This is a genomic window from Kineococcus sp. NBC_00420, assembly GCF_036021035.1.
Classification (GTDB): Bacteria; Actinomycetota; Actinomycetes; order Actinomycetales; family Kineococcaceae; genus Kineococcus.
In genome coordinates this window covers 3383003-3613688 of record NZ_CP107930.1, presented here as the reverse complement: position 1 = coordinate 3613688, position 230686 = coordinate 3383003, and the positions used below count along the sequence as shown (strand labels likewise).

At 72.7% G+C, this 230686-nt stretch carries 225 protein-coding genes, 6 tRNA genes and 1 other RNA gene (2 of these 232 cut by a window edge); 81 read left to right on the top strand and 151 right to left on the bottom strand.

Annotated features, from left to right (window positions below):
• The 14 genes from hemL to OG218_RS17725 form a co-directional block, all read right to left on the bottom strand.
• Positions 1 to 279: the beginning of a glutamate-1-semialdehyde 2,1-aminomutase gene (gene hemL, locus OG218_RS17790; RefSeq protein ID WP_328294566.1), read on the bottom strand. 1068 nt of this gene lie to the left of the window's left edge; only the first 279 of its 1347 coding nucleotides appear in the window; its start codon is at positions 277 to 279; the stop codon falls past the left edge of the window.
• Between the two features lie 142 nt (positions 280 to 421).
• Entirely contained in the window at positions 422 to 1018 is a 597-nt protein-coding gene (locus OG218_RS17785) for a hypothetical protein (protein WP_328294565.1), read from the bottom strand.
• A gap of 95 nt (positions 1019 to 1113) precedes the next feature.
• Positions 1114 to 1542 carry a VOC family protein gene (locus OG218_RS17780; RefSeq protein ID WP_328294564.1) on the bottom strand — a complete coding sequence of 143 codons (429 nt, stop codon included), beginning with the start codon at positions 1540 to 1542 and terminating at the stop codon, positions 1114 to 1116.
• A 20-nt stretch (positions 1543 to 1562) separates the two neighbouring features.
• Positions 1563 to 1973, bottom strand: coding sequence for a helix-turn-helix transcriptional regulator (locus OG218_RS17775; RefSeq protein WP_328296258.1), 411 nt, complete (start codon positions 1971 to 1973; stop codon positions 1563 to 1565).
• A 73-nt stretch (positions 1974 to 2046) separates the two neighbouring features.
• Positions 2047 to 2697 carry a restriction endonuclease gene (locus tag OG218_RS17770; protein ID WP_328294563.1) on the bottom strand — a complete coding sequence of 217 codons (651 nt, stop codon included), beginning with the start codon at positions 2695 to 2697 and terminating at the stop codon, positions 2047 to 2049.
• A gap of 147 nt (positions 2698 to 2844) precedes the next feature.
• Positions 2845 to 3492 carry a nucleotidyl transferase AbiEii/AbiGii toxin family protein gene (locus OG218_RS17765; RefSeq protein ID WP_328294562.1) on the bottom strand — a complete coding sequence of 216 codons (648 nt, stop codon included), beginning with the start codon at positions 3490 to 3492 and terminating at the stop codon, positions 2845 to 2847.
• A complete protein-coding gene (locus OG218_RS17760; protein ID WP_328294561.1) occupies positions 3489 to 3827 on the bottom strand; it encodes a hypothetical protein in 339 nt (112 codons plus the stop codon). The genes OG218_RS17765 and OG218_RS17760 overlap by 4 nt, the downstream gene beginning before the upstream one ends.
• A complete protein-coding gene (locus tag OG218_RS17755) occupies positions 3824 to 4375 on the bottom strand; it encodes a hypothetical protein (RefSeq protein ID WP_328294560.1) in 552 nt (183 codons plus the stop codon). Before OG218_RS17755 ends, OG218_RS17760 begins: the two co-directional genes overlap by 4 nt.
• A gap of 89 nt (positions 4376 to 4464) precedes the next feature.
• The gene (hemB, locus tag OG218_RS17750) at positions 4465 to 5442 is read right to left on the bottom strand and encodes a porphobilinogen synthase (RefSeq protein ID WP_328294559.1); all 978 of its coding nucleotides are present in this window, start codon (positions 5440 to 5442) and stop codon (positions 4465 to 4467) included.
• An 18-nt stretch (positions 5443 to 5460) separates the two neighbouring features.
• Entirely contained in the window at positions 5461 to 7254 is a 1794-nt protein-coding gene (locus tag OG218_RS17745) for a uroporphyrinogen-III synthase (protein WP_328296257.1), read from the bottom strand.
• A gap of 5 nt (positions 7255 to 7259) precedes the next feature.
• Positions 7260 to 8255 (bottom strand): hydroxymethylbilane synthase, encoded by a 996-nt coding sequence (gene hemC, locus OG218_RS17740; protein ID WP_328294558.1) that lies wholly within the window; start codon positions 8253 to 8255, stop codon positions 7260 to 7262.
• Positions 8252 to 9580, bottom strand: coding sequence for a glutamyl-tRNA reductase (locus OG218_RS17735; protein WP_442906401.1), 1329 nt, complete (start codon positions 9578 to 9580; stop codon positions 8252 to 8254). Before OG218_RS17735 ends, hemC begins: the two co-directional genes overlap by 4 nt.
• Complete coding sequence (locus OG218_RS17730; protein WP_328294557.1) at positions 9581 to 10291, bottom strand: redox-sensing transcriptional repressor Rex; 711 nt, start codon at positions 10289 to 10291, stop codon at positions 9581 to 9583.
• Positions 10292 to 10507: 216 nt separating this feature from the next.
• A complete protein-coding gene (locus OG218_RS17725; RefSeq protein WP_328294556.1) occupies positions 10508 to 10828 on the bottom strand; it encodes a glutaredoxin family protein in 321 nt (106 codons plus the stop codon).
• A 41-nt stretch (positions 10829 to 10869) separates the two neighbouring features.
• On the opposite strand from OG218_RS17725, the gene OG218_RS17720 reads away from it, so the two are divergent.
• Positions 10870 to 11670 carry an HAD family hydrolase gene (locus tag OG218_RS17720; RefSeq protein ID WP_380158566.1) on the top strand — a complete coding sequence of 267 codons (801 nt, stop codon included), beginning with the start codon at positions 10870 to 10872 and terminating at the stop codon, positions 11668 to 11670.
• Between the two features lie 75 nt (positions 11671 to 11745).
• Entirely contained in the window at positions 11746 to 12927 is a 1182-nt protein-coding gene (locus OG218_RS17715) for a GH12 family glycosyl hydrolase domain-containing protein (protein ID WP_328294554.1), read from the top strand.
• A gap of 18 nt (positions 12928 to 12945) precedes the next feature.
• Here OG218_RS17715 and OG218_RS17710 read toward each other — a convergent pair whose 3' ends face one another.
• Positions 12946 to 13602: a class F sortase gene (locus tag OG218_RS17710; protein WP_328294553.1), complete on the bottom strand. Its 657-nt coding sequence runs from the start codon at positions 13600 to 13602 to the stop codon at positions 12946 to 12948.
• Positions 13599 to 14477 carry a DUF4397 domain-containing protein gene (locus OG218_RS17705; protein WP_328294552.1) on the bottom strand — a complete coding sequence of 293 codons (879 nt, stop codon included), beginning with the start codon at positions 14475 to 14477 and terminating at the stop codon, positions 13599 to 13601. The genes OG218_RS17710 and OG218_RS17705 overlap by 4 nt, the downstream gene beginning before the upstream one ends.
• A gap of 442 nt (positions 14478 to 14919) precedes the next feature.
• Here OG218_RS17705 and OG218_RS17700 point away from each other — a divergent pair, with 442 nt between their 5' ends.
• Positions 14920 to 15825 (top strand): glycosyltransferase family 2 protein, encoded by a 906-nt coding sequence (locus tag OG218_RS17700; RefSeq protein WP_442906400.1) that lies wholly within the window; start codon positions 14920 to 14922, stop codon positions 15823 to 15825.
• Positions 15822 to 17090, top strand: coding sequence for a glycosyltransferase (locus tag OG218_RS17695; RefSeq protein ID WP_328294550.1), 1269 nt, complete (start codon positions 15822 to 15824; stop codon positions 17088 to 17090). The genes OG218_RS17700 and OG218_RS17695 overlap by 4 nt, the downstream gene beginning before the upstream one ends.
• A 98-nt stretch (positions 17091 to 17188) precedes the next feature.
• Here OG218_RS17695 and OG218_RS17690 read toward each other — a convergent pair whose 3' ends face one another.
• From OG218_RS17690 to OG218_RS17630, 13 genes are all read right to left on the bottom strand, one after another.
• A complete protein-coding gene (locus OG218_RS17690) occupies positions 17189 to 18397 on the bottom strand; it encodes a cellulase family glycosylhydrolase (protein WP_328294549.1) in 1209 nt (402 codons plus the stop codon).
• Positions 18307 to 19473 carry a glycosyltransferase family 4 protein gene (locus OG218_RS17685; RefSeq protein WP_328294548.1) on the bottom strand — a complete coding sequence of 389 codons (1167 nt, stop codon included), beginning with the start codon at positions 19471 to 19473 and terminating at the stop codon, positions 18307 to 18309. Before OG218_RS17685 ends, OG218_RS17690 begins: the two co-directional genes overlap by 91 nt.
• Before the next feature lie 179 nt (positions 19474 to 19652).
• On the bottom strand, positions 19653 to 21152 hold the full coding sequence (locus tag OG218_RS17680; protein ID WP_328294547.1) for a hypothetical protein: 1500 nt from the start codon (positions 21150 to 21152) through the stop codon (positions 19653 to 19655).
• 55 nt (positions 21153 to 21207) lie between these two features.
• Positions 21208 to 22344, bottom strand: coding sequence for a glycosyltransferase (locus OG218_RS17675; protein WP_328294546.1), 1137 nt, complete (start codon positions 22342 to 22344; stop codon positions 21208 to 21210).
• Positions 22341 to 23480 (bottom strand): glycosyltransferase family 4 protein, encoded by a 1140-nt coding sequence (locus OG218_RS17670; protein ID WP_328294545.1) that lies wholly within the window; start codon positions 23478 to 23480, stop codon positions 22341 to 22343. Before OG218_RS17670 ends, OG218_RS17675 begins: the two co-directional genes overlap by 4 nt.
• On the bottom strand, positions 23477 to 24241 hold the full coding sequence (locus OG218_RS17665; RefSeq protein ID WP_328294544.1) for a hypothetical protein: 765 nt from the start codon (positions 24239 to 24241) through the stop codon (positions 23477 to 23479). The genes OG218_RS17670 and OG218_RS17665 overlap by 4 nt, the downstream gene beginning before the upstream one ends.
• Positions 24238 to 27540, bottom strand: a complete 3303-nt coding sequence (locus tag OG218_RS17660) for a DUF6541 family protein (protein WP_328294543.1) — start codon at positions 27538 to 27540, stop codon at positions 24238 to 24240. The genes OG218_RS17665 and OG218_RS17660 overlap by 4 nt, the downstream gene beginning before the upstream one ends.
• 240 nt (positions 27541 to 27780) lie before the next feature.
• Complete coding sequence (locus OG218_RS17655) at positions 27781 to 27879, bottom strand: 30S ribosomal protein bS22 (RefSeq protein WP_012085056.1); 99 nt, start codon at positions 27877 to 27879, stop codon at positions 27781 to 27783.
• Between the two features lie 175 nt (positions 27880 to 28054).
• On the bottom strand, positions 28055 to 28255 hold the full coding sequence (locus tag OG218_RS17650) for a helix-turn-helix domain-containing protein (protein ID WP_328294542.1): 201 nt from the start codon (positions 28253 to 28255) through the stop codon (positions 28055 to 28057).
• 189 nt (positions 28256 to 28444) lie between these two features.
• On the bottom strand, positions 28445 to 29560 hold the full coding sequence (locus OG218_RS17645) for an acetoin utilization protein AcuC (protein ID WP_442906523.1): 1116 nt from the start codon (positions 29558 to 29560) through the stop codon (positions 28445 to 28447).
• Between the two features lie 83 nt (positions 29561 to 29643).
• Positions 29644 to 30411, bottom strand: a complete 768-nt coding sequence (gene proC / locus OG218_RS17640) for a pyrroline-5-carboxylate reductase (protein ID WP_442906522.1) — start codon at positions 30409 to 30411, stop codon at positions 29644 to 29646.
• Positions 30412 to 30437: 26 nt separating this feature from the next.
• Positions 30438 to 31265, bottom strand: a complete 828-nt coding sequence (locus OG218_RS17635; RefSeq protein ID WP_442906399.1) for a sugar phosphate isomerase/epimerase family protein — start codon at positions 31263 to 31265, stop codon at positions 30438 to 30440.
• A 1-nt stretch (position 31266) separates the two neighbouring features.
• On the bottom strand, positions 31267 to 32235 hold the full coding sequence (locus tag OG218_RS17630; RefSeq protein WP_328294538.1) for a Ppx/GppA phosphatase family protein: 969 nt from the start codon (positions 32233 to 32235) through the stop codon (positions 31267 to 31269).
• 54 nt (positions 32236 to 32289) lie between these two features.
• Here OG218_RS17630 and OG218_RS17625 point away from each other — a divergent pair, with 54 nt between their 5' ends.
• Together OG218_RS17625 and OG218_RS17620 are read left to right on the top strand one after the other, a co-directional pair.
• The gene (locus OG218_RS17625) at positions 32290 to 33108 is read left to right on the top strand and encodes a hypothetical protein (RefSeq protein ID WP_328294537.1); all 819 of its coding nucleotides are present in this window, start codon (positions 32290 to 32292) and stop codon (positions 33106 to 33108) included.
• Positions 33105 to 33794: a class I SAM-dependent methyltransferase gene (locus tag OG218_RS17620; protein WP_328294536.1), complete on the top strand. Its 690-nt coding sequence runs from the start codon at positions 33105 to 33107 to the stop codon at positions 33792 to 33794. Before OG218_RS17625 ends, OG218_RS17620 begins: the two co-directional genes overlap by 4 nt.
• On the opposite strand, the gene OG218_RS17615 is transcribed toward OG218_RS17620, so the two are convergent.
• Positions 33761 to 35557 carry a putative bifunctional diguanylate cyclase/phosphodiesterase gene (locus OG218_RS17615; RefSeq protein ID WP_328294535.1) on the bottom strand — a complete coding sequence of 599 codons (1797 nt, stop codon included), beginning with the start codon at positions 35555 to 35557 and terminating at the stop codon, positions 33761 to 33763. The two genes, OG218_RS17620 and OG218_RS17615, sit on opposite strands and share 34 nt — an antisense overlap.
• Positions 35554 to 36672 (bottom strand): GGDEF domain-containing protein, encoded by a 1119-nt coding sequence (locus tag OG218_RS17610; protein ID WP_328294534.1) that lies wholly within the window; start codon positions 36670 to 36672, stop codon positions 35554 to 35556. The genes OG218_RS17615 and OG218_RS17610 overlap by 4 nt, the downstream gene beginning before the upstream one ends.
• 179 nt (positions 36673 to 36851) lie before the next feature.
• Here OG218_RS17610 and OG218_RS17605 point away from each other — a divergent pair, with 179 nt between their 5' ends.
• From OG218_RS17605 to disA, 3 genes are all read left to right on the top strand, one after another.
• Positions 36852 to 37217 (top strand): hypothetical protein, encoded by a 366-nt coding sequence (locus OG218_RS17605; RefSeq protein ID WP_328294533.1) that lies wholly within the window; start codon positions 36852 to 36854, stop codon positions 37215 to 37217.
• A 95-nt stretch (positions 37218 to 37312) separates the two neighbouring features.
• Positions 37313 to 38731, top strand: a complete 1419-nt coding sequence (radA, locus tag OG218_RS17600) for a DNA repair protein RadA (RefSeq protein WP_328294532.1) — start codon at positions 37313 to 37315, stop codon at positions 38729 to 38731.
• Between the two features lie 100 nt (positions 38732 to 38831).
• On the top strand, positions 38832 to 39911 hold the full coding sequence (gene disA, locus OG218_RS17595; protein WP_328294531.1) for a DNA integrity scanning diadenylate cyclase DisA: 1080 nt from the start codon (positions 38832 to 38834) through the stop codon (positions 39909 to 39911).
• Between the two features lie 33 nt (positions 39912 to 39944).
• Here disA and OG218_RS17590 read toward each other — a convergent pair whose 3' ends face one another.
• Entirely contained in the window at positions 39945 to 40652 is a 708-nt protein-coding gene (locus OG218_RS17590) for a hypothetical protein (protein WP_328294530.1), read from the bottom strand.
• A 64-nt stretch (positions 40653 to 40716) separates the two neighbouring features.
• Between OG218_RS17590 and OG218_RS17585 the strand changes: the two genes are divergently transcribed.
• The gene (locus OG218_RS17585) at positions 40717 to 41613 is read left to right on the top strand and encodes an A/G-specific adenine glycosylase (RefSeq protein WP_328294529.1); all 897 of its coding nucleotides are present in this window, start codon (positions 40717 to 40719) and stop codon (positions 41611 to 41613) included.
• Positions 41614 to 41620: 7 nt separating this feature from the next.
• On the opposite strand, the gene arfB is transcribed toward OG218_RS17585, so the two are convergent.
• The 6 genes from arfB to OG218_RS17555 form a co-directional block, all read right to left on the bottom strand.
• Positions 41621 to 42046: an alternative ribosome rescue aminoacyl-tRNA hydrolase ArfB gene (gene arfB, locus OG218_RS17580; protein ID WP_328294528.1), complete on the bottom strand. Its 426-nt coding sequence runs from the start codon at positions 42044 to 42046 to the stop codon at positions 41621 to 41623.
• 125 nt (positions 42047 to 42171) lie between these two features.
• On the bottom strand, positions 42172 to 43593 hold the full coding sequence (locus OG218_RS17575; protein WP_328294527.1) for a GntT/GntP/DsdX family permease: 1422 nt from the start codon (positions 43591 to 43593) through the stop codon (positions 42172 to 42174).
• A gap of 14 nt (positions 43594 to 43607) precedes the next feature.
• The gene (locus tag OG218_RS17570; RefSeq protein ID WP_328294526.1) at positions 43608 to 44105 is read right to left on the bottom strand and encodes a gluconokinase; all 498 of its coding nucleotides are present in this window, start codon (positions 44103 to 44105) and stop codon (positions 43608 to 43610) included.
• Positions 44102 to 44647, bottom strand: coding sequence for an amino-acid N-acetyltransferase (locus tag OG218_RS17565; RefSeq protein WP_328294525.1), 546 nt, complete (start codon positions 44645 to 44647; stop codon positions 44102 to 44104). The genes OG218_RS17570 and OG218_RS17565 overlap by 4 nt, the downstream gene beginning before the upstream one ends.
• Before the next feature lie 192 nt (positions 44648 to 44839).
• Positions 44840 to 47341: an ATP-dependent Clp protease ATP-binding subunit gene (locus OG218_RS17560; protein WP_328294524.1), complete on the bottom strand. Its 2502-nt coding sequence runs from the start codon at positions 47339 to 47341 to the stop codon at positions 44840 to 44842.
• A 300-nt stretch (positions 47342 to 47641) separates the two neighbouring features.
• Positions 47642 to 48775 (bottom strand): citrate/2-methylcitrate synthase, encoded by a 1134-nt coding sequence (locus OG218_RS17555; RefSeq protein ID WP_328294523.1) that lies wholly within the window; start codon positions 48773 to 48775, stop codon positions 47642 to 47644.
• 54 nt (positions 48776 to 48829) lie between these two features.
• Here OG218_RS17555 and OG218_RS17550 point away from each other — a divergent pair, with 54 nt between their 5' ends.
• Both OG218_RS17550 and OG218_RS17545 read left to right on the top strand, forming a co-directional pair.
• Entirely contained in the window at positions 48830 to 49948 is a 1119-nt protein-coding gene (locus OG218_RS17550; protein WP_328294522.1) for a citrate synthase, read from the top strand.
• Positions 49949 to 49981: 33 nt separating this feature from the next.
• A complete protein-coding gene (locus OG218_RS17545; protein WP_328294521.1) occupies positions 49982 to 51016 on the top strand; it encodes a LacI family DNA-binding transcriptional regulator in 1035 nt (344 codons plus the stop codon).
• Here OG218_RS17545 and OG218_RS17540 read toward each other — a convergent pair whose 3' ends face one another.
• The 13 genes from OG218_RS17540 to OG218_RS17480 form a co-directional block, all read right to left on the bottom strand.
• On the bottom strand, positions 51017 to 51844 hold the full coding sequence (locus OG218_RS17540; protein WP_328294520.1) for a hypothetical protein: 828 nt from the start codon (positions 51842 to 51844) through the stop codon (positions 51017 to 51019).
• Complete coding sequence (locus OG218_RS17535; protein ID WP_328294519.1) at positions 51841 to 52812, bottom strand: ABC transporter ATP-binding protein; 972 nt, start codon at positions 52810 to 52812, stop codon at positions 51841 to 51843. The genes OG218_RS17540 and OG218_RS17535 overlap by 4 nt, the downstream gene beginning before the upstream one ends.
• A 245-nt stretch (positions 52813 to 53057) precedes the next feature.
• A complete protein-coding gene (locus OG218_RS17530; protein WP_328294518.1) occupies positions 53058 to 53414 on the bottom strand; it encodes a histone-like nucleoid-structuring protein Lsr2 in 357 nt (118 codons plus the stop codon).
• 119 nt (positions 53415 to 53533) lie between these two features.
• Positions 53534 to 53704 carry a hypothetical protein gene (locus OG218_RS17525; RefSeq protein WP_328294517.1) on the bottom strand — a complete coding sequence of 57 codons (171 nt, stop codon included), beginning with the start codon at positions 53702 to 53704 and terminating at the stop codon, positions 53534 to 53536.
• Positions 53705 to 53747: 43 nt separating this feature from the next.
• Entirely contained in the window at positions 53748 to 55283 is a 1536-nt protein-coding gene (lysS, locus tag OG218_RS17520) for a lysine--tRNA ligase (RefSeq protein ID WP_328294516.1), read from the bottom strand.
• Positions 55284 to 55302: 19 nt separating this feature from the next.
• A complete protein-coding gene (panC, locus tag OG218_RS17515) occupies positions 55303 to 56157 on the bottom strand; it encodes a pantoate--beta-alanine ligase (RefSeq protein ID WP_328294515.1) in 855 nt (284 codons plus the stop codon).
• A complete protein-coding gene (locus OG218_RS17510) occupies positions 56154 to 57029 on the bottom strand; it encodes a Rossmann-like and DUF2520 domain-containing protein (RefSeq protein WP_328294514.1) in 876 nt (291 codons plus the stop codon). Before OG218_RS17510 ends, panC begins: the two co-directional genes overlap by 4 nt.
• A gap of 120 nt (positions 57030 to 57149) precedes the next feature.
• A complete protein-coding gene (locus tag OG218_RS17505) occupies positions 57150 to 58439 on the bottom strand; it encodes an NAD(P)H-dependent oxidoreductase (RefSeq protein WP_328294513.1) in 1290 nt (429 codons plus the stop codon).
• Entirely contained in the window at positions 58436 to 58981 is a 546-nt protein-coding gene (locus tag OG218_RS17500) for a dTDP-4-dehydrorhamnose 3,5-epimerase family protein (protein WP_328294512.1), read from the bottom strand. Before OG218_RS17500 ends, OG218_RS17505 begins: the two co-directional genes overlap by 4 nt.
• Entirely contained in the window at positions 58978 to 60027 is a 1050-nt protein-coding gene (locus tag OG218_RS17495) for an NAD-dependent epimerase/dehydratase family protein (RefSeq protein WP_328294511.1), read from the bottom strand. Before OG218_RS17495 ends, OG218_RS17500 begins: the two co-directional genes overlap by 4 nt.
• A 31-nt stretch (positions 60028 to 60058) precedes the next feature.
• Positions 60059 to 60886, bottom strand: a complete 828-nt coding sequence (locus OG218_RS17490; protein ID WP_328294510.1) for a glucose-1-phosphate cytidylyltransferase — start codon at positions 60884 to 60886, stop codon at positions 60059 to 60061.
• A 249-nt stretch (positions 60887 to 61135) separates the two neighbouring features.
• A complete protein-coding gene (locus tag OG218_RS17485; RefSeq protein WP_328294509.1) occupies positions 61136 to 62284 on the bottom strand; it encodes a glycosyltransferase in 1149 nt (382 codons plus the stop codon).
• The gene (locus OG218_RS17480) at positions 62281 to 63378 is read right to left on the bottom strand and encodes a glycosyltransferase (protein WP_328294508.1); all 1098 of its coding nucleotides are present in this window, start codon (positions 63376 to 63378) and stop codon (positions 62281 to 62283) included. The genes OG218_RS17485 and OG218_RS17480 overlap by 4 nt, the downstream gene beginning before the upstream one ends.
• A 506-nt stretch (positions 63379 to 63884) precedes the next feature.
• On the opposite strand from OG218_RS17480, the gene OG218_RS17475 reads away from it, so the two are divergent.
• Entirely contained in the window at positions 63885 to 64874 is a 990-nt protein-coding gene (locus OG218_RS17475; RefSeq protein WP_328294507.1) for a glycosyltransferase family 2 protein, read from the top strand.
• Positions 64875 to 64975: 101 nt separating this feature from the next.
• Here the strand turns inward: OG218_RS17475 and OG218_RS17470 are convergent, their stop codons facing one another.
• Positions 64976 to 66577 (bottom strand): malectin domain-containing carbohydrate-binding protein, encoded by a 1602-nt coding sequence (locus OG218_RS17470; protein ID WP_328294506.1) that lies wholly within the window; start codon positions 66575 to 66577, stop codon positions 64976 to 64978.
• A 235-nt stretch (positions 66578 to 66812) separates the two neighbouring features.
• Between OG218_RS17470 and OG218_RS17465 the strand changes: the two genes are divergently transcribed.
• Positions 66813 to 67643 carry a hypothetical protein gene (locus OG218_RS17465; protein ID WP_328294505.1) on the top strand — a complete coding sequence of 277 codons (831 nt, stop codon included), beginning with the start codon at positions 66813 to 66815 and terminating at the stop codon, positions 67641 to 67643.
• A gap of 168 nt (positions 67644 to 67811) precedes the next feature.
• Here OG218_RS17465 and OG218_RS17460 read toward each other — a convergent pair whose 3' ends face one another.
• A complete protein-coding gene (locus OG218_RS17460) occupies positions 67812 to 69182 on the bottom strand; it encodes a hypothetical protein (protein WP_328294504.1) in 1371 nt (456 codons plus the stop codon).
• Between the two features lie 487 nt (positions 69183 to 69669).
• On the opposite strand from OG218_RS17460, the gene OG218_RS17455 reads away from it, so the two are divergent.
• Together OG218_RS17455 and OG218_RS17450 are read left to right on the top strand one after the other, a co-directional pair.
• Positions 69670 to 71151, top strand: coding sequence for a hypothetical protein (locus OG218_RS17455; protein ID WP_328294503.1), 1482 nt, complete (start codon positions 69670 to 69672; stop codon positions 71149 to 71151).
• Positions 71148 to 71732 (top strand): serine O-acetyltransferase, encoded by a 585-nt coding sequence (locus OG218_RS17450; protein WP_328294502.1) that lies wholly within the window; start codon positions 71148 to 71150, stop codon positions 71730 to 71732. The genes OG218_RS17455 and OG218_RS17450 overlap by 4 nt, the downstream gene beginning before the upstream one ends.
• A gap of 139 nt (positions 71733 to 71871) precedes the next feature.
• Here OG218_RS17450 and OG218_RS17445 read toward each other — a convergent pair whose 3' ends face one another.
• Positions 71872 to 73227 carry a hypothetical protein gene (locus OG218_RS17445; protein WP_328294501.1) on the bottom strand — a complete coding sequence of 452 codons (1356 nt, stop codon included), beginning with the start codon at positions 73225 to 73227 and terminating at the stop codon, positions 71872 to 71874.
• Positions 73224 to 74360 carry a glycosyl hydrolase gene (locus OG218_RS17440; RefSeq protein WP_328294500.1) on the bottom strand — a complete coding sequence of 379 codons (1137 nt, stop codon included), beginning with the start codon at positions 74358 to 74360 and terminating at the stop codon, positions 73224 to 73226. Before OG218_RS17440 ends, OG218_RS17445 begins: the two co-directional genes overlap by 4 nt.
• A gap of 305 nt (positions 74361 to 74665) precedes the next feature.
• Between OG218_RS17440 and OG218_RS17435 the strand changes: the two genes are divergently transcribed.
• From OG218_RS17435 to OG218_RS17425, 3 genes are all read left to right on the top strand, one after another.
• Positions 74666 to 75379: a methyltransferase domain-containing protein gene (locus OG218_RS17435; protein ID WP_328294499.1), complete on the top strand. Its 714-nt coding sequence runs from the start codon at positions 74666 to 74668 to the stop codon at positions 75377 to 75379.
• 64 nt (positions 75380 to 75443) lie between these two features.
• Positions 75444 to 75614 (top strand): hypothetical protein, encoded by a 171-nt coding sequence (locus tag OG218_RS17430; protein WP_328294498.1) that lies wholly within the window; start codon positions 75444 to 75446, stop codon positions 75612 to 75614.
• Between the two features lie 70 nt (positions 75615 to 75684).
• Positions 75685 to 77166, top strand: a complete 1482-nt coding sequence (locus OG218_RS17425; protein WP_328294497.1) for a SulP family inorganic anion transporter — start codon at positions 75685 to 75687, stop codon at positions 77164 to 77166.
• Between the two features lie 15 nt (positions 77167 to 77181).
• Here the strand turns inward: OG218_RS17425 and OG218_RS17420 are convergent, their stop codons facing one another.
• Positions 77182 to 78561 (bottom strand): APC family permease, encoded by a 1380-nt coding sequence (locus OG218_RS17420; protein ID WP_328294496.1) that lies wholly within the window; start codon positions 78559 to 78561, stop codon positions 77182 to 77184.
• Positions 78558 to 79496, bottom strand: coding sequence for a proline iminopeptidase-family hydrolase (locus OG218_RS17415; protein ID WP_328294495.1), 939 nt, complete (start codon positions 79494 to 79496; stop codon positions 78558 to 78560). Before OG218_RS17415 ends, OG218_RS17420 begins: the two co-directional genes overlap by 4 nt.
• 81 nt (positions 79497 to 79577) lie before the next feature.
• Here OG218_RS17415 and OG218_RS17410 point away from each other — a divergent pair, with 81 nt between their 5' ends.
• The gene (locus OG218_RS17410; protein ID WP_328294494.1) at positions 79578 to 80318 is read left to right on the top strand and encodes a FadR/GntR family transcriptional regulator; all 741 of its coding nucleotides are present in this window, start codon (positions 79578 to 79580) and stop codon (positions 80316 to 80318) included.
• A gap of 6 nt (positions 80319 to 80324) precedes the next feature.
• On the opposite strand, the gene OG218_RS17405 is transcribed toward OG218_RS17410, so the two are convergent.
• Both OG218_RS17405 and OG218_RS17400 read right to left on the bottom strand, forming a co-directional pair.
• Positions 80325 to 81845 (bottom strand): PH domain-containing protein, encoded by a 1521-nt coding sequence (locus OG218_RS17405; RefSeq protein ID WP_328294493.1) that lies wholly within the window; start codon positions 81843 to 81845, stop codon positions 80325 to 80327.
• Positions 81842 to 82348 carry a PH domain-containing protein gene (locus OG218_RS17400; protein ID WP_328294492.1) on the bottom strand — a complete coding sequence of 169 codons (507 nt, stop codon included), beginning with the start codon at positions 82346 to 82348 and terminating at the stop codon, positions 81842 to 81844. The genes OG218_RS17405 and OG218_RS17400 overlap by 4 nt, the downstream gene beginning before the upstream one ends.
• Positions 82349 to 82416: 68 nt before the next feature.
• Between OG218_RS17400 and OG218_RS17395 the strand changes: the two genes are divergently transcribed.
• The 5 genes from OG218_RS17395 (at position 82417) to OG218_RS17375 (ending at position 87544) form a co-directional block, all read left to right on the top strand.
• On the top strand, positions 82417 to 83571 hold the full coding sequence (locus OG218_RS17395) for an ABC transporter ATP-binding protein (protein ID WP_328294491.1): 1155 nt from the start codon (positions 82417 to 82419) through the stop codon (positions 83569 to 83571).
• A gap of 121 nt (positions 83572 to 83692) precedes the next feature.
• The gene (locus tag OG218_RS17390) at positions 83693 to 84916 is read left to right on the top strand and encodes a glycosyltransferase (protein WP_328294490.1); all 1224 of its coding nucleotides are present in this window, start codon (positions 83693 to 83695) and stop codon (positions 84914 to 84916) included.
• Between the two features lie 12 nt (positions 84917 to 84928).
• Positions 84929 to 85963 (top strand): endonuclease/exonuclease/phosphatase family protein, encoded by a 1035-nt coding sequence (locus OG218_RS17385; RefSeq protein WP_328294489.1) that lies wholly within the window; start codon positions 84929 to 84931, stop codon positions 85961 to 85963.
• Positions 85964 to 86006: 43 nt separating this feature from the next.
• Entirely contained in the window at positions 86007 to 86804 is a 798-nt protein-coding gene (locus tag OG218_RS17380; RefSeq protein ID WP_328294488.1) for an aminoglycoside adenylyltransferase domain-containing protein, read from the top strand.
• Positions 86801 to 87544: a class I SAM-dependent methyltransferase gene (locus OG218_RS17375; protein WP_328294487.1), complete on the top strand. Its 744-nt coding sequence runs from the start codon at positions 86801 to 86803 to the stop codon at positions 87542 to 87544. Before OG218_RS17380 ends, OG218_RS17375 begins: the two co-directional genes overlap by 4 nt.
• A gap of 320 nt (positions 87545 to 87864) precedes the next feature.
• On the opposite strand, the gene OG218_RS17370 is transcribed toward OG218_RS17375, so the two are convergent.
• A complete protein-coding gene (locus OG218_RS17370) occupies positions 87865 to 88275 on the bottom strand; it encodes a MarR family winged helix-turn-helix transcriptional regulator (RefSeq protein ID WP_328294486.1) in 411 nt (136 codons plus the stop codon).
• A 134-nt stretch (positions 88276 to 88409) separates the two neighbouring features.
• On the opposite strand from OG218_RS17370, the gene OG218_RS17365 reads away from it, so the two are divergent.
• Positions 88410 to 89345 (top strand): alpha/beta hydrolase, encoded by a 936-nt coding sequence (locus tag OG218_RS17365; protein ID WP_328294485.1) that lies wholly within the window; start codon positions 88410 to 88412, stop codon positions 89343 to 89345.
• 56 nt (positions 89346 to 89401) lie between these two features.
• Here the strand turns inward: OG218_RS17365 and OG218_RS17360 are convergent, their stop codons facing one another.
• Genes OG218_RS17360 through ftsH form a run of 6 tightly spaced genes read right to left on the bottom strand, consistent with a single transcriptional unit; the run spans position 89402 to position 94172 of the window.
• Positions 89402 to 89866 (bottom strand): DUF3180 domain-containing protein, encoded by a 465-nt coding sequence (locus OG218_RS17360; RefSeq protein WP_328294484.1) that lies wholly within the window; start codon positions 89864 to 89866, stop codon positions 89402 to 89404.
• Positions 89863 to 90330: a 2-amino-4-hydroxy-6-hydroxymethyldihydropteridine diphosphokinase gene (gene folK, locus OG218_RS17355; protein WP_328294483.1), complete on the bottom strand. Its 468-nt coding sequence runs from the start codon at positions 90328 to 90330 to the stop codon at positions 89863 to 89865. The genes OG218_RS17360 and folK overlap by 4 nt, the downstream gene beginning before the upstream one ends.
• Positions 90327 to 90740: a dihydroneopterin aldolase gene (folB, locus tag OG218_RS17350; RefSeq protein ID WP_442906397.1), complete on the bottom strand. Its 414-nt coding sequence runs from the start codon at positions 90738 to 90740 to the stop codon at positions 90327 to 90329. The genes folK and folB overlap by 4 nt, the downstream gene beginning before the upstream one ends.
• The gene (gene folP, locus OG218_RS17345) at positions 90737 to 91588 is read right to left on the bottom strand and encodes a dihydropteroate synthase (RefSeq protein WP_328294482.1); all 852 of its coding nucleotides are present in this window, start codon (positions 91586 to 91588) and stop codon (positions 90737 to 90739) included. Before folP ends, folB begins: the two co-directional genes overlap by 4 nt.
• Positions 91585 to 92196, bottom strand: a complete 612-nt coding sequence (gene folE / locus OG218_RS17340) for a GTP cyclohydrolase I FolE (RefSeq protein ID WP_328294481.1) — start codon at positions 92194 to 92196, stop codon at positions 91585 to 91587. The genes folP and folE overlap by 4 nt, the downstream gene beginning before the upstream one ends.
• Positions 92193 to 94172 carry an ATP-dependent zinc metalloprotease FtsH gene (ftsH, locus tag OG218_RS17335; protein WP_328294480.1) on the bottom strand — a complete coding sequence of 660 codons (1980 nt, stop codon included), beginning with the start codon at positions 94170 to 94172 and terminating at the stop codon, positions 92193 to 92195. The genes folE and ftsH overlap by 4 nt, the downstream gene beginning before the upstream one ends.
• Before the next feature lie 257 nt (positions 94173 to 94429).
• On the opposite strand from ftsH, the gene OG218_RS17330 reads away from it, so the two are divergent.
• A complete protein-coding gene (locus OG218_RS17330) occupies positions 94430 to 94966 on the top strand; it encodes a VanZ family protein (RefSeq protein WP_328294479.1) in 537 nt (178 codons plus the stop codon).
• A gap of 8 nt (positions 94967 to 94974) precedes the next feature.
• Here the strand turns inward: OG218_RS17330 and OG218_RS17325 are convergent, their stop codons facing one another.
• The 7 genes from OG218_RS17325 to dacB form a co-directional block, all read right to left on the bottom strand.
• A complete protein-coding gene (locus tag OG218_RS17325) occupies positions 94975 to 95250 on the bottom strand; it encodes a glutaredoxin domain-containing protein (RefSeq protein ID WP_328294478.1) in 276 nt (91 codons plus the stop codon).
• Between the two features lie 280 nt (positions 95251 to 95530).
• Positions 95531 to 95959, bottom strand: coding sequence for a hypothetical protein (locus OG218_RS17320; protein WP_328294477.1), 429 nt, complete (start codon positions 95957 to 95959; stop codon positions 95531 to 95533).
• Positions 95956 to 96582, bottom strand: coding sequence for a nucleotidyltransferase domain-containing protein (locus tag OG218_RS17315; protein ID WP_328294476.1), 627 nt, complete (start codon positions 96580 to 96582; stop codon positions 95956 to 95958). The genes OG218_RS17320 and OG218_RS17315 overlap by 4 nt, the downstream gene beginning before the upstream one ends.
• A 50-nt stretch (positions 96583 to 96632) precedes the next feature.
• Positions 96633 to 97184 carry a hypoxanthine phosphoribosyltransferase gene (gene hpt / locus OG218_RS17310; protein WP_328294475.1) on the bottom strand — a complete coding sequence of 184 codons (552 nt, stop codon included), beginning with the start codon at positions 97182 to 97184 and terminating at the stop codon, positions 96633 to 96635.
• Positions 97185 to 97203: 19 nt separating this feature from the next.
• Positions 97204 to 98157 (bottom strand): tRNA lysidine(34) synthetase TilS, encoded by a 954-nt coding sequence (gene tilS, locus OG218_RS17305; protein WP_442906521.1) that lies wholly within the window; start codon positions 98155 to 98157, stop codon positions 97204 to 97206.
• Complete coding sequence (locus tag OG218_RS17300) at positions 98154 to 99320, bottom strand: zinc-dependent metalloprotease (protein ID WP_328294473.1); 1167 nt, start codon at positions 99318 to 99320, stop codon at positions 98154 to 98156. The genes tilS and OG218_RS17300 overlap by 4 nt, the downstream gene beginning before the upstream one ends.
• Before the next feature lie 62 nt (positions 99321 to 99382).
• The gene (dacB, locus tag OG218_RS17295) at positions 99383 to 100813 is read right to left on the bottom strand and encodes a D-alanyl-D-alanine carboxypeptidase/D-alanyl-D-alanine endopeptidase (protein ID WP_328294472.1); all 1431 of its coding nucleotides are present in this window, start codon (positions 100811 to 100813) and stop codon (positions 99383 to 99385) included.
• Between the two features lie 177 nt (positions 100814 to 100990).
• On the opposite strand from dacB, the gene OG218_RS17290 reads away from it, so the two are divergent.
• A complete protein-coding gene (locus OG218_RS17290; protein ID WP_328294471.1) occupies positions 100991 to 101512 on the top strand; it encodes an inorganic diphosphatase in 522 nt (173 codons plus the stop codon).
• Positions 101513 to 101620: 108 nt separating this feature from the next.
• Here OG218_RS17290 and OG218_RS17285 read toward each other — a convergent pair whose 3' ends face one another.
• Positions 101621 to 102898 carry a C40 family peptidase gene (locus OG218_RS17285; RefSeq protein ID WP_328294470.1) on the bottom strand — a complete coding sequence of 426 codons (1278 nt, stop codon included), beginning with the start codon at positions 102896 to 102898 and terminating at the stop codon, positions 101621 to 101623.
• A gap of 189 nt (positions 102899 to 103087) precedes the next feature.
• On the opposite strand from OG218_RS17285, the gene OG218_RS17280 reads away from it, so the two are divergent.
• Together OG218_RS17280 and OG218_RS17275 are read left to right on the top strand one after the other, a co-directional pair.
• Positions 103088 to 103528: a MerR family transcriptional regulator gene (locus OG218_RS17280; RefSeq protein ID WP_328294469.1), complete on the top strand. Its 441-nt coding sequence runs from the start codon at positions 103088 to 103090 to the stop codon at positions 103526 to 103528.
• Positions 103529 to 103600: 72 nt separating this feature from the next.
• Positions 103601 to 103903: a hypothetical protein gene (locus OG218_RS17275; RefSeq protein WP_328294468.1), complete on the top strand. Its 303-nt coding sequence runs from the start codon at positions 103601 to 103603 to the stop codon at positions 103901 to 103903.
• On the opposite strand, the gene OG218_RS17270 is transcribed toward OG218_RS17275, so the two are convergent.
• From OG218_RS17270 to OG218_RS17260, 3 genes are read right to left on the bottom strand one after another with little or no spacing between them, the layout of a single operon-like run.
• Complete coding sequence (locus OG218_RS17270) at positions 103891 to 104763, bottom strand: SMP-30/gluconolactonase/LRE family protein (protein WP_328294467.1); 873 nt, start codon at positions 104761 to 104763, stop codon at positions 103891 to 103893. The two genes, OG218_RS17275 and OG218_RS17270, sit on opposite strands and share 13 nt — an antisense overlap.
• Before the next feature lie 52 nt (positions 104764 to 104815).
• Positions 104816 to 105514, bottom strand: a complete 699-nt coding sequence (locus tag OG218_RS17265) for a response regulator (protein ID WP_328294466.1) — start codon at positions 105512 to 105514, stop codon at positions 104816 to 104818.
• A complete protein-coding gene (locus tag OG218_RS17260) occupies positions 105511 to 107184 on the bottom strand; it encodes a sensor histidine kinase (RefSeq protein ID WP_328294465.1) in 1674 nt (557 codons plus the stop codon). Before OG218_RS17260 ends, OG218_RS17265 begins: the two co-directional genes overlap by 4 nt.
• A gap of 38 nt (positions 107185 to 107222) precedes the next feature.
• Here OG218_RS17260 and OG218_RS17255 point away from each other — a divergent pair, with 38 nt between their 5' ends.
• Positions 107223 to 108575 carry a cation:dicarboxylate symporter family transporter gene (locus OG218_RS17255; RefSeq protein ID WP_328294464.1) on the top strand — a complete coding sequence of 451 codons (1353 nt, stop codon included), beginning with the start codon at positions 107223 to 107225 and terminating at the stop codon, positions 108573 to 108575.
• A 42-nt stretch (positions 108576 to 108617) separates the two neighbouring features.
• On the opposite strand, the gene metX is transcribed toward OG218_RS17255, so the two are convergent.
• Both metX and OG218_RS17245 read right to left on the bottom strand, forming a co-directional pair.
• The gene (gene metX / locus OG218_RS17250; RefSeq protein ID WP_442906520.1) at positions 108618 to 109796 is read right to left on the bottom strand and encodes a homoserine O-acetyltransferase MetX; all 1179 of its coding nucleotides are present in this window, start codon (positions 109794 to 109796) and stop codon (positions 108618 to 108620) included.
• Between the two features lie 92 nt (positions 109797 to 109888).
• Positions 109889 to 111223 (bottom strand): bifunctional o-acetylhomoserine/o-acetylserine sulfhydrylase, encoded by a 1335-nt coding sequence (locus tag OG218_RS17245; protein ID WP_328294462.1) that lies wholly within the window; start codon positions 111221 to 111223, stop codon positions 109889 to 109891.
• 353 nt (positions 111224 to 111576) lie between these two features.
• On the opposite strand from OG218_RS17245, the gene OG218_RS17240 reads away from it, so the two are divergent.
• From OG218_RS17240 to OG218_RS17230, 3 genes are all read left to right on the top strand, one after another.
• Positions 111577 to 111942: a hypothetical protein gene (locus OG218_RS17240; protein WP_328294461.1), complete on the top strand. Its 366-nt coding sequence runs from the start codon at positions 111577 to 111579 to the stop codon at positions 111940 to 111942.
• A 140-nt stretch (positions 111943 to 112082) separates the two neighbouring features.
• A complete protein-coding gene (locus OG218_RS17235; RefSeq protein ID WP_328294460.1) occupies positions 112083 to 113096 on the top strand; it encodes a zinc-dependent alcohol dehydrogenase in 1014 nt (337 codons plus the stop codon).
• Positions 113097 to 113201: 105 nt separating this feature from the next.
• Positions 113202 to 115904: a putative bifunctional diguanylate cyclase/phosphodiesterase gene (locus tag OG218_RS17230; protein ID WP_328294459.1), complete on the top strand. Its 2703-nt coding sequence runs from the start codon at positions 113202 to 113204 to the stop codon at positions 115902 to 115904.
• 3 nt (positions 115905 to 115907) lie between these two features.
• Here the strand turns inward: OG218_RS17230 and OG218_RS17225 are convergent, their stop codons facing one another.
• Together OG218_RS17225 and OG218_RS17220 are read right to left on the bottom strand one after the other, a co-directional pair.
• Positions 115908 to 116504, bottom strand: a complete 597-nt coding sequence (locus tag OG218_RS17225) for a DedA family protein (RefSeq protein ID WP_328294458.1) — start codon at positions 116502 to 116504, stop codon at positions 115908 to 115910.
• A 69-nt stretch (positions 116505 to 116573) separates the two neighbouring features.
• Positions 116574 to 116650, bottom strand: a tRNA-Thr gene (locus tag OG218_RS17220).
• Positions 116651 to 116880: 230 nt separating this feature from the next.
• On the opposite strand from OG218_RS17220, the gene OG218_RS17215 reads away from it, so the two are divergent.
• The gene (locus OG218_RS17215) at positions 116881 to 117258 is read left to right on the top strand and encodes a VOC family protein (protein ID WP_328294457.1); all 378 of its coding nucleotides are present in this window, start codon (positions 116881 to 116883) and stop codon (positions 117256 to 117258) included.
• Here OG218_RS17215 and OG218_RS17210 read toward each other — a convergent pair.
• Genes OG218_RS17210 through OG218_RS17200 form a run of 3 tightly spaced genes read right to left on the bottom strand, consistent with a single transcriptional unit; the run spans position 117249 to position 119681 of the window.
• Positions 117249 to 118073, bottom strand: a complete 825-nt coding sequence (locus tag OG218_RS17210; protein ID WP_328294456.1) for an alpha/beta fold hydrolase — start codon at positions 118071 to 118073, stop codon at positions 117249 to 117251. The genes OG218_RS17215 and OG218_RS17210 overlap by 10 nt on opposite strands.
• A gap of 22 nt (positions 118074 to 118095) precedes the next feature.
• Positions 118096 to 119019: an NAD(P)/FAD-dependent oxidoreductase gene (locus tag OG218_RS17205; protein ID WP_328294455.1), complete on the bottom strand. Its 924-nt coding sequence runs from the start codon at positions 119017 to 119019 to the stop codon at positions 118096 to 118098.
• Positions 119016 to 119681 carry a class I SAM-dependent methyltransferase gene (locus OG218_RS17200; RefSeq protein WP_328294454.1) on the bottom strand — a complete coding sequence of 222 codons (666 nt, stop codon included), beginning with the start codon at positions 119679 to 119681 and terminating at the stop codon, positions 119016 to 119018. The genes OG218_RS17205 and OG218_RS17200 overlap by 4 nt, the downstream gene beginning before the upstream one ends.
• A gap of 108 nt (positions 119682 to 119789) precedes the next feature.
• On the opposite strand from OG218_RS17200, the gene OG218_RS17195 reads away from it, so the two are divergent.
• Complete coding sequence (locus OG218_RS17195; protein ID WP_328294453.1) at positions 119790 to 120362, top strand: helix-turn-helix transcriptional regulator; 573 nt, start codon at positions 119790 to 119792, stop codon at positions 120360 to 120362.
• Between the two features lie 6 nt (positions 120363 to 120368).
• Here OG218_RS17195 and OG218_RS17190 read toward each other — a convergent pair whose 3' ends face one another.
• The 9 genes from OG218_RS17190 to OG218_RS17150 form a co-directional block, all read right to left on the bottom strand.
• Complete coding sequence (locus OG218_RS17190) at positions 120369 to 121574, bottom strand: sensor histidine kinase (RefSeq protein ID WP_328294452.1); 1206 nt, start codon at positions 121572 to 121574, stop codon at positions 120369 to 120371.
• A 112-nt stretch (positions 121575 to 121686) separates the two neighbouring features.
• On the bottom strand, positions 121687 to 123234 hold the full coding sequence (locus OG218_RS17185; RefSeq protein ID WP_328294451.1) for an alpha/beta hydrolase: 1548 nt from the start codon (positions 123232 to 123234) through the stop codon (positions 121687 to 121689).
• A 29-nt stretch (positions 123235 to 123263) separates the two neighbouring features.
• Positions 123264 to 124424 carry a DNA polymerase III subunit delta' gene (locus OG218_RS17180; protein WP_328294450.1) on the bottom strand — a complete coding sequence of 387 codons (1161 nt, stop codon included), beginning with the start codon at positions 124422 to 124424 and terminating at the stop codon, positions 123264 to 123266.
• The gene (tmk, locus tag OG218_RS17175; RefSeq protein ID WP_328294449.1) at positions 124421 to 126490 is read right to left on the bottom strand and encodes a dTMP kinase; all 2070 of its coding nucleotides are present in this window, start codon (positions 126488 to 126490) and stop codon (positions 124421 to 124423) included. Before tmk ends, OG218_RS17180 begins: the two co-directional genes overlap by 4 nt.
• A gap of 86 nt (positions 126491 to 126576) precedes the next feature.
• Entirely contained in the window at positions 126577 to 129417 is a 2841-nt protein-coding gene (gene topA / locus OG218_RS17170) for a type I DNA topoisomerase (protein WP_328294448.1), read from the bottom strand.
• 266 nt (positions 129418 to 129683) lie between these two features.
• Positions 129684 to 131213, bottom strand: coding sequence for a DUF7059 domain-containing protein (locus tag OG218_RS17165; protein ID WP_328294447.1), 1530 nt, complete (start codon positions 131211 to 131213; stop codon positions 129684 to 129686).
• Between the two features lie 25 nt (positions 131214 to 131238).
• A complete protein-coding gene (locus OG218_RS17160; RefSeq protein WP_328294446.1) occupies positions 131239 to 133596 on the bottom strand; it encodes a sodium-translocating pyrophosphatase in 2358 nt (785 codons plus the stop codon).
• Between the two features lie 163 nt (positions 133597 to 133759).
• Entirely contained in the window at positions 133760 to 134185 is a 426-nt protein-coding gene (locus tag OG218_RS17155) for an ATP-binding protein (RefSeq protein WP_328294445.1), read from the bottom strand.
• A 46-nt stretch (positions 134186 to 134231) separates the two neighbouring features.
• The gene (locus tag OG218_RS17150) at positions 134232 to 134600 is read right to left on the bottom strand and encodes an STAS domain-containing protein (protein WP_328294444.1); all 369 of its coding nucleotides are present in this window, start codon (positions 134598 to 134600) and stop codon (positions 134232 to 134234) included.
• Between the two features lie 205 nt (positions 134601 to 134805).
• Here OG218_RS17150 and OG218_RS17145 point away from each other — a divergent pair, with 205 nt between their 5' ends.
• Positions 134806 to 137172, top strand: a complete 2367-nt coding sequence (locus OG218_RS17145) for a DEAD/DEAH box helicase (RefSeq protein ID WP_328294443.1) — start codon at positions 134806 to 134808, stop codon at positions 137170 to 137172.
• Here the strand turns inward: OG218_RS17145 and OG218_RS17140 are convergent.
• The 8 genes from OG218_RS17140 to OG218_RS17105 form a co-directional block, all read right to left on the bottom strand.
• Positions 137124 to 137510, bottom strand: coding sequence for an Rv3654c family TadE-like protein (locus tag OG218_RS17140; RefSeq protein ID WP_328294442.1), 387 nt, complete (start codon positions 137508 to 137510; stop codon positions 137124 to 137126). The two genes, OG218_RS17145 and OG218_RS17140, sit on opposite strands and share 49 nt — an antisense overlap.
• Positions 137507 to 137854 (bottom strand): TadE family type IV pilus minor pilin, encoded by a 348-nt coding sequence (locus OG218_RS17135; RefSeq protein ID WP_328294441.1) that lies wholly within the window; start codon positions 137852 to 137854, stop codon positions 137507 to 137509. Before OG218_RS17135 ends, OG218_RS17140 begins: the two co-directional genes overlap by 4 nt.
• Entirely contained in the window at positions 137851 to 138036 is a 186-nt protein-coding gene (locus tag OG218_RS17130) for a DUF4244 domain-containing protein (RefSeq protein WP_328294440.1), read from the bottom strand. The genes OG218_RS17135 and OG218_RS17130 overlap by 4 nt, the downstream gene beginning before the upstream one ends.
• Positions 138037 to 138169: 133 nt before the next feature.
• Positions 138170 to 138775 carry a type II secretion system F family protein gene (locus OG218_RS17125; RefSeq protein WP_328294439.1) on the bottom strand — a complete coding sequence of 202 codons (606 nt, stop codon included), beginning with the start codon at positions 138773 to 138775 and terminating at the stop codon, positions 138170 to 138172.
• Entirely contained in the window at positions 138772 to 139353 is a 582-nt protein-coding gene (locus OG218_RS17120; RefSeq protein WP_328294438.1) for a hypothetical protein, read from the bottom strand. Before OG218_RS17120 ends, OG218_RS17125 begins: the two co-directional genes overlap by 4 nt.
• Positions 139350 to 140516: a TadA family conjugal transfer-associated ATPase gene (locus tag OG218_RS17115; RefSeq protein WP_328294437.1), complete on the bottom strand. Its 1167-nt coding sequence runs from the start codon at positions 140514 to 140516 to the stop codon at positions 139350 to 139352. Before OG218_RS17115 ends, OG218_RS17120 begins: the two co-directional genes overlap by 4 nt.
• Positions 140513 to 141616: a septum site-determining protein Ssd gene (ssd, locus tag OG218_RS17110; RefSeq protein ID WP_328294436.1), complete on the bottom strand. Its 1104-nt coding sequence runs from the start codon at positions 141614 to 141616 to the stop codon at positions 140513 to 140515. Before ssd ends, OG218_RS17115 begins: the two co-directional genes overlap by 4 nt.
• 390 nt (positions 141617 to 142006) lie before the next feature.
• On the bottom strand, positions 142007 to 144037 hold the full coding sequence (locus OG218_RS17105) for a penicillin-binding transpeptidase domain-containing protein (RefSeq protein ID WP_328294435.1): 2031 nt from the start codon (positions 144035 to 144037) through the stop codon (positions 142007 to 142009).
• 56 nt (positions 144038 to 144093) lie between these two features.
• Here OG218_RS17105 and OG218_RS17100 point away from each other — a divergent pair.
• The 3 genes from OG218_RS17100 to OG218_RS17090 all read left to right on the top strand — a co-directional run bounded on the left by OG218_RS17100 (position 144094) and on the right by OG218_RS17090 (position 145513).
• Positions 144094 to 144184 (top strand) — tRNA-Ser (locus OG218_RS17100).
• A gap of 169 nt (positions 144185 to 144353) precedes the next feature.
• Positions 144354 to 144426 (top strand) — tRNA-Arg (locus tag OG218_RS17095).
• Between the two features lie 559 nt (positions 144427 to 144985).
• A complete protein-coding gene (locus OG218_RS17090; protein ID WP_328294434.1) occupies positions 144986 to 145513 on the top strand; it encodes an Lsr2 family DNA-binding protein in 528 nt (175 codons plus the stop codon).
• 105 nt (positions 145514 to 145618) lie between these two features.
• Here OG218_RS17090 and OG218_RS17085 read toward each other — a convergent pair whose 3' ends face one another.
• The 3 genes from OG218_RS17085 to upp all read right to left on the bottom strand — a co-directional run bounded on the left by OG218_RS17085 (position 145619) and on the right by upp (position 147350).
• On the bottom strand, positions 145619 to 146344 hold the full coding sequence (locus OG218_RS17085; protein WP_328294433.1) for a PH domain-containing protein: 726 nt from the start codon (positions 146342 to 146344) through the stop codon (positions 145619 to 145621).
• Between the two features lie 56 nt (positions 146345 to 146400).
• Positions 146401 to 146526 carry a hypothetical protein gene (locus OG218_RS17080; RefSeq protein ID WP_328294432.1) on the bottom strand — a complete coding sequence of 42 codons (126 nt, stop codon included), beginning with the start codon at positions 146524 to 146526 and terminating at the stop codon, positions 146401 to 146403.
• 188 nt (positions 146527 to 146714) lie between these two features.
• Positions 146715 to 147350 carry a uracil phosphoribosyltransferase gene (gene upp, locus OG218_RS17075; RefSeq protein WP_328294431.1) on the bottom strand — a complete coding sequence of 212 codons (636 nt, stop codon included), beginning with the start codon at positions 147348 to 147350 and terminating at the stop codon, positions 146715 to 146717.
• Between the two features lie 77 nt (positions 147351 to 147427).
• Here upp and OG218_RS17070 point away from each other — a divergent pair, with 77 nt between their 5' ends.
• The 3 genes from OG218_RS17070 (at position 147428) to OG218_RS17060 (ending at position 148590) form a co-directional block, all read left to right on the top strand.
• Entirely contained in the window at positions 147428 to 147988 is a 561-nt protein-coding gene (locus OG218_RS17070) for a tRNA adenosine deaminase-associated protein (RefSeq protein WP_328294430.1), read from the top strand.
• Positions 147985 to 148458, top strand: coding sequence for a nucleoside deaminase (locus OG218_RS17065; RefSeq protein WP_442906519.1), 474 nt, complete (start codon positions 147985 to 147987; stop codon positions 148456 to 148458). Before OG218_RS17070 ends, OG218_RS17065 begins: the two co-directional genes overlap by 4 nt.
• Before the next feature lie 45 nt (positions 148459 to 148503).
• A tRNA-Ser gene (locus OG218_RS17060) sits at positions 148504 to 148590 on the top strand.
• A 55-nt stretch (positions 148591 to 148645) separates the two neighbouring features.
• Here OG218_RS17060 and OG218_RS17055 read toward each other — a convergent pair.
• The 3 genes from OG218_RS17055 to OG218_RS17045 all read right to left on the bottom strand — a co-directional run bounded on the left by OG218_RS17055 (position 148646) and on the right by OG218_RS17045 (position 149850).
• Positions 148646 to 149272 carry a LytR C-terminal domain-containing protein gene (locus OG218_RS17055; RefSeq protein ID WP_328294429.1) on the bottom strand — a complete coding sequence of 209 codons (627 nt, stop codon included), beginning with the start codon at positions 149270 to 149272 and terminating at the stop codon, positions 148646 to 148648.
• A gap of 44 nt (positions 149273 to 149316) precedes the next feature.
• The gene (locus OG218_RS17050) at positions 149317 to 149616 is read right to left on the bottom strand and encodes a type II toxin-antitoxin system VapB family antitoxin (RefSeq protein WP_328294428.1); all 300 of its coding nucleotides are present in this window, start codon (positions 149614 to 149616) and stop codon (positions 149317 to 149319) included.
• 149 nt (positions 149617 to 149765) lie between these two features.
• Positions 149766 to 149850 (bottom strand) — tRNA-Ser (locus OG218_RS17045).
• 97 nt (positions 149851 to 149947) lie between these two features.
• Here OG218_RS17045 and ffs point away from each other — a divergent pair.
• From ffs to OG218_RS17015, 6 genes are all read left to right on the top strand, one after another.
• An RNA gene (gene ffs / locus OG218_RS17040) (signal recognition particle sRNA small type) lies at positions 149948 to 150044 on the top strand.
• A 53-nt stretch (positions 150045 to 150097) separates the two neighbouring features.
• Complete coding sequence (locus OG218_RS17035) at positions 150098 to 152290, top strand: DNA polymerase III subunit gamma and tau (protein WP_328294427.1); 2193 nt, start codon at positions 150098 to 150100, stop codon at positions 152288 to 152290.
• A 35-nt stretch (positions 152291 to 152325) separates the two neighbouring features.
• The gene (recR, locus tag OG218_RS17030; RefSeq protein ID WP_328294426.1) at positions 152326 to 152925 is read left to right on the top strand and encodes a recombination mediator RecR; all 600 of its coding nucleotides are present in this window, start codon (positions 152326 to 152328) and stop codon (positions 152923 to 152925) included.
• The gene (locus tag OG218_RS17025) at positions 152918 to 153502 is read left to right on the top strand and encodes a DUF5063 domain-containing protein (protein ID WP_328294425.1); all 585 of its coding nucleotides are present in this window, start codon (positions 152918 to 152920) and stop codon (positions 153500 to 153502) included. The genes recR and OG218_RS17025 overlap by 8 nt, the downstream gene beginning before the upstream one ends.
• A gap of 93 nt (positions 153503 to 153595) precedes the next feature.
• Positions 153596 to 154891, top strand: a complete 1296-nt coding sequence (locus OG218_RS17020; RefSeq protein ID WP_328294424.1) for an aspartate kinase — start codon at positions 153596 to 153598, stop codon at positions 154889 to 154891.
• Entirely contained in the window at positions 154888 to 155967 is a 1080-nt protein-coding gene (locus OG218_RS17015; RefSeq protein ID WP_328294423.1) for an aspartate-semialdehyde dehydrogenase, read from the top strand. Before OG218_RS17020 ends, OG218_RS17015 begins: the two co-directional genes overlap by 4 nt.
• Before the next feature lie 65 nt (positions 155968 to 156032).
• Here the strand turns inward: OG218_RS17015 and OG218_RS17010 are convergent, their stop codons facing one another.
• Positions 156033 to 156476 (bottom strand): hypothetical protein, encoded by a 444-nt coding sequence (locus OG218_RS17010; protein WP_328294422.1) that lies wholly within the window; start codon positions 156474 to 156476, stop codon positions 156033 to 156035.
• Positions 156477 to 156578: 102 nt separating this feature from the next.
• On the opposite strand from OG218_RS17010, the gene OG218_RS17005 reads away from it, so the two are divergent.
• The gene (locus OG218_RS17005) at positions 156579 to 157589 is read left to right on the top strand and encodes a potassium channel family protein (RefSeq protein ID WP_328294421.1); all 1011 of its coding nucleotides are present in this window, start codon (positions 156579 to 156581) and stop codon (positions 157587 to 157589) included.
• On the opposite strand, the gene OG218_RS17000 is transcribed toward OG218_RS17005, so the two are convergent.
• Positions 157590 to 158876, bottom strand: a complete 1287-nt coding sequence (locus OG218_RS17000) for a uracil-xanthine permease family protein (protein WP_328294420.1) — start codon at positions 158874 to 158876, stop codon at positions 157590 to 157592.
• Positions 158877 to 158931: 55 nt separating this feature from the next.
• Here OG218_RS17000 and OG218_RS16995 point away from each other — a divergent pair, with 55 nt between their 5' ends.
• Positions 158932 to 159552 carry a hypothetical protein gene (locus OG218_RS16995; RefSeq protein ID WP_328294419.1) on the top strand — a complete coding sequence of 207 codons (621 nt, stop codon included), beginning with the start codon at positions 158932 to 158934 and terminating at the stop codon, positions 159550 to 159552.
• Here OG218_RS16995 and OG218_RS16990 read toward each other — a convergent pair.
• From OG218_RS16990 to OG218_RS16965, 6 genes are all read right to left on the bottom strand, one after another.
• Entirely contained in the window at positions 159482 to 159646 is a 165-nt protein-coding gene (locus OG218_RS16990; RefSeq protein WP_328294418.1) for a hypothetical protein, read from the bottom strand. The genes OG218_RS16995 and OG218_RS16990 overlap by 71 nt on opposite strands.
• 132 nt (positions 159647 to 159778) lie before the next feature.
• Complete coding sequence (locus tag OG218_RS16985; protein ID WP_328294417.1) at positions 159779 to 160129, bottom strand: UBP-type zinc finger domain-containing protein; 351 nt, start codon at positions 160127 to 160129, stop codon at positions 159779 to 159781.
• Positions 160126 to 161514, bottom strand: coding sequence for a sensor histidine kinase (locus OG218_RS16980; RefSeq protein ID WP_328294416.1), 1389 nt, complete (start codon positions 161512 to 161514; stop codon positions 160126 to 160128). The genes OG218_RS16985 and OG218_RS16980 overlap by 4 nt, the downstream gene beginning before the upstream one ends.
• Positions 161511 to 163208: an FAD-dependent oxidoreductase gene (locus OG218_RS16975; protein WP_328294415.1), complete on the bottom strand. Its 1698-nt coding sequence runs from the start codon at positions 163206 to 163208 to the stop codon at positions 161511 to 161513. The genes OG218_RS16980 and OG218_RS16975 overlap by 4 nt, the downstream gene beginning before the upstream one ends.
• Before the next feature lie 55 nt (positions 163209 to 163263).
• On the bottom strand, positions 163264 to 163521 hold the full coding sequence (locus tag OG218_RS16970; RefSeq protein WP_328294414.1) for a hypothetical protein: 258 nt from the start codon (positions 163519 to 163521) through the stop codon (positions 163264 to 163266).
• 204 nt (positions 163522 to 163725) lie between these two features.
• Positions 163726 to 164463 (bottom strand): class I SAM-dependent methyltransferase, encoded by a 738-nt coding sequence (locus OG218_RS16965; protein WP_328294413.1) that lies wholly within the window; start codon positions 164461 to 164463, stop codon positions 163726 to 163728.
• Positions 164464 to 164521: 58 nt separating this feature from the next.
• On the opposite strand from OG218_RS16965, the gene OG218_RS16960 reads away from it, so the two are divergent.
• Complete coding sequence (locus OG218_RS16960) at positions 164522 to 166156, top strand: ABC-F family ATP-binding cassette domain-containing protein (protein WP_328294412.1); 1635 nt, start codon at positions 164522 to 164524, stop codon at positions 166154 to 166156.
• A 2-nt stretch (positions 166157 to 166158) separates the two neighbouring features.
• Here OG218_RS16960 and OG218_RS16955 read toward each other — a convergent pair whose 3' ends face one another.
• A complete protein-coding gene (locus OG218_RS16955; RefSeq protein ID WP_328294411.1) occupies positions 166159 to 167727 on the bottom strand; it encodes an apiosidase-like domain-containing protein in 1569 nt (522 codons plus the stop codon).
• Positions 167728 to 167941: 214 nt separating this feature from the next.
• On the opposite strand from OG218_RS16955, the gene OG218_RS16950 reads away from it, so the two are divergent.
• Genes OG218_RS16950 through OG218_RS16940 form a run of 3 tightly spaced genes read left to right on the top strand, consistent with a single transcriptional unit; the run spans position 167942 to position 170928 of the window.
• A complete protein-coding gene (locus tag OG218_RS16950; RefSeq protein WP_328294410.1) occupies positions 167942 to 169159 on the top strand; it encodes an MFS transporter in 1218 nt (405 codons plus the stop codon).
• Positions 169156 to 169632 (top strand): GNAT family N-acetyltransferase, encoded by a 477-nt coding sequence (locus OG218_RS16945; RefSeq protein WP_328294409.1) that lies wholly within the window; start codon positions 169156 to 169158, stop codon positions 169630 to 169632. Before OG218_RS16950 ends, OG218_RS16945 begins: the two co-directional genes overlap by 4 nt.
• A 51-nt stretch (positions 169633 to 169683) precedes the next feature.
• On the top strand, positions 169684 to 170928 hold the full coding sequence (locus tag OG218_RS16940) for an Nramp family divalent metal transporter (RefSeq protein ID WP_328294408.1): 1245 nt from the start codon (positions 169684 to 169686) through the stop codon (positions 170926 to 170928).
• Here the strand turns inward: OG218_RS16940 and OG218_RS16935 are convergent, their stop codons facing one another.
• On the bottom strand, positions 170929 to 171957 hold the full coding sequence (locus tag OG218_RS16935; RefSeq protein ID WP_328294407.1) for an aldo/keto reductase: 1029 nt from the start codon (positions 171955 to 171957) through the stop codon (positions 170929 to 170931). It abuts the gene before it with no gap.
• Between the two features lie 87 nt (positions 171958 to 172044).
• Between OG218_RS16935 and OG218_RS16930 the strand changes: the two genes are divergently transcribed.
• A complete protein-coding gene (locus OG218_RS16930) occupies positions 172045 to 172611 on the top strand; it encodes a TetR/AcrR family transcriptional regulator (RefSeq protein ID WP_328294406.1) in 567 nt (188 codons plus the stop codon).
• A gap of 82 nt (positions 172612 to 172693) precedes the next feature.
• On the opposite strand, the gene OG218_RS16925 is transcribed toward OG218_RS16930, so the two are convergent.
• The 4 genes from OG218_RS16925 to OG218_RS16910 form a co-directional block, all read right to left on the bottom strand.
• Complete coding sequence (locus OG218_RS16925; protein WP_442906518.1) at positions 172694 to 174493, bottom strand: prolyl oligopeptidase family serine peptidase; 1800 nt, start codon at positions 174491 to 174493, stop codon at positions 172694 to 172696.
• Entirely contained in the window at positions 174481 to 175512 is a 1032-nt protein-coding gene (locus tag OG218_RS16920) for a hemolysin family protein (RefSeq protein WP_328294404.1), read from the bottom strand. Before OG218_RS16920 ends, OG218_RS16925 begins: the two co-directional genes overlap by 13 nt.
• A complete protein-coding gene (locus tag OG218_RS16915; protein WP_328294403.1) occupies positions 175509 to 176858 on the bottom strand; it encodes a hemolysin family protein in 1350 nt (449 codons plus the stop codon). Before OG218_RS16915 ends, OG218_RS16920 begins: the two co-directional genes overlap by 4 nt.
• 113 nt (positions 176859 to 176971) lie before the next feature.
• Entirely contained in the window at positions 176972 to 177715 is a 744-nt protein-coding gene (locus OG218_RS16910) for a YqjF family protein (RefSeq protein WP_328294402.1), read from the bottom strand.
• A gap of 46 nt (positions 177716 to 177761) precedes the next feature.
• Here OG218_RS16910 and OG218_RS16905 point away from each other — a divergent pair, with 46 nt between their 5' ends.
• Positions 177762 to 178259 (top strand): DinB family protein, encoded by a 498-nt coding sequence (locus OG218_RS16905; RefSeq protein ID WP_328294401.1) that lies wholly within the window; start codon positions 177762 to 177764, stop codon positions 178257 to 178259.
• Positions 178260 to 178261: 2 nt separating this feature from the next.
• Here OG218_RS16905 and OG218_RS16900 read toward each other — a convergent pair whose 3' ends face one another.
• Entirely contained in the window at positions 178262 to 179104 is an 843-nt protein-coding gene (locus OG218_RS16900; RefSeq protein ID WP_328294400.1) for a hypothetical protein, read from the bottom strand.
• Positions 179105 to 179147: 43 nt separating this feature from the next.
• Positions 179148 to 179480, bottom strand: coding sequence for a hypothetical protein (locus tag OG218_RS16895; protein WP_328294399.1), 333 nt, complete (start codon positions 179478 to 179480; stop codon positions 179148 to 179150).
• Between the two features lie 353 nt (positions 179481 to 179833).
• Here OG218_RS16895 and OG218_RS16890 point away from each other — a divergent pair, with 353 nt between their 5' ends.
• The 4 genes from OG218_RS16890 (at position 179834) to OG218_RS16880 (ending at position 184290) form a co-directional block, all read left to right on the top strand.
• Positions 179834 to 180766 (top strand): ABC-three component system protein, encoded by a 933-nt coding sequence (locus OG218_RS16890; protein ID WP_328294398.1) that lies wholly within the window; start codon positions 179834 to 179836, stop codon positions 180764 to 180766.
• Complete coding sequence (locus OG218_RS26685; RefSeq protein WP_442906395.1) at positions 180750 to 181016, top strand: ABC-three component system middle component 6; 267 nt, start codon at positions 180750 to 180752, stop codon at positions 181014 to 181016. The genes OG218_RS16890 and OG218_RS26685 overlap by 17 nt, the downstream gene beginning before the upstream one ends.
• Entirely contained in the window at positions 180997 to 182697 is a 1701-nt protein-coding gene (locus OG218_RS16885; RefSeq protein ID WP_328294397.1) for an ABC-three component system protein, read from the top strand. Before OG218_RS26685 ends, OG218_RS16885 begins: the two co-directional genes overlap by 20 nt.
• A gap of 729 nt (positions 182698 to 183426) precedes the next feature.
• Complete coding sequence (locus OG218_RS16880) at positions 183427 to 184290, top strand: HD domain-containing protein (protein WP_328294396.1); 864 nt, start codon at positions 183427 to 183429, stop codon at positions 184288 to 184290.
• A 316-nt stretch (positions 184291 to 184606) separates the two neighbouring features.
• Here OG218_RS16880 and OG218_RS16875 read toward each other — a convergent pair whose 3' ends face one another.
• Positions 184607 to 185077 carry an NUDIX domain-containing protein gene (locus OG218_RS16875; RefSeq protein WP_328294395.1) on the bottom strand — a complete coding sequence of 157 codons (471 nt, stop codon included), beginning with the start codon at positions 185075 to 185077 and terminating at the stop codon, positions 184607 to 184609.
• A gap of 8 nt (positions 185078 to 185085) precedes the next feature.
• On the bottom strand, positions 185086 to 185835 hold the full coding sequence (locus tag OG218_RS16870) for a helix-turn-helix domain-containing protein (protein WP_328294394.1): 750 nt from the start codon (positions 185833 to 185835) through the stop codon (positions 185086 to 185088).
• Between the two features lie 178 nt (positions 185836 to 186013).
• Here OG218_RS16870 and OG218_RS16865 point away from each other — a divergent pair, with 178 nt between their 5' ends.
• From OG218_RS16865 to OG218_RS16835, 7 genes are all read left to right on the top strand, one after another.
• Positions 186014 to 186436 (top strand): hypothetical protein, encoded by a 423-nt coding sequence (locus OG218_RS16865; protein WP_328294393.1) that lies wholly within the window; start codon positions 186014 to 186016, stop codon positions 186434 to 186436.
• Positions 186436 to 186735: a hypothetical protein gene (locus OG218_RS16860; protein ID WP_328294392.1), complete on the top strand. Its 300-nt coding sequence runs from the start codon at positions 186436 to 186438 to the stop codon at positions 186733 to 186735. The genes OG218_RS16865 and OG218_RS16860 overlap by 1 nt, the downstream gene beginning before the upstream one ends.
• Complete coding sequence (locus OG218_RS16855; protein ID WP_328294391.1) at positions 186735 to 188237, top strand: hypothetical protein; 1503 nt, start codon at positions 186735 to 186737, stop codon at positions 188235 to 188237. Before OG218_RS16860 ends, OG218_RS16855 begins: the two co-directional genes overlap by 1 nt.
• A 5-nt stretch (positions 188238 to 188242) precedes the next feature.
• The gene (locus tag OG218_RS16850) at positions 188243 to 189709 is read left to right on the top strand and encodes a replication initiator (RefSeq protein WP_328296253.1); all 1467 of its coding nucleotides are present in this window, start codon (positions 188243 to 188245) and stop codon (positions 189707 to 189709) included.
• Between the two features lie 48 nt (positions 189710 to 189757).
• Positions 189758 to 189958 (top strand): helix-turn-helix domain-containing protein, encoded by a 201-nt coding sequence (locus OG218_RS16845; RefSeq protein ID WP_328294390.1) that lies wholly within the window; start codon positions 189758 to 189760, stop codon positions 189956 to 189958.
• Positions 189958 to 191139, top strand: coding sequence for a site-specific integrase (locus OG218_RS16840; RefSeq protein WP_328294389.1), 1182 nt, complete (start codon positions 189958 to 189960; stop codon positions 191137 to 191139). The genes OG218_RS16845 and OG218_RS16840 overlap by 1 nt, the downstream gene beginning before the upstream one ends.
• A 312-nt stretch (positions 191140 to 191451) precedes the next feature.
• On the top strand, positions 191452 to 193650 hold the full coding sequence (locus OG218_RS16835; RefSeq protein ID WP_328296252.1) for a SpoIIE family protein phosphatase: 2199 nt from the start codon (positions 191452 to 191454) through the stop codon (positions 193648 to 193650).
• Positions 193651 to 193846: 196 nt separating this feature from the next.
• Here OG218_RS16835 and OG218_RS16830 read toward each other — a convergent pair.
• Positions 193847 to 193923, bottom strand: a tRNA-Pro gene (locus tag OG218_RS16830).
• A gap of 76 nt (positions 193924 to 193999) precedes the next feature.
• A complete protein-coding gene (locus OG218_RS16825; RefSeq protein ID WP_328294388.1) occupies positions 194000 to 194926 on the bottom strand; it encodes a metallophosphoesterase in 927 nt (308 codons plus the stop codon).
• Positions 194927 to 194983: 57 nt separating this feature from the next.
• Here OG218_RS16825 and OG218_RS16820 point away from each other — a divergent pair, with 57 nt between their 5' ends.
• On the top strand, positions 194984 to 195451 hold the full coding sequence (locus OG218_RS16820) for a GatB/YqeY domain-containing protein (protein WP_328294387.1): 468 nt from the start codon (positions 194984 to 194986) through the stop codon (positions 195449 to 195451).
• Between the two features lie 87 nt (positions 195452 to 195538).
• On the opposite strand, the gene OG218_RS16815 is transcribed toward OG218_RS16820, so the two are convergent.
• Positions 195539 to 196222 (bottom strand): GOLPH3/VPS74 family protein, encoded by a 684-nt coding sequence (locus tag OG218_RS16815; RefSeq protein WP_328294386.1) that lies wholly within the window; start codon positions 196220 to 196222, stop codon positions 195539 to 195541.
• 97 nt (positions 196223 to 196319) lie between these two features.
• Positions 196320 to 198800 carry a penicillin-binding protein gene (locus OG218_RS16810; RefSeq protein WP_328294385.1) on the bottom strand — a complete coding sequence of 827 codons (2481 nt, stop codon included), beginning with the start codon at positions 198798 to 198800 and terminating at the stop codon, positions 196320 to 196322.
• Between the two features lie 303 nt (positions 198801 to 199103).
• Here OG218_RS16810 and OG218_RS16805 point away from each other — a divergent pair, with 303 nt between their 5' ends.
• The 4 genes from OG218_RS16805 to OG218_RS16790 all read left to right on the top strand — a co-directional run bounded on the left by OG218_RS16805 (position 199104) and on the right by OG218_RS16790 (position 200897).
• Positions 199104 to 199457 (top strand): WhiB family transcriptional regulator, encoded by a 354-nt coding sequence (locus tag OG218_RS16805; protein WP_328294384.1) that lies wholly within the window; start codon positions 199104 to 199106, stop codon positions 199455 to 199457.
• An 81-nt stretch (positions 199458 to 199538) separates the two neighbouring features.
• Complete coding sequence (locus OG218_RS16800) at positions 199539 to 199703, top strand: hypothetical protein (RefSeq protein ID WP_328294383.1); 165 nt, start codon at positions 199539 to 199541, stop codon at positions 199701 to 199703.
• A complete protein-coding gene (locus OG218_RS16795; RefSeq protein WP_328294382.1) occupies positions 199700 to 200161 on the top strand; it encodes a RidA family protein in 462 nt (153 codons plus the stop codon). The genes OG218_RS16800 and OG218_RS16795 overlap by 4 nt, the downstream gene beginning before the upstream one ends.
• 1 nt (position 200162) lies before the next feature.
• The gene (locus OG218_RS16790) at positions 200163 to 200897 is read left to right on the top strand and encodes an MBL fold metallo-hydrolase (RefSeq protein ID WP_328294381.1); all 735 of its coding nucleotides are present in this window, start codon (positions 200163 to 200165) and stop codon (positions 200895 to 200897) included.
• A 103-nt stretch (positions 200898 to 201000) separates the two neighbouring features.
• Here OG218_RS16790 and OG218_RS16785 read toward each other — a convergent pair whose 3' ends face one another.
• Positions 201001 to 201726, bottom strand: coding sequence for a Crp/Fnr family transcriptional regulator (locus OG218_RS16785; RefSeq protein ID WP_328296251.1), 726 nt, complete (start codon positions 201724 to 201726; stop codon positions 201001 to 201003).
• Between the two features lie 138 nt (positions 201727 to 201864).
• Entirely contained in the window at positions 201865 to 202443 is a 579-nt protein-coding gene (locus OG218_RS16780) for a hypothetical protein (protein WP_328294380.1), read from the bottom strand.
• A gap of 190 nt (positions 202444 to 202633) precedes the next feature.
• On the opposite strand from OG218_RS16780, the gene nth reads away from it, so the two are divergent.
• From nth to OG218_RS16760, 4 genes are read left to right on the top strand one after another with little or no spacing between them, the layout of a single operon-like run.
• A complete protein-coding gene (gene nth / locus OG218_RS16775; RefSeq protein WP_328294379.1) occupies positions 202634 to 203350 on the top strand; it encodes an endonuclease III in 717 nt (238 codons plus the stop codon).
• Positions 203347 to 204003, top strand: coding sequence for an NUDIX hydrolase (locus OG218_RS16770; protein WP_328294378.1), 657 nt, complete (start codon positions 203347 to 203349; stop codon positions 204001 to 204003). The genes nth and OG218_RS16770 overlap by 4 nt, the downstream gene beginning before the upstream one ends.
• The gene (locus OG218_RS16765) at positions 204000 to 205205 is read left to right on the top strand and encodes a MarP family serine protease (protein ID WP_328294377.1); all 1206 of its coding nucleotides are present in this window, start codon (positions 204000 to 204002) and stop codon (positions 205203 to 205205) included. Before OG218_RS16770 ends, OG218_RS16765 begins: the two co-directional genes overlap by 4 nt.
• 5 nt (positions 205206 to 205210) lie before the next feature.
• On the top strand, positions 205211 to 205615 hold the full coding sequence (locus OG218_RS16760) for a hypothetical protein (RefSeq protein ID WP_328294376.1): 405 nt from the start codon (positions 205211 to 205213) through the stop codon (positions 205613 to 205615).
• A gap of 4 nt (positions 205616 to 205619) precedes the next feature.
• Here the strand turns inward: OG218_RS16760 and OG218_RS16755 are convergent, their stop codons facing one another.
• The 12 genes from OG218_RS16755 to OG218_RS16700 all read right to left on the bottom strand — a co-directional run bounded on the left by OG218_RS16755 (position 205620) and on the right by OG218_RS16700 (position 216857).
• Positions 205620 to 205973 carry a hypothetical protein gene (locus tag OG218_RS16755; protein ID WP_328294375.1) on the bottom strand — a complete coding sequence of 118 codons (354 nt, stop codon included), beginning with the start codon at positions 205971 to 205973 and terminating at the stop codon, positions 205620 to 205622.
• A 22-nt stretch (positions 205974 to 205995) separates the two neighbouring features.
• Positions 205996 to 206913 carry an alpha/beta fold hydrolase gene (locus OG218_RS16750; protein WP_328294374.1) on the bottom strand — a complete coding sequence of 306 codons (918 nt, stop codon included), beginning with the start codon at positions 206911 to 206913 and terminating at the stop codon, positions 205996 to 205998.
• Positions 206914 to 206928: 15 nt separating this feature from the next.
• Entirely contained in the window at positions 206929 to 207399 is a 471-nt protein-coding gene (locus OG218_RS16745; protein ID WP_328294373.1) for a phage holin family protein, read from the bottom strand.
• A gap of 272 nt (positions 207400 to 207671) precedes the next feature.
• A complete protein-coding gene (locus OG218_RS16740; RefSeq protein WP_328294372.1) occupies positions 207672 to 208682 on the bottom strand; it encodes an endonuclease/exonuclease/phosphatase family protein in 1011 nt (336 codons plus the stop codon).
• A gap of 69 nt (positions 208683 to 208751) precedes the next feature.
• On the bottom strand, positions 208752 to 210695 hold the full coding sequence (gene acs / locus OG218_RS16735; RefSeq protein ID WP_328294371.1) for an acetate--CoA ligase: 1944 nt from the start codon (positions 210693 to 210695) through the stop codon (positions 208752 to 208754).
• A 96-nt stretch (positions 210696 to 210791) separates the two neighbouring features.
• A complete protein-coding gene (gene cynS, locus OG218_RS16730) occupies positions 210792 to 211232 on the bottom strand; it encodes a cyanase (protein WP_380162258.1) in 441 nt (146 codons plus the stop codon).
• Between the two features lie 35 nt (positions 211233 to 211267).
• Positions 211268 to 211729, bottom strand: a complete 462-nt coding sequence (locus tag OG218_RS16725; protein WP_328294369.1) for a nuclear transport factor 2 family protein — start codon at positions 211727 to 211729, stop codon at positions 211268 to 211270.
• A 118-nt stretch (positions 211730 to 211847) separates the two neighbouring features.
• A complete protein-coding gene (locus OG218_RS16720) occupies positions 211848 to 212543 on the bottom strand; it encodes a tellurium resistance protein (protein WP_328294368.1) in 696 nt (231 codons plus the stop codon).
• A gap of 67 nt (positions 212544 to 212610) precedes the next feature.
• The gene (gene tsaD / locus OG218_RS16715; protein ID WP_328294367.1) at positions 212611 to 213654 is read right to left on the bottom strand and encodes a tRNA (adenosine(37)-N6)-threonylcarbamoyltransferase complex transferase subunit TsaD; all 1044 of its coding nucleotides are present in this window, start codon (positions 213652 to 213654) and stop codon (positions 212611 to 212613) included.
• Positions 213651 to 214256 carry a peptide deformylase gene (gene def / locus OG218_RS16710; RefSeq protein ID WP_328294366.1) on the bottom strand — a complete coding sequence of 202 codons (606 nt, stop codon included), beginning with the start codon at positions 214254 to 214256 and terminating at the stop codon, positions 213651 to 213653. The genes tsaD and def overlap by 4 nt, the downstream gene beginning before the upstream one ends.
• A 15-nt stretch (positions 214257 to 214271) precedes the next feature.
• On the bottom strand, positions 214272 to 215903 hold the full coding sequence (locus OG218_RS16705; protein WP_328294365.1) for a SpoIIE family protein phosphatase: 1632 nt from the start codon (positions 215901 to 215903) through the stop codon (positions 214272 to 214274).
• 213 nt (positions 215904 to 216116) lie between these two features.
• Positions 216117 to 216857, bottom strand: a complete 741-nt coding sequence (locus tag OG218_RS16700; RefSeq protein WP_328294364.1) for a YceI family protein — start codon at positions 216855 to 216857, stop codon at positions 216117 to 216119.
• Between the two features lie 246 nt (positions 216858 to 217103).
• Between OG218_RS16700 and OG218_RS16695 the strand changes: the two genes are divergently transcribed.
• A complete protein-coding gene (locus OG218_RS16695; protein WP_328294363.1) occupies positions 217104 to 217415 on the top strand; it encodes a hypothetical protein in 312 nt (103 codons plus the stop codon).
• Between the two features lie 21 nt (positions 217416 to 217436).
• On the opposite strand, the gene OG218_RS16690 is transcribed toward OG218_RS16695, so the two are convergent.
• Complete coding sequence (locus OG218_RS16690) at positions 217437 to 218162, bottom strand: SDR family NAD(P)-dependent oxidoreductase (RefSeq protein ID WP_328294362.1); 726 nt, start codon at positions 218160 to 218162, stop codon at positions 217437 to 217439.
• A gap of 122 nt (positions 218163 to 218284) precedes the next feature.
• Positions 218285 to 220120 carry a VanW family protein gene (locus OG218_RS16685; RefSeq protein ID WP_328294361.1) on the bottom strand — a complete coding sequence of 612 codons (1836 nt, stop codon included), beginning with the start codon at positions 220118 to 220120 and terminating at the stop codon, positions 218285 to 218287.
• Positions 220121 to 220271: 151 nt separating this feature from the next.
• On the opposite strand from OG218_RS16685, the gene OG218_RS16680 reads away from it, so the two are divergent.
• The 3 genes from OG218_RS16680 to OG218_RS16670 are packed head-to-tail and all read left to right on the top strand — an operon-like array spanning position 220272 to position 223794.
• Complete coding sequence (locus OG218_RS16680) at positions 220272 to 220892, top strand: TetR/AcrR family transcriptional regulator (protein ID WP_328294360.1); 621 nt, start codon at positions 220272 to 220274, stop codon at positions 220890 to 220892.
• On the top strand, positions 220889 to 221611 hold the full coding sequence (locus OG218_RS16675) for an ABC transporter ATP-binding protein (RefSeq protein WP_328294359.1): 723 nt from the start codon (positions 220889 to 220891) through the stop codon (positions 221609 to 221611). Before OG218_RS16680 ends, OG218_RS16675 begins: the two co-directional genes overlap by 4 nt.
• Entirely contained in the window at positions 221608 to 223794 is a 2187-nt protein-coding gene (locus OG218_RS16670) for a YhgE/Pip domain-containing protein (protein WP_328294358.1), read from the top strand. The genes OG218_RS16675 and OG218_RS16670 overlap by 4 nt, the downstream gene beginning before the upstream one ends.
• A 132-nt stretch (positions 223795 to 223926) precedes the next feature.
• Here the strand turns inward: OG218_RS16670 and OG218_RS16665 are convergent, their stop codons facing one another.
• The 6 genes from OG218_RS16665 to OG218_RS16640 all read right to left on the bottom strand — a co-directional run.
• Positions 223927 to 224661, bottom strand: a complete 735-nt coding sequence (locus tag OG218_RS16665) for a hypothetical protein (RefSeq protein WP_328294357.1) — start codon at positions 224659 to 224661, stop codon at positions 223927 to 223929.
• A gap of 155 nt (positions 224662 to 224816) precedes the next feature.
• The gene (locus OG218_RS16660; RefSeq protein ID WP_328294356.1) at positions 224817 to 225320 is read right to left on the bottom strand and encodes a CAP domain-containing protein; all 504 of its coding nucleotides are present in this window, start codon (positions 225318 to 225320) and stop codon (positions 224817 to 224819) included.
• 85 nt (positions 225321 to 225405) lie between these two features.
• The gene (locus OG218_RS16655; protein WP_328294355.1) at positions 225406 to 228042 is read right to left on the bottom strand and encodes a diguanylate cyclase domain-containing protein; all 2637 of its coding nucleotides are present in this window, start codon (positions 228040 to 228042) and stop codon (positions 225406 to 225408) included.
• A 180-nt stretch (positions 228043 to 228222) separates the two neighbouring features.
• Entirely contained in the window at positions 228223 to 229236 is a 1014-nt protein-coding gene (locus tag OG218_RS16650) for a sugar phosphate isomerase/epimerase family protein (protein ID WP_328294354.1), read from the bottom strand.
• A 10-nt stretch (positions 229237 to 229246) separates the two neighbouring features.
• A complete protein-coding gene (locus OG218_RS16645) occupies positions 229247 to 230431 on the bottom strand; it encodes a Gfo/Idh/MocA family protein (RefSeq protein ID WP_328294353.1) in 1185 nt (394 codons plus the stop codon).
• Between the two features lie 137 nt (positions 230432 to 230568).
• Positions 230569 to 230686: the end of a Gfo/Idh/MocA family protein gene (locus OG218_RS16640; RefSeq protein ID WP_328294352.1), read on the bottom strand. Its footprint extends 965 nt past the window's final position; the window shows 118 of its 1083 coding nt (coding positions 966-1083); its start codon lies beyond the right edge, outside the window — the gene reads right to left on this strand; it ends in the stop codon at positions 230569 to 230571.

Genomic DNA, 230686 nt, shown 5'->3' with positions numbered 1-230686 from the left:
CTGGCGCGCCGCCGCGTCGACCGCCGCGAGCACGTCCGGGTGCGCGTGGCCGAGGATCATCGGCCCCCACGAGCAGAGCAGGTCCACGTACTCGCGACCGTCGGCGTCGGTGAGGTAGGGACCCCGGGCCGAGGCGATGAACCGCGGGGTGCCGCCGACGGCACGGAAGGCCCGCACGGGCGAGTTCACCCCGCCGGGGATGACGGCGGAGGCCCGCTCGAAGAGGGCGGCGGAAACGGGCGCGGCAGGGCTCGTCGGGGCAGGCGTCGGCGCGGTCACGGGCCCCAGTGTCGCAAGGTTCGCGGGATGCGGTCGCCCCAGGGGCGGCTACGACGGCGTGTCGGAGGTCGAGGGTGACCGACCTCACGTCCCCTCACGCAGCACCCACGTGGGTGACGCGTCGCCCGCGCGGAGGGGACGGTCAGGTCCACCACAGGTACCAGCCGTCGCGGCCGGTCCGCCGGCACGTGCGGCGCCGGACGACGTGCGGGCTGCGCGTGGCGTCGTCGAGGCCGAAGGAGGCCTGCACGGAGGCCCAGAAGGCCTGGCACTCGCAGCCGTTCTCCGTGCAGCACGAGTCGTCGTCGACCAGCCGGAACTCGTCGAGCTCGGGGTGGTCGTAGACCACGATCCCCTCGGCGGTGATGCGCTCGTCCTCCCGCGAGGGCGGGACGAGGTAGCCGTGCACCTCGACCTCGCGCGGGTGCCCGACCGCGGCCACCAGCACCGACCCCAGCGACGGGGCGTCGTTCTGCTTGTCGGCCAGCTGCCCGGCCGGCAGCCGCTGCAGGAGCTGAGCGGCGGCCGTCCACGGCAGGTCGCGGTAGCGGACGATGTCGCGGCCGTCGGCGGGCCGGCCGAGGACGTGGGGCTCGAGCACGTCGAGGAGGTCCAGCGTCCAGCTCGGCCTGCCGTCGGCGAGCCGGACCCAGCAGTCCGCGAGCGTCTCGTGCGGGAGGGCGGAGGGGAGGCCGGAGGGGAGTCCGATCAGCGTGCGTGGGCTCGGGTGGATCGTCATGCGCAGAGCCTGCGACGGGCGAGGCACCGGCTCGGGTCCGCGAGCCCGCGCTGTGGACGACCGAGCGCCCCCGGGCCCCTGTGGAGACGGCGGCGTCAGGACCAGCTGGGCGCGTCCGCCAGCGGCTGGTTGAAGCGGAGCTGGTTGCCGGAGGGGTCGCGGACGCCGAAGTCGCGGACCCCGTACTGCTGGTCGACGGGCTCCTGCAGGATCTCCGCGCCGGCGGCGGAGAGCCTGTCGTGCAGGGCGTCGACGTCGTCGGTGGTGAAGATGAGGCGCGAGACGAGGCCCTTGACGAGGAGCTCCGCGATGGCCTCGCGGTCGGCGGGCGACGCGTCCGGCCAGGACTGCGGGGTCTCCAGGACGACGTGCACGTCCGGCTGGTCGGCGGGGGTGACGGTGACCCAGCGCATCCCCTCGTAGGAGACGTCCTGGGTCACCGCGAACCCGAGCAGGTCGCGGTAGAAGGTCAGGGCCTTGTCGTGGTCGTGGACGGTCAGGAGGACGCTGGAGAGGATCACCATGTCCACGACGCTAGGCGCGCTCAGACCCGGCCGGCTTCTCGGATCGTGACCGGTCTGGCCGCCCGGTGCAGCACGCAGCTGGGGATCGACGCCGCGGCGGAGTGGTCGCGGGCCCGGTACGCGCTGGGCGTCTCCCCCACCAGGCGCGTGAACCGGGAGCTGAACGAGCCGAGCGAGGAGCAGCCGACCGCGAAGCAGGCGTCGGTGACCGACACGTCGCCGCGCCGCAACAGCGCCTTGGCCCGCTCGATGCGGCGGGTCATGACGTAGTCGTAGGGCGTCTCGCCGAAGGCGGCGCGGAAGCAGCGGGAGAAGTGCCCGGACGACATCAGCGCCTGCCGGGCCAGCACCGCGACGTCGAGGGGTTGCGCGAAGTCGCGGTCGATCCGGTCGCGGACCTGCCGCAGGCGCACCAGGTCCTCGCGCCGCATCGCCACCGTCCCAGTGTGGCCCGCGGGTCGACGGAAGACCACCGTCCCGCCGACCGGTGACGGGCCGGCGTGATCAGCGCGCGACGGTCTGCACGGCAGCGTCCAGCGCCAGGGACCGCCCCGTCATCCACGTCGCCAGGGCCTCGCGGTCCAGCAGCTGCACGCCGCTACCGGCGGCCAGGGCGCGGGCCGGACGGGAGTAGGTGCTGGTGGTGACGTAGAGGGCGTGGTCGGCGCGGTGGTGGTGGAAGACGGTGCCCAGGAACCGCTGCAGGTCGGGAGAGCCGACGGCCCGGTCGGTGTAGCGCTTGCACTGCACCACCAGCAGCGACCCGTCGCCGGGGTGGCGGGCGGTGACGTCGGCGCCCAGGTCACCGGAACCACCGGAGACGGTGACCTGGCGCCAGCCGTCACGGCGCAGGAGCCGGGCGACGAGCTGCTCGAAGTCCGCTCCGCTCATCCCGTCGGTGGCGGCGACCTGCTGGTCCAGCCGCGCCTGCCGGGCGGCTCGCCAGCGAGCCCGTCGCCGCAGCACCAGCACCCGCCAGGTGAGCAGCACGACGACGACGGCCCCGGCCAGGGCGAGCACGGGCCACCAGACCGCCAGCCAGGCGCACAACGCGCGCCCCGTGCCGGCGAGCACCAGGAGGGTGAGGAGGGCGAGCTTGGCGGCGTCGTCGCCGTTGCCGGTCGATCGTCCCCGGGTCGAGCGGTTGCGGGCCACAGTGCGGAATCGGTGGAGCAGCGTCGTCGCTGAACGTCCCGTCCCCTGATCGGCTCAGCGCGCCCGGGTCCTCTCGGCGTTCGTCGTCCCGGCATCGAGACGCACAGCAGTCAGAGCGGTGCGAAGCGCAGCATCCGGGCAGGATCGTCAGCCGTGGAGCTGACGAGCCCACGCTCCGAGCCTGTCCTGAACCCCGGACAACTCCTCCTCACCGATGCCGTACTGCTGCACGCGCCGGGGCGTGAGGGTCACCACCAGGCGCAGCTGCTCCGCGAAGAGACGGCGGTCGAAGCCGTCGTCGTGGCTCTGCGCCAAGGCCAGGAGCTCCTCGTCGGAGTACGTGCCCGTCCTGCGGATGGCGTCGACGTCGAGGAAGTCTCGGGCTTCGGCCCGGGAGAACAGGGCGCCCACCTTGTTGGCGACCGCATCGTCCCGGCTCAGCACCGGCCCCACCTCGAGGGTGGTGGCGGGGTGTTCCCGCCAGTCGACGGCGAAGTCGACCTCCAGGACGGCGCCGTCCCCGGCGGACACCTGGAGCCGCGCGAAGAGGTCCGCTCTGCGCACCTCCTCGACGCGGTAGCCCACCGCGCCCAGGGCCGCCGTCCCCGCGTCCACGGCTTCGGCGAACCCGCCGGCGTCGAGGGAATCCGTGAAGAGGTCCACGTCCTCGGTCGGCCGCTGGATCATCCTGTGCTCGCGGATGGCGCCCGATCCCGCCAGGACGAAACCGCGATCGGCGGTGGTGGCGAGCAACAACCGCGTGACGTGCCGCTGGTGCGCGAGGAGGTCCGTCAACCGGCCACGTCCGCCGAGACGTCCTGTCCCAGCACCGGGAAGGCGTTCTCCCAGAGCGTCCGGCACCGCACGGGGAGGATCAGGTCAGGCCACACCCGGCTCAGGGTGGCGGCGTCGAGGAGCTCTCGCTGCTGGAGCGCGGTCCCCTCGCGCACGATGGCCTGGTAGCCCCAGACCAGCTCGGCGGGGTCGTCGAGGTTCACCGATCGGCTCGGCCCCCAGTGGATGGAGTGAGGCAGCTCGAGGAGGCCCCCGGAGGGTCCGGTCAGGAGGTTCAACGACGGTGGAAGGTCGTAGGGCACGACGTCCTGGTAGCGGACCCGGGGCGCGTTCACGCCGCCTCACCACCCCGGATGCGCCGGTAGGCCTCCTCGCGCACGAACTCGACGAGCACCGACTGGAAGTCGGGATCGTCGACGTACCGGCTGAACGAGGCCTCGTTCGCGTTCTGCCGATCGATGACGAAGTCGTCGACCCGCTCGTCGAACCGGTACCCGAAGTTCTCCTCGGCGTTCTCCAGCGCCACGGCACGCATCTCCGGGTCCTGGGTGCTGTGCACCACGTACTGCTCGACGAGGAGGGTGTCCGCCTCTCCGAGGTCCGGGCCGAACTTGAAGTTCAGGGCGCTCCTCGTCGACGTACGTGGTGTGCAGCAGGGGTTCGTCGAAACCGGTCTGGTACTTCTCGGCGACGGACCTCCCGCGACGCCGCGGATCGCCCTCTCGACGTCGGCCGCGCGCTCGGACGAGACCGGGCCCACCACGAGCGGGCGGTGACCGAGCTCATCCGGCAGGTACGTGCGGTACGGGCCGGAGCGACGGTCACGGGTCGGTGAGCCCGTCTCCGCGCCCGGAGGCCACGACGCGTCGAGGTAGGTGGCCACAGGCACAACCTTGCACGCTCAGGTCCACCGTCCAAGGTGGGAACCTCGAACTCGCACGAAGACCGGACCCATCGGACGTTACCGACGACTCAGAGCCACTCCCGCGCCGCCTCGAGCGCCCAGTAGCTCAGCACGATCGACGCCCCGGCCCGCCGCAGCGCCAGCAGCGACTCCAGCGCCACCCGCTCGCGGTCCAGGGCACCGGCCCGCGCGGCGAACTCGACCATCGCGTACTCCCCCGACACCTGGTAGCTGGCGACGGGGACGTCGGAGACGTCGGCCACCGCGCGCAGCACGTCGAGGTAGGGCAGGCCGGGTTTCACCATGACCATGTCGGCGCCCTCGTCGAGGTCGAGGCGCACCTCGCGCAGCGCCTCGCTCACGTTGGCGGCCGGATCCTGCTGGTAGGTGCGGCGGTCGCCCTTCAGCTGGGAGTTCACGGCCTCGCGGAACGGGCCGTAGAAACCGCTGGCGTACTTCACGGCGTAGGCGAACAGGGAGACGTCCTCGAAACCGCTGCCGTCCAGGGCGTTGCGCAGGTACCCGATCTGGCCGTCCATCATCCCGCTGGGCCCCAGCACGTGGGCCCCGGCGGTGGACTGGGCCAGCGCCATCGACGCGTAGCGCTCCAGCGTCGCGTCGTTGTCCACCCGCCCCCGGGCGTCCAGGACCCCGCAGTGGCCGTGGTCGGTGAACTCGTCGAGGCAGAGGTCGGCCATGACCACGAGGTCGTCGCCGACGGCGTCGCGGACGTCGCGCAGGGCGACGTTGAGGATGCCGTCGGGGTCGTCGGCCCCGGACCCCACCGCGTCGAGCTCCTCCGGGACCCCGAACAGCATGATCCCGCCGAGACCGGCCGCGACGGCCTCCTTCGCCACCGCCACCAGGGACTCACGGGTGTGCTGCACGACCCCGGGCAGGGTGCGGATCGACTGCTCCTCGGTGATGCCCTCGCGGACGAACACCGGCAGCACGAGGTCCCCCGGGTGCAGGTGCACGTCCGTCACCAACCGGCGCATCGCCGGGGTGGAGCGGAGACGGCGGGGCCTGATCGGCAACTGCACCACGGGGGAACTCCTAGCTGGTCAGCGCGCCCGGCGGCGCGCGGAGGACTTCTTCTGGCTGGGCCGCAGCACCGGCTCGCCGGCCTCGGCGGCCGCCGCCCGCAGACCCTGACCGAAACCGGCCAGCGCCTCGACGAGAGCCTCCGCACTGGGCTCCGGCGCGAGGACGTCGACCCGCAGGCCGTGCTCCTCGGCGGTCTTCGCGGTGGCCGGGCCGATGCAGGCGACGATGGTCGACGGGTGCGGCTTCCCGGCGATCCCGACGAGGTTGCGGACCGTCGAGCTCGACGTGAACACGACGGCGTCGAACGCGCCGGTCTTGATCGCGTCGCGCACCGGGGCGGCGGGCGGCGCGGCGCGCACCGTCCGGTAGGCGGTGACGTCGTCGACCTCCCAGCCGTTCTCCACCAGACCCGCGACCAGGGTGTCGGTCGCGATGTCCGCACGCGGCAGGAACACCCGGTTGATCGGGTCGAGGACGTCGTCGTAGGGCGGCCAGGACTCCAGCAGCCCGGAGGCGGACTGCTCGTTCTCGGGCATGAGGTCGGGTTCGATCCCCCACTCGCGCAACGCGTCCGCCGTGACGCCACCGACGGCGGCGACCTTGAGGCCGGAGAACGCGCGGGCGTCGAGGCCGTACTCGGTGAACTTCTCCCGCACGGCCTTGACGGCGTTGACGGACGTGAAGCCGATCCACTCGTAGCGGCCGGTCACCAGGCCCTTGACCGCCTTCTCCATCTGCTGCGGGGTGCGCGGCGGCTCGACGGAGATGGTCGGCACGACCTCGGCGGTGGCGCCGTGCTCGGACAGCTTCGAGGTGACCCCGCCGGCCTGCTCCTTGGTGCGCGGCACCAGGACCCGCCAGCCGAAGAGCGGCTTCGTCTCGTACCAGCTGCCCTGCTCGCGCAGCGCGACGACGTCACCGACGACGGCCGTGGTCGGCGAGCCGTCGAGGGCCGCGGCGGCCCGCTGGAGGTCGCCCAGCGTCGTCGTGGTCGTCGACTGGGTCGTCGTCGTGCCGTGGGAGGTCAGGGCGACCGGCGTCGAGGCCGACCGGCCCGCCCCGAGCAGCCCCACCGCGGCGGCGGCGATGTCGTCACCGGTGCCTAGCACGATGACCGTGGCGTCCTTGTCGGCGTGCCGCGACCAGTCGAGCGAGCGACCCGTCGGGTGCACCACGTTGACGCTGGAGGTGTGGCTGGTGGTCATCGGCATCCCCGCGTAGGCCGGGACGGCGCTGACGGCGGAGACGCCCGGGACGACGTCGAAGGAGACCCCGTTCTTGCGGCAGGCCACGATCTCGTCGGCCAGCCCCGTGAAGGTGGACGGGTCCCCGTCCATCAGCCGCACGACGCGACCACCGGCCTTCGCGGCCTTCACGACGAGCTTGGCCCGCACGGCGCGGGTCAGCGGCTGACCGTCGTCACCGAAGCCGGCGTCCAGCACCTCGACCCCGTCGCGGCAGTAGCGGGCCGCGAGGTCCTCGCGGCTGGCCTGGTCGAGCACGACCACGTCGGCCGCGGCGAGCAGGTCGACGGCCCGCACGGTGAGCAGACCCGGGTCGCCGGGACCCGCGCCCACGAAGGAGACGTGCCCGAGCGCCCTCTCGGCCTTGCTGGCCTTGTCGGAGCTCGCACTCCGGCCGGTCCGGCCCGACCTGCCCGACTTCCTGGTGCTGGTCGACTCGGGGGCGTCGTGCCCCTTCTTGGCCACGGTCACCTCGGTGAGCAGGCTCACCTCGGGCGCGTCGGAGGTGACCTCGAGGGCCGCCTCCGGTGCCTGCGCCGGCTCGGCGACCAGGGGGCTGTTCGTCATCGTGCTCACGAGCCACTCTCCGGATCGGGACGTGGACCGTCGACCGGACGGTCCAGGGGGTGGTTCTCCTGGGCTCCGCCGCCCACGGCGACGGGGGTCTGTGCGAGCTCACGCTCGAGCAGGTCCGCGGCGACCTCGGCCCCGAGGCGGCGAGCCGCCCGGAGATCGGTCACCGACGAGAGGGGGACCGCCCGGCGACGGCGGACGAGGACCCCGGAAGGGTCCTCCGCCGCCACCTGCAGGACGAGGTCGTCGCCGACGGCGACGGCGTGGGCGCCGACCGGGGCCGAGCACCCGGCCTCCAGCGTGGCGAGCACCTGACGCTCGGCGGCCACGGCGAAGCGGACCGCGGGCACGTCGAGGGCGGCGAGCGCCTCGAGCACCTCGGTGTCCCCGTCGCGGCACTCCACGGCCAGCGCGCCCTGCCCGGGCGCGGGGACGAAGGTGTCGGGCGCGAAGAGTTCGCTCGCCTCGTCGAGGCGGCCGATGCGGGCCAGACCCGCGGCGGCGAGCACGACGGCGTCGAGCTCGCCGCTGGTGGCGTAGCCGATGCGGGTGTCGATGTTGCCGCGCACGGCGACGACGTCGAGGTCGGGGCGCAGCGCCAGCAGCAGGGCCCGCCGGCGCGGCGAGCCGGTGCCGACGCGGGCCCCGGCGGGGAGGTCGGCGAGGGTGCGTCCGGCGGCGACGAGGACGTCGCGGGGGTCCTCGCGCTCGGGGACGGCCCCCAGCGCGAGCCCGGCGGCGTCGGCCGTGGGCAGGTCCTTGAGGGAGTGCACGGCCAGGTCGACCTCGTCCGCGAGGAGCGCGTCGCGCAGCGCCGAGACGAAGACACCGGTGCCGCCGATCTGGGCCAGCGGGGCTCGGTTGACGTCGCCGTGGGTGGTGATCTCCACCAGCTCGACCTCGAACCCGTTGCGGCGCAGCGCGTCGGCGACCCATGTGCTCTGGGTCCGGGCGAGGGCGCTGCGGCGGGTGCCCAGGCGCAGTCGGCGGGTCACGAGACGTGGCTCACGGCGTCGGCGACCGTTCCGGACAGCGGCGCGTCACCGGGCAGGGCGCTCGGGTCCTGGGCGACCTCGAGGTCGAAGAGCGTCCGCAGCGCGGCGGCGTAGCCGACCCCGCCGGGGGCCTCGGCGAGCTCCTTCACCCGCACCGTGGGGGTGTGCAGCAGCTTCTCCACGATGCGGTGCACCGCGCGGTCGACCTCGGCGCGGGTCGTGGCGTCGAGCTCGACGCGGCTGCCGAGCCGGCGCATCTCGACCTCGACGACGTGGCGGGCCTGGGCCCGCAGCGCGACGACGGTCGGGGCGACGTCGGCGGCCCGCAGGTGGGCCGCGTGGGCGGCGACCTCCTCGGCGACGATGGCCCGCACCGAGCGCAGGTCCTCGGCGACGGCCGAGCTGGCGAGGTCGGCGCCGAGGCCCTCGAGGTCGACGAGGTGCGCCCCGCGCAGGGTCGCGACCTCCGGGTCGACGTCGCGGGGCAGGGCGAGGTCGGCCAGGAAGATCGGGCGTTCCGGGCGGTCGAGCAGGGCGCTGGCCACGGTCGCGACGTCCAGGACGTGCCCGACGGCCCCCGTGCAGCTGACGACGAGGTCGGCCGCGGCCACCTGCGCGCGCAGGTCGTCGAGCCCGACGGCGACCCCGCCGATCGCGGCGGCGAGGCGCTGGGCGCGGTCCGGGGTGCGGTTGGCGACGACGACGTCGAGGCCGGCCCGGGCCAGCGTCGTCGCGACGAGGGCGCTCATCGCGCCGGCGCCGACGACGAGGGCGCGCTTGCCGGGGAGGTCCCCGAGGACACCGGCGGCGCGGGTCGTCGTGGCGTCGACGAGCGAGGCGCCCGCGGCGTCCAGCCCGGTCTCGGAGTGGGCCCGCTTGCCGACCCGCAACGCGTTCTGCAGCAGCCGGTCCAGCGTCCCGCCGGCCAGTCCGCGCTGGTGCAGGTCGCGCAGGGCCAGACGCAGCTGACCGAGGATCTGGCTCTCGCCGACGGCCATCGAGTCCAGACCGCAGGCGACGCGGAAGAGGTGTTCGACGCCGGCGTCCTCGTAGTGGACGTAGAGCTGTTCGCCGAGCTCCTCGAACCCGAGGCCGATGCGGCGGCACAGGGCGTCACCGACGTCGGCGACCCCGCCGTGGAAGCGCGTCACGTCGCAGTACAGCTCGACGCGGTTGCAGGTGGAGAGGACGAAGGCCTCCTCCACGTGCGGGGACGCCAGCAGCGACTCGACGATCTGCTCGGCGGAGCCGGCCCCGGCGGCGGCGCGCTCGAGGACTTCCAGCGAGGCGGTGCGGTGGGAGAGGCCCACGACCATCAGCGCCACTCAGACCACCTCCCCGACGCGTTCGCCCGCGAGCGTCATCTCGAGGGTGGGGACGGGACTGGGAGCGGGGGTGGCGAAGCGCGCGGCCCGCCGCTGGGCGTGGAAGGCGAGGATCTGGAGCTCCGAGGCGAGGTCGACCTTGCGCACGTCGACGTCGGCGGGGACGCGCAGCACGGTGGGGGCGAAGTTCAGCACGCTCGTGACACCCGCGGCGACGAGCCGGTCGCAGACGACCTGCGCGTGCTCGACGGGGACGGCGAGGACTCCGATGGTGGGTTCCCCGGCGCGCAGCACCGAGGGCAGCTCGTCCAGCGGACGGACCGCGAGGCCGCTGACGACCTCGCCCACGACGTGGGGCCCGTCGTCGAAGAGTCCGACGACGCGGAACCCGCGGGAGGCGAAACCGCCGTAACCGGCGAGGGCGTGGCCCAGGTTGCCGATCCCGACGATGACGACGTTCCAGCTGGTCGTCTGCCCGAGGTGGTCGGCGATCTGGGCGTGGAGCTGCTCGACGTCGTAGCCGACGCCGCGGGTGCCGTAGCTGCCGAGGTGGGAGAGGTCCTTGCGCAGCTTGGCCGAACCGACGCCGACGGCCTCGGCCAGCGCCTCCGAGGACACCGTCCGCAGACCGGCCTCGGCGAGCGTCGACAGCGCCCGCAGGTACTGCGGCAGGCGCGCCACGGTCGCTTCGGGAACGTCGACCGTCCCCACCTCGTCCTCGTCCACAGCGGTCAGACCCGCACCCTCGTACGCGAAGCTCCCGGCCCCGGGAGGAACCCCGGAACCGCTGGTCGTGCGCCAGAAGACTAGGCTCTTGTGAAGCCTTGCACAAAGTCGTAACCGCCCGGCGTGACGAGCGCCACGTCGCTCTTGAGCTGGGACGACGCAGGAAGGGTTGCCTTCCTTCGGGAGCCGCTCAGTCGCCGCTCAGCGGCCGCGACGCCACCACCGCCGTCCCGCCAGCGCCTCGCGCAGACGGTGCTCGTCGAGGCGGCCGAAGTCGCGTTCGACCCCGTCCAGCAGCACGACGGGCACCTTGTCCGAGTAGCGCCGCAGCAGCTCCGCGTCGGCGTCGACGTCGACCTCGGTCCAGGTCGTCCCCGTCGCCGCCGCCACCGCCGCGACGACCCCGCGACCCTCGTCGCACAGGTGGCAGCCCACCCGCGAGACGAGCACCAGTCGCGCCTCCTGCCGTGCCCCCTGCTGCGACTCCTGCTGTGACCGCTGCTGTGACTCCGGGTTGCCCACCACTCACTCCTGACCGCTCCTGCGCCGACGACGGGCCTACGATGCCGAACGTGCCTGCCGCCGACGCGTCCACCCCGCTGGTCGACGCACGCGTGGTGCAGGCGGCCTTCTTCGACCTCGACAACACCATGGTGCGGGGCGCGTCGCTGTTCTACTTCGCCCGCGGCCTGGCCGCGCGGGGGTTCTTCTCCCGCCGCGAGGTGCAGCGCTTCGCCCGCCGCGCGCTGCACTACGCGGTGCGCGGCGAGAACCTCGGCCACCTCGTCGAGATCCGCGACCTCGCCCTGGCCTTCGTCGCCGGTCACGAGACCGCGACCATCCGCCGGATCGGCGAGGACGTCTACGAGGAGCACGTCGAGTCCAAGGTCCGCCTGGGTACCCAGGAACTCGCCCGCCGCCACCTCGCCGCGGGAGCACCGGTGTGGCTGGTCACGGCCGCCCCCGTCGAGATGGCCGAGGTGATCGCCCGCCGCCTGGGGCTGACCGGTGCGCTCGGTACCGTCGCCGAGTCCGTGGCGGGCGTCTACACCGGCAGGCTCGTCGGCGAACCGCTGCACGGTCAGGCCAAGGCCGACGCCGTGCGCGCCCTGGCCGCCTCCGCCGGGTTCGACCTGGCCCGCTGCGCGGCCTACTCCGACTCCGCCAACGACCTGCCGCTGCTCTCCCTGGTCGGCTCCCCCGTCGTCGTCAACCCGGACCGGACGCTGCGCCGGCACGCCGCCACGCACGGGTGGCCCGTGCACGAGTTCCGCCAGTGGCGCCACGCCGTGCGCTGGAGCGCCCGCGTCGGTGCCGTCGGGGTCGGCACGCTCGCCGTCGTCTCCCTGCTCCGCCGCCGCTGACCCGAGGTTCGGAGTGTGACGCAGGTCACGCCGTGGTGGGCTCAAGGTCCCCCGGTCGGGGACCGAGGAGTCCGCGTGACCCCACTCCGCGCACGCGCCGTGAAGGTCGCCGTCGCGACCGCCGTGACCGCCCTCGCCGCCGGTTCCGCCGCCCTGGTCGCCACCCTCGACACCCCGTCGGCCTCCGCCGCGACCGTCCTGTGCGACACCTACGCCAAGACCACGACGGCCGACGGGCGCTACACGATCCAGAACAACCGCTGGGGCACCTCGGCCCAGCAGTGCATCGAACCCAGCGCCACCGGCTTCGCGGTCACCACCGCCGACGGCTCCACCTCGACCTCGGGCGCCCCCAAGAGCTACCCGTCGATCTACTGGGGATGCCACTACGCGGTCTGCACGCCCGGTTTCGACCCCGTCCTGGCCTCCAGCCCGGCGTTCCCGACCCTGCGCACGAACGTCTCGATGACCTACCCCACGACGGGCGAGTGGGACGCGGGCTACGACCTGTGGTTCGACCCGACCGCCCGCCGCGACGGGCAGAACACCGGCGCCGAGGTCATGGTCTGGGCGAACCACGCCGGTCGCCCGCAACCCATCGGCGCCAAGGTGGGCACCGTGGCGCTCGCCGGCACCACCTGGGACGTCTGGTTCGGCAACACCGGCTGGAACGTCGTCTCCTACGTCCGCACGACCGGTACGGCCTCCCTCGACTTCGCGCTGAGCACCTTCTACGACGACGCCGTGCAGCGCGGCTACGCGCAGCGCTCCTGGTACCTCACGAGCGTCCAGGCCGGCTTCGAGCCGTGGGTCGGCGGCGCCGGGCTCGCCGTCACGGACTTCTCCGCCGGACCCGCGGGCGGCGCCCCCGCGTCCACCGCCTCGACCCCGGTGACGCCGAAGCCCTCCGCCACCCCGACGCCCGCGGTGACCCGCTCCACCCGTCCGGTCTCCGGGCGCCCGGTCTGCAGCGCCACGGCGCGCACCGAGAACGCCTGGAACTCCGGCGCCGTGCAGACGGTCACCGTCGCCAACGGCCCGACCGGGCGCACCGACTGGTCGACGGCCGTCACGCTGCCCGCCGGCGCCACCGTCACGAACCTCTGGAACGGCACCTGGACCCAGTCCGGGCGCACGCTGAGCGTCCACAACGCGAGCTGGAACGGGACGCTCGCCGCGGGCGCCACGACGAGCTACGGCTACCAGCTGGCGAGCTCCACCAGCCCCGCGACGCCGACCGCGCTCAGCTGCAGCTGACCGGTCCGGACCAGGCGCTCACGAGGCGAAGACGACCACGTTGTCCCGGTAGTGACCGACGCTGCGGTCGAAGGACCCGCCGCAGGTGATGAGCCGCAGGACCGGGCCCGGGGCGGGGCCGTAGACGGCCGCCGTGGGGAACTGGTCCTTCGGGTACTGCTCGACCCCGTCGACGGAGAACGACCGCCGCTGCCCGTCGGTCCCGGTGACGACGACCTCGTCGCCGGGACCGAGGTCACGCAGCCGGAAGAAGGGCGCCGGACCGCTGGTGCTGTCCACGTGCCCCGCGATGATCGCCGGGCCCGTGGCCCCGGGGGCGGCGCTCCCCGTGAACCACCCGACCTGCTGGTAGTCGGCCGGGACCTCCAGCGAACCGTCCGGGTTCACGCCCAGCCGGATCAGCGGGACGTCCACCCCCACGGCGGGGACCTCGAGGTGCACCGGGACCTCACCGGCCACGACGGCGCGCCCGGGGTCACCGACCGCGGGCAGGGGACCCCCGGCGGCCGCGGACGGGGCGGTCGAAGGGGTCGGCGAGGCCGGCTCCGTGGACGGCTCCGCCGGACGCGTGGGACTCGTCGGGACGGGAGCAGCCGACCCCCCGGAACAGCCTGCAGCCCAGAGGGTCACGGGCAGCAGCAGGAGGGACCGTCGACGCAGGACGCGGCCGGTCACGACGAGCGCGTGGTCCTCGCGCGACGCACGGCGAGCACGCCGAGCCCCCCGAGCACGGTCATCGCGAGGATCCACGGGCCGGGCGAGGACTCGGTGTCGAGGCCACCGGCCGTGCCACCGCCGCCGGTCTGCGCGCCACCCACGGGCATCGTCGCCGCGCCCGCGGCGTCGGTCACGACCTGCACGCCGAGGCCGCCGGTCCCGTCGACGACCGCGAGGGTGTAGACGCCGCCCGCGGTCAGGTCGACCTTCGTGGTGGCCGGCGCGACACCGTTCGCGACCGCCTGCAGGGTCCAGGTCCCGGCGGGGACGCTGGTGTAGCTGGTCGGCTGACCGAACACGGCGTCCTGGGCGATGACCGGCCCGTCGACGGCACTCACCGTCACCTGGGCCGCGGTCGAGGCCGCCGGCAGCAACCGGACGTTGACCGTCCCGGGCGCGGGCGGGGTCAGGTCGTCCTGCAGGGTCGCCAGCCGGGGCGAGGCGAGGGAGCCCAGGCCCGCGAGGGTGTAGGCGGCGCCGGCCTTGGCGGTGAGGGTGCTGGAGAGGACCGGGGACGAGGTCGGCGCGGCGCCGGCCGGGCGCAGCTCCACGGTGTAGTCGCCGGGTGCGAGCCGCTGGTAGGGCGCGACGTCGCCGTAGCCGGCGTCGGCGGCCAGGACCACGGTGTCGCCCCCGGCGGTGGGCCGGGCGCTGACCTGCATCGCCTCGAGACCCGGGACCAGGTGGGCGGCGCGCACCCAGGCGTCACCGGGGACGACGGCCGCGGCGGCTCCCCGCGCGGACAGCAGGACCACCAGGAGGACGGCCAGCACCACGCCGATCACCGTCGACACGCGGCCTTGCGGGTGGACACGGCGGGAACGGACCAGCACGGGGGACTCCTCGGGACGTGGACGGGGGCGGTCGCAGAGGCCGACTGCACCTGACCCCGCACCGCAGACGCGATCAGAGGACCACGCCGGGCCCTCAGTCTGCGGCAGGGACGGACCTCGCGCACGCACCGGGCGCCTTCCGCCGTCGATGTCACGGTAAGTACAGCACTAGTGACTACGTGATGGACCGAGCGGTGTGCAAACGCCTCGAATCTCACTCCCTGTCAATCAGACATGACGTAGAGAAGTTCTTTCGGAGCACACCCATCTGTTCGGGTGACGGGCCCGAACACCTCTCAGCCGCAGGACCTAGGTTTCGTCGAAAGGCCGACCTCGGCCCGGGAACCTCGACGACGCGGGTCCACTCAACTGCACGAGAAAGGTCTCACCGATGGTTGGCACGCCCGTAGAACGTCCGGCGCACCCGAAGGTCACGATCGTGGTGCCCGCGTGGAACGAAGCGCGCAACCTCGAGATCGTCCTGCCCGGCCTGCCGAAGGTGCACGAGGTGATCGTCGTCGACGGTCACTCCACCGACGGGACGGCCGAGGTCGTGGCCCGGGTGCTGCCCGAGGCGAAGTTCCTGCAGCAGACCCGACGGGGCAAGGGCAACGCCCTGGCCGTGGGTTTCGAGGCGGCCACCGGTGACGTCATCGTCATGTTCGACGCCGACGGCTCCGCCGACGCCGCCGAGATCTCCGACTTCGTGGCCGCGCTCGTCGCCGGTGCCGACTTCGCCAAGGGCAGCCGCGTCCTCGCCGCCGGCGGCAGCGACGACATCACCCTCGTGCGCGACACCGGCAACCGGATGCTGACGCTGTTCACCAACGTGCTGTTCCGCACCAAGTACACGGACCTCTGCTACGGCTACAACGCCTTCTGGCGCGACGTCCTCCAGCACCTCGCCATCCCGTCCTCGCGCTACGACACCGCGCAGTGGGGTGACGGCTTCGAGATCGAGACCCTCATCAACTGCCGGGTCGCCGCCGCCGACCTGCAGATCCACGAGGTGCCCAGCGTGGAACTGCGCCGCATCCACGGCGAGAGCAACCTGCACGCCGTGCGCGACGGCCTGCGGGTGCTGCGCACGATCCTCACCGAACGCTTCCAGCGCGGGCGCTCCACCACCCCCACCCCCAGCGCGGAACTCCTCACCCACGCCCACGCCGACGCGGAGCACACCCTCGCGAACGAGCAGGCCCAGGACGCGGCGCTGCTGGACTCCCCCCTGGCCCGGGTCATCGACCTGCGCCCGACCGACCGCCAGCCGTCGGTCCCCCAGCAGGGGACCGAGCCGGGTCGTCGCGAACTCCACCCGACCGAGCAGGACGCGCGGGAGAACGCATGAGGTCCGTCCCCGAGGCGCGCACCTCCGGGACGTCCCGTCCCACCCGCGTCCTGGTCGTCGGTTCGGGCTGGCGGTTCACCTCCGGGATCAGCTACTACACCTGCCGCCTCGCGAACGCCTTCGCCGAACGCACCACGACGAGCGTCGTCCTGATGCGTCGCCTGGTGCCGCGGTTCCTCTACCCCGGACGCTCGCGGGTGGGTTCCGTCGTGAACGACGTCGACTACTCCCCCGACATCGACGTCTACGACGGCGTCGACTGGTACTGGGGACGCAGCGCCCGGGGGGTGTCGGGTTTCCTCGACCGCACCCGCCCCGACGTCGTCGTCCTGCAGTGGTGGACCGGCGCGGTGCTGCACTCCTACCTGCTCCTCGCGCGGGCGTTGCACCGCCGCGGGGCCAAGGTCGTCATCGAGTGGCACGAGGTCCAGGACACCGGGGAAGCCCGGGTCCCCGGTGTGGTCCGCTACGTGCGGTCGGCGATGAAGGCGCTGCTGCGCCGGGTCGACGCGCACGTCGTCCACTCCGAGTACGACTCCGAACTCCTGCAGGGGGCCTACGGCCTCGACCCGCGTCAGATCACGGTCATCCCGCACGGGCCGTACGACCACGTCCTCGACGCCACCGCGGTGCGCAGCGAGAACGCCACCGGCGACGCCCCGCTCCGCCTGTTGTTCTTCGGGACGATCCGTCCGTACAAGGGGCTCGAAGACCTCGTCGAGGCGTTCTCCTCGCTGCCCCGGGAACTGGCGGAGAAGTTCCGGCTGACCATCGTCGGGGAGACGTGGGAAGGGTGGACGGCACCGCTGGACGCCGTGCGGGACAGCCCGAACGGCGACCGCATCGACCTCGTCAACCGCTACGTCACCGACGCCGAGGTCCGCACCCACTTCGCCGCGGCCGACGCCGTGGTGCTCCCCTACCGCCGTTCGTCGTCCTCCGGGCCGCTGCAGATGGCGATGAGCGCCGGACTGCCGACCGTGGTGACCTCCGTCGGCGGTCTCGTCGAGGCCGCCCGCGACTACGAGGGTGCCGTGTTCGTGCCCCCGGCCGCGCCCGCGGAACTCGCCGCCGCGCTGCGGGGACTCCTGGAACGCCGGGGCGAGCGCTACGCCGACCCGCACTCCTGGGACACCTCGGTCACCCGCTTCGCCCGGGTCTTCGCGAGCCTCGGGGTTCCCGGCTCCGTCGCGGGCCCCCGCGCCGCGTCGACCGAAACCCGGGCACCGCGGCACGACGACGCCCGCCGCGATGTCGTGGCCTGAGCGATCCTCCCGCCCAGGACCCACCGGAACCGCCGACGACCCGTCGCCCCCGAGAACTCGGGGCCGACGGGTTCTTCCGCGTTCCCGGGGAGAAACCCTCAGGACGTCTCCGACACCTGCGAACCCAGTCGCCGGGTGACGTCGAACAACAGGTCGTCGTCGGAACGCACGACGTCGTAACCGTCGGTCTGACCGGTGCCGTAGTGCCACACCAGGTACCCGGACGCACCGGCGTCGAACGCGGCCTGCGCCTTCGCCCGGACCAGTTCCGCCCGTCGACCCCGCCCGGCCGCGTCCGAGGCGGAGATCCCTACCTCGCCGACGACGAGGGGTTTCTGGATCTGGGCGGCGATGGCGAACGAGCACGCGATCGGCGCGGTCGTGGAACGGCAGGTCTGCGAACCGACCGCCGGCAGGCTGCCGTCGGCCTCGGCCCCCGGCATGGCCTCGGTGTCGGACCCGTAGCGGGCCCAGTCGTGCACCTCCACGAAGTCCAGGTCGGTCTGGTTGTAGACCGCGAGGAAGTCCGCACCGCTGCCCCCCGGGGCACCGTTGCCCTGGGTTCCCAGGGTGACGAGGTGGTTCGGGTCGACGGAGTGGACCAGGCCCGCGACGTCACCGGCGAAACTCACGAGGACCGACCGTCCCTGGTCGTCGCGGGCCGGGGTCTCGGCCTCGTTGACCAGCATCCAGGCCATCACCACGGGTTCGTCGCGGTAGTGCTCCGTGATGGCTCTGACGTAGTCCCGGTAGGAGATCCGCGCGCTGCCGTACGGTTTCCGGTACCCCTGGCTGAACCAGGTCCCGCCGTCGGCCTCCGCGAGGGAGACACCCGGTTCGCCTGTGCTGCAGTCCCCCGGCCCGTCCTCGAGGACCGGGATCAACCGGATCCCGGTCGCCCGCGCGGCGTCCACGACGCGGTCGACGGCGCTGAAGTCACGACCACCGTCGGTGTAGGTCTGGTACGCCCAGAACCGGACGACGGTGACCCCCGCGTGGTCGTGCAGCCAGCGGAAGTGGTCCTCGAGGTCCTCGGGGGGGATGCGCGACGCCGGGCGGCAGGAGTACCGGTCGCTGGCGGCCGCGTCGTAGAGGTTGAAACCCACGAACCGGAAGGGTTTCCCGTCGACGGTGAACTGCCGCCCGTCGCGTTCCACGAAGTCGTCGGCCGCACCGGAACAGGACGTCAGCCCCGCCCCGACCAGCGTCAGCAGGGTCAGCGCGGCGAGCGGTCCGGTCCACGACCGGTTCCGGTGCGGACCAGCTCGTCGAGAACGGGGGCCATGCGGTCGACGACGCGTTGCCACGTGAACTCCTCCCGAACCCGCAGACGCGCCGTGGCAGCCATCGACGAGCTGTGCGCGGGATCGGCCAAGGATCGCACGAGTGCGGCCGCCAGACCCGCCGGGTCGTTCGCGGCGACGACGTGTCCCTCCACCTGGTCCCGCACGACGTCGGGGATCCCGCACGACGCGGTGGTGACCAGCGGAACCCCGCGGGCCATCGCCTCCAGCAGCACCAACGGGAACGGGTCGAAGACGGAGGGCAGCACGAACACGTCGGCCTGGGCGTAGAGGCGGGCGATGTGCTCCCGGTCGTGAACCCTCCCCAGGACCTCCACACCCGGCTGGGCGGGAACCTCCGGGCGCGTCCCGACCAGGCGCAGCGTCGCGCCGGGGAAACGTGCGCGGACCTGCGCGAAGGCGGTCAGCAGGTCGTGACCCCCCTTGCGGGCGAAGTCGTTGCCGATGAACAGCAGGTTCGGGGCGTGGCCCGGCGAGGTTCCGCGGTGGGCGACGTGCTCGGGCAGACCCCCGTTCGCCCCGGCCCCCACGACGCTGACCCGGGCGGGGTCCACGCCGTACTCGTCGACCAGCGAGTCCCTCGTCGCGGTGCTGAACGAGAAGACGTGCCGGGCGGCGCGGTAGGCGGCGGTCTCCTGGGCGTACCAGCGTTCCAGCGCCCTCCCCCGCAGGGGGTTCCACGCCGGCCACGAGGCCGCCGACTGCCGGTGCGTGCAGTCGACGTAGAGCAGGCTGCCGCCACCCCCGGTGACGTCGAAGAGGGCGTGCACCTGGAAGACGGGGGCCTGCGGATCCGGCGAGCGCCGGCGCAGGAGTTCCGCGTTGCGCGAGCGCAGCGCGTAGCCGAGGCCGCTCTTGAAGAAGTGCTCGGCCCACCGCACGCGGGAGGGGCGGAACGTCGTCGCCGCGACGGCCACCCGTTGCCACCGGGACAGGTCGGTGTCGAGGACCCCGGCCACGGGGTAGCGCCGCTGGAGTTCCTCGAAGAGGAAGGGCGTCAACGCGTCCCCCCGCGAAGCGAGCAGCAACCCTCCGGAACCGGACGGACGGGCCGGAGTCCGGGATGGTTCCAGGAGCATTCGGGGAACTTCTGCCTCTCGAGGTCGAGGGCGGACCGATCGGCGAACGGTCCGGGCCCCACCCCAAGGTTCGGGCCCCGCACGGGTCCGGGGCAAGACCTGATCAGGTGAACCGCTCGCGGGCGGGACGCTCCATCGTCCTGCATCCGCGGGGGTCGCGCGGACGCGGGTGGCACCGCTCAGGAACCGCAGGCGGTCGTGACCCCCGACGGCACGGCCGCGGACCAGGGGCCTCGCGTCCCCCGCAGCGAGATCCCGGCGACGCGGTACTCCGAACGCCTCCCGGCGGCGGTGGTGTCCACCCACAGCGCACCGCCGGCGGGGAGGACCGCCTGGTCGCGCACCTGCCAGGTGAGGTTCTGCCAGCCGGCGGTGGACCCGGCCGCGCGCCGCTGCACGACGTAGCGCACGGCGGGCGCCGCACCCCGCCAGCGCAGCCCCGTGCCGGTCCCCGTCGTCACCTGGGCCAGCCCGCACGGCGCCGGGGGGGCCACGTCGGAGGCCGCCGCACCGGACACCTTCGCGGCGAACGCGCGCAGCGTGCCCGTCCGCGCCCGCTCGTCGTCGTCGCGACCGGGGAAGAAGTACTGGAAACCGTCGTCGTGGTCGACGAACCCGGCGGTGTCGGCGTGCGGCACGACCGACCAGGTCAGCGCGCCGACCGCTCCGGAGAGGCGGACGGTGTCGAGGAAGTCCTGCAGGCCGGAACCGCCGCGGTGGTTGTTCCAGTCGTACTCACCGACGAGGTAGGCCTTGCCGTGGGCGGCGGCCGTCGCAGCCGCCGAGCGCACCCGGTCCAGCTGCATCGGGTAGAAGTGGTCGTCGACGACGTCGACCGAGGCGATGTCCAGGCTCGGGGCGTGCAGGCAGTCCGTCCGGCAGCCGGGGTCGGTGCCGTGCCCGTCGACGACGAGCTGGCGCGGGGCCACGGACTTCAGGTGGTCGGCGATCGCCCGGGTCCAGGAGCCGTCCCAGTAGTTGCCCGAACAGGTCTGGCACCACATCTCGTTGCCGGTCTCCCAGGCCATGATCGTCGGGTCGTCGCGGTAGGCGAGCCCCGTGTAGGGGTTCACGTGCTGCACGAAGTGCGAGATGTAGGCCTGGTAGTCGGCGATGACCCCGGGGTCGGAGAAGAAGGCGGACTCGGGCAGCCCGCGCCATCCCGTGTAGGTGAGCTTGCTGCCGTGGTAGTAGTCCCAGTTGTCCACCAGGGTGACCACGAGGCGCTGCCCGTGCCGGGCGGCCGAGGCCACGGCGTAGTCGATGGAGTCGAAGGCGGAGTCCTGGAAGACGCCCGGACGGGGTTCGATGCAGCGCGCGCAGCCGACGAGCCCGCCCCAGGTGCGCACGACGGTGCCGCCGGTGGCCTGGGCCGCCCGGAAGGCGTCGTCGATGCGGAAGCGGGACGGGACGGTCGGCTGTCCCGTGGCGTCGCGGACGTTGTCGTCGAGGCCGAGCCAGTAGACGTTGGTCCCGGAGAAGCGGAACGTCGCGCCGTTCAGCGTCAGCCGGGAACCGTCGCGCTGGACGAAGCCCGTCGTCTGAGCGGCCGCGGCCGCGGGGCTGCTCCCGGGCAGGCCCACCACCGCCGACCCGACCGCGAGCAGGGCCGCGAGGGCCGCCAGGACGAGACCGCGCAGCAGCGGGGGTCGCGGGGTCGTGGGTCGGAGTCGGCGCACCCCTCCCCATCGGCGGGGGGAGCGCCGATCTGTACGGCCCGGTCAGCCCGTGCGGTCAGTGAGCGTGGCGGGAGGAGTGCCGGTCGTGGGCCAGCTGGTCCGCGTACAGCGCGTCCACCGCCGCCGCCGTGCGCCGGGCGTCGTAGCGCTCGACCACCGCGGCCGGGGCGGGGCGGCGGTGCAGCCCACGGGCGGTCAGGTCGTCCAGCGCCGCGCTGAGCGCCTCGGGGCCGCCGCCGCCGGCGCGGGCCACCCCCTCGGGCAGCGTCCCGAGCTCCTCGAGCGCCGGGCACTGCACGAAGACCGAGGGCAGTCCGCCCGCGACGGCCTCCAGGACGGCGAGGCCGAAGGTCTCGTCGCGCGAGGCGCTGAGCAGGACGTCCGCGGCGGCGAGCACGGCCGGGACGTCGTCCCGCGCGCCCAGCCAGCGGACCGCGGGGGCGATCCCCAGCTCCCCCGCGAGGGACTCCAGCCCGGGACGCAACGACCCCGCCCCGGCGACCAGCAGGACGTGCCCGCCGGCGAGCAGCCGGGGCGCGAGCGCCCGCAGGACCTCGTCGACGCGCTTGACGGGGTCCAGGCGGCCGACGACGACGACCGCCGTGCTGCCCTCCGGCACTCCCAGCTCGGCCCGCACGCGCTCGCGGTCGCCCGCCCGGGGGCGGACGGCGTCGAGGTCGATCCCGTTGTCGATCACCGAGATGCGGCTCCGCGCCACGCCCCACGCGACCAGGCGGTCCGCGGTGGTGGCCGAGACCGCGACGGTGTGGTCGGTGAGGGCCTCGAGGCCGGTGTAGACGCGCCGCAGCCAGGCGGTGAGCGGGCGGCCCTCGATCGAGTCCGCCATCAGCGAGTGCTCGCTGGAGACCACGACGGGGACCCCGGCCAGGCGGGCCGCCGGGATGCCCCAGAGCTGCGCGGCGAGCAGGTGGACGTGCACGACGTCGGGGCGCAGCCGGCGCAGCTCGCGGGCCAGCCGCGCGATCGCGAGCGGTTTGCGCCAGCCCGCCATGCCCAGCACGTCGACGTGGTGTCCCCGCCGGCGCATCGCGTCCGCCACGGGGCCGCCCTCGTAGAGGCAGAGCGTCCGGGACTGCGCGCCCGAACGCTCGACCAGCAGCTCCAGCTGCCGTTCGGCGCCGCCGGTGGTGAGGGTCGTGATGACGTGGACGACCCGGGTCGGGCGGCTCACCAGGAACCCCCGCCCAGCACCGTGCGGTAGACCTCGGCGGTCGCCGCGACGCTCGTCTCCCACGTCGGCAGCTCCACCGGCCGCGGGACGTGCGGGACCGCCCCGCGGGCCCGGGTGGCCAGCAGCTGGGTGCTGAGCGCCGCGGCCAGGGTCGCCGCGTCGGCGTCGGGTGCGACCCCGACGACCAGGCCGTCCTCGACGAGGTCCCCGATGCCGGCCACGTCGCTGCCCACGACCGGCAGCCCGAGGGTCACCGCCTCCATGACCCCCACCGGGTGCGCCTCGTAGTCCGACATCGCCGCCATCACCCCGGCGCGGGCGAGCTCGCCCGCCATCGCGGTCCGGTCCGCGGGCGGCAGCGCCCGGAACTCCACGTGGTCCGCGACGCCGGCGCGTTCGGCCCCGCGCCGCAGCTCCTGCTCGTAGGGACCGCTGCCGAGGACGACCACGTGGGCCTGCGGGACCTGCGCGCGGACCAGCGGCAGGGCCTCGATGACCCGCTGGTGACCCTTGTAGCGCTCCAGGCGCCCGCTGGTCACGATGCGGCCCTCGACCGGCGCGACCGCGACGGGCGACGGCGGCAGCGCGCCCCCGTTGGGGATGACGCTGAAGCGGGACTCGGGGAGACCGGTCACCGCGGCGAAGGCCGAGCGCTCGAACCGGCTGACGGCGATGAGCCGGCGGGCCCGCCGCAGCAGCGGGGCCAGGACCCGGTACTGCACGCCGCGGCCGGCGGTCCGCACGGAGGAGGAGTGCCCGCCGCTGTGGAAGGTGAGGACGAAGGGGGTCCGGGCCGCGATCGCCGAGAGCATGCCCACGGGCGGTGCGAGGGTGTTGACGCCCTGCACGTGCACGAGGTCCCAGTGCCCCCGCAGGACGGGCAGCGCCAGCCCGGGCGAGAGGTAGAGGTCGCCCTCCCGCGGCCAGGACCGGCGCCGGAGCACGGGGATGCCGTTGACGACGTCGTGGCGGGCCAGCCCGCCGCTGCGGTCGGTGGCGAGGACGGTCAGGTCGAACTCCCCCGTCGCCGCGAGCCCGCGGGTGATCTCGGCGACGTGGGTCTCCAGCCCACCCATCTCGGGGAAGTAGCGCTGGACGACGTGCAGGACCCGGGGTCGCCCGTTCCGCGCGGTCACCGGTTCACGACCAGGGTGCGCAGCGGCTGCACCTGTCCGGGGTTGCTGACGGTGACGACGACCTTGCCCTGGACCGGCACGACGACGGTGGTCCGCACGGTTCCTCCTTCGGGGACGGAGAACAGCGGGTAGGTGACGGCGGAACCGTCACCCGGGTCGGTGCGCAGTTCCAGCGGGCCGGCGGCCTCCTCGGAGGAGACCTCGACCACGGCCTGGGCGCCGTCCAGCGACACGAGGGACATCTGGACGGGCGACGTCGAGTTCTCGTCCACGCTGCGCACGGCGACGACGAGGGCCACGACGGTGACGGCGACGGCGGCGAGCACCCACGGCGAGGTGCGCAGGACCGCCCGGCGCAGGGAGCCCTCGGCCACCGGAGCCGCCTCGACGGAGGCTTCGCGCTCCCGCACCGGGGCGAGCGCGCTGCCGAGGAGGCCGAGGAGCGCGAGCGCCCCCAGGCCCACGGCCCAGGTGCCGGCCCGCAGGCCGATCCCGCTCACGCCCAGCACCATCCCCACGAGCACGAGGACGACGAGGACCCCGCCCACCGCGGTGAGGACGCGGTCGAGGGTGGAACGGCGCCACCCCCGGCGGACGAGCTGCGTCGCGGTGGCGACCGTGGCCGCCAGGACCAGGGCGCTGCGCAGCCAGGTCGGGCCGTCGAGCAGGACGGCGACGACGGCCGCGACGACGAGGACGGCCGCGCCCACGAGCAGGGGGGTGGCCCCGACCGGGCGCGTCCGCGGGGACGTGGTGCTCACTGGCCCAGCTCCGAGAGGTCGTAGACGGCGATGGAGCCGTTGTCGTAGATGCGGTCGACGCCGGGGACGTCGTCGAACTTCTCCAGCGCGGCCAGCGGGACGGGCGTGGTGCGCCCGTCGCCGCCGAACTCGCCGCTCTCGACGTAGACGCCCTGGTTGGGCAGCCCGTTGGCGTCGCGCCGGTCGACCACGAGGTAGCGGATGCCGGCCTCGCGGACGAGGTCGACGTCCTTCTGGCTGAACTCCGGGTCGAGGAGGAGGCGGGAGGCGTCGATGTCGGTGCTGATGTGGCGCACGGTGAACATGCCGCCGTCGGCGGCCGCGAGCAGACCGGACACCCGGTCGGCGTAGACCCGGGTCTCCGGTGGCAGCGTCCGCCCCAGCCACTGCGCCGCGGCGAGGTTGTCGGCGTCGGCGCTGCGGGCGTCGGCGGAGACGAGGAACGGCCCGGGCAGCTGGGAGCTGACCGTCCCCGACCCCAGGACCACACCACCGAGGAACGTCACCGTCGCCGCGACGCCGAAGATCCCGGCGACGCGTCGGGTCGCGGGACGCCGCACGAGCCACCAGGCCACCACGAAGGCGACGCCGAGGAAGACGAAGCCCGCGGCGCGGTCGCCGACCTCGGAGGTGGCCCGGGCCACGTGGCCGCCGGGGACGACGGGCCAGAGCACGGCCGTGAGGACGAGGACGACGGCCAGCGAGACCCGGGTCCGGACCCACGCCCGCGCGGCCCACAGCGAGGGCAGCAGCGCCAGCAGCGTGATCCCCAGGCCGCCGATGAGCAGCAGCTGCTCCCACCAGGCGGGACCCACGCCCGCGGTGTTGGCGAAGAGGGCCTTGGTCTGCTTCCCCTCGAAGAGGGCACCGAGGTCGGTGGAGGAACTGGTGACGATGGAGCCCAGGTAGCTGCCGAGGGTGTTGCCCGGGTTCAGCAGGGTGGCGGTGAAGCAGGCGAGGCCGAAGACCGTGGTCACGGCCAGCGCGCCGGCCTCGCTGCGCCGCGCGGTGTCCCCGCCGCGGCGGGCGGAGCGCGCCACGAGGAGCTCGACCAGCGTCCAGACGGCGAAGGCCACCAGCAGCAGCGCCGCGGTGACGTGGTGGGTGGTGGTGACCGCGGCGAACGCGGCCAGCGGCAGCACCAGCCCGCGCCACGACCCGCGCCCCGACCCGCGGTGCCGGGAGGCGAACAGGGCGACGGTGAGGACGGCGAGCGGCAGCGCGAGGGTCTGGTAGCTGAACTGGGAGTTGAAGAACAGCATCTGCGGGTTGCAGGCGTAGACCACGACGGCGACGGCCCCGGCCCGGTGCGAGCGGGTGAGGCGGACGACGACGGCCGCGATGCCCAGGCTGAGCACGACCCTGGCGGCCAGCAGCAGTACGACGGAGCTGGTGTGCGCGGAGAGGCCGGTCAGGTCGGCGACGCCGTCGGTCGCGACCTCCAGACCGGGGTAGTACGCCGTGATGGGCAGCAGCGGGTTCAGCCCGAACAACTGCCCGGTGTCGGAGATCTGGCGGAGCAGGTTCGCGTGCAGCAGCTCGTCGTGGAACATGAACCGGTCGGGGTAGAGCACGACCCGGCTCAGCTGCAGGGCGGCGGCGGCGGTGACGGCCGTCCAGACCCGCACCGAGCCGCTGGTGCGCGGCCACATCGCCAGCAGGGCGGCCGGCCCGACCAGGAGCACCAGCCCGGCCTCCCAGAGCAGCTGGGTCGCGGCCCCGTCGTCGCCGGTGCTGCGGGCCCGGGCGGCGGCGAGGGACATCGCGAGCAGCCCGAGGGCGGTGGCGAGCAGGGCCGGGCCGAGCCCCCGGGACCCGCGGCGGGCGGGGACGGGTTCGACCACGGCCGCGACCGACCGGGCCTGCGCCGTCCGCTCGTCCACCGCGTCCTGCTCCAGGGTCTGGTTCTGCACCACGTCCGGGTCCACCTTCTCGACTGCTTCCTCTGCTGTTCCTCCCGCACGTTCCTGGGCTGCTTCCTGGGCCACGAAGCGGCGCCGGGCCGCCAGCAGCGGGACGGCGAGCAGCAGCGCCTCGACGATCAGCACCCCGACCCACGCCGCGCTGAGGCCGACCACCCCGCCGACGTGCGCCCCGACGAGGGCCGCGGCCAGCTCGGCGACGGTGAAGACGACCAGGACCAGGGTCGCGTCCCCGGTCCGGCCCTGCACGCGGCGCAGGGCGACGAAGTGGTCCTTGATCACGAACGGCAGACCGGCGAGGACGAGGATGCGGAGCACGTTCGAGCCGTCCGCGGCGTAGGTGTCCCCGAAGATCCGCAGCACGTAGGGCGCCAGCGGGAAGAGCGCGAGGTTGGCGGCCACGCTGACCCCGAGGCCCAGCGGCAGGGTGACCCGCATCCGTCGCAGGACCTCGCCGTCGTCGCCCTCCGCGGCGGCGAAGAGCCCCACGGACAGGGCGTAGGGCAGGGCGAAGACGAAGCCGGTGAGCTGGAGCGCGGCCCCGAAGGGGGCGTTGGCGTCGGCCGAGACGGCGGCGGTGACGATGACGGGCAGCAGCATCAACGGGCTCTGCAGCGTCGTGTTGAGCGCGTGGTGGCTCAGCGCGCGCCGGCCGAGCCCGCGCATCGAGGACAGGTCGACCAGGCGGGGGTGCTGCTGCAGCGCGCGGCCACCGCGGGTGCGGTGCGCCACGAACGGCAGCGAGACCACCGTTCCCACGGCCCAGGCGGCGAAGACCGCCATCCCGTCGGTGGCGCCGGCCGCGGCCAGGCCGAGCAGGACGACGACCTTGGTCGCGCTGGCGATCACGTTGCGTTCGAGCTGGAGGTTGCCCGAGCCGATGACGAGGACGGCCTGGTCCAGCACGAGGACGACGGCGGCGAGGCCGGTCCCGACGGCGAAGAGGGTGGCGTGCCCGGGGGAACCGGCGAGGGGGCTGAGGTTGTCCAGTCGCAGGACGTGGATGGCCACGACGGGGACCACGACGGCCAGCAGCGTCCCGGCCGCGGCGGAGACGGCCAGCGCGGTGCGCACGGTGACACGGCGGACGCCCTGCTCGGTCCGCGGGAGCAACGAGATGAGCAGGGTGCCCAGACCCAGGGTCCCGAGGGCGCCGAGCAGTCCCATGGCCGAGATGGCGGCGTTCGCGACGCCGAACTGGTCCCGGGTGAACCCGCGGGAGGCGATGGCCCAGAAGAGGAGCCCGAGGACGCTGGTGACCGCCTGGGTCCCGACCAGGGAGGCCGAGATGCGGAGGATGCGCTGGAGACCGCTGGGAACGTCGTCGCGCCCGGAAGAACTCGTGGTGCTGGGCGTGCTCGTCACTCCCGGGGTCATCCGACTCCTCGACTCGGCGGCGGGTGCCGCTGCCCGGCGGGCCCTCGAAGTCTAAGGAGGGCGGTCGCCCGGGCGTCCCTGGAGGAGGGCCCCGATCGGCATCTGGGCGATGCCTTCACCGGATCGGCCCGAACGAACAGCACGCAGAGCGACCAGCGGTGACCCGGAGCGACGAAGGTGCCCCGGAACGCACGAAGGGCGGGTTCCCGGGGAATCCGGTGAACCCGCCCTCCGCGTGGATCACTTCTTGTTGCGACGCTGGTGACGCGTGCGGCGAAGCAACTTGCGGTGCTTCTTCTTCGCCATGCGCTTGCGACGCTTCTTGATGACAGAGCCCAAGGGGTCCTCGCTCACTTCGATGTCGGCTGGTGCTGATTGTCCCCGGGGCAGGCGCGTGCCGACCCCGACGACGGTCCATCACAAAGCTGTGCCGCTCGCGCAGCAGACCGTCGTCGAGTCTAGCGGTCGAACCGGCCGCGATCGCCCGGCGCGTCACCCCCGAGGTCCCCGAGGGTCAGGCGGTGTCGATGTAGGACTGTCGCAGGTACTCGTGGACGGCGGCCTCGGGCACCCGGAAGGAGCGGCCGACCCGCACCGCGGGCAGCTCTCCGTTGTGCACCAACCGGTACACCGTCATCTTCGACACGCGCATCATCGACGCGACCTCGGCGACGGTCAGGAACCGGACCTCGGACAGCGGGCGATCCTCAGGCATCCCCACAGCACCCTTCAGTTCGCGCGCCATCGGCGCGCTGTCCCCCGCGGACGGCCCGGTGGGGGCGCGTTCTGTGACCACTGTAGGGGCAGGTGTGACGTGGGTGGAAGATCTGCGTGCTCAGAGAGTCACTCAGCGTGACCTGAACAGCCCGTGAGCAGGGATTACGCTCCGTAAAAAATTCTCGACTCAGTCGAACTCGGGGTCCAGACCGTGCAACGGGAAGGCCGCACGACGAGTCGCGAGGATCGCGCGGTCCACCGGGTCGTCCGGGTCGTACCCCGACTCCCACCCCGTGAACGTCCCGGGCTCATCGTCCGTCATCACCGTGGGGGCGTCCCGGCCGAACACCTCGCGCACGTGCGCGAGCCACCCCGCCGGTACCCGCGCCGCCGGGTCCAGCGGCTCCCCGGAGGCCTCCGCCACCAGGTGCGCCCACGTGCGCGGCACGACGTCGACGACCTCGTAGCCGCCCCCGCCCAGGGCCAGCCAGCGACCGCTCGCGGCGTCGTGGGCGAGGCGGTGCATCGACGCGGCGGCGACCCGCTGCGCGTCGAGGGAGACGTCGAGGTGCCCCAGCGGGTCCAGGCTGTGGGTGTCGCAGCCGTGCTGGGTCACCAGCACGTCGGGCGCGAAGGCCGAGACCAGCTGCGGGACCACCGCGTGCACGGCCCGCAACCACCCCGCGTCGGCCGTGCGGGCCGGCAGGGCCAGGTTCACCGCCCCGCCCAGGGCCTGCGGGCCACCGAGCTCGTCGGCGAAGCCCGTCCCCGGGAACAGCGTCGTGCCGGACTCGTGGACGCTGATCGTGAGGACCCGCGGGTCGTCCCAGAACACCTGCTCGGTGCCGTCGCCGTGGTGGCAGTCGAGGTCGACGTAGACCACCCGCTCCGCCCCGTCGCGCAGCATCGCCACGATGGCGGCGGCCGCGTCGTTGTAGACGCAGAACCCGCTGGCGCAGCCCGGTTTCGCGTGGTGCATGCCCCCGCAGAAGTTCACGCCGTGCAGCGTGCGACCGGCGACGAGCGCCCGGCCGAGGTCGACGGACCCCCCGACGATCCGGGCCGCGGCCTCGTGCATGCCGGGGAAGGCCGGGTCGTCCTCGGTGCCGAGCCCGAAGACCTCCTGCGCCTGCCGCGGGTCGGCCGAGGCGGCCTTCACCGCGGCGACGTAGGCCGGGTCGTGGACGCTGGTGAGGAGGTCGTCGTCGGCCGGTTCGGCGGTCACGACCTGCACCCCCGGCCGGTCGAAGAGGCCGAACTCGCGGCACAACCTCGCCGTCAGGTCCAGGCGGACGGGCGCCATCGGGTGCCAGCGGCCGAAGTCGTAGCGGTTGAAGGCCGGGTCCCAGACGACCTGGACCCGCTCGGGCCCCTCGTTCCCCGGGGTCACTGGCCCGACAACTGCCTCGAACGGGCCGCGGCCGCCTCCACGGCCGAGACCAGCGCGGCCCGGACCCCGGAGTCGTCCAGCTGCCGCAGGGCCGCGGCCGTCGTGCCCGCGGGCGAGGTGACCTGCTCGCGCAGGACGGTCGGGTGCTGACCCGTCTCCCGCAGCATCGCGCCCGCACCCACGACCGTCTGCACGACGAGCTCCGTCGCCGTCGCGCGCGGCAGCCCCAGCAGCACCCCGGCCTCGACCATCGCCTCCACGACGTAGAACACGTAGGCGGGGCCCGAACCGCTCAACGCGGTCACGGCGTCCAGGTGCTTCTCGGCCAGCACGACGGTCCGCCCGCAGGAGCGCAGCAGGTCCTCGGCCTCGGCGAGCTGCTCGTCACCGCAGGCGGACCCGCCCGCGATCCCGGCCATCCCCTCGTCCACCAGCGACGGCGTGTTCGGCATGACCCGCACCACCGCCGTGCCCGCCGCCAACCGCGCCTCGATGGCCGCCGTCGTCACCCCGGCCGCGAGCGAGACGACCAGCGCGTCCGGCGCGAGGTGGCCGGCGATGGAGTCCAGCAGGCTCAGCAGGTCCTGCGGCTTCACCGCGAGCAGGACCGTCGAGGCGCCCGCGACCGCGCTGACGTCGTCCACGACGCGGACCCCGAACCGTTCGTGCAGCTCCTTCGCCCGGCCCGCCCGGCGGTCCACGACCAGGACGCTCCCCGGGTCGCGGCCCGCGCGCAGCAGCCCCCCGAGCAGGGTCTGCCCCATCACCCCGGCCCCGACCAGTGCGAGCGTCACGCCGTCACCTCGGGGGTGCGGGCCAGGTTCGTCCGGGCGAACTCGAGCGTGCGGGCCAGGGCACGTTCGCGCGCGGCCCGTCCCCGCGCCCGGCGGGTGTTCACCTCGGCCACCACCTGTCCCCGGAACCCGGTGCGCGCCAGCTCGGCCAGCGCCGCCGCGACGGGCTGCGTCCCGTCCCCGGGCACCAGGTGCTCGTCCTTGGCCGACCCCGTCCCGTCGCAGAGGTGGACGTGGGCGAGGCGCTCGCCGAAGTCCTTCGTCAGCTCCAGGCAGTCCTGGCCCGACGTCGCCGCGTGGCTGTAGTCGAGGGTGAGGTTGCGGTAACCCATCGCGGTGGGGTCCCAGCTCGGGGCGTAGGCGGTGATCTCCCGTCCCCGGGCCCGCCAGGGGAACATGTTCTCCACGGCGAGGGTGATCCCCGTCCGGTCCTCCAGCGCCTCGATCCCGGCGACGAACCCCGTCGCGTACTCGCGCTGCCAGCGGAACGGCGGGTGCACGACGACGGTGCCGGCCCCCAGCTCGGCCGCCAGCTCGCAGCTCTTCTCGAGCTTGCCCCACGGACCGCCACCACCCCAGATGCCCTGGGTCAGCAGCAGCGTCGGCGCGTGGATCGAGAGCACCGGCACCTCGTAGTGCTCCACGAGGCGGCGCAGCGCGGCCGCGTCCTGGCTCACCGGGTCGGTCCAGACCATCACCTCGACGCCGTCGTAGCCCAGCCGGGAGGCGATCTCGAAGGCCGCCGTCGTGGACTCCGGGTAGGAGCAGGACGTCGACAGGCCGACGGGGACGTGTCCGGGATCGAGATCGCTCACGCGCGCCACGCTAGAACGCCGCCACGGTGGAACGGTCGCCCACCCCGCCGGCGGCCGCGATCGCGTCGAGGCGGCGCAGGATGATCCCCTCGCGCAGCGCCCACGGGCAGACCAGCGCCTGCTCGACCCCGAGCAGCTCGAAGGCCGCCTCGGCGACCAGCGCCCCGGCCAGGACCTGCGGGGCCCGTTCCGCGCTGACGCCGGCCAGCTCGACCCGCTGCTTCACCCGCATCTCCGCCAGCCGCGGGATCCACGGCGACAGGTCGGCCAGGCGCAGCTCCCGGCGCACCACCGGCCCCTCGCCGCTGGGCGCGGCCCCGCACAACCGGGCCAGGCTGCGGAAGGTCTTGCTCGTCACGACGACGCGGTCGGGGACGCCGGCGCGGGTGACGTCGCGCACGCGGGAGGCGATCTGGCGACGGACGTACCGGCGGGCGTCGCGGACCTCCGACGGGCCCGGCGGGTCACCGGCGAGGAGGTCGCGGGTGAGGCGCCCGGCTCCCAGCGGCAGCGAGAAGGAGACGTCGGGCGCCTCGTCGAGGCCCGCGGCGATCTCCAGGGAGCCGCCGCCGATGTCCAGCACCAGCAGCCGCCCGGCCGACCAGCCGAACCAGCGGCGGACGGCGAGGAAGGTCAGGTCGGCCTCGGCCGTGCCCGGCAGGACCTGCAGCCGGATCCCGGTGACCGCCTCGACGTGGTCCAGGACGGCCTCGCCGTTGACGGCCTCGCGCACCGCGCTCGTCGCGAAGGCCAGGAACTCCTCCACCCCGGCGTCCTCGGCCGCGGCGGAGGCCGCCGCCACGGCGTCGGTGAGCGCGCTGATCCCCGGGTCGTCGATCGCCCCCTCGGGGGTCAGGTGCTCGGCCAGCCGCAGCAGCCGACGCATCGAGTTCGCCGCCAGGGGCTGTGCCCCCGGGTGGGCGTCGACCACGAGGAGGTGGACCGTGTTGGAGCCCACGTCGAGAACGCCCAAACGCATTCCGCGACCCTATGGGACGCCACGCCACCCCCAGAACACGCTTACCCTGCAGCGGTGAGCGAGGAGACACCGCTGGACACCGCCCGCCTGTGGGTGGAGTTCCCCGACCCCGACGACGTCGAGCGCGGTCTCTCCGCCGAGGAGGGCGCCGACACCGTCTACCGGATCGACCTCACCTGGCTGACGAGCGACTACACCTGCATCTTCGGCAACGGCTGTCCCGGGATCTACGCCGACCGCCCCGACGTCGGCTGCTGCGCGCTCGGCGCCCACTTCACCGAGAAGGCCGACGAGAAGCGCGTCGCGAAGGTCGTCAAGAAGCTCACCCCGCAGACCTGGCAGTTCTTCGAGGAGGGCCGCAAGGAGAACGGCGGCTGGACCGAGGTCGAGGACGGCGCCCGCAAGACCCGCGTCCACCAGGGCGGCTGCATCCTCGCCAACCGGCCCGGTTTCGCCGCCGGGGCCGGCTGCGCCCTGCACCAGCAGGCCCTGCGCGACGGCGTCGACCCGCTGGAGTACAAGCCCGACGTCTGCTGGCAGCTGCCGCTGAAGCGCTCCTACCGCACGGTCACCCGCGGTGACGGGACCACCTACCTCGAGGTCAGCATCGCCGAGTACGACCGGCGCGGCTGGGGCGAGGGCGGCCACGACCTCGACTGGTACTGCACCGGCAACCCCGCCGCCCACATCGGCACCCGGCCGGTGTTCCGCAGCTGCGAGAACGAACTGCGCGAGATGATCGGCGACCGGCCCTACGAGGAACTCGCGAGGCACTGCGAGGCCCTCGTGTCGCGCTCGCGCGACGGTTCCGCGCACCGGCGCCTGCTCCCCCTCACCGTCCACCCCGCCGACCCGGGCCGCGCCGGCCGGTGAGCGGTTCGGTCATCCCCAGCCCGAACGTCTGGAACTCCCCCGACGTCTACGAGCTGGAGAACCTGGCGTTCGACCGCGGCGGGCTCCTCGAGGCGGCCGTGCGCCGCACGCACGACTGGTCGGGGGCCGACGTCCTCGACGTCGGCTGCGGCACGGGGTTCCACCTCCCGCGGTTCGCGGAGCGGGCCCGCTCGGTCACCGGCGTCGAACCCCACCCCCCGCTGCTGCGCCGTGCGCTGCACCGGGTCCGCGGGATCGACGGGGTCCGCGTCCTGCACGGCGAGGCCGGCGCGCTGCCGCTGCCGGACGCGAGCGTCGACGTCGTGCACGCTCGCTGGGCCTACTTCTTCGGCCCGGGCTGCGAACCCGGCCTCGCCGAGCTCGACCGGGTCGTGCGCCGCGGCGGGACGGCGTTCGTCGTCGACAACGACGCGACCCGCTCCACCTTCGGGCGCTGGTTCCAGCGGTCGCTGCCGCGCTACGACGCCGTCGCGGTGGACCGGTTCTTCGCGCGGCGCGGGTGGTCCGTGCAACGCCTCGACGTCGCCTGGGAGTTCGAGCGCCGCGAGGACCTCGAGGCGGTCGTCGGCATCGAGTTCACCCCGCGCCAGGCGCAGGAGATCCTCGCCGAGCACGCCGGGACCCGCGTGGACTACGCCGTCGTGCTGCGGTCCCGGGAGTTCTGAGCCTCCACCGCGAGGTGCTTCAGCGCGTCCGCGAGCGCCAGCGGCCGGGCGAAGAGGTAGCCCTGTCCCCACGTGCACCCCGCCCCCCGGACGACGGCGTGGGACTGGTCGGTCTCGATCCCCTCGGCCACGGTCACCAGACCCAGCGCCGAGCTCAGCGTGACGATGCCGGAGAGCACCGCGGCCCCGACGGCGTCGGCCGAGTCGCTCACGTCGTCCACGAACGACTTGTCGATCTTGAGGATGTCGACGGGCAGCCGGCGCAGGTAGGACAGCGAGGAGTACCCCGTCCCGAAGTCGTCGAGGGCGATGCGCACGCCGAGGGCCCGCAGCTCCTGCAACGTGTTCCCGGCCGCGGAGAGGTCGGCGACGGCGACGCTCTCGGTGACCTCGAGGCAGAGGCTGGAGGGTTCCACCCCGTGGCGCAGCAACGCCTGCGCGACGTCGTCGACGATCCCCGGCCGGCGCAGCTGGTGCCCGGAGAGGTTGACGCTGATCTCGAGGTCGTCGCGTCCGGAGGAACGCTGCAGCTCCACCGCGGCGGCGAGCGCGGTGTCCAGGACGAACGCCCCGAGCGCGATGATCGTGTCCGACTCCTCGGCGATCGCGACGAACACCGAGGGCGGGACGGACCCGCGGGTGGGGTGGTCCCAGCGCACGAGGGCCTCGAAGCCGACCGTCGCGGACCGCTCGAGGTCGACCAGCGGCTGGTAGAGCACCCGCAGTCCCTCCCCGTCGGCGTCGAGCGCCCGCCGCAGGTCCGCCGCCAGCTCGGCCCGGTCGTGGGCGCTGTCGAGCAGGCTGCGCGAGAACGGGATCCAGCGGTCACGGCCGCCGGACTTCGCGGCCGTCACCGCGACCCCGGCCTGCTGGAACACCTGCCGCCCGGCCTCGTCCGCGTCGGCGGGCGCGTCGGCCACCGACAGCACGGCCGTCCCGACGCTGGTGGTGATCGCCACCGTCCGGCCGAGGACGGACAGGGGCTCGCGGACCGCCTCGACGGCGCGCTCGGCCAGGACGGGCAGGGCCCGGTGGACCTCGGGTTCGGCCCCGCGCAGCAGCACGGCGAACTCGTCGCCGTCGAGGCGGCAGAGCCGCCCACCCCCGCCGCTCGCGTTCCCGACGACGTCGGTCAGGCGCTCGGCGATCCGGCAGACGACCTCGTCGCCGACGGCGTGGCCGTACCGGTCGTTGACGAGCTTCAGCCCGTCGAGGCTCAGCACCAGCAACGCGGTGTCGTCCCCGGCGTGCAGGGCGGCGCGGAACCCGTCGAAGAGCTCACGCCGGTTGGGCAGTCCGGTCAGCGGGTCGTGGGCGGCGAGGTGGCGCAGCGCCTCGACGTTGCGCTTGTCCTCGGTGATGTCCTGGGCGTTCCAGATGACCCCGCCGACCCCGCGGACGTGGCGGGCGTCGCTGAAGCGGACCCGGCACCAGCGGACCTCGCCCGTGGCGCGCACGACGAAGCGGTGCTCGCTGTCGACGGGCCCGGCCCCCGGGACGCACGCGGCGAGCAGGCGCGCGCGAGCTGCCTCACGGTCCTCCGGCACGACCCAGTCGAAGGCGTCGCTGCCGACCAGCGCCCACCGCTCGAGGTTCCAGCGCCGGCTGAAGGTGGGCGAGGTGAAGGACACCCACCCGGTCGGGTCGGTGACCAGGACCTCGTCGCTGGCCTCCCGGGCGAGCGCCTCGTAGCTGGGTGAGACGGCGGGCAGGCCGAGCGCGCGCAGCGTCTCCCCCAGCCGCAGGAACGGGGCGCGCCTCACCGGATCGCCGCCAGCACGCGGTCGCGGCCGGCGGACTTCGCCGCGTACACGGCGCCGTCCGCGGCGGCCAGCGCGCTCTCCCAGGTCCCCACGGCCACCCCGACGCTGATGGTCACGACGTCGCCGCCGTCGGGGCGGGAGGGGTGCGGGCGGGCGAGGTCGCGCACGGCGGCGCACAGCCGCTCACCCGCGGCGAGGACGTCCTCACGGTCGGCGCCTTCGAGCAGCACGGCGAACTCCTCCCCACCGAAGCGGGCCACGACGTCACCCGGCCGCGAGTGGGCGGCGAGGGTCTCCGCCACCAGCGTGAGGCACCGGTCGCCCTCGAGGTGTCCGAACGCGTCGTTGTAGGCCTTGAAGTGGTCGACGTCGACCACGAGGACCCCGACGGGGGTGCCCTCGGCGGGCAGCCGCTGCTGCAGCCCGCGCCGGTTCAGCAGGCCCGTCATCTCGTCGCGGTGGGCGGCCTCGTCGAGCGCCGCGATGAGGTCCTCGCGTTCCGCGCCCAGCGCGCGCTCACGACGCTCGGCGAGGAAGCGGGCCCGTTCGCTGCTCTCCACGCTGCCGGCCATCACGAGGCCGAACATCCCGCTGACGGCGACCGCGAGCAGCGCCGCGACCTGGGTCGCCGCGGCGTCGGCCCCGATGAGGGCCTGCCCCCAGGCGACGGCGGCGAGCATGGCGACGAGGGAGGCGGCGGCGCGCCGGACGTCGGAGCGCAGCAACGTCACGAAGAACACGACGACGATGAAGGAGCCCCCGAAGTAGGCGCCCCCCAGGGCCGCCGGGGCGCTGTACTGGATCGCGGCGATCGCGAGCACCACGAGCACGGCGGCCGCGGCGACGAGCGGGCCGTCGATGCCCGAGGCCGGTTTCGCGCGGAGCCGCCGGCGGCGGAGGACCAGACCACCCAGCACCAGGGGGGTCACGACCCCCAGTCGCAGCAGCAACGAGAAGGCCAGGACCTGCGGGGCGAGGGCGAGGTCGACGAGGACGTAGGCGTCGAACATGAGCAGCCCCAGCAGGGCCGTCGGGACGAAGTACCGCGAGCGGGCCCGGTTGCGGGCACGCTGGAAGTCCCGCTCGAGGTCTCCCTCGAACAGTTGCCACCTCACGACGCGTTCCCCCGGCACCCAGTGGGTGTCGACCGCTGCGGGCGGTGGCAGCAGGGGGTCTCACCCACGCGGCGTAGGAGTCGGTGCAGGAGTCGGTGCAGGAGTCGGCGCAGGAGTCGGGGGGAAGCCGTTGCCGACCTGGGTCGTCACGAAGGGTCCCGACGGTGGATGATGGAGGCATGAGCGCGCACGCCACCCCGCCGGTCCAGCACGAGGAACAGCGGGCGCTGGCCCCCATGAAGTGGACCAGGCCCACGCCCGGGACGGTCCTGGCCCTGGGCATCTGGGTCGTGGGTCTGGTCCTGGCGGGGGTCGTCCCGCTGCTCCTGCTGGGGGCGAACCCCTACGAGGCGGCGCCGGGCGCCCGGATCGTCGTCGGGTTGGCCTTCACCCTCGCCGGTGCGCTCGTCATGGTCTTCTCGGCCTACCTGCTCTACCGCAAGAGCGGCAGCATCGGCGCCGCGATCCTCGCGTTCGTGCCGAGCTTCGTCTTCGCCACGCTGGGCATCCTGATGACCACGATGAAAGTCCTCTACGGGGTCTGACCCGCCACTCCGCTCCGACACGGCCCGCCCTCCCCTCGGGGAGGGCGGGCCGTGTCGTGTCCCCTCTGTCGGAGCCGCCGTCTACGGTTCCTGACGTGCCCGTGAAGACCACCAGCAAGACCGCCCGACCCTCCTACCGCTGCACCGAGTGCGGCTGGAGCACGGCGAAGTGGGTCGGGCGCTGCGGGGAGTGCCAGGCCTGGAGCACCGTCGAGGAGGTCGGGTCGACGCGGGTCGTGGGTCTGCGGGCCTCCGCCACGGGCAGCGCACCGGTCCGGCCCGCGCGGCGCATCTCCGAGATCAGCAGCGCCGAGGTGAAGAACCGGCTCAGCACGGGGCTGACGGAGTTCGACCGGGTCCTCGGGGGCGGGCTCGTCCCGGGGCAGGTGCTGCTGCTCTCGGGTGAGCCGGGGGCCGGCAAGAGCACCCTCCTGCTGACCACGGCGGACAGCGTGGCGAAGTCGACGGGACGTCCCGTCCTCTACGTCTCGGGCGAGGAGTCGGTCGAGCAGATCGCGGTGCGGGCCCGCCGCATCGGCGCGACGTCGGAGCACCTCTACCTCGCCGACACCAACGACCTCGCCGAGGCGATCGGCCACCTCGACGCCCTCGGCCCCGACGTCGCCCTGGTCATCGTGGACTCCGTGCAGACGATGGCCTCGGGCGACGTCGAGGGCCGCGCCGGTGGGGTGACGCAGGTGATGGAGGTCGCGAGCACCCTCACGCGACTCGCCAAGTCCCGCGGCATCGCGCACTGCCTCGTCGGCCAGGTGACCAAGGAGTCCACGGTCGCCGGGCCCCGGGCCCTCGAGCACGTCGTCGACACGACGCTGGCGCTGGAGGGCGACCGCCAGACCACGCTGCGGCTGCTGCGGGCCGTCAAGAACCGCTACGGCGCGGCCGACGAGATCGCCTGCTTCGAGCAGACCGACGCCGGGATGGTCGAGGTGCCCGACCCCAGCGGCCTGTTCCGCGCCTCCCGCGAGCAGCCCGTCCCGGGGACCTGCATCACGGTGACGGTCGAGGGCCGGCGTCCGCTCATCGCCGAGATCCAGGCGCTGGTCTCGCCGACTAACGCCCCCAACCCCCGCCGCGGGGTCAGCGGTCTCGACGTCTCCCGGGTGGGGATGCTCATCGCCGTCACCGACCGGATCGCGAAGGTCCGCCTCTACGACAAGGACGTCTACGCCGCGACCGTCGGCGGGATGCGCTCCAGCGACCCGGGCAGCGACCTGGCGATCTGCCTGGCGATCACCTCCGCGGCCCAGGAGTTCGCGCTGCCGCTGGACGTCGCGGCCATCGGGGAGGTCTCCCTCTCCGGCGACATCCGCCGGGTCACGATGCTCGGGCCGCGCATCGCCGAGGCCGCGCGGCTCGGCCACCGCAGGATCCTCGCGCCGCCGGGGGCCAAGGAGGCCGTCAGCGCGACCAAGGTGAAGGCGGCGATCATCGAGGTCGCGACCATCCGCGAGGCCCTCGAAGCGCTCCGCGCGCTGCGCCCGGAGGACGCCTGAGCCGGTTCGGCGAGGGCGACACACCCGTCCCACCCGCACCGCGGTTAGACTCCGACCAGGTTCGGATGTGCGCGAGACGATCGTTTTCGGAGGGTGACCCGTGGTCGACCGGACGCCGGACGAGGTCCTGCGGCAGACCCTGGCGATCATCGCGCCCGGGACGGAACTGCGCGACGGTCTCGAGCGCATCCTGCGCGGTCGGACGGGCGCCCTCATCGTGCTCGGTCTGGACCGCGTCGTGGACTCGTTGTGCACCGGGGGTTTCACCCTGGACGTCGAGTTCTCGGCCACCCGGTTGCGGGAACTGGCCAAGATGGACGGTGCGATCGTCCTGGACCGCGACGTGTCCCGGATCGTGCGCGCGGCAGTGCAACTCGTCCCCGACTCCGCGATCGAGACCAGCGAGTCCGGCACTCGGCACCGCACCGCCGAACGCGTCGCGAAGCAGACGGGTTTTCCCGTCATCTCCGTGTCGCAGTCGATGCGGATCGTCGCCGTCTACACCGGGAACCGCCGCTACGTCCTCGAGGGTTCCGACGCGATCCTCGGCCGCGCGAACCAGGCGCTGCAGACCCTCGAGCGCTACCGCGCCCGCCTCGACGAGGTCACGGGCACGCTGTCGGCCCTCGAGATCGAGGACCTCGTGACCGTCCGCGACGTCTGCTCGGTCGTGCAGCGCATCGAGATGGTCTCCCGGATCGCCGACGAGATCTCCGGTTACGTCGTCGAACTCGGGGTCGACGGCCGTCTGCTCTCGCTGCAGCTCGACGAACTCGTCGGCGGGGTCGGTCCCGACCGTGAACTCGTCGTCCGCGACTACCTCGAGGCGAGCCGCTACGAGGGTCCGCTGGAGCAGGTCCTCGAGAACCTCGCCGGGTTGCACCAGTCCGACCTCGTGGACCTCGCGCAGGTCGCGCGCGTCCTCGGGTTCTCCGTCGGCGGCGACTCCCTCGATTCCGCGGTGAGCCCCAAGGGTTTCCGCCTGCTCAACCGGGTCCCGCGGTTGCCCGGTGCCATCGTGGAACGTCTCGTCGACCAGTTCGGCGACCTGCAGAAGCTGCTCGCGGCGAGCATCGACGACCTCATGACCGTCGACGGTGTCGGCGAGCAGCGTGCCCGCGCGGTGCGCGAGGGGCTCTCGCGCCTGGCGGAGAGCTCGATCCTCGAACGCTACGTCTGAGGCCGCGCCCCACGGGGTGGGTCGCGGGGACGGTCAGCTCGTGAGGGCGATCGTCAGGGGTGCGGTGACGATCTGGTCCCACGTCGCCGTCACCGTGTAGTTGCCGTCGGCGACGGCCTGCTGGTCGGGGGGGCAGCCGGCGGCGGAGTGCAGCCGCGACCAGACCGTCGTCATCGCGCGGTTCTTGGACGGCTGGATCGTGTAGACCTGCGACGCCGTGGAGGCCTCGCAGTCGGCCGTGGACCACACCTGGGCCCCCGACGCGTCGGTCGCCACGAGGCCCCGCACGCCGCTGCCGATCTCGGCGGTGCAGGCGGTCTGGGAGGTGTTGGTGACGGTGACCACGAACCGCGGGGCCTTGCCGGGGCCGTAGGTGGTGGCGTCGGAGGTGAGGGCGACGGTCAGCGCGGCGGGTTCGCACGGGGCGACCGCCCCGGTGCCGGTCGCCGTCGGCGACCCGGTCGCGCTGCCCGTGGGGCTGTCCGCCGGGCTGTCTGTGGGGCTGTCTGTGGGGGTGGCACCGGGCGAGGTGCTGGGACCGGGGGCGGCGGTGAGGGTGGAGGCGACGTGACTGGGGTCGAGCTTCTGACCCTGGGCCGCGGCGTCGTCGGTGGCGGTGAGAGCGCGGATCCCGACGACGGCGAGCACGATGACCACGAGCAGTACGACAATGGTCACCAGGCGTCGTCGCCAGTAGATGCCCTTGTCCTCAGGTCCGACGGGGTGCAGGACGCTGCTCACCGGGGAAAGGTAGGTGTCCGGCGTGTCGGGCGCCGGGAGGCGCGCCGTGCGACGATCCCCCGCGATGACTCCCACCACCCCGGACCACGTCCTGGACCTGCACGACACGGTCCTGGACTGGTACGCCGACCACGCCCGCGACCTGCCCTGGCGCGCGCCCGACCGCTCACCCTGGGGGGTCCTGGTCAGCGAGGTCATGCTGCAGCAGACCCCCGTCGCCCGGGTGCTGCCGCAGTGGGAGGCGTGGATGCAGCGCTGGCCGACGCCCACCGACCTGGCCGCCGACCCGCCCGGCGAGGCCGTGCGGATGTGGAACCGGCTCGGCTACCCGCGCCGGGCGCTGCGCCTGCACGCGGCGGCCGTCGCGATCCGCGACGAGCACGGTGGTCTCGTCCCCTCCGAGCACGCGCAGCTGCTGTCGCTGCCGGGGGTCGGCGCCTACACCGCGGCGGCCGTGGCCTCGTTCGCGTTCGGGCAGCGGCACGCCGTCGTCGACACCAACGTCCGCCGGGTGCACGCCCGCGCGGTGACCGGGACGGCAGAACCGGCCGCCTCGCTCACCGCGGCCGAGAACCGGCTGGCCGTCGAGCTGCTGCCCGACGACGAGGCCACCGCCGCCCGCTGGGCCGTCGCCGTCATGGAGCTGGGGGCGCTGGTCTGCACGGCGCGCTCCCCCTCGTGCGGACGGTGCCCGTTGGTGTCGCGGTGCGCGTGGGTGCTGGCGGGTCGCCCCGCCCCCACCGGCCCGCCCCGCCGCGGGCAGGCCTGGGCCGGGACCGACCGCCAGGTGCGGGGGAAGCTGCTCGCGGTCCTCCGCGCGTCCTCGGAGCCGGTCACCGCGGAGGAGCTCGCCGCCTGCTGGTCGGACGCGGCCCAACGCGAGCGCTGTCTCGACGGGCTGGTGTCCGACGGTCTCGTCGAACCCCTCCCCGACGGCCGCTTCACCCTCCCCCGCTCCTGAGCACGGGTCAGTCGTCGGTGGAGCGGCGGAGGCGTTTGGTGTCGCTGCGCTGACGCTTCGTCTCCAGCCGGCGACGTTGCGAACCCCGGGTGGGCTTCGTGGGGCGCCGCTTCGCCGGCTCGGGGGCGAACGCCGCCGCGAGCTGGCTGCGCAGCCGTTCCGCGGCGGCCGCCCGGTTGCGCAGCTGAGCGCGGTGCTCCTGGGCCGCGACGGTGAGGGTGCCGTCGACGAGCCTGCCCTCGAGGCGCCCCAGCGCACGTTCGCGCAGGTCCTCGGGCACCGACGGTGACCGCTCGAGGTCGAAGGTCAGCTCGACGCGGGAATCGGTGGTGTTGACGCCCTGCCCGCCGGGCCCGCTGGAGCGGGAGAACCGTTCGCGGAGTTCCGCCTCCGGGATCGTCACCCGGCGGTTCACCACGAGGTCGCCGTCCACACCCCCACCCTCCCACCTCGCGGAAACAACACTTTCCGCCCTGCCACCCCGCCCCTTCCCGGCGGAAACAACACTTTCCGCCCCGACGGCGCGCTCGTGGGGGCGGAAAGTGTTGTTTCCGCGGGTCAGAAGGCCAGGCTGAGGAGCAGGACACCGCCGAGACCGCACACCGAGATGACGGTCTCCATGACAGACCAGCTCTTCAGCGTCTGCCCCACGGTGAGGCCGAAGTACTGCTTGACCAGCCAGAACCCGACGTCGTTGACGTGGGAGAAGAACAGCGAGCCGGCCCCGACCGAGAGGGCCAGCAGGGCGAGGTGGTTGGCGGAGAGGTCACCCGCCAACGGGGCGACGATGCTCGCCGCGGTGATGGTCGCCACCGTCGCGGACCCCGTCGCGAGCCGGATGAGCACGGCGACGATCCAACCCAGGATCAGCGGCGACAGGCTCAGCACGGACGCCTGCTCCCCCACCAGCTTCCCGACCCCGGCGTCGATGAGGACCTGCTTGAACCCGCCGCCGGCGGCGATGATCAGCAGCGTCGAGGCGATCGGCGGCAGGGACGCGTCGATGGTCGAGCCGATCCTGCGCCGATCCATCCCGACGCTGAGCCCCAGCAACGGGATCGCGGCGAGGACCCCGATGAGCAGGGCCACCAGCGGGGTGCCGAGAGCCACCAGCAGCGTCCGGGCGCCGTTCTCCTCGGGCAGGGCGATCTCGGCGACGGCGCGGGCGAGCATCAGTGCGACCGGGAGCAGGACGACGGTGAGGATGCCCGGCAGGGAGGGTCGGCGAGCGTCCGGATCAGCACCCCCGAGATCACCGCCCGTCGTGGGCAGGTGCTCGGCGTCCTGGGGGCCGAAGCGCGAGACCAGCGGCGCGAGCAGCGGACCGGCGATCACCACGGTCGGGATCGCGAGAACCAGACCGAAGGCGAGGGTCCGGCCGAGGTCGGCGTGCAGGTTGTCGATCGCGACCAGCGGTCCCGGGTGCGGTGGCACGAACCCGTGCAGCACGGACAACCCGGCCACGGCGGGGATCCCGAGGCTCAGGACCGGACGGCCGGTGCGCTTGGCGACGAGCACGACGATCGGGACGAGCAGCACCAGCCCGATCTCGAAGAACATCGGCAGACCCACGACGACGGCCGCACCGGCCAGGGCCCACGGCAGCGCCTTGCCGTGGACGCGGTCCACCACGCGGTCGACGAGCTCATTGGCCCCGCCGGAGTCGGCCAGGAAGCGGCCCAGCACCGCCCCCAGCGCGACGAGGATGCCGACGTCGGCGAACGTCTTGCCCGCGCCACCGGCGGCACCGTCCCCGTCGCCGAGCCCGATGGAGAACGAGGCGACGATGTCAGCGACCGGCATCCCCGCGACGAGACCGAGGACGGCCGAACCGAGGATCAACGCGATGAACGCGTTGAGCTTGGCCCACGAGACGACGACGACCACGACGGCGATGCCGAGCAGTGCGGCGACCACCAACCGGGTGTCGGTGCCCGTCCAGGCGGCAGACTGGACAGCGGTGGACAGGGCGGTCGTCATCGACACCTCCGGGGTCAGAGGTGTCGGAGCACCTCGTTCAGCACGTGATCGGGACCACCCTGCACCCGGACCCGGAACCCGCGCTCGTCGGGGTGGAGATCCTCGAGGGTGTCGAGCTGGCTGCGCAGCAACGACGCCGGCATGTAGTGGTTCTTCCGCTCGGCCATCCGCTGCTCCAGGACCTCGGCCGGGACCTGGAGTTCGCAGAAGACGACGGAGGGGTTGTCCTTGGCCAGCAGGTCCCGGTAGACCCGCTTGAGCGCCGAGCAGGTGACGACGACGGACTCCCCCGCGGCCTCGCGTGCGGAGATCCAGTCGGCGATGGACTGCAGCCAGGGCCAGCGGTCCTCGTCGGTGAGGGGGTGCCCGGACGCCATCTTGGCGACGTTGGCCTCGGAGTGGAACTCGTCGCCCTCGGCGTAGGTCCAGCCCTTGGCCGTGGCCAGGTCCTGCGCGAGCGTCGTCTTCCCGCTGCCGGAGACGCCCATGACGATCACCGTCGTGCTGCTCATCGGTTCCCTCCACCCGCCGCGGGGACGACCCGCAGCATCCTGCTGTTGCCCAGCGTGTTCGGTTTGACGCGAGCGAGGTCGAGGAACTCCGCGACCCCCTCGTCGTGGCTGCGGAGCATCTCGGCGTAGACCTCCGGCTCGACCGGGGTCCCCTCGATCTCGACGAACCCGTGCCGTGCGAAGAACGCGGTCTCGAAGGTGAGGCAGAACAACCGGGTGACCCCGAGGTCGTCCGCGCGCTGCAGCAGCGCCTCGAGGATCCTGCCGCCCGCACCCGACCCCCGGACGGCCGGGTCGACGGCGAGGGTGCGGACCTCGGCGAGGTCCTCCCACAGCACGTGCATCGCCCCGCACCCCACGACCCGGGCGCCGTTCTCGTCGCGCAGCTCGGCGACGACGAACTCCTGGACGGCCTCGTAGAGGGTGATGAGCTCCTTGCCCAGCAGGATGCGCTGGCGCGCGTAGACCTCGACGAGCCGTCGGACCTCGGGGATGTCTCCCGTCCGGGCGGGACGGACGAGGACGTCGGATCCGGTCGGCACCCCGTGATCCTCCCAGACGCGGCGCGGTGCACGAGTCGGTGGGATCGTTGCCTCCCCGGTCCCACTCGCCGGGAGCGTTGGCCCAACGGTGACGTCGAGTGTCCTCGTGGAGTCAACGATCCCCCTCGGGCACCGTGGACGCAGAACGGCCCGGCACCCCACGAGGGGTGCCGGGCCGTCGTGCTGGTGAGGTCAGTCCTCGATCGTGTCACCGACGGGGACGGTCACGGGCAGGTCTTCCTTCGAGGTGCCCTCGAAGGTGAACTTCTGCTCGGTGCCCTCGCCCTCGGTGTCCACCGAGATGATCTGGCCGGCGCGGAGTTCGCCGAAGAGGATCTTCTCGGACAGGACGTCCTCGATGTCGCGCTGAATGGTGCGGCGCAACGGACGAGCACCCAGGACCGGGTCGTAGCCCTTGGTCGCCAGCAGGACCTTCGCCGACGGCGTGAGCTCGATGCCCATGTCCTTGTCCTTCAACCGGTCGTCCACCCGCTTGATGAACAGGTCGACGATCTGGACGATCTCCTCCTGCGTCAGCTGCGGGAACACGACGATGTCGTCGACGCGGTTGAGGAACTCGGGCCGGAAGTGCTGCTTGAGCTCGTCGTTGACCTTCGACTTCATCCGGTCGTAGTTCGTCTGCGAGGTCTGCGACCCCGCGGCGAACCCGGTGCCGACGCCCTTGGAGATGTCCCGCGTCCCCAGGTTCGTCGTCATGATGATCACGGTGTTCTTGAAGTCGACCATGCGGCCCTGGGAGTCGGTCAGACGACCGTCCTCCAGGATCTGCAGCAGCGAGTTGAAGATGTCCGGGTGCGCCTTCTCGACCTCGTCGAAGAGGACCACCGAGAACGGCTTGCGCCGCACCTTCTCCGTGAGCTGACCGCCTTCTTCGTAGCCGACGTAGCCGGGAGGGGAGCCGAAGAGGCGGGAGACGGTGTGCTTCTCGGAGAACTCCGACATGTCCAGCTGGATGAGGGCGTCCTCCTCACCGAAGAGGAACTCCGCCAACGCCTTCGCCAGCTCCGTCTTACCCACCCCGGTCGGACCGGCGAAGATGAAGGAACCACCGGGACGCTTGGGGTCCTTCAACCCCGCGCGGGTGCGTCGGATCGCCTGGGACAGCGCCCTGATGGCGTCGTTCTGGCCGATGACGCGCTTGTGCAGCTCGTCTTCCATGTGGAGCAGTCGCGTGGACTCCTCCTCGGTCAACCGAACGACCGGGATGCCCGTGGCAGTGGCCAGGACCTCGGCGATCAGTTCCTCGTCGACCTCGGCGATGACGTCCATGTCGCCGGACTTCCACTGCTTCTCGCGCTCGCCCTTCTGCGCCAGCAGCTTCTTCTCGCCGTCGCGCAGGGACGCGGCCTTCTCGAAGTCCTGCGCGTCGATCGCGCTCTCCTTCTCGCGGCGGACGTCGGCGATGCGCTCGTCGAACTCGCGCAGGTCCGGCGGTGCGGTCATGCGGCGGATCCGCAACCGGGCGCCGGCCTCGTCGATCAGGTCGATCGCCTTGTCCGGGAGGTAGCGGTCGTTGACGTAGCGGTCGGCCAGCGTCGCGGCCGCGACCAGCGCAGCGTCCGTGATCGAGACGCGGTGGTGCGCCTCGTAGCGGTCGCGCAGACCCTTGAGGATCTCGATGGCGTGGGCCAGCGTCGGCTCCGGGACCTGGATCGGCTGGAAGCGACGCTCCAGGGCCGGGTCCTTCTCGATGTGCTTGCGGAACTCGTCGAGGGTCGTCGCCCCGATGGTCTGCAGCTCACCGCGCGCGAGCATCGGCTTGAGGATCGAGGCCGCGTCGATCGCGCCCTCGGCGGCACCGGCCCCGACGAGGGTGTGGATCTCGTCGATGAACAGGATGATGTCGCCGCGGGTGCGGATCTCCTTGAGGACCTTGCGCAGGCGCTCCTCGAAGTCACCGCGGTAGCGCGACCCGGCGACGAGCGCGCCGAGGTCGAGCGTGTAGATCTGCTTGTCCTTCAGCGTCTCCGGCACCTCGCCGCGCACGACGGACTGCGCGAGCCCTTCGACGACGGCGGTCTTGCCGACCCCCGGTTCACCGATGAGGATCGGGTTGTTCTTGGTGCGACGGGACAGGACCTGCATGACGCGCTCGATCTGCGGGTCGCGACCGATGACCGGGTCGAGCTTGCCCTCGCGGGCGGCCTGGGTCAGGTTGCGGCCGAACTGGTCGAGGACGAGCGACCCGGACGGGGTGCCCTCCTGCGGACCGCCGGCGGTCGCGGGCTCCTTGCCCTGGTAGCCCGACAGCAGCTGGATGACCTGCTGCCGCACGCGGTTCAGGTCGGCACCGAGCTTGACGAGCACCTGGGCGGCGACGCCCTCACCCTCGCGGATGAGGCCGAGCAGGATGTGCTCGGTCCCGATGTAGTTGTGGCCCAGCTGCAGCGCTTCGCGCAGCGACAGCTCGAGGACCTTCTTGGCGCGGGGGGTGAAGGGGATGTGACCGGACGGGGCCTGCTGGCCCTGACCGATGATCTCCTGGACCTGCTCGCGGACCGCGTCCAGGGAGATGCCCAGCGACTCGAGGGCCTTGGCGGCGACGCCTTCACCCTCGTGGATCAGGCCGAGCAGGATGTGCTCGGTCCCGATGTAGTTGTGGTTGAGCATCCGGGCCTCTTCTTGGGCCAGGACGACGACCCGTCGGGCGCGGTCGGTGAACCTCTCGAACATGCGGCGCTCCTCGCGGGTGGTCGAGTCCGCGGGAGCAAGTCCCCCACGAACCATTCCGATGCTAGACCCGAGCTCCGACACGTTCACTCCCGTCCGCGTCCTGCGGAGGTTCGTGAGGCGTTCGTGACCCGGTTGTCCTGTCCAACTTGCGCCCCGCACAGGGTGTTCCGCCACCTCGTTCGCCGTTGGCGCAATGCCCGCGAACCCCTCAGGAACGCCGTCGAGCGGCCGGGAGGCACTGCCCGGGGTGGCCCTCGTGGACCCCGCCCCCGCGACCGGCGGGTGGAGCCGACCTCCCCGTCAGGGCAGCGGTGAGGGCGCCGGCGGCCCGTCGTAGCGCGCGGCGGGCCGGATGATGCGGGGGTCCTGCGCCTGCTCGAGGACGTTGGCGCACCAGCCGATCACCCGGCTGGTCGCGAAGGTCGGGGTGAAGAGCGAGGGGTCGAGCCCCGCCTGGGCCATCACGACCCCGGCGTAGTACTCGACGTTGGCGTGCAGCGACCGGCCCGGCTTGAGCTCGGCGAGCACCGCCACGACCCGGTCCTCCACCGCCGCGGCGAGCTCGGCGAGGTCCCCGCCGAGCTCGAGTGCGGTCTCGCGCAGCAGGACGGCACGGGGGTCGCGGGTCCGGTAGACGGCGTGGCCGAACCCCATGACCCGGCCCCCGGCGGCGAGCTGGTCGCGCACCCACTGCTCGGCGCGCTCCGGCGTGCCGATCTCCTCCAGCGCCGCGAGGGCCCGGTCCGGGGCACCCCCGTGCAGCGGCCCGGAGAACGCTCCGAGCGCGGCGACGACGGCGGCGGCGACGTCCGCCCCGGTGGAGGCGACGACGCGGGCGGTGAAGGTCGAGGCGTTGAAGCCGTGGTCGACGGTGCTCACCAGGTAGCGACGGATCGCCCGGACGTGCTCGGGTGCGGGCTCGCGACCGGTCAGCATCCACAGCCAGTTCGCCGCCGCGTCGAGGTCCTCGCGGGGGGCCACGGGCTCCGCCCCGGAGCGGAGGCGGTGCAGGGCGGCCAGGACCGTCGGGGTCAGCGCGCAGACCCGCAGCGCGTCGGCGGCCCGGGCGGCGGGGTCCAGGTCGTAGACGGGCCGGAACCCCTCGGCGGCGCCGAGCAGGGACAGCGCCGTGCGCAGCCCGCTCAGCAGCGGGCCCCCGGCGGCCGCGACGACCGGCAGCGCGTCCGCCAGCACCGCGGGCAGGTGCCGCTGGGCGGCGACCTCGGCCAGGAAGCCCTGCGCCTCCAGCGGCGTGGGCAGCGCGCCGCAGTGCAGCAGGAACCACACGTCCTCGACGCTGCGGTGGCGGGCCAGGTCGATGGCCGAGTACTGCCGGTAGTGGAAGAACCCCTCGTCACCGCGCACATCACCGAGCCCGGTCGTCGTGACCACCACACCGCGCAACCCTGCGGGGACCTCGCTCGTCAGCGTCATGCCCGTCACCGTCCGCGCCTTGACGTGGCGGCGTCAACGTTGATCCGATCAACCGTGGGTGAACTGCTGACGACCGCCGAGGCGGCGCACCGCCTCGGGGTGAAGGTCGCCACGCTCTACGCCTACGTGAGCCGCGGGCAGCTGCTCTCCCACGCCGCCACCGACGGCCGGGGCAGCCGGTTCGACGCGGCCGAGGTCGACGCGCTGGCCGGGCGCGGGCGCAGCGGCCGCCGCCCGGTGGGGGCCGTGGAGACGGTCCGCAGCGCGCTGACCTCGATCGACGGCGACCGGTTGCGCTACCGCGGCCACGACGCGGTCGAGCTCTCCCGCGGGCACTCCTTCGAGGCCGTCGCGCGGCTGCTGTGGTCCGGCACCGCGACGCCGGGTCCCTTCGCGGCGGACGCGGAGCTCAGCCGGCAGGCGCGTGTGGTGCTCGACGCCCTGCCGGCGGGGTGCCGGCTGCCGGACCGGCTCCGCGTCGCGGTGAGCGTCGTGGGCGCGCTCGGTGGCGCCCTCGGCGGTGCACTGAGCTCCCCGGAGGTCGTCCTCGGCTCGGTCCTGGGGGCCCTGGCCCCGGGGCCGTCCGTGGGCGAGGGGCTCGCGGCGGCGGCGGGCGCCCCCGGGGTGCGCCTGGACGCGCCGCTGGTCCTGCTGGCCGACCACGGCCTCGCGGTCTCGACGGTCGCGGCCCGGGTGGCGGCGAGCGCCCGGGCACCGCTGACGTCGGTGCTGTCGGCGACGCTCGGTGCGGCGGACGGGTCGCTGCACGCGGGGGCCGTCTCGGGGGCCCACCGCTTCCTCGCCGACGCCCTGGGCGGGTCCCTCGTCGTGGAGCCCGGGGTGCGCCCTCCCGGGTTCGGGCACGTGGTGCACGCGACGTCGGACCCGAGGGCCGAGGAGTTGCTGGCGACGGTGCTGACGGTGCTGCCGGCCTCGCCGGTCGCGGAGGTCCTGCCCGCGGTGCTCGAGCGGGTGGTCCGCGTCCACGGTGCGGGTGCCTTCCCCAACGTGGACCTGGGTCTCGCGGCCTTCACCCACGCCCACGGGTTGCCGGGCGAGGTGGGCGAGCTCCTCTTCGAGGTGGCGCGCTGCGCGGGGTGGATGGCGCACGCCCTCGAGGAGTACGCCGCCCCGGCTCTTCGTTTCCGTGTACGAGGCTTACACGGAGAGTGATCTTTCTAGAAGCTTTGAGCTAGGGTTCGTGCCATGTCGGGCGTGAGCATCAAGGACGTCGCCGCCCGGGCCGGGGTGTCCATCGGCACCGTCAGCAACGTGCTCAACCGGCCCTCGTCCGTGTCGGAGCCGAACCGGGTCAAGGTCCTCGAGGCGATCCACACCCTCGGCTACGTCCGCAACGAGTCCGCCCGCCAGCTCCGCGTCGGCCGCAGCCGGTTCATCGCGCTGGTCGTCCTCGACCTCGCCAACCCCTTCTTCTCCGAGCTCGCCCGCGGAGCCGAGGAGACGGCCGAGGCGGGCGGGCACACCCTGCTGCTCTGCAGCAGCGCCCAGGACGTCGAGCGCGAACGCCGCCACCTCGAGATGCTCCGCCAGCAGCGGGTGGCCGGGATCGCGCTCTCCCCCGTCGACACCTCCGAGCAGCGCCTCGCCGAACTCCGCACGCTCGACGTCCCGCTCGTCCTCGTCGACCGTGACGATCCCGACGGGACGACCCGCTCGGTGTCGGTCGACGACATCGAGGGCGGCCGGCTCGCGACCGCGCACCTGCTCGAGTCCGGTCACCGCCGGATCGCGGTCGTCGGCGGACCGCGCGGTTTCACCCAGGTCGACCAGCGCTTCGAGGGCGCCCGACGGGCGGTGGCCGCGGCCGGCCTGCCCCCGGAGACCCTCGTCGAGATCGTCGTGGACCGCCTGGACATCGACAACGGTCGACGGCAGGGGGTCCGGCTGGCCGGCTGGTCACCCCCGGACCGCCCCACCGCGGTGTTCTGCCTCAACGACCTCGTCGCCATCGGCGTCCTGCAGGAGGTCGTGCAGCGGGGCCTCAAGGTGCCCGACGACCTCGCGATCGTGGGCTACGACGACATCGACTTCGCCGCCGCGGCAACGGTTCCCCTGAGCTCCGTCCGCAAACCCAAGGACGTCCTGGGCCGCTCGGCGATCCGGATGCTGTTGGACGGGACCCCGGACGCGGAGAACCACGGGGACCTGCCGGTCGTGCACCACGACCGGCAGGTCGTCTACCTGCCCGAACTCGTCGTCCGGGCCTCCTCCGGGAACTGATCAGACGTCGCGGGTCTTCACCGAGAGCGCGCCGACCCCGAGCAGGACGGCGACCCAGAGGGCGAACACCGCGAGACCGGCGCCGGGCGGGAGGAAACCCGGGGCGTCGGAGACGGAGACGAGGTTGTTCGTCGTGTTGGTGAAGAAGTACTCGTTGATGGTGTCGCCACCCCAGCTGTCCGGGACGAGCTGGAGCAACGGCGGGACGACGAAGATCGCAGCCACCACCGTGCAGATCGCGCCGGCGGAGTTCCGCATCAGCGCGCCCAGCCCGAGGCCGGCCAGGGCGACACCGACCAGGAGGGCGACGGTTCCGAGCAGCGCCCGAAGCACTCCCGCGTCGCCGATGGAGATCCCGAAGTCCCGGGTGTTCAGGATCGCCTGACCCAGGAAGAACGCCACGAACACCGCGACGCCCAAGACCACCGCGACGGTGACCGCGAGCACCAAGGCCTTGGCGAAGAAGACCCCGAGCCGGCCGGGAGCCGTGACGAAGGACGTGCGGATCATCCCGGTCGAGAACTCCCCCGCGATCACGATGACCCCGACCGACGCGACGACGAGGGTGGCGATCTGCGCACCCGTCGTGCTGGCGGCCAGGGCGTCGAGGCCCGGAGGGCCCTGCGTCGGGTCGGCCGAGCTCATGATCGAGCGGGCCGCGAACGAGAACGCGACGCCGATGCCGATCGTGGCGAGGAACGACGCCGCCATCGTCATGACGACGGAACGGACGCTCCAGAACTTGATCCACTCCGAACGGACCAGCCCGGGGAAGGTCACCCGGTGCTCGACGGGGCGGAACTGCTGGACCTCGACGGTCGCGCTCACCGCGACACCTCCTGTCGGCTCTGGGCGGGTTCGGGAACGGGGGTGGTGTCCCCGGGACCGGCGGGTCCGTGCGCCTGGTACTCGAGAGCGCCCGCGGTGAGTTCCATGAACGCCTCCTCGAGGGAGGCCTTGACGGTGGTGAGTTCGTGCAGGGCGACCCCGCGGGCGGCCGCGGCGTCGCCGACGGCCTGCGCGGACATCCCCCGCACGTCCCAGCTGCCGTCCTCCAGGGCCGTGAGCGTCCCGCCGCCGGAGGTGACGAGGTCGCGCAGCTGCTCGGCCTGCGGGGACCGGACGGTCACACCGCGCGGCTGGACCCGGGCGATGAAGTCGCGCACCGTCTCGTTGGCGATGAGCCGGCCCTTGCCGATGACGACCAGGTGCTCGGCGGTCAGCGCCATCTCGCTCATGAGGTGCGAGGACACGAAGACGGCCCGGCCCTGACGGGCGAGCTCCTTCATGAGGTTGCGGATCCAGAGGATGCCGTCGGGGTCGAGGCCGTTGACCGGCTCGTCGAACATGACGGTGCTCGGGTCACCCAGCAGCGCGGAGGCGATCCCGAGGCGCTGCCCCATCCCGAGGGAGAACCCACCGGCGCGCTTGCGGGCGACCTCGCGCAGGCCGACGAGGTCGATGACCTCGTCGACGCGGGAGGTACCGATGCCCGCGGTCGCGGCCATGGCCTGCAGGTGCCGGTACGCGGAGCGGCCGGTGTGCACGGCCTTGGCGTCCAGCAGGGCCCCGACCGAGGACAGCGGCGCGCTGTGCGCGCTGAAGGGCTTGCCGTCGACGAGCACCTGACCGGCGGTCGGGCGGTCCAGGCCGACGATCATGCGCATCGTCGTGGACTTGCCGGAGCCGTTCGGCCCGAGGAACCCGGTGACGATGCCTGGGCGCACGGTGAAGCTGAGGTCGTGCACCGCGACCTTCTTGCCGTAGACCTTGCGCAGGCCGACCGCCTCGATCATGGGATGACCCTTCTGGGGGTGGACGTGCTGACGTCCCTCATCCTCACGGGCCGTGACCGGCCCCGGCATCCACCGATGGGTGCGGGACCCGTCCTGCCGAAGGTGCGAGCACGGACCCCGGCCCCGACCGCAGGGTGGCCCGGCGGTGCGCCGGACGACGGGAGGCCCCCGATCCCGTGCGCGGCACGAGGGCGGGGGCCTTCTGTTCGAACGGGTGGAGCGCCGCGCGTCAGCGGCGCTCCCTCCTAGTGGGCGTCGTCGTAGGCCTGGAGGATCTCGGCGGAGATGCGGCCGCGGTCGGAGACCGTGTAGCCGTTCTCGCGGGCCCAGGTGCGGACCTCGCCGGTGTCGCGGTCGGGACCGCTGCCGGCGGGCTTCGCGGCGGCGGGACGCGGCGTGCTCGAACGGCGACCGCCGGCGGCGCGACCGCTGACGCGGCGGGCGTGCCCGACCCAGGGGGCGAAGGCCTCGCGCAGTGCGGAGGCGTGCTCGTCGGAGAGGTCGATCTCGTAGTTGACCCCGTCGAGGGAGAAGGTCAACGTCTCCGAGGCGTCACCGTCGTCGATGTCGTCGACGAGGAGGACCTGCACCTTCTGCGCCATGAGTGGGCAACCTTTCACGAAGAATCAGTGCCCGAACGCGAAAGTGCGCCGGACCTGCATCACTCTGACGCATTCCGACGCACCGGGTCAAATCAACTCGCGAGAAAGGGAAAAGACGTTCAGGAAGGCCGGTCGGTGCCGTTCGCGCTTTCCGCCTTCGCGCGGCCCTCGGCCCGGACCTTCGCCTCGGCCGCCCGTTCACGCCGGTCGGCGTGCAGGATCGACCGCATCAGCAGCGCGAACAGGGCGCAGAGCCCGACGGACGGCAGCAGGGCGGCGAGGTAGTCCACGACCGCAAGCTTACGTCCGCCGGGCCACTCCGGCGTCCTGCGCTCAGCGGGGCTTGACCAGCGGGAACGTGATGGTTTCGCGGATCCCGAGGCCGGTGAAGGCCATCAGGAGGCGGTCGATGCCCATGCCCATGCCGCCCGTCGGCGGCATCCCGTGCTCCTGGGCCTGCAGGAAGTCCTCGTCGATGCGCATGGCCTCGTCGTCGCCGAGGTCGGCGAGGCGGGCCTGTTCCACGAACCGTTCCCGCTGCACGACGGGGTCGACGAGCTCGGAATACCCGGTGGCGAGCTCGAATCCGCGGACGTAGAGGTCCCACTTCTCCACGACACCTGGGAGTTCCCGGTGCGCACGCACCAGCGGCGACGTTTCGACGGGGAAGTCGCGGACGAACGTCGGGGAATGCAGGGAATCAGCGATCCGGTGTTCCCAGAGTTCCTCGACGAGCTTTCCGTGGGTCCAGCGCAACGCGTCGACACTGATTCCCAGGCGTTCCGCCACGGCGAGGAGGTGTTCCCGGGAGGTTTCCGGGGTGATCTCCTCCCCCAGGGACTCCGAGAGCGAGGGGTACATGGAGATGGCGGCCCATTCCCCGCCGAGGTCGTAGGCCGAACCGTCGGCGAGGGTGACCTGCTGGGTCCCGAACGCCTCGGTGGCGGCGTTCTGGATCAGGTCCTGCGTGAGCCGGCCGATCGAGTCGTAGTCGCCCCAGGCCTGGTAGGTCTCGAGCATCGCGAACTCGGGCGAGTGGGTGGAGTCGGCGCCCTCGTTGCGGAAGTTCCGGTTGATCTCGAAGACGCGTTCGATGCCGCCGACGACGCAGCGCTTGAGGAACAGCTCCGGCGCGATGCGCAGGTAGAGGTCGGTGTCGAACGCGTTCGAGTGCGTCACGAACGGACGCGCGCTGGCCCCGCCGTGCAGGGTCTGCAGCATCGGCGTCTCGACCTCGAGGAACCCGCGGTCCTCCAGCGTACGGCGCACCGCACGGACGACGTTCGAGCGCGCCCGGACGTTCGTGCGGGCCGCCTCGCGGACGATGAGGTCGACGTAGCGCTGCCGGACGCGGGTCTCCTCGGACAGTTCCTTGTGCAGGACGGGCAAGGGACGCAACGACTTCGAGGCCATCAGCCAGGAATCGGCGAGCACCGAGAGTTCCCCCCGCTTGGAGGAGATGACGTTGCCGCGCACGAAGACGATGTCGCCGAGGTCGACGTCGGACTTCCACGTCGCGAGGGCGTCCTCGCCGACGCCGTCGCGCGAGACCATGGCCTGCAGCCGGGTGCCGTCCCCCTCCTGCAGGGTCGCGAACACCAGTTTCCCGGTGCCGCGCAGGAACACCACGCGCCCGGTGATCCCGACCTGGTCGGTCGTCTCCTCGCCCGCCTCGAGGTGGGCGTACTGCTCGCGCAGCTGGGCGAGGGAGCCGGTGCGGGGCACCGAGACGGGGTACGCCTCACCTCCCGCGGCGAGGATGCGGTCGCGCTTCTCCCGCCGGACCCGCACCTGTTCGGGGGCGTCGTCGAAGTCCTCGTCGGGACCCTGCGCCGCGTCGGTCTGGTCCGGGGCCTGCGTGTCGCTCACGCCTCCAGGTTAGTCGGGATCAGTTGTCGGGTCGGCCCACGACGAGGGGGACGTTGTCGATCAGGCGCGTCGAACCCACCCGGGCCGCCACGGCGAGCAGCGCGTCCCCGCGGTAGTGCTCGCGCACGTCGGCGAGGTCGAGCGGGTCGACGAGGGCGAGGTAGTCGACGCGGGCAGCGGGTTCGGCGACGAGGACGTCGCGCGCGGCCCGGCGGACGGCGCTGGGCCCCTCGCTCGCGGCGGCCGCCCCGGCCGTGAGCGCCTTCTGCAGCACCAGCGCGACCTCGCGGTCGAAGGGGGTCAGGTAGCGGTTGCGACTCGACATGGCCAGACCGTCGCCCTCGCGCACGGTGGGGACGGCGACGACGTCCACCCCGAGGTCGAGGTCACGCACCATCCGGCGCACCAGCAGCAACTGCTGGGCGTCCTTCTGACCGAAGAACGCGAGGTCGGCGCGGGTGAGGTGGAACATCTTCGCGACGACGGTCAGGACCCCGTCGAAGTGGCCGGGACGACTCGCTCCCTCGAGGACCGTGCCGAGCGGTCCGGCGGCGACCCGGACGCCGGGATCACCGTCGGGGTAGACGACGTCGGGGCCGGGAGCGAACACGACGTCCGCACCGGCCGCCTCGGCCAGGCGCAGGTCGTCGTCGAGGGTGCGCGGGTAGCGGGCCAGGTCCTCCCCCGCCCCGAACTGCAGGGGGTTGAGGAAGATCGTGACGAGGACGGACGGGGCGCGGCGGCGAGCTTCGGCGATGAGCTCCGCGTGCCCGGCGTGCAGCGCGCCCATCGTCATGACGACGGCGACGGGCCCGTCGAGGGCCGAGCGGGCCGCGGCGAGTTCGGCGCGGGTCCGGGTGACGGTGAGGCTCACGGTTCTCCAGTTCGGTGCAGTTGCGTGCGCACGGCCTCGGCGAGCGCGGCGGTCAGCCTGCCCGACGCCTGCGCCCGGTCGGTCGCGACCCCCGCCAGCTGGACGTAGGTGGCCGCGGTCCGCGGGTCGTGGTCGGTGAGGACCCGCAGGTGGGTCGCGACGGTCCCCGCGTCGCCCCGGGCGACCGGTCCGGTGAGGGCCTCGTCGCCGTGGGCGAGCACGTTCTCGAGGGCGGCCTGCAGCAAGGGGCGCAGGACCCGTTCGGCGTTGTCCCCCACCGCGGCGCGGGCCGCGTCCAGGGCCTGCGCGACGAGGGTGACCAGGTGGTTCGACCCGTGGGCCAGGGCGGCGTGGTAGAGCGCGCGTTCCGCGTCGGCGACCGCGACGGGGGACGCGCCCCACTCGCGGACGAGGGCGTCGGCGACGGGCGCGAGGACGGCGGAGCTGGTGACCGCCACGGCCGCCCCGAGGAGGCGTTGCAGGTCCAGCGAGGTCCCGGTGAAGGTCATGGCGGGGTGCAGCGCGAGCGGGAGCGCCCCGTTCGCGGCGGCGGGGCCGAGGACCCCGGTGCCGTGCAGACCGCTGGTGTGCACGACGAGCTGACCGGCCCGGACGTTGCGGGCGAGGCGGCTGACGAGCGGTCCGAGGACGTCGTCGGGCACGGCGAACAGGACCAGGTCGGCCGCGAACGCGTCGCCCGGTTCGATCCAGGGGACGTCGGGCAGCAGGGCCTCGACGCGTTCGGCGTTCGCCCGGGTCCGCGCGGAGACGCCGGTGATCCGGTGTCCCGCGGCCCGCAACGCGGCCCCCAGGACGGGCCCGACCCGGCCTGCGCCGACCACGGCGACGTCGAGCCTGCCTGCGGAGTTCACGTCCGGAACCCTAACCCTCCGGCCCCGGACGCACGACGGCCCCGGGTTCGGGTCGTGGACGCACCGCACCCGTAGGTTCGCCACGATGCGTCCACGACCCGAACCCGGGGCCGACGGGGGTCAGCTCCCGAGCAGGGCGGCCTGTTCCGCGCGGAGGGCGTCGATGAGACGGCCTTCCGGCAGGATCACGTCGTCGTAGGTCAGGACCTGGTCCTTCTTCACGTCGTTCTTGAGGACGCAGCCCTCGGCGACACCCATCGGCAGCAGGTTCTGCGCCTTGGTCGCCGCGTAGGTCTCGGCCACGCCGTAGGTGTCGTACCCGCCGAGGCGGTCGATCTCCCGGCCCGCGGCGAGGTCGGTCTTGGCCGTGGTGACGACCTCGACCTTCACCTCGTCACCGGGGACGATCGTGGCGTCGGCGAACAGCACCGCACGGGCCACCGTGAGGGGGACCTCGAAGTGGCACAGGTGGTACGGCGTGTAGAACGAGTACAGCGGCCCGGTGCCGAGCTTGTACAGGTTCAGGTAGTGCTGCTGCTTCGGGTCGTCGTGGGTGCCGAGGACGTAGACCCCGGGGCCCGGCTTGGAACCCACGACGTAGTCGACGACGCCGCCGAGTTCCTTCAGCGCCTCCACGTCGTACATGGTCGTCAGCTCGTCGACGTGACCGCGGTGGTCGGCCCCGCGCATGCCGCGCTTCTCGATCGAGAACCCCGCCGCGTTGGCGACCAGCGCCTGCTCGAACGACACCTTCGTGCCGTCGGCGAAGCTCGTCACCATGTAGGGGTCCTGACCCCACTGCTTGGCGAACCCCTCCTGGGTGGTGGGGTTGCGGTACTCGTCCTGCAGACCCTTGATGTTCCCCGACACCAGCGGCGTGACGCCGATGGAGCGCACGAAGCGGATGAGGTTCATCTGGACGCCGGGCTGGTCGCCGTCGCAGCCGGTGTAGATGACCCCGGCCTTCTCGGCGCGGGTGCGCAGCGCGAGGCCGGCGGTCCCGTCGACCTCGGCGTTGAGCAGGACGATGTGCTTTCCCGCCTCGATCGCGCGGACGACGACGTGCGCGCCGTACTCGGTGTTCCCGGTCGCCTCGACGACGGCCTCGACCTGGCCCGCGTCGACGACGGCCTCGTAGGAACCCGACACGACGGGCTTCCCGGCGGAGATGGCCCGGTCCACGGCGGCGGCGTCGTCGGCCTCGACCACGCCGGTGACCCCGGCCTGCTCGTAGGCGTCACGGGCCTTCGACACGGTCCGGTTGGCGATCGCGACGAGTTCCATGCCCGGCACGGAGTTCACGACCTGGTTGACGAAGCCGCGGCCCATGAACCCGGCACCGACGAGCGCGACCCGGATGGGGCGCCCCTCGGCCTGGCGCTGCTGGAGCGCCTTGTCGACGATGATCAAGAGAGCACCGCCCCGTCCGCGAGCAGCGTCCAGGACGCGTCCTTGTCGCTGATGACGGCCACGTCGCGCACCCAGGGCAGGGCGAGCTCGGGGTCGTCGAAGCGCAGACCGCGTTCGGTGCCCGGGGTGTAGCTCTGGCTCACCTGGTAGGTGACCTCGGCGCCGTCGGTCAGCGTGAGGTACCCGTGGGCGAAGTACTCCGGGACGTAGAGCGCACGACGGTTCGCGGCGGAGAGCTCCACCGCGACGTGCTGGAACCGCGTCGGGGAGTCCGGGCGCAGGTCGACGATGATGTCCTGGATGGCGCCGGCGGTGCAGCGCACCAGCTTCGCCTCCGGGGCCGGGTCGACCTGGGTGTGCATCCCGCGCAGCGTCCCGGCCTTGTGGTTGAAGGACAGGTTGCACTGCTCGACGGCCGGGTTCAGGCCGGCTTCGAGGAACTCGTCGCGGCAGAAGGACCGGGCGAAGAACCCGCGGTCGTCCGCGCGCTCCTCGAGGTCGATGATCGCGACGCCCTCGATGTGCGTGGTCTGGATCTTCACCGGGTGATCCCCGAGACCGGCTGCGTGCGCCAGAAGAGTTCCTTGTCCAGCTGCTCGGTGCGGATGAGGTGCTCGAGCTGCTTGAGGCGGGTGTGCCCCTTGCCCTTGAACGTCTCCTCGTCCAGGTCGATGGCCCGGAAGACGTCGATGAGCTGCTGGGCGCCCTTGTCGGCGTTCCAGTCGCAGGAGAAGCCCTCGAGGGTCGAGTGGATCTTGTCGAAGTTCACCTTGTAGCTGCGGTTGTCGCCGTTGTTGCTGGCGCCGAAGGTGATCTCGGCCTCGGGCAGCGCGCGGCCGACGGCCTCGGCGATCTCGCGGACCCGGTAGACCTGCTCGGAGTCGCCCACGTTGAAGATCTGGTTGTGGATCGCCTCGCGCGGGGCGTCGAGCACCGCGCGGATCGACTTGGCGATGTCGAGGCCGTGGACCAGCGGACGCCAGGGCGAACCGTCGGAGGTCATGGCGATCTTGCCGGTGGTGTAGGCGAGGCCGGCGAGGTTGTTCAGCACGATGTCGAAGCGCTGCCGGGGCGAGGCGCCGTAGGCGGTCGCGTTGCGCATGAACACCGGCGAGAAGTCGTCGTCGGCCAGCGGCGCGACGTCGCGTTCGACGAGGGCCTTGCACTCGGCGTAGGCCGTCTGCGGGTTGACCGCGGAGGTCTCGTCGACGGTGTCCTCGGCCACGCCGTAGACGGAGCAGCTCGACATGTAGACGAAGCGCTGCACCCCCGCCTGCTTGGCGATCTCGGCGAGGCGGACCGAACCCTTGTGGTTCACCACGTAGGTGACGTCGGGGATCAGCTCACCGAGGGGGTCGTTGGACAGCTCCGCCATGTGCACGACGGCGTCGGCGCCCGCGAGGTCCTCGACGGTGACGTGGCGGATGTCCTTGGCCAGGGTCTCGACCGAGGCGGTGACGCCGTTGTAGAGCCAGCCCTGCTTGTAGTAGCCGGTGTCGATGCCGAGCACCGAGTGGCCGGACTCGAGCAGGGTGGGGGCGAGCAGGGCGCCGAGGTAACCCTCGGTCCCGGTGACGACGATCTTCACAGCAGTTCTCCGGTTCCTAGAAGGGGGTTTCTCAGTCTTCCCAGGTCTTCCACGGCGCCTTGCCGGAGTCCCAGAGCTTGTTGAACTCGGTCCACTCCCGGAAGGTGTCCATGCCCAGCCAGTAGCCCTCGTGCTGGGAGACCGTCAGCTGGCCGTCGCGGGCGACGGTCTGCAGCGGCTTCTGCTCGAGCATCATGTCCGGGTCGTCCTCGAGGTACTTGTCCGCGAACGCGCGGTCGAAGACGAAGAACCCGCCGTTGACCCAGCCGTCGGCCAGCGTCGGCTTCTCGTTGAACTCGCTGACGGTGTCGCCGGTGACGTGCATCTCGCCGTAGCGGGAGCTCGGGTGCACCGCGGTGACGGTGGCCAGGCGGCCGCCGGCCTCGTGGTCGCGCAGGGTCTTGGCGATGTCGACGTCGCCGAGCCCGTCGCCGTAGGTGAGGACGAACTTGTCGGCGGTCAGGTGCTGCTCGACGCGCTTGATGCGGGCGGCCGTCGCGGTGGTCAGACCGGTCTCGACGAAGGTGATCTCCCAGTCCTCCTGCACACCGTTGGTGTGGAAGGTCGGGTCGTCCTGGGTGGACAGGTTCAGCGTGAAGTCGCCGGCGTTGAGCCGGTAGTCGAGGAAGTAGCGCTTGATCATGTCGCTCTTGTAGCCCAGGCACAGGACGAACTTGCGGAAGCCGTAGGAGCTGTAGAGCTTCATGATGTGCCAGAGGATCGGGCGACCGCCGATGTCCACCAGCGGCTTCGGCAGCTTCTCGCTGGCCTCGCGCAGTCGGGTGCCCATGCCACCGCAGAGGATGACGACGGGGATCTCGGACACGGGCGTCTGCGACGTGCTGGCGGTTTCGGTCATGTCTTTCCCTCACTCGGAACCGGATCGGTTGCGTCTCGTCGACGCCTGCCCCACCTCGTCGGGGAGGCGGCGTCACACGTGGGGGAAGTCACCCGTGGTGCGAGGGGAACGTTCACCGGTGGCGGTCCGAACCCCCCACGAATCCGTGCCACCGGTTTCCCCGTCGAGGTGCTGACGCGAGGCTACTACAGCGACTCGAACACGGAGCGTGAACTTCCCCGGAGTGGGCTAACGCCCCTCTCTTGCGCCTCAAACACCACGAAGAGCAGACAACACATCACGCAGAGGAGTCATCGCGGTCTCCCACGAGAACGACTGCGCCACGTCGGCAGCGGCCGCGCCGAGCTTGGCCGCCTGCTCCGGATCGGTGAACAACTCGACCAGGGCCGCGGCGAACGCGTCCGCGCCGTCGGCCACGCGGAGCACCGCACGGTGTTCCTCCAGCCCCTCCAGGCCCAGGCTGGTGGTGACGACGGCCCGGCCGCGGGACAGCGCCTCGACGAGTTTGATCTTCGTACCGCCCCCCGAGAGCAGCGGCACGACGCACACGTCGGCCCGCTCGTAGAACGGGTCGACGGAGTCGACGTCGGAGTGGAACTCCACCCCGTCCGGCTCGCCGGCCGGACGCGGGTGCGCGGCGCTCAGACCGCGACCCACGGCGAGGAACCGCGCCTGGGGGACGCCGGCCAGGACCTTCGGCCAGACCTCGTCGAGGAACCAGCGCAGCGCGGCCTTGTTGGGGCCGTAGTCGAGGGCACCGACGAACAGCGCCGTCCGCGCACCCGGCGGGAGCGTCGGCACGTGCTGCGCACTGGTGACGCCGTTGGGCACGAAGGTGCTGGCGATCCCGCGGGCGGCGAGGACCTCCTGGTCCCGTCGGCTGCAGGCCGTGACGTGCTCGGCGCGGCGGGCCGTCGCGAACTCGAACCGGGCGAACCGCGCCACCTCGGGGGCGAGCACGCTGGCCGCGAGCGGCTTCTCGGTGCGCAACCTGCGGGCGATGAGGTCGGACTCGACGTTGTGCAGGTCGAGGACGTCGATGCGCACGTCGGTCGGCACGTTGACCGCCATCTGCGGGAAGTCGACGTGCACGACGTCGCCGGAGCGGACGCCGATCGCGAGCAGGTCGTGGATCCGGCGCGAGAACCACTTCCCCGCGAACAGCGAGCCCTTCAGGACCGCGGCGGGTGTGGGACGTGGGGCCGCGACCTCGTGGACCTTCACGTGCGCCGGCAGCACCTCGCGCCACCCGGGCCAGGTGTCGAAACCCACCACGTGGACCTCGCCGAACACCTGCGCGTACACGTCGATCACGGCCCGGATGCGCTGGCGCCCACCGGAGTCCGTGCTCGCGGGGAGCTGCTTGGCGACCACCCAGGCCGTGCGGGGAGAACTCACCTGCTGCGCTTCTTCCAGGCTCCGCTGCGCGACCGGCCGAGCGCCCGCGGGATGGACAGGGCGAAGATGACCGGCGGCATGCCGACGGCCTGACCGAGGACCCGCAACGGAGCCGCCGCCCTGCCCTGGAGCTTGTCGCCCTTGAGGTAGGCCGCGACCGAGACGGCCTCGGCGAGCAGGAACGCCTGGCTGAACCGGCTCCGGGGCCGGGCCAGGCAGGCCGCGGTCAGCGTGAGCTGCGCGGCAGGGCCCAGCGTGGAACGCCAGCCCTTGTGCATCGCGAAGTGCAGGAACTTGTCGTCTCCCGACACGAACGAGCGGCGGAAACCCCAGAACAGCCGCAGCTGCCCGCTCATGATGCGCACGCGGCGCTCGAGCTGGTCGTTGCGCGGGGCGGAGTCCTCGACGGCCACGCACTCCGGCACCACGCCGACGTTCAGCCCACGACGGGCGAAGTCGAAGGCGAGGAAGAGGTCGTCGTTGAGGACGGACCTCGGGATGGGCCGGAAGGACTCCCGGCGCAGCGCCACGGCCTCACCCACGAGCGCGAGGGACCCACCGCGACCGGCCTCGGTCTGCTTGATCCAGTTCTCGTAGCGCCAGTACAGACCCTCGTCCTGGGCGCCGGACTCCTTGCGGACCCCGGACGCGAGGTGCAGGTCGGTGGCGACGCGGTCGATGAGCGCGCGCAGCCCCTCCCCCGGCACGAAGGCGTTCGCGTCGAGCAGGACGACGATGTCAGCCTTGGAGTTCTCGATGCCGCGGTTGACCGCGGCGGCCTTGCCGGCACGCTGCGCGGACCAGTCGACCCGGCAGCCGAGTTCCTCGGCGACGGCGCGGGTCTTCTCGTCCTCGTCCACGACGATGGTGATGCGGTCCAGCGGCACGCCCTCGCCCAGCAGCTGCGGGACGGTCTCGGCGAGGATGCTCGACTCACCGAACGCCGGGATGAGGACGTCGACGTCGTCCCACGTCCAGTCGGCCTCACCGGGCTTCGGACGGTACGGACTGCGCGGCGCGATGCGCTCGCTGGCCAGCAGGTACAGCGGGTACATCACGTGCCCCGCGAAGGACATGACGGTGAGTGCTCCCACCGCAGGACTCGGACGACGCAGCTTCACGCGTGGTTCCCCCCAAAACAGCCGTCGAGGCCGGTGAGACCCGTCGACCGTGCCGGTCGTCGGACCCCCCTCACCACCCCCGTGGTCCCCACGCTGTTCGCGGGGTGTTCGGCGCATTCTTGCAAGGGCGTCCCGGCCAGGCAACAACGGCTTACGTGTTCTACTCATCACGCACAGTAGTTTCACGACGTTTCCGAGAGCGTTCCGTCGCAAGCCATGACAAAGCGTGAGACATGTTTTACAGCGAGTTAGTTTTTCTAGAAGAACTTCCACCGGAGAATTCGCAGAACCACCCGTTCGCCACCCTGCGTCACCCTCACGGGTCCCCGACCGGGGGGTCCACACTGGATCGCGGCGCCCCGCTCGGCGACGATGCATCCGTTCCCGGGTGCCGGACACCGGCGCGGGGGCACGGGGGATCGACGATGGGGGGACTCGGTGGGGATTCGATGGGGACGGGGACGAACGTGAGCTCGCACGTGACGCAGACCAGGGGCGGGACGATGGACGAGGCGACGGAGAGCGCGGGCCGCGAGGACGGCGGAGGGGTGCTCACCCACGACGTGGAACTGGTGCTCGTCAGCTACCGCAGCGCCCACCAGATCCGCGCCCTCCTCGAGAACCTGCCCGAGGAGCTCCCCGTCGTCGTGGTCGACAACGCCTCCGACGTGGACGGGTTGTCGCAGTTGCCGGCGCAGCGTCGCAACACCCGCTACGTCGACTCCGGGGGCGGGAAGGGTTTCGCCCGTGCCGCCAACATGGGGGCGCGGACCTCGACCCACGAGTTCGTGGTGTTCGGCAACCCCGACTCCCGCCCCACCTTGGAGCACCTGCAGACCCTGGTGGCCGACGTCGCCGGTGACGCGACCCTGGCCGCTTCGGCCGCGACGATGGCCGGCGTCAACGGGAAGGTGGAACTCGGCGTCGGCGGCTGGGAACCCACCGCGGCCCGCGCGCTGGTCCACGCCGCGGGCCTGCACAAGGTGTTCCCCCGGGCCGGGCTCTACGCGAAACCCGCCCCCGGCGAACTCCTCGAGGTCGACTGGACGACGGGTGCGTGCATGGCCGTCCGACGCAGCACGTTCCTCGCGCTCGGGTGCTTCGACGAGGACTTCTACGTCTACAACGAGGACATGATGTTCGGTCGCAGCGCCCGCGCCGCCGGCCTGCACGAGAAGCTGCGCACCGACGTCATCGTCCCGCACGCCGCCGGGGGGTCCGGCGCCCCGTCCCTGGAGATGCTGCGCCTGCGCGGCGCCGCCATGCGTCGCTACCTCGGCCGCCACCACGGCGCCGCGACCGTGAACGGGATCAGTTCCGTCCTCGCCCTGGGCTACGCGGTGCGGACCGTGCAGTGCCGGGTCCTGCGCCGCACCGACCGCGCGGACCAGCACTGGGCCTACGTCAAGGGTGTGACCACCGGTCGCGCCAGCGTCGCCGGTCGCGTCGTGATGGAACGGCTGAAGTAACCGCTCCGTCCCGCCGGGAACGCAGGAGCGCCCCCGTCGACCAGGTCTCCCTGGTCGACGGGGGCGCTCTCACGTCGGACGACGGTCCGGCGCGGCAGGACTCAGAAGAGTTCCTTGTACTTCGCCGCCGAGTTCGGCATGCGGGACCCACCGTTGAGCAGCCAGCGGTGGTTGTCGATGTCGCAGTTGAACTGGACCTCGTAGGCGAGCTGACCGGCGCCGGTCCCGGCGTTGGCCTTGAAGAAGTCGTACATGCCCTGGACGAAACCGGGCGAGTCACCGTCGTCGGCGTTGCCCGACCACTCCGACACCGACAGCGGCAGACCCTGGCTCTTCGCGAAGGCGAGGTGGGCGTTGATGCCCTTGGGGGCGCCGTAGCCGTCCTTGTCCCAGGACTGCGCGTTGAACTGGTCCACGGTGGCCGCGTAGGGCCAGTTGTTGTAGTAGTCGACCGACAGGACGTCGACGTACTGCTTGCCGGGGAAGAAGTTCGTCCAGTTCATGCCCGGGCCGTTGGACTCCTTGTTCACCGAGAAGACGAGCTTCGCCTCGGGGAAGATCTGCTGCTGCAGAGCGCGGTAGCGCTTCCAGGAGGTCATGAAGTCCTGGTAGTTGTTCTTGTTCACGCTCCAGGAGAACCAGTAGCCGTTCATCTCGTGGGCGAAGCGGATGTACATGGTTCCCTGGCGACCGGCCCAGAGCGACTTCAGCTTGGTCAGCGAGGCCGCCCAGCGGGCGTCGTAGCGACCACTGGCGGCCTGCGACCAGGTTTCGCCGGAGTCGATCCCGCCGACGGCCATGTCCATGGAACCGTTCCAGTTGCCGTACTCGGCGCCCTTCCACAGCGTGTAGAAGTTCGCGGAGTTGTCGGCGTTGCCGGCCCAGCTGGAGACGATGTCGAGGTTGCTGCCGCGCCAGTTCCCGAACTGCCCGTCGGCCGCACCGACGCCCGAGGAACCGGACATCCACTCGTGGCCGGAGGCGTTCCGGGTCGGGCCGGGGGCGACGGGAGGAGTGGTGGGGGGCGTCGTCACGGGGGGCGTCGTCACGGGGGGCGTCGTCACGGGGGGCGTCGTCACCGGAGGCAGCGTCACCGGAGGCAGCGTCACCGGAGGCAGCGTCGGGGTCGGGTTCGACGGACGCGGCGTCCCGCTCACCGCACCGGAGTTCTCGACGAGGATCGCGCTCACGGTGGCGTAGTTGCGGGTCTGGGAGAACCCGAGGTTCAGGGTCCCGTCGTCGACCTTGACGGTGAAGGACTTGTTCAGGGCGACGTTCTTTCCGACCTCGGCGAAGATGTCGAGGTTCGAGATGACGTTCTGACCCTCCGCGGTGACCGAGAACACGCGGGCGCCACGCTGCGACCAGTAGGTCTCGGCGGTCTTCAGCGTCACCTTGTAGGTGCCGTTGGCGACGGGGGCGCTCCACCCGGTCATGCCGTAGTGCTCGGACTGGAACAGCTTGTCGTTCGTGGTGCCCGCGATGTCGACGCCGGTGGTGTTGGGGTTCTGCCAGCCACCGGCGAAACCGCTGTCCGCGTTCCAGACCTTGCCGGCGGAGTCGGTGAAGGAGCTCTTCAGGGTGCTGACGCGCACCACACCGCTGTCGGCCGCGTTCGCGGCGGAGACGCCGGCGGCGGTGAGACCGCTCGCGACGGTGGCGATGGCGGCCGTGGACAACAGGAACTTCGAAACCTTGCTCATGGGGTGGATCAACCTCGCTGTGGTCATGGCGCCGTCCGCAGGAGGGGAGCGGAGGAACCGTGTTGGCCCGTTCGGGGTGACACCTGACCCATCGGTGCGAGTGCCGGGATCCTTGAGCAGAAATTTTCCCGGAACCTGTAACGCAGGGGCCCGGGGTAGCGATGAGCATGCCCGTCCGGTGATCACGGGTGAGCGGGCAACCCGTCGGGACGTCCCCGATCGGTACCATCGGACGGTGAGACTTCACGTCGTCTACCGCTCGCACGGCGGGGAGAACAGCAAGGGTCGCCCGTCCTGGTACAGCAAGCGGGTGGGACTCGCGTCCTTCTGCGCCGCGGTGGCCGCGGCCCGCGCGCAGCGTCCGGACGCCGACGTCGAGGTGGTGTTCCTCAACGACGGTCCCGTCCCGGGCGACCGCCTCGAGCTGATGCAGCTCTGGGGCGACCCGGTGAGCTTCGAGGGCGGGTCCAACCGGCGCAGCTACCTGGCGGCGCTGGCGCTGCCGCGCCGCCGCTCCTGGGCGGCGCAAGACGTCCTGCTGCTCGCCGAGGACGACTACCTGTGGCGGCCGGAGGCGCTGGTGGCCCTGGTCGACGCCGTGAGCGACCCCGCGCACGCCCACGCCGACTACTTCGCGCCCTACGGCGAGGAGGTCGAGGACACCGGCCTGCCGGCGCGCTGGACCCCACTGGTGAGCACCACCAGCACCTTCGCGGCCCGCGTCCGCGCCGTCCGCGAGGACGAACGGCTGCTGCAGCTGTGCGCGCTCTCGGGCGGGAACTTCGACTACGCGAGCTGCCTGACGCTGCAGGGCCGGCGGCGCTTCACGCTGCGCGAGCTGCTGGAGCACCACGACCCGGCCGAGGGCACGGCGGCGTGGAGGTCGGCGCTGCGGCGCGGGTACCTGTTCGGGATGCGTGCGGCCGTCGACCTGCGCTCGCTGCGCCGCCCCTCGCGGCGGCGGGTGCTGCTGGGCGCCGAGCCCGCCCTGGCCACCCACATGGAGCTCGGCTGGATCGCCCCCGGCCCGTGGGAGGAGATCGCCGCCGCCGGCGCCCCCTCCTGAGCCGCGCGGGTCGGGATCGTTGGCGCCAACCATCCCGCCGAGCGACACCGTTGGCGCCAACCATCCCGCCCAGTGACACGGTTGGCGCCAACGATCCCGACCGGGCGCACGACGAAGGGCCCGGCCCCACCTGGATCAGGTGGGGCCGGGCCCTTCGGGCGTCACGGCTCAGCCGCGGCGGGAGACCTCGGGGGTCTGGGGCTGCGGCGGGGCGACGGGGCGCTGACGCAGCGGTTCGCTGCGCTCGCCGGAGGCCGGCGTCCCGTTGCCGGTGTCCCCGACGACGACCTGGGCGACGACGGCCGGGGCCGCGATCGAGAGCTGCGCGAGGGTCCGGCTGATGACCTCGGCGCGCGGTTCGGCCTCGATCTGGACGAGGACCGCGTCGACCTCGCCGGCGACGGCGAACGCCACCGGGGAGTTCACGACGGATCCGCCGACGAAGATCACCAGGTAGCCGGCCTCGACGAGGTGGCGGACACCGGCGCCGACGACGTGCGGCTGCAGCGAGCGGGCGTCCAGCGGCAGGACGCCGACGACGGCACCGCCGCCGATGACCCACGGGTGGATCTCGTCGCTCCAGCGGCGCTCGGGCAGGATGCGCTGCTCGGTGCCGGCCACGGGGGCGCCGAAGGCGGCCAGACGGGAACCGCCCTCGTCGGCGTCGACCAGCACGACCCGGCGCCCGGCGCGGGCCGCGGAGGCGGCCAGACCGGTCGCGAGCGCCCCGGCGTTCCCGGTGGCGGCGGTCACCAGCACGCTGGAGACCTCCAGGCGCGGGGTGCGCAGGTGGCCCAGGTGCTGCAGGCCGACGAGGACGATCCCGGCGTTGCGGGACTCCACGGAGTTCTGGTCGCCGATGCCGCGACCGCGCGGGACGGCGTTCCAGCGACCGAGCTCGGCGATGCCCTCCAGCGGAGGGGTGTCGACGCGCTGGTTGAGGTGCGCGCGCCACGCCACGGCCCCCGAGGCGGCGAAGAGGCCGACGAGGAAGGCCAGGGCCGCGATCTGCCAGGCGTACGGCGGTGCCGCGGCGGTCGGCACCGTGGCGGCGTCGAGCACCGAGATGCCGTTGCCGTAGGCGCTGGCGTTGAGGTTGATCGTCTGCTGCTGCGCCCGGTCGGTGCCCACGGCGGTCAGCGCGGCGGTGGTGGCCTGCTGCACCTTCTGCGTGTTCACCGTCTGGTAGGCGGTCGCGACGGCGTCGGCGATGGTCGCCGCGTCCTGGGGGTCCGTGGCCGTCGCGGTCACGGTGATCTGGTTCGACTCGTCGACGGCGACGATCTCGAGGCCGTCCTTGAAGGTCGAGCGCAGGTCCGTCGCCAGCGTGCCCTGGGCGACGGAGAGGACGGTCTCGGAGCTGGCGACCGCGGCCTGCAGGGTCGCCCACTTCGTGGGGTCACCCAGCGAGGACGCGTTCGACGTCGTCGGGTCGTAGGGCCGGTCCTTCGACAGCGTGATGGTCGACGTCGCCGCGTACGACGGGGTCAACAACTGCGACGGCAGGACGTAGCCGAGGACGGCCATGAGGACGGCCACCACCAGGATCTTCCACCGTTGACGGCTGATGGCACCCCACGCACCAGAACCGCTCCGGACGTGCGAGCTCGTTGTCACCGACTACCAGTCCCTTCCCAGACGTGACGCAAGGACTGCGCCCCCCTCAACGCAACGACCCGGCTTCACCCGCGGCCCCCACCGCCCGTTACCCGGTGCTGAGTGCCCCCTACGTCGTGTGATCAGGCACACGACGACCGCTGCGCGCGCCACTATTGCACCTCCCACCGGGGCTTGTCGGGCGTTGTCACGCAGGCGGCCGAACGGGGGTGAGAGCACTGCTGCGAACGTGTGAAGTTGTCACGGAGGGCCCCCCGACGGGCGGGTGCACCGGCCCGAGGCGACCCTCGCCGGACGTCGCGCCGCCTAGCATGAGGCACCGCGGGGGGACCGCGAACGGCTGCGTCGGGGGGCGCACCGGAGGAACGGGGGGACGACGCGTGAGCGAGCAGACAGCCGGTGTGACCGCGTGAGCGACGCGCTGCAGCGGAGCACCGGCGTCACACCGGCGTTCCCGACGGTGCGTCCGGCCCGGCCGGGCCTGCCGGGTCGGGTCAGCCCGGGTGTGCCCGGCGCGACGGCGGACGCGCTCGACCCCGACGCCCGTCTCGTGCGCCGGCGCCGCTCCGACGGCCCCCGCACGACGAGCACGGCCGACGCGCGCGTGATGGTCGGCATGACGATCGTGATCGTGGCGCTCACCGTGCTGCAGCGGGTGGCGCTGCCCCTGGGCTCACCGGTCCCGGTGACCATCCCGATCGTCGCCGCCGTCCTCGGCTACCTGGCCTACCACGGTCTGGTCCGCGACGACGGTGCCGCGGTGCGCACCTACGTCCTGGCCATGACCGCACTGGCGGTCTTCGCCCTCGTCGACGTCGTCTGGCGCGGGACGGGGGCCCTGACCTCGCTGATGCTGCTGGTGGTGACGTGGGCCGCCCTCTGCTTCCGGGTCGACGAACGTCGCCTGCACCTCTTCCCGCGGGTGCAGCAGCGGTTCGAGGCGTTCATGCTCGTCTTCGCCGTCATCGGCATCCTGCAGATGCTGACGCAGTTCGCCGGGGTCTGGGGCTACGTCGACTACGTGCGCCAGGTCGTCCCGGGGAACCTGCTCTTCCAGGGCTACAACACGTCGTACCCGATCGAGTACGGCTCCCCCGTCATCAAGGCCAACGCGTTCGTGTTCGTCGAGCCGTCGGTGTTCTCGCAGTTCCTGGCCCTGGCCCTGCTCTCGGTGCTGAGCCGGGGCCGCCAGTACTGGCGGGTCCTCGTCTTCGGCGTCGCGCTGGTCTGCACCGTCACCGGGACGGGGTTCATGGTCCTGGGCTTCGGGCTCGTCGTCCTCGCGCTGCGTCGGGGCGGGCTGTGGGCGCTGCGCGCCGGCATCGTGCTGGGCGTCGCCGCGGTCGTCGCGCTGCTCACCCCGATCGGGCCGATCCTGCTGAGCCGCACCGGTGAGGCCGGTCAGACGAACTCCTCCGGGAGCCTGCGCTTCGTGCAGCCCTACGAGTACCTGCTGCAGCGCTGGTCCAGCGACCCGTGGTCGATCGTGACGGGCCTCGGGCCGGGGATGGCCGACCGCATCTCCGACCAGATCTTCGCCGCGACGGGGCTGCCGATCAGCTTCGCCGGCGGGGTCAAGCTGATCCTCGAGTACGGGGTGCCCGCCTCCGTGCTCGCCGGGGTGTTCCTCTACGTCGCCGTCGTGCGCCGTTCCCCCGCGCCGACCGTCGCGCTGGCCGCGATCTTCCTCAACGCCGTGACGAGCTCGAGCTTCCTGGCGGCGAACATCTTCTACGTCCTGCTGCCGATGGCCGTGCTCTTCGTCGGCCGCCGCACCGAGCTCTCGACGCGCGAGGAGCGACAGCTCGAACGCGAGCACGAGACGGAGCTGCGCACCGCGCGGCCCACCCCCTGGATCCCGAGCAGCCCCCCGACCGGAGGAACCCGTTGAGCCGTCGTCCCCTCGCCCGGTTGCGCGGCGACCTGGAGCACATGGTCGAACCGCAGGGTCGCTCGACCGGGGCCTGGTTGCCCGACGTGGTGGCCCGCGTCGCGCTGGTGCCGCGGGTCCGCGCGGTCGTGCAGCTGCGCCTCGCCCAGGCCGTCGCACCGCGGTTCATGCCGGCGGCGCACCTGCTGCAGGCGCGCACCCTGCGCTCGGCCGGGGCGGAGATCTCCCCGTTCGCCGAGATCGGCCCGGGGCTCTGCCTCATGCACTCCACCGGGATCGTCATCGGCCCGGACGTGCGGATCGGGCGCGGTCTGCGGATCTACCAGAACGTCACCCTCGGCGACGGTTCGACGCCGGGTCAGCCCGTCGTCGGTGACGACGTCACCATCGGCGCGGGGGCCTGCGTCCTCGGCGGCGTCCGCGTCGGCGACCGCGCCGTCATCGGGGCCAACGCCGTCGTGACCCGTGACGTCCCCGCCGACAGCGTCGCGACGGGCGCGCCCGCGGTCTCCCGTCCCCGCCGCCCGGGGATGGACCCGCGCCTCGACGAGCTCGCCGGACCCCGGCCCGCCACCGTCTGACCGGTCTCCTCCGACGTCTCGTGAAGCCCCCTCCGGTCCGACCCGGAGGGGGCTTCGTGCTGTCCCCCGGCGCCGACGCACGGGGGGACGCCGGAGGCCCCGCCCCCGGGACCGGGGACGGGGCCTGCGTGCGTCGGGGTCAGGCGACGGGTGGGCTGACCGGCAGCCCGAACCCGGGGCTGCGCACGTGCTTGCGGACGGACACGAACCACCACGGGGCCACGATCCAGAACGCGGCGGCGATGCCCCAGGCGGTGCCCTGCGCGCCGAAGGTGAACGCGCCGGCCGTGGAGAGGACGACCAGGAAGAGGGCGAAGACCAGGTGCAGGCGCATCGTCACCTTGGCACCCTCGGTGGCGTAGAGGACCGCGGCGCAGCCGACGGTGACCGCGGAACCGGCCTGACCGACGATGGTCGGCAGCAGCACGGAGCGGGCCCCCGCCCAGGTGTCGTCGAGGATGAGTTCCCCGACCGAGGTCGGCAGCAGCAGCATGATCGCGCCCCACACGACGCTGACGGCGACCACGAGACCCGAGATCGCGACGGCGGCGAACTCCCAGCTGCGCGGGTTCATCCGCTCGCGACGGCGGACGAGCTCCGGGACGGCGAAGCTCATGAGCCCGGTCGAGACGATGGTGGCCGGGACGGTCACGAGGTTCGCCCCGCGCAGCGACCCGGCCGCGGCGACCGTCGTCACGACGGCCGCGAGGATCGGGGCGAGCTGACCGCCGGTCTGGATGATGACGAACTCGGGGACGAGGTAGCGCGTCACCGAGTACTGCTCACGCACCCAGGCGATCGCCAGCGAGAGCCGAGGCCGCAGGTGCAGCAGCGCCATCCCGATCACCGACGCGAGGTAGGCCGCCCCACCCCAGACCGCGGTGAAGGCCGAGATGTGGTTGGTGTCGACGACGAGGAACAGGACGCCGATCCCGGCCAGCTGCAGGACCACCCAGCTGACGTCGATCAGGCAGGCCGCGGCCGGACGCAACCGGGCGAAGAAGACCTGGCGCCAGGCGTCCTGCAGCATCAGCCCGGGCATGACGAAGCCGAGGGCGACGAAGACGTGCGACAGGGCGTCGGTGAAGGGCAGGAAGAGACCCATCAGCACCAGCACGGCCCCGAGGACCGCCGCGCCGCCGCCGGTCAGGGCGATCGCCGAGGAGGCTGCGCGCTTGAACTCGCGGTCGTCGGCGTCGGCGAAGCGCATGCTCACGGGCGAGGTCGACAGCGCCCGGAAGAATCCCGTCGAGATCGAGAACACCGAGAACGCGATCGCGAAGGCGCCGAAGACGTCCTTGGTGAAGGCGTGGGTGATGACGAACTGGATGAGGAAGTTGTTCGCGCTCGCCACGACCTGGTCGAGGATGTTCCACAGGCTGCGGGTCATCCCGGAGCTGCGGAGCCGGCTGAAGCGACCGGCCCGGGGACCGTCGCCGGTCGCTGACGACTGTTCCTGGGCCCCCACCACGTCGCCGAGGTTACCCGCGGTCACGACTGCGTCGGCCCGGCGTCACCCGATGCGCCGAACCTCTTGAGGAAGGCGGCCTTGCCGTTGGGTGCGTCGTCCAGGGTCATGCCCACGCCGCCGTCGGGGACGTTGAAGTAGGCCTGATAGCGGACCTCGGCACTCACGACGGCGTCGGCGATCTGGTCGACGAACGCCGGGCTGTCCCCGCCGCCCTGGGTGTCCCCGGCGGCGACCATCGCCCACTCGGGCAGGCTGATCGGCTTGTCGTGCGCGGCGGCGAAGGCGATGACGGCCGAGAGGCTGTTGACCTTCGCGTCCTTCTCCTCCCAGCGCGCGCTCGGGTCGATCGGGGAGATGTAGGAGTCGTAGACGTCGACACCGATGATGTCGACCCAGTCGTCGCCGGGGTACATCTCGTCGATGGTCACGGAGTCCTGCTGACCCTCGGCGATGTTGAAGTCGATCTCGAAGGCCGCACCCTCGACCAGGCTGATCGTCTGCACGATGCGGCGGAAGTACGTCTTCCACTGCTCGCGCTCCTCCTGCGACTCACCGATGTAGTGGGTCGCGTACCAGTCGCCGTTCAGCTCCCAGCCGAGGCGCACGATCGAGGAACCGAGGCCCTTGGAGACGAGGTTCTGCGCGAACGTCGTCCAGTGCGCGTCGTACTCCCCCGCGGCCCCGCGGGCGCGCCAGTCCTCCGGCGGGTCGGCGGGCACGAGCCCGGTGGAGACCACGAGGGTGCGGTTGTCCGGGTCGTCGCGGACCCACTGGCCCCAGTCCTGGCCCTCGCCGGGGACCATCGCGAACCACGGTCCGGAGATCGCGGCCCAGTTCGCGTCGGAGTTGAAGACGACGACGACGTCGAGCGGACGGCCCAGCCAGTCGCCGAACGCCGTCGCGACGGCGACGTCGTGGGTCTGGACGCCGACCCACTTGGTGTCGAGGTCGGAGGCGGCGACGTGCGCCTTGGGCGTCCAGGCCGGCGTCGGGGCCGAGGTGATCGGCTCGCTCGCGTCCCGGGTCGCCCAGTACACGCCGCCGCCGGCGGCGGCGACGAGGACTCCGATGCCCGCCCCGATGACCTTGCGGCGCCCGTGCTTGCGCGGCGCCGGAGACCCGCCGGTCGCGGGGCTCTCCGTGTGCGTCGTGTCCACCACTGCGTCGCTCCGCCTTCCCCCTCGGACGGGGACCGCGGGCGCCGCCGGCACTGATGCCGGGCAGACGTCGCCAGGACCCCCGTCACCATCGACCGCACCGCCCCCCGGCCATGCGTGCACCCCTGGGTGCTGGTCCCGACTGTAGGTGAGACCGGGACACTTTGACGCAACGTGAGAGTGCTCGTGCACGGAATCTTCGACCGTCCGGATCAGCCTCGTGACGCAGGGCCGAACAGGGTTTGACCGACCGTGACGCACCGGGGCTCCGAGACCTCCGCGGGTCCTGATCGTAGGCTTCGGGCGTGGGTCGGTTCGAGAACGTCACGACGTTGGCCGGGGCCGTCGAGGGGGCCGTGGTGCTCGACCTCGCGTGCGGCAGCGGGCGGACGACGCGCGCCCTGCTGACCCGGGGCCCGCGCCTGGTCCACGCCGTCGACGTCGGGTCCAACCTCGACGACGACCTGCTCCTCGACCCCCGGGTGCGCGCCCACATCACCGGCCTCGAGGACCTGCCGCTGGCCGACGGCGAGGTCGACGCCGCCGTCTCGCTGAACGCCGTCGAGCACCTCGCCGACGTGGGGGCGCACCTCGCCGAGGTCCACCGCGTGCTGCGCCCCGGGGGCACCGCCGTCCTCGCCCACTCCGACTGGGACACCGCGCTGTTCACCAGCGACGACGACGCCCTGACCCGTGAGCTCCTCGACCGCTTCGTCGGCCACGTCCCCGGCGGCGGAGCCCGCGGGGACGGTTTCGCGGGCCGCAAGCTGCTGCGGCACGCGGCGCGGAGCCCGTTCACCGTCGAGTCGGTGCACTCCTGGGCCGACCCGCACCGCCGCTTCGACGAGGACTCGGTGGCCTGGAAGGTCGCGACGGGGATCCTGGCCGCCGCCGGGGACGACCCGGTCCTCACCGCCCGTGCGGCGGGCTGGATCGAGGGGCTGCGCAGCGCCGCCCGGGCCGGGCACTTCCTGTTCACGGTGACCGACGTCGCCGTCGTCCTGCGCAAGCACGGGTAGCGGAACCGCCCGTCCGGCCCCACCGTTGGGCGGTCAGAGCGCAGACGAACACCAGGAGGACGACGTGGCCGGGCTGATCAGCAAGGTGGGGGCCTTCCTCAAGTCCCCCGAGGGCAAGCGGTTGAGCCAGCAGGCGCAGCGCGCCGCGAAGGATCCCGCGACGCGGCGCAAGCTCACCGACGCGGTGTCGCAGCTGCGCGGCAAGGGCCGTGGAGGTGCCGGCGGGGCACGCTGATCGGGTGGTTCTGCGCCTCGGCGGCCGAGGAGGCTGCGGGACCACTCTGACGCGTGGTTAGAGTTCGCGGGTGCCCCTCGCCCTCGCTGCGCCCCGTGCCGGCCTGCGCCGTCCGGAGTGGCTGCGCTCGGTCCGGGTGCTGCGCACCGAGGTCCTGGCGGGGCTTGTCGTGGCCCTGGCCCTGGTGCCCGAGGCGATCTCGTTCTCCCTCGTCGCCGGCGTCGACCCGCGGATCGGGCTGATCTCGTCCTTCGTCATGGGCGTCACCAGCTCGTTCGTGGGCGGGCGGCCGGCGATGATCTCGGCCGCCACCGGCGCCGTCGCCCTCGTGGTCGCGCCCCTCTCGCACAGCCACGGCGTCGGCTACCTCGTCGCGGCGATCCTGCTGGCCGGGGTGCTGCAGATCGTCCTGGGCGTGCTCGGGGTCGCCCGGCTCATGCGCTTCGTCCCGCGCAGCGTCACGACGGGGTTCGTCAACGCGCTGGCCATCTCCATCTTCATCGCCCAGCTGCCGAACCTGCGTGACGCCGGAGTCGCCGGGTACGGCGTCCTGCTCGTCGGCCTCGGGCTGCTGGTCGTGGTGCCGCGGTTCGTGAAGTCGGTCCCCGCACCGCTGATCGCCGTCGTCGTCCTGACCGTCCTCACCGTCGTGCTGCACGTCGACGTCCGCACCGTCGGCGACGACGGCGCGCTGCCGCACGCGCTGCCGACGCTCGGGCTGCCCGACGTGCCGTTCTCCCTCGACACCCTGCGCACCATCGCCCCGTTCTCCGTCGGGGTCGCGCTGGTGGGGTTGATGGAGGCGCTCATGACCGCCCAGCTCGTCGACGAGCTCACCGACACCCGCTCGTCGAAGACGCGGGAGTGCATCGGGCAGGGCACCGCCCAGATCGTCACCGGCCTCTTCGGCGGCATGGGCGGCTGCGCCGTCATCGGCCAGACGATGATCAACGTGAAGGTGTCGGGGGCGCGGACGCGGCTCTCGACCTTCCTCGCCGGGGCGTTCCTGCTGGTGCTCGTCGTCGGGTTCGGCGGTGTCGTGGCGAAGATCCCGATGGCCGTCCTCGTCGCCGTGATGTTCCTCGTCTGCTACGGCGCCTTCGACTGGCACAGCGTGAAACCGGCGACGCTCAAGGCCATGCCGCGCAGCGAGACCTCCGTCATGGTGCTGACCGTCGTCATCGTGCTCCTGACCCACAACCTCGCCTACGGCGTCCTCGGCGGGACGCTGCTGGCCTGCGTGCTCTTCGCCCGCCGCGTCGCCCACCTCGTCGAGGTCCGCGCGAGCGCCCCCGGCGTCTACACCGTCCACGGTCAGGTGTTCTTCGCCTCCTCCGGGGACCTCGTGACGCAGTTCGACTACGCCGCCGACCCGCACGAGGTGACGATCGACTTCAGCGACGCGCACGTGTGGGACGCCTCCTCGATCGCCGCGCTCGACGCCGTCACCCGCAAGTACGCCGACCACGGCAAGCACGCCGAGATCGTCGGGATGAACCCCGCGACCGCCGCTCTGCACGGTCGGCTCGCGGGGCACGTCAACGCCGGCTGACCACCCTCCCGCCGCTCAGGGGTGCGCCCCCTCCTCCGCGGGCAGGCTCGGAGCCCCGCGTCCGGTCCGCAGGTTGACGGCGAGGACGACGGCCCCGAGCACGAGCCAGGCGAGGCCGCCGATCTTCGCGGCCGCGTCGGCGTTCACCAGCACGTAGCCGATGATGAGGAAACCCAGCACCGGGGCGACGAGGTGCAGCAGGTAGTTCTTCGACCTCCCGCGCACGAGGTGGTGGACGATCACCGAGACGTGCAGCAGGCAGAACCCGAACAGCGCGCCGAAGTTCACCAGCGACGAGATCAGCGAGATCTGCCCGACGAAGAACAGCACCAGCACGAGGGTGAGACCCGTGACGGTGAGGATCGCGGCCATCGGGACCTGACGCTCGCTGATCCGCGACAGGTACGCCGGCAGCTGGCGGTCGCGGCTCATCGAGAACAGCAACCGCGACGTGGCGGCCTGCGCGGCCATCGCGTTGGCGATGCCGACGGCGATGACGTTGACGACGAGGAACGCCGTCTTCCAGTGCGAGCCGGACGCGGCCTGGACGAGGTCGAAGAACGCGTTGCCCGCGGCGGCGTCGCCGAAGGACTCCCGGCCCGCGGCGAGCAGGCTGGCCAGCCAGGTCTGCAGGACGAAGAGGAACGCGACGACGAACAGGGCGATGATCATCGCGCGGCCCGCGGGGTTCTTCCGCCCGGTCGTCTCCTCGGCGAGCGTGGAGATCCCGTCGAAGCCCAGGAAGCTCAGGACGGCGATCGAGAGCGCCCCGGCGATGAGCGGGCCGCTCACCTGGGAGGAGTCCCAGAACGGGGTCGCCCCCCACTCCGCGCCCGGGATCGTCCCGCCGTTGAGCGCCCGCGCCGCGATGACGACGAACGCCACCACGAACACGATCTCGATGGCCAGGAACACCCGGTTGGCGAGCTTGAGCGAACTGATCCCCAGCAGGTTCACGACCGTGTTGACCGCGACGAACACCAGCGCCCACACCCAGCGCGGGGACCCCGGGAAGATCCCGACCATCGACTCGGCGGCGAAGACGTAGAGCAGGGTCGGGATGAGCAGGTAGTCGAGCAGGATCGACCAGCCCGCGAAGAACCCCAGCGACGGGTGGATCCCACGGCCGACGTAGGAGAACACCGAACCCGCCAGCGGGAACGCCTTCGCCATCTGCCCGTAGGCGAGAGCGGTGAAGACCATCGCCACCAGGCCGATGAGGTAGACGAGCGGGACCATGCCGTGCGCGCTGTCGTAGACCGTCCCGAAGATCGCCCACGGCGCGATCGGGACCATGAACACCAGCCCGTAGACCAGCAGGTCGAAGGTGGAGACGGAGCGTTTGAGCTGCTGCTGGTACCCGAACGACTCGAGGGTGCGTTGCTGGTCGCTCATCGCGGAGCTCCTGAGGTGTCGGCGGGGTCGTCGGCGAGGTCGTCGTTCCGCGCGAGGAACGCCGCGACGAACGCGCGGAACTCCTCGGGCTGTTCGAGGTGGGTGCAGTGGCTGGCGCCGGGGAAGACGTGCGCGCTGACGTCGGGGATCCGGTCCACGAACGGCGCCCACGTCTCCGGGGTGGCCTCGTCGAACTCGCCGGCGAGCACCAGGGTCGGGACGGCGACGTCGGGGAGGCGGTCGATGACGGACCAGTCGCGCAGGGTTCCGATGACGTGGAACTCGTTGGGGCCGTTCATGGTGTGGTAGACGGTCGGTTCCGCCTCCATCTGGGCGACGCTGGCCGCGAAGTCGGGGTGGGTGGGCGTGATCCGGCAGACGTGGCGGGCGTAGAACTCGTCGGTCGCGGCGAGGTACTCGGGGTCGGTCGTCGTCCCGGCGGCCTCGTGGCGGTCCAGCGCCTCGCGGGCCTGCGGCGGGAGCTCGGCCCGCAGCCGGGCGGCGCCCTCGACCCAGAGCGACATCGAGGCCGGGGAGTTGCAGATCGCCAGCGAGACCAGCCCGGCGGGCCGCCGGACGGCGATCTCGGCGCCGAGCATCCCGCCCCAGGACTGGCCGAGGACGTGGACCCGTTCGAGGCCGAGGCCGTCGAGCACGGCGTGGAACTCCTCGACGAACAGCTGCGGGGTCCAGAACTCCGGCGGCGCTGCGGGCAGGTGGGTGCTGCGGCCGCAGCCGAGCTGGTCGTAGTGGACGACGGTGCGCCCGGTCTCCTCGGCCAGCGCGGCGAGGTTGGCGACGTAGTCGTGGGCCATCCCGGGTCCGCCGTGCAGGACGATCAGGGGGAGGGCTCCCGCGCGGGGGGTCGACGGGGTGGTGACCTGCACCCAGGTGCGGTGTCCGAGGACGGGGAGTTCGTGGGTCGTGACGGGCATGGCGTGAGCATCCTCACTTCAAAGGTCTCCGACAAGACCATTGGCGGGGAATTAACCTGTGCGAAACGGGAGGACGGTGGGATGACGCAGACGGACCTCGTGGTGGACCCCGGCTCGCGCGTCGCCGCGGTACTGGAACGGCTCGTCACCGCCATCGCCACCGGCCAGTACCTGCCCGGCTCGCGGCTGCCCGCCGAACGCGACCTGGCCGCCGTCCTCGGCGCCGGGCGGACGACGGTCCGCGCCGCCCTGGCCCAGCTCGCCGACCGCGGCCTGGTGGAGACCCGCCGGGGACGCCACGGCGGCACGTTCGTGCTGCAGCAGTGGCCCGAGTCCTCGACGGAGATCGTCGGACGCACCCTGTCGGCGGGCTACGCCCAGCTGCGCGACCTGTGCGACGCGATCGCCCGCCTCCACGGGGCGGTCTGCCGGGCCGCGGCCGAGCACCGCTCCCCCGCCGACGTCGTGCGCGTGCAGGACGCGCTCGAGGCCTACGCCGCGGCCGACTCCGGTCTGCAGTCCCAGCAGGCCGACAGCGCGCTGCACGTCGCGATCATCGACGCCGCCCACAACGACACCCTTCGCCGCGTGCTGCGCGAGCTCGAGGGCAGGCTCAGCATCGGCGCCCCCGCGCACCTGTGGGGTGCCCCGGACGGCATGCACGCCATGGAGGTGCGGGCCCTGCGCGAGCACCGCGCCCTCGTCGCCGCGATCGTCGCCGGCCGTGCCGACGAGGCCGAGGCCCTCGCCCGCGCGCACGTCGCGATCGACCTCGAGCTGCTCACCGCCGCTCTCGCCCGCAGCGGGGCCCTGCCCGGCTGAGGAGGCTCAGGTGGTCATCCAGCGTTCGGGACCGGAACCGGCGCGGGCCGCGCGGGAGCGCAGGGACTGCTCCGTCAGCAACCGCGCCGCCGTCGCCGGGTCGAGGTGGTCGACGCGGGGCTTCACCCGCCCGGGGGTCGAGTGCAGCACGACGCTGGCCAGGCCCAGACGACGCTGCAGCGGACCCTGGGCGACGCCGAGGCTCTGCGTCCGCGCGTGCGGGACGACGTCGAGACCGCGGACCAGCCGGCCGTTGCGGGAGAGGAACGCGTGCTCGGTGACGCGGTAGCCGCGGCGACGCCAGCTCACCGGGTCCAGCCAGCGGGCGGCCCGCGGGACGGGGGTGAACCCGCCGTCGGTGCCGGTGCCGGTCAGCCCGGCGCGGACCACGTCGAGCGGTGACTCCTCACCCGTCCCCAGGTCCGGCAGCACGATCGCCAGCACGAGCCCGAGCTCCTCCACGGTGCCGACGGGCAGCAGCGTCGTGCTCTGCTCGGAGGCGCTGCCGCTCTCGCCGGAGTACCCCGCGACGTTGACCTCCACCCGCCACCAGCCCGCGCTGCGCCACAGCAGCGGCTGGGTGATCCGCAGCGCCTGCACCCGCCCCGGCGGGACGGTCTGCGAGCGCTGCTCCAGCAGTCCGTGGGAGAGCCGCAGCCCGTCCGGGGAGTCCGCGACGGTGAAGTTGAAGCCCCGGGAGAACCGCTGCCACACCGTCGAGACCACGCCGAGGACCGCGGCGAACGAACCGAACAGCGGGGTGAGGCTCTGCGCGAACCAGCAGCCGACGCCGAGGCCCACGAGCACCAGGACCATCCAGATCGTCAGGCCGGACCGCAGCGTGGACAGGAGCAGCCGCGTCGGCGGGACCTCGACGACCTCGCGCTGCGGGGCCTCCGGGGCGTCCTCGCCCTCGGCGACGACGACCCCCGCGGACGCCGCGAGCAGCGCGTTGCGGACCCGCTGGGCCTCCTCCTCCTTGAGGTAGGCCAACGACACCTTGCTGCCGGAACCGCCCGCGACCTCGAGGCGCAGCTCGGCCAGCCCGAACAGCCGGCCCAGCAACGGCCGGACGACGTCGACGGCCTGCAACCGGTCCAGCTGGGCCCGGCGCTGCTGGCGCCAGAGGATCCCGTGCTCGACGTGCACGGCCTCGGCGTCGATCCGGTAGCGCGTCTTGCGCCAGGCCAGGGCGCTGTAGCCGGCACCGACGATCGCGAGCAGCAGGATCCCCCCGACGATCGACAGCGTCAGGATCCAGCCGGGCAGGTCCAGGCGGACGATGTTGTCGACGTTCTGCCCCACGACCACCGCCAGCACCGCGGCGACGACCTTCCACGCCCGCAGCACCGGGGTGACCGGGTGCAGCCGTCGCCAGCCCGGGTCGGTGAGGACGGCGCGGGTCGGGGCGTCGAGCCTGGCCGCGACCTCGGCCGGCAGGACCTCGAGAGCGGGCTCGTGGGTCCGGGGCTCGTGGGTCCGGGGCTCGTCGGTCCGGTGCTCGTCGGTCCGGTGCTCGTCGGTCACAGCCCGGCCAGTCGGGCTTCGCCGCGCGCGGCGAGACGGTCGCGCAGCCGGGCCGCCTCCTCGGGGGAGAGCCCGGGGATGGCGGCGTCGGAGTCGGAGGAGGCGGTGTGCAGCTGCACCTTGGCCAGGCCGAACCTGCGGTCCAGCGGCCCGGCCTCCACGTCGACGTACTGCAGCCGGCCGTAGGGCACGACGACCAGCGAGCGGAACATGATCCCCTTGACGACGAGCAGGTCGTCGTCGCGCTCGGCGTAGCCCCACGCCTTCACCTGCCGCCCGGACCACACGAAGTCCCACGCCCACAACGGGACCACCACGACGAGGGCCAGCCAGATCCACGGCGTCAGCAGGACGGCCAGGACGACGGTGACCACGACGGCGACGGCGAAGACGATGCCTCCCGCGACGCGTTGCGCGGTGGCCCAGCGCGGGGAGATCCGCTGCCAGACGACGTCGCCCGGCGCGAACGGGTCCTCGGTGCTGACGGTCGTCCGTTCGGCCATGCCCCCACCTTGCCAGAGCAGCGCCCACCCACGTTGCCGATCGCGGGAGCGTCGGTCAGGCTTCCGGTGTGATCACCGAGGGTGAGGAACAGGACACGCGGGATGACGAGGTCATCCGCTTCGAGGGCGTCACCAAGCGCTACGGCCGCCACGACTCCCCCGCCGTCGGCCACCTCGACCTCGCCGTCGCGCGCGGGGAGCTCGTCGCGCTCGTCGGACCCAGCGGGTGCGGCAAGTCGACGATCCTGCGGATGGTGAACCGGCTCGTCGAACCGAGCGCCGGACGCATCGTCGTCGACGGCCGCGACGCCGCCCACACCGACGTCGTCGCGCTGCGCCGCGGGATCGGCTACGTCATCCAGGCCGGCGGGCTGCTCCCGCACCGCACGATCCGGCAGAACGTCGCCACCGTGCCGCGGTTGCTCGGCTGGGACGCCGACGTCACCCGGCGCCGCGTCGACGAGCTGCTCGAACTCGTCGGCCTCGACGGCTGGGCCCACGGCGACCGCTACCCCGCGCAGTTGTCCGGGGGGCAGCAGCAACGCGTCGGGGTGGCGCGCGCCCTGGCCGCGGACCCGCCCGTCCTGCTCATGGACGAACCGTTCGGGGCCGTCGACCCCGTCGTGCGGGACCGCCTGCAGAGCGAGTTCCGGCGCATCCAGCAAGAACTGGGCAAGACCGTCCTCTTCGTCACCCACGACCTCGACGAGGCCGTCAAGCTCGCCGACCGGATCGCGGTGTTCTCCACCGGCGGGGTGCTGGAGCAGATCGCCACCCCCACGACCCTGCTCTCCGACCCGGCGTCGGAGTTCGTCGTCGACTTCATCGGCTCCGACCGGGGGTTGCGCCGCCTCGCCGTGACCCCGATCCGGCCCGAGGACCTGGAACGTCCCCTGGTACTCGCCCCCGCCGACGGCGCCGCCTACGCCGCGACGGCCCTGGAACTCGACGGCCGGGCGTGGGCCGTGGTCCTCGACCACGGCCGCCTGCTGGGGTGGGTGGCGCGCGGTCCCCTCCTGGAGCAGCGGGGGTCGCGCAGCGCCCGCGTCGGCGACCACACCCGCCGGTTCCCCACCACCATCGCCGCCCGGGAGACCCTGCGCAGCGCCTTCTCCGCCCTGCTCGCGCAGGAACTGCGGTTCCTGCCCGTCCTCGACGGCGAGGAGTTCCTCGGGGTGCTCACCCCCGACGTCGTGCACACCGCGTTGCGCCGAGACCTCTGACCCGCGGTCGAGAACCTCTGACCCCTACCGAGGAGGTAGTCCGCCCAGGGACCCGGGTCCCGCCGGGGGCGGTTCCCCGGAGCGATGACCCACGGGGGTCGGTGGCGGTTGAGTTCCACCCATGAGAATCCTCATCGGAGCAGACACCTACGCCCCCGACGTCAACGGCGCCTCGACGTTCGCGCAACGCCTCGCCGCCGGTCTGACCGGACGCCACGAGGTCCACGTCGTGGCCCCGGCCCGCGGTCCGCGCAGCACCCGCGAGACCGTCGCCTCCGGCGTCGTGGAGCACCGCGTGCGGTCCTTCCCCGTGCTCGTCGGCGGAACCGGCCTGCGGTTCTGCCCGCCGGCCGGACTGGTCCGCGCCGCCACCCGGATCCTGCGCGACGTCCGGCCCGACGTCGTGCACGTGCAGAGCCACTTCCTGATCGGCCGCGCCCTGGTGACCGCGGCGAACCGGCTCGGCGTCCCCGTCGTGGCGACGAACCACTTCATGCCCGAGAACCTCACCCACCACGTCCCGCTCGGCGACCGGGTCCAGCACGCGCTGCACGAGTGGGCCTGGAACGACGCCGCCGGGGTCTTCCAGCGCGCCGACGTCGTCACCGCTCCGACCCCCTACGCGGCGGCCCTGGCCGAACGGGCGGGCATCCCCGGCCCCGTCCTGCCCATCTCGTGCGGGATGGACCTGCGCCGCTTCGCGCCCGACCCCTCCGGGGAACTGCGACGGGAGTTCCGGCTCCGGTACGGCGTGCCCGACCGTCCGACCATCGGCTACGTCGGACGCCTCGCCCCGGAGAAGAACGTCGAGGAACTCGTCGAGGCGCTCGCGCTCGTCCGCCGCCTCCGACCCGAACTCGACGCGCAACTGCTGCTCGTCGGCGACGGCGCCCGCCGCGCCGGGTTGCTGCGCCGCGCAGCGGAACTCGGGGTGGCCGACCGGGTCGTCTCGACCGGTTTCGTCCCCGAGGCCGACCTGGCCGCCGCCTACCTGGCCTGCGACGTGTTCGCCAACGCCGGGACGGCGGAACTGCAGAGCCTCGTCGTCCTGGAGGCGATGGCCTCGGGCCTGCCGGTCCTCGGGGTCGACGCCTGCGCCCTGCCGCACCTGGTGCGCGACGGCGACAACGGGTTCCTCTTCCCGCACGGCCGGCCCGCCGCCCTCGCGGCGCGCCTCGCGCTCGTGCTGGGCGACCCCGACCTCGCCGCCCGGATGGGTGCGCGCAGCCTGGCCATCGCGTCCGAGCACGACGAGCGTCGCACCCTGGCCCGGTTCGAGGAGCTCTACGCGCTGCGGCAGAGCACGACGACGCCCGTCGCGGAGCGGGCGGGCACCCGCGTGTAGCAGGATGGCCGGGTGCCACCGACGCCGAGCCGGCGCCCCTGGTGGCGCCGCACGCTGCGAACCCTCGCGGTCGCCTACGGCGTCCTCGCCACCCTCGCCCTGCTCGTCGTCCTCGCCCTCTCCGACGGGCACGTCGTGAGCTACGTGCTGGGGTTGTTCGCCACGTGGTGGCTGGCCCCCGCCCTCGTCCTCGTCCCCTTCGCGGCCGCGTTCCGGTCGTGGCGGACGCTGGCCGCGGTCGTCGTCCCGGCGCTCGCCGCGGGCACGCTGTTCGGGCCCTACGCGCTGCACCGGCTGGACCCCCGCGACCCGGGCTCCGACCTGCGGGTCGCGACGTTCAACACCACGAACTGGCGCGGAGCCGCCGGGGTCACGGAACTCATGCGCCACGGCGGGGCGGACGTCGTGCTGCTGCAGGAGGTCGTCCCGTCCCAGCAGGCCCGCTACCGCGAGCAGTGGCCGGAGTACGCCTACCGCAGCTACACCGGCACGACGGCGACCGGTGGTCGCAACGAGGGCGACGGGAACGCGGTCTGGTCGAAGTACCCCATCGTCTCGGTCGAGCCGGTGACCGGACTCCCCACCGGAGCACGCCCCGCGGACGTCGTCACCGTCGACGCCGACGGTCGCCGGATCGCGGTGATCTCCGTCCACCTCGCCTCCCCCTGCCTGTTCTGCAGTCCGGCGAAGGCCGCGCTGAACCCCGCGGGCGACACCGCGGACGCGGCGCGGGTCCGGGTCGCCGAGGCCCGTCGCTACGGCGACCTCGCGGAGTCCCTGCACGCCGCCGGGAACGCCGTCGTGCTGGCGGGGGACCTGAACTCCGCGGAGTTCAACGAACCGTTGCGGGTGCTGCGCTCCCACGGCCTGACCGACGTCCACCGCGCCGTCGGGACGCAACCGGGTCTGACCCGGGGTGCCTCCCCCGGTTTCGCCCGGGTCGACGTGGTGCTGGTGGCCGGACTCGAACCCGTCGACGACCACGAACGCGACCCCGGGGGGAGCACCCACTCCCCCGTCGTCGCGGACCTCGCCTGGCCCTCCTGAAAAGCCGTCGCGCCGGCCCCTGCGGCGGTCCTACCGTGCTGGCGTGCCGAGCGACGCAGCCCACGTCCCGCCCGACCTGCAGCACGCGTTGCGGGTCCTCGTCGAGGGCAGCGCGGAACTGCTCGGGGACGACTTCGTCGGTGCCTACCTGCACGGTTCGTTCGCCCTCGGCGACGCCGACGAGCACAGCGACGCGGACTGGCTGGTGGTCACCCGCTCCCCCGACGTGCCGGTGGCGGAGTTGCAGGAGTTCCACCGCCGCTTCCACGACCGACCCGGGCCCTGGTTTCGCGGGACCGAGGGTTCCCACGTCCCCGCCGCGTCGCTGCGCCGACCGTCGGAGGAACCCTGGTGGTTCGTGGACCACCAGGACAGCGCGGCGCTGGAACTCTCCCCGCACTGCAACACCCTCGTCGTGCGCCGGGTCCTGCGTGAGCACGGGATCACCCTGGCCGGTCCCCCGGCGGCCGACCTGGTCGACCCCGTCGACCCGGACGCGTTGCGGGCGGAGTCGCTCGCCCGGTTCCCCCGGTTCTTCGACGACCTGGAGTCGTGGATGGACTGGCGGAGCATCGAGTGGGGTCAGCGGACGGCGGTCGAGACCCTCTCCCGGATGCTCGCCACCGTCCGCACCGGCCGCGTCCTGTCCAAACCCGCCGCCCTGCGCTGGGCGCGGGCCGAGCTCGACGACCGGTGGGGGCCGCTGCTCACCGACGCCCTCGAGGGGCGGGCGCGGGGTTTCGACGTCCACACCGCCCCTGACCCGGAACTCGTCGCCGCCACCCGCGCCTTCGCCGACCACACCGCCTCGCTCGCCCGCCTGGAGAGGACCGCCCCGTGACCGGTGACCTGTGGGGCGAGGACGTCGCCCGCGGCTACGACGAGGACTCCTCGTGGATGTTCTCCCCCGAACTCCTCGGCGCGACCTGCGACGTGCTCGTCGACCTCGCCGCGGGTCGGCGCGCCCTGGAGTTCGCGATCGGCACCGGCCGGGTCGGGGTGGCGTTGGCCGGGCGCGGGGTTCCCGTCGCCGGGATCGAGATGTCGCCCGCGATGGCAGCGCGGTTGCGGGAGAAGATGGTTCCCGGTTCGGCGGCGGCGGGGATCGAACTCGTGATGGGCGACATGTCGAGCGCGCGGGTCGAGGGCGAGTTCGGCCTGGTCTACCTCGTGTACAACACGATCACCAACCTGCTGGAACAGGACGAACAGGTCGAGTGCTTCCGCAACGCCGCCCGCCACCTCGCACCCGGCGGGTACTTCCTCGTCGAGGTCGGGGTTCCCGAACTGCAGCGGCTCCCTCCGGGCGAGACCGCCCGCCCCTTCCACGTCGGGCGCGAACACCTGGGTTTCGACACCTTCGACCTCGTCGAGCAGCGGCTCACGTCCCACCACTACCGGTTCACCGAGGACGGCCGGGTGAGCCGGTTCGAGTCCCACCACCGCTACGCCTGGCCCGCCGAGTACGACCTGATGGCCCGGATCGCGGGGCTGGAACGGTTCGCGCGGTGGTCCGGGTGGGACCGCGCGGAGTTCACCGCCGCGAGCACGTCGCACGTGTCGGTGTGGCGCAAGCCGTAGCCGCCCGGGTGGGACACCCATCGGTGTCACCACGTGGAGGGAGGCATGGGTGCGACGAACGGGGCGCCCAGGCGACAGGATCGGCACACCCAACCCTCACTCCACGGCGCTGCGCCCGCCTCGACGGCAACTCCTGCAACGAGTGCCGTGACCGTGTCCGACCGTCGTCGTCGTCGAGAGCCGTGCAGACCGCCGCCGTCGGCACACCGGCGTCCACGTGCGGCAGTCCCCGACCGCACCCGTCCGGTAGTCGAACGTGCGACGACCGACGGGAGTGAACAGCCAGTCGGTGGACGGTCGAGCACGCAGCGGAAGCGGGATCAGGCGAGCAGCTTCGACAACAGCCTCTGGAGTTCCACCTGTTCGCTCGGGTCGAGACGTACGAGCCACCCGTCGAACCGTGCCGAAAGGACTTCCAGCGCTCTCTCGAGGGTGTCGACCCCGGAGGGCGTGACCGCGAGGCGGTGTCGCCGGAGGTCGTCGGGGTCGATCTCCCGTTGGACGAAGCCCTTGGCTTCGAGGTTCTTCAGATAGACGGTCACGCTCGGTTTGGGAAGGACGAGCCTGAGCGCCAGCTCAGCGGGGTAGCGGCAGGCGTCGACCTCGCCGAGCACGAAGAACTCCTTCGCCTCCAACCCGAGCGCCTCGATGTCGGGTGCGCAGTCGTTCATGACGCGCGTGAGGACCTGGTGGTTGAGGGACCAGATCCGGGCGGCGTTCGAGACGGGCATGCGACATCCTCACTAGATGGTACAGTTTCGTACTAGCTTTGAGTCGAACGTTATTGTTCTCAGACTAGGTGCTGTACGGAACAGTCTACCGACCCTGGGCGCTCCAGGCCCGCTCCGAAAGGATCGACATCCCCGTGTCATCGACCCACGACGTCACCTTCCCCAACGAGACCTTCGACCTCGCGGGCCAACTGCACCTGCCCGGAGGCTTCGACAGGAGCTCCACGTACCCGGCCATCGTCATCTCGACCCCTGGCAGCAGCGTGAAGGAGCAGATCGGTGCGAACTACGGTCGCGCCCTGGCCGACCGCGGCTACATCGCCCTCGCTTTCGACCCCGGCTTCCAGGGCCAGAGCGGAGGTCAGCCGCGCGACCTCGAGGACCCCGCTGCGCGTGTCGACGACATCCGCTTCGCCGTCGACCACCTGACCACCCTCGAGCACGTCGACAACCGCAGGATCGGCGCCCTCGGCATCTGCGCCGGCGGTGGCTACGCGGTCGGCGCCACGATGACCGATCACCGCATCAAGGCCCTGGGAACCGTCGTGCCGGTGAACGTCGGTCGCGCCTTCCGCCAGGCCGACACCTCGTCGAAGGGCTCCGCAGTCGCCATGATCCAGGCCGTGGGTGACCAGCGAACCGCCTCGGCCGCCGGCGAGGACGTCGATCGGAACGTGTGGATCCCTGACACCGAGGCGCAGGCAGCAGCGTTCGGCATCACCGACGTCGACACCCTGGAGGCGGTCCGCTTCTACCGCACCCCGCGCGGGTACCACGAGAACTCCACCAACCGCCGCCACCACACCAGCGACGCCATGATGCTCGGCTACGACGCCTTCCACCTCGTCGAGGAACTCCTCACCCAGCCGCTCCAGGTCATCGTCGGCGGTCGGCTCGGCACCACGTTCTCCTACGCCGACGGTCTCGCTCTCTGGGAGAAGGCGCCGAACGCGAAGGGTTTCCACGTCGTCGACGGAGCCGGCCACTACGAGATGTACGACGAGCCGAACTACGTCGACGAAGCGGTCGACACCCTCGACGCCTTCTACGCGGAGTTCCTCACGACCTAGCGGTCGAGGTACCGGGGCACGCAGGGACCTGGCGTGGCTCACCGGATCCTCACGGGTCAGGCGGTTGCGGCGTCGCTGTCCTCGTCGTCGGGGACGCGGCACCAGCGTTCGACGAGGAGGCCGGCGGCCAGCAGCAGCACCGAGACCACGATGTCCGCGCCGGCGCTCAGGAGTTCGGAGCGGCGGGCCGCGATGTCGGCGGTGGGCAGGTAGTGCACGAACCAGCCCGCGAACATCCCCGTCAGCAGCGCCCCCGCGACGGAGGCGGCCTTGGCCAGGGCCGCGGTCCGGGCGGCGCGCAGGGCGTCGATGCGGCGGGACTTCTCCCCGTTCACCCACTGCCGCACGGGCCAGCCGACCCCGAACACGGCCACGGCGAGCAGACCGATGGTGAGGGTCGTGCGCCACATCAGGTCGGGTTCGCTGTGGCCGCCGGCGATCCAGATCTGCAGCCCGGACCAGGCGATGACCCCGGCGATGACGGCGAGGCCGACGAGCAGCCCCGGACGCGACGGCCTCACGAGATCGCCTGCAGCAGGGTCTCGACGCGACCGCCGTGCGGGCCGGGGAGTTCGGCGTCGGGGTCGAGTTCGAGCCACGGTCCCAGGACGAAGGTGCGCTCGTGGGCCCGGGGGTGCGGCAGGACGAGACCGTCCTCGATCAGGACCAGACCGTCGCAGGTCACCACGTCGACGTCGATGGGACGGGGACCGTCGGGGACCTTCGTGCTCCGGTCCAGCCCGACCTCCGCCTCGACGGCGTGGCAGGCGCGCAGCAGCGCGTGCGGGTCGAGGGTCGTGCTGACCAGCGCGACGGCGTTGAGGAAGTCGGGCTGGTCCTGGACGGTCCCGACCGGGGTGGACTCGACGAACGTGGACACCGCGTCGACGGTGATCCCCTCCACCGCGCTCAGCGCCTCGAGGGCCGCGTGCAGGTTCGCCGCGCGGTGACCGGTGTTCGCGCCCAGCGACAGGACGGCGTTCACGAGCGGGTCCGCCGGACGACGAGTTCGACGTCGTCGAAGGAGGCCGGGATCGGCGCCTGCGGTTTGTGGACCACGACGTCGACGGCCGCGATCCGTGGTGAGCGGGCCAGCGCCGCGGTGGCGATCCGCCCGGCGAGGGTCTCGACGAGCAGGACGGGTTCACCGGTGAGGATCGTGACGAGCTCCCCGGCCAGCACGCCGTAGTCGACGGTGGCACTCAGGTCGTCGCCGGCGGCGGCCTCGCGGGTGTCGAGGTGCAGGGCGACGTCGAGACCGAAGGGCTGCCCCTGGGCGCGTTCGACGTCCAGGACACCGTGGTGGCCGATGGCGCGCAACCCGCGCAGCACGATCCGGTCCAGCACCCGGCCCTGGGCGTCGAGCACGGGCCCGGCGGCGTCGAGCGAGGTCACGACGCACCCACCGGGGTCCGGGCGGCGCCCCAGGCCCGCGCGACGCGGACCGCCGCGACCGAGGGGGCCACGTCGTGCACCCGCACGCCCCAGATCCCTCGCGCCGCGGCGAGGGCGGTGACGGCGGCGGTCGCGGTGTCGCGGGCCGCCGGCGGCGGGACGACCCCGTCCGGGCCGGTCAGCAGCGCACCGAGGAAGCGTTTGCGGGAGGCCCCCACGAGCAGGGGGAACCCCAGCGCGGCGAGCTGGTCGAGCCCGGCGAGCAGGGCCCAGTCGTGCTCGGCGACCTTGGCGAACCCGAGCCCGGGGTCGAGCACGATCCGCTCCGGTGCGATCCCCGCCGCGGTCACCGCGTCGAGTCGTCCCCGCAGCTCGGCGGAGACCTCGGCCACGACGTCGTCGTAGACGGCGCGCGAGGTCATGACGTCGGAGAAGCCCCGCCAGTGCGAGAGGACGTAGACGCAGCCGAGCTCGGCGACGGTGGCCGCCATCTCCGGATCGGCCAGACCGCCCGAGACGTCGTTCACGACGACCGCCCCCGCGGCGACGGCGGCCCGGGCCACCTCTGCGCGCATGGTGTCGACGCTCACCGGGACCCCGGCGTCGACCAGCCCGCGGACGACGGGAAGCACCCGGCGCAGTTCCTCGGCCACCTCGACGCGCACGGCGCCCGGCCGGGTCGACTCACCGCCGACGTCGACGAGCGCCGCGCCCACCGCGTGCAGGGCGGTCCCCTGAGCGACCGCGACCTCGTGGGCGAGGAAGTGCCCGCCGTCGGAGAAGGAGTCGGGGGTGACGTTGAGGACCCCGACGACCCGGGTCGGTCCGGGAACGAGCAGCGAGCTCACCGGTGCCCCGCCACGATCAGGCTCATGGCCTCGGCCCGGGTGGCCGCGTTGCGCAGCGAACCGCGCACGGCCGAGGTGATGGTCTTGGCCCCCGGTTTGCGGACCCCGCGGTAGGTCATGCAGGAGTGCTCGGCCTCGACGACGACGATCACCCCGCGCGGGTGCAGCTTGTCGACGAGGGCGTCGGCGACCTGGGTGGTGAGGCGTTCCTGCAGCTGCGGCCGGCGGGCGAAGACGTCCACCAACCGGGCCAGCTTCGAGAGCCCGGTCACCCGGCCGTGCTCCCCCGGGATGTAGCCGACGTGGGCCACACCGTGGAAGGGGAGCAGGTGGTGCTCGCAGGTGGACTGGACCCCGATGTCCTTCACCAGGACCAGTTCGTCGTGCTCGAGACCGAAGTCGGTGGCGAGGACCTCGGCCGGGTCCTGGTGCAGCCCCGCGAAGAGCTCGAGCGAGGCGCGGGCCACACGGGCGGGGGTGTCACGCAGGCCCTCGCGGTCCGGGTCCTCCCCGATGGCGAGGAGGAACTCCCGGACCGCGGCCTCGGCGCGCGGGCCGTCGTACGTGCCCGGCGCGTGAGCGTCCGGTGTGGGCGCTCCCGTGCTCACGGCTGCTCGTGCGTCCCGTTCTGGTAACCGTTCACCGGCGTCTGGAACCCACCGGCGTGGCCGTTGAGACCGGGCGAGGCGACCGGCGGGATGTCGGACACGTGACGGCGTTCCGAGGACAGCCAGACCGGCCGCTGCGGACGCTTCACGACGGGGGCGAAGATCTCGGCCAGCTCGGCCTGGTTCAGCGTCTCCTTGTCCAGCAGCGCGACGACCAGGTCGTCGAGGACCTGACGGTGCTCGACCAGGACCTCCCACGCCTCGTCGTGCGCGGACTCGATGAGGCGGCGGACCTCCTCGTCGACGATCCCGGCGACACCCTCGGAGTAGTCGCGCTCGTGGCCCATGTCGCGACCGAGGAAGACCTCGCCGCCGCTGGACCCGAGCTTGATCGCCCCGACGCGCTCGCTCATGCCGTACTGGGTGACCATCTTGCGGGCCATGCCGGTGGCCTTCTCGATGTCGTTGCTCGCCCCGGTCGTCGGGTCGTGGAAGACGAGCTCCTCCGCGACCCGGCCGCCGAGGGCGTAGGCCAGCTGGTCGAGGATCTCGTTGCGCGAGGTCGAGTACTTGTCCTCGGTCGGCAGGACCATCGTGTAACCCAGCGCCCGGCCGCGCGGCAGGATCGTCACCTTCGTGACCGGGTCGGTGTTGGCCATGGCCGCGGCGACCAGGGCGTGCCCGCCCTCGTGGTAGGCGGTGACCCGCAGTTCCTTCTTGTTCATCCGGCGGGTGCGCTTCTGCGGGCCGGCCATGACGCGGTCGATCGCCTCGTCCAGCGCGGAGTTGTCGATGACCTTCGCGTCGGCGCGGGCCGTGAGCAGCGCGGCCTCGTTGAGGACGTTGGCCAGGTCGGCCCCGGAGAAGCCCGGGGTCCGGCGGGCGACGGCCAGCAGGTCGATGTCCGGGGACAGCGGCTTGCCCTTGCCGTGGACCTGCAGGATCTGGTGACGACCCTCCATGTCGGGGGCCTCCACCGCGATCTGGCGGTCGAAGCGGCCCGGGCGCAGCAGCGCCGGGTCGAGGATGTCGGGACGGTTCGTCGCGGCGATGAGGATGACGTTCGTCTTGACGTCGAAGCCGTCCATCTCGACGAGGAGCTGGTTCAGCGTCTGCTCGCGCTCGTCGTGCCCGCCGCCCATGCCGGCCCCGCGGTGGCGGCCGACGGCGTCGATCTCGTCCACGAAGATGATCGCGGGCGCGTTGGTCTTGGCCTGCTCGAAGAGGTCGCGGACGCGGCTGGCGCCGACACCCACGAACATCTCGACGAAGTCCGAACCGGAGATCGAGTAGAACGGCACCCCGGCCTCACCGGCGACGGCGCGGGCGAGCAGCGTCTTGCCGGTCCCGGGCGGGCCGTAGAGCAGGACGCCCTTGGGGATCTTCGCGCCGACGGCCAGGAACTTGGCGGAGTCCTGGAGGAACTCCTTGATCTCGTGCAGTTCCTCGACGGCCTCGTCCGCCCCGGCGACGTCCGCGAACGTCGTCTTCGGGGTGTCCTTGGACATCATCTTGGCCTTGGACTTGCCGAACTGCATGACCTTGCTGCCGCCACCCTGCATCTGCGAGATGAGGAACCAGAAGAGGAGCAGCATCAGGACGATGGGCCCGACCGTGAACAGCAGCGACTGCAGGATGCCCGTGCGGGGCACCTCGTCGGTCACCCCGTCGGTGGGCGGGTTGGTGTTCAGCGCCTCGATGAGGTCGCCACCGCGCTGGGAGATGTAGTACGAACGAACGGCGCTGGCGCCCTGCTCGGTGACCCCGGACTTGAGCTTGAGGTCGATGCGCTGGCTGCCGTCGGTGAGCGTGGCGCTCTTGACCTTGCCCTCGTCGATCAGCGTGATCGCGCGGGTCGTGGAGACCTCGGCGGTGCCGCTGGACGCGAAGAAGGAGGCGCCGATGGCCACCACGGCGATCGCGACGACGATCCACAGCCACGGGCCGCGGACGATGCGCTTGAGTTGGTTGGGCATCAGTGGAGGGGTCGCCCCCTGTCCCTCCTGCTCGTTCTAGCCTGTCGTTCGACGGTACACCGGGCGAACGACACGCCGCCGCGGGTCCTGTCTGCGCAGGTCCTTCGCTGGTCGAACGGGCGGGAGCGCCGGGCTGTTCCGCACTGCACCCGCCGATCCGCTGTGGGCGAACTCCGGCGCCCGGTCTGCGATGATCACGAAGGACCACCCCTCCCGCCGGCAGGCCCCGGCGGCGCCCGCACCAGGAGCAGCACCGCGTGTTTCGCCAGGTACCCGTCCTCCCGGTGGTGGTCCCGATCGCGGCCGCGGTCTTCCTGGCCCTGCTGTGGTCGCTGCGGCGGCGTCACCGGCTCTCGGTCCCACGGACGGTCCTCGCGGCAGCGCTCTGCGTGTACGTCGCCGGCGTGACCGCGAACACGGTCTTCCCCGTCTTCCTGGACAAGCCCACCGGCGACGTCCCGCTCTCCGCGTTCCTGAACCTCGTACCGGTGGTGGGGTACGAGGTCTCCGACGCGGTGCAGAACGTCGTGATCTTCATCCCCGTCGGGGTGATGGTGTCCCTGGTGCTCGCCCGGCCGTCGTGGCGGCGGACGCTGGCCGCCGCGATCGCCGTCAGCCTGGCCATCGAGGTGACCCAGTACGTCACCGCTCACACGCTGGCCGGCGGGCACGTCGCCGACGTCAACGACCTGCTGTCCAACGCCGTCGGCGGCGCCGTCGGGATCGGTCTGCTGTCCCTGCTCGAACGGTCCCCCGCGATCGGTCGTGCGCTCGACCGCTTCCGCTGGCGCTGAGCGGGTCGCTACCTCAACCGGGCGCGCAGCTCGTCGTCGCTGGGCTCGACCAGGTAGGAGCCGTCCGGCCAGACGATGGTCGGGATGCGCCGCGCCCCGTCCTGCAACCGCCGGACCAGCTCCGTCGCGGCCGCGTCGGCCTCGACGTCCACGTAGCGGTGGGCCACGCCCTCCACCTCCAGCAGCGTCCGACTGCGCCGCACGTCCGGGCACCACCCGGCGCCGTAGACCACCAGCTCGCTCGCCTCACCACCGGCCGCACGGGTGTCGTCGACGGGTTCCACGGAAACCTCCCCAGGATCGATCGGTCCGCACCAGTGTCGCCGAGCGGACGGACGAAGCTCCCCACCGGGTCACCGGGGGTCGCCGCGGTCGAGGCCTGCCTGGACGACGCGAACCTGGATACGGATCCCGGCCGGGATCAGGTGGAGGTCACCGATGAGTCCGACGCACCTGCGTGACCTGTCGTGGCCCGCTGCAGGCATTCGGCTCCACGGTGCAGACGGAGGTGGTGGGCGCTCGACACGGCGGTGTGGGACCGACCCTCACGACGTGCGCACCCGATCAACGCACGAGCGTGCCCGCAGCGTCGACGAGCGTCCGGGCCCGCCGCAGCGCCGCGGTGCAGTTGGTCGACGAGACGTTGCGCAGCCCGTAGTGGCCGGCTGGAGCCAGCGCCCTGCGCTGGACTTTGAGGTCCAGCACCTCGCGCAGAGCCTTTGCCAGGGCCGCGTCCCCCGTGACCTCCTGCAGCAGGCCGATGGCCTGCCGGTGGTCCTGGCCCCGCGAGCGGACGCCGGCGGCGAAGCAGCAGATGGCGTCGGCAGCGGCGATGGTCGCGAGCACAGCGTCGCCGGTGGCGACCGTCGCCGCTTCAGCGAGCTCCTCGACCTGCACGAGTTCGGCCGCCTCCAGGTAGAGCCGGGCCTGCCGCAGCCGGGTCCGGGCGTCCGCCGCCGTGCACGCCGCGGTCCGCGTCACCCGGCCGCTCACGCGCGCGTCCCGGTGCCGAGCAGCTCTCGCAGGCCGGGCCCGAGCAGGACACGCCCGTCGACCCGCAGGCTCGCGATGAGGGCCTGCCCCTGGTCCACGGCCTCCGCCAGCTGCGAACGGCTGACCTGCAGGAACTGCACGGGGTTGCCGGTGAGGGCTTCGAGCCCCTCCCCCAGGTGGTGCACCTGCTCACCCCAAGCTCCCTCGTCGGGATCGACCGCGTCCTCGCGCAGGAGCAGGAGGTCCAGGTCGCTCGCGGGCCCGGCCTCCCCGCGGGCCCAGGACCCGAAGAGGACGACCGCAGCGGGCGGCGGGCTCCACCCCTGCACCTGCTCGACCAGCCACTCTTCGACCGCGCCGGGCTCGTTCAGCGCGGCCAGGACGGGGCCCGCGAGGACGTGAGCCCGGTTGAGCCGGTACTGGACCGCCGACCCGGCGTCCTCCGCGGACACGAGACCGTGCTCGACCAGGCGGTGCAGGCAGGACCGGGTCCGTGCGTAGGAACGGCCCGCCACCCGGGCGACGACAGCGCCGCTCAGCGGGCGGTGCGTCAGGGCGAGGGCCCGCAGGACGTCCGCGTCGACCGTGGGAGCGATCGTCCGGAGCGGGTTCGACAGGTCCACACCGGCAACCCATCGCTATGGCGATAGCGCTATCACCATAGCGATGGGAACTAGCTGTAGACGTGCGGCGCCAGTGTCGCGACGCAGTCGAGGTTGCGGTACTTGTCCGCGAAGTCGAGGCCGTAGCCGACGACGAACTCGTTGGGGATGTCGTAGCCCACGTAGGCGACGTCGACCTCGACCTTGGCGGCGTCGGGCTTGCGCAGCAGGGCGCACACCTTCACCGAGGCGGGGCCGCGCGAGGACAGGTTCGCCAGCAGCCAGGACAACGTCAGACCGGAGTCGATGATGTCCTCGACGACGAGGACGTGGCGGCCGGAGATGTCGGTGTCGAGGTCCTTGAGGATCCGCACGACGCCGGAGCTCTTGGTGCCGGAGCCGTAGGAGCTGACGGCCATGAAGTCCATCGACAGCGGGACGTTCATGGCGCGCGACAGGTCGGCCATGACCATGACGGCGCCCTTGAGGACGCCGACGAGCAGGACGTCCTTGTCGGCGTAGTCCCGGTCGAGTTCGGCGGCGAGCTCGGTGACCCTCGTGGCCACCTGCTCCTTGGTCAGGAGCACGTGCTCGAGGTCGGTCCCGGCGGTCGCGGCGTCCACGCGGATCTCCTGTGGTTGTTCAGCGGTGGGGGGTGAGCACGAGCCTGCCACACGCGCGGACACCGCTCGCACCACCCGGCAGGTGGACGGCCCCCTGCCCGTGCCAGTCCAGGAGCAGCGCCTCGAGGGCGTCGACGTGCGCGGCGGTGAGGGCGCCCGCCGGGCAGCCGACCGCGAGCGCCGCGGTGCGCAACCAGCGGCGACGCAAGGCGGGCAGGGCCCCGACCAGGTCGGTGACGGCGGCGGACCCCCCGGTGAACGGCGAGGAGTCGGCGGCGAGGGCGTCGAGGGCGTCCGCGTCGTCCCGGGCCGCGCGGGCGGTCCGGGCCAGGGCCTGGGCGACGCCCGGCCCGAGCCGGTCCTCGAGGACGGGGAGGACGTCGTGGCGCACCCGGGAACGGGTGAAGGCGGGGTCGGTGTTGGCCGGGTCCTCCCACGGTTGGAGGCCCTCGTCGTGGCAGGCCCGGCGCACGAGGGCGCGGGTGAGCCCGAGCAACGGCCGGCGGAAGATCCCCCGAACGGCGGGCATCCCGGCGAGGCTGCGGGTCCCGGAGCCGCGGGCGAGGCCGAGCAGGACGGTCTCGGCCTGGTCGTCGAGGGTGTGGGCGAGGAGGATGGCGACGGCTCCGAGCTCGTCGGCGGTGCGGGTGAGGGCGTCGTAGCGCGCGGTCCGGGCCGCGGCCTCGGGGCCACCCGCCGCTGCGACGTCGACCCGGACGCCGACGACGGGGTCCAGCCCGAGGCGACGTCCCTGCGCCTGGACGTCGCGCGCCACCGCGGCCGAGACCGGGTGCAACCCGTGGTCGACGGTGACGAGCCCGGCGGAGCGCGCCTCGAAGGCCGTGGCCGCGGCGAGCGCGAGCGAGTCGGCGCCCCCCGAGCAGGCGACCAGCACCAGCCCGGCGGGCACCGCGCGCAGGTCCCGGCGCACGGCGACCCGCACCGCCGCGACCGCGGGAGGGGGCCCGCTCAGCCGTGCACCCGCGTGACCCACGCGGCGGGCTCGCCGATCTCGGCGGGCAGCGGGAGGTGCTCGGGGCCGGTCCAGACGACGTTCAGCCCGTCCCAGCCGACGCGCGCGACGACGCCGCGGACGAACTTCGCGCCGTCGGCGTACTGGCGGGACTTCGCGTCCAGGCCGAGCATCCGGCGCACGACCTGGTCGAAGGACCCGCCGCCCTTGCGGCGCTTGGTGAACCGGGACCGGATCTGGGCGACGGAGGGCACGACCTGCGGGCCGACGTCGTCCATCACGACGTCGGCGTGCCCTTCGAGCAGCGACATGACGGCGACGAGGCGGGCGACCCGTTCGCGCTGGCCGGGGGTCTGGAGCAGGTCGGCGAGGCCGATGCCGCTGCCTTCGCCCGTGCCGCGCAGGACGTCGGGCAGGGACTGCAGGACGCCGCTGAGCCGCTCCCCCATGTCCCGCGGCTGGGCGAGGAGGTCGGCGGAGAGCTCGCGGGCCTCGGTGGTGACCCAGCGGCGCAGCCAGGGGTGCGCGCCGAACTGCAGCCGGTGCGCCTCCTCGTGCAGGCAGACCCAGCGGCGGAAGTCGTGGGGGTCGACCTGCAGGTCGCGTTCGACCTGGACGACGTTCGGGGCGACGAGCAGCAGCCGGCCGGGCTGCTCGTCCTCGATGCCGGCGAAGACGTCGAACTGGCCCAGCACCCGGCTGGAGAGGAAGGACAGCAGGCTGCCGAGCTCGGCGCCCGTGGTGCGTCGTCCGACGGCGGTGGCGGCGCGGTCGACGGCGGCGGCGGGCCGCCCACCTCCCGGCCGGACGGGGACGACCACGGGCCCGAGCAGCGAGCGGAAGGCGTCGACGTTGGCGCGGGCCCACGAGGCGCGGTCGACGACGAGCGCGGGCGGCATCGGTTCGGGGGAGGTCAGGTGCGCGGTCCGCGCGACCGGTCCGGCGGCCTCGGCGGCCGCGAGCCGCAGTTCGGCGACGACGTCGTCGATCTCGTCCCGGCCGAGCCTGGGGCCGGGACGGACGAGCCGGGCCGCGACCTGGGCCGCGAGGTCGAAGTCGACCAGGTCGACGACGGCACGTCCACCGGGCTCGTCCTCCCCGGGACCTCCCGGGCTCCCGCCGCCCTCTGCTCCGTCGGTTCCGGAGTCCGCCCGTGCACGCATGCACGCACCGTACGCGGCGGCTACGACGTCCGTGATCAGACGTCCGTGATGAGACCTCGTCGCTACCGGCAGCCGCAGGCGAGGAGCGCCGTGGCGAAGCGGTCCTGGGCGCGGCGCGCGGAGGCCGAACCGCCCGGCGCCACGCTGTCCGACATCACGGCGAAGGCCAGCAGCCGGCCGTCGGTGTCGCGGACGTAGCCGGCGAGGCTGCTGACCCCGGTGAGCGTGCCGGTCTTGGCCCGGACGACTCCCGCGGCGGCGGCCGAGTCGGGTTGGTCGTAGCGGTCGAGCAGCGTCCCGCTCACGCCTGCGACGGGCAGACCCGCTGCGACGGAACCGAGTTCGGGGTGCTTCCCGGCGGCGACGAGGACCAGCACGTCGGTCACGACGCGGGCTGGGATGCGGGTGTCGCGGCCCAGGCCGCTGCCGCCCTGCAACGCGGTGCCGCTGACGTCGAGGCCCAGCGCGGCGATCTGGTCGACGACGGCGCGGGAGGCGTCGTCGAAGGTCCCCTGCCGGTCCGTGGCCAGGGCGACGCGACGGGCGAGGACCTCGGCGAGGGTGTTGTCGCTGGTCGTGAGCATGAACTCGACCTGCTCGGCCGTGGTGGCCGAGCGCACGCTCGCGATCGTCGCCGCGCCGGGCACGGCCGAGGCGCGGACGACACCGCCGCCCGGGTCGAGGACCTGGACACCGTGCGCAGCGAGGGCGGCGGCGAAGGTGCGGGCCGCGGCGAGCGCCGGGTCGGGGTCGCGGGGGGCCGTCTCCCCCGCGGCGAGGCGGCCCTCGTCGACGGCGAGCGGGGCGATGGGCGCGACGAACCCGGCGGCGACGTCGCCGCTGCCCCACCCGGGTGACGTGGTGGGACCGGAGAAGGCGGAGTCGTCGAGGCGGACGGCGACGGCGGTGCGGCCCGCGGCGAGCAGCTTCGTCGCGGTGGCGGCGGCGAGGTCGTCGAGGCCGGCGTGCCCGTCGACGGCGTCGGGGTTCCCCGCGCCCGCGCCGAGCAGGACGTCGCCCCCGGCGAGCAGGACGACCTCGTCGGGGGTCGCTCCGTCGACGACGGTGGTGGCCGCCCGGGAGGTGGGTCCGAGGGCGCGCAGGGCGGCGACGGCGGTGAGGACCTTCGTCACCGAGGCGGGGGTGCGGGGTACGTCGACGCCGTCGGAGAGCAGGTCGTCGCCGGTGAGGGCGTCCCGGACGCTGGCGGACACCTCGGCCCCGAGCGCGGGGTCGCCGAGGAACGGGGCGAGGTCACCACCGAGGACGGCGGGGTCCGGGCGGGGGGCGTCGGGGTCCAGCGCGGGCAGGACGGCCTGCGGGTCCTGGGCCGGACGGGTGGCGGCCGGAGCGGTCGGCAGGGCCGGCGCGGTGGGGGCGGGAGTCGTGGTCAGCGGACCGGGGACGACCCCGCCGGCGTCGAGCCCGGCGTAGCCACCGGCCAGCACGAGCACCGTGGCGGCCGTCACGGCGGCGGTGGCGGCCTTGCGCACGCGTCCGGTACTCCCGTTCCTCGTCCTGGGTGGCGCAGCGGTCCGTCACCGGGGTGCCACCCCGAGTTCGTCCGCGACCGCCGGTCTGCGCGACACTAGCGCGCACCCCCGGCGGAGCAGACCCTCCGGTCGGGCGAAGACCAGACGGGGTCCCCGGGCCCCGACGAGAGGAGCCACGTGAGCACCCCAGTCGAGTTCGACGCGACCATCGAGATCCCGAAGGGTCAGCGCAACAAGTACGAGGTCGACCACGAGACCGGGCGCATCCGCCTGGACCGCATGCTGTTCACCTCGACGCGCTACCCGCACGACTACGGGTTCATCGAGGGCACGCTGGGCGAGGACGGGGACCCGCTGGACGTCCTCGTCATCCTCGAGGAGCCGACGTTCCCCGGTTGCCTCATCTCCTCGCGCGCGATCGGCATGTTCCACATGCGCGACGAGGCCGGCGGCGACGACAAGATCCTCGCCGTCCCCGCGGGCGACCCGCGCTGGGAGAAGATCCAGGACCTGGAGGACATCTCCGAGTTCGACCGCCTGGAGATCCAGCACTTCTTCGAGACCTACAAGGACCTCGAGCCCGGCAAGAGCGTCGAGGGCGCGAACTGGGCCGGTCGCGCGGAGGCCGAGAAGGAGATCGCGGCGTCGTACGAGCGCGCCAAGGGCACGTCCTACGAGGCCGGCGCCGCCAAGCACTGAGGCTTCGGCCCGGTTCCGCTGAGGGATCGTTGCCTCCCCGATGTCGTCCTGCGACCTCGGGGAGGCAACGATCCCTCTCGCGTTCGCGGCCCGGGGGGGACGCGGAGGTCAGGCGGGGCGGGTGCCGTAGGGCATGAGCCCGGAGCGGTAGATCGAGGAGGTCCGCACGTTGGCGCCGGTGTGCGGGGCCTCGACCATCGTCCCGGGCGCGATGACCATGCCGACGTGGTGGATCGTGCCGGGGTTGGCGGTGTCGGTGGCGTAGAAGACGAGGTCGCCGGCTTCGAGGTCGGAGAGGTCGACCTTGGCCTCGCCGCTGTACTGGATGCGCGAGGAGTGCGGCAGCCCGACCCCGGCGGCCTGCCAGGCGCGCATCGTCAGCCCGGAGCAGTCGAAGGAGTCGGGGCCGTCACCGGCCCACAGGTAGGGCTTGCCGAGCTGCGCCAGCGCCCAACCGACGGCGGTGTTCGCGCCCGCCGTGGGTCCGGCGGCGCGGCGCACCGGGGCGCTGCCCGCGGACCCGCCCGGAGACGACGAACTGCGCACGGACGGGGCGGAGGCGGCCCGGGCTGCGGCGGCGGCCTGCGCGGCGGCCGCGGCCTGCGCGGCGGCGGCCGCCGCGGCCTGGCGTTCGGCCTCGAGGCCGGCCTGGCGCTGCTGCTCGAGCGCGACGGTGGTCTGCTGCAGCTGCGCGAGCTGGGCGACGAGGGCGTCGGTCTTGGCCTGGGTGCCCGCGACCACCGCGTCGGCGGCGTCGGCGGCCTTCTGCGCGGCCTTCTGGGCCTTGGCGGTGGCGTCGGTGGCGTCCTGCTGGGCCTGCTTGGCCTCGGCGGCCCGGGCTGCGGTGCTCTCGGCGAGGGTCTTCGCGGCGGCGGCCTCGGCCTGGACGTCGGCGCGGCCGCCGGCGAGGTGGTCGAGGGTGGCCTTGCCGTCGACGTAGTCGGTGATGGAGCCGGAGGCGAGGACGGACGTGAACGAGGAGTAGTCCCCGGAGGACCCGCGGTAGGTCTGGGAGGCGAGCTGGCCGACGGCGATCCGGGCCTTCTCGTAGGCCTGCGCGGCGTCGGCGGCGGCCTGCGCGGCGGCGGCGGCCTCGCTCGTGCGCTGCTCGAGCAGCGCGCGGGCCTCGTCGTAGTCCTCGGTCGCGACGGACAGCGAGGTCTGCGCGGCGTCGAGCTGGTCCTGCTGGCTGTTCAGCTGCGCCTGCAACGAGTCGACCTGCGCGGCCGTGGCGTCGGCGGCGGCCTTCGCGGCGTCGACGTCGCTCTGACTGGGGTAGACCGGGTCGGCCAGGGCCGGGCCGCCCACCGCGATCAGCGGGACCGCAGCGGTCAGGGCCAGCAGCAGGGTGCGGCGGGCTGTGCGACCCTCAGTCACGATCGTCACCCAGCGTAGTCAGTCGCGTCACAGTGTGCAGGTTAACCACCAAACGTCCCGTGCGGAACACCCCGGGCCCCGCGCGTCGGTACCTGCCTCCGGGGGAACCATCCCGCGGACGGGCAGAACGGGGGCGACCTGGCCGTTACGATCGACTGTCGTCCCGGCGACGCCCGTCCGTCGATCAAGGAGATCTCGATGCCCGAACTCATGCAGATCGGCGAGGTCGTCGAACGGGTCGGCTACAGCTTCCGCACCATCCGCTACTACGACGAGATGGGTCTGGTCACCCCGACCCAGCGCACCCCCGGCGGGTTCCGGCTCTACACCGAGATGGACGTCTACCGCCTCCTCGTCCTCAAGCGGATGAAGCCGCTGGACTTCTCCCTCGACGAGATGCGTGAACTGCTGCAGGTCCTCGACGCCCTCGACGGCCGGCTCCCCTCCGAGACCCCGCGCGACACGCTGTTCGAACGCCTCGACACCTTCCGCGCCGCCGCCGACGCCCGCGTCGAGAAGCTCCGCGAGCGGCTGATGATGGCCGAGGAGTTCGCGCAGCGACTGCGCGACGAGGCCGCCGGGCGCACCGACGGCGGCTCCCCCGCCCCCGAACCCCCCGTCCGCGAGACCACGCCCTGACCCCTGGTCCTGCTGGGGGTTCCGGCGGGATCACGACTCAAGGGCCCGACGCGGACGGCCGACGACGGGGGTGTGACCCTCCGCCGCGCGCTGCCCGTCGTGGTGACGGCCGCGCTGCTGGCGCTCGCCCTGGCCGTGCTGCTGCGTCAGCCGACGCCGAGCACCGCCCCCGGCACGGTCACCCGCGCCGCCCGGACCGAGGTCTGCCTGCGCACCGCCGGGCACGACGTCTGCCTGGACCGGGAGCACGTCGACCACCTGGGCCTGTCCGGACTGCGCCCGGGGGACTGCGTCGCCGCGACCTGGACCGGCGACCTCCTCGTCGCCGAGTCCCTGGTCCGCGTCGTGCGCAGCGCCTGCGCTCAGCCCGCGTAGGGCAGCGCCGGCAGGCCCTTCACCCCGGGCACGAAGCGGAAGATGCTCCCGGCCTGGGGGTCGTCGTCGTCCGCGAGGCCTTCGCGCGACGTCGTGATGAACAGCTCGCTGTAGTCCTCGCCGCCGAAGGTGCAGGCCGTGACCTGCCGGGCACCGACCTCGACGACGGTGTCCAGCGTGCCGTCCGGGGCGTAGCGGCGGACCGCGGAACCCCCGAAGAGGGCCGTCCAGACCCCACCCTCGGCGTCGACGGTCAGCCCGTCGGGCCGGTTGCGGCCCGACTCGTCGTTGACCTGGGCGAAGGGGCGGCGGTTCGTGAGGCCGCCGTCGCGGGTGTAGTCGAAGACGTCGGTGCGACCGGTCGGGGTGTCGTTGTAGTAGGCCAGCGTCCCGTCGGGGCTCCAGCCGAGGCCGTTGGAGATCGTGACCTCCTCGACGACGATCGAGGTGGTGCCGTCGACGTCGAGGCGGAAGACCGCCCCGCGCCCGGTTCCCTTGCCGTCGGCCTGGTCGTAGGCCATGTTCCCCGCGTAGAAGCGGCCGTCGGGGTCGCAGCCGCCCTCGTTCATCCGCAGCCGGACCCGTGGGCCCCACAGCTCCGGCAGCCGCTCCAGCGAGCCGTCGGGCGCCTCGAGGACGATCCCGCGCTCCACGGCGACGACGGCTCCCCCGCCGACCCGCGGCCGGGTGATCGCCACCACGTCGCCGTAGTGCTTCCGGCTGGTCGCCCCGGACGCGTCGAGGGTGACGATGTCGCCCTCGTAGAGGTCGACGAACCGCAACCCTCCCCACGTCGGCGACCAGCACGGGCCTTCGCCGTGTCCCACGAGCCTGTCGGTGATCCGCTCCGCTGCTGCCACGCTCCGCACCTTAGGGGAGCGGGCCTCCCACCCGTCGTCGAGGGACGGGTCCTCAGAGGGCGGACGTCGGCAGGTAGGCGAGTTCGGGGCGACCGGATCCGCCGTAGCGGGGTTCGCGCCGCACCCGGCCCGCACCGGACAGGTGCTCCAGGTAGCGTCGCGCGCTGACCCGCGACAACCCCGTCACCGCGGCCACCTCGGTCGCTGACAACCCTTGCGCCGCAGGTGCTTCCCGTAGCGCCGCCACGACGGCCAGCAACGTCGGCGCGGCGATCCCGCGGGCGGGGCCGGCGGCGGTGCGCAACTGCGAGAGCGCCTCGTCGATGGCCTGCTGGTCGATGCCGTGCTCCCCCGAGGCGGCGACGACGTCGGCCCGGAACCGCGCGTAGGCGAGGAGTCGTTCCTCCAGCGCGGCGGCCGAGAAGGGTTTCAGCAGGTACTGCACGACCCCCATCGACAACGACGCCCGCACGGTCGCGGGTTCGCGGACGGCCGTCACGGCGATGACGTCGGCGGGGACGGCGGCGGCCCGCAACGCGCGCAGCACCTGCAGCCCGTCGACGTCCGGCAACGTCATGTCCAGCAGCACCAGGTCGATCGGGGTGTCCGCACCGGCGGCGCCGACGGCCGCGAGCGCCTCCCGCCCGGAGTGCACGGCGGCGACGACGACGAACCCCGGGATCGCCGAGACCTTCTCGGCGTGCCCGGCGGCGAGCACCGGGTCGTCCTCGACGACGAGGACCCGGATCACGTCACCACCCCGCACGCCACCCCGCACGCCACCCCGCACGGGAGTCGCACCACGATCGTCCCGCCGCCGTCGTCGAGGGTCACGGGTTCCTCGACGGCGATCGTCCCGCCGTGGCGGCGCACGACCTGCCCGACGAGGGCCAGCCCGAGCCCGTGGGTGCCCTCGGGGGCCAGCCGGTTCTCCTTGCGCGACCAGCCGCGGCGCATCGCCCGCTCCAGCCAGCCGGGCGGCAGGCCCTCCCCCGAGTCCGTCACCCGGACCTCGACGGCTCCCCCGCCCCCGGTGATCCGGACCCGCACCCAGCGGGGTCCCACCCCGTCCAGCGCGGCCTCGACGGCGTTGTCGACGAGGTTCCCGACGACGGTGACCAGGTCGCGCGCGGGCAGCAGTCCGTCGGCGAGCGCCGTGTCGGGTTCGACCTCGAGCTCGACGCCGCGTTCGGCGGCCTGGGCGGACTTGCCGATGAGCAGTGCGGCGACGGCCGGGTCGGCGACGTCGGCGACGACGAGGTCGGTGAGCTGCTGGGCCGCGGCGAGCTCGGAGGTGGCGAAGGCGACGGCGCGTTCGGGCTGGCCCTGCTCGACGAGGGTGACGACGACGTGCAGCCGGTTCGCGGCCTCGTGGGCCTGGGAGCGCAGCGCGTCGGCGAGACCGCGGACGGCGTCGAGGTCGCGGGTCAGGGCCTGCAGCTCGGTGTGGTCGCGCAGGGTCACGACGGTGCCGACGCGGCGGCCCTCCCAGCGGGCGTCGAGCCGGTTCACGACGAGGACGCGGTCGTCGCTGACCTGCAGGTCGTCGACGACGTCCTCGTCGGCGTCGAGGAGGCGCTGCACGGCGGGCGGGATCTCCAGCTCCCCGTCGGGGGCGGTGGGCAGCAGCCGGCGGGCCTCGTCGTTGACGACCTGGACCCGCCCGGCGGGGTCGAGGACGACGAGGCCTTCGCGCAGCGAGTGCAGGACGGCGTCGTTGACCTCCCAGAGGCGGGTCAGGTCGGTGGGTTCGAGACCGTGGGTGCGACGGCGGACCCAGCGCGAGAGCGCCCAGCTGCCCGCGAACGAGAGCCCGAGGGCGAGGGCGAGGGCGAGCAGCAGGACGGGCAGCCGGTCGAGCAGGTCGGCGGTGACCGAGCGGGTCGTCACCCCGACGGCGACCGCGCCGACGACGGCCCCGCCCTGAGCGCGGACGGGCAGCACGGTGCGCACCGAGGGGCCGAGGGTGCCGGTGTAGGTCTCGACGACCTCCCCGCCGGCCAGGGCGGAGGCGCTGTGGCCGAGGAACGGTCTGCCGATCTGGCTGGGGTCGGGGTGGGTCCAGCGGATCGCGTCGCGGTCCATGACGGTGATGAAGTCGACGCCGGTGGCCGTCCGGACGGCCTCGACGTGACGCCGGATCCCGGCGCGGTCCGCGGTCGCGGGGTCCTCGAGCCCGGCCTGCACGTCGGGCGACTGCGCGACGGCGGCGGCGACGTCGGTGACCTCGGTGGTGGCGTCGCGGCGGGTGTCGCTGCGCAGCTGCCAGCCCAGGGCGGCCGTCGCGCCGAGGACGACGACGAGCACGACGAGCAGCTGCAGGACGAGGACGCGCGAGGCGAGGGTCCAGTGCCCCGGCCGGTGCCCGCGTTCGTGAACGAAACGACCGGAAGCGGGACGTGACGGGGTCGGTGTGACCACGATCACCTCCAGCATCCGAACGTCACCGAGAGGGTCCCATGAGCACTGGCGCTCAGAACCAGACGGTCAAGCGTGACCGCACGCACTTCCTCTACATCGCGGTGATCGTCGCCGTCGCCCTCGGCATCGCCGTCGGTCTGATCTTCCCCGACGTCGGCAAGGAGCTGAAGCCGCTCGGGACGGGGTTCGTCGCCCTGGTGAAGATGATGATCGGGCCGATCATCTTCTGCACGATCGTCCTCGGGGTGGGTTCCGTCCGCCAGGCCGCGTCCGTCGGGAAGGTCGGCGGGACGGCGCTGCTCTACTTCCTGGTGATGAGCGGCTTCGCCCTCGTCATCGGCCTCGTCGTGGGGAACCTGCTGCCGGTCACCGACCTGCAGCTCACCGACGACCTGAGGAAGGCCGGGCCCGGCCTCGTGCCGAAGTCCGAGACGCAGGGGACCTCCGGGTTCCTGCTGAGCATCATCCCGACGACGTTGTTCTCGGCGCTGACCGCGGGGTCGGTGCTGCAGGCCCTGTTCGTCGCCCTGCTCGTCGGTTTCGCGATCCAGGCGCTCGGGGAACCCGGTCAGGTCGCGCTGCGCGGGGTCCAGACGATCCAGAAGGTCGTGTTCAAGGTCCTGTCGATGATCATGTGGGTCGCCCCCATCGGGGCGTTCGGCGCGATCGCGGCCGTCGTCGGGGAGACCGGCGTGGACGCGCTGAAGGCGCTCCTGACGGTGATGGTCGGCTTCTACGTCACCTGCGCGCTGTTCGTGTTCATCGTCCTGGGCCTGATGCTGCGCATCGTCGCGAAGATGTCGATCTTCAAGCTGCTGCGCTACGTCGCCCGGGAACTCCTGCTCATCGTCTCGACCTCGAGCTCCGAGACGGCGCTGCCCCGGCTCATCGCGAAGATGGAGCACCTCGGGGTCTCCAAGCCGACCGTCGGCATCACCGTCCCGACGGGCTACTCCTTCAACCTGGACGGCACCGCGATCTACCTGACGATGGCCTCGTTGTTCATCGCCAACTCCCTCGGCCAGCCGATGTCGGTGGGCGAGCAGGTCTCGCTGCTGGTGTTCATGGTCATCGCCTCCAAGGGCGCCGCCGGGGTCTCCGGCGCCGGCCTCGCCACGCTGGCCGGTGGCCTCGCCTCGCACAAACCCGCGCTGCTGGACGGGGTCGGGCTCATCGTGGGGATCGACCGGTTCATGTCCGAGGCCCGCGCGGTGACGAACTTCATCGGCAACTCGGTGGGCACCGTCGTCATCGGCACCTGGACCCACCAGATCGACCACGCCCGCGCGACGCGGGTCCTGGCCGGGGAGATCCCCTTCGACGAACGCTCGATGGACCCGACCCACACCACCACCGACGTCCGCGACGGGGCGCAGGTCCCCACCGCCTGACCCGACCGGTGATCTCGCTGGGACCACCGGCGGGATCACCGGTCAGCGGGTGCCGAGGGCCAGCGTCTCGAGGACGAGCGGCGCGATCTGGTCGGACTCGAGCAGGAACCCGTCGTGCCCGGAGACCGACGTCACCACCCGCAGCCCACCGACGGCGGCGGGGGCCACGGCGACGATCCGGCGCGAGTCCTCGACGGGGTAGAGCCGGTCGGAGTCGACGGCCACGACGACCAGCGGCACGGTGACGGCGGCGAGCGCCTGCTCGGTCCCGCCGCGCCCGAGGCCGACGTCCCAGGTGTTCATGGCGTCGGTGAGGGCGACGTAGGAGCCGGCGTCGAAGCGTCGCACGAGCTTCTCGGCGTGGTGGTCGAGGTAGCTCTGCACGGCGTAGCGGCCGGGTTCGCGGGGCGCGAGCGGGTCCTCGCCGAACTGCGCGGAGCGGCCGAAGCGGCTGTCGAGCTCGGCGGCGCTGCGGTAGGTCAGGTGCGCGAGGCGGCGGGCGAGGCCGAGGCCGACGTGCGGACCGTGCCCGTCCGGGGCGCCGTGGTAGTCGCCGCCGCGCCAGCCCGGGTCGCCGAGGATCGCCGCGAGCTGGGCGCTCTGGGCGCCGATCTGGTCGGCCCCGGAGGCGGCCGTGGTCGCGAGGACGAGCGCGGACCCCACGCGGTCCGGTTGCGCCGCAGCCCATTCCAGCGAGCGCATGCCTCCCATGGAGCCGCCCAGGACGGCGACGAAGCGGGCGATGTCGAGGACGTCGGCCAGGCGGGCCTCGGCCGCGACCTGGTCGGCGACGGTGATCCGCGGGAAGGCCGAACCCCACGCCCGGTCGGTGCCGGGGCGGGCGGAGGAGGGGCCGGTCGAGCCCTGGCAGCCGCCGACGACGTTGGCCGCGACGACGAAGTACCGCTCGGTGTCGAGGGCCTTGCCGGGCCCGACGAGCGTCGACCACCAGCCGGCGGTGGGGTGGCCGGGCCCGGCCTCACCGGTGACGTGGGCGTCACCGGTGAGGGCGTGCTCGACGAGGACGGCGTTGGAGGCGTCGGCGTTCAGCGTGCCCCACGTCTCGTAGGCGAGCCGGACCTGCGGCAGGACACCGCCGAGCTGCAGCGGCAGGTCCCCGACGTCGGCGAAGCGCCGGTGGCCGGCGAAGTCGCCCTCGCGCCACGCCCCCGAGGCCGGGGGCCCCTTCGACGACAGCGCCCGCGACGCCTGCTCCGGCACCTCTTGGACGAGTTCCTGCGTACCCACCACGTCGACGACCACCACTCCCGCTCGACCCCCTGATCGGTCCCAGTGTCCCTGACGCGCGGGCGTCAGGCGGTCCGGGACGTGGTGGCGGCAGCGGCGGAGAACCCGACGCGGAGGTCCGCGAGGATGTCGTCGATCTTCTCGATCCCGACCGCGAGGCGGACCAGGCCGGGGGTGACCCCCGCGGCGAGCTGGGCCTCGGGGGTGAGCTGGGAGTGGGTGGTGGAGGCGGGGTGGATGACGAGGGAGCGCACGTCGCCGATGTTGGCGACGTGGCTGTGCAGGACGAGGGCGTCGACGAACGCCTTCCCGGCGGGGAGGCCGCCGGCGATCTCGAAGGCGAGCACGGCCCCGGACCCCTTGGGCGCGTACTTGAGCTGCTGGGCGTGCCAGGGCGAGGACGCCAGCGCGGCGTAGTTCACCGAGAGGACGTCGTCGCGGGCCTCGAGGAACTGCGCCACCGCGAGGGCGTTCTCGACGTGGCGCTCGACCCGCAGCGACAGCGTCTCCAGCCCCTGGGCGATGAGGAAGGCGTTGAACGGCGCGACGGCCGGGCCGAGGTCGCGCAGCAGCTGCACCCGCAGCTTGGTGAGGTAGGCGGCCTTCCCGACGGCGTCGGTGAAGACGACCCCGTGGTAGCTGGGGTCGGGGGTAGTGAGGCCGGGGAAGCGGCCGGAGGCGGCCCAGTCGAAGTTCCCGGAGTCCACGACGGCGCCCGCGACGGACGTCCCGTGCCCGCCGAGGTACTTCGTCGCGGAGTGGACCACGATGTCGACGCCGTGCTCGAAGGGCCGGATCAGGTAGGGCGTGGCGATGGTGTTGTCCACGATCAGCGGGACGCCGTGCTCGTGCGCGACCCCCGCGACGACCTCGAGGTCGAGGACGTCACCGGCGGGGTTGGAGATGGTCTCGCCGTAGAACAGCTTGGTCTCCGGTCGCACGGCCGCGGCCCACGAGGCCGCGTCGTCGGGATCCTCCACGAAGCTCACCGTGATGCCCATCTTGGGCAGCGTGTGGTGGAAGAGGTTCTGCGTGCCGCCGTAGAGGCGGGGGCTGGCGACGAGGTGGTCGCCGGCGGAGGCGATGTTGAGGATCGCGAGGGTCTCCGCGGCCTGCCCGGAGGCGACGAGCAGCGCGCCGATCCCGCCCTCGAGGGCGGCGATGCGCTGCTCGACGGTGTCCTGGGTCGGGTTCATGATCCGCGTGTAGATGTTGCCGGCCTCGGTGAGCCCGAACAGCGCGGCGGCGTGGTCGGTGTCGCGGAAGGCGTAGCTGGTCGTCTGGTAGATCGGCAGCGCGCGGGCCCCGGTGGTGGGGTCGGGGGTCTGCCCGGCGTGGACCTGGAGGGTCTCGAAGCTCCAGGTCGACGGGTCGACGGCGGGAACGTTGTCGCTGGTCACGGGGGGTCCTTCGGTTCGCTCGGATGGGGTGCGGGCGCTCTCAGGAGCGCCGACACCACCCGTCGAACACGTACGGACGTCGGCCCGGCCAGAAGGGGTCGAGGACGACCAGGCGCGGGAGCACGCTCCGATGGTGCCGCCGGGACGAACCCCGAGGCAACCTCGGGAACGCGTCGTCACCTCCACGGCGGCGGTTCCGGTGACCGAGATCAACTGAGAGTGTTGTCACGAACACGCGGCGGAATCGTGAAGAGTCTGGCAGGCTGACCTAGCAACGCTCTGCGATTGCACGATCACGGTCTGCTCCTTCTTGGGATCACCTTCAGCACCTACTACTCAACCGTGGAGCGTCGATGGACGACCAGCGCACCCCCACCGGGGACAGCGCGGCCCAGGTGGCCGACGACTCGATCCAGGTCATCCGCTGGGACGCCCCGCCCTGGGCGTCGCGCGGGCTCGAGGTCGAGGGTGGCTGGCTGCACAGCTACCAGGCCCAGACGGTCCCCCTCGAGGGTGACGAGGGCGCCGAACGCCCCTGCCCCGTGCGCCTGGAGTCCACCGACCTCGCCTACGCCGAGAACGGCCAGACCGTCCTGCGCCGCTTCGGCCCGCGCGTCTTCATCGGCGACATCGCGCAGCTCTCGCTGCCGGAGGCGCAGAGCCTCGTGACCGCGCTGAGCGACGTCATCGAACGCGCCGAGGGCCACCCCTCCGTCTGATCTCTGCCGCTGCGGGTGGGCGAGGGGGATCGTTGCCTCCACGGTGTCGTCGAGCGTGATCGTTGGCGCCAACGATCCGACCCCGTGACACCGCTGGGCCAACGATCCGACCCGGCACGCGGGACGGATACCTTGCCCCCATGACGCAGCGCACCGGCCGGGCGGTCCGGATCACCGAACCCGGGACCCTCGAACTCCTCGACGACGTGACCGTCCCGGACCCCGGCCCGGGCGAGGCCCTCGTCCAGGTCGCCTACTGCGGCATCTGCGGCTCCGACCGCGAGGTCTTCGCCGGCACCCGGCCCGCGGAGTTCGTGCGCTACCCCGTCGTCCCCGGTCACGAGTGGTCCGGCACCGTCGTGGCCGTGGGCGAGGGCGTCCCCGACGGGATCGTCGGGCGCGGGGTCGTGGGTCAGGGCATCCGCACCGCCGAGGGCACCCCGGCCTCCGTCGCCGGCGACACCGACGGCTGGCCGCAGGACTACGAGGAGACCGGGTTCACCCTCTCCGGCGGGTGGGCCACGTGGCTCACGCTGCCCGCGCGCTACCTGCACCTGCTGAACGAGGGCGCCGACCTGCGCGCCGCCGCCGGCATCGAACCCGCCGCCTGCGTGGCCGAGGCCGTCCTGCTCGCCGACGTCACCGTCGGCTCGAAGGTGGCGGTCATCGGCGCCGGCACCCTGGGGCTGCTGTGCGTGCAGCTGCTCAAGGGCGCGGGCTGCGAGGTCACCGTGGTCCACCACAACGACGAGCGCCGCGAGCTCGCCGCGACCTGCGGGGCCGCGCACTACACCGGTGACGCCACCACGCTGGACGCCACCTTCGACGCCGTCATCGAGGCCGCCGGTGTCCCCGGCATCGCGCGCACGGCCGTCCGCCTGGCCCGCCGCGGCGGTCGCGTCGTCCTGACGGGCATCCCCGCCACCGACGCCGACGACCTGTCCGCGCTGGAACTGGTGTCGCGCAACGTCCACGTCCTGACCGTCTTCGGGGCCCCGACCCGGGCCTGGGCCTACGCCGTCCGGGCGTTCTCCACCGGTGTCCTGGACCCCACACCGCTGATCACCCACGAGTTCGACATCGCCGACGCCCAGGCGGCCCTCGACGTCCTCGCGGCGCGCACCGGAGCGCTGAAGGTCCTCCTCAAGCCCTGACCTTCTAGAACCCGGATCCGTTGCGGTTCTAGGCAGGACGCAGCATCCGGGTGGTTTCGGCCGCCGATCCTCAGGTCGGTCGGCGGCCGGGTCGAGACGCCGGACGTGACCCCTCCGAGCCCGCGGCCGACGCCCCGCACGCCGTCGCACGGCACCCAGGGCACCCAGGGCCCGCGGCGGCGCCGATCGCTGCAGGCGATGCTGCTCACCCTGGTCCTCGTGCCCGTCGTCGGCCTCAGCACCGTCGGTGGCGTCGCCATCGACGACCGGCTCACCCGGGCCCGGGACGCCGAGACCGCGCTCTCGGAGGTCCGGGCGGCCATCGCCCTCGACGCGGTCCGCAGCGCCGTGGCCCAGGAGGTCCTCCCCGTCCTGGGGGAGGCGGCCCTGTCCCAGCCCCACGTCCTCGCCACCTTCGGGATCACCCCGACCCAGGCCGCGCTGCTCGACGACCGCAGCGGGCCGGTCCTCGACCGGACGACGAGCACGACCGCCACCGACACCGCCCTCGCCGCTGCCCTCGCCCTGCCCGCCACCGGGGCGCAGGCCCGCGAGACCGCGCTCGCCCTCCGCACCGCCCGCACCACGACCGCCGACGACGTCGCCACCGGGTTCCCGCTCTACGAGACCCTCCTCTCGACCCTCGGCGACGAGGTCGACCAGCACCTGCACGACGCCCGCGCCCTCGGGCTGGAGGGCGACGTCGCCACGGCCCTGCTGAGGCTGCAGCGGGTCTCACGCGCCGCGGCGCTCGCCAGCGACGAGATCTCCCTCTACCTCGGCGCCATCGCCCGGACCAGCACGGTCGAACGCACCGACTTCGTCCGCGTCTGGGGCGCCTACCAGCAGGCCGCGGAGGACGTGCGCGAGACCAGCGACGACCCCGCCCTGGTGCGGGCCTGGACCACGGCGGCCGGTTCCGAGGCGGCCCGCGAGGTCGACGCGCTCCTCACGGCCGTCGCCGTCACCGGGACCTCCCCCACGATGACCGACGTGGTGACCCTCGCGAGCGCGTCCGCCACCCGCAGCGCGGACCTGCGGGCGGTCCTGACCCGGGTCGCGGACGTCGTCGTCGCCCTGGCCCAGGAGCAGTCCACCGACGCCACCCGCCAGTACCACCAGCTGCTCCTGCTCTGCGGGTCGGTGACCGCGGTGACGCTGGCCGGGACGCTGCTCGTCCGCCGCGCCATCGCGGGCCCGCTGCGTCACCTCGCCGAGCAGTCCCGGGCGGTCGCCGCCGGCGAGCTCGTCGACGTCGTGGAGGCCGGTCCCGCGGAGGTCCGCGTCGTCGCCCAGGGCCTGGCCGCGGCCGTCGACAGCCTGCGCCGGGTCCGCGCCCAGGCCGCCGCGATCGCCGCCGGGGACCTCGACTGCGAGGTCGTGCGCACCCCCGTCCCCGGTCCGCTGGGGGAGTTCGTGCACGCCTCGGTGACCCAGGTCCTCGCCGCCTTCCACGAGCGCGAACAGCTGGAGGCCGACCTCGCCCACCGGGCCGCGCACGACGCCCTCACCGAACTGCCCAACCGCGCCCAGACCCTCGTCCTCACCGAACGCGCCCTGCACCGCGCGGCGCGCTCGCACGGTCGCGTCGGGCTGCTCTTCGTCGACCTCGACCACTTCAAGGCCGTCAACGACAGCTTCGGTCACGCCGCCGGCGACGAACTGCTGCGCACCGTCGCGCAGCGGATGCACGAGACCGTCCGCGGCGGCGACGTCGTGTGCCGCCTCGGGGGCGACGAGTTCGTCGTCCTCGTCGAGGGGGTCGAGGACGAGAAGGGCCTCGTCGACCTCGGCGAACGCCTCATCCGGGCCGTCAGCGCCCCCGTCGCGCTGAAGGGACTGCCGCAGGCCCAGCACGTCCGGGTCGGGGCCAGCGTCGGGGTCGCCGTCGGCGTGGCGGGTGCGCTGGACGCCACCCTCCTGCTGCGCGACGCCGACGCCGCGGCCTACCGGGCCAAGAACGCGGGTCGCGGGGTCGTCGAGGTCTTCGACGACGAGCTGCGGATCGAGATCTCGGCCCGCGCGGAACTCGAGAAGGCGTTGCGGACCGGTCTCGAGACCGGCGAACTCGTCCTCTACTACCAGCCGGTCCTGGACCTCGCCACGGGCCGGACCAAGAGCGTCGAGGCCCTCGTCCGCTGGCAGCGCCCCGGGCACGGCCTCGTCCCGCCCGACGCGTTCATCCCCGTCGCCGAGGCGTCCTCGCTCGTGTGCGACCTCGGTCGCTGGGCGCTGGCCGAGGCCACCCGGCAGCTGGTGCGCTGGGACGCCGAGGGCGGGCACCGCGCCGGGCTCGACGTCGCGGTCAACATCTCCGGGCGCCACCTGGCCCAGGCGCACCTGCTCGACGACGTCGCGGACGCCCTGAGCAGCAGCGGGATCCACCCGAACCGGTTGACGATCGAGATCACCGAGACCGTCCTCGTCGACGAACCGCAGGCGCTGGAACACCTCCGGTCGCTGCGCGAGATCGGCGTCCGGGTCGCCATCGACGACTTCGGCACCGGCTACACCTCGATCGGTCAGCTCTCCCGGCTGCCCGTGGACGTGCTGAAGATCGACCGCAGCTTCGTGTCCTCCCCCGAGGCCGGCCACGGCGACCTGGTGCGGCTGCTGATCAGCGCCGCCCACAGCTTCTCCCTCGGCGTGGTGGCCGAGGGCGTGGAGGAGGACGACCAGCTCAGCGCCCTGCTCGCCGCCAGCTGCGACGCGGCGCAGGGCTTCCTGTTCGCCCGTCCGGTACCGCCCTCGGAACTGCCCGACGCCGAGTGCGCGGTGCGCTCCTCCTCGGGCACGACCCGGGGGTGAGGGTCAGCCGGCGCGCCGCCGCCGGACGAGACCGACCACGGCCGAGGCCGCGACCCCGAAGGCGATCGCGACGAGGGCCCCGACCCACGGGCGGTCGCTGACGCTGCGCCCGGCGAGGCCGATCGCGCTGTAGGCGAGCGCCCAGCAGGCCACCGGGACGACGTTGGCGACGGCGAAGCGCACGACCGGGTACTCCGTCGCGGCGGCCGCGGCCATCACCGGGATCCGTGCGCCCGGCAGCAGCCGCGACGTCGTGAGCGTCCCCACGTCGTGACGCGCGAGGCGCTCCCCGAGGTCGTCGAGCCGGTCGTCCAGCCCGCCCGCGCGACGGTGCACCCACCGGCCCAGCCGGGTGTGGGACCCCTTGAGCAGCACCGCGTAGAGGACGAGGTCGCCCACGTAGGCGGCGGCTCCCCCGACGACGACGACCTCGCTCAGCGAGACCCAGGACCGGTGGTGGGCCAGCGCCGCCATCGCGCTCACCGCCGCTCCCGTCGGCAGGACCGGCAGCACCGCACCGACCACCACGGTCGCCAGGAGCACGCAGAGCGCCCAGAGCCAGTTGTCGGCGTGGGCGGCGGGGTCCAGGAGGTGGCTCACAGTGGGTTCAGGATCGCACCGCCCGGGAACGGGGAGAGGCCCGCCCCGCTGGTGCGGGACGGGCCTCCGTGGAGCCGCCTCGGGGAATCGAACCCCGGACCTACGCTTTACGAGAGCGTCGCTCTGGCCGACTGAGCTAAGGCGGCATCTTCCACTGCAGCGCCCTCACGGGCACGGTGAGTGAGCCTACAGGACTCCCCGGGTGCTCTTCACCTCCACCGCGTCTTCCATCACCGGCCCAGGCGCTGCTAACTTCCCGAGTGCGCCCTCAGGGCCCCGAGTCGCTGGGAGGTTCCGGTCCGACCCCGTCCGGGGGCGCGCGCACGAGCTCCTTCTCCGGCGACCCCGATCGCCGTGACCACCCGAGGAGCGCACCGTGCCCGCATCGTTCGACCACACCATCGTCGCCGCCCGCGACCGCCACGCGTCGGCGGCGTTCCTGCGCGACCTGATCGAACTGTCCGACGCCCCGAGCTGGGGGCCGTTCACCAACCTGCTGCTGCCCGACGGCGTGCTGCTCCAGTTCGCCGAACCGCCCGTCGAGGAGATCCAGCCGCAGCACTACGCGTTCCTCGTGGACGAGGAGCTGTTCGACCGCGCCCACACCCGCCTCCTCGCGCAGGGACGCGAGCACTGGGCCGATCCGCAGCGCACCCGGCCCGGCGAGACGAACACCGAGCACGGCGGTCGCGGGGTCTACTTCCTCGACCCCGCCGGGCACTACCTCGAACTGACGACGCGTCCCTACCTCTGAGCGACCCGTCGCAGGACGCCCCGCACCAGGTCCCGGACCAGGTCGGGGCGTTCCAGCGACGGCAGGTGCGCCGTCCCGGGGAGTTCCGCCCGCACGGCACCCGGGATCCGCGCGAGGAGCTCCTCGGTACGGGTCTGCAAGTAGCGAGCGTCGAGGTCGCCGCTCGCGAGCGTCACCGGGAGGTCGAGCTCGCCGAGGCGGGACCAGGCGTCGACGGCGGAACCGCCGTGCTCGGCGGCACCGGTCGCCAGGGCGGTCCGGGCCATGTCGAGGAACAGCCCGCGCGCCACCCCGCCGACGCGGCCGGGTGCGGCGAGCGGACCGTCGAGCCAGAGTTCGGCCTCGAACGCCGCCGCACGGTCGAGGTCACCGGCCACGACCGCCGCGTCCACCGCGGCGTCGAGTTCGAGCGTGCGGGGTTCCAGGTCCGCGACCGTCGGGGACGGGGCACCGCTCACCGCCGTCCCGAGCAGCAGCAGGCCGGCGATCCGGTCGGGGAACTCCAGCGCCGCGTCCAGCGCGAGGCCGCCGCCCATGGAGTTCCCGACGAGGACCACGGGTTCCGGCGAGGTGGCGTCGAGCAGGGCCCGGAGGTCCTCGAGGTGGCTGAACGCCGTGCCGCCCGGGGCGGACTCCCCGAAACCCCGCCGGTCCCAGGTCAGCGTCGCGGTCCCGTCGAGCACCACGTCCCGCCAACTGCGCCGGTCCGCGACCCCCGCGTGCAGGAACACCACGAGCGGCCCCGGACCGGGTCGGTGTTCGTAGGCCAGGGCCGCGTCGTCCACGTCGTCCCGTTCGATCCACTGCGTCTCCACCCGCCCACCCTCCCACCGGTGATCAGCGGGCGAGGACGGCGGCGCGCGCGTCCTCGGCGACGAGGTCGCCGTTGATCGCCGCGCCCGCGAGCACCCCGGAACCGCTGGCGGCCGCGACCATCGCGCCGAGGTCGGTGACGTTCCCGGCAGCCCAGACTCCGGGCACGTCGGTGACGCCGCCCATCCCCGTCCGGACGAACTCCCCCATCGGGTGCGCGGTGAGTTCCCCGCCGAGCTGGGCGAACAGGTCGCCCCGGGCGCGGAACCGGGGGGCGACGACGAGGGCCTGGACGGTCTCCGCCGTCTCCCCCAGGTCGAGGGTGAGGTTCTCGTCGGTCCCGGACACCCGGCGGACCTCACCGCGGACGACACGGACCCCGAGGCCCGCGAACTGCCGTCGGGTCTCCTCCGGCACGTCGTCCAGGGTGTGCTGGAACAACGTCACGTCGGGCGACAGCTGCCGGAACAGCAACGTCTGGTGCAGGCTGTTCGGGCCGCTGCCGAGGACCCCGATCCGCTGCCCGCGGACCTCCCAGCCGTGGCAGTACGGGCAGTGCAGGACGCTGCTGCCCCAGAACTCCCGCACCCCTGGGACGTCGGGGAGTTCGTCGACGAGCCCGGACGCCAGCAGCACCCGCCGGGCGCGCACGGTCGTCCCGCCGAGCAGGACGAGTTCGAACCGGTCGCCCTCGCGCCGGGCGACGACGACCCGGTCGTCGACGAACCGGACCCCGTACCCCTCGGCCTCCCGGCGGCCCTCGGCGAGCAGGTCGAGCGGGCGGACCCCCTCCCGGCCGAGGACGTTGTGGGCGTGGTCGGAGACGGCGTTGCGAGGTTCGCCGCCGTCGACCACGACGACCGAGCGCAACGACCGGGCCAACGCGATCGCGCCGGACGTCCCGGCCGCACCGGCCCCCACGACGACGACGTCGCACTCGAACCTCACCGGGCCACCTCCGCGATCCAGACGGTACGGGTGACGCGGGGGGCGAACTCGACCGGAACCCCCTGCAGGCTCATCCCGAAACCCGCTGAGAACCGGTCGAACCACAGCCGTGCGTAGCGGCGCGCCGTCGGGCCGTCGGGGGCGGTGGTGGTCAGGGACGTGCGGGTGACCGAGAACCCCGCGGCCTCCAGCACGGACTGCCACTCGGGGTAGTGGTTCCAGCCGGCCGCGACGGCGGCCGCGTGCGCCTGGTCCTCGAAGCCCGGGGCGGCCAGGAACCGCGGCAGGCCGTCGAGTTCCAGGACGACGAGCACCCCGCCGGGGGCGAGCGCCGCGCGCACCCCGGCCAGCAGGGCGGCCGGGTCGGCGACGTGGTGCAGCGACGAGGACGCCCACACCAGGTCCACCGGCCCCAGCGGCGGGAACCCCGCGTCGAGGTCGGCCTCGTGGACGTCGAAACCCTGCTGCCGGAGCCGCTGCGCCATCCCGGGGGAGTTGTCGACGGCGGTGAGGTGGGCGTCGGGGAAGCGGGACCGCAGCAGACGGGTGCCCGTCCCGGTCCCGGCGCCGAGGTCGACGACACGTCGCGGGGTCGTCATGGGGGCGAGGTCGAGGGCTTCGCCGAGCTGGGCGCCGAAGACCTCCGCGTCGAGGTCGAGCACCGACTCCTGCTCAGCGTGCCTGTGTTCGTGGCCGGTTCCGTGGGGTGCGTGGTGGTCCATGCCCTCCACGGTAGGCGGGTCCTGCGCTGAACGCATAGACTCTTGCGCATGGAGCAAGACATCGACGCGATCATCCGCGGGCGCATCCGCGGCCTGCGCCTGGCCAAGGGCTGGTCGCTCGACTCCCTCGCCGCCCGCTGCTTCATGAGCTCTTCGACGCTCAGCCGGATCGAGACCGGCCACCGCCGCATCGCCCTCGACCAGCTCGTCCCCCTGGCCCGGGCCCTGGACACCACCCTCGACGACCTCGTCGACACCACCGGCACCGACGACGTGGTCATCCGCGCCCTCCCCCAGCACCGCCCCGGGGTCACCACCTGGCTGCTGTCGAGGGAACGTGCCGTCGCCGGGGTGACGGTCGCGAAAGCCCGCATCAGCGCCGACCACGTCACCGTCGGCGAACCCCGGATCCACCCCGGCCGCGAGTGGTTCACCGTGCTCGCCGGGCGGGCCCGTCTGGAACTCGGCGACCGGACGTTCCTCGTGAACCCGGGCGAGGCCGCGGAGTTCGACACCATGACCCCGCACCGGATCGGCGTCGACCCCGGCGCCGGCGACCTGGAACTGCTGTCGATCTTCGACCGCGACGGCGAGCGGACCCACCTGCACACCGACGACTGACGAGCGCTACCGCGGCCAGGGCATCCGCGCGCAGACCTCGAAACCGGCGCCGAGCGGACCCGACCGCAACCGGCCGCCGACGAGCGCGACCCGTTCGGCGAGGCCGACGAGTCCGAAACCCGAGACGGGCGCCGCGCCGACGACGACGGGGACCGGGCCGGACCCCAGCGGCTGGTCCACCACCGAGACCAGCAGGGACCGCCCGCGTCGACCCTCCACCAGCACGCGCACGCGGTGCCCCGAGGCGTGCTTCCGGACGTTGGTCAGCGCCTCCTGCACGACGCGGAACGCCGTGCGGCCCAACGCCTCCGGCACGAGGGCGAGGTCCGGTACCCGGACGTCGAGGTCGACGGTGAACCCCAGCGAGCAGACCTCCGCGACGAGTTCCGGGAGGTCCGCCAGGGTCGGCTGCGGGCGCGGGACCGCCGCGGGTTCCACGCTCTGGCGCAGCACCCCGAGGATGTCGCGCAGGTCCTCCAGCGCGGCGTGCGCGGAACGCCGGATCGTCGCCGCCGAGTTCACCACCTCGGGATCGCCGGAACCCTCCAGCCGCAGTTCCAGCGCCCCGGCGTGCATGCTGACCAGCGAGATCCGGTGGGCCAGGACGTCGTGCATCTCGCGCGCGATGCGGGAGCGTTCGACCGTCCTGGCCTGCTCCGCGCGCAGTTCCTGCTCCGCCCGGGCGCGGACGGCCTGCTCGCGCCAGGACGCGGCCAGTTCCCGCCGGCTGCGGACGTACATCCCCCAGGCCAGCACCGGCAGCAGGACCCCGACCTGGCTGAGCACCAGCAGCCACCAGGCCAGGTCGGGGTCCGGCCACAGCGCCGACTGGGTCAGCCCGGCCGCCGCCGACGCCGCCGTGACGGTGGCCGCGGTCGGCCAGCGGCGACGGACGGCCACCGAGAACACCGCCACCACCGAGGCGACCGCGACGGCCAGCGAGAGCACCGAGGCGAGGACGAGCACGCCGGCGACCAGCACCGGCCGGCGGCGGCGCAGGAACAGCAACGGCGTGCAGACGAGGCCGAGCAGCGCGTCGAGGGCGATCCAGCCGTCGGCCCGCTGCCCCGGGGTCTCGTCCAGACCGACCCCGATGAGCGCGGCTCCGAGGCTCCAGCAGACCAGGACGACGAGCACGTCACCGGTGATCCGCAGCGCGCGCCCCCAGCGTCCCGGGACGCCGAACCCGGCGGAGAGGTTCGCTGCGGTCACCTCGTCACCGTAGGTGTCCACCGGCGCGGTGTCGTGGGCCGAACGTCGCGGCCGATCGCGCCGCGGGTCGTAGCCGCCGCGCAGTCGGGGTCGAGGTCGGGGCGAGGTCCGGTCAGGAGCAGGTCGTGCCCTCGTCCGGCTGGACACCGGACACGACGTAGGTGTCGACGGCGGCGTCGATGCACTTCGACCCCATGCCGTAGGCGGTGTGCCCGTCACCGTCGTAGGTCAGCAGCCTCCCCGAGGACAGTTCACCCGCGACGTTCTGCGCCCACCGGTACGGCGTGGCCGGATCCCGCGTGGTGCCGACGACGAGGATCGGACCGGCCCCCTCCGCGTGCAGCGGACGGGCCTCCCCCACGGGGGCGATGGGCCAGTTCGTGCAGGCCAGACCGCCCCAGGCCAGGAACGGCCCGAACGTCGGCGACGTCGCCGCGAACTGCGCCGCGGTCGCCTCGACCTGCGGCAGCGTCTCGGCGTCGTCGCGGTCCAGGCAGTTCACGGCGTAGATGACCGTGCTGGAGTTGTCGAGGTAGGCGCCGTTCGCGCCGCGGTGGGCGTAGGCGTCGGCGAGGGTCAGCAGCGCCGTCCCGTCCCCCGCGAACGCGCTCTTCAGCGCGGCCGACAGCTGCGGCCACAACGACTCCGCGTAGAGCGGGTAGGCGACGCCGAGGTAGCCGAGCCCCTGCACCAGGTCCCGCTTGGAGCTCGTCGGCAGGGGCTTCGCGTCGAGGGCGTCGAGGAACGCGCGGACCTGCGCGACGCCGTCGTCGACGCTGCCGGTCAGCGGGCAGTCGTCGCCGCCCTGGCACCCCTGCACGTAGGAGCGCAACGCCACCTCGAACCCGGCGGCCTGTCCCTCGTTGACCTGCACGCTGCTCAGCGCGGGGTCGAGGACACCGTCGAGCACGAACCGGCCGACGCGCTGCGGGAACAGCTCGGCGTACCAGTCGCCGAGGTAGGTGCCGTAGGACTTGCCGAGGTAGTTCAGCTTGGCGTCCCCGAGGGCGGCGCGCAGGACGTCCATGTCCCTCGCCGCGGAGCGGGTGTCGACGTGCGCGGCGAGTTCCCCCGCGGCCGCGCACCCCGCGCCCAGCGCGGTCGTCTGCTCGCCCAGCGCGGCCACCTCGCTCGGGTCGTCCGGGGTGGGATCGGTGGCGAGGAACCGGTCGATCGCGCTGTCGGGCAGGCACTTCAGGGGCGCCGACGTCCCCACCCCGCGGGGGTCGAAGCCGACGACGTCGAAGTGGTTCCGGATGGCGTCGGAGGTGACGTTCTCAGCCGCACGGGCGTACTCGATGCCGGAGGCGCCCGGCCCGCCCGGGTTCAGGACGAGCGAACCCAGCCGGTCGTCACCCTTGGCCGCCGTCCGCAACCGCACGACGGCCAGCGAGATCGTGGCGCCCTGCGGGGCGGCGTAGTCGAGCGGGACGGTCAGCTGCGAGCACTGGAACCCGCCGGAGCAGTCGGCCCACTGCAGGTCCTGGTCGTAGAAGGCCGCCAGCGACGGGTCGGTCGCGGGTTCGCTCGCGACGCTGGACGCCGTGCCCACCGGGGAGGGTTGCGGGTCGGAGCCGCCGAAGGCCGAGCACCCGGCCAGCAGGACGACGGCGAGGGGCACCGCGGCCCGGCGCGGCAGAACTCCTCGGGTGCTGCGCATGGTGTTCCCACCGTACGGGACGTACCGGGTCAGCGGTTCGGTGCCCGCAGGCTCAGCGCCAGCGCCTCGATCGCCAGCAGCGGGGCGACGTTCTGCGCCAGCCGCTCGCGCGCGAGCTGCACCGCGTCGGTCCGGCGGAGGGTGTCCTCGGGGGTCGAGCCTTCGGCCATCGAGCGGATCTCGCCGGTCATGTCGGAGTTCACCAGGTCCACCGGGGCCCCGAGCTGCACGACGAGGACGTCGCGCAGCAGGCCGAGCAGGTCGACGAGCGAGCGGTCGAGGACGTCGGTCTGGTGCCGGCGCGCCCGCCGCTTCTGGTCCTCCTCGAGCTGGCGGACCTGGGCCCGCACGGCCGGGGGGACGGTCGCGACGCCGTCGGCGCCCAGGGCCCGCAGCAGGTTCGCCTTCTCCTGGGCGTCGCGTTCGGTGGTCGAGGAGCCGGCCTCCTCGGCCGCGACCTCGACGAGCTCCCCGGCCGCGACGACGGCGTCGCCGACCCCGCGCAGCCGCTGCGGCAACCGCAGGACCTCGCGCCGCCGGATGCGGGCGCCCTCGTCACGGGCCAGGCGCCGGGCCAGACCGACGTGGCTCTGCGCGGCGCGGGCCGCGAAGGCGGCCATCACGGGGTCGATCCCGTCCCGGCGCACCAGCAGCTCCGCGACGGCGTCCGCGGGCGGGATCCGCAGCGGCACGTGCCGCGAGCGCGAGCGGATCGTCGGCAGCACGTCGTCGACGGCCGGCGCGCAGAGCAGCCACACCGTCTGCGGCGGCGGTTCCTCGATGGTCTTGAGCAGGACGTTGCCGGAGGTCTCGTTGAGCCGGTCGGCGTCCTCGATGACGATGACCCGCCAGCGCCCCACCGACGGACGGCGCTGGGCGGTCTGGATCAGCGGTTCGACGTTCTCGCGGCGGATCCAGGTGTGCTCGGTCGTGAAGACCGTGACGCTGGCGTGCGACCCGGCCAGCGCCGTCCGGCAGCCGCTGCACACCCCGCAGCCGATCTCGACCGGGTCCTCGCACTCCAGCGCCGCCGCGAAGGCGCGCGCCGCGGTGGACCGCCCCGACCCCGGCGGGCCGGTGAGCAGCCAGGCGTGGGTCATCCCGTTGGTCCCGCGCCGGGCCGCGAGCGCCGCCCGGGCGAGGACCTCGACGGCCGGGCCCTGCCCGACGACGTCGTCCCAGACGCTCACCGCGCGGCCACCCTGGCCGGTGCGGGCAGCCGGGTCGCGAGGTGGGTGCGCAGCTTCTCCTGCACGGCCCCGGGCGAGGCGGTCGCGTCGAGCACGAGGTAGCGCCCGGGGTCGCGGGCGGCCAGCAGCAGGAACTGCTCGCGCACCCGGGCGTGGAAGGCCTGCGACTCCGCTTCCATCCGGTCGTCGGCGGCGCGCCCGGCCCGGCGGGCGGCGGCGGTGACCGGGTCGACGTCGAGGACGACGGTGAGGTCGGGCAGCAGGCCCTCGGTGGCCCAGCCCGACAGCCGCTCGACCTCGTGGGCGGGCAGGTCGCGACCCGCGCCCTGGTAGGCGAGGGAGGAGTCGACGTAGCGGTCGCTCAGCACGACGGCCCCGCGGGCCAGCCCGGGCCGGACGACCTCCGCGACGTGCTGGGCGCGGTCGGCGGCGAAGAGCAGGGCCTCGGCGCGCGGGCTCAGCGGCTGCTCGTCCCCGCGGTGGCTGAGCAGGACCTCGCGCAGCTCCCGACCGGTCGCCGTGCCGCCGGGTTCGCGGGTGATCACGACCTCGTGACCGAGGCCCTCCAACCACTCGGCGAGCAACCTCGCCTGGGTCGTCTTGCCCGACCCGTCACCGCCCTCGAAGGCGACGAAGCACCCGGCACCGGTGCGCGCCGCGCGGGCGGGGGCGTCGAGGGCGGGCGTCTCCCCGTGCCGGAAGGCGTCGAGGAGGTCGGCCCAGAGGCTGGTGCCGCGCCGGTCGTCCATCTGGCGCAGCGAGACGAACCCGGCGATCCCGGTGATCACGCCGGCGACGGCCATCGCGAGGGAGGCGCCCGAGTACGTCACCGACCAGTGCGCGCTGGGAGCGATCGTGCGGTCGCCGAGGAAGCGCGCCACCCACGGGGCGACGAGCATGACGGCGATGATCACGACGCGGGTGCTGGAGCCGACGAAGGAGAACGTCCGGCCGCGGACGTCGTCGTCGACCTCGAGGCCGAGCAACGTGTACGCCGAGACGTAGGCGAGCCCGGTGAACAGCCCCAGCGCGACGACGAAGAGGGAGGCGACGACGATGTTGCCGACCAGCGCGACGAGCACGAGGGCGACCCCGGCCGCGGAGAGCGCGAGCCCGAAGGTGCGCCGGCGGCTCAGCCCGGACAGCCATCGTGGCCCCTGCCAGACCCCGAGCGCGACCCCGGCGAAGACGGCCATCACCACGACGCCGTAGCCCGGGTCACCCGCGCCGAGGCCGGTCACGAAGGCACGGCCGAGCCCGAGCACGACCCCGCCGGCACCGAAGGCGACGAGCATCCCGAAGACGAGGCCGCGCAGCAGCGGGGACCCCCCGACGAACTTCCAGCCCTCGACGATGTCGCGGCCCAGCGTCGGGGCGAGCCCGCCCTCGCGCGGACGCGGCGGGCGCGGCGGGATGTCCAGGCGCCAGATGACCACCGCGGCGATGAGGAAGGTGAACGCGTTGACGTACATCGCGAGGTTGGACTGGTTGCCCGCGAGGAAGGGCAGGGCGTTGTCCAGGACCCCGGTGAGCAGGGTCAGCAGGATGAAGGCGAGCCCGGCGACCGGGGCGGAGCCGTAGGTCGCGACGAGGCTGATCTGGTTGGCGACCTCGAGGCGTTCCTTCGGCACCAGGTTCGGCACCGTCGCGTCCTTGGCCGGACCCCAGAACAGCGTGACCAGCTCGATGAGCAGCGTCGCGACGAAGAGCCAGGTGAGGCTGCCCACGATGGGGATGGAGATGAAGAGCCCGAAGCGCAGCACGTCACCGACGACCATCGTCGCCCGCCGGTCCAGGCGGTCCGCCAACGCTCCGGCCAGCGGCCCGAGGAGGGCGGCCGGGGCCAGCTGGAGGATGAAGACCGTCGAGACGGCGACGCTGGTCTGGGTCGAGTTCCCCACCGTCAGCCCGGCGGCCGTGCCCAGCTTGGCCAGCATGCCCAGCCAGTCGCCGAAGCTGGAGAGCATGAGCGAGAGCCACATGCGGCGGAAGTCGGGGTACTGACGCAGCAACGCCCGGACGTCGTGGTTCGGAACCGCCGTGTCGGGCGCCGCGGTCTCAGTCACGTCGTCAGGGTAGATGCCCCGTCCGACACCCCCCGCCCTCCGCCCGTGATCCCGCTGGGACTCCCAGCGGGATCACGGATGAGGGGTCAGGCGTCGGAGGCGACGGTCGTCTTCGCGGCAGTCTTCTTGGCCGCCGTCTTCTTGACCGCGGTCTTCTTCGCAGCCGTCTTCTTGGCCGCCGTCTTGCGCGCGGTCTTCTTGACCGGCCCCTTGGCCCGCTTCTCGGCGAGCAGCTCGGCGGCGCGTTCCAGCGTCACCGTCTCGGGGTCGTCGTCCTTGCGCAGGGTGGCGTTGGTGGTGCCGTCCGTCGCGTACGGGCCGAAGCGGCCGTCCTTGATCACGATGGGCTGACCGGACTCGGGGTCCGCACCGAGCTCCTTGAGCGGGGGCTTGGCGACCTGGCCGCGGCGCATCTTCGGCTGGGCGTAGATCGCGAGGACCTCGGGCAGGGTGATCGAGAAGATCTGGTCCTCGGACTCCAGCGAGCGGGAGTCCGTGCCCTTCTTCAGGTACGGACCGTAGCGGCCGTTCTGCGCGGTGATCTCGTCGCCGGACTCGGGGTCGGCGCCGACGACGCGCGGCAGCGACAGCAGCTGCAGGGCCTGCTCGAGGGTGACGGACTCCACCGACATGTCCTTGAACAGCGACCCCGTGCGCGGCTTCGCCTTCACGGCCTTCTTCGCCGCTCGCTTCTTCGGCGCCCCCTCGACCGGCGGTTCCGGCGCGGGTTCGTCCTCGACGAGCTCGGTGACGTAGGGGCCGTAGCGGCCGACGCGGGCCACGATCGTGCGCCCCGACTCCGGGTCCTGCCCCAGGACGTTGTCGCCCTCGGACTGCGTCGTGAGCAGCTCGTAGGCCTTGTCGACGGTCATCTCGTCGGGCGCGATGTCCTCGGGGACGGAGGCCTTGAGCAGCTCACCGGTCTCGCGGTCCGGGCCCTCCAGGTAGGGGCCGTAGCGCCCGACCCGCAGGACGATGCCCTCACCGATGGGGATCGTCGAGATCTCGCGGGCGTCGATCGCCCCGAGGTCGTCGGCGAGGCCCTTGATGCCGTTGAGTGCGGTCGCGCCGCCGCTGGACCCGTCCGGGTTCGGCGGGGTCGCGACGACGCCGCCGGCCGGGCCGTCGGCGCCGAAGTAGAACTTCGTCAGCCAGTCGACGCGTTCGGCCTCACCGCGCGAGATCGCGTCGAGGTCGTTCTCCATCTCGGCCGTGAAGTCGTAGTCGACGAGCTTGGGGAAGTGCTCCTCGAGCAGGCGCGTCACCGCGAACGCCAGCCACATCGGCACCAGGGCGTTGCCCTTGTACTGCACGTAGCCGCGGTCGACGATGGTCGAGATGATCGAGGCGAAGGTCGAGGGACGCCCGATCCCCTTCTCCTCCAGCGCCTTCACCAGGCTCGCCTCGGTGTAGCGGGCGGGCGGGGAGGTCTCGTGCCCGGCGGTCGCGAGGTCGGAGGCGCGCAGGGCGTCCCCCGCGCTGACCTGGGGCAGGCGACGGTCGTCGTCGCCGCTGTCGGTCTCGGCGTCGCGGGTCTGGTCGCGACCCTCCTCGTAGGCGGCGAGGAAACCGCGGAAGGTGATGATCGTGCCCGAGGCGGAGAACTCGGCGTCGCGACCGTCGGCCGTGGTCGCCCCGAGGCGGACGGTCGCGGTGGTGCCGCGGGCGTCCTGCATCTGCGACGCGACGGTGCGCTTCCAGATCAGGTCGTACATCCGGAAGTCGTCGCCGCGCAGTTCACCGGAGACCTGCGCGGGGGTGCGGAACGTCTCCCCCGCGGGACGGATGGCCTCGTGGCCCTCCTGCGCGTTCTTCGACTTCGACGCGTACGCGCGCGGCTGCTCCGGCACGTACTCGTTGCCGTAGAGCTCCCGCGCCTGCGCCCGGGCCGCCGACAGCGCCTGCGAGGACAGCTGGATGGAGTCGGTACGCATGTAGGTGATGTAGCCGCGCTCGTAGAGGCCCTGCGCGGTGCGCATGGCCTGACGGGCGTTGAGACGCAGCTTGCGCGACGCCTCCTGCTGCAGCGTGGAGGTGATGAACGGTGCCGCCGGACGACGGGTGTACGGCTTCTCCTCCACCCCGCGCACGGCGAAGCTCGCGGCGGCGAGACCGTCGACGAGGGCCTGGGCGGCGGGGACGTCGAGGTGCGCGACGTTCTGGCTCTTGAGCCGGCCGTCGTCGCCGAAGTCGCGGCCGGTGGCCACGCGCTTGCCGTCGAGGCTGGACAGGCGGGCCCCGAACGCTCCGTCGTCGGCCGTGAAGGTACCGGTGACGTCGGCGTAGCTCGCGGCGACGAACGCCATCCGCTCGCGTTCGCGCTCGACGCAGAGGCGGGTCGCGACGGACTGGACGCGGCCGGCGGAGAGCCCCGCGCGAACCTTGCGCCACAGCACGGGCGAGAGCTCGTAGCCGTAGAGGCGGTCGAGGATGCGGCGGGTCTCCTGCGCGTCGACCATGCGGTCGTCGATGTCGCGCAGCTCGCCGACGGCCTGCTGGATCGCCTCGCGGGTGATCTCGCCGAAGACCATGCGGCGGTAGGGGACGCGCGGTTCGAGAGCCTGCACGAGGTGCCAGGCGATGGCCTCGCCCTCGCGGTCGCGGTCGGTGGCGAGGATGAGCTCGTCGGCGTCCTTGAGGGCGCGCTTGAGCTCGTTGACCTTCTTCTTCTTGTCGTCGTCGACGACGTAGTACGGCTCGAAGCCGTGGTCGACGTCGACCGCGAACTTCCCGTACGGGCCCTTCTTGACGTCGTCGGGCAGCTGGGAGGGCTGAGGGAGGTCGCGGATGTGGCCGTAGCTGGCCTCCACCTGGTAACCCGGCCCGAGGTACGTCGAGATCTTGTCGATCTTGCTCGGCGACTCGACGATCACCAGTCGGCGCAGTCCGTCGCCGGACGCTCGCGTTCCCTGGGGCTTGCCCGCCACTGGTCCTGCCTCTCACCTTCGACTTCTCGTCCACCCTGCTCGGGTGTCGGGCGCGGCCCACCGGGCCGTCACACCCTGTGCACTCTCGCACGCCGTGCTGCCACTCCGTGCATCGAACGAGCGCGCTGACAATGTCGCACGCCGCCTCGCGTCCCCCGCAACCGGCGCTCGTCCCGCGCCCTCCGGGGGTGGGTCGTGGACTCCACGCGCCGCTAGGTTCGCTGCGTCGAGTCCACGACCCGAACCCGACCCGGCCCCCGAGCGCCTCAGGGGAGCAGCAGGATCCCGTCGGCGATCAGGTCGCGGACCCGGGGGTAGAGGCGGGTGCGGACCTCGCCGACCGCCTCCTCCCCCAGCACGGCGAGCCCGGCGGTGATCTGGCCCACGGTCAGCTCCCCGTCGCAGGCCCCGACGAGTCCCGCGAGGTCGCCGTCGACCTGAGCGACGTGGCGCAGTCCGCCGCCCTGGCGCAGCAGCACGATCCGCGGGTCCGGGTCCCCCGGGGTGTGGAAGCGCTCGTCGGTGACGTCGGGCGCGACCTGGAGGGTGAGGTCACCGAGGTCGTCCGGGTCGGCGAGCCCGGCGAGACGGTCGTGCACGGCCAGCCCGGCGGCGAACACCTCCCCCAGCGGGTCGGAGAGCGTCGCGAAGTTCTCCTCGAAGCGGCGCAGAGGGGCCCCGGAGCGCAGCGGCCGGCGCAGCGTCAGCACCCCGAACCCGACCCCGGTGACCCCGCGGGCGGCGAAGTCGTCGAGCCAGGCCGTGTACAGCTCGTCGAAGCGGGGCCCGGACTTCTGGCCGCCGTCGCGGATCCACGTCTCGGCGTACAGCGCCGGGTCGGCGACCTCGCGCTGGACGACCCAGGCGTCCAGCCCGGTCCCCGCCAGCCACTCCTCCAGGCGCTGGGACCAGTTCTGCCCCTCGTGCAGTTCCCAGTTGCCCAGCAGCTGCGCGACGCCGCCCGGCGCGAGCATCTCGCCCACGCCGCCGACGAGGCGCTGCACGAGGGAGTCGCCCGGCATCCCGCCGTCGCGGTACTCGTAGGTCGGGACCGCGTCGGTGCGCGGGGTGATGACGAACGGCGGGTTGGAGACGACGAGGTCGAAGCGTTCCCCCGCCTCGACGGGGTCGAAGAGCGAGCCCTGGCGCAGGTCGAGGGCGACCTCGTTGAGCGCGGCGTTGACGGCGGCGAGGTCGAGCGCACGCTCGGAGGTGTCGGTGGCGGTGACCCGGCGGGAGTGCCGGGAGGCGTGCAGCGCCTGGATGCCGCAGCCGGTGCCGAGGTCGAGGACGCGCTCGACCGGGGTGCGGATCGTCGCCGAGGCCAGGGTCAGCGACGCGCCGCCGACGCCCAGGACGTGGTCGGCGGACAGCGCCTCCCCCGTCGCGAGTTCGCCGAGGTCGCTGACCAGCCACCAGTGGGCGGTCCCGGCGGCGTCGTCGACGGAGTACGGCCGGAGGTCGACGAGGGGTTTCACCTCGTCCTCGGGGGCCGACCCGGCGGCCCGGACCAGCCCGAGCCGTTCGGCCCCGGCGGTCCCGGTCCGCGGCAGCGCGGCGTCCAGGGCGGCCCGGGTCACGGCCCGCCCGAGGGTCGTGACGCGCAGCAGGACGGCCGCGGGATCGCTGGACCCCTCCGTGGCCCGCAGCGCGGGCAGCGACTGCTCCCGGTCCAGCGCCGCCGAGGCGACGTCGCCGACGAGCGCACCGACCCCGTCCACGGTGTAGTTCGCGGCCTGCAGGTCCGCCCGCAGGTCGGCGACGAGGACGCGGGGGTCGGTGCTGGGAGTGCTCACGTCGGGCGAGTCTGCCGCACCCGCCTCACGGCAGGCGTTCGACGTTCTCCTGGGTGCGCAGGTCCAGGTCCGCCGCGGACGGGGTGGGCGAGGTGGGAGCCGCCATGTCGACCTGCCGGAGCTTGCTGACGGCGACCGCGACGACGATGATCACCGTCGCCACGACCGCGATCCCGTAGCGCAGCCACGCGTTCGCGTCGGCCCCGATGGACAACGTCACGACGGCCGGGGCGATGAGCAGGGCGACGAGGTTCATCACCTTGATGAGCGGGTTGATCGAGGGCCCGGCGGTGTCCTTGAACGGGTCACCGACGGTGTCGCCGATGACGGTCGCCTCGTGCGCCGCGGAACCCTTCCCGCCGTGCAACCCGTCCTCGACGAGCTTCTTGGCGTTGTCCCAGGCCCCACCGGAGTTCGCGAGGAAGACCGCCATCAGCACGCCCGCCCCGATCGCGCCGCCGAGGAAACCGGCCAGCGGGGCGACCCCGAGTCCGAAGCCGACGGCGATGGGGGCGAAGGCGGCGAGCAGGCCCGGCGTCGCGAGCTCGCGCAGGGCGTCGCGGGTGCAGAGGTCCACGACCCGGCCGTGGTCGGGCTTCTCCGTCCCGTCCATGATCCCGGGGTGCTCGGCGAACTGCCGCCGGACCTCGAGGACGACCGCCCCGGCGGAGCGGCCGACGGCGTTGATGGCCAGACCCGCGAAGAGGAACACCACGGCCGCGCCGAGCAGGACCCCGACCAGCGTCGTCGGCGTGGAGACGCTGAAGTCGCCGATGGTGCGCTGCAGGTACTGCGACGGGGTCTCGATCGCGACCGCGACCTCGTTGATCCGGGTGAGGACGGCGTCCTGGTAGGAGCCGAACAGCGCCGTCGCGGCGAGCACCGCGGTCGCGATGGCGATCCCCTTAGTGACCGCCTTGGTGGTGTTGCCGACGGCGTCGAGCTCGGTGAGGACCGCGGCCCCCGCCTCGTCGACGTCCCCGCTCATCTCGGCGATGCCCTGGGCGTTGTCGCTGACCGGCCCGAAGGTGTCCATCGCGACGATGACCCCCACGGTCGTCAGCAACCCGCACCCGGCCAGCGCCACCAGGAACATCGCCAGCGCGAGGACCCCGCCGGCGAGGACGAAGGCGAAGAACACCGCTCCGGCGATGACGAGGGTCGTGTAGACGGCGGACTCCAGTCCGAGACCGATCCCGGAGAGCAGGACGGTCGCCGCGCCCGTCGTCGACGCGTTCGCGACGTCGCGCGTGGGCTTCGACTCGGTGCCGGTGTAGTGGCCGGTGAGGAAGAGGATGAGGACCGCGAGCAGGATCCCCAGCAGCACCGCCGCGGAGGCGATGAGCCGGGGGTCGCCGTTGAGGCCCGCGACGCTGGGGTCGGCGCCGGCGAACCCGGAGAAGCGGGAGGGGAGGTAGGCGTAGCAGGCGACCGCGGAACCGAGCAGGGCGATGCCCGCGGAGAGGTAGAAGCCGTTCTGGATGGAGGTGAGCCCGCTGACCCCGGGCCGGGCCCGGACCAGGACGACCCCCAGCGCCGCCGTGATGGCCCCGATGGCCGGGATGAGCAGCGGCAGGACGAGTCCGTCCTCCCCGACGGCGGTGCTGCCGAGGATGACCGCGGCGACGATCGTGACGGCGTAGGACTCGAAGAGGTCGGCCGCCATGCCGGCGCAGTCGCCCACGTTGTCGCCCACGTTGTCGGCGATGGTGGCCGGGTTGCGCGGGTCGTCCTCGGGGATGCCCTTCTCGATCTTCCCGACGAGGTCGGCCCCGACGTCGGCGGCCTTGGTGAAGATGCCGCCGCCGACGCGCATGAACATCGCCAGCAGCGCGGCGCCGAAACCGAAACCCTCCAGGACGGTGGGGGCGTCGGGGCCGAAGGCGAGGACGGCGATCGACGCGCCCAGCAGACCCAGCCCGACCGTCGTCATCCCGACGACACCGCCGGTGCGGAACGCGATCCGCATGCCGGTCTCCCGGCCCCCGACGCCCTGGCGGGCCGCGGCCGCGACGCGCACGTTGGCGCGCACCGCGAGCGACATCCCGAGGTAGCCGATGGCCGCCGAGAACACCGCGCCCAGCACGAAGGCGCCACTGCGGGCGATGCGCAGGTCCCAGCCGTCGGCGGGCAGCGCCAGCAGCAGGAGCAGCACGGCCACGGCGAACCAGACCAGCGTGCGGAACTGCCGCCGCAGGTAGGCCGCAGCGCCGTTCTGCACGGCACCGGCGATCTCCTGCATGCGTTCGGTGCCCTCGCCGGCCTCCAGCACCTGTCGTCGGAAGACCCAGGCGGCGACCAGCGACAGGACAGCGACGACCGCGACGGCGATCGCGATGCTCTGCGCGGAACTCGACAGGTTCACGGGCACGGTGGGGGGCATCCGTCCTCCTCGACGTGTGATGACCTTGACACGCAGCGTAGGGCTGCACCGCCGAGAGTGCTACACCGTGCGATCGCCGATGATCACGGCGTTGTCGGGAGGCGTGCGGTTCGGGTGTGAGGTCACCGCGCGCACGAGGGCACGGCGAGAGGGACGACGCGCGTCAGTGCGCGTAGTGCCCGGGGCCGTCGACGGCCTGACGGGTCCAGCTGAGGGCGACGCCGTCCGCGGACGCCGTCTGCTCGCTGGTGTCGGCCATGCCGGCCATCAACGCCAACGAGAGGGAGTCCGTCTCGGAGAGGTCGGACCCCGTGTCGGGCAGGGGCTCGCCGTGCGCGTCGCACTGCACGACCGTCACGTCCAGGCGGTCCTGGTCGTCGCACAACCGCATGTCGACGAGACCGACGGGCGCGGCGGAGGTCCGGGTGCCACCGGCGACGGCGCGCGCGCACGCCTCGCCGATGGCGATCCGGATCTCGTCGAGCTGGTTCTCGCCGAACCCGGCCCGCCGGGCCACGGAGACCGCCACGAGCCGAGCGGTGCGTACGTGCTCGGCGAGCGGTGAGAACCGCAGGGTGACGGTGGGCACGGGTTCGACGATTCCTGTTGCTCGAGGGGATCCGGGGCGTGCTCGGTCAGGACGAGGCGTTGGCCTCGTCCGTCGCCGACGAAGCGGCGATCGCGTCGGCCACGGTGTCGTGGATCGGGAAGACCTTGGTCAGCCCCGTGATCCGGAACACCTTGAGGATCTTCTCGCGCTGGCACACGAGGTGCAGCGAGCCGTCGTGCGAACGGACCCGCTTGAGGCCTCCGACGAGGACACCGAGCCCGGTGGAGTCGAGGAACTCGACACCCTCCATGTCCACCACCAGGTGGTGGTGGCCGGCCCCGACGAGTTCGTTCAACCGCTCGCGCAGGGTCGGTGCCGTGTACACGTCGATCTCGCCGGACACCTCGACGACAGTCCGGCCGCTCTCCTCGCGGCTGGTCACCGACAGGTCCACTGGGACCCTCCTCGCTGCTGGTTGATGCTCGCTGGTCGCGGAGCAGACGTGCGTGCTCTGGGCTGCCTTGCGAGGGCCGTCGTGCACTGCCCTCCCTTGCATTCAACCATCGCGCTCCGTGAGCAGCTTGTCCAACTTCGGCCACGTCGTCCCCCCGGGGAGTGCCTCGCCCCGGGACCGGGCCGATCGGGGGGACACTGGCGGCGTGGAATCCCGCTGGCAGCACCTGCTCGACGCCGGTGTCCGCAGCGACCGCGTCCGCCACGTCGAGAACCTCCCCGGGCGCGCCGGTGAGCGGCTGCCGTGGCCCGGGTGGGCCGACCCGGAGGTCGTGGCGGCCCTCGAACACGGAACCGGTGGGCTGCCCTGGCGCCACCAGGTCGAGGCGGCCGACGCGGTCTGGGCCGGGCGCTCGACCGTGCTCTCGGCGGGGACGGCGTCGGGGAAGTCGCTCGCCTTCCAGCTGCCGGTGCTGACCTCGCTGCGCGCCACCGCCGCCGCCGCCCCGAACGGCAAGGGCGCCACCGCGCTCTACCTCTCGCCCACCAAGGCGCTGGCCGCCGACCAGGACGCGAGGTTGCGCGCCCTCGGCCTGGACGCGCCGATCACCAGCACCTACGACGGCGACACCCCGCCGGAGGTGCGCCGCTGGATCCGCGAGCACGCGGGGGTGGTCCTGACCAACGTCGACATGCTGCACCGTTCGGTGCTGCCCGGGCACGAGCACTGGGCGAGCTTCCTGCGGAGGTTGCGCTTCGTGGTCGTCGACGAGCTGCACACCTACCGCGGGGTCTTCGGCGGGCACGCGGCCGCGGTGCTGCGTCGGCTGCGTCGGATCGCGGCGCGCTACGGCAGCGAACCGGTCTTCGTGCTGGCCTCGGCCACGGTCTCCGAACCGGCCACGACGGCCCGTCGGCTCACCGGGGTCGACGTCCACGTCGTGGCCGAGGACACCTCGGCCCGGCCGCCGGTCTCGGTCGCGCTGTGGGAGCCACCGCTGCGCGCCGCGCCCGCGGGCCCCGACGGGTCGAAGCCCGCCGAGCCGTCGCGCCGGACGGCGACGGCCGAGACCTCCGACCTGCTGGGCGACCTCGTCGCCGACGGGGTCCGGACGCTGGCCTTCGTCCGCAGCCGGGCCGGGGCGGAGTCCGTCGCGGCCGGGGCCCGGCGTCGACTCGCCGAGGTCGACCCGTCGCTGGGCGAGCGGGTGCTCGCCTACCGCGGTGGCTACCTCCCCGAGGACCGCCGGGTGCTGGAGGAGGGTCTGCGTTCCGGACGGGTCGTCGGCATGGCGACCACCAACGCCCTCGAACTCGGCGTCGACGTCGCCGGCCTCGACGCCGTCCTCGTCGCCGGGTGGCCGGGCACACGGGCCTCGTTCTGGCAGCAGATCGGTCGTGCGGGACGTCGGGGGAACCCTGCGCTCGGGGTCCTCGTCTGCCGGGACGACCCCCTGGACACCTACCTCGCGCACCACCCGGAGGCGTTGTTCGGCGTCGGCGTCGAGGCGACGGTCCTCGACCCCGACAACGCCTACGTCCTGGCCCCCCACCTGGCCGCGGCGGCGCAGGAACTGCCGTTGACCGAGGCCGACCTGGAACTCTTCTCCCCCGTCGCCCGCGACGTCGTCGACCTCCTGGTGCGACGAGGTCTGTTGCGGCGCAGGGTGAACGGCTGGTACTGGACCCGACGCGACCGCGCCTGCGACCTCACCGACCTGCGCGGGGCGGGCGGCAGCGTGCGGATCGTCGAGGAACGCACCGGCCGGGTCCTCGGGACGATCGAGGCGAGTTCGGCCGATTCCCAGGTCCACGACGGGGCCGTCCACGTGCACCAGGGACGGACCTACGTCGTGGACCACCTCGACCTCGAGGACGGCCTCGCGACCGTGCACCCGGAACCCGAACCCGGCTACACCACCCACGCCCGGTCGAGTTCCGACGTCCGGGTCCTCGCCGTCGACGGGACCCACCGCGCCGGGCCGGTCACGATCTCCTCCGGGGTGGTCGAGGTGTCCAGCCAGGTCACGGGTTTCCTGCGCCGGCTCGTCGGCTCCGGGACCGTCATCGGCGAACGTCCGCTGGAACTCCCGGAACGTCGACTGCGGACCCGGGCCGTCTGGTGGACCCTCGACGAGGACGTCGCCGAGGGGGTCCTCGGAGACGTCCTGCGCCTGCCCGGTGCGCTGCACGCCGCCGAGCACGCCTCGATCGGGATGCTGCCGCTGCTGGCGACCTGCGACCGCTGGGACCTCGGCGGACTCTCCACCGCACTGCACGCCGACACCGGCCTGCCCACCGTCTTCGTGCACGACGCCGTCCCCGGCGGAGCGGGTTTCGCCGACCGCGGGCACGCCCGCGTCGAGGAGTGGCTGACCGCCACCCGCGACGCCGTGCTCGCCTGCCGCTGCGCGCAGGGGTGCCCCGGTTGCGTGCAGTCGCCCAAGTGCGGCAACGGCAACGAACCCCTCGACAAGGCGGGCGCCGTCGCCGTGCTCGACGTGCTCGTCGCCGCGCTCGTGGCTCACCACGACGCCCTCGGGTCCGTCCCCGGGGCGGTCTCGGTCGCCTGACCTGCGCGGGCCCGGGCCCGGGCCGGACCGAGGACCCCGGCGAGACCCGACGGCCGGACGCTCGCCCCCACGAGCACCGAACCGTCGTCCGCCACGACGCACCCCGCCGGGGCCGCGCCCTGCGCGAGCAGCACCTGCCGGGCCCGGGCGCACGGGTCACCCGCGGCCCGGCCCACGACCACGTCGGCGCCCGCGAGCGCCGCGAGGTCGGCGGCGGCCTCGGCGCGGTGCCGGGCCAGCACCGCGCCGCAGAGCGCGAGCACCAGCAGGAGCAGCGAGATCAGCGCCGAGCAGATCCCCAGCACGAGGACGCTCCCGCTCCCCTCGTCGCGTCTCACCCCTCCACCGCCGCGGTCGCGCTCGCCCGGGCCGGCACCGAACCGCCGAGCGGCCCGACCAGACGCGCGGCGGAGCTCACCTCGACGACGACGTGACCGGGGGAACGGGTGACCGAGACGCCGGCGCCGTCCGGGGCGAGGGCCGCGGCGGCGGCGCGGACGACGTCCGGGTCCTCCCCGCGGGCGGCCACCCGGGCCCCGGCGCGGGCCGCGTCGACGCACTGCACCTGGGTGAGCACGACACGGACCGCACCGAGGGCCAGGGCCAGCAGGACGAGCACCGCCGGCAGCGCCAGCGCGAACTCGGAGGTGACCGAACCGGTGTCCCGTCCTGCTCCCCTCATCCCAGGCTCAAACCCTGCCGGACGATGCCCAGCAACATCCCGCGCACCTCGTCGCTGCGCAGGATCGCGATGAGCAGCGCGGCGAAACCGCACGCCGCCAGCGTCGCCATCGCGTACTCCGCCGTCGCCATGCCTGCATCGCGGGGAATCTCCTCCACCGGTTCCTCGACGTCCTGGTTCAACTCGACCTCCTCTGGTTCGGCGCCGGATCCTCCGGCCCGCAACCACTCTCGACCCGGAGGACGGAGGTTTCCGGTGTGCGCCGGGCACCTGTGGACGGATCCGCCGCCGTCCGGCCCTGTGGAGACCGCGGCGTCACGAACCCGTCCCGAGGACCTGCCCGGCGAGGGTCAGCACGACGGGGACCACCCCGAGGAGGAGGAACGCCGGCAGGGTGCACAACCCCAGCGGCAGCACGAGGAGCGCGGACAACCTGGCTGCGGCGGCCTCGGCGTTCCACCGGCGGGTGGCCCGGGCCGAGGACGCCGCCGACGCGAGCAGCGAGGCCGCGGGTGCACCCGTGCGGGTGGAGAGCAGCAACGCGTCGGCCAGTTCGTCCCACCGGGCGGTCTGCGCGGTCACGGAGTTCCAGGCCTCCTCGGGCGCAGAACCCCAGGACAGCTGCACCGCGACCCGGCGCAGGGTCGGGTCCTGGGGCACCCCGGCGGCCGAGAGCGCGTCGAGCGTCGCCTCCAGCGCCCGCCCCGGGGGCAGGCCGGCCCGCACGGCGGCGGCGACGAGGTCGAGGACGAGCGGGACGTCGGCCGGTTCGACGCTCCCCCGACGCACCCCGGGCGCCCGGGCCAGGCGGCCACGGAGGGCCCGCAGCCGGCCTCGGGGCAGCCGGGGCCCGGAGGGGCCCCCGCCCGTGACGACCAGGACCGCGGCCCCGAGGACGAGCCCCGTCAGCAGACCGCTCACCGGGCCGCTCGTTCGGCGGACGCCACCAGCCGGGCGCTCCAGGACCAGCCGAGCACGAGCAGGACCCCGCCGACGGCGCCGGCCAGCCGCCCCGGTCCGGAGCCGAGGGCCTCCCACGGGGGTGCGCCGAGGGCGGCACCGAGCGCGAGGCCGAGCAGGGGCAGCGCCGAGACCGTCCGTGCGCTCACCCGGGCCCCCGCCAGCGCCGCGCGGACCGCGGCCCGGGCGGCGGCGTCGGCCCGCAACCCCTCGGCGGCGGCCTCGAGCGCGTCGGCGGCCGGGGCACCGGTCGCCGTGACGAGTCGCCAGACGGCGCGCACCGCGACCGGGGAGGCCTCGGCGGGCCCCTCGACGCCTCCCCCGGCGTGCTCCCAGACCAGGGCGGGGGCGATCCCGGCCCGCAGCAGGGCGGCGGCCCGCTCGGCCTGCCGGGCTCCGAGGAGGGCCTCGTCACCCGCCTTCGGGCGGTTCGCCCGCCGTGGTCGCGGGCTGCCGACGTCGGGGGCGCGCGGGACCCGCCGTCCGGGTGCCACCAGGACCGCGACCCCGAGCAGCCCGCCGACGAGGAGCCCGCTCACCCCCGCACCTCGCCGGCGAGGTCGAGCAGCCCGGCGAGGCGCTCCCAGCCGGGACCCGGCTCCTCCCGCCCGGCCACCAGCGCCGGGACCACGACCGCGCGTCCGCCCTCGGCGGCGACCACGCCGACCTCCACGAGCCCGCGGGCACCCGCTCGGCGGGCCACGTGCAGCACGACGTCGATCCCCGCCAGCACCTGGGCGTCGACCGCCCCGGGGGTCAGCCCCGCCGTCGAGGCCAGCGCGTGCAGGCGGGCCGGGACGTCGGCGGCGGTGTTGGCGTGCACGGTCCCGGCCCCACCGGCGTGCCCGGTGTTCAGGGCGGCGAGCAGGTCGCGGACCTCCGCGCCGCGGCACTCCCCCACCACCAGGCGGTCCGGGCGCATCCGCAGGGCCTGCCGCACGAGGACGTCGAGGCCGACGGCGCCACGGCCCTCGACGTTGCCGTGCCGGGCCTCGAGACGGACGACGTGGGGGTGGTCGGGGCGCAGTTCGCCGGAGTCCTCGACGAGCACGATGCGTTCGTCGCTGCCGACGAGACCCAGCAGGGCCTGCAGCAGCGTCGTCTTGCCGCTGCCCGTCCCGCCGCTGACGAGGAACGACGTCCGGCGCGCGACGACGGCGCGCAGGACCGGTGCCCACCCGGCCGGGACCGCTGCTCGGGCGAGGAGTTCGGGGAGGCCGAAACGTCGCACGGCCGGCACCCGCAGGCTGAGGTGCGTCCCGTCGGGGGAGAGCGGGGGCAGCACCGCGTGCAGCCGGGTCCCGTCGGGCAACCGGGCGTCGACGAAGGGGCTCGCCTCGTCGAGGCGTCGTCCGGCGCCGGCGGCGAGCCGGACGGCCAGGGTCCGGACCTCCGCCTCACCGTCCAGGGTGACGTCGGCGCGGCGCAGACCGTCCCCGTCGTCGATCCAGGCCGCCCCCCCGCCGTTGACCAGCACGTCGGTGACCCCGTCGAGCTCCAGCAGCGGCTGCAACCGCCCGGCGCCGCGCACCGCGGCCCCGACCCCGTCCAGCAACCGCAGCAGGTCGGGCGCCGCGAGCACGACCCCCTCGGCCCGCGCGGCGGCGGCGACCGTCGGCGGATCGGGGGTCGACCCGTTGCGCGCCAGACGGTCACGGACCCGTTGGACGAGGTGGAAGAACTCCTCCTCGGGCAGCCTCACGAGGTCTGGACCCAGTCGCGGGCGCAGGCCAGGGCGAAGCTGCGCAGCCCGCTGCGGCGGCCGCCGGGGACGCCCTCCCCCCGCTCCAGGCCGACGTCGAGGTCGCGGTCGGGGCGGACCACCCCGGCCAGCGGTGCCCCGGCGGCGTCGGCCACGTCCTCGGCGTCCGTCCCCGTCCCGACGTCGCGCACCACCAACCGCACCGGGGCGGTCGTCGCGGCCCGCAGCTCGTCGACGACGACGCAGGCCGCCGCCGCGGCCCGGGTCGTCCCCGGGACGACGACGAGCACTTCCGCGCACGCCCCCAGCACCGGTCCCAGCCCGTCCAACCCCGCTCGGGGCAGGTCGAGGACGGTTGCCGCGAACGCCCGGCGGGAGGCCTCGACGACGGCCCACAGCTGGTCCGGGGCGGGTCCCCGACCTCCGCGGCGGTCGGTCGCCAGGACCTGCAGCCCGGCCCCGAGGCGGACGCTGGCGCGCAGCACGTCGGGGCTGATGCGCCCGTCGACGCCGGCCAGGTCGCCCCAGCGCAGCCCGGGCAGCGCGTCCGCTCCGAGCAGCAGGTCCAGGCCGCCGGAGCGGGGGTCGGCGTCGACGAGGAGGCAGCCACCCAGGGTGTCCGCGAGCGCCCGGGCCAGTCCGGCGGCGAGGACGCTGGCCCCCGCACCGCCGACACCGCCGACGACCGCGAGCAGGGTGCCGGACCCGCCGGGTCCGGTGGCCGCGTCGGTGAGCAGTTCCAGCAGCCAGTTCTCGGCCTCGGGGAGCAGGACGGCGTGGTCGGCGTCCACCCCCGCCGCGCTCTGCCACCAGGCGGGCCCGACGGGGGCGCTGCCCACGACGACCACGGCGAGGCCGGGCCGTCGGAACGCGTCGAGTTCCGCGGGGTCGGTGCCCGCGTCGGCGAGCACGAGGGCCGGTTCCTCCGACGGGGCACAGGTGCGTCGGAGGACGCACCCGGCCGCGGCCGCCAACCTGACGACGGCGGCGGCGAGCTCGTCGTCGTCGGTGAGGAGCAGGACGGGACCGGTTCGGGAGGCGGTCGGTCGCGGGACGGGTCCGGGGGTTCGGGGACGGCTGCGGGGGCCGGGGACGGGCACGGGTCGCTCCTCACGGTGGTCGGGGGACCACCGTGCGGGCGCCGGGCAGCGACCCGGCGCCGCGGGAGCGTGGGCTGTGGACGGAGGGGCTCGGCGGGGGCCTGTGGAGACCGCGGTGACGTCACGCGGTGCGGCTGGCTACGCCGGGAGATGACCCGGGAGATGAGGAGACGGCCCCCGCTGGGGGGGAGCGGGGGCCGTCCACGGTCCGGCTCGGGGGGGATGAGCCGGGCCGCACGTAGCCCACAGGGCGTACTGCAGCATCCTCACCCCATCCAGGGGCCCTTGGCAATTCCTTCGGAGGGTTTGGTGGGAGATTTCGTGGCGAACCCGGTCCGGGGAGTCCCGGGTCCTCACCGGACCTGCACAGGAAGGCTCCCCCGCGACCCGTCACAGGCCTCCGGTGGCGTCGAGACGGCGCAGGAAGTCGGCCGCGATCGGTGCCGCCACGACACCGCCGCTGGACCCGTCGGTGACGAACACCGCGAAGGCCAGCTGTCCCTGGAAACCGATGGTCCAGGCGTGCGTCGCGGGTGGTTGCGCCGTTCCGTACTCCGCGGTCCCCGTCTTGGCGTGCACCGGTTCGCCGGGAACCCCCGCCAGGACGGTCGCCGTCCCCGCGGTCACGACGTCGCGCATGAGGTCGGCGACGCTGCCCAGCAGGGCCGGGTCGGCCGCACTGGCGGGGGCGGACGGGGCGGCGGGGGCCGGGTCGAGGACGACGGTGGGAACGCGCAGCTGCCCGGCCGCCACGGAGGCCGCGGCCACCGCCATCGCCAGCGGGCTGACCAGCGTCCGGCCCTGGCCGAAGCTCGCGGCGGCCAGGTCCACGGCGGAGTTCGCGGTCGGCACGGAACCGGCGAACGCGTCGACCCCGGCCGACCACGGCGCCCCCACCCCGAGTTCGGCGGCCGCCGTGGGCAGCGAGTCGTCGGCCAGTCGGGGGCTGAGGCTCGCGAAGGCGGTGTTGCAGGACTTGGCGAAGTCGGTGCGGAAGGGGACGTCCCCGAACGCCTCGTCCTCGAAGTTGGAGAACGTGCGGCCCTCGACCGTGTAGGTCGGGGTGCACGGCACGTTCTCCTCGACGTCCAACCCGTCGCCGAGCAGGGCCAGCGTCGTCACCACCTTGAACGTCGACCCCGGGGGGAACCGGCCGGTCAGCGCCCGGTCGCCGCCGTCGACGGGGAAGTTCGAGGCGGCGACGACGTCACCGGTCGCGACGTCGACGGCGACGAGGGCGGCGTCGGCCGGGCTGGCCGTCAACGCGGCGTCGGAGGCCAGCTGGACGGTGGCCACCAGGCTCGTCCGCACCGGTTGCCCGGGCAGGGGTTCCACCCGCACGAGCTGGCTGGAGCGGGCGTCGGTGCCGCCCTCGGCGCGCACGGTGATCCCGGCCCGCCCCGCGAGGCGTTCGTCGTAGGTGGCCTGCAACCCCGACAACCCGGCGAGGTCGCCGGCCGCGTAGCGACCCCCGGCGGCGGCGATGGTGTCCGCGGTCGCCTGCCCGACGCTCCCCAGCAACGCCCGCGCGAACCCGCGCGACGGCGCCAGCGGCAGCGTCGACTCCGCGAACACCGTGCCGGGCAACGGCTGCAGGACAGACTTCTGTACGTCGTAATCGCTGCGGCGCAACGTGATCACGTCGACGAACGCATCAGGGGCGGCCTGCTGGATGCGGGTGGTCAGAGCGGCCGCGTCGACCCCGAGGGCCGCGGCCAGGGCCGCCGCCGTGGCCGCCGGGTCGCTCGTCCGCGAGGGTTGCACCCCCACCCGGACGACCGGGGTCTCGGTCACCACGGGCGAACCGTCGCGGGCCAGGACGTCGGCGCGCGGGGGCAGTTCCCGGTCCACCGCGAACGTGGCCCCGGACGCGAGTTCCGGGTGCACCAGCGCGGGTTCCCAGACCCCGCGCCACTTCGCCGTGTCCCCCTCACCACTACGGGTCAGGCGCAGGGTGGTCGAGTAGGCCAGCACGCTGCCCGCGGCCGCGCCGTGGCCGGCCGCGAGGTCGAACGACACGGCCAGCGTCGCCGTCGCGCTGCCCTGCTCCGCGCGGCCGGTGTCGACCCCGGTCACCGTCACCGTCGGCGGCGGGCTCGCGAGGGTGCCGGTGAGTCGGGCGTACTCGGCACCCAGGTCGGCGGGCGGCGTCGCCCCGGCCGCGGCGACGAGGTCGAGGTCACCGAAGCGTCCTTGCGTCCACCCCGTCGCGACGGCACGAGCGGCGTCCTCCGCCCCGGCCGCGGGGTCGGTTCGGGACCGCGACCACCACCAGGCACCGGCCCCACCGGCGAGGAGAACGGCCCCGGCGGCCGAACCGGCCACCACCGCTCGGCGCCGCGGGCGTCCGCGCAGGTCAGCGGGTGGGCCGTCCCCGGGGGGTGGGGTGGACCGGCGGGGCTCCTCGGCGTTGTCGCTCATCGACACCGATGCTCGCACGCTACCCAGGCGGTGCTCCTGCTAACCTTCAGTGCGTTGGAGGTGTCGCCTAGTCCGGTCTATGGCGCCCGCCTGCTAAGCGGGTTGGGGGCTACAACCCCCTCGCGGGTTCAAATCCCGCCACCTCCGCCGGAGCGAAGGCCCCGGTCGCCACGAGCGACCGGGGCCTTCGTCGTCCCACCCGGCGCAGCAGGGGCGCCTCGCGGTGGCGCTCGGATGCGCTGCGCCGCAATCGATTGGTGACGAGGGCGGAAGCCCGCTACAGTAGTCCAGGACAGCGCGCCACGGCGGGCTGCCGGCGCCCGTAGCTCAACGGATAGAGCATCTGACTACGGATCAGAAGGTTAGGGGTTCGAATCCCTTCGGGCGCACACCTCAGCTCCATCCAGGGCCCCTCCGCGGGGCCCTTCTCCATGTCCGGGCTCTTCCACCCTCCTCCCGGCCTCGGGTCCACCCTCCGTCCGGGACCGGCCGGGCCACCCGGAGGACGCTGTCACTGCTCCCCCTCCCCGCCCGGCGCGACGTTCCCCGACTCCCCCGGGGCCGCGTTCCTGCGACCTTTCCCGGACCTCCGGGTTCCCGGTGACACCCCCGCTCCCTCCCGGATCCGGGATCCGGAGTTCGCCCGCGGCATTGTCGGCCGGGTTCCGGCGGGAGTTCCGAGGCGCGTTCACACCGGGTTCGGAGGGGTGGATACCGGCGGCCTCACAACGCCCCGGAGAACACCGGGAACCCCCTCTCCCGGGCCGGGAGGTTCGATCCCGCACCCATCACGAGGAGCTCACGGACAACACCGCGGAGGTGAACCCCGACAACTCCCCCGTGAACCCGGGGAACTCCGTGAGAATTCGTCCTTCGATGCGCGAACTACCGCAGAACTGTGGTTTCATTGCTTCAGCATTGATCAACTACTTCCCCCAGGAGCTCAGCATGGCAAGTCACGACGTTGCACTGAAGGTGGCCACCGAACTGCCCGTCGGTGCCGTCGACCTCGAGATTCCCGTCAAGCGGAACGGTCGCAAGATCGGCACCTTCACGGTGAACGCGAACGGTGTCTCGTGGAACCCGGCGACGGCCAAGGCCGCCACCAACGTGGCGTGGGAAGACCTTCCCGCCGCGCTGGCCGGCACCCCGGCTGCTGCTCCGGCCGCTGCTGCTGCTCCGGCCAAGAAGGCCGCCCCGGCGAAGAAGACCACCGCCAAGAAGGCCGCTCCGGCGAAGAAGGCCGCCCCGGCTCCGGTCGAGGAAACCCCGGCGCCCGTCGTCGAGACCCCGGCGCCCGCCGCCGCGACCCCGGCCAAGAAGTCCGCCAAGAAGGTGGCGAAGAAGTCCGCTCCCTCCACGGCTGCCGTCGACGCCCGCGCCGTGCGCGAGTGGGCTGCCACGCAGGGGATCGCCGTCGCCCCGCGCGGCCCGATCTCCTCGACGATCATCGACCAGTTCCGCGCCGCTCAGTGAGCTGACGCACCTGCACGAACGACAGGGGCGGGGTCTTCGGACCCCGCCCCCTGTCGTGTGTCCGGGGCCGGCTGGACGGGCCCGCGGGAACGAGCCGGGAAACGGTCAGCGGAACCTGGCCGGCCACGCCCGGCGCGCCATCCGCCACACCTTCGACCCCACGGGTCGCGGCGCGTCCGCCGCGCCGACCTCACCGAACAACTGCTCGCAGATGCGCACGTACACCTGGTCGGGCATCGGCAGGCGGTCGACGTCGCTCAGGGCCTGGTCCTGGCCGGCGGATTCCATGACGAGCTCGCCGTAGCCCAGGAGCCGGCCCAGGATCGTCCGGTTGTAGCTCATGTCCGTCACCTTCGACAGCGGCATCATCGCCACCTGGCGCTTGATGACCCCGTAGGTCAGCAACAGCCGTTTGTCGGTCGCGATGAACCAGTCCCCGCGCCACTGCAGGTACTTCCAGTAGGCCCGGCCCAGCACCACGACCCAGGCCAGGAACAGCAGGTTCGGCAGGTGAGGGACGTCATCGACCCGCGGGACCAGCCACAGGACGGCCAGCAGGGCGAGGACGCAGGTGAGCACGGGTTCCGCCAGCACCACCAGGTGCCGTCGCAGGCACACCAGACGCTTCTCGGTGCCGAGGACGTAGCGGCGCACCGAACGGGGTGGCCTTTCCCACAGCGGGTCCGGTCCGGGCTCCTCGTCGAGCGGCGGGAGCGGGTCCTGCTCCACCAAGGAATCGACGGAATCGTCGGGCGAATCGTCGTCCTCCACCTCGAGGACCTCCCAGGTGCCGTCCTGACCGGTTTTCCGCAGTCGGGTGCCGGAAAGCATCACCAGTTCCCGGGCCTCGTCGCGAGGCTCCGGGTTCTGGCCTCGTCCCGAGCGGTTCAGCTGAGCAACCCGTCGAAGAAGTTCAGGATGCTGGTCACGACGGTCTTCAGCGCTTCGCCGACGGAACGGACGAAGTCCGCCGCCTGGTCAGGCGCCTTGTAGACCGCATAGAGGGCGAACACCACCACTACCCACCACAGAACTCGACGCCACTTCACCGGGTCGGCTCCTTCCCGCGTTCCCCCGAACGCCTGATGTCGATCACGGATCGTGTACACGAATGTGCTGAACGGGGGACATCCTGCCGGAAAGCCGGGCGCAGCACGAAGCCCCGCGCCGCGACGTCCTCGACACGGGGCTCCGGGGGTTCTCAGACGACGCCGTAGAGGCGGTCGCCGGCGTCCCCCAGCCCCGGGACGATGTAGCCGTTCGCGTCGAGGCGCTCGTCGACGGCGGCCGTGACGATGCTCACCTGGGCGTGGTCGTCGAACGCGGTCCGCACCACCTCGATCCCCTCCGGGGCGGCGAGCAGGCACAACGCGGTCACGTCCCGGGCACCGCGTTCCAGCAGGAAGTTGATGGCCGCCACGAGCGTTCCGCCGGTCGCGAGCATCGGGTCGAGCACGAACACCTGCCGGCCCGAGAGGTCGTCGGGCAGCCGGTTCGCGTACGTCGTGGCCTGCAGGGTGGTCTCGTCGCGGATCATCCCCAGGAACCCGACCTCGGCGGTGGGGAGCAACCGGACCATCCCGTCGAGCATGCCGAGCCCGGCCCGCAGGATCGGGACGACGATCGGCTTCGGGGAGCGGAGCCGGACACCGGTCGTCGTGGTGACCGGGGTGGTGATGGGGTGCGGTTCGACGGCGACGTCCCGCGTCGCCTCGTAGGCCAGCAGGGTGACCAGTTCGTCGGCGAGGCGACGGAACGTCGGGGAATCGGTCCGCTCGTCACGCAGAGCGGTCAGTTTGTGGGCCACCAGCGGGTGGTCGATGACGGACAGGCGCATGACGTCGAAAGTAAGGGGTCGGAGCCACGACGTGGGACCGCTGGTCGCTGCGGCCCCTCTCCTGCCACGATGGTGGCGTGGCGTACTTCACCGCAGTGCTCTCTCCCGAAGGCTCCGGCGACGACCGAGACTGGCGCTCCGTCGACATCGACCTGGAAGCCGGATCCCCCGACGAGCTCGGCGACGTCCTGCGCGGCGCCGTCGACGACGACGACGCGTCCGTGCTCGCCGTCCTCGAACGCGAGGACGAGTGGTTCGCGCTCGTCCGCACCGACGGAGGTGTCGACACGAAGGTGTTCGTCTCCGACGCCGTCGCGGCCGCCGACAGCTCCTTCGCCCCGCTCTTCGCCGAACTCCCACCGGCCACCCGGGCCGTCCTCGGCGACGACGCGTCAGCCGACGACGGTGACGCCGACGGTGAGGACGGTGAGGAGGAGGACGACGAACCCACCGCCACCCGGTCCGAACCCGTGGTGGCGGAGGACGTCTGGGCCGGCGACCCCGAACTGCTGGCCGACCTCGGCCTCCCCGCGGAGGTCCTCGTCCGCATCGCCGCCTCCGGGGCCGACCCCTCGGGAGCCACCGTCGAGATCGGTGAGCTCCTCGGTTTCGCCGACGTCCTGGAATCGCTGCGCTGAGCGGGCTCGCCGTCCCCCCCGACTGGACGCGCTGGATGGGCCTGGCCCTCGAGCAGGCCCGGGCCTGCCTGCAGACCGGTGACGTCCCGGTCGGGGCGGTCGTGCTCGACGCGGCGGGGACCGTCCTCGGCGTGGGGCGCAACGAGCGGGAAGCCGCGGGCGACCCCACCGCGCACGCGGAGGTCCTCGCGCTGCGCGCGGCGGCCCGCACCCGCGGGGAGTGGCGGCTGTCCGGCTGCACCCTCGTCGTCACGCTGGAACCGTGCGTGATGTGCGCGGGGGCGACCGTGCTGGCCCGGGTCGACCGGCTGGTCCTCGGGGCCTGGGACGCCCGGTTCGGCGCCGCCGGGTCCCTGCGCGACGTCGTGCGCGACCGCCGGCTCAACCACGTCGTGGAGGTCGCGGGCGGTGTCCGCGGCGAGGAGTGCGGAGCGCTGCTCGACGAGTTCTTCGCCGCCCGGCGGAGCTGAGCGAGGCACCGCCGGAGCCGTGTAAGGTTGGTGACGCAGGATCAAGGTGATGTGTCCGAGCGGCCTAAGGAGCACGCCTCGAAAGCGTGTGAAGGGGTGACTCTTCCGTGGGTTCAAATCCCACCGTCACCGCAGCACGTCGAAGGGCCCGGAACCACTGGTTCCGGGCCCTTCGTCGTCTCCCCGCTCAGCAGGCGGCGGCCGGGTCCACCGGGAGCGCCGGAGCGACCACCACGTCCTCGGCCAGGAGGTTCTGGTACCCGTCCCCCAGGGCCACCGTGATGACGGTCGCGGCCGGGTCCGGCACGAGCTTCGCCTCGGGGAAGCGGGCCCCCACCGTGACGGCCTGCGCCAGCGACGCCGCCGGGTAGGTCACCGCGGCCGTCACCGGGCCGGTCGCCGTCGGCGCGTTGCCGACGTTCACCACGACGAAACCGCGGGTGCGCAGCTCCCCCGCCACCGTGCCCGCCAGGCCGCGGCGCGACGTGCCGTTCAGGACGTCGACGCTCACCTCGGCGGGGGGCAGCAGGGCCGGGGCCGATGCCGGCACGCAGGTCGGGCTCGGGGCGGCGCTCGTGGGCGTCGCCGACGAGCCGGGCTGCCAGCGGTCGGTGTAGATCAGCGCGGCCACGCCACCGGCGCCCAGCACCACCAGGACCACCACCGCGAAGACGGCGCGCTGGCGGACCCGCCGGGCCCGTCGCCGTCCACTGAGGCGCCGGTAGGACTCCTCGTCGAGGTCGTCCTCGACCTCGGGGAGCACCCCCTCGTCCTGCGTCGCCCGGTCCTGCTCGTCCTCGTAGCGTCGTGCCACCGTTCCCCCTCGATCGCCCCGCACTCCCCCGAGCCGGGTGGTTCCTAGTCCGGCAGCGTCAGGACCCGTGCGTGCAGCACCTGCCGCTGGTGCAGGGCCGCTCGCACCGCCCGGTGCAACCCGTCCTCCAGGTACAGCCGCCCCCGCCAGGACACCACGTGGGCGAACAGGTCGCCGAAGAACGTCGAATCCTCCGCCAGCAGCGCGTCGAGGTCGAGCGTGCGCTTCGTCGTCGTCAGCTCCTCCAGCCGCACCTGGCGCGGCGGGACCTTCGACCACTGGCTCGTCGTCTCGTAGCCGTGGTCGGGGTACGGGCGGCCGTCGCCCACGGCGTGGAAGATCACGGTGGTGGAGTCTAGGGGTGCAGGAGCGTCCATCCCCGGGAACTGCCCGGGATCGGTGCGCCCCCGCCGGAGGGTGCTGCACCGGGAGGACGCTGGGCCGGGAACGACGAAGGCCCGCCCCCGGATGTCCGGGAACGGGCCTCGTGCGGCGGAGGATAGGGGATTTGAACCCCTGAGGGCGTTAACCCAACACGCTTTCCAAGCGTGCGCCATAGGCCACTAGGCGAATCCTCCAGTGCCACCAGCGTAGCCGACGGTGACCCGTGCTTCCGACCGGGGCGGGCGGCGGAGGGCGGTTGGACCGCGTCGCGATCGTCTCGTACAGTGATCTGCAGACCCCTCGTGCGGCGTCATCCCGCTGAACCCCCCCAGGGCCGGAAGGCAGCAAGGGTAGGTGGGCCCTGGCGGGTGTGCGGGGGGTCCCTCATCTCCTCCGCCGGACCGGTCCCCCGTGTCCGGACCGCGGGTTAGCCTCGTCCCCGTGACGACCGCGCTGTACCGCCGCTACCGGCCCGAGACGTTCGAGCAGGTCATCGGCCAGGAGCACGTCACCGCTCCGCTGATGCAGGCGTTGAGCAAGGGCCGGATCACGCACGCGTACCTCTTCTCGGGGCCGCGGGGGTGCGGCAAGACGACGAGCGCGCGGATCCTGGCGCGCTGCCTGAACTGCGCGCAGGGCCCGACGGCGACCCCTTGCGGCACCTGCGACTCCTGCCAGGACCTCGCCAACGGCGGGCCGGGCAGCATCGACGTCGTCGAGATCGACGCGGCCAGCCACAACGGGGTCGACGACGCCCGCGACCTGCGCGAACGGGTCTCCTTCGCCCCCGCCCGGGACCGGTTCAAGGTCTACATCCTCGACGAGGCCCACATGGTCACGGCGGCGGGCTTCAACGCGCTGCTGAAGACCGTCGAGGAACCCCCGCCGCACGTGAAGTTCATCTTCGCGACGACGGAACCGGACAAGGTCCTCACGACCATCCGCTCGCGCACCCACCACTACCCCTTCCGCCTCGTCCCCCCGGGCCGGTTGACGCCCTACCTGGGGGAACTCGCCGAGCGCGAGGGGGTCCAGATCGGCAAGGGCGTGCTGCCGCTCGTCGTGCGCGCGGGCGGCGGATCCGTGCGCGACACCCTGTCGGTGCTCGACCAGCTCATCGCCGGGGCCGGGGACGACGGCGTCACCTACGACATCGCGGTGAGCCTGTTGGGCTACACCCACGCCTCGTTGCTCGACGACGTCGTCGAGGCCATCGCCGCCGGCGACGGCGCGACGGTGTTCCGCGCCGTCGAGAAGGTCGTCGACACCGGCCAGGAACCCCGTCGCTTCGCTGACGACCTGCTGCAACGGCTGCGGGACCTGGTGATCGTCGCCGCCGTGGGTGATTCCGCGGCCGACGCGCTCGCCGTGCCCGAGGACGCCCTGGAGCGGTTGAAGGCGCAGGCCTCCCACCTCGGACGGGCCGAGCTCTCCCGCGCGGCCGACGTCGTCGCCGCCGGGCTGGAACAGATGACGGGGGCGACCTCGCCCCGCCTGCAGCTGGAACTCCTGTGCGCGCGGCTGCTGCTGCCGGGGGTCGACGCCGACGGCGGGATCGGTGCGCGGATGGACCGGATGGAACGCCGGTTCAGCGCCGGGGTCCCGGTGGCGACCGCGCCGGCCCCCCGGGGCGAACCCGACCCCGTGCGCGCCCCCGAACCGGTCCGCGCGGAACCCGTGCGCGCCCCCGAACCCGCTCGCGCGGAACCCGCTCGCCCCGAACCCGTCGCCGCCCCGGTGGAACCGGCGCCCGAACGCCCTGCCGCTCAGGAGCGGCCGCCCGCAGACGCGTGGCCCGCCGCCCGGACCCCCGGCGAGGCGCCTGCCCGGGCCGAGGCCCCGACCCCCGAACCCGCCGGTGCCCAGGCCCCCGTCGCCGACGCCGCCCCGAGCGGTGGCAGCGAGGTCGAGACGGTCCGGCGGTTGTGGACCGACGTCCTCGACAAGCTGAAGTCGATGAAGCGGGTCACCTGGGCGCTGGTCTCGGAGAGCGCCCGGGTCGAGGACCACCGCAACGGGGTCCTCGTCCTGCAGTTCAAGACCCCCGGCCTGGCCCAGACCTTCAGCAGCGGCAACCACGCGGGGTTCGTGGCCGAGGCCCTCATCCAGGTGACGGGGATCGAGGCCCGGGTGCAGGCCGCCGGGGCCACCGGTGGCGGTGGCGAGTCCGGCGGCGGTCGCGGTCAGGCCCGTCCGGCCCGCGGCGGCTGGTCGACGCCGAACCGTCAGCAGCAGGCCCCCGCCCAGCCCGCCCAGCGTCCGGCCCCGCAGCAGGCACCCGCCCAGCAGGCTGCGCCGCAGCCCGTCGCCCGGGCGACCCCGGACCCGGTCAGTCCCCCGCCCGGGACCTCGGCTCCCGCGCCGAGTGGCGGCGGCAACGCCTACTACGACGACGTCCCGCCGCCCGAGGAACCCCTCGAGGACCCGGGCGAGGAACAGCTCTCCCGTCCCAGTCGACGCGCGATGGTCGCCGCGGCGGCCGCCCCGCCGCCCGAGCCGACGCCGCCCGCCCCGGTGGAGGAGGACACCCCCAGCCGCGACGACGAGGACGCCGAGGAGGACTCCCAGCTCGTCGGCACGGCGGTCGTCGAGCAGATCCTCGGCGGGAAGATCATCTCCACCGACGAGAGGTGACCGGCGGTGTCGTCGCGGGCACGTAGTCTCGACGGGTGTACGAAGGAGTCGTCCAGGACCTGATCGACGAGCTCGGTCGCCTCCCCGGCGTGGGACCGAAGAGCGCGCAGCGCATCGCCTTCCACCTGCTCGCCGCCGACGCCGGTGACGTGAAGCGGCTGGCCGACGTCCTGACGGAGGTCAAGAGCAAGGTCCGGTTCTGCGAGGTCTGCGGGAACGTCGCGCAGGAACAGCTGTGCCGGGTCTGCCGCGACCCCCGTCGCGACCCCACGGTCATCTGCGTCGTCGAGGAGTCCAAGGACGTCGTCGCGATCGAGCGGACCCGGGAGTTCCGGGGTCGCTACCACGTGCTGGGGGGCGCGATCAGTCCCATGGAGGGCATCGGTCCCGACGACCTGCGCATGCGGGAGCTGCTGTCCCGCTTGTCCGACGGCACGGTCACCGAGACGATCATCGCGACCGACCCGAACCTGGAGGGGGAGGCGACCGCGACGTACCTGGCGCGGTTGCTGAAGCCGATGGGTCTGAGGGTCACGAGACTCGCCTCCGGCCTGCCGGTGGGCGGGGACCTGGAGTACGCAGACGAAGTGACCCTTGGACGAGCGTTCGCTGGACGGAGGTCCCTCGATGGCTGAGCAGCACCCCGCACCCGAGACCGTGAGCGACGAGCTCGCGGAACTCGCCGCCACCACGGCCGCGGACGCCCGCGCTTACCTCTCGACCGTCACCGAGGTCGCGACCGGGCGGATGGACTCGACCGCGCTCTCGGTCCTGCTCCTCGCCGTGAGCCAGGCGCTCGTGAGCGGCGCCCGCCTCGGCGCGGTCGCCGACGTCGTCCCGTCGCGGCGCTACGAACCCGACGCCGGCCCGGACCCGGACGTCGACCCCGTCCGCGCGGGGCTCGCGAACGTCCTGGAGGGTCTCGACGACTACGCCGACGTCGTCGACCCGCTGACCGACGCCAAGCTCGTCCGCGGGGCGCTGTCCGACGACCTCGCCAGCGTCGCCGCCGACCTCGAGCACGGCCTGCGCCACCACGAACGCGGTGACGTCACCGAGGCGCTGTGGTGGTGGCAGTTCTCCTACCTCTCCTCCTGGGGGCTGCGGGCCACCGCGGCGCTGCGCGTCCTGCAGTCGCTGCTGGCCCACCTGCGCCTCGACGTGGACTCCGAGACGGTCTCCGACGCGGAGTTCGACGCACTCCACCCCTGAGGGGCGTCCTCGGGTGGACACCGTGCACAGCTGCGGGACGGCGGGCTGGGCACGGCCCGGAGCACGGCAGGACGTTCCGTAGAATCGTCCGTCGTGGCTCTCGTGGTGCAGAAGTACGGCGGTTCCTCGGTCGCTGACGCCGAGGGGATCAAGCGTGTCGCGAAGCGGATCGCCGCGACGAAGCGCGCCGGCCACGAGGTCGTCGTCGTGGTCTCGGCGATGGGCGACACCACCGACAACCTCATCGACCTCGCCGAACAGGTCAGCCCCCGCCCGCCCGCCCGCGAGCTGGACATGCTGCTGACCTCGGGCGAGCGGATCTCGATGGCGGTCCTGGCCATGGCGATCTCCAACCTCGGGCTGGAGGCGCGCTCCTTCACCGGTTCCCAGGCCGGGGTCATCACCGACTCCTCGCACGGGCGGGCCCGCATCATCGACGTCACGCCCGGTCGCATCCGCGCCGCGCTCGACGAGGGTTCCATCGCGATCGTCGCCGGGTTCCAGGGCGTCAGCCAGGACACCAAGGACATCACCACCCTCGGTCGCGGTGGGTCCGACACCACCGCCGTCGCGCTCGCGGCGGCGTTGAAGGCCGACGTCTGCGAGATCTACACCGACGTCGACGGCGTCTACACCGCCGACCCGCGCATCGTCCCGACGGCCCGGAAGATCAACCGGATCGCGACGGAGGAGATGCTGGAGATGGCCGCCAACGGCGCCAAGATCCTCATGCTCCGCTGCGTGGAGTACGCGCGGAACTACGACCTCCCCATCCACGTGCGCAGCTCCTTCAGCCCGCACGAGGGGACCTGGGTCACCGACTCCCCCGTCCCCGCCGCCTTCAGCACCCACCGAACCGGGGAGGAACCCGTGGAACAGCCGATCATCTCCGGTGTCGCGCACGATCGCAGCGAAGCCAAGATCACCGTCGTGGGGGTCCCGGACAACCCGGGCACCGCCGCGGCGATCTTCAAGGCCGTCGCGCAGGCCGAGATCAACATCGACATGATCGTGCAGAACGTCGCCGCCGGGGCGTCGGGGCGCACGGACATCTCGTTCACGCTGCCCAAGGCCGAGGGGTCGACGGCGATCGCCGCGCTGGACAAGGCGCAGGCCGCGATCGGCTTCGAGCGCGTCGAGTACGACGACCAGATCGGCAAGGTCTCGCTGATCGGCGTCGGGATGCGGTCGCACCCGGGGGTCTCCGCGACGTTCTTCGAGGCGCTGGGCACCGAGGCCATCAACATGGAGATGATCTCGACCTCGGAGATCCGCATCTCGGTGGTCACCCGCCTCGACCAGCTCGATGACGCCGTGCGCGCGATCCACACCGCGTTCGGCCTCGACGGGGAAGCAGAAGCCGTGGTCTACGGAGGTACCGGACGATGACATCCAACGGGAGTCGCAAACCCACCCTCGCCGTCGTCGGGGCCACCGGCGCCGTCGGCACCGTCATGCTCGGGATCCTCTCCGAGCGCCCCGACGTGTGGGGCGAGATCCGTCTCGTCGCCTCCGCCCGCTCCGCCGGCAAGGTCCTGCGGGTCCGCGGCGAGGACGTCGTCGTGCGTGAACTCACCCCCGAGGTCTTCGACGGGGTCGACGTCGCCATGTTCGACGTCCCCGACGAGGTCTCCGCGGTGTGGGCGCCGATCGCCGCCGAGCGCGGCGCCGTCGCCGTCGACAACTCCGGCGCGTTCCGGATGGACGACGAGGTCCCCCTCGTGGTCCCCGAGGTCAACGGCGCGGCCGCGCGGAACCGCCACAAGGGCATCATCGCGAACCCGAACTGCACGACGCTGACGATGATGGACGCCCTCGGCGCCCTGCACGAGGAGTGGCAGCTCACCGAACTCGTCGTCGCCAGCTACCAGGCGGCCTCGGGCGCCGGGCAGCCCGGCGTGGACCGCCTCTACGACGAGCTCGAGGTCGTCGCGGGCGAGCGCACCCTCGGCTCCACGGCCGGCGACACCGCCGCGGCGATCTCCACCAAGCTCGGTGACGACTCCCCGTTCCCGACCCACCTCGCCCTCAACGTGATCCCCGTCGCGGGCTCGCTCAAGGACGGCGGCTGGACGAGCGAGGAGCTCAAGGTCCGCAACGAGTCCCGCAAGATCCTCGGGATCCCCGACCTGAAGGTCTCCGCGACCTGCGTCCGGGTGCCGGTGCAGACCACGCACTCCCTCGCGGTGCACGCGACGTTCGCGCGGCCCGTGTCGGTGGCCGAGGCGACCGCGAAGCTCGAAGCCGCCCCGAGCGTCGAGGTGCAGGACGACCTCGCGAACGGGATCTTCCCGACCCCGGCCAACACCGTGGGCGGCGACCCGACCGTCGTCGGCCGCATCCGGCAGGCGCTGGACTTCCCGAACACCCTCGACCTCTTCGTCTGCGGCGACAACCTCCGCAAGGGCGCCGCGCTGAACACCGCGCAGATCGCCGAGCTCATCGCGCGGGAACTCACCACCTGACCCCGCACGACGAAGGGCCCGTCCGGATCACCGGACGGGCCCTTCCCGTTCGGGGTGACGCAGGCCTAGTAGTGGGGGAACCCCAGGCTCCGGTTGTGCTCCTTGCAGGCGCTGTACCCGGTGATCGCCGACACCACGAAGGCCACGATCCAGATCGGCACCGTGATGAGCAACGAGAACCCCAGGGTGACCGAGGCGAGGATCGCCGAGAGCGGCGCGCAGACCACCTGGGCGATGATCAGCGCCACCCCCAGCCCGACCTGCCCGGCGTAGCAGTTCCCCGCGCCGAGCCAGAGGAACGAGAAGAGCACCGCCAACCCGGGCGTCTTGACCGGCACGACGACGACCCGGTTCTGCGGTGGGTACGGCTGGGGGTACGGCTGGGGGTAGGGCTGTTGGTAGGGCTGCATCCCGGCGTTCGGCGGCGGCGCCGGTTGCCAGGGCTGCTGCGCGTGCGGGTCCTGCCACGAACTGCCGTCCTCCGACGGGCCCTGCTGATACCCGCTCACGTGCTCCCCCTCGATCGCCCCGACCGACATCCTGACAGGGGGTGACGTTGCGTGTCTGCCCCCGGAGGTGGCGGAGCCCCCGTGATCCAGCAGACTCAGGTCGTGACCGAACGATCAGCGCGCCTGCGCCTGCCCGCCGGGCGCCCGGTGTCGCCGTTGCGCGCCATCGCGCTGCGCCTGGGGCTGGCCCTGCTGCTCGTCGTGGTCTGCTGGGTGGTCGTCTACCTCGAACGCGGCGGCTACCGCGACGGCGTCGACGGGTCGCTCTCGTCCCTGGACGCGCTGTACTACACGACCGTCACGCTCTCCACGACCGGCTACGGCGACATCGTCCCGGTGAGCGACAGCGCCCGGCTGGTCAACGCGCTGTTCGTGACCCCGGTCCGCATCCTGTTCGTCGTCATCCTCGTCGGCACCACGATCCAGGCGCTCACCGAGCGCTCCCGCAAGGAGATCCGCCTCGCGCGGTGGAGGGCCCGCATGCGCGACCACGTCATCGTCCTGGGCTACGGAACGAAGGGGCGCAACGCCGTCCGCGAGCTGCGGTTGAAGGGCCTGCCGGCCGACCGCGTCCTCGTCGTCGACCGCAGCCCCACCGCCACGGCCGACGCCGGCCGCGACGGCTACCTCAGCGTCACCGGCGACGTGACCCGTTCGGAGACGCTGGTGACGGCGCTCGCCGACCGCGCCCGCACCGTCGTCGTCGCCGTCGACCGCGACGACACCGCCATCCTGGCGACGCTCGCGCTGCGCCGGTGCAACCCGCGGGCCACGGTCGTCGCGACGGCCCGCGAGGTCGAGCACGCCGACCTGCTGCGGCAGTCGGGCGCGAACTCCGTCGTGGTGACCTCGGAGACGACGGGTCGCCTGCTCGGGCTCGCGGCGGACAGCCCCGCCGCCGTCGAGGTCGTCGAGGACCTCGTCTCCTTCGGCACCGGCCTGGACCTGCACCAGCGTCCGGTGACCGCGGCCGAGGTGGGCCTGGCCCCGGACGCCCTCGGCGTCCCCGTCCTCGCCGTGCTGCGCGGCGGTCGGACCGTCCTCTTCCACGAGGTCGCCGCCCTGCAGGACGGCGACCTCGTGCTCTACGTCAGCGGCCAGCCGCAGGGCTGATCAATCGGTCTGCGCGGTGCCGCGCACCCGCGCGACCGCCCGCATCAGGTGGTAGATCCCGATCGCGGCGACCGTGCCCAGCGCGATGCCCTGGAAGGAGAGCCCGCCGCTGGTGGTGAGCGTGTAGTTCGCGATCCCGACGATCAGCGCGACGGCGGCGGTCGTGAGGTTCACCGGGTCGGAGAAGTCGACCTTGTTCTGCACCCAGATCCGGGCGCCGAGGACGCCGATCATCCCGTACAGCAGCGTCGCCGCCCCGCCGAGGACGCCGGGCGGGATGGACCCGACGAGGGCGCCGAACTTCGGCGAGAACGACAGCACCAGCGCGGCCGCGGCGGCCACCCAGTAGGCCGCGGTCGAGTAGACCTTGGACGCGGCCATCACGCCGATGTTCTCGGCGTAGGTCGTCGTCCCGGACCCGCCGCCGAGGCCGGCCAGGGTGGTGGCGAGACCGTCGGCGAGCAGCGCCCGCCCGGCGAGGGGGTCCAGGTCACGCCCGGTCATCGCCGCGACGGACTTCAGGTGCCCGACGTTCTCGGCGACCAGCACGAACACCACCGGCAGGAACAGCGCGAGGTCGGAGGCGTCGACGCGCGGGGCGGTGAACGTCGGCAACCCGACCCAGCCGGCCGCGTGCACCGCGTCCCAGGAGACCAGCCCGCGGGCCGCGGCGACGAGGTAGCCGACGACGACGCCGACGAGGATCGCCAGGCGCCCCAGCAGACCCCGGAACAGCACGCTGGTGAGCGCGATCACCAGGAGCGTGACGATCGCGGTGAACGGGTCGGCCCGGAACCCCGAGGTCTCGGTGGTCCCCCACGCCGCGGGTGCCAGGTTCAGCCCGATGAGCGCGACGATGGTGCCGGTCACGACGGGCGGCATCACGACGTCGATCCAGCCGGACCCCGCGACGTGGACGACGACCCCGACGACGGCCAGCAGCAGCCCGGTGACGAGGATCCCGCCGGTCGCCGACCCCTGGGAGCTGCCGAGGATCGGTGCGATGAACGCGAACGAGGACCCGAGGTAGCTGGGGAGGCGGTTGCGGGTGATCAGCAGGAAGAGGGCCGTGCCGATCGCGGAGAAGAACAACGTGGTGGCGACGGGGAAACCCGTCAGCGCCGGCACCAGGACCGTCGAGCCGAACATCGCGACGACGTGCTGCAGCCCGATCCCGATGGTCCGCGGCCACGCGAGCCGCTCCTCGGGAGCGACGACCGCCCCGGGCCGGACGCTGCGCCCGTCGCCGTGCAACTGCCAACCGGGTCGCCCCGAACCGTTCGCCATGCCGAGTCCTCCGAATCCGTCCCGGCGCGCGCCGGACGGGCGGAAGACTAGGGGAATGCGAGCACCGCGCTGGACCGCCGCCGCCGTCGTGCTCGCCGCGACGGTGGTCCAGCTGCTCGTGGCGACGTTCGCGCGGGACCTGCCCCAGTTCGCGGGCAAGGGGTTCACGGCCCGGCTGGTGTTCTACCCGCTGATGATGCTGGTCGTCCCGCTGCTGTGGCGGGTGCTGGACCGGTCGGGACGGCGAGCGCCCTGGACGGGTCTCACCCTGGTGATGCTGCCGTTCCTGGTCGACGTCAGCGGGAACACGCTCGACCTCTACGACTCGCTCGTCTGGTGGGACGACGCCCTGCACTTCCTCAACTGGTTCCTGCTGACCCTGGGCCTGGGGCTGGTCCTCGACGTCGTCGCGCTGCGACCGCGGTGGGCGCGGGCGGTCGCCGTCGTCGGCGGTGGGGCGCTGCTGGCGCTGCTGTGGGAGATCGGCGAGTGGTGGACGTTCATCCGCCACGGCACCGAGCTGGCCACGGCCTACGAGGACACCCTCGGGGACATGACGCTGGGCACGACCGGTTCGACGGTCGCGCTGCTGGTGCTGGTGGGGCTCAGCTCCGGTCGCTCGGGTCCTGCGGGTCGTTCCCGGCGCGGAACTCGTCCCGCAGCCGTTCGCGGTTGACCCCGCCGTCCAGGTTCGAGCCCGACCCGCGGATGCGTCGGTAGGCGAGGAACGCGACGACGGCGAGGACGATGACGACCAGGAGGTACTTCACCCCCGGAGCCTAGGCGCTCCCCCCGCGCAACGAACCTTCCCCGCCCCCGATCCCGCGCGGAAACAACACTTTCCGCCCCCGGAGGGGTCCCCGCGAGGGCGGAAAGTGTTGTTTCCGCGGGATCCGGGGGCCTCAGTGCAGCAGCGTCGTCCAGTTCCAGGGGACGCGGCCGTGCGGGCCGGGGACGGGCTGGTCCTCGGGGTGGTTCAGCGGCGGGGCGAGGTCCGGACCGGACTCGAAGGTCTCCTCGGTGCCGAAGTCGTAGAACCACTCCTCCCCCGGTTCGTAGGAGCGCACCACGGGGTGCCCGGAGGACGCGGCGTGGCCGCTGGCGTGCTGGCCGGGCGAGGAGTCGCAGCAGCCGACGTGCCCGCAGGCGGCGCAACGGCGCAGGTGGAACCACCAGCCCTGCGGGTCCGAGACCTCGCAGTCGGCGCAGCCGGGGCCGCTGGGGGCGGCGGTGGGGTCGATTGGTTCGGTCACTGTTCTCCTCCGGACGAGAGCTCGGACGTGGGGGGTTCTGAGGTGAGCGGCAGCCACACCCGGAACACGGTGTTGCCGGGTTCGCTGGTGACGCCGAGCCGCCCGTGGTGGCGGTGCACGACGATCCGCCACGCGATGTCGAGGCCGAGACCGGTCCCCTGACCGACGTCCTTCGTGGTGACGAAGGGTTCGAAGATGCGGCCCAGGAGTTCCGGGGGGATCCCCGGTCCGTCGTCGGCGATCTCCACCACGACCCCGGGGTCCCCGTCGCGGACCCGCACGGTGACCGTGCCCGGTCCCGGCGCCAGCGCGTCGAGGGCGTTGTCGAGGAGATTGGTCCAGACCTGGCCGAGCTCGCCGGCCTGCCCGAGCAGCCTGGGCACGTCGGCGTAGTCCTTCACGACGTGGGCGTTGCCGACCGCGCGGCCGGCTCCCGCACCGAGCATCTCGATCGCCGCGTCGAGCAGTTCCCGGACGTCGACCCACCCCTCGGCCGCGCGGTCGAGCTGGGCGTAGTTGCCCGCCGAGGCCAGCAGCGCGCTGATGCGGGCCGACGCCGCGGCGGCCTCGGCGACGAGGGAACGCACCGACAACCCCCGCGCGTACGTCTCGACGGCGGCCCGCCCACCCAGCGACCCGAGGAACTCGACGCTGACCCCGTGCTCGACGAGGACCGGGGCGAGGTCGTCGGGCTCGGCCACCCCCAGCTCGTCGAGGACGTCCAGCAGCCGGTCCTCCGCCTCGGCGCGCCCCAGCGGATCACGCGGCACCGCAACGGCTCCGGTCACGGGGACGGGAGGTGCGAGGACGTCCAGGCCCTCCTGCAGCTGCCCCAGGGTCCGGGCCAGCGCCGCGGCCGGGTTGCCGAGTTCGTGGGTGAGTCCCGCGGTCAGCGAGCCGAGGGCCAGCAGGCGCTCGCGAGCGCCGATGAGTTCCTGGGCCTCGGTGATCCCGATGCGCAGGCCCTCCAGCAGGTGGACGGCCATCGGGAACCACTCGCGGACGACCCTGCCGAACTTCCAGGCCGGCAGGACGAAGAAGCGGGCGGGTTCGAGGACGCGGACGGAGGAGCCGTACCCCTCGGGTGCGTCGTCGCCGAGGTAGGCCTCCCACGCGCCGCAGTAGACGCCGCGCTGGCGGGTGCGGCCGACCTCGAGGTCGTCGGTGCCGTTCCCGCGGTGGGAGAGGGCGATGGCGCCGGAGAGCAGGACGTAGAAGCAGGTGGCCTTCTCGCCCTCGGCGTAGAGCGGGCCGGGCGCGACGTCGACGACCTCCCCGGTCGCCGACAGCATCCGCAACTGCTCCTCCGACAGCTTCTCGAAGAGGAACAGGGTCCGCAGTTCCTCGGGGGCGAGCCGCACGGCGGGGTTCGCGTCGGGGTTCACGACCGGGCCAGGTAGCGGTGGACGAGCATGACGGCCATCGCTCCCTCACCCACGGCGGACGCGACCCGCTTCACGGAGTCCGCGCGGGCGTCGCCGGCGACGAAGACCCCGGGGACGGAGGTCTCGAGGTGGTACGGCGCGCGGTCCAGGGTCCAGCCGGGTGGGCGTCCGTCGACGAGGTGCAGGTCGGGGCCGGCGACGACGAACCCGTGGGCGTCGCGCTGCACGGTCCCCTCCAGCCACCCGGTGCGCGGGGAGGCGCCGATGAAGACGAAGACGTGGGTGGCGGGGAGTTCCTGTTCCTGGCCGGACTGCCTGTCCCGCACCACGATCGAGTGCAGGTGCCCGTCACCGGCGGCGCGGACGACCTCGGTGCAGGTGCGCACGTGGACGTTGCCGAGGGCCCGGATCTGCTCGATCAGGTAGGACGACATCGACGCCTCGAGCGAGGGGCCCCGCACGAGCATCGTGACGCTGCGGGCCGACCGGGCGAGGTTCACCGCGGACTGCCCGGCGGAGTTCGCGGCGCCGACGACGAAGACGTCCTCCTCGGCGCAGGCGTTCACCTCGCTCAACGCGGCCCCGTAGTAGACGCCGCGGCCGGTGAACTCGTCGAGACCGGGTCCTTCCAGGGTCCGGTAGGACACCCCGGTCGCGAGCAGGACGGTGTGCGCGGCGACGCTGGTCCCGTCGGCGAAGCGGACGACGTGCGCGCCACCGGAGGTCTCCAGGGCGGTGACGCTGCGCGCGGCGAGGGTCTCGGCGCCGAACTTCGCGACCTGTCGCCGGGCCCGGTCGGCGAGTTGCGCGCCGGAGAGGCCGTCGGGGAAGCCGAGGTAGTTCTCGATCCGGGAGCTCTGTCCGGCCTGCCCACCGGTGGCGTGCTCCTCGACGAGGACCGTCCGCAGCCCCTCGGAGGCGCCGTAGACCGCGGCGCCCAGCCCGGCGGGGCCGCCGCCGACGATGGCGAGGTCGTAGAAGTCCTGCTGCGGGCGGGTCGAGAGCCCGACGTGCTCGGCCAGGGCGGTGTCGTCGGGATCGACGAGCACGACGAGACCGTCGGGGCCGGGGGCGACCACGACGGGCAGACGCGTGGAGTCGACGGCACTCATGAGACGCACGGCCTCGGGCTGCTCGGCCAGCAGCCACCGGTAGGGGACTTCGTTGCGCGCCAGGAAGTCCCGCACCGCGAAGGACCGCGCCGACCACCGGTCGCCGACGACGACGACCTCGTCGACGGGCCGCGCCGGGATCGCCCGCCAGCCTTCGAGGAGGGCGTCGAGGACGGGGTAGAGCTTCTCCTCCGGCGGGTTCCACGGTTTGAGCAGGTAGTGGTCGAGGTCGACGTCGTTGATGGCCCGGATCGCCGCGGAGGTGTCGGCGTAGGCGGTGAGCAGCACCCGACGGGCGGTGGGGAAGAGGTCCATCGCCTGCTCGAGGAGCTCGACGCCGTCCATCTGCGGCATCCGGTAGTCGGCGAGGACCGCCGCGACGGGTTCCCCGCGCAGCTTCAGCTCGCGCAGGGCGCCGAGCGCGTCGGCACCGGACTCCGCGCGCACGATCCGGTACTCACGGCCGTAGCGGCGGCGCAGGTCGCGGGCCACCGCCCGGGAGACGGCCGGGTCGTCGTCGACGGTCAGCAGGACGGGGCGCGGTGCCGCACCGGCACCGGCGGTGTCCTCGAGTTCTGCCACGCCCGGAAACTGTCACCCGCCCGGACGCGGGTCAAGTGGCCCGCCGATAGTGCAGTCAGTCGACGGATGCCCGTGCGTCGCGACGGGCCGTCCGCGCGGCGCTCCACGCGGAGCCGACCACCAGCAGCACCCACACCGGGGCCGTCACGCGCCAGAAGCCGGGCATGACCGAGAGCACCACGACGAGGACCTGGGCGATCACGAACGCGACGGCGGTCGACGTCCGTCCCAGGTACGCGTGCCCGAGGCCGGGCCAGAGCAGCGAGAGACCCGCCGCGGCCAGGGCCCGGGCCCGGAGCGGGTCGCGGCGCACCTCGAGATCGCTCGTGCGGTGACTCGTGCGGTGATTCGTGCGGTGATTCGTGCGGTGAGTCGTGCGGTGCCCGTGGGCACCTTCCATCCTCGTGACCGTCATGTCAGCCCCCCGGCCGTTCGCTCGTCCGGGTGCCCCCCGGCACCTGAGGGGCAGTCTGCCGTCACGGGGCGTGATCCCGCTCGGGTTTCGCCCGGACGGCTCTCAGCGGAGCGTGAACCGGGTGCAGTGCGTCAGGTACGGGACGCGGACCTCGTCCCGGCCACGCAGGTCGGGATGCTCGTCGAGGACGTCCGCCACGGCGGCGAGGAGGTCGCGGCGTTCGTCCTCGGGCAGGACGATGACGTAGCTGCGGGAGGCGACGAGGTCGAGGATCCCGGCCCGGTCGGTGACGTGCTCGAACCGGGTCTCGAAGCGGTGGGCGGCGCCGAACGGCGGGCCGACCTCGGTCGTGTCGGTGCGCATCTCCTGCTCCTGCCCGCGCTGGGCCAGGTCCCAGACCTGGCGGACCCAGTCGACGGTGTCGTCGCGCACGTTCCAGACCAGGCCGAGGCTCCCGCCGGGACGCAGGACCCGGGCCACCTCAGGCACGGCCCGTGCGGCGTCCACCCAGTGCCACGCCTGGGCCACGACCACGGCGTCCACGGACGCCGACGGCAGCCCCGTCGCCTCCGCCGAGCCCTCGTGCGCCTCGACCTCCGGCAGGACCTCCCGCAGCTGCGCGAGCATCCGGGTGGAGGGTTCGACGGCGACGACCTCGTGCCCCGCCGCGACGAGGGCCTGGCTGAACTTGCCCGTTCCCGCGCCGAGGTCGAGCACCCGGGCCGCGTCCCCCACGAGGAAGTCGACCGCGTCGCGCGGGTAGCCGGGCCGGGCCCGGGCGTAGGAGTCGGCGGCCGCGCCGAAGGACCGGGCGTGCTGGGTGGCGTCCACGGTCACCATCCTGCGCCCCGGGGAAACGTGAGCGACGACGGGTCGCGCGACGGGCGAGAATGGTCCGGTGAGTGCAACCCTCGTCGCCAAGGACCTCAGCGCCGCCCACGGCACCCGCGCGCTGTTCTCCGGTCTGGACCTCGTCGTCGCGCCCGGGGACGTCGTCGGGCTGGTGGGGGCCAACGGCGCGGGGAAGTCGACGCTGCTGCGGCTGATGGCGGCCCAGGACACCCCCGAGACGGGGACGATCTCGTTGTCGCCGCCGAGCGCGACCGTCGGCTACCTGCCGCAGGAACCCGAACGCCGCCCGGGTGAGTCGGTCGCGCAGTTCCTCGGCCGGCGCACCGGCGTCGCCGAGGCCCAGCAGCAGATGGACGACGCCGCGGACGACCTGGCCGAGGGGAGGCCCGGCGCCGACGACCGCTACGCCGACTCCCTGGACCGCTGGCTGAACCTGGGCGGGGCGGACCTCGACGAACGCACCGACGAGGTCCTCGCCGACCTCGGCCTGACCGTCTCCGCGGACGCGGCGATGACGTCGCTCTCCGGCGGGCAGGCCGCCCGCGCGGGGCTGGCCGCGCTGCTGCTCTCGCGCTACGACGTGTTCCTGCTCGACGAACCCACCAACGACCTCGACCTGGACGGTCTGGCCCGGCTGGAGAAGTTCGTCACCGAACTGCGCTCCCCCGCCGTCGTCGTCAGCCACGACCGGGAGTTCCTGGCCCGCACCGTCGACCGGGTCGTGGAACTCGACCTGGTCCAGCAGGTCGTGCGGGTCGTCGGCGGCGGGTACGAGGCGTTCCTCGCCGAACGCGAGGTCCAGCGCCGCCACGCCCGTGAGGCCTACGACGACTTCGCCGACACCAAGGCCGGTCTCGAGGCCCGCGCCCGGATGCAGCGCGGCTGGATGGCGCAGGGCGTGAAGAACGCCGTCCGCAAGGGCGACCCGGACAAGAACATCCGGGCCAAGATGCGCGAGGGCAGCGAGAAGCAGGCCGCGAAGGCCAAGCAGACCGACAAGATGATCGAGCGCCTCGACGTGGTCGAGGAACCCCGCAAGGAGTGGAAGCTCCAGATGGAGATCGCGGCCGCTCCCCGCTCCGGGACGGTCGTCGCGAGCACCCGGGAGGCCGTCGTGCAGCGCGGGGGTTTCACCCTCGGGCCGGTCACGCTGCAGATCGACGTCGGCGACCGGGTCGCCGTCACCGGCCCCAACGGCGCGGGGAAGTCGACCCTGCTGAACCTGCTGCTGGGTCGTCTCGCGCCCGACTCCGGTTCCGCCGCACTGGGTTCCGGGGTGGCGGTCGGTGAGGTCGACCAGGCCCGCGGGTTGTTCCTCGGCGAGCAGCCGCTGGCCCGCGCGTTCTCCGACGCCGTCCCCGACTGGCCCGACGCGGAGGTCCGCACCCTGCTGGCCAAGTTCGGCCTCGGTCAGCACCACGTCGCCCGGACGGCGTCGAGCCTCTCGCCGGGCGAGCGCACCCGCGCGGCCCTGGCCCTGCTGCAGGCCCGCGGGGTGAACCTCCTCGTGCTCGACGAACCGACGAACCACCTCGACCTGCCGGCCATCGAGCAGCTGGAGCAGGCGCTGGAGAGCTACGCCGGGACCCTGCTGCTCGTCAGCCACGACCGCCGTCTGCTCGAAGCCGTCCACGTGACCCGCCGCTTCGCCGTCGAGGAGGGGCGGGTCCGCGAACTCTGACGTCAGGCGATCGCGGAACCGCTGAAGTCGTCGCAGCAGACGACGACCCGCGGCGCGCCACCGGGATCGGGGATCGTGCCGTCCTCCTCCTCGCGCACCCCGCGGGCCAGCACCTCACCGGTGGTCGGGTCGATGACCCGGTAGGGGCGCGGCACCTCCGCCCCCCGGACCACCCGCACGTCGCCGCCGTCGTGGGCGTAGACGAGGAGGAACCGGCCCGGGACGACGAGCCCGCGGGGCACGGTGCTGTGTTCCCAGCTCGGACGGGCACCGGTGAACGGCAGCCCCTGCAGGACCCGGCCGAGGATCCCGGGGTAGCTCGATCCCTCGAAGTCCAGGGCCTCCCGCCAGCCCGCGCCGGGCGCGCTGAAGAACGTCGCCTGCCCGGCCTCGTCGGGACGCAGCTGCCACTGCCACAGGCTGCCCGCCCCGTAGACGACACCCATGGTGGCGCCGGCGCAGAGGTTGCTCCACGCCTCGTGGCCCTGCCACCAGCCGGCGTTGAACCCGGAACGGCCGGTGTTCTCGTAGCTCGGTTCACCGTTCGCGACGGCCTTCTCCGGCTGGTTGCGGGCCATGTCCGCGACCCGTTCGGGGACGTGGTCGCCGCGGTGACCGGTCTGGCACCACTGGAAGTCCAGCCAGTCCGCGTCCTGGTGGGCCCGGTTGTGCGCGAACGGGCGGTAGTGGATCCCCGTCGGGTGGCGGTGGTCGTCCCACTCCTGGACCTCCCGACCCCCGGCCAGGGTCTGCGGTTCCTCCCCGGTCCCGTCGGCGCCGACGAGCCAGACGACCGGACCCGCGCCGTAGCGGGCCACGAGGTAGCGGCAGTAGCGCGCGTACTCCTGCGGCGACACCGTCCCGCCGGCCGCCCGCAGTCCCTTCCAGCCGAACCCCTGGAACACCGGCTGCAGGACGGGGACGAGGTCGTGGGCGCGCAGGACGTCGAGGAGGCGGTCGAGGTCCTGGAAGTAGTCCGGCCGCAGTGCCCGCAACGTGGCCTGCGGCAGGTCGTCGAAGGCGACGCCGAACCCCTCGTCCGCACCGCGGTCCTCGGGTCCCCGGGCGTCGCTGTCCGGTTGCAGGCTCATGAGCAGGACGGCGTTGAACCCCTTGGCGGCGCGGTCGCGGGCGTAGACCTCGACCTGCTCGGGGGTGGCGCGCCAGGGCAGGGCCCAGGCAGTGTCGCCGACGAGCAGCGCGGAGGTGCCGTCGGCGTGGACGAGGTGACGTCCCTCCTCCGACATCCGCCAGAACCCGTGCCGCTCGAACCGTCCGCGGGGTGCGTCGGCGCCGATCACGACGGTGCCGCTGACCCCGTGCAGGCCCGGGTCCGGCGCGTTCGCGGAGCTGGTCCAGCTCCACTCCCCGACGGGGCCCGGGGAGGAGAAGCGCACCCGCCAGGTGCGCCCACCGTCCCAGAACGCGGGACGGCGCAGCACGAGGCCGTCGGGGTGGCTGAACACGACGTGCACGTCGAGCCCGCCGTAGGGGTCGAGGTGGTCCTGCCGGGCGGTCAGGGTGAGCTCGACCGGACGCCAGGGTGCGGTCGGGAGTGTCGCCGTCGTCACGGGGCCAGTCTGTCTCCCACCCGCCCGAGCGGCCCTGAGGGGTTCCTGAGGTCTTCCGGCCACGCCCGGGAGGGTCTGGGACGCAACGATTTCGGGACGGTGTCCCGCCGGGCTGGAACAGACCCGCGGCGGCGGGCGATGATCGAGGTGTCGACAGGCGACGGAGCACTGGTCGAACGCCCCTGTCCACCCCCGCACCAGAGGATCCCCACCCGTGCCCATCGCCATCCTGGCCCTCGCCGTCGGCGCCTTCGGGATCGGAACGACCGAGTTCGTCGCCATGGGGCTGCTGCCCCAGATGGCCGCGACGTTCGGCGTCTCCATCGCCGGCGCCGGCTGGCTCATCACCGCCTACGCCCTCGGCGTCGTCGTGGGTGCGCCCACGCTGACGGCGCTCACCCACTCCTGGCCCCGCAAGCGCGTCCTGACGGGCCTGATGGGGATGTTCGTCCTCGGTCACGCCGCCACCGCGCTCGCGCCGACCTTCCACCTGCTCATCGGGGCGCGCTTCCTGTCGGGACTCTCGCACGGGGCCTTCTTCGGCGCCAGCGCCGTCGTGGCCCGCAAGCTCGCCCCGCCCGGACGTCAGGGTCAGGCCCTGGCCCTGGTCTTCACCGGGCTGACCGTCGCGAACGTCGTCGGGGTGCCGCTGGGCACCTACGTCGGCCAGCAGCTCGGCTGGCGGTTGACCTTCGCCCTCGTCGGGATCATCGGCCTGGTGACCATCGCCTCGATCCTGGCCCTCGTCCCCGAGGTCGAGACCCGCACCGGATCGCTGCGCTCGGAGTTCGCCGCCTTCCGCCGCCGCCAGGTGTGGTGGACCCTGGCCATCACCACGGTCGGGTTCGCGAGCATGTTCACCGTCCTGAGCTACGTCTCGCCGCTGCTGACCGAGGTCGCCGGGTTCTCCGAGGGTTCGGTCAGCTGGGTGCTGATCCTCTTCGGGCTCGGGGCGACCTTCGGCAACGTCCTCGGTGGCCGGCTCGCCGACTGGCGCCCCTACCGGACCCTGGCTGTCGGCTTCGTCGCGCAGGTCGTGGTGTTCGGTGCGGTCTACCTGCTGGCCGAGAGCAAGGTGGCCGTCGCGGTGGGCGTATTCCTCTTCGCCTTCACCGGGTTCACGATGTCCGCGCCGATCCAGACGCGCGGCATCACCGCCGCCGGCGGGGGCGCCTCGATGGCCTCGGCGGCGATGCAGGCCGCGTTCAACGTGGGCAACGCGATGGGCGCCTTCCTCGGCGGCCTCGCCATCGACGGGGGTTTCGGCTACGCCTCGACCGCCCTGGTGGCCCTCGTCCTGGCGCTGCTCGGCCTGGCGATCCTGGGTGAGGCGACCCGCGTGGACAAGAACGGTCGCGCCCCGCTCGACCCGGAGGTCGCCGCGATCCCCTCGCAGCGTCGCCGCGGGGTCCGTGACACCGTGGATTCGTGACCAGCTCGACCACCCTGCAGATCGAAGAACGCACGCTCGGCGACCCCGACCTCGACGCCCTCGTCGTGGCGGCGGTCGCCGAGCTGAACCGCCGCTACCGGGTCCCCGGCGAACCCGACGACGACTACACCCTGGCGCACGACGCCGTCTGCCTCGTCGCGTTCGTGGACGGTGTCCCCGCCGGCTGCATCGCCCGCGAGGCGGTGACCGAGGCCGGCTGGGACGCCACCGCGGAGATGAAGCGGGTCTTCGTGCACGACGACTTCCGCGGCCGGGGCGTGGCCACGGCCCTGGTCGCGGCCTACGAGGCCGCCGCCCGTCTGGACGGGTTCACCCGGGTGCGGTTGGAGACGGGTACCAAGCAACCCGAGGCCATGGCCCTCTACGAACGCCTCGGCTACGAACGGGCCACGACGAACTTCGGTCCGTGGGCGGACAGCCCCCTGAGCGTCTGCTACACGAAAAACCTCTGACGCCACCGAACTCCAGAGTTCGGTGCTCCGAACTTCTGCCATGATGCTGCGATGACGACGGACGCCCGCGCCGACGCGCCCGCCCGCACCGCCGGACGCCGACCCCTGCTGCGACTGCTGGGGCCGGCGTTCGTCGCGGCCATCGCCTACGTCGACCCCGGCAACGTCGCCGCGAACCTCACGGCCGGCGCCGGGTACGGGTACCTGCTCCTCTGGGTGCTCGTCGTCGCGAACGCGATGGCCGTCCTCGTGCAGTACCTCTCGGCCAAGCTCGCCGTGATCACCGACCGGACGCTGCCGGAGGTGCTGCGGGACCGGTTGGGTCAGAAGTCCCGGCTGGCCTTCTGGGCCCAGGCCGAGCTCGTCGCGGTGGCCACCGACCTCGCCGAGGTCATCGGTGGTGCCGTCGCCCTGCACCTGCTCTTCCACATCCCGCTGCTGCTGGGCGGGGTCATCGTCGGCGTCGTGTCGGTGGCCGTGCTCGCCCTGCAGCACCGCAACGGGGTCCGCCGGTTCGAGGCCGTGATCATGGGACTGCTGCTGGTCATCGTCATCGGGTTCGTGTCCGGGAACTTCTACTCACCGCCCGACGCGGGCGAGGCCGTAAAGGGCCTCGTCCCGCGCTTCGCCGGCTCCGAGACCGTCCTGATCGCGGCCAGCATGCTGGGCGCGACGGTCATGCCGCACGCGGTCTACCTGCACTCCGCGATGGCCCGCGACCACCACGGCACCGTCGCCCCGGAGCAGCGCCGGCGGGTGCTCGGCGCGACCCGGATCGACGTCGTCGCGGCGCTCGTCGTGGCCGGTCTGGTGAACATCTCGATGCTGCTACTGGCGGCCTCGGCGCTCCGCGGAGTCCCCGGCACCGAGACCCTCGAGGGCGCGCACGCCGCCGTGGCCACCCACCTCGGAACCGGCGCGGCCCTGTTCTTCGCGATCGGCCTGCTGGCCTCCGGTCTGGCCTCGACGTCCGTCGGGGCCTACGCCGGCGCGGTGATCATGCAGGGGTTGCTGCGGATCGAGGTTCCGCTGCTGGTCCGCCGGGTGGTGACGTTGATCCCGGCGCTGGTGTGCCTGGGGATCGGGGTGGACCCGACCCGCGCCCTCGTCGTCTCCCAGGTCGTCCTGAGCTTCGGGATCCCGTTCGCGCTGATCCCCCTGGTCCGGCTCACGAGTTCCCGCGAGCTCATGGGCGAGCACGCCAACCGCCGCGCCACCCAGGTCGCCGCGACGGTCGCCGTCGTCGCCGTCGTCGTGCTCAACGTCGCCCTGCTCTGGCTGACCTTCACGGGGTGATCAGGCCGCGGGGCGCTCCTGCGCCGGACGGCGACGCAGCGACGGCGTGAGGATCGGCGGCGTCCGGTAGGCCATGTCGAGCGGGCTGACGTCGGTGCCGGGCGGGACGATCTCGTCGATCCGGTCCAGCATGGCGTCGTCGAGGTGGAGGTCGGCGCCGGCGAGGAGGTCGTCGAGCTGCTCCATCGTGCGCGGGCCGATGATCGCCGACGTCACGCCCGGGTGGGCGATCGCGAAGGCCATCGCCAGGTGGGTGAGCTTCACGCCGAGGTCGGCCGCGAGCGTGACGAGTTCCTCGACGACGTCGAGCCGGCGTTCGTCGCTGAGGTACTTGAATCCGTAGGCGGCCCGGCGACCGTCGGTCTCCTGCCCCTTGCGGTAGCGGCCGGTGAGCATCCCGCCGGCGAGCGGTGAGTAGACCAGCGTCCCCATGCCGTAGCGCTGCGCCACCGGCAGGACCTCGTTCTCGATCCCGCGGTTCATGATCGAGTAGGTCGGCTGCTCGGTGCGGAAGCGCTGCAGCCCGCGCCGTTCGGCGACGACCTGGGCCTCGACGATCTCGCTGGCCGGGAAGCTCGAGGTCCCGATGGCGCGGACCTTGCCGGCCCGGACGAGGTCGGTCAGCGCCGACAGCGTCTCCTCGACGTCGGTCTCGGGGTCGGGCCGGTGGACCTGGTAGAGGTCGACGTGGTCGGTAGCGAGGCGGCGCAGCGAGTTCTCGATGGAGGTGGTGATCCAGCGGCGGGAGTTCCCCCGCATGTTCGGGTCCTCCCCCATCGGCAGGTGGAACTTGGTGGCAAGGACGACGTCGTCGCGACGGCCCTTCAGCGCCTTGCCGAGGATCTCCTCGGACTCGCCGTTCGAGTAGAAGTCGGCGGTGTCGACGACGTTCACCCCGGCGTCGAGCGCCTTGTGGATGATCTTGATCGAGTCCTCGTGGTCGGGGTTGCCGATCGCGCCGAACATCATCGTGCCGAGGGCGTAGGGGCTGACCTTGATTCCGGTTCGACCCAGGTTGCGGTACTGCACGGGACCCTCCAACGGGTAGCATCGACGTAAGCGGAACGTGCTTCCGCAACTGTACGGAACGACGTTCCGTTTACGCAAGGGGGTCCGGTGGCGGAGGAACGACGGGTGCGGGCGGACGCCCGCCGCAACGTGGAGTCACTGCTGGCCGCGGCCCGCGAGGTCTTCGCGACCGCCGGCGTCGACGCCCCCGTCCGCGAGATCGCCGCGAAGGCCGGCGTCGGGGTCGGCACGGTCTACCGGCACTTCCCGCTGCGCTCGGACCTGGTGACGGCGGTGTTCACCCACGAGGTCGACGCCTGCGCCGACGAGGCCCCCCGCCTCGCCGCCGAGCTCCCGCCCGTGGACGCGCTGCTCGCCTGGCTGCTCCGGTTCACCCGGTTCATCGCCACCAAGCGCGGCCTCGCCGCGGCCCTGCACTCCGGCGATCCGGCCTTCGAGCCCCTGCCCGCCTACTTCCGGGCGCGCTACCTGCCGGCCCTGGAGTCGCTCCTCGACGCCGCGGCCGGTGAGATCCGGCGCGACGTCGACGCCCACGACCTGCTGACCGCCGTCGCGAACCTGTCGATCCCCGCCGAGGGCGACCCCGAGCACACCGACCGGATGGTCGCCCTCCTCGTCGACGGCCTCCGCTTCGGCGCCCCCGCCCCCTCCTGAGCCGCCCCCGGCCGCGCGGAAACAACACTTTCCGCCCTCACGAGCGGACTCGTGAGGGCGGAAAGTGTTGTTTCCGCGGGCCTCAGGGGAGGTGGCGGGCGATGAAGTCGAGTTCGACCCGCATCTGCCGGACCCGCTCGTCGTCGAGCAGCGAGCCGTGACCCGCGTCGTAGCGGTACACCTCGTGGGTCGCGCCGCGGGCGTCCAGCCGCTCCAGGTAGTTGTCGATCTGCCGGATCGGGCAGCGGGGGTCGTTGCGACCGGCCAGCACCAGTACCGGCGCGGTGACGGCGTCGACGTAGGTCAGCGGTGAGGAGTCGGCGTACTTCTCCGGGACCTCGCTCGGGGACCCGCCGAACAACGACCGGTCGAAGGCCTTCAACCCCTCCATCTCGTCCTCGTAGGCCGCGACGTAGTCGGCGACGGGGACCCCCGCCAGCCCGAGCGCCCACCGCTGCGGCTGGGTGCCCAGCCCCAGCAGCGTGAGGAACCCACCCCAGGACGCCCCCGCCAGCACCAACCGCCGCGGGTCCGCGATCCCCTCGGCGACGAGGTGGTCGGCGACGGCCGCGATGTCGGCGAGTTCGACGTGCCCGACCCGTGCCTCCAGGGCGTCGCGCCAGACCGACCCGTAGCCCGTCGACCCGCGGTAGTTCACCTGGACGACGGCGAAACCCTCGTCGACCCACGTCGCGCAGTAGGGGCGGAACGCGTCGGTGTCGTGCGCGGTCGGGCCGCCGTGGACCTCGACGACCAACGGCAATGGCACCGGCACTGGCCCGTCCGCCCCGGCGGGGAGGCGGAGCAGGGCGTGGATCCGCCCGCCCTCCCCCTCGACCCACACGTCGCGGACCTCGACGGACTCCGGTGCCGGTTCCCCGGGCGCCCGCAGCAGGACGTCGCCGGCCAGGTTCCGCACGACGGACGGCGTCGCCGAGGAGGACCAGGTCAGCCACACGTCGCCGTCGGGACGGGCGGTCGCGCCGCCGACGCTCCCCGTGGTCGGCCCGATCGCTTCCACCGCAGCGGTTCCCAGGGTGACCCGGTGCGCGAGGGTCCGGGCCTCGTGGTCGAGCAGGACGACCAGGCCGGAACCGTCCCGGGTCCACTCCGCCCCCGCGACCTCGCCGGGGACCCCCAGCTCGACGGGGGTCTCCGCCCCGGTCAGGACGTCGAGGACCAGCAGTTCCGCGCGGCCGTGGCGTTCGTGCTCGACGAGCAGGCGCGGGTCGCCCGGGACGGGAGAGAAACCCAGCGGGGACACGCCCTTGCCCGGGCCGTCGGAGAGTTCGGCGACGGTGGACCCGTCGGCGAGGAGCAGCACCCGCAGGTCGGGGTGGCGGGAGTCGCCGTGCTCGGAGTGCGCGATCGCGAGCCACTGCTCGTCGGGCGAGAGGTCACCGGCCCAGGCGTCCTCGCGGTGCTCGTAGACCCGCCGCGCCCGCCCGTCGCGCACCACGTCGATGCGGGTGCCGTAGTCGTCGTCCTGCGAACCCACGACGACGACCCCGCTGCGCCCCATCGACAGACCCGCCGGGTAGGCAGCCGGCAACCCCAGCGGGTCCTCGACGGAGGTTCCCGGGGCGGACCCGAAGGGTTGCCGCCGCCACACGCCGTACTCGTCGCCGGCGGTGTCGTCGAACCACCACACGAACTCCCCCGCGTGGTCGATCGTCGCGCTCGACGTGCCCTCCGGGCGGTCGGTGAGGCGGCGCAACTCCCCCGACGCGGCCTCGAAGGAGTGCACCTCGAGGACCCCCGCGACGGTCGCCTCGACGACGCACCGGTCCGGTGCGTCCTCCGCCCACTCGGGCAGGCCCACCCGGCCGGCACGGAAACGCTTCTCCCAGCGGGGCACGTCAGCTTCGGTCACCCGACCGATCGTGCCACCGACCCCTCGCGGGGGAACAACCGGCGCAGCACGTCGGCCAGCGTGACGACCCCTTCGACGTGTTCGGCTCCTCCGGCGTGACTGGTCACGACGGCCAGGTGGTGGCGGGTCTCGCGCATCCGCGTCAACGCCACGTGCACGCTCGTGTCGGCGTCCAGCGTGAACGCCGGCCGGACGAACGGCGTGACGGGGGTCCCGTCGGGTTCGGTGAGGGTGTCGCGGACGTGCACGACCCCCGTGATGCGCTCGGGCGAGCCGATGAGGATCCGCAGGTGCCCGGTGCGGCGGGTGACCTCGCGGACCTCGTCCACGCTCGCCGAGGCGGGGACGCAGACCGGCGCCGAACCGAGCAGTTCCCGCACCGTCAACCGTTCCAGCTCCAGCGCCCCGGACAACTGCTCGGAGAACCCGGCGTCGAGCGCGCCGACGTTCGTGGAGTGCTCGAGCAGGTGCCGCAGCGCGTCGGGGCTGTGCCCGGCGGCCACCTCGGAGGTGGGTTCCGCCCCGGCCCGCCTGACCAGGGCGTTGGCCATCGAGTTCAGCAGCAGCAGCACCGGGCGGAACACCCAGATGAACCCGCGCATCGGCAGGGCCAGGAGCAGCGCGGACCGCTCCGGGTGGGCGATCGCCCACGACTTCGGGGCCATCTCGCCGACGACGAGGTGCACGAAGGTCACGACGAACAGGGCGAGGACGAACCCCAGCACGTCGGCCGCGACGGCCGGCAGTCCGACCGCCTCGAACGCCGGCGTCAGCCAGTGGTGCACGGCGGGTTTGCTGATCGCGCCGAGCGCCAGCGTGCAGGCCGTGATGCCGAGCTGGGAACCGGCCAGCAGCACGGTGAGTTCCGAGGCGCTCTTGAGCGCTGCACGGCCGGCGGCGGTCCCGGCCGCGTCCTCCAGCCGGTGCCGCTTCGCGGCGAGCAGGGCGAACTCGGCGGCCACGAAGAACGCGCTGAGCCCGACGATGACGAGGGTCACCGGGACGATGACGAACGGGTTGTCGGTCACCGGCTTCCCTCCTGGGGCAGTTCCAGACGCACCCGGGCGGGGACGTGGCGTTCGACGGTCAGGACCCGGACGCTGAGGGTCCGGGGTTCGGCGTCGGGCTCGCCGGGGTCCACCGGCAACTCGACGTGCAGTTCCGTCCCCGGTTCCGGCAGACCGCCGTGGGTGGCGATGACCAGCCCGGCGATCGTCTCGTAGTCCCCGCGGGGCAGGTCGACGCCGAGCGCACGTTCGACCTCGTCGACGTGCACCTCCCCGGACATCTCCCAGATCCCGTCGCCCTCGACCGGCACGTACTCGGGACGGGCGTCGTCGTGCTCGTCGGTGATCTCGCCGACGAGTTCCTCGGCGAGGTCCTCGACCGTCACGACGCCGGCGAAACCGCCGTACTCGTCGACGACGCAGGCGAGCTGGTTGCGGGTCGCGCCGAGCTGGCGCAGGACGTCGGGCAGCGTCGTCATCGTCGAGGCCACCAGCGCGGGCCGCATGATCCGGGTCACCGGGGCGGTGTCGGGTTCCTCGGTGGCGAGGAGGTCGGCGAGGTGCACGACCCCCATGACGTCGCCGGAACCCTGGGCCAGCACCGGGTAGCGGGAGTGGCCGACGGCCATCAACGCGCGGACGAGGCCGAGGTCGTCGGACTCGGTGACCGTGTCGACCCGCGACCTGGGAATCATCGCGTGCTCCACGTCGCGCTGCGGGAAGTCGAGGATCCGGTCCAGCATCACCGCGAGTTCCGGGGAGAGGTCACCGCTGTCGCGCGACTCCTCGACGATGTGCTCGAGGTCGCGGGGCGTCGCGGCGTGCTCGACGTCGTGGACGGGTTCGATCTTCAGCGCCCGCAGCAGGGCGTTGGAGGCCTGGTCGAAGAACCAGATGAGCCAGCCGAACACCTTGAGGTAGCCGAGGGTGGAGCGCGCCAGCCAGGTCGCGACGGGTTCGGGTTTCGCGATGGCCAGGTTCTTCGGGAACAGCTCCCCGAACAGCATCTGCACGACGGTCGAGAACACCAGCGCGAACACCGCGCCGATCCCGACGCTCACCCCGACCGGGATCCCGACGCCGCCGAGCAGCGCGCCGAGGGACTCCCCGATGAGGGGTTCCGCGACGTAGCCGACGAGCAGGCCCGTCACGGTGATGCCCAGCTGGGCTCCGGAGAGCATGAACGAGGTCCGCTTGGTGACCTTCAGCGCCCGTTGCGCGCCGGCGTCGCCGTCGGCGGCGCGGGCGTTGAGCCCCGAGCGGTCCACCGACATGTAGGCGAACTCCTGGGCCACGAAGTAGCCCGTGACCACGGTGATCGCGAGGACCACCACGACCCCCAGGAGCAGCGCGAGGACGTCCGTCACCGGACCACCCCCGCGGGTTCAGGCAGGTTCGTACTCGGGGGGTCGTCTGATCGAGCGTCGTCGCGCACGGCGGCGGCGTTCCTTCCTGGGTGTTCGGGAGCGTCTGTGCCCGGTCAACGGGTCCGGGTGCCGGGGAGTTCCCGCGGCAGCGCGAACCGCGTCGTGACCCGCTCCGCGAAGCAGACGTGGTCCGGCGGTCCGGCGAGGTCGAACCCCGCCGCCCCGCGCAGCCCGTCCTCCAGGACGAGCACCTCGGCACTGCGCAAGGGCCACGGCTCGTGCTCGTTCGCGACCCACCAGGTGCGCCCGCGGTAGGCGACGTGCAGCCCGAAACGGGCGGTCACGAATGCCGCGACCTCGTCCTCGACCCGGTCGGTGCCGATGCGGACGGCGATGCGGCTACGCACGCCCGCGCGGGTCCGGCACGTCCACGCCAGCTCGCGCGCACCGTCGCGGACCCGTTCCGCCCGCCGCATCCGCGACCACCGGTAGGGCAGCCCGAACGCCGTCTGCGCGCCGAGGACCACCGCGAGCCGGGTCGCGTCGAGGCTGGCGAAGACGACCCCGCGCCGGCCCTCGTCGTCGACGGAGTAGAGCCGCACGTTCGTCTCCAGGAACGTCCCCGCGTACGGCACCGCGGGAGCCCGCCCGGGCCCGGCGCCGCGCAGGGTGAACGGGATGAGCCCCACGTAGGTGACCCCGTCGAGGACGTCCGGGCGGACCCCGGGCGGCAGGTGCGGCGCGACGACCGCCGGGTCGACCGCCCAGTGCAGGAAGGCGAGGTCGTCCCAGTGCTGGTGCATCATCACCGGCCCCGACAGGGCCGGGGCGGTGACGGGCGGGAGACGGTCGATCACGGGTCGAGCTTGCCCCCTCCGGCCCCACTCGGCAGAGTCAGCCGCCGTGAGCGACACCGTGGGCGAGAAGGCCACCCTGCTGGACTACCTCGGTCACTACCGCGAGGTCATCGAGCGCAAGTGCGAGGACCTCGACGCCGGGCAGCTCGCTACCCGGTCCGTGCCACCGAGTTCACTGAGCCTGCTCGGCCTCGTCCGCCACCTCGCGAAGGTGGAGCGCGACTGGTTCCCACGGACCCTGGCCGAGCGTCCCGAGACCCCGCGGCTCTACTGGACCGAGGCAGACCCGGAACTCGCCTTCACCGGTGCGGTGGCCGACGACGCGGTCGTGGCGGAGGCGTTCGCCACCTGGCGGCAGGAGGTCGCGTCCGCCGACGCTTGGCTGGCCGACCTCCCTGAAGCCGACCTCGGCCGCGAGGTCCCGCACCGCGACGGTCCGGTGAGCGTCCGCGACGTGCTGGTGCACCTGATCGAGGAGTACGCCCGGCACGCCGGGCACGCCGACCTGCTGCGGGAGTGCCTCGACGGACGCACCGGGGAGTAGCGTCACCGCACCTCGGAAGGTGTGACCCCTTCGCCGGAACGGAACGACCGTACCCACGCGCGCGTCAGCGAGGGTGTCGCGAGGACGGCGACCGGTCCCGCGAGCACCGTCACGACCCCGAGGACGGGGAACCCGGAGCCACCCAAGAGGGCCCGCACGGCGACGAGCACCACGAGAACGGCTGCGCCGCAGATCAGCTGACGGCTCGTACGACTCGATGCAACCACCCCCGTCGACACCACGACCAGCACGACGAGCGCCGCGTGCAGCACCGCCGCGGCATCGAGGTCGACGGGGTGGAGAACCGTCCCGACGACCAGGACGACGAGCGCCGCGACTCCGGGAACACGCAGCGCCGGCCGGGTCGCCGCCGCGGGAACCCCGGTCAGGACCGCGACGAGGACCGGCAGCAGACCCAGTCCGACGTCCAGGGCAATCTCGTCCCACGGCCATCCCGTGGGCAACGTCGCCCGGCTCGGGTCGGCAGGCAGCAACAGACCCCCGGTCAGGGGGACGCGGTCGATGACGCCCGCGCAGTCGAGTCCGACGACGGCACCCACCGCCCACCACCACCGGCCGGCCAGGGACAGCGCCGCGCCGAGGGCGATCACCGCGACGAACGGGACGAGGAACCCCGCCGACTGCCCGATCGAGTCGAGGACCCGGGGCGCCTCGGCGGGCGGGAACCCCGACAGCGTCTGCGGGTCGAGCCCTGCGAGGTGGTCGAGTCCGTCCCGGTAGAGCCACCACATCGAGGCGTGCGTCGAGATCGACAGCGCGACGAGCGACGCGACCGAGACCGCCGCAGCCGTCGAGACCGTCAGGACCGGTCCGCGTCGACTCACCGTCCAGAGATCGGCGTCGCAGACGATTGGGTTGAGCCCCGGGTCACGCCTGGGTGGCAGGGCGTCCGACCCACCAGGTCGTCCCCCAGATGCCGGCCAGGGCGAGCAGCCCGACGCCGAGGACGCCGGCCAGCCACCACGTGTGCTGCACGATCGAGACCACGAAGACGGCCACGAGCGCGGCGAGGAGGACCGCGGTCGCCGCGGTCGGGCGTTTCAGGCGTTGCAGGAGGATCTGCCCGGCGAACCCGACGAGGAAGATCCCTGGCGCGAGCGCACGCCCCCACTCCCGATCCGCGACCGAGATGGCCGTCTGGACCGCGAAGACGGCGACCAGCACCCACTCCGACCAGCGTGCCTTCCGTGGTGTCGTCATCACCGCAGGCTATCGAGCACGTCCGCGGCCGGTGCCGCTCCGCATCAAGGGCGTTAGCGGCGGGCGGTGATCAAGTTGGCGAGCGCGGCTGCGACGGCCCAATCCGGCCTCTTCGTCCCGAAGCTTCGCATGCGGGCTAGCTCAGCCCACCGAGCCCTACTGCCGCCTCGCTGCTCGGGCACAACGATCCCTCGTCGTCCAGGGGCGTTGTCACGCGGATAGACACTCAACCCGCGGGGTGGACAGAGGCTCCAAACCCCATAGGTTCGAGACCTCCGCAGTCGCGCCGATGCCGCGAGACGCTCGATGTGAGCAGACTACGATGACACCTCACCTGTGAGCGGAGGAGAGCGGTGGCCAGCGCTAGAGAGTGGGAGATGTTGTGGTTCCACAGCCACTTTGAGGCGCTCACCACCACCTGTCACGGGGATGCTTGGCAGGCTTTCGTTACTGCCGCCATGTCAAGCCAGCACGGCGGCGCCTTCATCCAAGTCGACCCCGCTGGGCGAGGTGATCAAGGGTGTGACGGGTATGTAGACGGCTTGATGTTCGCATGCTATGGGGCCAAGAGCCCCAGCGATCGCATCGTGCAGGACAAGATTGACTCTGACTTGAACAAAGCCAGAACCCACTGGGGTCACCTAATGGAGCGCTGGGCATTCGTCTACAACAACGCGGCCGGACTGCCAGTAATGGCGGGCAAGAAGCTTGCGGATTTGCGGCGGAGTCATTTGCCCAATTTGTCCGTTGAAAATTGGCCACCAGAGGTGCTCTGGCGCGAATGCCTAAGAGAGCTCGACCGCGACGACTTGGTACGTCTACTGGGGGCTCCGCCAGCCCCAGACCCGGCCGCGGCTACCTACATCTCACAATGCATTCGCTCGCTTGCGCGCACCCGCCTTTCACCCGAGATAGGACCGGTGCCCATGGTGCCGCCTGGAAAGATTGAATGCAATAATTTTTCAGACGCAACATCCTCTCTCATCAAGGAGTACGAGCCTCACACCCACCACGTGCGGCACTATTTCAAGATGGCCTCACCAGGTGAGCATTACCAAGTTTCTCAGAATTTGAAGTTCAGATATACCGCTCTCAAGGCTACTCTCGACGGTTCGGATGCAATCTTCCATAAATTGGTTGACGAGATCAAAGAGGATGCGTTCTCGTCTGAGCCACAGGAGTTTGAGCGCGAGTACCTGAGCGCAGCACTACTAGTTACGACGCACTTCTTCGAGACGTGCATCATTTTCGAGTCCCCCAAGGCAGCCAATGTTCCTGCCGAGTAAGTCAATTGAGTTGGACCAAGCCCTCATCGCGGTGGCGGGACAAATACTCCTGCAACTTCCTGATAGAGAATCTCGCTCCTTGAGTTCCACCTGGGCAGGTGTTCAAACATGGCGCCGCGAGCAAAAAATGCAGTCGGCCGTTCCATTCTGGTGGTTTGCATTAGCTGTAGACACCCTCTACGCCATCAACGCTATCGAGATGCAGGACGGGGTCTTAAGGAGGGTTTCGCATGCTGCGGCTGCTGAGTAACAACCTACCCGAAGGCAAGCAGGCTCACTTCACTGACGGTCTCAACCTTGTCGTTGCCGATCGAACTAAAGCGGCGCGCAGTAAAGATAGCCGAAACGCAGTGGGGAAGAGCAGTTTCGTTCGCGCCCTCGACTTCTGCCTTGGCGGCAACGCTTCCGCCAGCCACCCATTGCGTCGCCCAGAAATTTCGGCCGGCGCGTACCAGCTTACCCTGGATATTGGGAATTCAGAGCACACTATCGCACGCGTGGCTGATGACCCGGCACACCCGACATACGACAATCAGATCCTTTCCCTAGAGCAATTGCGCGGCATACTGGGAGCATCCCTCTTCAATCTACCCGCAGGAAGTTCTGGACCCTCCTTTAGGTCACTCATTCCGTACTACCTTCGCAACGAGGCGGATGGCGCATTCGCTGACGCGCGACGGATCTTTAGCCGACAGAGTGAGCTGTCTACTCAGCTACCACTGGCTTACCTTTTCGGCCTTGACCTCGGCTTGGTGCAAAAAGCGCAGGAGATCTCCGAGTCAAAAAAGAGCGTTACGGCCCTGCGTAAGGCCGCACGCGATCCGGTTCTCGGACGGACACTCGGGGAAACTGCAGACCTGGACGCAAGAATTGCAACCCTGCAAGTACAAAGGTCTGAGCTTGAAGCTGCACTAGCTAGCTTCCGCGTTGTCGATCGGTACACGGATCTTAGAGAACAAGCGGATGCACTCACGCGGGCAATCAGAGAGTCGAACGACGAAGCGTTGTACGCGGAACGTCGCGCTCGTGATCTCGAACAGTCGTTAGAATCAGAGGAGTCCCAACAACCGGACTACAGTTACCTGGAAGCTGTATTCGAGCAGGTAAGGATCACGCTTCCTGATTTAGTCCGGCGACGCTTTGAAGAGGTAGCGCAATTTCACGAGTCGGTAGTCGCCAACCGCCGCAGCTACCTTGAGGGTGAGCTTGCTGCCGCAAGGGACACGGAAACTTTGGCGAGACAACGTGTGGCAGATCTTGACAGCATGCGCGCCGAAGTTATGCGCGCGCTCGAAGCTGGCGGAGCTCTCGAAACATTTCAAGCCATGCAGAAGCAAGTTGGCGATCTTGAGGGAAGAGAGGCGGAACTCCGAGAGCGCCGGATGGCCGTCGAGAACTTGAGGAACGCTCAGGTTCATCTGACTCGTGAGTCTTTGGCTTTAGAAGAAACCGTTCGCATGGACTTGTCGGAACGCCGCTCGCAGATTGCCGACATCAGTTCAATGTTCACACGCATGGCTTTCGAATTGTACGGAGACCGTCGACCCGCAACTCTGACTATCAGAGAGACTCCTGCTGGCTATTCATTCATTCCTACCATAGGTGGGGACGGAAGTGCCGGAGTTCGAAGTGTAGCAATCCTCTGCTTCGATCTCTGCTTGGCCCTTTCCGCTTTGCGCAATGGGCGCGGACCCGACTTCTTGGTCCATGATAGTCACCTGTTCGACGCAGTTGAAGTTCGCCAGGTTGCCCTAGCTCTTCGACTGATCAAAAGGCTATGCGAAGAAGAAGGTCTTCAGTACATCGCCACATTGAATAGTGACGTACTGGATCGCGTTGCCACAGAGGCGCCAGACTTGAACTGGCACACCTGCATGCGACTAACTGATGAATACGAATCGGGCGGCTACTTCGGAAAGCGATTCAACTAGTCAGTTTCCATGATCACCCGCTCCAGCCCGGTAACCAGCTTGATACTGGCGACAACTGCCGTCGCATCCGCTAGGTTGGAGGCATGCCGAGAGCAACTGTTCGATGGTCAGTCAACGGGGAGCAAAGTAATAAAACCGGAAATGCAGTCAGGGCCCGACTAGAGTCCGCTGGATTTGTTCGTCGCGGGACGAGCACCTGGGAGCTTAGTGACCCATCCATCTCTACTGTTCTGGACGCGATGCGCGGAATCTTGACGATTCTAGAAGCACCGTCCGGGGGAGGCGTAATGGATCACGTGTGGATTTATGTGGATCAAGCTGACTGAGCGAGTTGGACTGGTTAGGAACATCCGACGAGCCAACCTGGTCATTTGAGTACTAGCCCCGCCCCACGACGAGTCCCGTGCGGTGTGCAAATGCGCGGTACAAACTTGAGACAGGGAAAGTCTCCCGCGCATTTGTGCAGCGCAACCGGGGTCCAGGGGCGGGAGCCCCTGGTACCCCGCAACTTGCTCTGGGTGCGAGCAGCATGGTGACGGTACCTACACCATCGCAGTGGGGCTGCGGTACGTGAGCCGCGCGAGCACGGCCGGAGGCCGCGCGCAGGGTGGTGAAACACACCGCCGGCCCACGGGGTGGGCGGAGCCCACCGCCTTGACGGAGTAGAGAAAGTTCTCACAGCTGGCCCGGGACCTGCACTCCCGCCCCCTGAGCTGGGATGATGAACGTGTGGACGTCGTCGCCGCTCAGCGTCTGGCAGGAGAGCACCTGCGCGACGCGCTCCCGCAGCGTTGGCAGCACACGCAGCAAGTCGCTGAGACCGCTGCGGCCTTGGCTGGCGACCTGGGGCTGACTGACGACGTTGTCAGCGCGGCATGGCTCCACGATCTTGGGTACGCCCCGACGGTCACTGACACCGGCTTTCACCCTCTCGACGGCGCTCGGTTTCTTCAACGCAACGGGTGGCCGGACACGGTGACTGGACTCGTGGCCCATCACAGCCTCGCTGACGTCGAAGCTCGGCGACGGGGGCACGCTGAGGCACTGGCCCACTTCCCCGACGTGGCGGGGCCGGACCGCGATGCCATGTGGATGGCGGATGCAACGACCGGGCCGGCGGGGCAACGGTTGACCGTCGGAGAGCGGGTCTTGGAAGTCGTCGATCGCTACGGCCACGCGCACGTCGTCTCGCAGTGCATGGTCACCATCGCCCTGCCGCTCGTCTTGGCGACGCAGCGCACGGAGCAGCGCCTCGACGGTCGCTCAGCTTCCGCCGACGTCTCGCTAAGGGACGTGGCACCCCTCGTCCCGGGTGTAATGGACCTTCTCGTCGACTGGGACCCTGAGGGGCTGATGGGCTTCACGGACGTACCCCACGACGAGTACGACTTGGAAGCCACGACGTTCTCGGCCTTGATGCGCGCTGGCTACCGGATGGACGCATCGACGGTGGTCGCGGTTTGGGAGGGGTGGTTCGGCCCGTCCTCGGTCATGACGCAGTCCAAGGACGCGGAGTGGATCAGAGCTCTCGCTTCACGCCTGAACAGCGTGCCGCTGCCTGCTGGGTCACCCGATCGAGCTGACCACTCGTGACGATGTTTGCCCTTCCTCTGCTCGGCGTCGGCTTGTGGGCTCTCCACCTCGTGAGGACCTTCACCGGACGTGGCCCCCGGTGGCTCCGGTGGGCCTGGGCCGTGGTGCTGCCGGTGTGCTGCGCAGGGACGTACACCTGGTGGGTCGTCGTAGTTCCTCGCCCGGCCGTAGCCAGCATGTTCATCCGCCCCGTGGACGCCAACTTTCTTGGGACGATGGCCCTGGGCTTCCTCGAATGGGTCGTTTTCCTCGTGCTGGAACCGGTCGTGCTCCTCGCCCGGCGAGTCGTCCACCGACGGTCACGCGCGGTCGGCGCTCAGCCGATGTAAGGCTTCGCTCGTCGTTGGAGACCGTGGTCGACACGGAGACGCACCGAGGGGTGCATCGGCACGTCATCCAGTTCGTCGGCCTCGATCCACCGGACCTCTGGCGATTCCTCGCTCGTGGCCAGCTCCCCGCCGATCAGCTCCGCCCGGAACGACAAGGCGAACTGCTGACGGACCTCGCCATCGGCGTAGGCGATTACGTGGTCAGGGTCGGAGTAGACGCCGATGAAGTCCGTCACCCGCACTCGGTAGCCGGTCTCCTCCTCGGTCTCGCGCTCGGCGGTCGTCGCGATCCGCTCCCCCACCTCCTGCGTCCCCCCGGGTAGCGCCCAGAGCCCGTTGTCGGAGCGCTGGATGAGCAGTACCCGCCCCTCCTCGTCCTGGACGAAGGCCGTGGCCGCGGTGACGATCCTGTTGGGGCGGGGCCCGTCCGGGTCGTGAAAGTGCTCGGTGCGGGCCACAGTCTCTCCTAGCTCCAGGCGGGTCTTGCGTCATCCCACACCTTGTCGTACATCACCGTGTAGGTGTCGAACAGCCCACCCGGGGTGAGTTTCCGCAGGTGCATCGCCGGGGCCTGCGCGGCGGGCAGGCCGTAGACGTGCGGGTTGGCGAGCATCTGATCGTCGGCACGGTAGATCGACGTGTAGAGCGTCACAGCGTGCAGACGTACGTGGACGCCCGGCACACCCTTCAGCTTCGGGCGAAGCAGGTCCAGCGCGTTACGCACCTTCACCGCCACGGCACTACGCCCGATCCCTTCCTCCTCCCCTCGCAACGCCACTGCCGGGCTCTTGGGGTCTCCCAATAGCAGCCGGATTCGCACCCCCTCCTGCGCCTTGGCCACGAAGGTGTCTAGGACCGCCGGCATTTGCTCGGGCAGGAACAGCCCCGCGTAGACGAGGACGTCGATGTGGGCCGCAGCCTCGGAGAACAGCCGTGGCCAGGTGTCCCACGGCACCGCCGCCCGGCGGGGGAAGACCTCCACGACCTCGGAGGCGGACACCGCGTCACGCCGCTGCTCGCTGACCGCTTCGGGCCACAACCAGTCCTCGGCCTCCCGCAGTAGTGCGGCCACCTGCGCCCGATACTTCGGGTAGGGCGGGCGGCCCTGGGAGATCCACCGGGACACCGTCTTGGGGTCCACGCCCAGCTGCTCGCCGAGCTGCTGTGGGCTCATGCCGTGGGCGTTCAGGGCCTGCTTCAAGCGGTCGTTCGGCACGGGAACTCCTGGGACGTGAGGACGTCTTGCTCGTCATTTGGGACGTCTACGTAAGCCGAGGACGTCCCAAGTCGTCCCACTGTGGGGTGATGCCGTCCCCCCGTCAAGCGCGAACGTGATCTCCACGACGCGGAGCACCCACCCAGGGGGAGCACCGCACGAGGAGAGGACAACCACCATGGCCATCCAGGGCGCAATCCCGCTGGGACAGGACCTCGTCTTCCCGCACGGCGCATATGTGGTCGGCGAGGTCGAACAGGTCCAGGACTTCGACCGCAAGCAGGCCGGAGAGGTCGACTTCCAGTCCCGCGACAAGAACACCGGCGAACGGCTCTGGGCAGTCCGCGTCGTCGACGCCGACCCCGAAGCCCGCCGTGGGCAGGCCGAGGTCGTCGTCAAGGTGATGGCCGAACACCAGCCCGTCCCGCCAGCCACTCTTCCGGGCCTGCCCTTCCGCCCGGTCGTTTTCGACGGGCTCACCGCCACCCCGTACGTCGACACCAACCGCGCCCGCCCGCGGCTGGCGTGGTCGCTCAAGGCGACGGGCATGTCCGCCCCCGCCAAGACCGCCCCGAAGGCCGAGACCGGGCGGGCTGCCTGATGCGCGCCGACCAGCTTCGGGCGGAGCAGGACGAACGGGAAAGCATCACCACACAGCTCGGGGCACTGCTGCGTTCCCGCCCCGGTTCCCAGACCCCGCTGCAGGAACGGGCGGCATGGGTCGAGCGCAAAGCCGAGCTGTTCGGACGGCTCGCCGAGCACTACGGACCGATTGACCCCCAGGAAGCAGCGGAGTGCCACTACCTGGCCACCGTCGCAGCCGAACAGGCCGCCCGGCTGCGTTCGGTGTCCCGCCACCCCGCGAGCCGTGCACGGCTGCGCACGCCGGAGGTGGCGTGATGGGTGGCCGTCCGCAGGGTGTCGTGACCCACCAGCCGTCCCAGCAGGGCACCGCCACCTCTGACGACTGGATTGCCGAGCTGGTCCTCTCGATGCTGTCTCTGGTCTGGTGGATGGTCAAGACGGCCGCACAGCTCGCGTGGCGTTTCCCGCTCATCGCGGCCGTCCTGGTCACCGGGTGGTGGGCCTACACGAGCAACCACCTCCTCGTGCTCGGCATCGTCGTCGCGGTCCTCGTGGTGGCGCTGCTGGTGTGGCGGCTCCTGTGGCCGGTGTCCTTCGACCGTTTCTTGGCTCAACCCGCGTGGCGGCGCCGCAAGCAGCGGGCGATCCGCCGCAACTGGCCGGGACTGTGCGAACGGGTCGGCCTGGCGATGGCCGTGACCGACCGACGCTCTGGGCGGCGAGAGTCGTGGACACCGGGGTTGTCCCGGCTGCGCTGGGCCTCTCGCGAGCACCTGGTCCTGACCGGCCGGGTACAGGTCGTGGCCGGGCAGACCGTCGACGATTTCGCCTCGGCGGCGGAGACGTTGGGTGCGGCGTGCGGGGCGTGGTCGTGTCGGGTCCGCAAGACCGGTCCCCGCGCCGCGGTCGTCACCTGGCTGTACGGCGACCCCCTCGCCCAGGTCGTCACCCCGCTGCCCGTCCCGGACGCACTGGACGCCGCCGCCGTCCCGGTCGGGTTACGGGAGGACGGGCAGCCGTGGCTGTTGCGGTTGGCCGCAACCCACGTCCTGATCGTCGGGGTCACCGGGGCTGGGAAGGGCTCGGTGGTGTGGTCCCTGCTCGGCGGCATCGCCGGGGGCATCCGCGACGGACTGGTGCAGGTGTGGGCCGTGGACGGGAAGGCTGGGATGGAACTGCAGCCGGGCCGGGCGCTGTTCACCCGGTTCGCGACCACCGTCGACGACGGCGTGCAGTTGTTGGAGAACGCCGCGGTCCTCATGACCGAACGGGCCGCTCGGATGGCCGGAACGTCCCGCCGTCACGAACCGAGTACCCGGGAACCGCTGCTGGTAGTCCTGGTCGACGAGGTCGCCCTACTCACCGCCTACACCCCCGACCGCAAACTCCGCGATCGCGCAGAGAAAGCCTTGGCCGCCATCGCCACACAAGGACGCGCACCCGGCGTGGTCCTGGTCGCGGCGTTGCAGGACCCCCGCAAGGAGGTCCTGGGCCTGCGCAACCTGTTCCCGACAAAGGTCGCGATGCGTCTGGATGAGAAGGCTCAGGTCGACATGGTCCTCGGTGAGGGGGCTCGGGAGTCCGGGGCGCTGTGCCACCAGATCCCCGATACCTCCCCCGGTGTCGCCTACGTCAAAGTCGACGGCGTCCGCGAACCCGTCCGGGTCCGCGCCGCCTACTACGACGACCAGGCGATCGGGGAACTCGCCCGCACTCACGCGCCCAACAGAACGCCGGGATCCCGGCCCGTGTTCTCCGTCGTCGACAACGACTCCCACGATGACGCAAACACCTGCGGTGAGGAGGGTGCGGCGTGAACGCCATGTCTCCCACCGCAGAGGCTGAGGTCGGTCGTCGACTGCTGTCGCCCACCTTCGACCGCTGGGCCGAGCAGGCTGCGAACTGCGGGCACTGCGCCCGCCCCATCCGACTGCGGGGCCAGGCCACCACCGTCGACCGCGCCACGGGCGAAGTGCTCTCGACCTACGACTCCGCGAACGAACCGGACGGGGTGCTCTACACCCGTTGCGGTAACCGCCGCGCCAGCGTCTGCCCGTCGTGTTCTCACGAGTACAAGGGCGACATGTGGCACCTGCTCGCCGCTGGTGCGGCGGGCGGGATGAAGGGTGTTCCGGAGTCGGTGGCTACGCACCCGCTGGTGTTCGCCACTCTGACCGCCCCTTCCTTCGGTGCGGTGCACGGGCTGCGTCGCAGGAACGGCCGTCCGAGCATGTGCCGTCCCCGGTCAACGTCCGCGATGTGTGAGCACGGAAACCCGATTGGCTGCCGGACCGTGCACGCCGACGGCGACCGCCGCCTGGGGCAGCCGTTGTGCGCGGAGTGCTACGACTACACCGGGCACGTCGTGTGGCAGTGGTGGTCCCCGGAGCTGTGGCGACGGTTCACCATCGCGCTGCGTCGGGCGCTGGCCGCGCACCTGGGCCTGACGCAGACGGCAGCACACTCGCTGGTGCGGGTGTCGTTCGCGAAGGTCGCGGAATTCCAGCGTCGTGGGGTGGTGCACTTCCACGCACTCGTCCGCCTCGACGGGCCGCCCACGGACTCGATGGATTTCCCTCCCCCGCTGGTTGGGGTGAGCGCGCAGCAGTTGTGCGAGCTGGTTCACGTCGCCGCGGCCCGGGTGTGGTTCGACGCCCCCGCGACCGAAGCACGCGGTGGGCTACGCCGGTTGCGGTTCGGGACGCAGGTCGATGCTCGCGCCGTGACCACCGCGGCGACTCGCGAGGCCGGCCGTGCCGACCACCCCGACGACGGCCTGCACCCGGAGACGGTCGCGGCCTACATCGCGAAGTACGCCACGAAAGCCTGTGATGACTTCGGCCTCCCGTCTGGTCTGCGTGATGCCGACGCGGCGCGGCGGATGGGCGTTGTGGAGCACGTCTGCCGTCTGCTCGCCGAGGTGCAGCACCTCGCCCGGACCGGTGGGCCGCAGTACCTGCCGCTGGCGAAGTGGGGAGCGATGCTCGGGTTCCGGGGGCACTTCTCCACGAAGTCCCGCCGCTACTCCACCACCCTGGGCCGGTTGCGCTCAGCGCGGAAACGGTGGTCGGTCCAGCAGTTGCGGGACCGCCTGACGGGGCGCACGAACCCAACAGCGGACGTCGATGCGCCTGACGCCGAGGAGTCGACGCTCGTCGTCAGTTCCTGGGCACTGGACGGCATCGGTTGGCTGAACGCGGGAGACGCCGCTCTCGCCGCTACTGCCGCCGCACAAGCCCGCGAGTGGTCCGACGATCGTGCCCGCGCCCGTCGCGCCTCCCTGCTCTGACCCTTACCGCTCCGACCTCTACCGCTTCGACCTCGCAAAGGACTCACGATGAACCACGAGCAGCGCACCGCCCCGACCCGTCTCCTGTACCGCGTGCAGGATGCCGCCGACGCTTTGAGCCTGAGTCGCAGCGTCATCTTCGAACTCCTGCGTTCCGGTCGTCTGCGCTCGGTGCACGAGGGGCGCACGCGGCTCATCCCGTACGAGGCGCTGGTGGAGTACATCGCTTCTCTCGAGGACGCGGCCTGATGCCCACCCGTCGTGGGCGGGGTGAGGGCGGTCTGCACTGGGATGAGAAGCGGCAACGGTGGATCGCCAGCGTCAGTCTCGGCTTCACCCCTGCCGGTAAGCGGATCGTCAAGCGCGGTAGCGGCACGACGAAGACCGAGGCCCGCGCCAAGCTGAAAGAGGTGCTGCGCGATCAGGACGACGGCTTGGCCATCGCCCCGCACGACTACACCGTGGCCCAGGCCGTCGAGGACTGGCTCGCCTACGGCCTGCACGGGCGCTCGGAGACGACCATCACTACCAATCAGATCCTCGCTCGCACCCACGTCATCCCGGACATGGGTGCACGGCGGCTGCGTGACCTCAGCGCCGAGGACGTTGACCGTTGGTTGGTCCGCAAGGCGCAGACGCTCAGCACCCGAACGTTGCAAGGCATCCACTCGGTGCTGAACCGTTCGGTGAAGCGGGCGATGGCGCGGGACAAGGTGAAGCGCAACGTCGTGGCGTTGTGCAGCGTGCCGCAGGGCAAGGCCGGCCGGCCGTCGAAGGCGCTGACCATGGCGCAGGCCGACGCCGTTCTCCGGGCCGTGGAGCCGACCCGGCTGTACGGCTACGTCGTGCTGTCGATGCTGACTGGCGCGCGAACCGAAGAGTTGCGGGCGTTGCGCTGGGACCACGTCGATCTCGTCGGGCGTCCGGAGGACGTGCCCCCGGTTCCGGCGCACGTGGCGGTGTGGCGGTCGGTGCGGGTCGGCGGGGACACGAAGACCCGCAAGTCGCGGCGAACCTTGGCTCTGCCGCAACGGTGCATCGACGCTTTGCGGGCCCAGCGCGTGCAGCAGGAGAGCGACCGGGTCATCGCTGGTGCGCGGTGGGTCGAGACCGGTCTCGTCTTCTCGTCGAGAGTCGGCACGTCTCTGGACCCTTCGCACGTGCGTCGTGACTTCCGGGCGGCTCTCGCTGCGGCTGAGGGCATCGACGCGTCCCAGTGGACGCCGCGGGAGCTGCGGCACAGTTTCGTGTCCCTGCTGTCGGACAGCGGGGTGCCGTTGGAGGAGATCTCGCGGCTCGTCGGGCACAGCAGCACGGCGGTGACCGAGCTGGTCTACCGGAAGCAGATCCGCCCGGTCGTGCAGTCGGGTGCGGTGGTGATGGACCGAATCTTCGCTGCGGACCCTGCCGAGACCCAGCGAGAGCTTTGAGTGTGGTTCCACGGCGTGCTGAGCCTCGGATCGGGGGTGGTGACGTCCTCGGTGCTCGCTCATCGGTCATGATGGGCAGAGGCCCTACCTCGAAGGTGGCGGGGAACGGCTCAGACCTGACGGTGGAGGAGATCGACGGTGAGCGGTTCGGCGGATGCGTCGAACGATGGTCGTAGCGGGCGGGCGGTGCAGGTGCCGGAACAGGCCAAGGCTGCTGCGCGGTCGTTGCTGGACGACGTTCCCAGGGTCAGGGCTGCGGAACGTCTGGCCGCCGCCATCGACCCCGGTGCGCAGGGTGTCGAACGGATCGCGATGCTCGCTGCGCAGCTGCTCGACGTGGATGCCACGCAGGTCTCGTTGCTGGGCCGAGAACACTCCATCATCGGTGGTGCTGGGCTGGCCCCAGGAGCTGTGGGCTCGTCCACCGCTCTGGAGGAGACGATGTGCACGCTCAGCGTCACCTCTGAAGGCCCCATGATCATCGATGACGCGGTCAACGACGTGCGGGTCCAGCAGATGCCTGCGGTCACCTCGGGCCAGGTGGGCGCCTACCTGGGTGTCCCGTTGACGGGCTCTGCCGGGATCGCGGTGGGGTCCCTGTGCGTGTTCGATCCCGCGCCCCGCAGTTGGACACGGACCGATGTGCGGACCCTGCAGCAGATCGCCTTCCTGGTCGTCAGCGAGCTCGAGTTGGCCGCACTGGCTGCAGACCACCAGACGAACAGCACGTTGTTGGAGCTGGCGGTCGACGCAGCCGGGGTCGGGGTCTTCGTCCTGGACGTCCTGACGCAGCAGGTCACGTGGGACGAACAGATGTACCTGCTGTTCGGGCTGGACCCTGCTGATCCTGGTGCGCAGGTGACCGCTGTGGGTGAGGTGATGGATCGCATCCACCCTGAGGACCGTGACGGTGTGGAAGCGACGTTGAGCGCGTCGGTGGAGACCGTTGGCGAGTTCTTCACGACGTACCGCGTCGTCGTCCCCGGCGCACACGTGCGGTGGCTGCAGGCGCGTGGACGGGTGCTGACCGGGGCCGACGGCACTGCGGTACGGCTGATCGGCACGACGCACGACGTCACCGACGAGCGAGAGCGTGGGCAGCAGGTCGCGGCGCGCCTGAACCTCATGGTCGACGTCACCGAGTCGTTGACCTCGGCACCCGATGCCGAAGGGGTGGTGGCTGGGCTGGCTCAGCTGCTCGTCCCCGCGTTGGGTGACTGGTGCATCGTCACGCTGATCGATGACGACGCCCCGGCGGCGGACCCGGTTCGGGCCAGGATCGCTGGTGCCGGAGAGCTTCGTCGCGGTCTGCGCGATGCCGGGAGCTGGCACCACGATGCCGCGCTGCGCCCCGTGGCCGCTCGCTACGCGATGCACCGGTTCGAGGAGATCGGCGACGATGCGTCGGTCCTGCGGGCCCTGCGGCACTCCAAACCTGTCGTCGTCCACGACGCTGTGACCAAGATCAGTGCGACGTTCCCCGTCGATGCTGCCGGGCGTCGGGCGTTGGAGGAGCTGGCGCCGCACGATGCCTACCTGCTCCCCCTGCGTGGACGGGGGCGCACCCTCGGCATCTTGTCCCTCTACACCTCGGCCGAGCGAGGCGCGTTCACCGAGGAGGAGCTGACGACTGCTCGTGGGGTGGCCGACCGTGCGGGCCTGGCTCTGGATGCGACCCGGTTGCACCGGCAGCACCGCGACATCGCAGAAGGTCTCCAGCGCTCGTTGCTGACCAGTCCGGTGCAGCCGGACCACCTGCAGATCGTGGTCCGTTATACGGCGGCTGCTGAGGCGGCACAGGTGGGTGGGGACTGGTACGACGCCTTCATCCAGCCGGGTGGCGCGAGCGTCCTGGTCATCGGTGATGTCCTGGGCCACGACACGCAGTCGGCGGCGGCGATGAGTCAGGTCCGCTCCACATTGCGCGCTTTCGGTGCGATCGGCAACGAGGGACCGGCGGCCATCCTGCGCCAGACCGACGAGGTCATGCAGACGTTGCAGATCGGGACCACCGCCACCGCGCTGGCTGCACGGCTGGAGCAGGAGCACGAGGAAGCCCAACGAGGTGTCACCCGAGTGCGGTGGTCCAGCGCAGGTCACCCACCGGCGATGGTGATCAACCCCGACAGGACGGTTACTGCCCTGGCGGGCATCGGCTACGACCTCCTTCTCGGCGTCGAGCCCAGCCTGCCGCGTCACGAGTCTGAGGTGCTCCTGGACCGCGGGGCGACGCTGCTGTTGTTCACCGACGGCCTGGTGGAGCGTCGTGACCAGCCGTTGGCAGCTGGGCTGGAGAGGTTGCGCGACACCTTGGAGGTCCTGGCTGCGCGGGGCGGGTCGCTCGATGATCTCGTGGATTCGGTCTTGGCCGAGATGCTGCCGCCGCACCCGGAAGACGATGCTGCGGTTCTCGCTGTGCGGTTGCACCCTCAAGATCGTCCTCGGCCCGTGGAGGCCGGCCCGAACCGTATCCCGCCGACCGTCCCGCAAGAGCCTCCCGTCATCACGTGACGGATGGATGGGCGGGGCCTGAACCACTCGGCCTCGCGTCGGACGCTCGGGGTACGCGGGTCTAGGGGACACACGCTGCGGTTGACGCTGGGTGGTCTCAGCATCTCGGGGGCGTCGTAGTCACGCAGTCAGTCACGCACACGACGAAGGCCCGGCTCCGCTCTCACGGTTCCGGGCCTCTGACCTGCGGTCTTGCTGGTCGGGGTGACAGGATTTGAACCTGCGGCCTCTTCGTCCCGAACGAAGCGCGCTACCAAGCTGCGCCACACCCCGATGCTGCTGACGGCCGCCGAACTGCGCGGCCTCGTAGAGGATAGCCCACCTCGGCAGGTCCCCGGGACCACAAGGGTCAGCGGCGGGGCACGAGCTCCAGCAGCGTCGCCTCGGGGCGACAGGCGAAGCGCAGCGGGGCGTAGGGGGAGGTCCCGAGACCGGCGGAGACGTGCAGCCAGGCGTCCTTGCGAGCCGCGGACCAGCGGGACAGCCCGGAGGCCTGCTTGCGCGGGAGGTCGCAGTTGGTCACGAGCGCCCCGAAGCCGGGCACGCAGAGCTGGCCGCCGTGGGTGTGGCCGGCGATGAGCAGGCCGGCGCCGTCGGCGGTCATCGCGTCGAGGGTGCGGCGGTAGGGGGCGTGGGTGACGCCGATGGTGAGGTCGGCGTCGGTCGCGGCGGGGCCGGCGACGTCGTGGTAGCGGTCGTAGCGCAGGTGCGGGTCGTCGACGCCGACGAACTCGAGGTCGAGGCCCTTGACCGTCAGCCGGGTTCGGACGTTGTCGAGGTCGACCCAGCCGGCGTCGGTGAAGCCGCGGACGAGGTCGTCGGTCGGCAGCCGGACGGCCTCGTCGCCGGCACCACCGTCCGAGGGACCCCTCAGGTACTTCGACCAGTTGCGCGGCTTCGGGGCCCAGTAGTCGTTGGAGCCGAGGACGAAGACGCCCGGACGCTGCAGCAGCCCCGCGTAGGTCTCCAGCACGGCTGGGACGGCGTCCTGGGCGGCGAGGTTGTCCCCGGTGGTGACGACGAGGTCGGGTTCGAGGTCGGCGAGCGCCGCGACCCAGGCGCGCTTGCGGTGCTGACGCGGGACGAGGTGCAGGTCGGAGAGGTGCAGGACCCGCAGCGGCGCGGCACCGACGGGAAGGACCGGCACGACGGCGTGCCGGAGCACGAACGCGCGGACCTCGTAGCCCGCGGCGTAGCCGACGCCGGCGGCACCGGCCAGCGCGCCGACGCCGACGGTTCCGGCGGCCAGGTGGAGGACTCGCGCTGCAGTGGGCATCCGGTCATCCTCGCCGGAGGGCGGAAACGGGTCGCGGTGGGGTGGGAGGATCGCCCCATGAGCGACACCCTCAAGGACTCCCTCCAGGCCGACCTGACCACCGCGATGAAGGCCCGGGACGAGCTGCGGTCGGCGACGCTGCGGATGGTCCTCACGGCGGTCCGCTCCGAGGAGGTCGCCGGGAAGTCGGCGCGCACGCTCTCCGACGACGAGGTCATCGCGGTCCTGCAGCGCGAGGCGAAGAAGCGTCGCGAGGCCGCGCAGGCCTTCGGTGACGCCGGGCGCAGCGAGCAGTCCGAGCGCGAGACCGCCGAGCTCTCCGTCATCGAGACCTACCTGCCGACCCCGCTCACCGACGAGGAGCTCGACGCCCTCGTGGACGAGGCCGTGCTCATCGCGACGGCGGAGGGGCTGACCGGCATGGGTGCGATGGGCGCCGTCATGTCGCAGCTGAAGCCGAAGGTCGGAGCCCGCGCCGACGGCAAGCGCGTCTCCACCGCCGTGCGGACCCGTCTGCAGGCCTGAGAGACCCGCGGAAACAACACTTTCCGCCCCTCGAGGGGCCCTCGCAGGGGCGGAAAGTGTTGTTTCCGCGCGGGGCGGGGCCGCTAGCTAGTTCGTGCCGCTGGTCGCGACGACGGTGCTCGTGACGATCGCCGTCGTGACCGCGGCCTGGGCGGCGCGCACGGCGGCGGAGACGGCCTCCCCGGCCCACTCCCCCTCAGCCATCCCGTCCGCGATCTGCTGCACCCGGTCGGTGAGCTGACGACGGGACAACCCCAGCCCGGGGACGACCTTCGGGACCGCCCCGACGGACTGCAGCAGCGACACCAGCGCAGCCGCGTGCGGGGTGACGTCGGCGCCGTCACCCAGCGCTGACGCGACCTCGGAGACCAGGGCCTTGCGCGCGCCCGGCTCGGGGTGGTCTCGGGCGAAGCGGAGGAACCCGCCCGGCTCGTGGCGGACGAGACCGCGCGCGACCATCCGGTCCCGGACGGCACGGCCCAGCTTGAGACCACCGAGCCGCTGGACGGCGGTGCGGGCCGCCGTCGGTCGGTCGCCGAGTCGTCGCAGGGCCTCGTCGAGCACCTCGTCACCGGTGGGCGAGGCGTCGCGCACGCGCACCTTGTCCCCACCCCAGCGGCTCGGCTCGGACTCGAGCCGTTCCCGCAGCGCCAGGTCGAGCAGCACGGCTCCGGGCAGGACAGCGCGCAGGCGGGTCGCGTCCGTCAGCGGACGCCCCGTCTCCGGGTTCAGCAGGAGCAACGTCACGTCGTCCACGAGGGGTGTGTCCACGCCCCCAGCCAACCAAGGACGCGACGGGTGGGACCACCCCCCCGAAAGGAGGACGGGCCGGACGGGGAGAGTCCCCCGTCCGGCCCGTCTCCGCCCCTCAGTTCGTCGGGAGGGCGGGGAGGTCGGGCAGCGGCGGCAGTTCCGTCGGGAGCTGGATCCCGGGGCTGTCGCTCGACGGCGGGGCCGACGGCTCCTGCGTCGGGACCGGCGCCGGGCCGGAGCTGCGGGTGATGGTGATGACCGAACCGGCCGCGGCGGAGCGGGCGCTCTGCGAGGCGACGAGGCCCTTGTCGACGTTGGAGGTCACCGAACCCCCCACCTTTACCTGGAACCCGGCCGCCTGCAGCGCGCTCTTGGCCGAGGACACGCTGCGACCGACGACGCTCGGGACCTTGATCCTGCCGTCGGAGGTCGTCGTCTTGAGGCCCTGGTTGGTGCCCGGCGTGAAGCCGACCGTCGGGAGGTTCATCTGGTCGGAAGCCGTTCCCACGATGGCCTTCCAGGTCGGAGCCGAGATCGTGCCACCGAAGATGGTGCGGCGACCACGACCGTTGATCCGATCCCTGTTCAGTGGCCTCGTGCCGTCGGCGTGACCCATCCACACCGCCGAGGACAGCTGCGGGGTGTACCCCACGAACCAGGCGTCCGAGTTCTCGTTGGTGGTGCCCGTCTTGCCGGCGGCCGGACGGTCGATGCGGGCCGCCGTTCCGGTCCCACCCGAGATGACGCCCTGGAGGGCCTCGGTGACGTTGCGGGCGACGTTCGGGTCGAGGACGGACTTGCAGTCCGCACTGGGGATGTTCATCGGCTGGCCGTTGGTGTCGAGCACCTCGACGATCGCGATCGGCTTGCAGAAGGTTCCGTCCGCCGCGAAGGTCGCGTAGGCCCCGGCCATGGCGAGCGGGGCGATCTCGTTGACCCCGAGGGTCAGCGACGGGCTGACGTAGAGGTCGGAGTTGACCCCGCCCTCCACGTCGTTGGTGTTGCTCATGTCGCTGGCCTTCTGCTTCGGGATGCTCCCGTTGGCCGGGTTGGCCAGGTGCACACCCATCGACTGTGCCGTCGCTGCGATGTTGCAGAGGTCCAGGGACTTCTCCATGGTCACGTAGGCCGTGTTCACGGAGTCCGCGGTCGCCTTGCGGATGGACATGGGGCCACCCTCGTGCGACTCCGAGTTCGAGTACGGGTAGATCTTCGAGTCCCGCGACTTGACCCCGCACGCCGTGAACTGGCTGAAGGGGTCCGATCCGTTGAACGGCGCGTTGATCGTGCTGTCGATGGACTTCCCGGCCTTCAACCACTCCGCCAACGTGAACGCCTTGAACGACGAACCGGTCTGGAAACCGTTGCCGCCGTTGTACATCTTGTCGACGTTGTAGTTGATCGTCGTGACACCGGTCTGATCCGTGTCCAAGGAGAAGGTCGTGTCCTGCGCCATCGCCAGGATCTGCCCGGTCCCGGGCTGGACGACGGACGCCGCCATCCGCGGGCTCTGGCCCGGGTTGACGCCACCGTTCACTGCGTTCTGGGTCGTGATCTGGACCTGCGGGTTCAGCGTCGTCTTGACCGTCAGCCCACCGGTGCGCAGGAGCTTCTTGCGGTCGTCCGCGGTCGCGCCGAAGGCCGCGTCGGTCTCGACGATGCGGGTCACGTAATCGCAGAAGTAGGCGGCGGATCCGGCGTTGATGCAGCCCTGCTGGCTGCGCTGGGTGTCCAGGACGAGCGGGGAGGCGACAGCGGCGTCGTGGTCGGCCTGGGAGATCTTGCCCAGTTCGAGCATCCGGTTCAGCACGACGTTGCGTCGCGCGACTGAAGCGTCGGGGTACTTCACCGGGTTGAAGGCCACGGGGTTCTGCACGAGACCGGCCAGCAGGGCCGACTCCGGCAGCGTCAGCTCGGCCGCGGTCTTGTTGAAGTAGAAGCGGGCCGCGGCTTCGACGCCGTAGACGCCGTTGTAGAAGTACGCGACGTTCAGGTACCCGGCGAGGATGTCGTTCTTCGACATCTCCTTCTCGACCCCGATGGCGAGCTTCATCTCGCGCAGCTTGCGGGCGTAGCCCTCGGTCCCGTCGGCGGTCGTCGCGGCGGCGGCGGCCTCGGTGTCACCTTGCTCGACGGCCTGCTCGACGAGGATGTTCTTCACGTACTGCTGAGTGATCGTCGACGCGCCCTGGGTGCCCCCGCCGCCGGCGTTGGAGGCGAGCGCGCGGGCGATGCCCTTCATGTCGATGGCGCCGTGCTCGTAGAAGCGGTAGTCCTCGATCGCGACGATGGAGTCGCGCATGACCGGCGCGATCTGGTCGAAGCCCACGACGACGCGGTTCTGGTCGTAGACCCGCGCCATCACCGTGTTGTCGGAGTAGAGGATCGTCGTCGCCTCCGACAGCGTCTGGTCGCCCAGGTCGGCCGGCAGCTCGTCGAAGATGTTGACCCCCGCGCTCGTCAGGCTGCCGCTGAACGCGACGGCCGGGACGACGAGCCCCGCCGTGAGCACACCGGCCACGGCGCTGACGGCCGCGAAGGCGGCGAGCAGGCGCAGGACGGGACGCCGCCGGTGAGCGGTGGGGGGAGGAGCCATGCCGACAGGGTAAGCGCCGGGCCGTTCCGGGTCGGGGCATCCACGGGTCCTCCGCGAGCGCTTCGCAGGATCGTGACCGCAACGCAACTCTGCGTTGATCTGTGTGGGTGACGAGTCGGTAGCTCGAAGTGACTACCCATGTTCATCACAAGATGCTCTGGGGAAGAGCCCCTCGCCGAGCCTACGCTGCAGACGTGCCCGACGTGGGGCACTCAGGGGGATTCACAGGTATCGCTCGATCCGGGGGGAAACCGGTGCTCGCAGAGCACCGGACCGGGGGGGGCGTCGACGGGAGGGGCCGTCATGGCGTGGACGTTGGAATGGGCTAGTCGCGGGGCCTGCAAGGCCACCGAAGCCGACGAGCTGTTCGTGCAGGGCTCGGCGCAGAACCGCGCCAAGCAGATCTGCGGGGGGTGCCCCGTGCGCACCGAGTGCCTGGCCGATGCGCTGGACAGCCGCATCGAGTTCGGGGTCTGGGGCGGCATGACCGAACGTGAACGGCGTGCGCTGCTCAAGCGCCGCCCGAACGTGCAGTCGTGGCGCCGTCTGCTCGAGACCGCGCGGGACGCGGCCCTGGGCATCGACGGGGCCGAGGTCACCGGGTCGGGCACCGCGGTGCCCGAGATCTCGCTCGTCGGGGTCCCCGCCGCCGTCTGAGCACGCGGCGTTCGAGCGCGTCGCCGCCACCCGTGAGCGCCCCCGGTCCCTCGGGACCGGGGGCCCACTAGGTTGGCGCCCATGAAGACATGGGAGTACGCCACCATCCCGCTGATCGTCCACGCGACGAAGCAGATCCTCGACCAGTGGGGCGCCGACGGCTGGGAGCTCGTGACGGTCCTCACCGGACCCGGTGGCAACGGCCTGGTCGCCTACCTCAAGCGCCCGATGGGCGCCGACGCGTGAGCACGACGGAACGGCTGGCCGAACTCGGCCTGACGTTGCCGCCCGTCGCCGCGCCCGTCGCCTCCTACGTGCCCGCCGTCCGTGACGGCGACCTCGTCTTCACCTCCGGTCAGCTGCCGTTCGTGGACGGGAAGCTCGCCGTGACCGGCAAGGTCGGCGGGAGCGTCGACGCGGACACCGCCCAGCAGCTCGCCGCGACGTGCGCGCTCAACGCCATCGCGGCCGCCGCGAGCGTCATCGGGTCGGTCGACGACATCGTGCAGGTCGTCAAGGTCGTGGGCTTCGTCGCCAGCGACCCGTCCTTCACCGGTCAGCCCGGCGTGATCAACGGTGCGTCCGACCTGCTCCGCGAGGTCTTCGGCGACGCCGGCCAGCACGCCCGCAGCGCCGTCGGGGTGGCCGTGCTGCCGCTCGACTCCCCCGTCGAGGTCGAGATCGTCGTGCGGGTCCGTTCCTGACGTGACCCCTCCCGGCCCCTGGACAGGTGGTCCGGTCACCGACCGGGCCACCTGCGTCCTGGAGCCCAACCCCGGGCCGATGACGCTGGACGGGACGAACACCTGGCTGCTGGCCGCCCCCGGCTCCTCCGACGTCGTCGTCGTGGACCCGGGCGAGGACGACCCCGGCCACCGGGCCGCGATCACGCAGGCCCTGGCGGGACGGGCCGTGGCGCTCGTCGTCGCCACCCACCACCACCTCGACCACGTCGGCGGGCTCGCCGCGTTCGTCGCCGACCACCCCGCCCCCGTCGTACGGACCGCGGGTGAGCACGTGGTCGCGGGGCTGTCGCTCACGGTCCTCGCGACTCCCGGCCACACCGCCGACTCGATCAGCGTGCTGCTGGAGAGCGGCGAGCTCCTGACCGGCGACACCCTGCTCGGCCGCGGCAGCACGGTCATCGCCGACGACGGCGACCTCGGTGCCTACCTGACGTCACTGCGGACGCTGATCGACCTGGACGCGACCGTCGTCCTCCCCGGCCACGGCCCCGCCCGCCCGGACGCCCACGCCGCTCTGGAGACGCAGTTGGCGCACCGGCTCGAGCGGCTGGAGCAGGTCCGCGCCGCCGTCGCCGCGGGAGCCTCAACGCCGGAGGAGGTCACCCTCGCCGTGCACGGCGAGCTCGCCGGCCCCCTCGCCCGCGCTGCCGTGCTCTCGATCCGCGCCCAGCTCACCCACCTGCGACTCCCCTAGCGCGCGGAAACAACACTTTCCGCCCCGGAGGAGCCTCTACGAGGGCGGAAAGTGTTGTTTCCGCGCGATCCGGGGGCGCAACGCGTCGGAGGGACGCGACGGGTCAGCGGGCGCGACGGGCCAGTCGCTCGATGTCGTGCAGCACGACGGCCCGCGCTTCCAGCCGCAGCCACCCGCGGGAGGCAAAGTCGGCGAGCGCCTTGTTCACCGTCTCCCGCGACGCGCCGACGAGCTGCGCGAGTTCCTCCTGGGTCAGGTCGTGGGCGACGAGCTGACCGTCGGCGATGGGCCGGCCGAAGCGGCGGGAGAGGTCGAGCAGGGCCTTCGCGACGCGGCCGGGGACGTCGGTGAAGACGAGGTCGGCCAGGGTCACGTTGGTGCGGCGCAAGCGCTGGGCCAGCGCCTGCAGCAGGTGCTTGGCGACCTCGGGACGCCGGGCGAGCCAGCGCATCATGTCGTCGTGGCCGAGAGCGATGAGCTCGGACTCGGACACGGCGCGCGCCGAGGAGGTGCGGGGTCCGGGGTCGAAGAGGGAGAGCTCGCCGAACATCTCGCCGGGGCCCAGGACGGCGAGGAGGTTCTCCCGGCCGTCGGGCCAGCTGCGGACGAGCTTGATCTTGCCGGTGCGCACGACGTAGACGCGCTCCCCCGGCTCGCCCTCGCCGAAGAGCTGCTCACCCCGGTCGAGGTGGACGGCCTCCATCGTCTCCAGCAGTTCGCCCGCGGCCTCGTCGTCGAGGGCGGCGAACAGCGGGGCGCGACGGACGACGTCGCCGGGGCGGTCGCCGAGGCGTTCGTCGAGACGGTCGGCACCCGGGGCGCCGTCGATCTGCCCGTAGTCCACCGACCGACCTCCTCTGCTGTCGTGACGCGCGTCACCTCGACACGGCCTTCCGACAGTCTGCCGCACGATCCTGGCGAGGGAGCGGTGGGGAGCGACCGTAGGTACCGGAACTAAGCGCCGGAACTAGGAGCCGGAACGGTGGAACAGCGCGCGGGCACGTTCCGCGAGGACGTCGGTCGCCACGGCCAGTTCGGCCAGGAGGGCCGTGTCGTAGTCGGCGAGGCGCTGCTGGGCGAAGGACAGTTCCTGCAGCTGCTCGTTCAGCCCGGGCGCTCCGAGCGGGCGTTCGAGGACGAGGAGTCCGCGCAGGCCGTGGGCCGGGTCGAGAGCGTGGGCGCCGGTGACGTCGGGCAGCAGGGTGTCCCCCGCGGTGGTGCCGGAGAGCAGCTGGTCGAGGGGGCCGCCGTGCGCGGCGGCCTCGAGCGGCACGTGCAGCTCCTCCGGGCCGCAGGCCGAGGCGACGAGCAGGTCGAGGCGGGCCCGCACGAGCCGGCTCCAGTGCTGGACGCGGCGCAGCTCCTCCTGCAGCAGCCCGCGTCGGCGGCGCAGCGCGGGCAGCGGCAGCTCCGCGAGCTCGACGCGGACCGCGTTGCGGCAGCGCAGCGCGTCGGCGTCCTCCAGGACACCGCTCAGGACGGGTCGGAGGTAGGCCTCCAGCAGGTCGATCTCGGAGGTGCGGTCGGGTTCGCCGTCGTGCTGCATGCCAGGGATGTCGTCTCCCTCCCGGGAGCGCTTGACGGGGTGTCACCCTCCCGGTCGTCTCCCGTCACCCGACCGCACCTGTGGCACGGGGCAACGGTTTCCGGAGGTCACCCGTGGAGGGTGTGCAGAACTCGTGCCCCGGCCGGGACGGACGGGTGATCACCCGGCCCCTCCGACGTAGGGTCCAAGGGTGGAGACCGAGCTGGCCCGGACCCGACGAGCCCGCCGGGTCCACCGGGCGCTGGCGCTGCGCTACCCCGACGCGCACTGCGAGCTCGACTTCACCAGCCCGTTCGAACTGCTGGTCGCGACGATCCTCTCGGCGCAGTGCACCGACGCCCGGGTCAACCAGGTCACGCCGGCGCTGTTCGCCCGCTACCCGAGCGCCACCGACCTGGCCGCGGCCGAGCGCTCCGAGCTCGAGGGCCTGATCCAGCCGACCGGGTTCTTCCGGGCCAAGTCCGACGCGCTGCTGAAGATGTCGGCCCAGCTCGTCGCCGAGCACGGCGGGGAGGTCCCCCCGCGCCAGGCCGACCTGGTGAAGCTCGCGGGGGTCGGGCGCAAGACGGCCAACGTCGTCCTGGGCGACGCGTTCGGCGTCCCCGGCCTGACCGTCGACACCCACGTCGGACGGTTGTCGCGCCGACTCGGGTTCACCACCCACGAGGACCCGGTGAAGGTCGAGACCGACCTGGCCGGGCTCATCCCGCGCACGGACTGGACGATGTTCAACCACCGGATGATCTTCCACGGCCGCCGGACGTGTCACAGCCGCCGGCCCGCGTGCGGCGCGTGCCCGGTCGCCCGGCTCTGCCCGTCCGCGGGGATCGGTGAGAACGACCCGGTGCGGGCGGCGAAGCTCGTGAAGCAGGGCCCCCCGGGTGTCGCCGTGGCGGCGACGGCGTGATCCCCGACTGGCTGGAACCGCTCGCCACCCGGCTCCCGACCCTCACCGTGGCCGACCTGGACTGGCGCGTGGACCGCACCGGGACCGGGCGTCCGGCCGCCGTCCTCGTCCTGCTCGCCGACGGCCCGGCCGGCCCGGAGGTCCTGCTCACCGAACGCGCCGGGACGTTGCGCCAGCACTCCGGTCAGGTCGCCTTCCCCGGGGGCCGCAGCGACCCGGGCGACGCCGACGCCGCGGCCACCGCGCTGCGCGAGGCCGAGGAGGAGACGGGACTGGACCCCGCGGGGGTCGAGGTCCTGGGCGCGCTGCCGCCGTTGCTGCTGGCCCACTCCGGTCACGAGGTGACCCCGGTGATCGCGCACTGGCGCGAGCCCGCCCCGGTCGGCCCGGTCGACCCCGAGGAGGTGGCCCGGGTGGAACGCGTCCCGCTGTCGGAGCTGCTCGCCGACGACGCCCGGCTCACCCTGCGCGGCCCGGGCGGCTACGTCGGGCCCGCGTTCGCCGTCCGCGGGCTGCTGGTCTGGGGTTTCACGGCCGAGGTCCTCGTCCGGGTCCTGGCCTTCGGCGGCCTCGACCGTCCCGCCGGTGAGGCGGGCGGGGGTTCCGCGCTGACGCTGCAGCAGGCCCTGGACCGCGCCGGAGCCCGCGCGTGACGTCGTCGGACGTCCTCGACGTCGCCCTGCTGGTGCTGGTGCTGGTCCAGGTCGTCGCCGGGTACCGGGAGGGGTTGCTCATCGGGCTGGCGGGTCTCGTCGGTCTGGTCGGTGGCGCGGCCGTCGGGGTCGCGTGGTTGCCGCACCTCGTCGCCGGCTGGACGCCGGGGGTGCGCCGCACGCTCGTGGTGGTGCTCGGGACGCTGGTGCTGGCCGTGCTGGGCCGTCTCGTCCTGAGCTTCGTCGGGGCCCGGTTGCGCTCCCACGTCCGCTGGCGACCGGCGCGCTTCGCCGACGCCGTGCTCGGCGCGGTCGCGGGCCTCGTCGCGACGCTGCTGGTGGTCTGGGTCGTGGCGGGGGCGGCGCGGACGGCTCCGCTGCCCCGGGTGGTGCAGGCCGTGACCGGGTCGCGGGTCGTCGGGGCCCTCGACGGCGTCGTGCCCGTGAGCACCGGCAGCCTGCTCTCGACGTTCTGGGCCGCGGCCCAGGCCAACGGGTTCCCGCGGGTCTTCACCGGTCTCGACGCGGAGCCGATCACGCCCATCGCCGCCCCCGACCCCCTCCCCGGCACCGAGGGGCTGCAGGCGGCCGCGGGCAGCGTCGTGAAGGTCACCGGGGTGGCGACGACGTGCCGGCGCGGGCTGGAAGGCAGCGGTTTCGTGGTCGACCGGGTCGGGGACTCGGCGCGGGTCGTCACCAACGCCCACGTCGTCGCGGGGGTCAGCGATCCCCTCGTCCAGCCCGGTGGCGTGGGCCGGCAGTACCCGGCGAGCGTCGTCGCCTACGACCCCGGGCTCGACCTCGCCGTCCTCGACGTCCCCGGCCTCGACGCCGCGGCCCTGCCCCGCGCCGACGAGCTCACCCGGGGTGACACGGCACTCGTGGCGGGCTTCCCCCTCGACGGCGGCTACGACGTGCAGCCCGGGCGGGTCCGCGAGGTCCTGCAGGCCCAGGGCCGCGACATCTACGACACCACCGACGTCGTCCGCGAGGTCTACTCGGTGTACTCCACCGTCCGGCCCGGGAACTCCGGCGGGCCGCTGCTGAGCGCGGACGGGCGGGTCGTGGGCGTGGTCTTCGCCAAGTCCCTCGACGACGAGCAGACCGGGTACGCGCTGACCCCCACGGAGCTCGACCGGGTCCTCGCCGAGGCCGGCTCCCGGACCGCGGAGGTCTCCACCGGCTCCTGCACGGCCGAGTGATCGCCGTGGACGCCCCCGGGGCCCTGCTCGCCGCCGCGACCCTGCACCTCGGGTTCCAGCTGGTGGTCACGGCCGTCGTCTACCCGGCCCTCGCCGCGACCCCGCCGCGGGACTTCCCCGCCGCGCACACCGCCCACTCCCGCCGGATCACGCCCGTGGTGGCCGTGGTCTACGGTTGCGTGCTGGCCGCGTGGGTCTGGGTCGCGGTCTCGGTGCCGTCCTCCCCGCACCTGTGGGTCGCCCTCGCGGGGACCGTCCTGAGCGGGGTGGCCACCGCGGTCGCGGCCGCCCCCACGCACTCCCGGCTCGGCCGGGAGGGACCCCGACCGGCCCTGCTCACCCGGCTGCGGCGGGCCGACGCGGTGCGTCTGGCCGGGGCGGTGCTGACGGTCGTGGGCGCACTGGGGTGAGCGGTCACCCGGCCCGCGAGGGCCACCGGATCGTGAGGGTCGTGGTCTCCTCCACCGGGGAGGTCTCCCAGGTGTGCTCCTCGCCGGGGAACCAGATCACGTAGTCGCCCGGCGTGGCCAGGACGGCCTCACCCTCCCGGAAGCGCAGCCGCTGCCACCCGGCGACGAGCACGCACAGGGACGTCTCCGCCTCCGGCGCGGTCCACTCCTCGTCCCGCGACCCGGCCGCCATCCGGGCCCACTTCACCTCGACGTGCTCGCTGGCCAGCGCGGGGACCCGCCCGGCCATGAAGCTCCCGAAGAACCAGCCGCCGTCGTCGGCGCCGTCGAGGTCGGCGTTGCCCGTGTGGAAGGTCACGACGGCGATGCTGCCGGGCCGCTCACCAGCGCGCGAGCCAGCCGGTGAGCAGCGTCGTCGTCCGCTCGGGGGACTCCTCGGGGAGGTAGTGCCCGACGTCGGGCACCTCGACCACCCGGTGCGGGCCGTGGGCGAAGCGGGCGGCCGCGTCCAGGGCCCCCGCGGACACCGTGGGGTCGAGCGCGCCGCGCACCTGCAGGACGGGGACCTCGACGCCGTCGCGCAGGGCGGCCGCGAAGCGGCGGCCGTCGGCGCGGACGGCGGAACGGGCGATCCAGCGGTGGTACTCCAGCGCGGAGTGGGCCACGAACGGCACGCGGATCGCGTCGCGGTAGCGCTCGACGTCGGCGGCGGACGGCCAGCCGGGGCCGGAGCGTTCGCGCAGGACCCGCTCGACCCCGTCGCCGCTCAGCAGGCGACGTTCGGGCAGGGCGGGCAACTGGCGGGCGAAGGCGGTCCGGGTGGTGGCGAGCCCGGCGCCCTCACCGAGACGCTCGAGCAGGACGTGGCGGGACAGCAGCGGGTGCGCGGCCCCCACGACGACGATCCCGCGGACCTGCTCGGGGTGCAGCGAGGGCAGGGCCCACGCCGTGCGGCCCGAGACGCCGTGGCCCACGACGACGGCGTCGCGCTCCCCCAGGGCCCGCACCACGGCCGCGACGTCGGCGGCCGAGGTGGGCGTGTCGTAGCCGCGGGGAGGTTTGTCGGAGGCGCCGTAGCCGCGCAGGTCCATCGCCACCGCGCGGTACCCCGCCGCCGCGAGGGCCGTGAGCTGGGCGCGCCACGCCCACCAGAACTGCGGGAAGTCGTGGAGCAGCAGGACGAGCGGTCCCTCACCGAGCTCGGCGACGTGGAACCGCGCACCGTGGGCGGCCACCAACCGGTGCCGCCACGGTCCTTCGACCAGGACGGCCGAGACGTCGGTCGAGCGGACGCCCACGCCTCGGCCCGGGGGTCAGTGCCCGAGGCTGCGCGAGCCCGGGCCACCGGTGATGGTCTTGGCGACGGGCTTGCCGGTGGCGGCGGCCTTGATCGCGGCGATGCTGTCCTTCGTCGTGCGGATCGTGCGCTCCGGGGGCTTGACCTGCTTGATGCGGCCGAACCCGATGGCCGCGGCGAGGCCCGCGACGACGAGCATGGCCGCGGCGACGACCAGGAAGCTCAGCCAGATCGACCAGCCGGCCCCCTCGTGCAGCGCGAACGCGACGGTGATGCCGAGGAACACGAAGGCGACGAAGCCGAAGAGCGCGGCGACCCCGAAGAGCCCGCCGCCGATGGCGCCGTTCTTCACGTCGGTGGTGATCTCGGCCTTGGCCAGCGCGATCTCGTAGCGGACGAGCTCGCTCATGTCCTTGGTCGCGTCGGCCACGAGCTGACCGATCGTGCGTTCGGGCGCACCGACGGGACGGTCGTTCAGGGTGGTCATCGAGTCCTCCTAGGCCCAGGCTGCGCGCACCGCGCGAATGACGGTGCGCCGGGGAGAACCCTAGGAGTTCGTCGCGGCGCGTGCACGGGAGGGGGAGCGCGTCGCCGTCGGCGGGGGGACCGACGGCGACGCCAAGGTCGCTCTCGTACAGGGGGGACGAGCGACGACCTGACCGACACTACGGCTCCCGACCTCCGCGCGCGGGAGTTCCGCGCAACCCAAACCTGTGAGTTCGAAGGTTCCCCCGGACGGCCCAGCGCGCCCGCGTCCGGTCACGACGACCGGACGGGTCGCCACCGGGACAGCAGGGCGCGGTGGTCGCTGCCGGGGATGTCCCGGACGCTGGAACCCACGGCGCGCCAGGCGTTCCCGTCGGCGAGGGCGTGGTCGATCGTGGCGCCGACCGCCGCCGGGTACTTCGCGGGCCACGTCCCGCGCGCGCCCGTGCCGGTCTGCTCGCCGGCGTCGACGCAGGACCCCCGCAGGTGCAGTCCGGGGTGGTCGAGGGTGGCGTTCAGGTCACCGGCCAGGATCGAACCCGGGGTGTTCGCGCACCAGTCGGCGACCGCCTTCACCTCCACCGCCCAGGCCCCGAGGAGGTCCGGGACGGGCGCGGCGGTGTGGGCCGCGGCCAGCACCGGACCCTCCCCCGAGACGGGTGCAGCGGTGACGACGGCCTTGACCCCGCCGGCCAGCTGCCCCGTCGTGCGGTACGGCCCGAGGGACTGCGAGACGAGCAGCGCCGTCCCGTACCCGCCCCCGCCGAGGTCGCGGGCCCAGAAGACCTGTACCGGGGTGCCGGTGGCGGATCCGATGCGCGCGGCGACGTCGTCGGCCAGGGCCTGGTCCGACTCGGGCAGCGAGACGACGTCCGCGCCGCCGTCGACGGCGAGGCGGGCCAGCCCGGCGGGATCGGCCTGGGCCTTGAGGACGTTCGCCGCGAGCACGGTGACGTCCCCGGGGCGGGCCGCGGGCAGCTCCCCCGCCGCGGTCCCCCGGGCGAGGGTCGTCCCCACCGATCCGGCGGCGACCAGCGCGAGCGCCGCGGCCGAGGGCAGCACCCGTCGCCAGCGCGTCCCCACCGCGCCCGCCACGACCGCCGCCCCGGCCAGCCCGGCCCCGACCGGCACCCGGAACGGCACGGTCCAGACGAAGGGGCGGTGCCCGGCGAGGCCGAAGAGGTCGGGGGCGCCGACGAGCGCCGCCCCGGCGGCGACCACCCCGGTCGCGACGACGGTTCCGGTGAGGGCGGCCGTGCTGCGGCGGGGGTGGTGTGAGCGCACCCTCCGAGGGTGCCGCACCCCCGCGCTGCGGGGGCGTCCCGGGCGCGGGGGTGCGGTGAGGATCGGGTGTCAGTCCGTGGCGGGCGCGGACATCCCCTGCGAGATCGCGTCCATCACCGAGGAGTCGGTGAGCGTCGTGACGTCGCCGGGCGCGCGGTGCTCGGCCACGTCGCGCAGCAGCCGGCGCATGATCTTGCCCGACCGGGTCTTGGGCAGTTCCGCGACGACCATGATCGACTTCGGCTTCGCGATGGGGCCGATCTCCTTCGCGACGTGGTCGCGCAGGTCCGCGACGGTGTCGGGACCCTGCTCGTGCCCGCCGCGCAGGATGACGAAGGCGACGACGGACTGCCCGGTCGTCTCGTCGGTGGCGCCGACGACGGCGGCCTCGGCGACGTCGGGGTGGCTGACCAGGGCCGACTCGATCTCGGCCGTGGAGAGCCGGTGCCCCGACACGTTCATGACGTCGTCGACGCGGCCCAGCAGCCAGATGTCGCCGTCCTCGTCGCGCTTGGCGCCGTCGCCGGCGAAGTACTTCCCGGGGAAGCGGGCCCAGTAGGTGTCCTTGAAGCGTTGCGGGTCGCCCCAGATCCCGCGCAGCATCGCCGGCCACGGTTCGGTGACGACCAGGTAGCCGGCCTGACCGTGCCCGACGGGTTCGCCCGCGTCGTCGACGACCTCCGCGACGATCCCGGGGATCGGGATCTGCGCCGAACCCGGTTTGAGCGCGGTGACCCCGGGCAGCGGGGCGATCATGTGCGCGCCCGTCTCGGTCTGCCACCAGGTGTCGGCGATGGGGGTCCGGTCGGAACCGATGACCCGGCGGTACCAGTTCCAGGCCTCCGGGTTGATGTTCTCCCCGACGCTGCCCAGCACCCGCAGCGAACTCAGGTCGTGCCTCTGCGGGTACTCCTCGCCCCACTTCATGCAGGTGCGGATCGCCGTCGGCGCGGTGTAGAGGACGGTGACGCCGTACTTCTCGACGATGGACCACCACCGGTCCTTGTCGGGGGTGTCGGGGGTGCCCTCGTAGACGACCTGGGTCAGGCCGTTGGCCAGCGGGCCGTAGACGATGTAGCTGTGCCCGGTGACCCAGCCGATGTCGGCGGTGCACCAGTAGACGTCGCGTTCGGGCTGCACGTCGAAGACGTTCTTCGTCGAGTACGCGGTCTGGACGAGGTACCCGCCGGAGGTGTGCAGGATGCCCTTGGGTTTCCCGGTGGTGCCGGAGGTGTAGAGGACGAACAGCGGGTTCTCCGCGTCGAAGCTCTCCGCTTCGTGATGCGGCGCAGCGGCTTCCAGCGCCTCGTGCCACCAGACGTCGCGACCCTCGGTCCAGTCGACGGCCTCGCCGTTGCGCCGCACGACGAGGACGTGGGTGACGCTCGGGGCACCCTTGGCCAGGGCGGCGTCGACGGCGGGTTTGAGCGTGGTCGGTTTGCCGCGGCGGTAGGAACCGTCGCAGGTGATGACGACCTTCGCCTCGGCGTCGGTGATGCGGGAGTTCAGCGCGTCGGCGGAGAAACCCCCGAACACCACCGAGTGCGCCGCCCCGAGGCGGGCGCAGGCGAGCATGGCGACGATCGACTCGACGAGCATCGGCAGGTAGATCGCGACCCGGTCACCGCGTTCGACGCCCATCCCGGCGAGGACGTTCGCCGCGCGCTGGACCTGCTCGTGCAGCTGGGCGTAGGTGACGGTCGCGGTGTCGCCCGGTTCGCCCTCGAAGTGGATGGCGACACGGTCACCGTGGCCGGCCGTGACGTGGCGGTCGACGCAGTTCACGGCGACGTTCAGCGTCCCCCCGACGAACCACTTCGCGAAGGGCGCCTCGGACCAGTCGAGGACCTGCTCGAAGTCGCGGTCCCAGGTGACGTGCTCCCGGGCCAGCTCGCCCCAGAAGCCGAGGCGGTCGGCGGCCGCCCGGTCGTACAGGTCGGCCTGAGCCACGGCGTTCGCGGCGAACTCCGGGTCCGGCGCGACAGTGGGCACGGTTTCCTGCGGGGTGGTCACGGGGTCGTCCTCCTCGACGGGCTGCTCTCCACGGCGTACCCGGGTGAGGTTAGTCACCCCCCGCCGGCGTCGCGTCGCGACCCGTCCCCAGCGGGGTCACCACTGGTAGTCGAGGAACTTGCCGTCGAGGGTGATGACGACGCGGTCGCCCCCGGGGTCGGCGCGCCGGGAGACGTCGACCGTGAAGTTGATGGCGCTCATGATACCGTCGCCGAACTCCTCGTGGATCAGCTCCTTGAGCGCCGGTCCGTAGACCCCGAGGGCCTCGTGGAGGCGGTAGAGCGTCGGGTCGGTGGGGATCTCCTGGTGCCCGGAGCCGCGGTAGGGCTGCATCCGCAGCGCCTCGACGACCTCCGGCGCCAGGTCGAGCAGCGCCCCGACCGTCTCGGCGGAGGTCGCGTCGACGGGGTGCTGGCCCAGCAGCGCGGCCACCGTCCAGACCGGGTCCCTCCCGATCGCCTGCGCGATGCCGGCCCAGGTGAGGTCCTTGCGGAACTTCTGGAGCCGGACGACCTGCCCGGCCTCGTCCTTGCTGATCACGACAGCACCTCTTCCGTTCGACGTCGCGACGGTCACTGCAGGGGAATCTCCACCCCCCGCTCGGACTCCGCACGCGGGCCGTGGATCCGCCGTTCCTCCGCGGCGATCCGGACGTCGTCGATGCTGGCCTCGCGGCGGGTCATGAGGCCCTCCGCGTCGAAGTGCCACAGCTCGTTGCCGTAGCTGCGCCACCACTGCCCCGTGAGGTCGCGGCACTCGTACTGGAAGCGCACCGCGATCCGGTCCTCGGTGAACGCCCACAGCGACTTCCGCAGGGCGTAGTCGAGCTCCCGGGCCCACTTGGCCGCCAGCAGCTCGACGATCGCCACGCGTCCGGTGACGAAGGTGTCCCGGTTCCGCCAGACCGAGTCCTCGCTGTAGGCGAGGGACACCTTCAGCGGGTCCCGGGTGTTCCAGGCGTCCTCGGCGGCCTGGACCTTCTGCAGAGCGGTCTCACGGGTGAAGGGCGGCAGGGGTGGGCGCACGCTGCGCATCCTGCTCCCCGGCCGGACGGCCCTCGGCGGCGGGCGGGGAGCCGGGCGGGGGTGGGATCGTTGCCTCCTCGGTGTCGTTGAGTGAGACCGGGGAGGCAACGATCCCCCTCGCGGGCGCCTACTTGCGCCCGGTCCGCCACTTCATGCCCCAGCCGAACGCCTCGTCGAGGGCCTGCTGGCCGCCCTGCACGTAGCGGACCTCGCGCTGCACGGTGATCTCGCGGCCGTCGGAGACGATCTGGGCGATGGCGCACATGGGCGACTTGTCGTCGTGCTCGTCGAGGCCGACCTCGACCTCGGGACCGCTGACGGGGTGCAGCGTCACGACGGCGTCCGCGGCGGCCCAGTTCGGGACGCCCTCGTAGATGAACGCGAACACCAGGATCCGCTTGATCTTCGCGGCGGCGCGCAGGTCGACGAAGAGGTTCTCGCCGCCGCCGCCGGTGCGGTCGTCACCGTCGAGCCAGACGATCGGGTCGCCGTCGCCGCGGTCGCGGAACGCGTTGCCGAGGGCCTGGACGACGCCCTTGGACCCGTCGGTGAACTCGTAGAGCGCGCCGATGTCGAGGTCGATCCCGCCCTGCGGCGCTGCGGCGGCCTTGAGCTTGGAGAAGAAGCCGCCGCTCGCGGCCGGCGCGGCGCCCGCGGGACGCGCGTTCCAGGCCAGGTGCACGCGCAGCGTCCCGCCGGCCCCGCCGGACTTCGACAGCGACACCTTGGGCGTGGACTTGGTCAGCGTGACCTTGGAGAGCGAGATCCCGCCACCCGCGGGCTTCTCGGGTTCGGGAGCCTTCTTCGAGTAGTCGATCGCCACGGGTCCTACGCCTTTCGTTCGAGGAGCTTCCTCACCCCGGAACGAACGGGCTCACAGGGAAGTGCCGTCAGCGCCAGGGACCGGCGAGCAGGGCCCCCGTCAGCGGCGCCGACGGGTCCGCCCCGAGGTCCAGCCCGGACGCCGGCGCGCCGGCGCGCACCAGCAGGTCCCCGACCGCGGCGATCATCGCGCCGTTGTCCGTGCACAGCCGGATCGGCGGCACCCGCAGCTCGATGCCGGCTGCGGCGCACCGCTCCTCGGCCAGGGCGCGGACGCGGGTGTTGGCCGCCACCCCGCCCACCACGAGGAGCGTGTCGACGCCGTGCTCGCGGCAGGCGGCGACGGCCTTGCGGGTCAGGACGTCCGCGACGGCCTCCTGGAAGCTGGCCGCGACGTCGGCGACGGGGACCTCGCCACCGGCGTCGACGCGGGCCTCGACCCAGCGCGCGACGGCCGTCTTCACCCCGGAGAAGGAGAACCCGTAGGTGGGGTCGGAGGGACGGGACAGCGCCCGCGGGAACTGGATCGCCCGCGGGTCCCCGTCCCGCGCGGCCTTGTCGATCGAGGGGCCGCCGGGGTAGCCGAGGGAGAGGACCCTCGCGACCTTGTCGAAGGCCTCCCCCGCCGCGTCGTCGATGGTGTCGCCGAGGTGCACGATCGGGTCGCGGCCGAGGTCGCCGAGCAGCAGCAGCGACGTGTGGCCCCCCGACACCACGAGCGCCACGCACCTCGGGGGCAGCGGCCCGTGCTCCAGGACGTCGACGGCCGCGTGACCGGCGAGGTGGTGCACCCCGTAGAGCGGCTTCCCGAGCGCGAACGCGAGCGCCTTCGCGGAGGCCAGCCCGACCTGCACGGCCGTCGACAGCCCCGGACCGGCGGTCACCGCGATCGCGTCGACGTCGGAGAGCTGCAGCTGCGCGTCGTCGAGGGCCTGGTGCAGCACCGGGACGATCGCCTCGAGGTGCGCGCGGGCCGCGACCTCGGGGACGACCCCCCCGAACCGGGCGTGCGCGTCCATGCTCGAGGACAGCGCGTCGCCCAGGAGGACCCCCTCGGAGACGAGCCCGACCCCGGTCTCGTCGCAGCTGGACTCGATGCCGAGGACGATCACCGCGGCGCGTCCAGCCCGGCCGCGAGCAGGATCTCGGCGCGTTCCCCGGCGGGCAGCCGGTCGACGTAGACGACGCCGTCGAGGTGGTCGGACTCGTGCTGCAGGCAGCGGGCCAGCAGCCCGCTCCCCACGATCGTCACGGGCTCGCCGTGGACGTCGAACCCCGTGACCTTCGCGGTGTCGGGGCGGGCGAGGTCGGCGTACTCGCCGGGCACCGACAGGCAGCCCTCGCTGTCGAGGTCGAGCCGGCGCTTGCGGCCGGTGGGCAGCACGAGGACGGGGTTCACGACGTGGGCGACGACGTTCTCGCCGGTCTCCTCGGTGTCGTCGTCCGGGCAGTCGACGACGAAGACCCGCGCGTCCACGCCGACCTGGTTCGCGGCGAGCCCGACACCGTCGGCGGCGTCCATCGAGGCGAACATGTCGGCGACGAGCTGCACGAGGTCGTCGTCGAAGGACGTCACCGGCGCGCAGGGGCGGTGCAGGACGGGCGTGTGGTAGCGGGTGATCGGGTGCACGACCCCGATGCGTCCCTCGAACTCGACGGGCACCTTCTCGACCGGCTCGACCTGTTCGTCCTGCTCGACCTGCTCCTCGCTCACGGGGAAGATCGTAGGTCAGTCCTGGGCGTGGAACCGGACGGCCAGCAGGGCGACGTCGTCGCTCCCCGCCCCACCCGCGTCGGCGATCAGCGACTCCAGACCCGCCCCGAGGTCCGGCCCCGCCAGCACCGACGCGCGGGCCCGCAACCGCTCGATCCCCGAGTCCAGGTCGTCGTCGCGGCGCTCGACGAGGCCGTCGGTGTAGAGCAGCAGGGTCGACCCGGCCGGGACCTCGACGACGTGGTCGCTGCGTCGTGCGGACCCGACCCCGAGGAGCAGGTCCGGTTCGGCGTCCAGCACGCGGGCCGCGCCGTCGGCCGCGACGAGGATCGGCGGGGGGTGCCCGGCGTTGGCCCAGCGCAGGGTCCGCACGCCCGCGGCCCGGGCCGGCGGGGTCTGCTCGACGCGGGCGACGAGGCAGCTGGCGAGGATGGCCTCGCCGCGCAGGTTGTCCACGACGGACTCGAGCCGATCGAGCAGCTGGGCGGGCGGGTCGTCGCGGTCGACGGCGAGCGCCCGAAGCGCGATGCGCAGCTGGCCCATCTCGGCGGCCGCGGTGACGTCGTGCCCGCTGACGTCGCCGATGACCAGCAGCGTCGTCCCGTCGGGCAGCAGGATGCCGTCGTACCAGTCGCCGCCGACCTGGTCCCCGGCGTGCGCGGCGACGTAGCGGGCGACGAGCTCCAGCCCGCCGCGCTGGGGCAGGTCGGTGGTGAGCATCGACGTCTGCAGGGTCCGGGCGGCGGTGGTGCGTTCGGCCAGCAGCAGCGCCCGTTGCAGGGCCTGGGTGGAGTAGGAGGCGAGCGAGACGAGCATCGCGCGCTGGTTCTCGGACAGTTCGAGGTCCTCGTGCCAGACCATCGTGAGCAGCCCGACGGTGACGCCGGCCGCGACGAGCGGGACGGTGGCGAGGTAGCGGACGTTCGCGACCTCCCAGCGGTGCATCAGCTCGGGGAAGTTCGTCCGCAGGCTGGTGGCGTCGTCGAAGCGCGGGCTGCCCTGGCGCATCGCGAGGGTGCCGGGGCCGGGTCCGTCCAGCGGCAGGTCCTGCCACTCCTGCTCGGCGCCGACGGCGAGCTCGCCGGTGAACGGGGTGCGCAGCAGCCGGCGCTCGTGGTCGACGACGGACAGCGCGGCGTAGGCCGCGCCGAAGCCCTGGGCGGTGGCCGCGACGACGACCTCGGCGACGTCGGCGACGGTCCGCGTCGCGGTGAGGGCCTCGGAGAGGCGCAGCAGGTCGCTCGTGCGTTCCAGGGACCCGCGCAGCGAGTCGGTCAGCCGGTCGCGTTCCTCCTGCAGCCGGAGTTCGTGGGTGACGTCGCGGAAGGAGCAGAGGACGTGCTCGCCCAGGCGCCGGGCCCGGACGGCCACGGAGCGGTCGGTCCCGGGCAGCGGCCCCGTCCCGGCGACGAAGTCGGGGGCCTCGGGGTCGGCCAGCTGGTCGTGGAAGGCGGCACGGACCTCGTCGGGGAAGGCGACGGGCAGCGGGGCGCCCACCAGGTCCTCGGGGGTGCGGCCGAAGAACGCGGCGCCGGCCCGGTTGACGTGCTCGACGTGCCACGTGGCCGCGTCGAGCACCATGATTCCCTCGGCGACCTCCTGCCACGCGCGTAGGAGCAGCGGGTCCACCGCTCCCGCGGACGACATGGCCTCACCCTAGGGACGAGCGTGGTTGCCTCGCAGGCGATCTCACGCATTGCCCTCGGGGGACGCGCCCCGGCTGGTCGCCGGAGGGTGTCGGGGGTGCGGCGTGGACCAGCGCTGCATCCTTCCGACGGCTCGCCGACGTGCGGTGCCGTTCCGTCGGCGTGTCCCGCGATGGCTGCAGCGCTGGTTCCCGCCGTCGTCAGGAGGGGTCGGTCAGGAGGGGTCGGCGCTGAAGGAGAACTCGATCGTGCCCTCGTCCTCGACGGAGACGAAGCCGAGGTTCGGGGCGTTCACGCCGTAGTCGGACCAGGTCAGCGGGAGCGAGCCGGTGATCGTGACGGCGTCGGCGGCGGTCCGCTCGACGGTGGCGGGGATCGTCGCGTCCCGGGTCGTGCCCTTGAGGGTCATGGTGCCGACGAGGCTGACCGAGATCGTGGAGCCGACCTCGAGCCCACCGAGCGGCACGGGCTGGGTGAGGGCGAAGTCCGCGGTCGGGAACTGGTCGGTGTCCATGACCATCCCGCGGAACTGGTTGTCGCGCTGACCGGAGTCGGTGGCGACGCTGGCCAGGTCGACGGAGACGGTGCCGGTGGTGAGCCGGCCGTCGGCGACGGTGAGGTCACCGGTGACCTTGTCGGTGCGGCCCGTGACGGTGACGTTCTGGCCGTTGAGGACCTCGTCGACGCGGTAGCCCGCGGTCCCGCCGGCGGCGATGGCCCAGGGTCCGTCGAGGGAGGCGTCGGTGGAGGCCGCGGTCGCGGTGGCCGACGGGGTGGAGGCGGAGGTCACCAGCGGTGCCGCGGCCTTGCCGGACTCCACGCTCGCGTAGATGCGGGGTCCGACGACGGCCGCGACGACGAGCAGGACGACGACCACCGCCAGCGCGATCCACAGCCTGCGGCGGCGGGGGCGTTGCGGCGCGGGCGGTCGTTCGGTGGTGCGGGTGCTGCTCATGGCGGGTCACCTTCGGGGTCGGGAGCGTCGTGGCCTGCTACCGGGTTCACGACCCCGACGGCCCGCGGGTTCACCCCGGGACCTGGCAGCTCCCTGACAGTCCCCTGACCGCTCCAGGTCGTTGCTCCCGCGTTCACCTACGACACCGCGTCGTTGCAAGCCGTTGCGCCGCAGGGTGTGGGCTGGTCCGGACCACCGCCCCGGAGGGCCTACCCTCGTCTGGTGCCTTTTGAGCGACTCCGCTTGATGAGCGACTACCTCGCGCCGACCCCGGTGTGGGCTCCGGCGGACCTGGGTGGGTTCGTCCTCAGCATCACGCACCTGGACGACCTGGGCCTGGACGAGACCCTGCGGACCGGCCTCCTGCGGTGGCAGGCCTACTTCGACGAGCACCACCCCGTCGACCTCTGCGGCTGGGACTCGCCGATGTCCTGCACCCGCTACGCGGGTGAGGGCTTCCGGTTGCAGCAGGAACTGACCGACGCCCTGCCCGGGGTCCGCTTCGACCTCGACCTGTGGCCCGTGCGGGCCGTCGACCAGGACGTCCTGAGCCTCTGACGCGGGCTGCTGACGAGGCCGCTAACGGGGGTTGACGAGGAACCCGCCGTCGACGGGCAGCGTGTGCCCGGTGATCCACGCCGCGTCGGGCGAGGCGAGGAACGCGACGGCCGCCGCGATGTCCTCCGGCTCCCCGACCCGCCCCAGCGGGTACCAGTCGCTGCGGGCGTCGGCGTCGCCCTTCCAGACCCGGGTGCGGACCGTCCCCGGGGCGACGGCGTTGACCCGCACCCCCTCGCCCGCTCCCTGCGCCGCGAGGTTCAGCACGAGCCCGCCCAGCCCGGCCTTCGCCGCCGAGTAGGCGTCCGCCCCCAGCCCCGCGAGGGCGTTGATCGAACTCACCAGCACGACCGCCGACGCCGGCGCGGCCCGCAGGTGCGGCATCGCCGCCCGGCAGCAGCGCACCGCTCCCATCAGGTTGAGGTCGAGGTTGGCGAACCACTCCTCGTCGCTGGAGTCCTCGAAGGACGACTCCGGCACGCCCCCGCCCGCCGTGTGCGCCAGGACGTCGAGACCGCCGAACTCCGCGACCACCGCGGCGAAGGCCGCGTCGACGGAGACCCGCGACGTGAGGTCGAGGGGGAACGCGCGGCCGTCGACCTCCGCCGCCGTGGCCCGGGCGGCGTCGAGGTCGAGGTCGAGCGCGGCGATCCGAGCGCCCTCCCCCGCCATGCGCAGCGCGCAGGCCCGGCCGATGCCGTGACCCGCACCGGTCACGACGACGCGGGAGCCGGCGAAGCGGTTCACCCCGTCGCCGCCTTCGCGGCGCGCTCGATCTCCTGCTTCGCGGCCCGGACCCGGGCGGGCGACCCGGCGTCGGCGGCGGCGGCGTCGTCCTGGGTCAGGTGAACCGTGGGCACGCTCGCACCCTACCCAGCGGGGGGCACAGCGGGAGCGGACGTCGAGGGGGCGGGTGTCACGGGCCTGACGGTGGCCGGGTCGGGGCCGCAGACGATCCGGTTCTCGGCGTTGTAGACGGTCGTCCACGTCTCGCGCCTCGGCGCACCGCCACCGACGGGGGTCATGACCCGGGTGACGTCGACGGTGAACCCGGTGTTCGTGGCCGAGTTCGGCGAGCACCCCTTCGAGGTGTCGTAGATCGTGCGGGCAGGTTTCACGTTGCGGCGCGCGGACTTCTCGGCCGTGACGGCCATGAACTTCGTGCCGTACATCGACACCACGACCTGGTTCCCGACGATCCCGGCCTGGAGGTAGACCCCGTGGCCGGAGTCGTTGCGGAACCGGTTGTCGATGCTGCGCCAGTCGATCGTCGCCTCGCGCCCCTCGGGGTAGCGCGAGATGTAGAACGAGTGCGGTTTGTGCTCGATCTCGTCGAGGCCGGCGAAGAACACGGCGTTGAACAACGTCGTCGACAACTGCGAGACCCCGCCGCCGTAGTCGTCGACGAGACGCCCGCCGGAGATCACGGGCGCGCGGTGGAAACCCCGTTCCGGGGTGCGCTCGCCGACGGTGTCGTTGAGCGAGAACTCCTGTCCCGGCTGGAGGATCGTGCCGTCGACGTGGCGGGCGGCGATCCGGATGTTGTCGGTGCGGTCGGCGTTGGCGGTGAGGTTCGTGGCGAAGGTCGAGATCTGCTCGGTGATCCCGAGCGCCTGCAGCGCCTCAGTGGTGATCGAGGGCTGGCTCTCACTGAGTTCCACCTCGGCGCGACGGGTGGGGGTGGACCCGGTGAGGGCCCTGGTGACCGCCGCCGCGAGGTCCTCCTCGGTGGCGGCCCGGCCGGCGACGGCGGGGACGACCCGCGGGGCGGAGCCCACGATCTCGATGCGGGCGTCCTGGGGCGCGGTCTCGAACCCGGGGTCGGCGGCGAGCAGCGCGGCCTGCAACCCGGCGCCGTCGGCGACGAGCGTCGCCTTCCCGTCGACGGGCCGCACCGCGAGCGCGGGGGCGAACCCCGCGGGCGCGACGGTCGCCTCCCGGCCACCCCCGGCGACGACGAGGTCCCCGGCGATCGCGGGGCGGGCGACGTCGTCGACGGCGGCGTCCAGCGCGTCGGCGTCGAGGGCCGGACGGGCCGCGGTCGCCTCGAGCTCCACGGGGGTCGCGTCGAGCCAGGCCCCGGCGACGCGGCCGGCGGCCGCGGTGACGTCGAGCGCGCGACCCTCCTGCGGGGCGACGACGGCGGGTTCGACGGTGCCGTCGGGACGGACGTCGAAGGTGATCGCGCCTTCGACGGGGGCGACGGCGACGGAGTCGGCGAGGGGCTGCAGCGCGGCCTTCAACGCGTCGGTGTCGACGTCGACGTCGGGGTCGACCTCCGCGTCGGCACCGCTGACGCCGACGACGTGCTTCCACAGGGTGCCCGGGTTCCAGCCCGCGGCCGTGACCGACGTCGCGGTCCCGGCGGCGTCGATCGAGAGCCCCGACCGCGCCGGGTCGATCTCGCCGGTGGTGGACGCGCCGGCGCCGCTGACCTGCAGCGGCACGGACCGGACCTGCTGCGCCTTCGCGCTCACGGCCCGCTCGACCTCGCCGCGGTCCATCCCCCCGACGTCGACGCCGAGGACGGTCGTGCCGCGGGGCGCCTGGCCGCCGACGGCGAGCGCCGTGGCGCCGTAGCCGCCCGCGAGGACGACGACCCCGGCGATCACCCAGGTCCGCGGTCGTCGCACCCAGTGCCGGTGGGCGCTCGTGGTCCCCCCGTGCCCCGTCTCCTGCTGCGCCGGCTGATCGGTGTTCGGCAACCTCGTCCCCCGCTCGAGTCCCCCGTGGACGGATCACGCTGCGCGTCCGCGCGCCCACCCTAAGAGTTCCCCGAGACCGCGACCGCCGCTCCCTGTGTGATGCGAAACGCATCGGATGCAAAGTGCATCGAAAGGGGCGTACGCTCGGGACGTGACCGCCACCACCGAACCGACGCGCACCACCAAGCGCCGCGCCGAGACCCGCTCACGGCTCCTGGCCGCGGCCCTCGAGGTGCTCGGCGAGCAGGGCCTCGCCCGCTCCAGCGTCGAGAGCGTCTGCGAACGCGCCGGGTTCACCCGTGGCGCCTTCTACTCCAACTTCGCGACGATGGACGACGTCGTCGCCGCCCTCTACGAGGCGCAGGCCGAGCAGGTCATCGACCACGTCGAGGCCCGCCTCGTCGACGCCCCCCTCGGCGGGACCTTCGAGGAGATCGTCGCCCACGTCCTGCACGTCCTGCCCGTCGACCGGCAGTGGCACGCGGTCCGCACCGAGTTCACCGCCCAGGCTCTGCGCAACCCCGAGGCCGCGCGCGTCGTCACCGCCCACCGGAGCGCGCTGCGCCGGCGCCTGGCCCCCCTCCTCGAGGCCGCGCTCGCCCGCGCCGGGCGACGCCTGACCGTCCCGGCCGAGGAACTCGTGCGCGCCGTCGTCACCACCCAGGAGGGGCTGGTCACCCCCGCCCTGCTCGGGGACGTGCCCCGGCAACCGGGCCTCGAGACCCGCGTCATCGCCGGCGTCCTCACCGCCCTCACGGAGGTGACCCGGTGAACGCGGTCGAGGCGAGCGGTCTGGAACTGCGGGCCGGTGGGCGGAACGTGTTCTCCGGGATCGACCTCGAGGCCCCCGTCGGGTCGATGGTCGTCGTGCGCGGCCGCTCCGGCGCCGGCAAGACGTCGTTGCTGCTCACCCTCGCGGGCCGGATGCGCGCCACCTCCGGCGGCCTGCGCGTGCTGGGCGAGGAACTCCCCGGCCGGGCCGGCGCCGTCCGCCGCCGGGTCGCCCTCGCCGAGGTGCGCGGGGTCAACGACCTCGACGACGCCCTCACCGTGGAACAGCACGTCGCCGAACGCCTCGTGCTGCACCAGCCCTGGTACCGGCCGTGGGTCTCCAAGGACCAGGTCGCGGAGCAGATCGCCCGGGTCGAGCGGGCGGTCGCGGTGACCGCCGAGACCGGGGCCGACGTCCCCGCGTTGCGCCCGCGGGAGTTCGTCAGCGACATCGACCCGCTGGAACGGATGGCCCTCGGCGTCGTGCTGGCCCTCATCGGCCGCCCCGACGTGATCGTCGTCGACGACGTGGACTCGTTGCGGCGCACGGAGGACCGACGCCGCGCCTGGGAGTCGCTGTCCGCCCTGCGGCACACCTCCGCGATCCCCCTGACCGTGCTCGCCAGTTGTTCCGACACCTCCGACATCCGCTGGCACACCGGCGACGACCGCATCCTGATCGACCTGCAGGACTCCCCCGCCACCGAAGGTGCCTCGTGAATCTCCCCCGGTTCTCCCTCCCCGGCCTGGAACTCGCGCGGTTCCGACGTGCCACCATCACCCGCCTCGCCCTGCTGGCCGTGATCCTCGTCCCGCTCATCTACGGCGGTCTCTACCTCGCGTCGAACTCCGACCCGTTGTCGCGGCTGACGAACCTGCACGCGGCCGTCGTGAACTCCGACTCCCCCACGACGATCACCGGCCTGGACGGGAAGGAACAGACGATCCAGGCGGGTTCCGACCTCGTCGACGAACTCACCGGCCCGGACGCGGCCGCGGGCTTCAGCTGGCAGAAGACGTCCGAGGCGGACGCCGCGAAGGGTCTCGCCGACGGCGACTACGCCGCCGTCCTGCGCATCCCCTCGGGGTTCTCCAAGGCACTGGCCTCGACCGGCGGGGACGCCCCCGAACGCGCCCGGCTGAGCGTCACGACCGACGACGCCGAGAACTACATCCTCGGTCAGGTCACGAACACCATCGCCACGACGATCCGCACGAACGTCGCCGCCGGGACGACGACGAACTACCTCCAGAACGTCTACGTCGCCTTCGCCGACATCCACGACTCCCTCGGCCGGGCCGCCGACGGCGCCGGCCGCCTCGCCGACGGCGCGCAGCAGGCCGACGACGGCGCGAACACCCTCGTCGTGGGCCTCGGCGACCTCGGCACCGGCGCGACGCGGCTCGTCGACGGGACGGGGAAGCTGCGGGGCGGGGCCACCTCCCTCGCCGGCGGCACCGCCCAGGTCGCCAAGGGTGCGACCTCCGCCGCCGACGGGGCCGCCTCCCTGGCCACCGGACTCGACCGGCTGCGCACCGCCACCACGGGCCTGCCCGCCCAGACGGCGCAGCTCGCGAGCGGGGCGGGCGCCGTCGCCGACGGCGCGGGCCGGATCTCGCAGGGCGCCGACGCGCTCGCCACCGCCGCGAACCAGCTCACCCCCGCCCTCGCCGGCGCCACCCAGCTCGTCCCGCTCGTCGACCAGCTCCTGACCCAGGCCCGCACCCTCGCCGCCGCGAGCCCCGACGACCCGACGCTGGCCACCGCGGTCACCTCGCTCGAGCGGACCCGGCAGGCCCTCACCGACGGCTCGCTCGACCAGGTCGCGCAGACCCTCCAGACCCGCGTCGGCGGTCTCGCCACCGGCGCGAAGGACCTGTCCACCGGCGCGACCGCGGTCGCCGGCGGCGCGCAGCGGCTCGCCGCCGCGGCACCCGCCCTGCAGCAGGGCATCGCGCAGGCCGCCGACGGGGCCGACGCCCTCGCCACCGGCACGAAGACCCTCGCGACGGGCTCGCGGTCGGCCGCCGACGGGGCCGCCGCCCTCGCCACCGGCGCCGGTCAGGTCGACGACGGCGCGAGCGCGCTCGTCAACGGCACCTCGCAGGCCCGGACCGGCGCGCAGCAGCTCGCCGACGGGACGCAGCAGCTCGCCGATGGCGCGGGCACCCTGCGCACGCAACTGCAGGACGGCCAGGCCCAGGTGCCCGTCTACTCCGGTGACGCGGCGAACGCGCGCGCCGACGTCGTCGCCTCCCCCGTCACCGCCGAGCGCGTGAAGGAGCACGCCGTCGACCGCTACAGCGACGGCCTCGCCCCGCTGTTCGTGCCCGTCGCGCTGTGGGTCGGCGGGATGGTGACGTACATGGTGCTGCGGGCGGTGTCCCAGCGGGCGCTCGCCTCCACGGCCTCCTCCTACCGCGCGGCCGTCGCGGGCTGGGTGCCGGGCGCCCTGCTCGGCGTCGTCCAGGCCGTCGTGCTGACGCTCGTGCTGCTGCTCGCCGTGGGGATCGAGTCGCCGAACCCGGTCGCGACGACGGCGTTCGCGGCGTTGATCGCGGTGGTGTTCACGGCGGTCCACCAGTGCCTGAACGCCCTGCTCGGCGGCGTGGGACGCCTCGTCGCGCTGGTGCTGCTCGTCCTGCAGCTCACCTCGGCCGGCGGGACCTACCCGGTCGGGACGTCACCGTCGTTCTTCGGGGCGATCCACCCGTTCCTGCCGATGAGCTACGCCGCCGACGGTCTGCGCCACCTCATCACCGGCGCCGCGGGCGGTCCCGTCTGGCTGGACGCCGGTGTGCTCGCCGCGTTCGGTGTCCTGGCCCTGGCCGTCACCGTCCTCGCCTGCCACCGTCGCCGGACCTGGTCGCTCGCCCAGCTCCACCCCTCCCTCTCCCTCTGACCCCCTCCCCCGCGGAAACAACACTTTCCGCCCTTCGACACCCCCCTAGAGGGCGGAAACAACACTTTCCGCCCCCGGGACCCCGGGTCAGAGGGCGGAAAGTGTTGTTTCCGCGGGATGTGCGGCGGGGGGTCAGGAGGGCGGGGTGAGGTGCTTGGGCAGGCAGACGTTGCCCCGCACGCCGGCGGGGGTGGTGGAGAACATGCTGTCGCACCAGGTCCGGACGTCCCCGGCGTCGGCGAAGGGGCCGGCGGCGAGCGTCACCCAGTAGGGGTTGCCGCGGGCGTCGAGCAGCCCGTCGCCGAAGTCGGCGGTCTTGAGCACGAAGACGTCCCCGCCGGCCGGGCCGGAGGCGATCTCGCGGGACTGGGCGAGGATGTCGGCGGCGTAGAAGGTGCTGCTGCCGTTGGACGCGGTCTGGACGGGGTCGGTGGTCCCGACGCTCTTGGCCGAGAGCTGCGCGACCCACTGCCCGGTCGGCGGGTGGGCGCGCAAGCCGTTCTGGCGCAGCGCCTCCAACTCAGCCGTCGCGGCCGCGTCGACCGCCGCGGTCCCGCTGGACGGGGACCGCGACGGTGACGGCGAGGGGGTCAGGACGGAGGTGGTCGCCGGCGCGCCGGGGGTTCCCTGGGCCGAGACCCCGTCGTCGGCGGGGCGGGCGGAGGTCCGGACCGCGAGCAGGGCCACCAGCACCAGGAGCACCACGCCCAGGATCCCCGCGACGACCTGCAGGACGCGGGGCGGTCGCGGAGGTGGCGGGGTGGGCACGACCTGCGGCGGGGCGGAGGCGCGCGTGGTGGTCCCGGCCCGGGGAGCGTCGTCCGGCCGGTCCGCGTGGAAGTCCTCCCACCACGGTGCTCCGGACACTCCGACCTCCCGACGCTGCGGGTGCGACCTCCGCACCCTCCTGGCGCCCGGAACCTCCGACGGCGCTCGCGCCGCCCCGGTTCCGCGTGCGGTCCCAGCATGCCTCGTGCAGGCCCGGAACAACGCGTCGGAGGGAAATCACGTGCGGTGACCGGTCAGAGGCTGGAGAAGACCTGGGTCCAGTACTGGCCGCCGACGCCCTGACGCTCGGAGATGCCGACGTAGACGAGGCTGCAGTCGAGGATGTTGGCGCGGTGACCCGGGCTCGCCATCCAGGCGTCGAGCACCGAGGCCGCGTCGTAACCGAGGGCGATGTTCTCGGCCGTGCGCTGGGGTCGCACCCCGACGGCCGCGAGCCGGCTCCGCGGGGAGCTGCCGTCGGGACCGGTGTGGCTGAAGTCGCCGGTCGCGGCCATCTGGTCGGCGTGCCCGTCGGCGACCCCGGTCTCCAGCGGCATGAGGAGCAGCGGCGCGCAGCCCGCGGTGGCGCGGGCGGCGTTGGTCTCGTCGAGGACCTGGAGGGCCTGCGGGTCGATCGGGGTGGGGGTGATCTCGTCCGCGGAGGCGGGTGCGGCCAGGGCCAGCGAGGCCGTGGCGAGGGCGAGGGCGAGCGCGGTGGTGGTGAGCGTGCGGAAGGGGCGCCGGGGGAGCGTCGTCATGCGCCGCACTCAACCAGTCTGGGGCCGTCGCGGGGGGATCCTGTGACATGTGCCACACTCGGCGTGCCCGCCTGGACACGTTCCGTCACAAGCTCCAGTCGTCACGGGACGCGGCAGCCAGGACGGCGGTTCCCCGCCCACCGTGCACCACCACCCGCCCCTTCCCGGAACGCTTGGCCGCGTACATCGCCTCGTCGGCGTCCCGGAGCAGCTGCTCGGCCGTGACACCCCCCGCGCACCAGCGCACCCCGATGCTCGCCCCGACGACCGCGTCGAAGCCCCGGACCCGGATCGGATCGTGCAGCGACGCGAGGATCCGGGCCCCGATCGCGACCAGGTCGGACTCCCCCGACGTCCCCGGGCAGACGACGGCGAACTCGTCCCCGCCGAGGCGGGCGACGGTGTCGCCGGGACGGACGCAGGAGGACAGGAGCCGGGACACCTCCACCAGCAGGTCGTCCCCGGCCTGGTGACCGGCGGTGTCGTTGACGGCCTTGAACCCGTCGAGGTCGACGTAGAGCAGACCCACCGGACCGGTCCCGCGCGCGGGCGGGGTCACCGCGTGCTCGAGCCGGTCCAGGAACAGGGTGCGGTTGGGCAGCCCGGTCAGCGGATCGTGCAGCGCCTGGTGGCTCAGCTCCCGCTGGGCCGCCCGCCGCTCGGTGACGTCCTCCACGAGGCCGAGCAGCATGACCTCGCGACCTCGGGGGCGGACCAGCGTGGCCGACACCTGGGCCTCGAGCCGGCGTCCGTCGGGGGCGTCGAACACGACGTCGACGCGCTGCTCGGCCTGGGCACCGCTGAGGACGGCGGCGAACAGGTCGTCGAAGGGCAACCAGTCCGAGCCCAGGGTGTCGAACGCGACCCCGAGCAGGTCCTCCTCGGTCCTCCCGGTGAACCGGCACAGCGCCCGGTTGACCCGCAGCATCCGACCGGTGTCCCGGCCCGTGGCGGCGACCATGACGATGCCGACGGGCGCCGTCTCGAGCGCGATGCGGAACAGTTCCTCGGAGTTCTCCAGGTCGGAGACGTCGGTGGCCATCCCGATCCAGCCGATGAGGTGCCCCTCGCCGTCGAGCATGGCCGACGTCGTCAGGCTGACGGGCAGGGTGCTGCCGTCCTTGCGGACGTAGGTGAAGCGGCCGGTGGTGGTCTCCTCGGGGGCCGCGCGCGAGAAGAGGTCGTTCGGTCGGGCCAGGCCCAGCGCCTCGACCATGGCCCGGACCTCGGCCGGGTCGTGGACGGTCAGCGCCGGGCCGCCGACCATCTCCTCGGCACTCCACCCGAGCATCCGCTCGGCACCCTCGTTGAACAACGTCACGACGCCCGTGGTGTCGACGGCGATGATCGAGTGCTCCGTCGCCGCCGCGAGCACGTTCGTCATGAGGTCGTGCGCCTGCGCCACCTGCGCGCTGGCGGTCCGGACCTCGGTGACGTCGTGGAAGGCGGCGACGACACCGCCGTTCCAGACGGCGCCACCGGACGCGGGCAGGGGGTGGGCGCTGACGTTCAGCAGGACCCCCTCGGGGACCTGCGGGGAGGACAGCCGCAGGTCGAGACCGTCGACGGCCTCCCCCCGCAAGGCGCGCACGACGGGCAGGTCGCCGTCGACGAACCGCTCCCCGTCGAGGTGGAAGTAGCCGTAGCCGGCGTCCCAGCGCCTGCGCTCGGTCCGCAGCACGCCACCCAGCAACGCCTCGGCCGCCGGGTTGCGCAGCAACGAGTTCCCCGCGCTGTCGAAGACGCAGACGGCGTCCGAGATCGACCCGAAGACGGCGGTGAGCAGATCGCCCTGCTCGGCCGCGTCGCGCAGCGCGCGAACGGCCCGGTCGGCGTTCTCGATGCTCTCGTCGCGGTAGAGCGCGAGCACCAGGGTCAGGAAACCGAGGGTCCCGATGAAGGCTTCAGCGCACATCGCCTGCAGGTCGGGGGTGAGTTCCTGCCACGGTCCAGAGTCGGACCAGGCGGACACGACGACGGCCGCGGCCGCGAGCACGACGTGCACCATGGCGGCGGTGGTCGTGCGCCGCAGCGCCGTCCAGACCGCCACCGGCAGGACGAGGAACGTCACCGCGAACCCGTCCAGGATCCAGAACGCGACGACGTAGGACGCCACGAACACGACGAACAGCGCGTACCGCTCCCACCGCGAGGCGGCGCTGCCCGGTGCGCCCGGACGACGTTCGGCGGTGCGCAGGACGACCGCGACGACGACGAACGTCGACACGGCGGTGCGCAACGCCCACTGCGCGCTCGAGGCCGCCGTGGGGACCCCGGCGACGAACGCGAAGCCCAGCGCGGCGAGGGGCGTCGACGCGAGCGCCCCCGCCAGCGAGGACAGCGCCAGCGACCGGACGTGCGCGGGGGTGACGAGGTGGAAGCCCTCGGGCTGCAACCGGCGGTAGACGTGCGCCCCGGCGAAGGCCTGGATCGACGCGGCGACGGCGAGGGCCACCGACTCGACCACCGGCATGTGCGTCACGACCCGCAGGGCGACGGTGACGGCCAGCAGCAGCGCGCCGTCGACGATCCGGTGCCGACGTCCGGGCGAGCCGGCGATCCAGAGCAACCCGACGGCGGAGGCGGGCCAGACGATCGCGAGGTGGGCGCCGTCGGCCTGGGCGCTGCGGCCGACGAGGGTCGCGGCGACGAAGAGCAGGCAGAAGATCAGCCGGCGTCGCAGCACGCCCTGCAGCGCGACGGGTTCTCCGGGCGCGTCCACGAGGCGCTCACCAGGCGTGACGAGCCGGGACCACACGCGGCTCCACCCCCGGCGATCGGACCTGTGGTGCGCCCGGACCCGGACGCACCCTGTCCCATCGGCCGGCCGGGTGAATCCCTTGAGCCCCCCACCCGATCCGTGATCTTGCTGGGTCTCCCCGCAAGATCACGGATCGTGGACTCAGCCCTTGGAGGAGAAGGCCGCGTCGAACGCCGCGGCCGGGGGCACGAAGAACGCGCCGAGCTTGCGGACGAAGGCGAGCGCGTCGGGGGCGCCGTTGAGGCGGTCCACCCCCGCGTCCTCCCACTCCACGCTGGTGGGACCGGTGTAGCCGATGTTGTTCAGCTCGCGGAAGATCAGCTCCCAGGGCACGTCGCCGTGACCGACGGAGGTGAAGTCCCAGCCGCGACGGGAGTCCGCCCACGGCAGGTGCGAACCGAGGCGACCGGAGCGGCCGTCGAGCTGCTTGCGGGAGTCCTTGCAGTGCACGTGGTAGATCCGGTCGGAGAAGTCCCGGATGAACCCGATCGGGTCGAGGTCCTGCCACACGAAGTGCGACGGGTCGAAGTTCAGCCCGAACGCCTCGCGGTGGCCGATGGCCTCCATCGCGCGCTTGGTCGTCCAGTAGTCGTAGGCGATCTCGGAGGGGTGCACCTCGTGGGCGAACTTCACCCCGAGCTCGTCGAAGACGTCCAGGATCGGGTTCCAGCGGTCGGCGAAGTCCTGGTAGCCGGCCTCGACCATGGAGTCGGGGGTGGGGGGGAACATCGCGACGGTGTGCCAGATGGAGGATCCGGTGAACCCGGTGACGGTCTTCACGCCCAGTTTGGCGGCGGTGCGGGCCGCGTCCTTGACGTACTCCGCGGCGCGCTGACGCACGCCCTCGGGGTCGCCGTCGCCCCAGACCTCGACGGAGACGATGTCCTGGTGCCGCTGGTCGATCAGGTCGCAGACGGCCTGGCCGGTCAGGTGCGCGGAGATCGTCCACACCTTGAGGTTGTACTTCTCGAGGATCGCCTTCTTCTCGGCGATGTAGGCGTCGTCCTTCGCGCCCCGGGTGGCGTCGAGGTGGTCACCCCAGGTCGCGATCTCGAGGCCGTCGTAGCCCCACTCCGAGGCGAGGCGGCAGACCTCCTCGAAGGGGAGGTCGGCCCACTGGCCGGTGAACAACGTCACCGGACGCGTCTCTGCCATGTTCTTCTCCTCAGATGCTCGTGTAGGTGGAGTCGTTCTCGGCGCTGCGCTGCACCGCGTCCAGCACCTGCTGGACCTGCAGCCCGTCGGCGAAGCTGGGGCTGGGGTCGCGGCCGTCGACGATCGCGCCGAGGAACTCCTGCAGCTCGTGCACGAAGGGGTGGTCGTAGCCCAGGCCGTGCCCGGCCGGCCACCAGTTGGAGACCCCGGGGTGCTCGGGTTCGGTGGCCAGGATCCGGCGGAACCCGTTCTCCGCGTCCGGGAGCGAGCCGTCGAAGAACCAGAGCTCGTTCATGGACTCGAAGTCGAAGGCGATCGACCCCTTCGAGCCGTTCACCTCGATCCGCATGCCGTTCTTGCGGCCCAGCGCCATCCGGGTCGCCTCGAAGGTCATCAGCGCGCCGCCGTCACCCCGCCCGAAGAACACGGCCGCGTCGTCGACGGTGACCTCGCCGAACTCGGTGGAGGCCTCGGCGCCCAGGCCGGTGTTCGACCCGGTGCGGGCGGCCTCCAGCGGACGCTGCTTGACGAAGGTCTCGACGGTGCCGGAGACGCCGGTGAGGCGCTGGCCGGTGATGAACTGCGCCGCGTCGATGATGTGCGAACCGATGTCGCCCAGCGCCCCGGCCCCCGAACGGTCCTTCTGCAGGCGCCAGGTGAGCGGGAAGCTGGGGTCGACGATCCAGTCCTGCAGGTACACCGCGCGGACCTGACGGACCTCACCGAGGCGACCGGAGTCGACGAGCTGCTTGGCGAGCCCGATCGCGGGCACCTGACGGTAGTTGAACGCCACCATGCTGCGGACGCCGTACGCGGCGGCGGCCTGCGCGGCCTCCGTCATGGCCTGCGCCTCGGCGACCGTCTTGGCCAGCGGCTTCTCGCAGATGACGTGCTTGCCGGCCTGCAGCGCGGCGATGGCGATCTCGGCGTGGGAGTCGCCGGGGGTCAGGATGTCGACGACCTGGACGTCGTCGCGCGCGATGACCTCGTGCCAGTCGGCGACGCCCTCGTCCCAGCCGAACTGCTCGGCGGCGGCCTGGGCGCGGCCGAGGTCACGCCCGGCCAGCACGAGTCGCTTGGTGCGCCAGCGCGGGGTGCCGACGTGGTCGACGCTGCGCCAGGCGTGGGAGTGGACGGCCCCCATGAAGGAGTGGCCGATGACGGCGACCCCGAACTCCGGTCGATCGGTGGACATGCGAGGACTTCCTCCAGGACATCGTCGTCGAACGTTCTGGGCTGGATCGTACTGACCGGTCCACACCCGCGGCACACCCCTCCGACGCGCGATCCCGCGGGGAATCCCCGCGGGATCACGCGTCGGAGGGGGTGCGGTCAGCGGGTCAGGGCCTCGCGGACGGAGGTCCAGCCCTTCAGGGCCGCCGCGACGTCGGCGCGCTGCTCGTCGGCGAGGGCCTGCTCGTAGGCGCGTTGCAGCACGTCGTCCACCAGC

What these genes read in the sequence shown, in the direction of transcription:
- OG218_RS17785 (WP_328294565.1), bottom strand. Translation starts at nt 1,018, where the DNA reads ATGACGATCCACCCGAGCCCACGCACGCTGATCGGACTCCCCTCCGGC.
- OG218_RS17780 (WP_328294564.1), bottom strand. Translation starts at nt 1,542, where the DNA reads ATGGTGATCCTCTCCAGCGTCCTCCTGACCGTCCACGACCACGACAAG.
- OG218_RS17775 (WP_328296258.1), bottom strand. Translation starts at nt 1,973, where the DNA reads ATGCGGCGCGAGGACCTGGTGCGCCTGCGGCAGGTCCGCGACCGGATC.
- OG218_RS17745 (WP_328296257.1), bottom strand. Translation starts at nt 7,254, where the DNA reads ATGACGAACAGCCCCCTGGTCGCCGAGCCGGCGCAGGCACCGGAGGCG.
- OG218_RS17720 (WP_380158566.1), top strand. Translation starts at nt 10,870, where the DNA reads ATGCCGAACGTGCCTGCCGCCGACGCGTCCACCCCGCTGGTCGACGCA.
- OG218_RS17695 (WP_328294550.1), top strand. Translation starts at nt 15,822, where the DNA reads ATGAGGTCCGTCCCCGAGGCGCGCACCTCCGGGACGTCCCGTCCCACC.
- OG218_RS17685 (WP_328294548.1), bottom strand. Translation starts at nt 19,473, where the DNA reads ATGCTCCTGGAACCATCCCGGACTCCGGCCCGTCCGTCCGGTTCCGGA.
- OG218_RS17660 (WP_328294543.1), bottom strand. Translation starts at nt 27,540, where the DNA reads ATGACCCCGGGAGTGACGAGCACGCCCAGCACCACGAGTTCTTCCGGG.
- OG218_RS17650 (WP_328294542.1), bottom strand. Translation starts at nt 28,255, where the DNA reads ATGCCTGAGGATCGCCCGCTGTCCGAGGTCCGGTTCCTGACCGTCGCC.
- OG218_RS17645 (WP_442906523.1), bottom strand. Translation starts at nt 29,560, where the DNA reads ATGGCGCCCGTCCGCCTGGACCTGACGGCGAGGTTGTGCCGCGAGTTC.
- proC (WP_442906522.1), bottom strand. Translation starts at nt 30,411, where the DNA reads ATGGGGCAGACCCTGCTCGGGGGGCTGCTGCGCGCGGGCCGCGACCCG.
- OG218_RS17630 (WP_328294538.1), bottom strand. Translation starts at nt 32,235, where the DNA reads ATGCGTTTGGGCGTTCTCGACGTGGGCTCCAACACGGTCCACCTCCTC.
- OG218_RS17605 (WP_328294533.1), top strand. Translation starts at nt 36,852, where the DNA reads ATGAGCGCGCACGCCACCCCGCCGGTCCAGCACGAGGAACAGCGGGCG.
- OG218_RS17585 (WP_328294529.1), top strand. Translation starts at nt 40,717, where the DNA reads ATGACTCCCACCACCCCGGACCACGTCCTGGACCTGCACGACACGGTC.
- OG218_RS17575 (WP_328294527.1), bottom strand. Translation starts at nt 43,593, where the DNA reads ATGACGACCGCCCTGTCCACCGCTGTCCAGTCTGCCGCCTGGACGGGC.
- OG218_RS17570 (WP_328294526.1), bottom strand. Translation starts at nt 44,105, where the DNA reads ATGAGCAGCACGACGGTGATCGTCATGGGCGTCTCCGGCAGCGGGAAG.
- OG218_RS17560 (WP_328294524.1), bottom strand. Translation starts at nt 47,341, where the DNA reads ATGTTCGAGAGGTTCACCGACCGCGCCCGACGGGTCGTCGTCCTGGCC.
- OG218_RS17555 (WP_328294523.1), bottom strand. Translation starts at nt 48,775, where the DNA reads ATGACGCTGACGAGCGAGGTCCCCGCAGGGTTGCGCGGTGTGGTGGTC.
- OG218_RS17545 (WP_328294521.1), top strand. Translation starts at nt 49,982, where the DNA reads ATGTCGGGCGTGAGCATCAAGGACGTCGCCGCCCGGGCCGGGGTGTCC.
- OG218_RS17535 (WP_328294519.1), bottom strand. Translation starts at nt 52,812, where the DNA reads ATGATCGAGGCGGTCGGCCTGCGCAAGGTCTACGGCAAGAAGGTCGCG.
- OG218_RS17530 (WP_328294518.1), bottom strand. Translation starts at nt 53,414, where the DNA reads ATGGCGCAGAAGGTGCAGGTCCTCCTCGTCGACGACATCGACGACGGT.
- OG218_RS17490 (WP_328294510.1), bottom strand. Translation starts at nt 60,886, where the DNA reads ATGACCGAAACCGCCAGCACGTCGCAGACGCCCGTGTCCGAGATCCCC.
- OG218_RS17470 (WP_328294506.1), bottom strand. Translation starts at nt 66,577, where the DNA reads ATGAGCAAGGTTTCGAAGTTCCTGTTGTCCACGGCCGCCATCGCCACC.
- OG218_RS17420 (WP_328294496.1), bottom strand. Translation starts at nt 78,561, where the DNA reads ATGAGCGACCAGCAACGCACCCTCGAGTCGTTCGGGTACCAGCAGCAG.
- OG218_RS17415 (WP_328294495.1), bottom strand. Translation starts at nt 79,496, where the DNA reads ATGCCCGTCACGACCCACGAACTCCCCGTCCTCGGACACCGCACCTGG.
- OG218_RS17410 (WP_328294494.1), top strand. Translation starts at nt 79,578, where the DNA reads ATGACGCAGACGGACCTCGTGGTGGACCCCGGCTCGCGCGTCGCCGCG.
- OG218_RS17400 (WP_328294492.1), bottom strand. Translation starts at nt 82,348, where the DNA reads ATGGCCGAACGGACGACCGTCAGCACCGAGGACCCGTTCGCGCCGGGC.
- OG218_RS17390 (WP_328294490.1), top strand. Translation starts at nt 83,693, where the DNA reads ATGAGAATCCTCATCGGAGCAGACACCTACGCCCCCGACGTCAACGGC.
- OG218_RS17370 (WP_328294486.1), bottom strand. Translation starts at nt 88,275, where the DNA reads ATGCCCGTCTCGAACGCCGCCCGGATCTGGTCCCTCAACCACCAGGTC.
- ftsH (WP_328294480.1), bottom strand. Translation starts at nt 94,172, where the DNA reads ATGCCCAACCAACTCAAGCGCATCGTCCGCGGCCCGTGGCTGTGGATC.
- OG218_RS17300 (WP_328294473.1), bottom strand. Translation starts at nt 99,320, where the DNA reads ATGCGTGCACGGGCGGACTCCGGAACCGACGGAGCAGAGGGCGGCGGG.
- OG218_RS17280 (WP_328294469.1), top strand. Translation starts at nt 103,088, where the DNA reads ATGCCCGAACTCATGCAGATCGGCGAGGTCGTCGAACGGGTCGGCTAC.
- OG218_RS17255 (WP_328294464.1), top strand. Translation starts at nt 107,223, where the DNA reads ATGAGCACTGGCGCTCAGAACCAGACGGTCAAGCGTGACCGCACGCAC.
- OG218_RS17240 (WP_328294461.1), top strand. Translation starts at nt 111,577, where the DNA reads ATGGACGACCAGCGCACCCCCACCGGGGACAGCGCGGCCCAGGTGGCC.
- OG218_RS17235 (WP_328294460.1), top strand. Translation starts at nt 112,083, where the DNA reads ATGACGCAGCGCACCGGCCGGGCGGTCCGGATCACCGAACCCGGGACC.
- OG218_RS17195 (WP_328294453.1), top strand. Translation starts at nt 119,790, where the DNA reads ATGGAGCAAGACATCGACGCGATCATCCGCGGGCGCATCCGCGGCCTG.
- OG218_RS17185 (WP_328294451.1), bottom strand. Translation starts at nt 123,234, where the DNA reads ATGCGCAGCACCCGAGGAGTTCTGCCGCGCCGGGCCGCGGTGCCCCTC.
- OG218_RS17160 (WP_328294446.1), bottom strand. Translation starts at nt 133,596, where the DNA reads ATGCCCCCCACCGTGCCCGTGAACCTGTCGAGTTCCGCGCAGAGCATC.
- OG218_RS17135 (WP_328294441.1), bottom strand. Translation starts at nt 137,854, where the DNA reads ATGAGGGGAGCAGGACGGGACACCGGTTCGGTCACCTCCGAGTTCGCG.
- OG218_RS17105 (WP_328294435.1), bottom strand. Translation starts at nt 144,037, where the DNA reads ATGAGCGACAACGCCGAGGAGCCCCGCCGGTCCACCCCACCCCCCGGG.
- OG218_RS17090 (WP_328294434.1), top strand. Translation starts at nt 144,986, where the DNA reads ATGGCAAGTCACGACGTTGCACTGAAGGTGGCCACCGAACTGCCCGTC.
- OG218_RS17085 (WP_328294433.1), bottom strand. Translation starts at nt 146,344, where the DNA reads ATGCTTTCCGGCACCCGACTGCGGAAAACCGGTCAGGACGGCACCTGG.
- upp (WP_328294431.1), bottom strand. Translation starts at nt 147,350, where the DNA reads ATGCGCCTGTCCGTCATCGACCACCCGCTGGTGGCCCACAAACTGACC.
- OG218_RS17025 (WP_328294425.1), top strand. Translation starts at nt 152,918, where the DNA reads ATGGCTGAGCAGCACCCCGCACCCGAGACCGTGAGCGACGAGCTCGCG.
- OG218_RS17015 (WP_328294423.1), top strand. Translation starts at nt 154,888, where the DNA reads ATGACATCCAACGGGAGTCGCAAACCCACCCTCGCCGTCGTCGGGGCC.
- OG218_RS17000 (WP_328294420.1), bottom strand. Translation starts at nt 158,876, where the DNA reads ATGGCGAACGGTTCGGGGCGACCCGGTTGGCAGTTGCACGGCGACGGG.
- OG218_RS16995 (WP_328294419.1), top strand. Translation starts at nt 158,932, where the DNA reads ATGCGAGCACCGCGCTGGACCGCCGCCGCCGTCGTGCTCGCCGCGACG.
- OG218_RS16965 (WP_328294413.1), bottom strand. Translation starts at nt 164,463, where the DNA reads ATGGTGACCGTGGACGCCACCCAGCACGCCCGGTCCTTCGGCGCGGCC.
- OG218_RS16940 (WP_328294408.1), top strand. Translation starts at nt 169,684, where the DNA reads ATGACGACGGACGCCCGCGCCGACGCGCCCGCCCGCACCGCCGGACGC.
- OG218_RS16895 (WP_328294399.1), bottom strand. Translation starts at nt 179,480, where the DNA reads ATGACGACACCACGGAAGGCACGCTGGTCGGAGTGGGTGCTGGTCGCC.
- OG218_RS26685 (WP_442906395.1), top strand. Translation starts at nt 180,750, where the DNA reads ATGTTCCTGCCGAGTAAGTCAATTGAGTTGGACCAAGCCCTCATCGCG.
- OG218_RS16885 (WP_328294397.1), top strand. Translation starts at nt 180,997, where the DNA reads ATGCTGCGGCTGCTGAGTAACAACCTACCCGAAGGCAAGCAGGCTCAC.
- OG218_RS16865 (WP_328294393.1), top strand. Translation starts at nt 186,014, where the DNA reads ATGGCCATCCAGGGCGCAATCCCGCTGGGACAGGACCTCGTCTTCCCG.
- OG218_RS16860 (WP_328294392.1), top strand. Translation starts at nt 186,436, where the DNA reads ATGCGCGCCGACCAGCTTCGGGCGGAGCAGGACGAACGGGAAAGCATC.
- OG218_RS16855 (WP_328294391.1), top strand. Translation starts at nt 186,735, where the DNA reads ATGGGTGGCCGTCCGCAGGGTGTCGTGACCCACCAGCCGTCCCAGCAG.
- OG218_RS16850 (WP_328296253.1), top strand. Translation starts at nt 188,243, where the DNA reads ATGTCTCCCACCGCAGAGGCTGAGGTCGGTCGTCGACTGCTGTCGCCC.
- OG218_RS16845 (WP_328294390.1), top strand. Translation starts at nt 189,758, where the DNA reads ATGAACCACGAGCAGCGCACCGCCCCGACCCGTCTCCTGTACCGCGTG.
- OG218_RS16840 (WP_328294389.1), top strand. Translation starts at nt 189,958, where the DNA reads ATGCCCACCCGTCGTGGGCGGGGTGAGGGCGGTCTGCACTGGGATGAG.
- OG218_RS16835 (WP_328296252.1), top strand. Translation starts at nt 191,452, where the DNA reads ATGCTCGCTGCGCAGCTGCTCGACGTGGATGCCACGCAGGTCTCGTTG.
- OG218_RS16825 (WP_328294388.1), bottom strand. Translation starts at nt 194,926, where the DNA reads ATGCCCACTGCAGCGCGAGTCCTCCACCTGGCCGCCGGAACCGTCGGC.
- OG218_RS16820 (WP_328294387.1), top strand. Translation starts at nt 194,984, where the DNA reads ATGAGCGACACCCTCAAGGACTCCCTCCAGGCCGACCTGACCACCGCG.
- OG218_RS16810 (WP_328294385.1), bottom strand. Translation starts at nt 198,800, where the DNA reads ATGGCTCCTCCCCCCACCGCTCACCGGCGGCGTCCCGTCCTGCGCCTG.
- OG218_RS16805 (WP_328294384.1), top strand. Translation starts at nt 199,104, where the DNA reads ATGGCGTGGACGTTGGAATGGGCTAGTCGCGGGGCCTGCAAGGCCACC.
- OG218_RS16800 (WP_328294383.1), top strand. Translation starts at nt 199,539, where the DNA reads ATGAAGACATGGGAGTACGCCACCATCCCGCTGATCGTCCACGCGACG.
- OG218_RS16780 (WP_328294380.1), bottom strand. Translation starts at nt 202,443, where the DNA reads ATGCAGCACGACGGCGAACCCGACCGCACCTCCGAGATCGACCTGCTG.
- OG218_RS16745 (WP_328294373.1), bottom strand. Translation starts at nt 207,399, where the DNA reads ATGACCACCCTGAACGACCGTCCCGTCGGTGCGCCCGAACGCACGATC.
- OG218_RS16725 (WP_328294369.1), bottom strand. Translation starts at nt 211,729, where the DNA reads ATGCGCAGCGTGCGCCCACCCCTGCCGCCCTTCACCCGTGAGACCGCT.
- OG218_RS16705 (WP_328294365.1), bottom strand. Translation starts at nt 215,903, where the DNA reads ATGTCGTCCGCGGGAGCGGTGGACCCGCTGCTCCTACGCGCGTGGCAG.
- OG218_RS16700 (WP_328294364.1), bottom strand. Translation starts at nt 216,857, where the DNA reads ATGAGCAGCACCCGCACCACCGAACGACCGCCCGCGCCGCAACGCCCC.
- OG218_RS16695 (WP_328294363.1), top strand. Translation starts at nt 217,104, where the DNA reads ATGAGCGACTACCTCGCGCCGACCCCGGTGTGGGCTCCGGCGGACCTG.
- OG218_RS16660 (WP_328294356.1), bottom strand. Translation starts at nt 225,320, where the DNA reads ATGACGACGCTCCCCCGGCGCCCCTTCCGCACGCTCACCACCACCGCG.
- OG218_RS16650 (WP_328294354.1), bottom strand. Translation starts at nt 229,236, where the DNA reads ATGGCAGAGACGCGTCCGGTGACGTTGTTCACCGGCCAGTGGGCCGAC.
- OG218_RS16645 (WP_328294353.1), bottom strand. Translation starts at nt 230,431, where the DNA reads ATGTCCACCGATCGACCGGAGTTCGGGGTCGCCGTCATCGGCCACTCC.